This is a genomic window from Candidatus Desulfosporosinus nitrosoreducens, assembly GCF_030954495.1.
GTDB lineage: Bacteria > Bacillota > Desulfitobacteriia > Desulfitobacteriales > Desulfitobacteriaceae > Desulfosporosinus > Desulfosporosinus nitrosoreducens.
In genome coordinates this window covers 115343-324436 of record NZ_JAVHUW010000083.1, presented here as the reverse complement: position 1 = coordinate 324436, position 209094 = coordinate 115343, and the positions used below count along the sequence as shown (strand labels likewise).

Annotated in this window: 185 protein-coding genes, 1 tRNA gene, 5 pseudogenes and 2 riboswitches (1 of these 193 running past the window's edge); of the genes and pseudogenes, 25 read left to right on the top strand and 166 right to left on the bottom strand. The window is 44.7% G+C overall.

Annotated features, from left to right (window positions below):
- Positions 1-191: 191 nt before the first annotated feature.
- Entirely contained in the window at positions 192-1490 is a 1299-nt protein-coding gene (locus REC12_RS25720) for an acetyl-CoA hydrolase/transferase family protein (protein WP_308899167.1), read from the bottom strand.
- A 274-nt stretch (positions 1491-1764) separates the two neighbouring features.
- A riboswitch (cobalamin riboswitch) is annotated at positions 1765-1939 on the top strand.
- 114 nt (positions 1940-2053) lie between these two features.
- Between REC12_RS25720 and cobT the strand changes: the two genes are divergently transcribed.
- The 3 genes from cobT to cobS are packed head-to-tail and all read left to right on the top strand — an operon-like array spanning position 2054 to position 4555.
- The gene (gene cobT / locus REC12_RS25715) at positions 2054-3133 is read left to right on the top strand and encodes a nicotinate-nucleotide--dimethylbenzimidazole phosphoribosyltransferase (RefSeq protein ID WP_308899166.1); all 1080 of its coding nucleotides are present in this window, start codon (positions 2054-2056) and stop codon (positions 3131-3133) included.
- Positions 3134-3181: 48 nt separating this feature from the next.
- Positions 3182-3811 (top strand): bifunctional adenosylcobinamide kinase/adenosylcobinamide-phosphate guanylyltransferase, encoded by a 630-nt coding sequence (gene cobU, locus REC12_RS25710; protein ID WP_308899178.1) that lies wholly within the window; start codon positions 3182-3184, stop codon positions 3809-3811.
- A 6-nt stretch (positions 3812-3817) separates the two neighbouring features.
- Positions 3818-4555, top strand: a complete 738-nt coding sequence (gene cobS, locus REC12_RS25705; protein WP_308899164.1) for an adenosylcobinamide-GDP ribazoletransferase — start codon at positions 3818-3820, stop codon at positions 4553-4555.
- A 94-nt stretch (positions 4556-4649) separates the two neighbouring features.
- Here the strand turns inward: cobS and REC12_RS25700 are convergent, their stop codons facing one another.
- The 20 genes from REC12_RS25700 to REC12_RS25605 form a co-directional block, all read right to left on the bottom strand.
- Positions 4650-5987: a methyl-accepting chemotaxis protein gene (locus REC12_RS25700; protein WP_308899162.1), complete on the bottom strand. Its 1338-nt coding sequence runs from the start codon at positions 5985-5987 to the stop codon at positions 4650-4652.
- A 573-nt stretch (positions 5988-6560) separates the two neighbouring features.
- Positions 6561-6686 carry a hypothetical protein gene (locus REC12_RS25695; RefSeq protein WP_308899160.1) on the bottom strand — a complete coding sequence of 42 codons (126 nt, stop codon included), beginning with the start codon at positions 6684-6686 and terminating at the stop codon, positions 6561-6563.
- 55 nt (positions 6687-6741) lie between these two features.
- Positions 6742-8094, bottom strand: coding sequence for a cytochrome b N-terminal domain-containing protein (locus tag REC12_RS25690; RefSeq protein ID WP_308899158.1), 1353 nt, complete (start codon positions 8092-8094; stop codon positions 6742-6744).
- Positions 8091-8546 (bottom strand): QcrA and Rieske domain-containing protein, encoded by a 456-nt coding sequence (locus REC12_RS25685; RefSeq protein ID WP_308899156.1) that lies wholly within the window; start codon positions 8544-8546, stop codon positions 8091-8093. The genes REC12_RS25690 and REC12_RS25685 overlap by 4 nt, the downstream gene beginning before the upstream one ends.
- Before the next feature lie 21 nt (positions 8547-8567).
- A complete protein-coding gene (locus tag REC12_RS25680; protein WP_308899155.1) occupies positions 8568-9023 on the bottom strand; it encodes a c-type cytochrome in 456 nt (151 codons plus the stop codon).
- A 233-nt stretch (positions 9024-9256) separates the two neighbouring features.
- Positions 9257-9736, bottom strand: coding sequence for a FixH family protein (locus tag REC12_RS25675; protein WP_308899154.1), 480 nt, complete (start codon positions 9734-9736; stop codon positions 9257-9259).
- A 13-nt stretch (positions 9737-9749) separates the two neighbouring features.
- On the bottom strand, positions 9750-10616 hold the full coding sequence (locus tag REC12_RS25670; RefSeq protein ID WP_308899153.1) for an ABC transporter permease: 867 nt from the start codon (positions 10614-10616) through the stop codon (positions 9750-9752).
- A 16-nt stretch (positions 10617-10632) separates the two neighbouring features.
- Positions 10633-11250: a heme ABC exporter ATP-binding protein CcmA gene (gene ccmA, locus REC12_RS25665; RefSeq protein WP_308899151.1), complete on the bottom strand. Its 618-nt coding sequence runs from the start codon at positions 11248-11250 to the stop codon at positions 10633-10635.
- The gene (nosD, locus tag REC12_RS25660; protein ID WP_308899150.1) at positions 11243-12673 is read right to left on the bottom strand and encodes a nitrous oxide reductase family maturation protein NosD; all 1431 of its coding nucleotides are present in this window, start codon (positions 12671-12673) and stop codon (positions 11243-11245) included. Before nosD ends, ccmA begins: the two co-directional genes overlap by 8 nt.
- 181 nt (positions 12674-12854) lie before the next feature.
- Positions 12855-13436, bottom strand: coding sequence for a hypothetical protein (locus tag REC12_RS25655; RefSeq protein WP_308899148.1), 582 nt, complete (start codon positions 13434-13436; stop codon positions 12855-12857).
- A gap of 58 nt (positions 13437-13494) precedes the next feature.
- Positions 13495-15375 carry a Sec-dependent nitrous-oxide reductase gene (gene nosZ / locus REC12_RS25650; protein WP_308899147.1) on the bottom strand — a complete coding sequence of 627 codons (1881 nt, stop codon included), beginning with the start codon at positions 15373-15375 and terminating at the stop codon, positions 13495-13497.
- A gap of 418 nt (positions 15376-15793) precedes the next feature.
- Entirely contained in the window at positions 15794-17185 is a 1392-nt protein-coding gene (locus REC12_RS25645; protein ID WP_308899145.1) for a sigma-54-dependent transcriptional regulator, read from the bottom strand.
- Positions 17186-18478 carry a GAF domain-containing sensor histidine kinase gene (locus REC12_RS25640; protein WP_308899143.1) on the bottom strand — a complete coding sequence of 431 codons (1293 nt, stop codon included), beginning with the start codon at positions 18476-18478 and terminating at the stop codon, positions 17186-17188. It abuts the gene before it with no gap.
- A gap of 15 nt (positions 18479-18493) precedes the next feature.
- The gene (locus tag REC12_RS25635; RefSeq protein WP_308899142.1) at positions 18494-20131 is read right to left on the bottom strand and encodes an ASKHA domain-containing protein; all 1638 of its coding nucleotides are present in this window, start codon (positions 20129-20131) and stop codon (positions 18494-18496) included.
- Positions 20121-21140, bottom strand: a complete 1020-nt coding sequence (locus REC12_RS25630; RefSeq protein ID WP_308899141.1) for a uroporphyrinogen decarboxylase family protein — start codon at positions 21138-21140, stop codon at positions 20121-20123. Before REC12_RS25630 ends, REC12_RS25635 begins: the two co-directional genes overlap by 11 nt.
- On the bottom strand, positions 21137-21799 hold the full coding sequence (locus tag REC12_RS25625) for a cobalamin B12-binding domain-containing protein (RefSeq protein WP_308899139.1): 663 nt from the start codon (positions 21797-21799) through the stop codon (positions 21137-21139). Before REC12_RS25625 ends, REC12_RS25630 begins: the two co-directional genes overlap by 4 nt.
- 115 nt (positions 21800-21914) lie before the next feature.
- On the bottom strand, positions 21915-23075 hold the full coding sequence (locus REC12_RS25620) for an aminotransferase-like domain-containing protein (protein ID WP_308899138.1): 1161 nt from the start codon (positions 23073-23075) through the stop codon (positions 21915-21917).
- A gap of 173 nt (positions 23076-23248) precedes the next feature.
- Entirely contained in the window at positions 23249-26563 is a 3315-nt protein-coding gene (locus tag REC12_RS25615) for an EAL domain-containing protein (protein ID WP_308899136.1), read from the bottom strand.
- 235 nt (positions 26564-26798) lie between these two features.
- The gene (gene glpK / locus REC12_RS25610; RefSeq protein ID WP_308899135.1) at positions 26799-28301 is read right to left on the bottom strand and encodes a glycerol kinase GlpK; all 1503 of its coding nucleotides are present in this window, start codon (positions 28299-28301) and stop codon (positions 26799-26801) included.
- A gap of 167 nt (positions 28302-28468) precedes the next feature.
- The gene (locus tag REC12_RS25605) at positions 28469-30010 is read right to left on the bottom strand and encodes a sensor domain-containing diguanylate cyclase (RefSeq protein WP_308899134.1); all 1542 of its coding nucleotides are present in this window, start codon (positions 30008-30010) and stop codon (positions 28469-28471) included.
- A 183-nt stretch (positions 30011-30193) separates the two neighbouring features.
- Here REC12_RS25605 and REC12_RS25600 point away from each other — a divergent pair, with 183 nt between their 5' ends.
- Positions 30194-30838: a TVP38/TMEM64 family protein gene (locus tag REC12_RS25600; protein WP_308899132.1), complete on the top strand. Its 645-nt coding sequence runs from the start codon at positions 30194-30196 to the stop codon at positions 30836-30838.
- Between the two features lie 113 nt (positions 30839-30951).
- Here the strand turns inward: REC12_RS25600 and REC12_RS25595 are convergent, their stop codons facing one another.
- Positions 30952-31569 (bottom strand): SGNH/GDSL hydrolase family protein, encoded by a 618-nt coding sequence (locus REC12_RS25595; RefSeq protein ID WP_308899130.1) that lies wholly within the window; start codon positions 31567-31569, stop codon positions 30952-30954.
- 130 nt (positions 31570-31699) lie between these two features.
- Between REC12_RS25595 and REC12_RS25590 the strand changes: the two genes are divergently transcribed.
- Positions 31700-32680, top strand: a complete 981-nt coding sequence (locus REC12_RS25590; RefSeq protein ID WP_308899128.1) for a cation diffusion facilitator family transporter — start codon at positions 31700-31702, stop codon at positions 32678-32680.
- Positions 32681-32749: 69 nt separating this feature from the next.
- Here REC12_RS25590 and REC12_RS25585 read toward each other — a convergent pair whose 3' ends face one another.
- The 9 genes from REC12_RS25585 to REC12_RS25545 all read right to left on the bottom strand — a co-directional run bounded on the left by REC12_RS25585 (position 32750) and on the right by REC12_RS25545 (position 41920).
- Positions 32750-33247 (bottom strand): GNAT family N-acetyltransferase, encoded by a 498-nt coding sequence (locus REC12_RS25585; RefSeq protein ID WP_308899127.1) that lies wholly within the window; start codon positions 33245-33247, stop codon positions 32750-32752.
- 64 nt (positions 33248-33311) lie between these two features.
- Complete coding sequence (locus REC12_RS25580; protein WP_308899125.1) at positions 33312-33476, bottom strand: Spo0E family sporulation regulatory protein-aspartic acid phosphatase; 165 nt, start codon at positions 33474-33476, stop codon at positions 33312-33314.
- 153 nt (positions 33477-33629) lie between these two features.
- Positions 33630-34301 carry a DNA-3-methyladenine glycosylase family protein gene (locus REC12_RS25575; protein WP_308899124.1) on the bottom strand — a complete coding sequence of 224 codons (672 nt, stop codon included), beginning with the start codon at positions 34299-34301 and terminating at the stop codon, positions 33630-33632.
- A 21-nt stretch (positions 34302-34322) separates the two neighbouring features.
- Positions 34323-35369, bottom strand: a complete 1047-nt coding sequence (locus tag REC12_RS25570) for a phosphodiester glycosidase family protein (RefSeq protein WP_308899122.1) — start codon at positions 35367-35369, stop codon at positions 34323-34325.
- Positions 35370-35741: 372 nt separating this feature from the next.
- Positions 35742-36974 carry an MFS transporter gene (locus tag REC12_RS25565; RefSeq protein ID WP_308899120.1) on the bottom strand — a complete coding sequence of 411 codons (1233 nt, stop codon included), beginning with the start codon at positions 36972-36974 and terminating at the stop codon, positions 35742-35744.
- A gap of 419 nt (positions 36975-37393) precedes the next feature.
- A complete protein-coding gene (locus REC12_RS25560) occupies positions 37394-38053 on the bottom strand; it encodes an ABC transporter ATP-binding protein (RefSeq protein ID WP_308899119.1) in 660 nt (219 codons plus the stop codon).
- 14 nt (positions 38054-38067) lie between these two features.
- Positions 38068-39579 carry an ABC transporter permease gene (locus REC12_RS25555; protein WP_308899117.1) on the bottom strand — a complete coding sequence of 504 codons (1512 nt, stop codon included), beginning with the start codon at positions 39577-39579 and terminating at the stop codon, positions 38068-38070.
- Between the two features lie 166 nt (positions 39580-39745).
- Positions 39746-41179 carry a sensor histidine kinase gene (locus REC12_RS25550; protein ID WP_308899115.1) on the bottom strand — a complete coding sequence of 478 codons (1434 nt, stop codon included), beginning with the start codon at positions 41177-41179 and terminating at the stop codon, positions 39746-39748.
- 54 nt (positions 41180-41233) lie between these two features.
- On the bottom strand, positions 41234-41920 hold the full coding sequence (locus tag REC12_RS25545; RefSeq protein WP_308899113.1) for a response regulator transcription factor: 687 nt from the start codon (positions 41918-41920) through the stop codon (positions 41234-41236).
- Positions 41921-42091: 171 nt separating this feature from the next.
- Between REC12_RS25545 and REC12_RS25540 the strand changes: the two genes are divergently transcribed.
- Complete coding sequence (locus tag REC12_RS25540; RefSeq protein WP_308899111.1) at positions 42092-42343, top strand: DUF4405 domain-containing protein; 252 nt, start codon at positions 42092-42094, stop codon at positions 42341-42343.
- A gap of 104 nt (positions 42344-42447) precedes the next feature.
- On the opposite strand, the gene REC12_RS25535 is transcribed toward REC12_RS25540, so the two are convergent.
- From REC12_RS25535 to REC12_RS25515, 5 genes are all read right to left on the bottom strand, one after another.
- Entirely contained in the window at positions 42448-44739 is a 2292-nt protein-coding gene (locus REC12_RS25535) for an HD domain-containing phosphohydrolase (protein WP_308899109.1), read from the bottom strand.
- Positions 44740-44836: 97 nt separating this feature from the next.
- The gene (locus REC12_RS25530) at positions 44837-47083 is read right to left on the bottom strand and encodes a PAS domain S-box protein (RefSeq protein ID WP_308899107.1); all 2247 of its coding nucleotides are present in this window, start codon (positions 47081-47083) and stop codon (positions 44837-44839) included.
- Between the two features lie 85 nt (positions 47084-47168).
- Positions 47169-47471, bottom strand: a complete 303-nt coding sequence (locus REC12_RS25525; protein ID WP_308899106.1) for an STAS domain-containing protein — start codon at positions 47469-47471, stop codon at positions 47169-47171.
- A gap of 12 nt (positions 47472-47483) precedes the next feature.
- Positions 47484-49172, bottom strand: coding sequence for a methyl-accepting chemotaxis protein (locus REC12_RS25520; RefSeq protein ID WP_308899104.1), 1689 nt, complete (start codon positions 49170-49172; stop codon positions 47484-47486).
- Between the two features lie 279 nt (positions 49173-49451).
- Positions 49452-51398 (bottom strand): sensor domain-containing protein, encoded by a 1947-nt coding sequence (locus REC12_RS25515; RefSeq protein WP_308899103.1) that lies wholly within the window; start codon positions 51396-51398, stop codon positions 49452-49454.
- Positions 51399-51744: 346 nt separating this feature from the next.
- Here REC12_RS25515 and REC12_RS25510 point away from each other — a divergent pair, with 346 nt between their 5' ends.
- Complete coding sequence (locus REC12_RS25510) at positions 51745-52338, top strand: TetR/AcrR family transcriptional regulator (RefSeq protein WP_308899101.1); 594 nt, start codon at positions 51745-51747, stop codon at positions 52336-52338.
- Positions 52339-52402: 64 nt separating this feature from the next.
- Positions 52403-53704 carry a hypothetical protein gene (locus REC12_RS25505; RefSeq protein WP_308899099.1) on the top strand — a complete coding sequence of 434 codons (1302 nt, stop codon included), beginning with the start codon at positions 52403-52405 and terminating at the stop codon, positions 53702-53704.
- A gap of 157 nt (positions 53705-53861) precedes the next feature.
- Here the strand turns inward: REC12_RS25505 and REC12_RS25500 are convergent, their stop codons facing one another.
- The 7 genes from REC12_RS25500 to REC12_RS25470 all read right to left on the bottom strand — a co-directional run bounded on the left by REC12_RS25500 (position 53862) and on the right by REC12_RS25470 (position 62332).
- A complete protein-coding gene (locus REC12_RS25500) occupies positions 53862-54305 on the bottom strand; it encodes a DUF6773 family protein (RefSeq protein WP_308899098.1) in 444 nt (147 codons plus the stop codon).
- A 3-nt stretch (positions 54306-54308) separates the two neighbouring features.
- Positions 54309-54503, bottom strand: coding sequence for a helix-turn-helix transcriptional regulator (locus REC12_RS25495; protein ID WP_308899096.1), 195 nt, complete (start codon positions 54501-54503; stop codon positions 54309-54311).
- A gap of 333 nt (positions 54504-54836) precedes the next feature.
- Positions 54837-57281, bottom strand: a complete 2445-nt coding sequence (locus REC12_RS25490; RefSeq protein ID WP_308899094.1) for a hypothetical protein — start codon at positions 57279-57281, stop codon at positions 54837-54839.
- Positions 57282-57367: 86 nt separating this feature from the next.
- Positions 57368-58579, bottom strand: a complete 1212-nt coding sequence (locus REC12_RS25485; protein ID WP_308899093.1) for a WD40/YVTN/BNR-like repeat-containing protein — start codon at positions 58577-58579, stop codon at positions 57368-57370.
- A 186-nt stretch (positions 58580-58765) separates the two neighbouring features.
- The gene (locus REC12_RS25480; protein WP_308899092.1) at positions 58766-60520 is read right to left on the bottom strand and encodes a hypothetical protein; all 1755 of its coding nucleotides are present in this window, start codon (positions 60518-60520) and stop codon (positions 58766-58768) included.
- Positions 60521-61029: 509 nt separating this feature from the next.
- The gene (locus REC12_RS25475; RefSeq protein WP_308899090.1) at positions 61030-61770 is read right to left on the bottom strand and encodes a hypothetical protein; all 741 of its coding nucleotides are present in this window, start codon (positions 61768-61770) and stop codon (positions 61030-61032) included.
- On the bottom strand, positions 61763-62332 hold the full coding sequence (locus tag REC12_RS25470) for an RNA polymerase sigma factor (protein ID WP_308899089.1): 570 nt from the start codon (positions 62330-62332) through the stop codon (positions 61763-61765). Before REC12_RS25470 ends, REC12_RS25475 begins: the two co-directional genes overlap by 8 nt.
- A gap of 180 nt (positions 62333-62512) precedes the next feature.
- Here REC12_RS25470 and REC12_RS25465 point away from each other — a divergent pair, with 180 nt between their 5' ends.
- Positions 62513-62683: a hypothetical protein gene (locus tag REC12_RS25465; RefSeq protein WP_308899088.1), complete on the top strand. Its 171-nt coding sequence runs from the start codon at positions 62513-62515 to the stop codon at positions 62681-62683.
- Between the two features lie 168 nt (positions 62684-62851).
- Here the strand turns inward: REC12_RS25465 and REC12_RS25460 are convergent, their stop codons facing one another.
- From REC12_RS25460 to REC12_RS25445, 4 genes are all read right to left on the bottom strand, one after another.
- A complete protein-coding gene (locus REC12_RS25460; RefSeq protein WP_308899086.1) occupies positions 62852-63751 on the bottom strand; it encodes a PEP/pyruvate-binding domain-containing protein in 900 nt (299 codons plus the stop codon).
- A 33-nt stretch (positions 63752-63784) separates the two neighbouring features.
- Complete coding sequence (locus REC12_RS25455) at positions 63785-65476, bottom strand: PEP-utilizing enzyme (RefSeq protein WP_308899083.1); 1692 nt, start codon at positions 65474-65476, stop codon at positions 63785-63787.
- 32 nt (positions 65477-65508) lie between these two features.
- Entirely contained in the window at positions 65509-66099 is a 591-nt protein-coding gene (locus REC12_RS25450; RefSeq protein ID WP_308899081.1) for a TetR/AcrR family transcriptional regulator, read from the bottom strand.
- Between the two features lie 341 nt (positions 66100-66440).
- Positions 66441-67016 carry a VanZ family protein gene (locus tag REC12_RS25445; protein WP_308899079.1) on the bottom strand — a complete coding sequence of 192 codons (576 nt, stop codon included), beginning with the start codon at positions 67014-67016 and terminating at the stop codon, positions 66441-66443.
- Positions 67017-67217: 201 nt separating this feature from the next.
- Between REC12_RS25445 and REC12_RS25440 the strand changes: the two genes are divergently transcribed.
- Both REC12_RS25440 and REC12_RS25435 read left to right on the top strand, forming a co-directional pair.
- Positions 67218-67556, top strand: coding sequence for a PadR family transcriptional regulator (locus REC12_RS25440; protein WP_308899077.1), 339 nt, complete (start codon positions 67218-67220; stop codon positions 67554-67556).
- Positions 67553-68407: a permease prefix domain 1-containing protein gene (locus REC12_RS25435; RefSeq protein WP_308899075.1), complete on the top strand. Its 855-nt coding sequence runs from the start codon at positions 67553-67555 to the stop codon at positions 68405-68407. Before REC12_RS25440 ends, REC12_RS25435 begins: the two co-directional genes overlap by 4 nt.
- Before the next feature lie 100 nt (positions 68408-68507).
- Here the strand turns inward: REC12_RS25435 and REC12_RS25430 are convergent, their stop codons facing one another.
- From REC12_RS25430 to REC12_RS25395, 9 genes and pseudogenes are all read right to left on the bottom strand, one after another.
- Entirely contained in the window at positions 68508-69869 is a 1362-nt protein-coding gene (locus REC12_RS25430; protein ID WP_308899073.1) for a WD40/YVTN/BNR-like repeat-containing protein, read from the bottom strand.
- A gap of 40 nt (positions 69870-69909) precedes the next feature.
- On the bottom strand, positions 69910-71178 hold the full coding sequence (locus REC12_RS25425) for a hypothetical protein (RefSeq protein WP_308899071.1): 1269 nt from the start codon (positions 71176-71178) through the stop codon (positions 69910-69912).
- 78 nt (positions 71179-71256) lie between these two features.
- On the bottom strand, positions 71257-72219 hold the full coding sequence (locus REC12_RS25420) for a phosphodiester glycosidase family protein (RefSeq protein ID WP_308899176.1): 963 nt from the start codon (positions 72217-72219) through the stop codon (positions 71257-71259).
- Between the two features lie 50 nt (positions 72220-72269).
- Positions 72270-72977, bottom strand: a pseudogene (locus REC12_RS26580) (phosphodiester glycosidase family protein); the annotation flags it as partial.
- Between the two features lie 249 nt (positions 72978-73226).
- Positions 73227-74126: pseudogene (locus REC12_RS26575) on the bottom strand (M56 family metallopeptidase); the annotation flags it as partial.
- Positions 74127-74175: 49 nt separating this feature from the next.
- Positions 74176-74553 (bottom strand): BlaI/MecI/CopY family transcriptional regulator, encoded by a 378-nt coding sequence (locus tag REC12_RS25410; protein ID WP_308899068.1) that lies wholly within the window; start codon positions 74551-74553, stop codon positions 74176-74178.
- A gap of 608 nt (positions 74554-75161) precedes the next feature.
- Positions 75162-77333, bottom strand: a pseudogene (locus REC12_RS25405) (M56 family metallopeptidase).
- A 35-nt stretch (positions 77334-77368) separates the two neighbouring features.
- A complete protein-coding gene (locus tag REC12_RS25400; RefSeq protein WP_308899066.1) occupies positions 77369-77746 on the bottom strand; it encodes a BlaI/MecI/CopY family transcriptional regulator in 378 nt (125 codons plus the stop codon).
- A gap of 310 nt (positions 77747-78056) precedes the next feature.
- Positions 78057-81509, bottom strand: a complete 3453-nt coding sequence (locus REC12_RS25395) for a pyruvate carboxylase (RefSeq protein WP_308899065.1) — start codon at positions 81507-81509, stop codon at positions 78057-78059.
- A 411-nt stretch (positions 81510-81920) separates the two neighbouring features.
- Here REC12_RS25395 and REC12_RS25390 point away from each other — a divergent pair, with 411 nt between their 5' ends.
- Complete coding sequence (locus REC12_RS25390) at positions 81921-82094, top strand: hypothetical protein (RefSeq protein ID WP_308899063.1); 174 nt, start codon at positions 81921-81923, stop codon at positions 82092-82094.
- A gap of 233 nt (positions 82095-82327) precedes the next feature.
- Here the strand turns inward: REC12_RS25390 and ppsA are convergent, their stop codons facing one another.
- The 12 genes from ppsA to tnpA all read right to left on the bottom strand — a co-directional run bounded on the left by ppsA (position 82328) and on the right by tnpA (position 94442).
- On the bottom strand, positions 82328-84949 hold the full coding sequence (gene ppsA / locus REC12_RS25385; protein WP_308899061.1) for a phosphoenolpyruvate synthase: 2622 nt from the start codon (positions 84947-84949) through the stop codon (positions 82328-82330).
- A gap of 71 nt (positions 84950-85020) precedes the next feature.
- Entirely contained in the window at positions 85021-85635 is a 615-nt protein-coding gene (locus REC12_RS25380) for a TetR/AcrR family transcriptional regulator (protein ID WP_308899060.1), read from the bottom strand.
- Positions 85636-85770: 135 nt separating this feature from the next.
- The gene (locus REC12_RS25375; protein WP_308899058.1) at positions 85771-86358 is read right to left on the bottom strand and encodes a hypothetical protein; all 588 of its coding nucleotides are present in this window, start codon (positions 86356-86358) and stop codon (positions 85771-85773) included.
- Between the two features lie 226 nt (positions 86359-86584).
- Positions 86585-86740 carry a hypothetical protein gene (locus REC12_RS25370; protein WP_308899057.1) on the bottom strand — a complete coding sequence of 52 codons (156 nt, stop codon included), beginning with the start codon at positions 86738-86740 and terminating at the stop codon, positions 86585-86587.
- Between the two features lie 71 nt (positions 86741-86811).
- Positions 86812-87744 (bottom strand): TIM44-like domain-containing protein, encoded by a 933-nt coding sequence (locus REC12_RS25365; protein ID WP_308899056.1) that lies wholly within the window; start codon positions 87742-87744, stop codon positions 86812-86814.
- Positions 87745-87816: 72 nt separating this feature from the next.
- On the bottom strand, positions 87817-88503 hold the full coding sequence (locus tag REC12_RS25360; RefSeq protein ID WP_308899055.1) for a PspA/IM30 family protein: 687 nt from the start codon (positions 88501-88503) through the stop codon (positions 87817-87819).
- A 353-nt stretch (positions 88504-88856) separates the two neighbouring features.
- Positions 88857-90350, bottom strand: coding sequence for a flotillin family protein (locus tag REC12_RS25355; RefSeq protein WP_308899053.1), 1494 nt, complete (start codon positions 90348-90350; stop codon positions 88857-88859).
- A 24-nt stretch (positions 90351-90374) separates the two neighbouring features.
- The gene (locus tag REC12_RS25350; protein WP_308899052.1) at positions 90375-91016 is read right to left on the bottom strand and encodes an NfeD C-terminal domain-containing protein; all 642 of its coding nucleotides are present in this window, start codon (positions 91014-91016) and stop codon (positions 90375-90377) included.
- 518 nt (positions 91017-91534) lie between these two features.
- On the bottom strand, positions 91535-91708 hold the full coding sequence (locus REC12_RS25345; protein ID WP_308899051.1) for a hypothetical protein: 174 nt from the start codon (positions 91706-91708) through the stop codon (positions 91535-91537).
- 434 nt (positions 91709-92142) lie between these two features.
- The gene (locus tag REC12_RS25340) at positions 92143-92580 is read right to left on the bottom strand and encodes an Ig-like domain-containing domain (protein WP_308899049.1); all 438 of its coding nucleotides are present in this window, start codon (positions 92578-92580) and stop codon (positions 92143-92145) included.
- Positions 92581-93810: 1230 nt separating this feature from the next.
- The gene (gene tnpB / locus REC12_RS25335) at positions 93811-94095 is read right to left on the bottom strand and encodes an IS66 family insertion sequence element accessory protein TnpB (protein WP_308899048.1); all 285 of its coding nucleotides are present in this window, start codon (positions 94093-94095) and stop codon (positions 93811-93813) included.
- Positions 94096-94103: 8 nt separating this feature from the next.
- Positions 94104-94442: an IS66 family insertion sequence element accessory protein TnpA gene (gene tnpA, locus REC12_RS25330; protein WP_308899046.1), complete on the bottom strand. Its 339-nt coding sequence runs from the start codon at positions 94440-94442 to the stop codon at positions 94104-94106.
- A 262-nt stretch (positions 94443-94704) separates the two neighbouring features.
- On the opposite strand from tnpA, the gene REC12_RS25325 reads away from it, so the two are divergent.
- Together REC12_RS25325 and REC12_RS25320 are read left to right on the top strand one after the other, a co-directional pair.
- Positions 94705-94869: a DUF255 domain-containing protein gene (locus REC12_RS25325; protein WP_308899045.1), complete on the top strand. Its 165-nt coding sequence runs from the start codon at positions 94705-94707 to the stop codon at positions 94867-94869.
- Between the two features lie 38 nt (positions 94870-94907).
- A complete protein-coding gene (locus tag REC12_RS25320) occupies positions 94908-96830 on the top strand; it encodes a thioredoxin domain-containing protein (RefSeq protein ID WP_308899043.1) in 1923 nt (640 codons plus the stop codon).
- A gap of 104 nt (positions 96831-96934) precedes the next feature.
- Here the strand turns inward: REC12_RS25320 and REC12_RS25315 are convergent, their stop codons facing one another.
- The 28 genes from REC12_RS25315 to REC12_RS25180 all read right to left on the bottom strand — a co-directional run bounded on the left by REC12_RS25315 (position 96935) and on the right by REC12_RS25180 (position 138176).
- Positions 96935-98002, bottom strand: coding sequence for an HD-GYP domain-containing protein (locus REC12_RS25315; RefSeq protein WP_308899041.1), 1068 nt, complete (start codon positions 98000-98002; stop codon positions 96935-96937).
- 156 nt (positions 98003-98158) lie between these two features.
- On the bottom strand, positions 98159-99526 hold the full coding sequence (locus REC12_RS25310; protein WP_308899039.1) for a sodium-dependent transporter: 1368 nt from the start codon (positions 99524-99526) through the stop codon (positions 98159-98161).
- Between the two features lie 249 nt (positions 99527-99775).
- On the bottom strand, positions 99776-101506 hold the full coding sequence (gene ade / locus REC12_RS25305; RefSeq protein ID WP_308899038.1) for an adenine deaminase: 1731 nt from the start codon (positions 101504-101506) through the stop codon (positions 99776-99778).
- 66 nt (positions 101507-101572) lie between these two features.
- Positions 101573-102904 (bottom strand): 5'-deoxyadenosine deaminase, encoded by a 1332-nt coding sequence (locus REC12_RS25300; RefSeq protein WP_308899036.1) that lies wholly within the window; start codon positions 102902-102904, stop codon positions 101573-101575.
- Between the two features lie 181 nt (positions 102905-103085).
- On the bottom strand, positions 103086-104444 hold the full coding sequence (locus tag REC12_RS25295; RefSeq protein ID WP_308899035.1) for an NCS2 family permease: 1359 nt from the start codon (positions 104442-104444) through the stop codon (positions 103086-103088).
- A gap of 71 nt (positions 104445-104515) precedes the next feature.
- A complete protein-coding gene (locus REC12_RS25290; protein WP_308899034.1) occupies positions 104516-104731 on the bottom strand; it encodes a hypothetical protein in 216 nt (71 codons plus the stop codon).
- A 295-nt stretch (positions 104732-105026) separates the two neighbouring features.
- A riboswitch (purine riboswitch) is annotated at positions 105027-105126 on the bottom strand.
- Between the two features lie 109 nt (positions 105127-105235).
- Complete coding sequence (gene yqeB / locus REC12_RS25285; protein ID WP_308899033.1) at positions 105236-106084, bottom strand: selenium-dependent molybdenum cofactor biosynthesis protein YqeB; 849 nt, start codon at positions 106082-106084, stop codon at positions 105236-105238.
- A 19-nt stretch (positions 106085-106103) separates the two neighbouring features.
- Positions 106104-106781 carry a nucleotidyltransferase family protein gene (locus REC12_RS25280; RefSeq protein WP_308899031.1) on the bottom strand — a complete coding sequence of 226 codons (678 nt, stop codon included), beginning with the start codon at positions 106779-106781 and terminating at the stop codon, positions 106104-106106.
- Positions 106763-107626 (bottom strand): selenium cofactor biosynthesis protein YqeC, encoded by an 864-nt coding sequence (gene yqeC, locus REC12_RS25275; RefSeq protein WP_308899029.1) that lies wholly within the window; start codon positions 107624-107626, stop codon positions 106763-106765. The genes REC12_RS25280 and yqeC overlap by 19 nt, the downstream gene beginning before the upstream one ends.
- A gap of 78 nt (positions 107627-107704) precedes the next feature.
- Positions 107705-110260 carry a selenium-dependent xanthine dehydrogenase gene (gene xdh / locus REC12_RS25270; protein ID WP_308899028.1) on the bottom strand — a complete coding sequence of 852 codons (2556 nt, stop codon included), beginning with the start codon at positions 110258-110260 and terminating at the stop codon, positions 107705-107707.
- The gene (gene hydA, locus REC12_RS25265; RefSeq protein ID WP_308899026.1) at positions 110253-111656 is read right to left on the bottom strand and encodes a dihydropyrimidinase; all 1404 of its coding nucleotides are present in this window, start codon (positions 111654-111656) and stop codon (positions 110253-110255) included. The genes xdh and hydA overlap by 8 nt, the downstream gene beginning before the upstream one ends.
- Positions 111657-111848: 192 nt before the next feature.
- The gene (arcC, locus tag REC12_RS25260) at positions 111849-112799 is read right to left on the bottom strand and encodes a carbamate kinase (protein WP_308899024.1); all 951 of its coding nucleotides are present in this window, start codon (positions 112797-112799) and stop codon (positions 111849-111851) included.
- Positions 112800-112801: 2 nt separating this feature from the next.
- Positions 112802-113806 (bottom strand): ornithine carbamoyltransferase, encoded by a 1005-nt coding sequence (locus REC12_RS25255; protein WP_308899023.1) that lies wholly within the window; start codon positions 113804-113806, stop codon positions 112802-112804.
- Between the two features lie 602 nt (positions 113807-114408).
- Positions 114409-116172, bottom strand: a complete 1764-nt coding sequence (locus tag REC12_RS25250; RefSeq protein ID WP_308899021.1) for a sigma 54-interacting transcriptional regulator — start codon at positions 116170-116172, stop codon at positions 114409-114411.
- A gap of 181 nt (positions 116173-116353) precedes the next feature.
- Positions 116354-117577, bottom strand: coding sequence for a diaminopropionate ammonia-lyase (dpaL, locus tag REC12_RS25245; RefSeq protein WP_308899019.1), 1224 nt, complete (start codon positions 117575-117577; stop codon positions 116354-116356).
- Between the two features lie 291 nt (positions 117578-117868).
- A complete protein-coding gene (locus REC12_RS25240; protein WP_308899018.1) occupies positions 117869-120556 on the bottom strand; it encodes a PAS domain S-box protein in 2688 nt (895 codons plus the stop codon).
- Positions 120557-120792: 236 nt separating this feature from the next.
- Entirely contained in the window at positions 120793-122274 is a 1482-nt protein-coding gene (locus tag REC12_RS25235) for a pyridoxal-phosphate dependent enzyme (protein WP_308899016.1), read from the bottom strand.
- Between the two features lie 32 nt (positions 122275-122306).
- Positions 122307-123536 carry a threonine synthase gene (gene thrC, locus REC12_RS25230; protein ID WP_308899014.1) on the bottom strand — a complete coding sequence of 410 codons (1230 nt, stop codon included), beginning with the start codon at positions 123534-123536 and terminating at the stop codon, positions 122307-122309.
- 16 nt (positions 123537-123552) lie between these two features.
- Complete coding sequence (gene ssnA / locus REC12_RS25225) at positions 123553-124881, bottom strand: putative aminohydrolase SsnA (RefSeq protein WP_308899013.1); 1329 nt, start codon at positions 124879-124881, stop codon at positions 123553-123555.
- 123 nt (positions 124882-125004) lie between these two features.
- Positions 125005-126213 carry an NAD-dependent dihydropyrimidine dehydrogenase subunit PreA gene (preA, locus tag REC12_RS25220; protein ID WP_308899011.1) on the bottom strand — a complete coding sequence of 403 codons (1209 nt, stop codon included), beginning with the start codon at positions 126211-126213 and terminating at the stop codon, positions 125005-125007.
- Between the two features lie 83 nt (positions 126214-126296).
- Positions 126297-127649 carry a nucleobase:cation symporter-2 family protein gene (locus REC12_RS25215; protein WP_308899009.1) on the bottom strand — a complete coding sequence of 451 codons (1353 nt, stop codon included), beginning with the start codon at positions 127647-127649 and terminating at the stop codon, positions 126297-126299.
- A 467-nt stretch (positions 127650-128116) separates the two neighbouring features.
- Entirely contained in the window at positions 128117-131176 is a 3060-nt protein-coding gene (gene ygfK / locus REC12_RS25210) for a putative selenate reductase subunit YgfK (protein ID WP_308899007.1), read from the bottom strand.
- A 1-nt stretch (position 131177) separates the two neighbouring features.
- The gene (gene xdhC, locus REC12_RS25205) at positions 131178-131705 is read right to left on the bottom strand and encodes a xanthine dehydrogenase subunit XdhC (RefSeq protein ID WP_308899006.1); all 528 of its coding nucleotides are present in this window, start codon (positions 131703-131705) and stop codon (positions 131178-131180) included.
- Positions 131698-132579 (bottom strand): xanthine dehydrogenase FAD-binding subunit XdhB, encoded by an 882-nt coding sequence (xdhB, locus tag REC12_RS25200; protein WP_308899004.1) that lies wholly within the window; start codon positions 132577-132579, stop codon positions 131698-131700. Before xdhB ends, xdhC begins: the two co-directional genes overlap by 8 nt.
- A 14-nt stretch (positions 132580-132593) precedes the next feature.
- The gene (gene xdhA, locus REC12_RS25195) at positions 132594-134957 is read right to left on the bottom strand and encodes a xanthine dehydrogenase molybdenum-binding subunit XdhA (RefSeq protein WP_308899002.1); all 2364 of its coding nucleotides are present in this window, start codon (positions 134955-134957) and stop codon (positions 132594-132596) included.
- A 376-nt stretch (positions 134958-135333) separates the two neighbouring features.
- Positions 135334-137106 carry a sigma-54 interaction domain-containing protein gene (locus REC12_RS25190; RefSeq protein ID WP_308899001.1) on the bottom strand — a complete coding sequence of 591 codons (1773 nt, stop codon included), beginning with the start codon at positions 137104-137106 and terminating at the stop codon, positions 135334-135336.
- Between the two features lie 138 nt (positions 137107-137244).
- A complete protein-coding gene (locus REC12_RS25185) occupies positions 137245-137538 on the bottom strand; it encodes a DUF1294 domain-containing protein (RefSeq protein WP_308898999.1) in 294 nt (97 codons plus the stop codon).
- Between the two features lie 77 nt (positions 137539-137615).
- The gene (locus tag REC12_RS25180; RefSeq protein ID WP_308898998.1) at positions 137616-138176 is read right to left on the bottom strand and encodes a UbiX family flavin prenyltransferase; all 561 of its coding nucleotides are present in this window, start codon (positions 138174-138176) and stop codon (positions 137616-137618) included.
- 477 nt (positions 138177-138653) lie between these two features.
- Here REC12_RS25180 and REC12_RS26625 point away from each other — a divergent pair.
- A pseudogene (locus REC12_RS26625) lies at positions 138654-138848 on the top strand (hypothetical protein); the annotation flags it as partial.
- Positions 138849-138916: 68 nt separating this feature from the next.
- Here the strand turns inward: REC12_RS26625 and REC12_RS25175 are convergent.
- Positions 138917-139003, bottom strand: a tRNA-Leu gene (locus tag REC12_RS25175).
- Between the two features lie 383 nt (positions 139004-139386).
- Here REC12_RS25175 and REC12_RS25170 point away from each other — a divergent pair.
- Positions 139387-139581, top strand: coding sequence for a transcriptional regulator (locus tag REC12_RS25170; protein ID WP_374214251.1), 195 nt, complete (start codon positions 139387-139389; stop codon positions 139579-139581).
- 82 nt (positions 139582-139663) lie between these two features.
- Here REC12_RS25170 and REC12_RS25165 read toward each other — a convergent pair whose 3' ends face one another.
- Positions 139664-140503 carry a DUF1906 domain-containing protein gene (locus tag REC12_RS25165; protein WP_308898995.1) on the bottom strand — a complete coding sequence of 280 codons (840 nt, stop codon included), beginning with the start codon at positions 140501-140503 and terminating at the stop codon, positions 139664-139666.
- Positions 140504-141679: 1176 nt separating this feature from the next.
- On the opposite strand from REC12_RS25165, the gene REC12_RS25160 reads away from it, so the two are divergent.
- A complete protein-coding gene (locus REC12_RS25160; protein ID WP_308898993.1) occupies positions 141680-141880 on the top strand; it encodes a hypothetical protein in 201 nt (66 codons plus the stop codon).
- Positions 141881-142414: 534 nt separating this feature from the next.
- Here REC12_RS25160 and REC12_RS25155 read toward each other — a convergent pair.
- From REC12_RS25155 to REC12_RS25020, 28 genes and pseudogenes are all read right to left on the bottom strand, one after another.
- Positions 142415-143143 carry an SGNH/GDSL hydrolase family protein gene (locus REC12_RS25155; RefSeq protein ID WP_308898991.1) on the bottom strand — a complete coding sequence of 243 codons (729 nt, stop codon included), beginning with the start codon at positions 143141-143143 and terminating at the stop codon, positions 142415-142417.
- 727 nt (positions 143144-143870) lie between these two features.
- The gene (locus REC12_RS25150; RefSeq protein WP_308898989.1) at positions 143871-144326 is read right to left on the bottom strand and encodes a hypothetical protein; all 456 of its coding nucleotides are present in this window, start codon (positions 144324-144326) and stop codon (positions 143871-143873) included.
- A gap of 189 nt (positions 144327-144515) precedes the next feature.
- Entirely contained in the window at positions 144516-144875 is a 360-nt protein-coding gene (locus tag REC12_RS25145; protein WP_308898987.1) for a hypothetical protein, read from the bottom strand.
- Positions 144876-145032: 157 nt separating this feature from the next.
- On the bottom strand, positions 145033-145167 hold the full coding sequence (locus REC12_RS25140) for a hypothetical protein (RefSeq protein ID WP_308898985.1): 135 nt from the start codon (positions 145165-145167) through the stop codon (positions 145033-145035).
- Between the two features lie 132 nt (positions 145168-145299).
- Positions 145300-145692 (bottom strand): hypothetical protein, encoded by a 393-nt coding sequence (locus REC12_RS25135; RefSeq protein ID WP_308898984.1) that lies wholly within the window; start codon positions 145690-145692, stop codon positions 145300-145302.
- A 2-nt stretch (positions 145693-145694) separates the two neighbouring features.
- The gene (locus REC12_RS25130; RefSeq protein WP_308898982.1) at positions 145695-146135 is read right to left on the bottom strand and encodes a hypothetical protein; all 441 of its coding nucleotides are present in this window, start codon (positions 146133-146135) and stop codon (positions 145695-145697) included.
- A 22-nt stretch (positions 146136-146157) separates the two neighbouring features.
- Positions 146158-146484, bottom strand: coding sequence for a hypothetical protein (locus tag REC12_RS25125; RefSeq protein WP_308898981.1), 327 nt, complete (start codon positions 146482-146484; stop codon positions 146158-146160).
- On the bottom strand, positions 146445-146864 hold the full coding sequence (locus tag REC12_RS25120; RefSeq protein ID WP_308898979.1) for a hypothetical protein: 420 nt from the start codon (positions 146862-146864) through the stop codon (positions 146445-146447). Before REC12_RS25120 ends, REC12_RS25125 begins: the two co-directional genes overlap by 40 nt.
- On the bottom strand, positions 146849-148183 hold the full coding sequence (locus REC12_RS25115; RefSeq protein ID WP_308898977.1) for a radical SAM peptide maturase, CXXX-repeat target family: 1335 nt from the start codon (positions 148181-148183) through the stop codon (positions 146849-146851). Before REC12_RS25115 ends, REC12_RS25120 begins: the two co-directional genes overlap by 16 nt.
- A gap of 416 nt (positions 148184-148599) precedes the next feature.
- Positions 148600-149850, bottom strand: a pseudogene (locus REC12_RS25110) (IS110 family RNA-guided transposase).
- A gap of 118 nt (positions 149851-149968) precedes the next feature.
- The gene (locus REC12_RS25105; RefSeq protein ID WP_308898975.1) at positions 149969-151009 is read right to left on the bottom strand and encodes a hypothetical protein; all 1041 of its coding nucleotides are present in this window, start codon (positions 151007-151009) and stop codon (positions 149969-149971) included.
- Positions 151010-151090: 81 nt separating this feature from the next.
- Positions 151091-151627 (bottom strand): putative phage tail protein, encoded by a 537-nt coding sequence (locus REC12_RS25100; RefSeq protein ID WP_308898974.1) that lies wholly within the window; start codon positions 151625-151627, stop codon positions 151091-151093.
- Complete coding sequence (locus REC12_RS25095; protein ID WP_308898972.1) at positions 151617-152678, bottom strand: baseplate J/gp47 family protein; 1062 nt, start codon at positions 152676-152678, stop codon at positions 151617-151619. Before REC12_RS25095 ends, REC12_RS25100 begins: the two co-directional genes overlap by 11 nt.
- Positions 152671-153108: a DUF2634 domain-containing protein gene (locus REC12_RS25090; RefSeq protein ID WP_308898971.1), complete on the bottom strand. Its 438-nt coding sequence runs from the start codon at positions 153106-153108 to the stop codon at positions 152671-152673. The genes REC12_RS25095 and REC12_RS25090 overlap by 8 nt, the downstream gene beginning before the upstream one ends.
- Positions 153105-153470: a DUF2577 domain-containing protein gene (locus tag REC12_RS25085; RefSeq protein WP_308898970.1), complete on the bottom strand. Its 366-nt coding sequence runs from the start codon at positions 153468-153470 to the stop codon at positions 153105-153107. Before REC12_RS25085 ends, REC12_RS25090 begins: the two co-directional genes overlap by 4 nt.
- 3 nt (positions 153471-153473) lie before the next feature.
- Positions 153474-154463 (bottom strand): XkdQ/YqbQ family protein, encoded by a 990-nt coding sequence (locus tag REC12_RS25080; protein ID WP_308898969.1) that lies wholly within the window; start codon positions 154461-154463, stop codon positions 153474-153476.
- A gap of 21 nt (positions 154464-154484) precedes the next feature.
- On the bottom strand, positions 154485-154889 hold the full coding sequence (locus tag REC12_RS25075) for a hypothetical protein (protein ID WP_308898967.1): 405 nt from the start codon (positions 154887-154889) through the stop codon (positions 154485-154487).
- A gap of 17 nt (positions 154890-154906) precedes the next feature.
- Positions 154907-156703, bottom strand: a complete 1797-nt coding sequence (locus REC12_RS25070) for a hypothetical protein (protein ID WP_308898965.1) — start codon at positions 156701-156703, stop codon at positions 154907-154909.
- A gap of 204 nt (positions 156704-156907) precedes the next feature.
- A complete protein-coding gene (locus REC12_RS25065) occupies positions 156908-157285 on the bottom strand; it encodes a phage tail assembly chaperone (protein ID WP_308898964.1) in 378 nt (125 codons plus the stop codon).
- 20 nt (positions 157286-157305) lie between these two features.
- Entirely contained in the window at positions 157306-157749 is a 444-nt protein-coding gene (locus REC12_RS25060) for a phage tail tube protein (RefSeq protein ID WP_308898961.1), read from the bottom strand.
- Between the two features lie 13 nt (positions 157750-157762).
- A complete protein-coding gene (locus REC12_RS25055) occupies positions 157763-158827 on the bottom strand; it encodes a phage tail sheath C-terminal domain-containing protein (RefSeq protein WP_308898958.1) in 1065 nt (354 codons plus the stop codon).
- Between the two features lie 5 nt (positions 158828-158832).
- Entirely contained in the window at positions 158833-159312 is a 480-nt protein-coding gene (locus REC12_RS25050; RefSeq protein ID WP_308898955.1) for a phage tail terminator family protein, read from the bottom strand.
- On the bottom strand, positions 159309-159716 hold the full coding sequence (locus tag REC12_RS25045) for an HK97 gp10 family phage protein (protein WP_308898952.1): 408 nt from the start codon (positions 159714-159716) through the stop codon (positions 159309-159311). Before REC12_RS25045 ends, REC12_RS25050 begins: the two co-directional genes overlap by 4 nt.
- Positions 159709-160050 carry a phage head closure protein gene (locus REC12_RS25040; RefSeq protein WP_308898950.1) on the bottom strand — a complete coding sequence of 114 codons (342 nt, stop codon included), beginning with the start codon at positions 160048-160050 and terminating at the stop codon, positions 159709-159711. The genes REC12_RS25045 and REC12_RS25040 overlap by 8 nt, the downstream gene beginning before the upstream one ends.
- A complete protein-coding gene (locus REC12_RS25035; RefSeq protein ID WP_308898948.1) occupies positions 160047-160616 on the bottom strand; it encodes a head-tail connector protein in 570 nt (189 codons plus the stop codon). The genes REC12_RS25040 and REC12_RS25035 overlap by 4 nt, the downstream gene beginning before the upstream one ends.
- 5 nt (positions 160617-160621) lie before the next feature.
- Positions 160622-160855 carry a hypothetical protein gene (locus tag REC12_RS25030; RefSeq protein ID WP_308898945.1) on the bottom strand — a complete coding sequence of 78 codons (234 nt, stop codon included), beginning with the start codon at positions 160853-160855 and terminating at the stop codon, positions 160622-160624.
- A gap of 1314 nt (positions 160856-162169) precedes the next feature.
- Positions 162170-162649, bottom strand: coding sequence for a hypothetical protein (locus REC12_RS25025; RefSeq protein WP_308898941.1), 480 nt, complete (start codon positions 162647-162649; stop codon positions 162170-162172).
- A gap of 239 nt (positions 162650-162888) precedes the next feature.
- Positions 162889-163059 (bottom strand): hypothetical protein, encoded by a 171-nt coding sequence (locus tag REC12_RS25020; protein ID WP_308898939.1) that lies wholly within the window; start codon positions 163057-163059, stop codon positions 162889-162891.
- Positions 163060-163230: 171 nt separating this feature from the next.
- On the opposite strand from REC12_RS25020, the gene REC12_RS25015 reads away from it, so the two are divergent.
- Positions 163231-163863 (top strand): helix-turn-helix domain-containing protein, encoded by a 633-nt coding sequence (locus tag REC12_RS25015; RefSeq protein WP_308898938.1) that lies wholly within the window; start codon positions 163231-163233, stop codon positions 163861-163863.
- Positions 163864-164131: 268 nt separating this feature from the next.
- Here REC12_RS25015 and REC12_RS25010 read toward each other — a convergent pair whose 3' ends face one another.
- A complete protein-coding gene (locus REC12_RS25010; RefSeq protein WP_308898937.1) occupies positions 164132-164674 on the bottom strand; it encodes a class I SAM-dependent methyltransferase in 543 nt (180 codons plus the stop codon).
- Between the two features lie 406 nt (positions 164675-165080).
- Positions 165081-165401, bottom strand: a complete 321-nt coding sequence (locus REC12_RS25005) for a hypothetical protein (RefSeq protein WP_308898935.1) — start codon at positions 165399-165401, stop codon at positions 165081-165083.
- Between the two features lie 528 nt (positions 165402-165929).
- Here REC12_RS25005 and REC12_RS25000 point away from each other — a divergent pair.
- Together REC12_RS25000 and REC12_RS24995 are read left to right on the top strand one after the other, a co-directional pair.
- A complete protein-coding gene (locus REC12_RS25000) occupies positions 165930-166253 on the top strand; it encodes a FlxA-like family protein (RefSeq protein ID WP_308898932.1) in 324 nt (107 codons plus the stop codon).
- Positions 166254-166473: 220 nt separating this feature from the next.
- A complete protein-coding gene (locus tag REC12_RS24995) occupies positions 166474-166791 on the top strand; it encodes a hypothetical protein (protein ID WP_308898929.1) in 318 nt (105 codons plus the stop codon).
- Positions 166792-166996: 205 nt separating this feature from the next.
- Here the strand turns inward: REC12_RS24995 and REC12_RS24990 are convergent, their stop codons facing one another.
- A complete protein-coding gene (locus REC12_RS24990) occupies positions 166997-167302 on the bottom strand; it encodes a hypothetical protein (RefSeq protein WP_308898926.1) in 306 nt (101 codons plus the stop codon).
- Between the two features lie 646 nt (positions 167303-167948).
- Between REC12_RS24990 and REC12_RS24985 the strand changes: the two genes are divergently transcribed.
- A complete protein-coding gene (locus REC12_RS24985) occupies positions 167949-168704 on the top strand; it encodes a C1 family peptidase (protein WP_308898923.1) in 756 nt (251 codons plus the stop codon).
- Between the two features lie 56 nt (positions 168705-168760).
- Here the strand turns inward: REC12_RS24985 and REC12_RS24980 are convergent, their stop codons facing one another.
- The 4 genes from REC12_RS24980 to REC12_RS24965 all read right to left on the bottom strand — a co-directional run bounded on the left by REC12_RS24980 (position 168761) and on the right by REC12_RS24965 (position 171995).
- On the bottom strand, positions 168761-169444 hold the full coding sequence (locus tag REC12_RS24980) for a PhoH family protein (RefSeq protein WP_308898920.1): 684 nt from the start codon (positions 169442-169444) through the stop codon (positions 168761-168763).
- A gap of 405 nt (positions 169445-169849) precedes the next feature.
- Positions 169850-170488, bottom strand: a complete 639-nt coding sequence (locus REC12_RS24975) for a carbonic anhydrase (protein WP_308898918.1) — start codon at positions 170486-170488, stop codon at positions 169850-169852.
- 300 nt (positions 170489-170788) lie between these two features.
- Positions 170789-171352 carry a flavodoxin family protein gene (locus REC12_RS24970; RefSeq protein ID WP_308898914.1) on the bottom strand — a complete coding sequence of 188 codons (564 nt, stop codon included), beginning with the start codon at positions 171350-171352 and terminating at the stop codon, positions 170789-170791.
- A gap of 424 nt (positions 171353-171776) precedes the next feature.
- Complete coding sequence (locus REC12_RS24965) at positions 171777-171995, bottom strand: hypothetical protein (protein ID WP_308899175.1); 219 nt, start codon at positions 171993-171995, stop codon at positions 171777-171779.
- Between the two features lie 192 nt (positions 171996-172187).
- Here REC12_RS24965 and REC12_RS24960 point away from each other — a divergent pair, with 192 nt between their 5' ends.
- The gene (locus REC12_RS24960) at positions 172188-173180 is read left to right on the top strand and encodes a polyprenyl synthetase family protein (protein ID WP_308898911.1); all 993 of its coding nucleotides are present in this window, start codon (positions 172188-172190) and stop codon (positions 173178-173180) included.
- Here the strand turns inward: REC12_RS24960 and REC12_RS24955 are convergent.
- The 25 genes from REC12_RS24955 to REC12_RS24835 form a co-directional block, all read right to left on the bottom strand.
- A complete protein-coding gene (locus REC12_RS24955; RefSeq protein WP_308898907.1) occupies positions 173177-174247 on the bottom strand; it encodes a tetraprenyl-beta-curcumene synthase family protein in 1071 nt (356 codons plus the stop codon). The genes REC12_RS24960 and REC12_RS24955 overlap by 4 nt on opposite strands.
- A 178-nt stretch (positions 174248-174425) precedes the next feature.
- Entirely contained in the window at positions 174426-174632 is a 207-nt protein-coding gene (tatA, locus tag REC12_RS24950; RefSeq protein ID WP_308898905.1) for a twin-arginine translocase TatA/TatE family subunit, read from the bottom strand.
- Between the two features lie 201 nt (positions 174633-174833).
- Positions 174834-175592 carry an SDH family Clp fold serine proteinase gene (locus REC12_RS24945; RefSeq protein ID WP_308898903.1) on the bottom strand — a complete coding sequence of 253 codons (759 nt, stop codon included), beginning with the start codon at positions 175590-175592 and terminating at the stop codon, positions 174834-174836.
- A gap of 119 nt (positions 175593-175711) precedes the next feature.
- Positions 175712-176005 carry a hypothetical protein gene (locus REC12_RS24940; RefSeq protein WP_308898900.1) on the bottom strand — a complete coding sequence of 98 codons (294 nt, stop codon included), beginning with the start codon at positions 176003-176005 and terminating at the stop codon, positions 175712-175714.
- Between the two features lie 51 nt (positions 176006-176056).
- Positions 176057-177346, bottom strand: coding sequence for a glutamate-1-semialdehyde 2,1-aminomutase (gene hemL / locus REC12_RS24935; protein ID WP_308898899.1), 1290 nt, complete (start codon positions 177344-177346; stop codon positions 176057-176059).
- A gap of 19 nt (positions 177347-177365) precedes the next feature.
- On the bottom strand, positions 177366-178382 hold the full coding sequence (gene ahbB, locus REC12_RS24930; protein WP_308898896.1) for a siroheme decarboxylase subunit beta: 1017 nt from the start codon (positions 178380-178382) through the stop codon (positions 177366-177368).
- Position 178383: 1 nt separating this feature from the next.
- Positions 178384-178539 (bottom strand): hypothetical protein, encoded by a 156-nt coding sequence (locus REC12_RS24925; RefSeq protein ID WP_308899181.1) that lies wholly within the window; start codon positions 178537-178539, stop codon positions 178384-178386.
- The gene (hemB, locus tag REC12_RS24920) at positions 178536-179519 is read right to left on the bottom strand and encodes a porphobilinogen synthase (RefSeq protein ID WP_308898893.1); all 984 of its coding nucleotides are present in this window, start codon (positions 179517-179519) and stop codon (positions 178536-178538) included. The genes REC12_RS24925 and hemB overlap by 4 nt, the downstream gene beginning before the upstream one ends.
- A 213-nt stretch (positions 179520-179732) precedes the next feature.
- The gene (gene nirJ1 / locus REC12_RS24915) at positions 179733-180917 is read right to left on the bottom strand and encodes a putative heme d1 biosynthesis radical SAM protein NirJ1 (protein ID WP_308898891.1); all 1185 of its coding nucleotides are present in this window, start codon (positions 180915-180917) and stop codon (positions 179733-179735) included.
- Positions 180918-180920: 3 nt separating this feature from the next.
- Entirely contained in the window at positions 180921-182429 is a 1509-nt protein-coding gene (cobA, locus tag REC12_RS24910; RefSeq protein WP_308898889.1) for a uroporphyrinogen-III C-methyltransferase, read from the bottom strand.
- 188 nt (positions 182430-182617) lie between these two features.
- The gene (gene hemC, locus REC12_RS24905) at positions 182618-183529 is read right to left on the bottom strand and encodes a hydroxymethylbilane synthase (RefSeq protein WP_308898887.1); all 912 of its coding nucleotides are present in this window, start codon (positions 183527-183529) and stop codon (positions 182618-182620) included.
- Positions 183526-184866 (bottom strand): glutamyl-tRNA reductase, encoded by a 1341-nt coding sequence (gene hemA, locus REC12_RS24900; protein WP_308898885.1) that lies wholly within the window; start codon positions 184864-184866, stop codon positions 183526-183528. Before hemA ends, hemC begins: the two co-directional genes overlap by 4 nt.
- Positions 184842-185480, bottom strand: a complete 639-nt coding sequence (locus REC12_RS24895) for a precorrin-2 dehydrogenase/sirohydrochlorin ferrochelatase family protein (RefSeq protein WP_308898883.1) — start codon at positions 185478-185480, stop codon at positions 184842-184844. The genes hemA and REC12_RS24895 overlap by 25 nt, the downstream gene beginning before the upstream one ends.
- A 126-nt stretch (positions 185481-185606) precedes the next feature.
- Positions 185607-186458: a c-type cytochrome biogenesis protein CcsB gene (ccsB, locus tag REC12_RS24890; RefSeq protein WP_308898882.1), complete on the bottom strand. Its 852-nt coding sequence runs from the start codon at positions 186456-186458 to the stop codon at positions 185607-185609.
- 17 nt (positions 186459-186475) lie between these two features.
- Positions 186476-187783 (bottom strand): cytochrome c biogenesis ResB family protein, encoded by a 1308-nt coding sequence (locus tag REC12_RS24885; protein WP_308898880.1) that lies wholly within the window; start codon positions 187781-187783, stop codon positions 186476-186478.
- Positions 187784-188353: 570 nt separating this feature from the next.
- Positions 188354-189322 (bottom strand): polyprenyl synthetase family protein, encoded by a 969-nt coding sequence (locus tag REC12_RS24880; protein WP_308898878.1) that lies wholly within the window; start codon positions 189320-189322, stop codon positions 188354-188356.
- Positions 189323-189329: 7 nt separating this feature from the next.
- The gene (locus REC12_RS24875; protein ID WP_308898877.1) at positions 189330-189686 is read right to left on the bottom strand and encodes a Sec-independent protein translocase subunit TatA/TatB; all 357 of its coding nucleotides are present in this window, start codon (positions 189684-189686) and stop codon (positions 189330-189332) included.
- Positions 189687-189802: 116 nt separating this feature from the next.
- Entirely contained in the window at positions 189803-190558 is a 756-nt protein-coding gene (gene tatC, locus REC12_RS24870; RefSeq protein WP_308898876.1) for a twin-arginine translocase subunit TatC, read from the bottom strand.
- Between the two features lie 4 nt (positions 190559-190562).
- Complete coding sequence (gene mqnC, locus REC12_RS24865; RefSeq protein ID WP_308898873.1) at positions 190563-191645, bottom strand: cyclic dehypoxanthinyl futalosine synthase; 1083 nt, start codon at positions 191643-191645, stop codon at positions 190563-190565.
- 20 nt (positions 191646-191665) lie between these two features.
- Entirely contained in the window at positions 191666-192769 is a 1104-nt protein-coding gene (gene mqnE, locus REC12_RS24860) for an aminofutalosine synthase MqnE (protein ID WP_308899173.1), read from the bottom strand.
- A 15-nt stretch (positions 192770-192784) separates the two neighbouring features.
- Positions 192785-193639 (bottom strand): UbiA-like polyprenyltransferase, encoded by an 855-nt coding sequence (locus REC12_RS24855; protein WP_308898871.1) that lies wholly within the window; start codon positions 193637-193639, stop codon positions 192785-192787.
- A gap of 14 nt (positions 193640-193653) precedes the next feature.
- Positions 193654-194421 (bottom strand): polyprenyl synthetase family protein, encoded by a 768-nt coding sequence (locus REC12_RS24850; RefSeq protein ID WP_308898869.1) that lies wholly within the window; start codon positions 194419-194421, stop codon positions 193654-193656.
- Positions 194422-194690: 269 nt separating this feature from the next.
- On the bottom strand, positions 194691-195068 hold the full coding sequence (gene speD / locus REC12_RS24845) for an adenosylmethionine decarboxylase (protein ID WP_308898867.1): 378 nt from the start codon (positions 195066-195068) through the stop codon (positions 194691-194693).
- Between the two features lie 521 nt (positions 195069-195589).
- Positions 195590-196753 (bottom strand): iron-containing alcohol dehydrogenase, encoded by a 1164-nt coding sequence (locus tag REC12_RS24840; protein ID WP_308898864.1) that lies wholly within the window; start codon positions 196751-196753, stop codon positions 195590-195592.
- 483 nt (positions 196754-197236) lie between these two features.
- On the bottom strand, positions 197237-198352 hold the full coding sequence (locus tag REC12_RS24835; RefSeq protein ID WP_308898862.1) for an XdhC family protein: 1116 nt from the start codon (positions 198350-198352) through the stop codon (positions 197237-197239).
- Positions 198353-198880: 528 nt separating this feature from the next.
- Between REC12_RS24835 and REC12_RS24830 the strand changes: the two genes are divergently transcribed.
- From REC12_RS24830 to REC12_RS24820, 3 genes are all read left to right on the top strand, one after another.
- Positions 198881-199903, top strand: coding sequence for a molybdopterin-binding protein (locus tag REC12_RS24830; RefSeq protein ID WP_308898859.1), 1023 nt, complete (start codon positions 198881-198883; stop codon positions 199901-199903).
- A 262-nt stretch (positions 199904-200165) separates the two neighbouring features.
- Positions 200166-202043: a sigma-54-dependent Fis family transcriptional regulator gene (locus REC12_RS24825; RefSeq protein ID WP_308898856.1), complete on the top strand. Its 1878-nt coding sequence runs from the start codon at positions 200166-200168 to the stop codon at positions 202041-202043.
- Between the two features lie 171 nt (positions 202044-202214).
- Positions 202215-202652, top strand: a complete 438-nt coding sequence (locus REC12_RS24820; protein ID WP_308898854.1) for a hypothetical protein — start codon at positions 202215-202217, stop codon at positions 202650-202652.
- On the opposite strand, the gene REC12_RS24815 is transcribed toward REC12_RS24820, so the two are convergent.
- The 8 genes from REC12_RS24815 to REC12_RS24780 all read right to left on the bottom strand — a co-directional run.
- The gene (locus REC12_RS24815; RefSeq protein ID WP_308898852.1) at positions 202649-203227 is read right to left on the bottom strand and encodes a TerD family protein; all 579 of its coding nucleotides are present in this window, start codon (positions 203225-203227) and stop codon (positions 202649-202651) included. The two genes, REC12_RS24820 and REC12_RS24815, sit on opposite strands and share 4 nt — an antisense overlap.
- Before the next feature lie 68 nt (positions 203228-203295).
- A complete protein-coding gene (locus tag REC12_RS24810; protein ID WP_308898850.1) occupies positions 203296-203874 on the bottom strand; it encodes a TerD family protein in 579 nt (192 codons plus the stop codon).
- Positions 203875-203897: 23 nt separating this feature from the next.
- Complete coding sequence (locus REC12_RS24805; RefSeq protein ID WP_308898848.1) at positions 203898-204509, bottom strand: TerD family protein; 612 nt, start codon at positions 204507-204509, stop codon at positions 203898-203900.
- Between the two features lie 20 nt (positions 204510-204529).
- On the bottom strand, positions 204530-205312 hold the full coding sequence (locus REC12_RS24800) for a MeeY/MeeF family manganese export membrane protein (RefSeq protein WP_308898847.1): 783 nt from the start codon (positions 205310-205312) through the stop codon (positions 204530-204532).
- A gap of 215 nt (positions 205313-205527) precedes the next feature.
- Positions 205528-206370 carry an HAD family hydrolase gene (locus tag REC12_RS24795; RefSeq protein ID WP_308898845.1) on the bottom strand — a complete coding sequence of 281 codons (843 nt, stop codon included), beginning with the start codon at positions 206368-206370 and terminating at the stop codon, positions 205528-205530.
- A complete protein-coding gene (locus tag REC12_RS24790) occupies positions 206367-207482 on the bottom strand; it encodes a cysteine protease StiP family protein (protein ID WP_308898843.1) in 1116 nt (371 codons plus the stop codon). The genes REC12_RS24795 and REC12_RS24790 overlap by 4 nt, the downstream gene beginning before the upstream one ends.
- Positions 207424-208914 carry a phosphoribosyltransferase family protein gene (locus REC12_RS24785; protein WP_308898841.1) on the bottom strand — a complete coding sequence of 497 codons (1491 nt, stop codon included), beginning with the start codon at positions 208912-208914 and terminating at the stop codon, positions 207424-207426. Before REC12_RS24785 ends, REC12_RS24790 begins: the two co-directional genes overlap by 59 nt.
- A protein-coding gene (locus REC12_RS24780) for an HpcH/HpaI aldolase/citrate lyase family protein (protein WP_308898838.1) crosses the window boundary here: on the bottom strand, positions 208865-209094 show its final stretch. 967 nt of this gene lie beyond the right edge of the window; only the last 230 of its 1197 coding nucleotides appear in the window; its start codon lies beyond the right edge, outside the window; it ends in the stop codon at positions 208865-208867. Before REC12_RS24780 ends, REC12_RS24785 begins: the two co-directional genes overlap by 50 nt.

Here is a 209094-nt window from a genome sequence, read left to right as displayed (position 1 = left end):
AATGAGTTGTTTAACACCCTAAAACACGTTGAGTTGCGGTTGTGCGATACACTGGTAAGTTTAGAAAATGATCCTCTAAGAGTTAGGAGTATTACAGGTTGGGATTGGATAGTATCTAATATGTTATATGCAACTTAGTATTAATTCAAACTAGCCATAAAAAATCAGGCTTGCCAATTAGATCACAATGCTTAAATTAAATTCATAGTTTTAGCGGCTTCCGTCAGTTCTTCTCGAAAATCCGGATGTGCTATAGCAATAAGGGCTTGGGCCCGCTGCTTGGCAGATTTGCCCCGCAACTGGGCAACACCATATTCCGTCACAACATAATTGACATCATTCTTGGAGGTCGTAATAGCCGATCCGGACGTTAACATCGGCGTGATACGTGAGATCTTCCCGTCTTTCGCTGTTGCTGGCAGCACAATAAAAGATTTCCCGCCTTTAGAACGATTGGCAGCCCGTACAAAGTCCGCTTGCCCGCCTGTACCACTATAAGGTGTCCAGCCCATACTCTCAGAGCAGCATTGACCTAAGAAATCCACCTGCATAGAGGCGTTGATGGAAATTAAATTGTCATTTTTCCCTGCCAGCCAAGGGTCGTTCGTAAAATCAACGGGATGCATTTCAAGCTGTGGGTTACGATGCATAAAATTATAAAGGCGTTTGGAACCCAGAGCAAAGGTGGCGACAACTTTTCCAGGCAGGTAATTTTTCTTGAGATTGGTAACTGCCCCACTTTCAATCAAAGTTAAAATTCCGTCCCCAAACATCTCCGTATGAATCCCTAAATCGTGTTTATTGGTAAGCTGCATAACCACAGCATCCGGGATAGCTCCAAACCCAATCTGAATCGTTGAACCATCGTCAATTAAGCCCGCCACATATTTTCCGATGGCAGCCTGGACAGGCCCTATAGTGGGCAATCCGACTTCAGTCAAAGGAGTATCGTCTTCGATGACAGCCGTGACTTTGGAAATATGGACCAGATTGTTGCCGTTAGCAAAGGGAACGTTAGGATTCACTTCGAGGACGACAGTGCGGGCCTTTTCGATAGCAGCTATCGTATAATCCGTTCCCAAACTAATGGAAAAGTAGCCAAAGTCGTCCATGGGTGAGGCAAGGGCAAAGACTGTGTCCGCTGAAAAAAGACCGTCCTGAAACATTCTGGGCATTTCGCTGAAGTAGCTGGGGATGTAATCAATCCACCCTTGTTGACCACCTGCCCGCGTGGGGCCTCCTAAGAAAAACGCCAGGTGGCGAACATTCTCGACTGTTTCGGGGTCAAGGTACCCAAATTTCCTTAGCGGAAGAATTTGACAAACCTTAACGTCGTGATACTCCCGCCGATGTTCGGACAGAGCTGTCAACAGCGCCGGAGGTTCTCCCACTCCTGTTGGCACGATGAGGAAATCTCCATCCTGGACTAATTTAATCCCTTCCTCGGCCGTTGTTAGCTTCTCTTGGTACAGATCTTTAATCTTTGACATTTTAGCCCCCCTACATTCATCTCTGATCTCAATATGTCAATGAAATCCCTTAACTTAATCATACTCAGCAATCTTCCAAGCGTCAAGATTGTTTTTATAATATTCTTATTATTTAGAATGTTATATTCTTATTGCAAGCGTTTATCCGCACAGGAGTAATTCCCTAGAAAAGGACCACTTCGGATTTTCAGTTCGTAATTCATGGAATTATACATATTTTCAGTCTGATTAATTTTCGTCTCTTGAGATTCATGATAAGGTATGATAAGCTAATCTAAATTAATCCATTTTAGGTGCCCTTCGGGGAGAATAGGGAAGTGCGGCTTAAAACCGACGCGGACCCACCACTGTAGGCGATGAGCCTCGCAAACCACTGGCTTTTGTTGGGAAGGTTTGCGAACCGGCGATGATTCGTTAGCCAGGAGACCTGCCTGAAATGTTGACAGCTTCCCCAGCCGGGAAGCGTCGGTGACGAAGGTAAAGTCCCGACCACAAAGTTCTTTGTGGTGGGGACTTTTATTTTATTCAAAAACCATTCTAAACTATTAAGGAGGGTATTCCACGTGAAAAACTTAACAGAAGATCAGCTTTATGCCCAACTCCAAGTTCTTGTCAACTCAATCTCCGACCTTGACGAAGAGGCCATGACTCAAATTCAAGTACGTTTGGATTCTTTGACCAAACCACAGGGAAGTCTCGGGCAGTTAGAACATTTGGCCAAACAGTTGGGAGGTATTCAGCGCACCGCTCAGCCTCAGATCCTGAAAAAAACCGTACTTTTAATGGCCGGCGATCATGGAGTCGTCGCAGAAGGAGTCAGCGCCTTTCCTCAAGAAGTAACTCCCCAAATGGTGTATAATATTATCAATGGCGGTGCTGCTATCAACGTCCTGGCTCGCCTAGCCCAGGCCGATGTGGTTTGCACGGATGTCGGAGTTGCCTTTCCCCTTGAAGGAAATTGCCTCCACAAGCGGGTGGCTGACGGAACCCGCAATATGACGAAAGGTCCGGCTATGACCCGGCTTGAAGCCTTGCAGGCCTTATTTGTGGGCGCGGAAGTCGCTCAGGAGAAAATTCAAGAAGGATACAACCTTTTAGCAACCGGAGATCTTGGCATCGGCAATACCACACCCAGCTCGGCCATCGTTGCCCTCCTGACAGATTCCCCTGTCAAATCCGTTGTGGGGCGCGGAACCGGAATTGATGATGAGGGACTCATCAGAAAACGGCAAGTTATTGAAAAAGCAATCGCAGTGAACCGGCCCGATGTAACGGATGGTCTTGATGTCCTGAGGAAAGTAGGCGGCTTGGAAATCGCCGCAATTGCCGGCAGCATTATTCAAGCCGCCGCAAGCCATGTTCCCGTGGTTATCGACGGCTTCATTTCAACAGCGGGGGCCTTAATTGCCGCTAAATTAGCTCCCAAAAGCTTAGACTATATGATTCCGTCCCATGGCTCCGTTGAGATCGGACACCGCAAAGCTCTGGCCGCTCTCCAATTAGATCCGGTGCTTAATCTCAATATGCGGCTGGGCGAAGGAACGGGCGCAGCCTTAACCTTTCAACTCGTTGAAGCTGCCCTGCACATACTTTATGAAATGGCAACTTTTGGGGACGCAGGGGTCAGTGAAAAATCCAACTAGCCTATTGTGTCCCCTTCAGCCAGACAATGAGGGGAGTCGGTGAACTTAATGTCTCAATTCACCCTGATTACCGGGGGATCGCGCAGCGGCAAAAGCAGTTTTGCAGAACTTTTAGCTGCACACACTGCTTTGCCTGACCGTCCCGTTACTTACATTGCTACTGCCCAAATCTGGGACGAAGAGATGGCTTACCGGGTAAAAAAACACCAACAGCAGCGGCCGGCAAGCTGGCAGTTGATCGAAGAACCGCTCAACATTCGAGATATTTTGCTCCAGTTAAGCGACAAGGACGGAGTCATTCTTCTCGATTGTGTCACCCTTTGGCTGACCAATCTTCTCCTGGCCGAGCAAACAGACTCTGCCAATAACACAGCTTCGCCAGCTCCTCTTAACGACCACCCCATGGCTGAGCAAGTTGAACCTAAAATCTTAAGTATCGTTCAAGAAACGGCCCTGCTAGCCAAGGAAATAAAGCCCCAAGTCATTTTTGTCACAAATGAGGTAGGCCAGGGAATTGTGCCGGACAACCCCTTAGCCCGAACTTATCGCGATTTGGCAGGAAAAAGCAATCAGATTCTCGCCCAGTACGCCGATAAGGTTTATTGGGTTTTAGCCGGTCTCCCCATGGAAATCAAACGCTCAGGTGAGGCCTTGCTCTCTTCCTTGCGCAAGGAGTGATCGGATATGCGCGGATTTCTGATTGCCCTTACCTTTTTAACAAGAATCCCTTTGCCCTCACCCAAGGTTGAGGTCACATCGGAAGAATTCAACCTGAGTTACCGCTATTATCCTTTAGTCGGACTTGTTATTGGAGGCGTCCTCTGGCTGCTGGCCAAGGGCCTGAGCCCCTTTTTTCCCCCTTTGGCGCTGGGGGCTCTCCTGCTGGTCGCCGAGCTGATGCTTACGGGAGGGCTCCATCTTGACGGCTTCATGGATAGCATGGATGGACTGCTGTCCGCACGCACTCCTGAACGAATCTTGGAAATCATGAAAGACAGCCGGGTTGGCGCCCATGCTTCCATGGCCCTGATCGGCTTGCTGCTCCTCAAATTCTCCCTATTGGCCAGCCTGGCTCCCTCCCAGTTTTCAATCCTCCTGCTTATGCCTATGCTTTCCCGCTGGGTATTTCAAATTGGGGTTATCGCCTTTCCCTATGCCCGCACTCAAGGTCTGGGCAAAGGAATTCACGATATCACCCGCTGGATTCCTTTTCTTATCGCTGGCGCCCTAGTTTTGGGAGTTTCCTACCTTCTCGCCGGCTATGCCGGACTGATTACCTGGGGAGTATGCGTCATCGCCGTAACTCTCTGGGCTTGCAAAATCTCCTCCCTTTTAGGCGGGCTGACCGGCGACCTCTACGGAGCAATGATTGAGATCTCCGAAGTTATATGCCTGCTAGTGGCCTTTCCTTTCCTAAAATAACTATTTTCTCAGCCTTCTTGAGCGCTTAATTGTGGTTTGCAATTTTTTAAGCAAAGAGCATTCTAAAAGGATCGCGGCGAAAGCCTCGGTTTTCTTAAGCGAGCTTAAACCTGCGTGCCGTATTTTGCTGGACGACTGCAGCCGAAGAGAGTTCATTGATGGAACCGTTGATCTCCTGCATAGACGTCATCTGGTCCGCGCTACCGGAGGCGACTTCCTCGGTTTGGGCCGTTATCTCCTCGCTGATCGTGGCAACCAAGGCAATCTCGCTGACAATTTGCTCTGAGTTCTTCGCGAGCTTGCGCGTAAAATCAGATACTGCCTCAATCTGTCTGTTGACGATTTTAGTGCTTTCCTTAATTCTGCTGAAAGATTCTTTTGCTTCTCGGATAATCCCGCTACCGCTTTCCACAACCTCCTTTTCCACATTCATGCTGGTTATCGCCTGCTCCACATTTCGTTTAATATCATGAATAATCTGTTCAATTTGCCTAGTTGACCGAGCGGATTGCTCAGCCAGTTTACGCACTTCTTCAGCAACAACACTGAAACCGCGCCCGTGCTCCCCGGCCCGGGCTGCCTCAATCGCGGCATTTAAGGCCAGCAGGTTTGTCTGATCGGAAATGGCCTTGATCGTTTCCACAATCGTCTGGATAGACGCTGATTTTTCGCCTAAATGAGAGATGAATTCTCCGGTTCCGGAGACGGTTTTATGGATTTGCTGCATTTGAGCGTCAGTCTTGCTGATCGCCCGATCACCCTCATCCGCCATGACCAAGGCTTGTTGAGATGCTTGGCCGGTCAGAGTGACACTCTGATCAATCTGTTGAATCACCACACTCATTTCCTGAATCGCGTGGGAGATATTTTGCACGCTGACGGCCTGATTCTGTGATCCCTCGGCAACCTGATTAATCGCCAAGGCCACTTGTTGAGCCGCCGTGACCGTGGTCTCCGCGCGCCCGGCCAGAGTGCCTGAGGATTCCGCGAAAACGTCGGCACCCTGGGCAATGCTGCTGACCAGGGAACGAAAATTCTCGACCATCATATTTAACGCTTTGCATAAGTCTGCTATTTCATCTCTTTCTGTTAGGCACGACATCTGTGGAGTCAGATCTCCCTGAGCCACCGTTTCGGCGAATTCCACTCCCCTTCTCAGGGGCCTGGAGGTAAGAAAAGCTATGTATATTCCGTAGAGAACGATAAATCCGCTTGATGCCAGCATCAGGGTGAGGACCAAGGGCAGATGTTTGGAGATTTCCACCCCGGAGTTTGCCAGGTAAAAGGCTGATCCGCCTGCGGCAAGGGTAATGGCAGCGTTGATGCAAAAAGCCAGTATGAGTTTGCCGGCCAAAGTCAGATTGAACCACCAGCGGACGACGGAGACATGCCTTAGAAAGAATTGGCTTGCTTTTTCAATGAAATCATCCATAGAAACTTGGCCTCCTTGAATAATTAAATGCGCTCTCGGAAAATCTTCCGAGGGCTATTTTCATGCCCTGGGGAGTTTCGCTTAAATCGTTTCTTCTCCAAACAGAGGCAATTTGAAAGTGGTCTTTTATTTACCAAATCAAAAGCCAACGCTATGGCTATAGAAATGATGTCGGAGTGTAATGCATAAATTTTGGCCTAACAAGCCTTGACTTTTGGCAATTACCCTAAAAATTATATTGAAGGCACTTTTGGCTTCAATATAATTTTTAGAATTCATCTCCTTGTTCCAATGTAAATTCGTCCTGGCAGGGGCTGAAAAAGAGGAGGAACAAGCGTTCCCCCCATAGGTTATATTATTGAGTTGAGAAGTACTGCTTCCTCAAAGATTGGTTCAACACTCTCCACTTCCGAAACTATAGTCAGACCTCCCAAGATGCCTAGGTTAGAGAACAGAAGCAGTCCGACTAAAGGATCTCTGTATAGAAAACAGGCTAGATTGAGGACTTGGCTCCCGACCAAGTCCCCATGACATAAAAAACAAACCCGAGTAAACCTTGAAAATGCTAAATCTTCAGCTGATTGCATCAGCCTGCATTTGAGCAAGCGCTTTATTTTGGTCATAAATTCCATGCCAATTGACGTAATCCATCCCACTCATAACAGCCCCGTTACCCGCTTTTTCGTCAAACAGAAGCAATCTCTCCTTCTCCAGTCTTTAAGGCTGGTAAGCACGGGTTGCCAAACCGGAGCAATTAATTGTTTTTAGCCCCGTCCTGTATCCAATTGCGGATCGTTTTAATTTGGTCCGGGCTAAGGGGCTCCTTACCGATTGGCATCTGAGGCTTTACGGTACCTTCCAGCTTCTGAATCAATTTGGAACCGTCCGGGTTGCCGGGGATGACATCTATCTTTGTCACATCGGCGTAGCTGTCCAGCAGGTAGTTATTGGCACTTCCATGACAAGTAAGACACTGATTTTGAAAGACAGGTTCAATGTCCTTCTTAAAGCTGGGGTGTGCAATCACGCCATTATCAGCCAGAGCTTTGGGCACTGAGGCCATTCCCTGGTAGGTAAGCAGCACCAAACCGACCACTAAAACTCCAGCCACGCTCAAGGCCACTGGGCGTTTACGCGGCTTTCTGCTGGGATTACGGTCCAGCCAAGGGAGAGCAAAGAGAACTATAAAGAAGATAAGCGGCAGACCTACCATTGCCAAAACATCAAGATAACCGGGAAAGTACTTAAGCATTTGATAGATGCCGAAAAAGTACCAAGCAGGTTCCGGAATATAGTGGCTCTTATTCAAAACATCTGCCGGTGCTCCAAGGCCTTTGGGATATACCGCTGCTAAAATCCACATGGCCGCCCCTACAAAAATCACAACTAAAATCATGCGAAAAGCAACATTGGGCCAAAACGGCAAAGAATTTTCCGAAACGTCTTCCCCCCGTTTCTTGGCTTCGCCAAGTTCGTCCGTACAGGCCATACCCTGCCGCAGGACAAAGAAAAAATGAGGCACAAAAGCCAAGAGAATTAAAGCCGGCAGCATCAACATATGCACAGAATAAAAGAATGTCAATGTAGTTCCCGTAACCTGAGCTCCTTTGCGCAGAAACTCAACCAAGAAATTCCCTATCAACGGGACATAACCGGCCATCGCAGATCCGACCACCGTCGCCCAGTATCCTTCTTGATCCCAGGGCAGAAGGTAGCCGGTGAAAGCTAAACCAAGCGTCCCGATGAGAAGAACTACTCCCATGACCCAGGTCAATTCGCGCGGACGCTTGTAAGCCCCTTCATAAAAGACCCGCAGAAGGTGCAAGACAATAAGTACGACCATGAAGTTGGCCCCCCAAGAATGGAGAGAACGGACAAGGTTACCCACCGGGGTCGCCTGTATGAGCTTAATACTGGCATAGGCTCCTTCTGCTGAAGGTGTATACACTGTGGCTAACAGAATACCTGTGACAGCCTGGTTGATAAGGGCAAATAAGGTAGCAAACCCCAAGTAATCAAGGAAACTACTGCGTTTAGGCACTGGGTGATCAAACAGGGAAGCCAGGCCTTTACTCAAATGGAGACGTTCTTCGAACCACTGCTTCACGTCAGCCTCCCTCCTAAAAACACGGAATCGCCCTGCACTTGGACAACCCGTCTAACCAAAGGTTTAGGGGGCGGGCCGGACAGAACATTGCCTTTCAAATCATAAACCCCCCCGTGACAGGGGCACATGTATTGCTTCATAGAGGGTTCATAATTTACTGCGCATTGTAAATGCGTACAGTGAAAATCCAACGCCAGCCAACCTTCAGCGCCGAGGTTAGTAACATACATCCCCTCTTCGCCCCCGCTTCCTTTATATACCATCAGCTTAGGAACACCTACCGTGAAATCATTGACCTTCCCTACTTCTTGCAGCTGCTGAGCATTGGCCGAAGCGGGCAGGAGAAAATCTCCCGCCAGTCCGACATAGCTCAAACCAATCACTGCGCCCAGGCCGCCGATCCCTATCTGGAGAAATTTTCGCCTTGGCATAGCCTTTTCCTCTTTGGACATTTTCCAACCTCCCACCGCTCGTTATTTTAAGGTTTTCAGATAACTGATGATATTGGCTTCGTCCTGGGCGCTCAAGGCCGGGTTGCCCGGCATCTGAGCGTCTCCGGTTTTCATCCACTCCGTCAGATTGGCATCGTTCACAGGCTTGCCATTAGGCAGGGCGCTTTTGCTGTAGATTCCTTTCAAGCCCGGCCCGACAATTTTCTGATCATCAAGGGCATGACAACTGGCACAATTGCTGTCGAAGAGCTGTTTCCCCTGGTCAGGACTGCCTTGGGCCGTTGTGACCGCTGCTTGTGCCGGAGCTGAGGGCGTGGCCGGCTGAGAGGTTACCGGGGAACTTTGATCAGTGCCCCCGGAGGAGGACGAAGGCGGAGCTCCACCCGTTTCAGTCTTGGCAGCCGGCGCGCCGCAGCCCGACGTTACTAAAACAACACTCAGCACAACCCCTAAAAACAAACGATTTTTCAACATCATCAAGTTCCTCCTCTTTTTTAATATAAATCTCTTTCAATCTAAGCTTCTTTCACTGTAAATCTCTCCTGAGATCCCAATAAGCCATTTCTCCCTATCCGCCCGAAACTTAACTGTGATGAATTCCCGAGTCTCTCCCTTATTGGGGGCCAAAATTGCCAATCCTCTTTCAGTAAGAACTTCTAAACCCAAAGCGCGGAATATCACTGATGATCCAACTGATCCAACCTTCGAAATTACTCCTTCATTCCGTCCATCGCCTTAGCCGAAGCTTGACCGGCGGTGGCCACAGTGTCGAAAGCAAATTCTTCCCCTCCGGTTCGGACGAGGATCTGCCAATCACCCGGCATACTCAGAGTTTGTTCTAAGGTGTAAAGACCTTTTTTCCCCTGGGGCTGGGCCTGCACGACATGCGAACCCATATCCATTTTAGGCATCTTGAACTCCACCTCAACGGCCTGCTGGACCGGCTGCCCGTCCCGTGACACCTGCAAAGTATAATGGATAGGCGTGAGGCTCGTTTGCGGATAAGGCGTGATAGCCAAAGCCACCTTCTCCTGATTCTGACTTTTTTCAAACTGGTATTGGGGTGTGCCGCAGCCCGTCAGAGCCAAACTAAAAGTCAGGCCTAAAAGCAGACCGCCAAGCAAACCCACCCCCCGGCGCCCCGCTCTCCCCCCAGCCGGACTCCGCCGCTCAATCCACGTTCTTCTCATAATCCATCCCCCTTTACTTAGCCGCCAGGATTGCCTTGGCGGCATGCGCTACTTTATAAACCCGGTGATATAGGGTTCGCACCACTGCCCAGTAAAGGCCCAACACCCAGGCCAGCCAGACCAAAACCGCAGCCGCAGGCGCCTGGAACCCCGGCAAAGCGGCCATAGCTTCCGTTGTCGGCCCGAACAGTTCTTTCAGATCTGTCAGCCGGATGGCTAAAATCCTCAGCAAATCGCTGGGATTGAGGACCATTAAAACGTAAAGCAAAATCATACTTGTCGAACCGCTGCTAATCATTAAGACTTGAACCACCAGGATATCGTAAAGAATAACCATCCCAAACCAGAGTGCCAGGGCCGTAAATAAAGCACTGAGCCGATTTTTGGACTGCAAAGAAACCAGCGAACCCAGGATCAGAAAAATCAAAGCTAAGCTCAGAGCTGTTCCCAAATTAACCAGGAAAGGGAGCACGCGGCGGTCGCTGGAGAGAAGCATCAGGACCAGGCCCGAGCCGCCAAAACCCGCTAAGAGGGCCGCAGCCAAGGCTGCCCATTGCCCCATGATCCGTCCCAGACAGATCTCAGCCAAACCGACAGGCTGGGTCAGCAGGAGTTCCATCGTCCCATCTTCGAATTCCCCCGCGAACCCTTGAGAACCAAGCAGCAGTGCAATAAGCGGCACAAGCAGCGCAACCAGGTTGAGCAAGCTGACCCCGACACGGCTGAACTGCACGTCCTCAGCCCCGGGCGAAATAAAACCAATAATGGACAGCGTCAGGGCCAGCACAAAAAAAACCGCTCCAAAGCCAAGAACTAACCGGTTGCGGGAGGCCTCCAGCAATTCTTTTTCCGCCAGAATCATAAGATTCTTTCTTTTCATGGCATCCTCCCCTTTCTTACAGAATCCCCTCGATAGCGCCATCCTTCATCAGCACACGGCGCGTGATCAGTCCTTCCTCCAAATCAACGGCGATATGACTGGACAGGACTACACTTCCTCCACGGCCTGTAAACCGGCGCAGTTCTTCCTGCAAACGCTCCGAAGTATCGGCATCGAGATTGGCCGTCGGTTCATCCAGCAAGAGCAGCCGCCCCTCCCCTAAAAAGGCCTGGGCCACCACGACCCGCTGACGCTGTCCCCCGGAAAGTGTCCGCAGAAGACGATGCCGGAGAGCAGTCAATTGAAAACGGTCCAGAACCTCCTCAAGGTTCTCGGCTGCGCACAAAGCGGCAAAAAACTGCAGCGTTTCCCCCACCGACAGATTGGGATAAAGCCCCGCTTTCTGAGGGACATAGCGCACCACCTTTTTACTCTCGCCGGGCGAAATATCCTCCAGAAAAAGCTGGCCTTGATCAGGCTGCAAAATCCCGGCCATAATTTTGAGAAGAGTCGTTTTTCCCGCTCCATTGGGACCTGACAAAGCCCAAATCTGACCTGCCGGAATCTCCAAAGAAACACGATTTACGGCCATCAGGCTGCCATAAGCTTTGCTCACCTGCCTGAGTTTAAGCATGATTTTTCCTCCTTCGCCAGCCCTTCCTCAAGATAGCCCCGGCAGCCAGGAGGGCGGCCACAGATAAAGCTGCCAGCCAAACGGGATTCCCTCCGGCGGAGGCACTGCTCAAATAGGGACGCCACTCTTCAGGCGGCGCTGCCGGATGCAGCAGCGGGTATTGATCCCGGATGCCGGGCAATTGCCACAAAGGAAACATCTGCAGCCCTTGACTCAAGGCTTGAATTCCGGGACTGTCGGCAAACAGCTCTAAAAGCGGCTGTTCATAAACGGCCTTGGCCAGATAATTGAGGGAATTATAGGGCAAAGCCCCGATTCCAGCCCCCGTGAAATCATAGCCCTTATAATCACTCCAGTAGTTGCCGCGCCCTTGGAGCGACCAGATGTTCGGTAAAGCCTGGTAGTCGGAGCTGACCTGGACCACATTGTCCTCCACTTTATTGCCGGCAAAGGTATTTTCCGTAGAAGTTCCCAAGACGCGTATCGCCACGCCGCAGCTAAGAATCGTATTCCCTTCCACGACATTGTTATTGCTATGATCGAAATGCAAACCGACATTGCTTTGCATAATGAGATTATTTTTAAGGACGCAATTATCCGAATCCTGCAGGAGGATAGCGTACCCTCTTTCTCCGGGCATATGGACAAAAATGTTATCCGTAAATTGAATTCGTTTGGAGTACATAGGGGTGGCGCCTGCCACATCATCTTCAAAGAGATTATGGTCGAAGGTATTGTCATTGGAATACATATAGTGGAGACCATAGCGCAAGTGATCGAACTGATTGGAGCTGACCTGATTGAAGGTGGAAAATTCGAACTTGATCCCATCCCGGACATTCCAGGCGTGATTGTTGCTGAAAACATTGTGATCGGATTTCCAAAGCCCGATGGCATCCCCTCGATCTTCGGGGAGGAGATTGACCTTGCCGGAAATCTCGTTATTCGTGACCCGGCAATGGCTGCTCTGTTCCAAATAAACCCCGTGCTCAATGTCACTCATTTTGACCTGGTCTACCGTCACGTTCTTGGACTGAACTACCTTAACCCCCGCATAAGGTATCGTGGCCGGACCGCCGCTGTTGCGCAGGCTAAGCCCGGAAACCGTTACATCCTGAGTACCCGTAATTAAAATTATCGTTTCCTGCCCGCCGCCATCCAGGATTGCCCCTGCCTGACCCCGTAAGGTCAAAGGTTTATTGATGCTCAGGCGCTCCCGATATACTCCCGGTTCCACGTTGATCGTTTGGCCCGGTTGAGCCGCAGCCACGGCGGATTTTATGTCCGAATACTCTCCCTGGGGCCCGACAGTGAGTTGAGTACTTGCCGCTCCCTGGGCCAGGGCAGGTTTCCCCAGTCCTAAACTAAGCAGAGTGAACACCCCTAACAACAAACAGGCGCTCCATTTCCGATTTCCTGCCACTGAACCACCTCCTTTCCTGCCCTTCTGAGGCCTTCCGTGTCCAATTTCCAAGGCTTTCAATTTTCTGCTTTTACAAACGAGTCCACCATGCAGGCGTAACATTTGACACTTAACGCTTAACACTTATCACCTGAACTCTTATCGCTTAAACTTTTATCGCTTAACTCACACCCTCCAATTCTCAGGTCTTCAGTTCCCCTTCCGCTTCTCTTTCCGGCTGCTGAAAGACGGCAAGCAGCAAAAGTACCACCCCCAGCAGGGCAAAGAGCCCTCCCCAGCCAAAACCTGTAGTGACATCAAAATTAGCCAGCATGTAATGCCCCATAATCTTGGGAGTGAAACCAGCTACCTGGATAGGGGCATCCGCCACAAAATCATGACCGTATTCATAAAGGCGATAATAAAAATCCCCGCCCATTGCTCCCAGGCCCACGAGAGTAAGCACGGTGCCGCCGATCAGCACCTGACGCTTGGGCCAAATTGCCATCGCCAGGCTCAAGAGCACAATCAGCCCGAAGACCCAAGGAATCCAGCGAAACTCCGGCAGACTGTTGTCAATGTTCATCATGCCAATATAATGATTGAGGATATTAAGCTCGCTTAAATCCCCCGTTGCCTTCGTCGCGTAAATATTCAGCTTTAAACCGTTGTAATAAAAAGTAGATACCAGGACCATTCCCCAAAGCTTGTTGACCATGGCCAAAGCAAAAGCCACCGCAGCCCCAAGGGTAAGTGCCCTTTTAGGCAGTAAACGCTTATCCACGTCACCACAACCTTTCCTTGAAGTGGGAGCCGGAGTAAGCCCCGGCTCGCCAACGTTTCTAGTTCGGTTTAACCAAGAGATAACCCATCATTTCTTCATGCAGGGCGGAACAGAAATCCGTACAGTAGTAAGGGAACGTTCCCGCTTTATCCGCGGTAAATTCAATGTGTGTTGTTTCGCCCGGGTCGGCCGCCGCGTTAATGTTGTAATCGGAAATTGCGATTCCGTGGCTGACATTGGGCTGCTGTTCAATATTCGTGATATACATGGTCACATGGTCTCCTTGATTGACTTCAATCTGATCCGGAGTCAAGTGACTGCGCACAACGTCCATATAAACTGTGACGTCTTTGCCGTTGCGGACAACTTTAGCCTGATCATCCGACCAGATAGAGTTGGGACGGGAAGCATCTTTCTGATAAATGCTCAAGGGGTGCATAAGCTTGGCCGGAATGATCGAAGCGTAGTGAGGCTCCCGGTCGCTGGGAACTTCATTGATGAGCTTCATCTTCGCTCCGCCCGAGAGGTCAAAAAGCTGCTCCGTCACAGGATAGCCCGGCCCCACCGGCAGGAAGCGATTTAAAGACATTTTGTCCAAAGCCACCAGCCAATGGCCGAAAGGATGCATACTGTCTCCGCCGGCCACAGCAATATGACCGACATTGTAGTTGACGGATTCTTTATCGATGACTTTCCAAGTGCCCAGCTGCCATTTGGCTACGGCACTCTCCACGAACAGGCTGGTGTAAGCATACCCCTGATCATCAAATTGCGTGTGCAAAGGACCAACCCCCACCGGGATTTGAGCCTCTTGCACATCCTGGTATTTGATCACCGGCAGCCCCCAGGTGGTCGTAGCATAATCCTGATTGGCAATGGCCTTTTTCAGCTTCTCTGTGCTGACCACTGTGACCACCGGATCAAGTTTGCTGGAATAGCAGATCCACTGACCGTCAGGGCTGATATCAACGCCGTGCGGGTTTTTGGGAATCGGCAGCAGGTAGGCGATACCAGGGTGCTTGCGCGGATCGATAACCTTAACCCCATTGATGACGGCATCCTGCTGGCCCGCATCGATAAGCTTCTGCGCGGCATTGTAATCCATCACCAGAGTCAGGTCGCGGTCGAATTTGGCGGAGTTTTTCTCCAGATCTGTCGAAGCCTCTTCCGAGTTGTAAGCCGTAAACACAGCCAGACCGGCGCTGGCTCCCTTCCCTACTGAAGCAAGATCATAATCATAGGGCGGGACGATCAGTTCATAATCCAGATTCATCTTCCCGGACTGGCCGGCCTGCACACCCGCCTTATTCGTATCGACAACACTCACTATGCCGTAATAGCTGTCTTTATAGGACTCCAGCGGAGCATAATTCGGCTTGCCGTCGACAACCGGGGCACTGTATTCCGAAGCAGTGAATAAGTACTTGCTGTCCGGATCTGTGGATAAAGAGTGCAAACCCATGAGATTGGGAACATTCAAAATCTGGGTTGTCGTGAAGGACCGCAGGTCCACCTGAGCAATCCGGTTGTTGGCCTTGTCATTGATCCAACAAAAATTGCCGTCATAGGTTCCTTGAGTTTGGCTCATCGTCGGATGATGGGCGTCACCCCAGCTTAAATCCCCGAGCATTTTCTTGGTTTCCGGAGTAAAACCAAAACCCGTTCGGGCATCCGGGGCAAACACAGGAATCGTCTTAATGATGCGCATGGAAGGAAGGCCGTAAGTAATCAGCGTTCCGGCCTGTCCGCCGGAGGCAAACATGTAATCCGTATCCAATTGTCCGGGAGGCACAAATCCACCCGACGCAGCGCTTACTTGGGCCGTCGTCTGGGCTGGCGTACTGTCCCAGGTAAACTTGCCGCCGGCCACTCCGATCAGAAGGCCGATGATTACGGCAATGGCTATTCCTTTATAACGGCCGAATTTTAGAACTCCCAACTAAACATCCCCCTTTTGTTCTTCTCTGTCACTTAGTTTCCGGAGCTTTGCCTTAATTCTCACTAGTAAGAAATAGCTAAGTAAGCTTTCCCCCTGTAATTTAATGGGTATAAACTATACCTCGCTCCCTTCAGATCCAGGTCAAATTCAACCCACCCCCTTTGTTCTCCCCGGATTAAGGCCCAGATTCAACGCCAGCTCCTGGATATTGCAAATTAAATGCCAACAAAACTATCATTTTTCCTTCACACAATCTTCACATCTCCGGCGCCTCCGGCCCTTTGGAAATAAAAAAAGACATTCATGCCCCCAATTGGGACACGAATGTCTCGGACATCAATGTCTCAGCATCCCTGCTCAAGATGCCATTGATTTCGTCTAAGCCGCTTAAGTCTTAAGTCCTGTGCCGTTGCCGGCCTTACTCTTGATCAAGACGATATTTGGCCAGCAAGCGCTGAATGGTTTTACGGTTAATTCCCGCCGCTGCGGCAGCCTTGCTGATATTCCAGTGATGATGCTGCAAAAGCTCCTGCAGATAGCGTCTCTCAAAAACGGCAATCCACTTTTCTTTAGCTTCGCTGAACCCCTGAACCAGGCCGTCATTGGGCCAAGCAAACCCTTGCCCCTCCTGAAGCGACTCCCTTGAATCTCTGAGCATCTCAGGCGGCAAATCCTGACAGCCGATCATCCCTTCTTCAGCCAAAATAGCCGCCCTTTCGATGACATTTTTAAGCTCCCGGACATTGCCCGGCCAGGCATACCCCTCCAGCAGGGGCAGAACCTCCCGGCCCAACTTAATCGCCTGGTCATTCCGGGCATTAAACTGTTCTAAAAAATGCTTGGCCAGCAAAGGGATATCCCCTCTGCGGGTGCGCAGCGGCGGCAAGGCGATTGTCAAGCCATTCAAGCGGTAATAAATCTCTTCCCGAAAGGTTTTGTCTTTAATGGCCTCCAGCAAGTCCCGATTTGTGGCTGAAACAAAACGAACGTCAACTTCAATCTGCTTAGTACCGCCGACATGCCGGAAGGTTTTTTCCTGGAGCACCCGCAGAAGCTTGACTTGTAATTTAGGGCTAAGCTCTCCCATTTCATCGAGAAACAAGGTTCCGCCGTCGGCCACCTCCAGAAGTCCCGCTTTTGTGCCCGCCGCTCCGGTAAAAGCGCCCCGTTCATGCCCGAAGAGTTCACTTTCCAGCAATTCCTCGGATAAAGCCGCACAATCCACAGGCACAAAGGGTTGACGGCTGCGCCGGCTATGCCGGTGAATACTGCGGGCAATCAGCTCTTTACCCGTACCGCTTTCCCCTACAATCAAAACATTGGTATCCATGGGAGCCACTTTCTTGACCAGTTCAAAAGTTTTTAACAACTCCGAACTCTGCCCCACCATCTCACTAAAGCTCAGCGCTTCCAGCCGGCGTTTGAGACGGGTATTTTCTTCTTTCAGCTTGCGCTGACTGAGAGCCCGCTCCACAGTCACCCGCAGCTGCTCCCCGGAAAAGGGCTTGGTGATAAAATCATAGGCCCCGCCTTTAATCGCTTCCACAGCCGAATTGACCGTACCAAAGCCGGTAATCATAATCACCATGATCTCGGCATCCCAGGCTTTTACCGCTGCCAAAACCTGCAGACCATTCAGATCGGGCATCATCAAATCTGTCAGCACAACCTCCGGCTTTTCGCTTCGGACCAGGTCCAAGCCTTGTTTAGCACTCGTCGTTGTCAAGGTTTCCACACCGAGAGGTTTTAATAAACGCAGGCAATTTTGAGCCATCTCGATTTCGTCATCAATAATTAAGATCTTCGTCATTTAGCTCACCAACTCACCGGCGGGAAAAGCAATTGTGAAGCAAGTGCCTTCCCCCTCTTTACTCGCCACGTCAATTTCCCCTCCGTGTTCTTCAATTAAGCTGTAACTAATCGCCAAGCCCAGGCCTGTTCCAACACCCTTGCCTTTGGTTGTATAGAAAGGATCAAAAATCTTCTCCAGTTGCTCCGGAGCAAGACCGCATCCTTCATCCTCAACCTCCACAAGCAGCTTCCGGCCTCGGAATTTCGTTCTCAGATAAAGGTTGCCGCCCTGGCTCATGGCATCACCGGCATTGCTAATCAGATTGACCAGAATCTGCTGAACCTGATTGCTGTTTCCTAAGATTAAGGGGAGGTCTTTCTGCAGATCCTGGTGGACGGAAATGCCTTTTTTCCCTAAATGTTTGCTAAAAAGTCCCACGGTTTCTTCAATAATCTGATTGAGATTGACAGCACTTTTTTCCTCAACCGGCTGCCTGGCAAAGGACAAAAGAGAACGGGTTATTTTGCTGATCCGGTCTGTTTGATCAAGGATCACTCGGGCATCGTTCCTGAACTCCTCGGACAGAGCAGGTCCCCCGTCCAAAAGCATACATTCGACGCTGGAAACAATAATCCCGACCGGATTGTTAATTTCATGGGCAATATCCGTCGCTAAGCGGCCGGCGGAGGCCAGCTTCTCCAACTGGATTAATTGTTTCTGCGTCTTTTTTAATTCATCTACGCTCTGAGCCAAATTTCGGGCTAACTCCTTAATTTCCCGATTCGCCTCTTGCAGTTCAGTTTTTTCTCTTTCCAAGCGAGTGACCAGCCTCCACTGGTGAATAGCAATGGCCGCCAGATTAGCCATTACCAGCAGAACCTCCAGGATCTCGCGCGTAAAAAAGTCCTTCTGCGGATGATGAAGCGTCAGGACCCCGATCACCTCATTTTCCTCCATAATCGGAATCCCGGCATAAGACTGAATACCCGGCGGAACAAGATGGTTCCGACACCCTTCCTCCGCACTCAAGTCCTGAACAATAATCGGCAAGACGTGATCTTCTATCCAACAACCCTCGGACTGACAGAGGGTATAGCGCTCTCCGCTGAAGGGAACTTCGCCAAAAAGCGCGGTAAAGTTCCTTTGACGCAAACAAAAGTCGGCCTGGCAGGGGGCCAGTAATTTTTCCAGTTCCTTGACGAGTAAGGCCAGATTAGCCTCTAAGTTGTTGGGGAAAAACCCCATGAAGTTATTAAGCTTGATCAGCGCTTGGTAAACCCGCTGATTAAGTTGACTGTTTTCCGCTTTCATAATATTCCGCCCTTCTTAAGACTCAAACCAAAGCAAGTCCTCATGCGGAAAAAACAAGGCTTTAATGAATTCTGCCATAAAAGAAGGATGTACCCCCATATTCAGCAGTTCAACCTTAGAGAGCACTTGTCCCAATTCCTGCCGGAGCTCCTCGGAAACCAGAACCATGCGGGCGCCATCCCCAGCGGCATTGCCTGCGGGAATGATCGCCTCCGGGTGATAATTAGGCAGCAGCCCTATGCTCATGGCCTGGTCAAGGGGCAAGTAAGTGCCAAAAGCCCCCGCGACATAAACACGGCTGATCTTGTGCAAAGGAATCCCAAACTCGGCAGCTAAAACGGCTGCCGCCGCATAAACCGCTGCTTTGGCTTTTTGCAGCTCACCGATGTCCCGGGCGGTCAGGCCGATCTTCTTCTCATTGGGCAGATCGAGGACATAGGCGGCCTGTTCTTTAATCAAGCCGTTAGGTCGCAGCAAATGGCCGCGCCCATCAACAATCCCCTTTTTTAAGAGTTCGGCCAGCAGACTGATTGCCCCGCTCCCGCATAACCCCAGCGGGGGCAAATTGTGAATCGTGCGGACGGTCAAATCCGGCGAGGCCAAATCGACCTCATCAATAGCCCCCGGCTGAGCTTGCATGCCACACTCCATGGCTCCACCTTCAAAGGCCGGACCGGCGCTGGTAGAGGTGACCAGAATCCGCTCTTTGTTTCCTAAAGCCACCTCGCTATTCGTTCCCAAGTCCACATAGAGGAAGGAATCCGGGGAATGAATAACCCCCGTGGCCAAAAGCCCTGCCAGAAGATCACTCCCGACAAATCCCCCCACCAAGGGCAGCACCTCCACTAACGTTGCCGGTTCAAGCAGCAGGGGTACCTCCCCTCCCAGGTCTGCAACCCTCAGGCTTACTCCTTCCGTAAATAGGGGCGCGAAAGGATATTGGCTTAAAGACAGTAAGTCCAAACCTAAAAAAGAATGGTGCATAAAAGCATTGCCCACCAAAACGATCCGCTCAACATCCCGCCTTAGCCCGGCAGACCCTTGCAATAAGGTAATCAACAGCTCATTAAGGCCCTGAAAAAGAGCGGCGCGCAATTCCTTGGCGCCCTCCGGAGAGTTCACGCCATAATTGGCGCGAGTAAGGATATCCGCCCCATACAGGGTCTGAGGGTTGGGAACCGCGGCGGAACGCTCCAGACTCTGGCTTTTCAGATCATGCAAATAGCCGGCCAACGTCGTCGTACCCAAATCAACGGCAATTCCCCAAGCCTGTTTAGCTTCTTTATAGTCCCGGCGGGGGGGATAGGAACTTAAGTCCAAGACCTTGGCCGCTTCCTTCGCCAAGGGAACCCAGGCCCGCAAGCTTGCGGCCGGAATCTCAATGGCCACATCGCAGCTAACCTGGGTCAGGCAGGCCAAACGATATCCCCGGGCGGTTAACTCAGCTCCAAGGCTCAGCTTTTCCGCAAGAGTTAATTGGTTCAAACCTTCCGCTTTGCGGTCGGGAATAATTCGGCATTTTCCGCAAGCCCCGTTCCCTGTACACAGCGAAGCCAGCGGCAGGCCGACTTTCCGGGCGCCTTCCAGAACAGTTGTCCCGGCTGGCACCACAACTCTAACCTTCATTGGCAGAAAGCATATTTCACAATTCATGATGCCTGCACCTCAAGAGCTCAATTAAATACTCCAGATTTCGGGGATCTGAATCTAAAGGGATCTCACAACCGCTCCCCAGAATATAGCCCAACTTTCGCCCCTGTTTAAGAGTCCCCGGCAAACTCTCGGCCAGCCGCTCTTTCCTCCCCTTTAAAAACAGCAAGGGGTTAAGATTGCCGCACAGAGTTTTTCGTGGAAAAACCTCTAAAGCCCGGCCGAGCTCAACCGGCGAATCCAGAGTCACCAAATCGAGCTCCAGCCCGTCTATTAAAGGCAAAATCGGCGTGGCATTTCCGGTAATCTGCAGCCAATTAACCCCCGAATAGCTGCGTCTCAACGTAACAAAAACTTCCTGCAAAAGGGGTTGGATAAACACGCGAAATACTTCTGGGGGAAAGATATTGGGAGAGGCCGAAGGCTCATTGATCATCACGCCGTGAACCCCAAGGTTGGCCAAAACCTCAGCCAGAGTTTGAGTCACTTGGGCCGTAAAATTCAAAAGCCGGCTAAAACCCTCGGGCTCATCAATCAATAAATACATTAAATTTTCAATACCAAAAATTTGAGCGGCCAAGGTCGTCGGCCCTAAAGTCTGTCCCACGACAAAATGCTCCCCGGCGTCCCGCTCTAACAGCATTTGACAGGCCTCTAACAGGACGGGCAGACGCCCCGCTGAATAAGGGTCCGGTATCGACAAATCTTCAATCTGACGCCAATTATCTATTAAAGGGAATTTAATATGGGGGTAGGCTTCAGGGACAAAGGTAATTTCCGTTCCGAGAGCCTCGGCTTCAACACAACAATCTAGCGCAGCAACTAAAAGATCATTCTGGAAACGTTTAGCCGCCGCCAACTGAGCAGAGACTAACACCTCACTTTTTGTCAAATACTCCGGCAGGGCAATTCCCGCCGAAGTCGCGGCAAACCCGGAAATTTGCAAAAAAAGGGGCAGACGGTCAACCTGGGCAAAATGAACAGCCGCCAGAACCCGTTCTAAAGAATTCATACCTCTTCCAGCTCTCCCTGCAAATAATGCAGGACCGCAAAAGCATCTTTGGCAACGTAATCCACGGCCAGCTCCTCCGCCGTGGCCTGCTGCAAGGCTGCTCCACCGGCTACAATCTTAGTGCTCAAGCCTTCCCGCTCAACTAACTCTTTAATCTGCCGGACATAAGGCATAACCACCGTAATTAACCCCGAAACGAAAATATAGTCCGCCTTCTCCTCGCCGGCAGCCTGCACAAACCTGACAGGCTCAACATCTTTGCCCAAATCAACGACTCGATACCCCGCCGTTCGTAAAATAATCCTGACCACATGTTTGCCCAGTTCGTGAATGTCTCCTTTGATTGTACCCAAAACAATTGTTCTCTTCTTCACATTCAGTTCGGAAAGAGTTAGATGCTTGGCTACAACCTTGTCCATCACATCCATCAAAGCGCGCCCCGCCAGCATAATCTCCAGCAAATTAAAATCATCGGAGGTGCACTTGACATCCAGAGCTTGCAGGGCAGGCAAAAGACCGGCTTGCACAATCGTATAGACATCGGTCCCTTCCGCCAGCAAAGTTTCAGCATAGGCCACCGCAGCTTTATTATGGCCTGCCGTGACTGCTTGGACCAGGGCGGCTAATTGTAAGGCCATTGGCAGACGTTCCTTTCTCATTTTTTTCATCATAGTTCAAAAAGCATACAACAAAACTATACTCTGAGCAATACTAAGAAAGAAGGCGTCAGGCCCATGAACAAAGTCATTAACCTGACGCTTTTAAAGCGTGGGCCTACCCTACTATCGCCCGGGCTAAACGTCGAATCCCCTCATCAATGACTTCCGGTGTCGAACAGGAATAATTTAAGCGCACCTCTGAAGTTATGCGCTGGTCTGTATAAAAGAATGAACCCGGAACATAGAGCACGTTCTGGCGAATCGTCTCTTCCACGTAATCAAAACTGTTGGCAATATTTTTAAATCTTGCCCAAAGGAAGAGTCCTCCTGCAGGGACGATCATTTCCACTTCGTCCCCCAAATAACGCTCTATGGCCTCCACCATGGCCTGCCTTCGTTCCTTGTAAACCTTCCTTAAGGTTTCAATGTGTCCCGGCAGCAGCCCTTCTTGCAAAAATTCAACGACGGCGCGTTGGGTGAGGTTATTGCTGTGCAAATCCACCCCTTCTTTAGTTTGACAAAGGTGATCGACAATATCCTCTTCCGCCACGATATACCCAACTCTTAGTCCCGGAGCCAATACTTTGGAGAACGTGCCCAAGTAGATCACATTTTCTCCGAGATCGAGGAGATTGGGCAGCTTCTCTCCTTCAAAACGCAGCTCTCCGTAGGGATTGTCCTCGACAATCAGCAGATCATAAATCTGGGCCACTCTTAAGAGCTGCAGCCTGCGGGCAAGTCCCATGACCTTACCCGAGGGATTCTGATAGTTAGGAATGAGATAGAGAAATTTGGGGGTAACTTCCTGGAGCATTTTCTCCAGTTCTTCCGGAATGATCCCCTGTTCGTCGCAGGGAATCATCCGCAACTGAGCGCGAAAGGCCTGGAAGGCCTGGATAGCTCCTAAATAGGTGGGCATTTCTAAAAACACCACATCTCCCGGATCTAAGAAGGTTTGAGCCAACAAGCTCAAGCCTTGCTGGCTTCCTGTGGTCACGACAATGTTTTCCATTTTGGCCGGTTTCCCGTTCCTGCTATGTTGGCTGGCAAGCCATTCTCTCAAGGGCGGATGCCCGGCAGTTTGGGCATATTGAAGAGCGGGTTTTCCCTGTTCTTCAAAAACCCGCTGAAAACTGCGCTGCAAAGCTTGATCCGGGAAAAGTTCATGGGCGGGCAAACCGCCGGCGAAAGAAATCATACTGGGGTTTTGGGCTGCTTTCAGCATTTCCCCGATAAAGCTGTCTCCTATATCGTTCATCCATTTTGCATAGTTCATACCAAAATCCTCCTAAATCTCACCTGATCTATCAAGTATCTCATTATTTTGTCTTGTTATATAATTCACTGAGTTTATAATTCTACTTTGTGAAATAACATTCCTGCTTCACAGCCCGCAAATAATTACTCAATTTAATATTTCCCCGAAAAATCTTTTCGGGAGAGGAACAATCATGACCGCTCCCTTGGGATCATGAAATGCATCTCAATATCTTTCGCCAGCAAAGGTTTGCTAAAGAAATAGCCTTGCATTTCATCACAACGCTTCTCCTTAAGGAAGGTCCACTGAGTCTCGTTTTCAACTCCTTCAGCTATCACTTTGAGGTGAAGGTTCTGGGCTAAGAGGATAATCGTCGTAATGACCGCCTCCCCATTGTCGTCAACCTGAATATCCCGCACAAAGGACTGATCGATCTTCAAGGTATCGACCGGGAGCCGCTTTAAATAATTCAAAGAGGAAAATCCTGTTCCGAAATCATCGATGGATATCCGCACGCCCAATTCCTTAAGGCGGCGCAGCATCTCAACGGAGGTCTCTCCTCTTTCCATGGCAATACTTTCGGTGATTTCTATTTCCAGCCATTGAGGGTCAATCTTCGTCTCTTGTAATATTTGAGCCACAGATTCAATGAAATTAGCTTCCTGAAACTGCCGGGCGGAGATATTGACCCCGATACGCAGCGGCTTAAAGCCTTGCTGCTGCCAGACCACACTTTGAATACAGGCACTGCGCAGCACCCATTCCCCGATGGGAACAATCAAACCTGTTTCTTCGGCAATAGGAATAAAAGCGTTCGGCGGGACGAGTCCCCGCTCAGCCGAGTTCCAGCGGATGAGGGCTTCCAGGCCCACAATGGTGCCGGTTTCAAAATCCACCTGAGGCTGATAATAGAGGACGAACTCATCCCGCTCTAAAGCTTTGCGCAGGCTGTTTTCCAGAGACAACCGCTCATGGGCCCTAAAATTAAGCTCCGGCGTGAAAAATTGATAATTTTTTCTGCCCTGTTCTTTGGCATAGTACATGGCCGCATCCGCTTGTTTGACCAAAGTCTCTAAATCATCGCCATCATTGGGGTAAAGACTTATCCCGACACTGGGGCTGATAAAGACATCATTGCCATTCAGGGAAAAGGGTTGCAGAAAATTATCCAGGATTTTTTGGGTTATGGAGGCGGCTTCTTCCACCTGGCGGATATCCGGAAGAAGCACTAAGAACTCATCCCCACCTTGACGCGCTATGGTGTCTCCTTCGCGCAAAGCCAAATGAAGGCGCTCTGAGCACAGAATTAAGAGCAGGTCTCCCATATTATGCCCCATCGTATCGTTGATTAGTTTAAAGTGGTCCAGGTCCAGGAATAAGACAGCCAGCATGCTCTTTTGCCGTCTTGCCTGAGCCAAAGCCTGACTTAACAATTCGTTGAACAAGAGCCGGTTGGGCAGCCCGGTCAAAGCATCATGTTGAGCTTGGTGGGCCAACTCCCGCATCAGGTTGCGCTTATCACTGACATCATGAAAAACAAGAACCCCGCCAATCACTTTTCCCTGGCGGTCGCGGATAGGCGCGGCCGAATCTTCTATAGCGATCTTCTGCCCATTGTAATGAATCAAAACAGTATGGTTGGCCAGGCCAACAATGCGGCCCTCTCTCAGACAGCGCACAATAGGATTGACAGCCGGGGCGCCGGTGTCTTCATTGACAATCCGGAAAACCTGTTCTAAGAACTGTCCCGCTGCCGCAGTATTTGTCCACCCCGTCAAGCTCTCGGCAATTGGGTTGAGGTACTCAACGATTCCCTGAACATTGGTGGTGATCACCGCATCGCCAATGGAATCCAAGGTGACTTGGGCCCGCTCTTTTTGCAGCCAAATCATGGCTTCCGCATTTTTTCGTTCCGTCGTTTCCCGAATAATACTGATAACAATTTGATTTCCACGAAAAATTGCTCCTTTGGAGCTGACATCGACAGGGAAAACACTTCCGTCTTTGCAGCGATGCAGGCATTCAAACTGAATCCCCGACTTTGCCCTTTGCAACTGATCCAAAAGTTCAGTTTTATCCTCCATCAAGCGGATATCCTGGATATACATCCCGGTTAATTCCTCATGGCTATAGCCATAACGCTCCACGGCCGCCTTATTGGCGTCTAAAATTCGTCCGTCCGTTTGAACAAAGAGGATGATTTCCAAAGAGTCCTCAGCTAACAGCCGATAGCGTTCCAAATATTCGCGATTTTGCGCATAGTTAAAAGTTATGGCCAGTTGCAGAGAGAAGTGCTCCAAAAGGGCAATTCTCTTTTTGTCAAAATAGTCTGTCTCTTTCGTGTACAAGCTCAAGGCGCCAAACGTTTCTCCCTGATAGGTCAAGGGAAAAGCCGCCACGGAGCGAAGTTCATTAGAGTCGATGAAATCTCTCCAGGCATCATAAAAAGGGTTGTTTTCCAAAGCAAAGATGTGCTTTTCCCCGGTCCGGATCGTCTGCCCGACAGCTCCCCGAGCGTAAGGAGAGTCGTCCCAGCGGACAACGGGCGGATCTAAATTGGCAATTCCTGCTTGCGCGCGAAATTCAACCACTCCATGGTCTTTTTTCATCCCTATCCAAACCCAGGGGAAATCCATTTCCTTAACAAATTGCTCACAGAGATATTTCTCTATTGCGGGCAAGGGTTTTTCCTGCAGCACTAAACGATCAATCTCTTTTAAAAGACGTTCATACAGTTCCGAAGTTTTTTCTTCCGTAATGTCCACTAACGTCGTGATAATCTCCTGGTCGTGTTCGGAATTTAAATTCTGGATAACATCCGAGTGAATTGAAAGCCAGGTTTTGGGATGATTTTCCCGGGAAACCTCTATTTCGCGATACAGGTTATATCCTGCCTTACCGGCAAGCGCATCCTTGGGCAGCTCTTCCCAAAGAAATGGGGTCCCGTCCGAGAACTTAGCCTGCCAATCCGCCTCCAGGGAAGTCGGATCTGGCAACTGGAGGCGGCTGCGCCTGAGCAGCCGGTAAACCGCCTCGTTAGCGTGAATTATCCTGCCCAAACGGTCCTGTACCAGAATTCCGCTGGAAATTCCCTCATAGATCCGGCGATAATAAGCTTCTTGTTCCTGAAGCTCATAAAACTGCTGTTTTAACTCTTCCTCTGCCGACACAAGTTCCTCGTGGGTTGCCTCCATTTCCTGGTGAACAGTTTCCAGTTCCAGGTGCTTTAACTGCAATTGCTGATAACTTTCCTGCAAGGCTTCTTCAGAATTTTGAAGTGATTTCAGCCCAAAATAAAAAAGAAAATAGAGAAGTACCGACGTCACAAAAACATACAGCCAGCCTTTAGCCACCGAGAGCTCAATAAACAAGTCGTGGTCTTGGATGAAAAAACCTAATACACGATCCGAGAAAAGAATCCACAAACCACCGAGCAGAGCGTAGAGGCCCGCCATCCGCCAAGGAGTTACGCGTTTTAAATTTTCCCATTTTAGATTCTCTTTCATAGTGGTCCCTCCTTGAATTTTCATTCTCGAAGTTTCATTAAAATTCCTGCTAATAATTGGATTTATCGATAAATTTGACAAAAAGAACACAAATGTAGAAAAAACTTGATTGTCCATGCTTGCACAGACGGCTGTCAAATTACGCTTATGCCCCAGAAAGTATTACAAGGTATACTCCCCGACAGTAAAAAAGAAAGGCAGCCTGCTTCAGCTGCCTTTCCCACCTTTTTATTTTTCACGCATCTTCATCCCAATCTAAAGTGCGCTGCACGGCTTTTTGCCAGCCTCGATAGAGCTTCGAGCGAAGGTCGGAGTCCATCTCAGGCTTAAAGCGGCGATCTAAACGCCAACTTGCTTTCAATTCATCCTGATCACGCCAAAAACCAACGGCTAACCCCGCTAAATAAGCAGCGCCCAGTGCCGTTGTTTCTATTTCCTGCGGGCGTTCCACAGGGACTCCGAGAATATCCGCCTGAAACTGCAATAAAAGATTATTCACCGCCGCCCCGCCATCCACTTTTAAAGACTGAAGATTTATCCCTAAGTCTTTCTCCATAGCGGTTAAAACGTCCTTCGTCTGATAAGCCATCGCTTCCAGAGTAGCCCTTACCAAATGCTCTTTTTCGCTTCCCCGAGTCAGGCCGAAGATCGCCCCGCGGGCCCTCATATTCCAATAAGGTGCTCCCAGACCTGTGAAGGCCGGAACAACATAAACCCCGGCGGTGTCGGAAACCTTGCGGGCTAATGCTTCGGATTCTTTAGCCGAAGATATAAGCTGCAAGCCATCTCTAAGCCACTGCAGGGCGGCTCCGGCCATAAACACGCTTCCTTCCAAAGCATACTCCACCCGGCCGTTGACGCCCCAGGCGATCGTTGACAAAAGACCGTGCCGGGATGTTGCAGCCCGCTCGCCAATATTCATCAGCATGAAGCAGCCCGTACCATAAGTGTTTTTGGCCATCCCCGGAGAGAAACACATCTGCCCGAATAAAGCAGCCTGTTGGTCGCCTGCAATTCCGCTGACAGGCACGCCTTGACCGCTAAAAATCCCGTAAACCGCCTCGCCGTAAACCTGACTGGAAGGCTTCACTTCCGGCAAAAGCGAAGAGGGAATCCCCAATTCCCTTAAGATCTCCTGATCCCAGGACAAGGTATGAATATTGTAAAGCATAGTGCGTGAGGCATTGGAATAATCCGTGACATGAACCTTGCCGGCGGTTAGTTGCCAAACCAGCCAGGAATCGACGGTACCAAAGAGAAGATCTCCGTTTTCAGCTCTGCGGCGTGTTCCCTGGACATTGTCCAAAATCCATTTGATCTTTGTCCCTGAGAAATAAGCGTCAGGCACCAAGCCGGTTTTAGCTTGAATTTTCTCTCCCCAGCCCCTGGCAACCAGATCTTCCACTAATTCCGAGGTACGGCGGCACTGCCAGACAATGGCGGGAGCCACCGGTTCACCCGTAACACGATCCCAGAGAATTGTCGTCTCCCGTTGATTGGTAATCCCCACTGCGGCGATTTCCGAACAGGTAATTCCTGTCTGAGCCAGAAGATCTGCCAAAGCCTGGTATTGGGAATGCCAAATCTGCACAGCATCATGTTCCACCCAGCCCGGCTGGGGAAAATATTGAGGAAATTCCGACTGGGATATGCCTAGAATTCTGCTTTGCCGATCGAAAAGTATGGCCCTCGAACTGGTTGTCCCCTGATCCAAAGCCAATATGTATTTTTTCGTCAAACCTACCGCCCCTCTCAGTTCTTTCCCCCATAACCCCTTAAATCCTATTTCTAATGTATCGCCCCGGCCAATCCATTGCAAGCAAATCTTTCCGCAAACACAAACAACGGCATGCCACAGTCATACCGTTGCCAATTCCTAATAATTCAGGCGGATGTGGGATTTAACTAAGCCAAGACAATTTGTCCTTTGCCGTTTTGTTTTCCGACATAGAGCCGGCGGTCAGATACCTTATATAGAGTCTCGTAATCCTGGGATTCCGTCGGAAATTCCGCAACCCCGATGCTGATTCCCAAGCCGTATTTTTCCAGTTCCAAATTGTTTTTCAGTCGCTCGATAATCTTAAGAGCATTGGGACCTGACCTCAAATCTGTGAGAACAACCGCAAACTCGTCTCCCCCGGTTCGGGCGACGATATCACCCAAGCGGACGGACTTTTGCAGGTTTTGAGCGACATGAATCAGAGCCAAATCGCCAACGGGATGCCCTTGGGTGTCGTTCAATTTTTTAAAGCCATCCAGATCAAGCAGTAAAAATTGAAAGGCCGAGCCTCGTCTCAGGGTATTGGCCATTTCTCCGATAATCCGCTGTTCAAAGCCCTGACGATTTAAAATGCCTGTCAGGCAATCCGTTGTCGCCAAATGTTTCAATTCCAACCTTTGCCGAATCGTCTCTAAGGACATACTCAGCATCCGCACAAAGGCGGAAAGTATTTCCCGGGTCTGTTCCAGGTCCCGGACCCCGGAGTCCATGAGCCACAGCTCTCCGACAATGCCCCGATAGGTAATAATCGGGTGAATAAAGATCTTTTTGACGGGATAAGGAATATCCTTTTGATTTTGTTCTTCAAGGATTCTTGAAGTCGGAGTCGGGCTTGGGCTATAACCCAAAGGAAAATTCCTTTGTTTATCCTGGTTCATCCACTCTTGCCAAATAGTATCAAACTGTTTCAGACGGCCGAAAGGGGAGCGCAGCTTCCATTCCCCATCTATTTCCATGTGAAAAAATCCCGCTTCAAGATACAAAATTTCCATGGCCATTTCCCCGGCCTCAGCCAACAGTTGATCTTCCGAGACCGCCTTAACTAAGATCTCAGTTCCCCGCAAAAGCAGTGACAAGGCTTGTTCCCGCTCCAGAGCGGCTAAGCGCAATTGTTGTTCATAAACATTCGAAGAGATTAAAGGCCTGAGCTGTTCCAGCCAATAAACGCTATCTTTATCAAAAGAGAAGGGGTCAGGGCTGAAAAGAATCAGCAGTCCAAAGAGCTGACCAAAGTGAACGAGAGGGACACATAAAATCCGGCGTATCCTAAATTCACGCAAGGCTTCACTCCAGGCGGCAAAACAATCATGGTTTCCTGTCTCTCCGGGGTGGTGTTCATTCCCGCGCTCGTCAATTTCATGCAAGGTCACCTTAGGTTCAAGAAAGGCTTCTCCCACTATTCCGGTTGAAACAAAGTTGCGGAAATCCGAGGGCAGAAAGCTCTGCCTTAAAAATCTTTCTTGCTGTTCCGTGCGAGCGCTGATAGTAAAAGAATGAAATTTTTCTTCTTGAAAGAGCCATATACCAGCCATAGTAGAGTTAAAAAAATCAAGCCCCCGGCTTGTCAAAATTTTCAGGGCGTCTTCTAAATTTTCTTCAAGATTAATTTCCTGAAGAAGGCCAAAAATATCCTCAGGTTTCAGACAAAACGTCTGAGGTTGCGGCATGGGGTTTACCACCCTTTCATTCTCAGCATTCTCACCTTTAACCATATTTTATCACAAACGGAGAAAAGGGAAAGTACCTTTTCCCGTCCTATTAAATATTCACTTCTATTCAAGAGGGCACATAATATGTTAGGATAGACATGTTTAATGCTCTGTTAAAACTCTTTAGATGGAGGGTATCGTTTGAAAAAAAAGCACTTTTCCTACCTCACCTTGTTGCTCTCCCTCTCTCTCATTATCGTTCTTTACCCCAAACTTCAACATCCTGACGTTTTTCAAGCATTCATCAAGCAGTGGGGAAATCTAAGTCTCTTAATGGATTTGTTAATCATTGCACTACTTATGCTTTTCCCGGTTGTTCCCTTTGTTTTAGTTGCCGGCGTTAACACCCTCCTCTACGGCTGGGTCGGCGGTTTCCTCCTCTCTCTGACCGGAAGCCTGCTTGGGGCTGCTCTAGGTTTTTGGTTTGCCCGTACAATCGGCCAAGCGTGGGTTCAGCCAAACGTTGAGAAACTCGGAAAATGGGGCAATCTTATTGAAGGAAACAGTTTTTCCCTTGTTCTCCTTTCGAGGCTCGTTCCCGTTCTGCCCTCCGCCGCTGTCAATTACGCGGGCGGCTTATCCCAAATGTCCTTTACCTCTTTCATCCTGGCAACATTCCTGGGGAAGTTTCCTATGATTATCTGGGAATCTTGGGTGGGACATGATTTCTGGCGGGCTTCTCATCACCCCGGCCGCTTTTTTATAGCTTTAGGCATCGGAGCTCTCTTGTTCGGCTCCATAGCCTACTACTGGTACACCACAAGCAGAACGAATCCCCAGCCTTAGTCCATAAGCTGAAAATAAACGCACACAAGCCGCGTGTACGTTATTTTTATGCTCACTGCTAAACCAGGAGAAGCCTTCACACAGCAGCCTGACTGAAGGCTATCTCATCGTTTCTAGGCTCGGGCAAAGGCCCTGGCAATTCTCTGGTATCCTTCGGCATTAGGATGAGCAAAATCTGGACCAATCAACAGCTGCTCTTTCCCGCAAAACTCCCGCTCGATTTGAGCGACATTTCCGCCATAACAGTTAGCCCAGGCAAGGATCAGAGAATTAGCCCGATCCAGTATTGGTTGAGCTTGACGGGCGTATTGAGCATAAGGACCGGCCGGCAACGGATTATACAAAGTGCCTATTTTCAGAGTTGCCCTAGGGTTAAGACATCTGAGCTCTTCTCCAATCAGGCAAAGTGTTTTCCCCAAACAATTCAGGGCCAAGGTTAACTGAGAAAGATTGAAGACTTGAGAAGAATTTCTCAGATATTGAAGCAAATCATTGGAACCAATGGTAAGAGTAATTAAAGAAGCCTGGCAAACACGCTGGCGCAGCCCGGGATTTTGCCGCAGCGAGGCCAACAGACCACGGGTCGTCAAACCGTTGACACCCAGGTTCAGCAACTGCAAATCCGGCTCATACCTCCTCAGATATTGGGCATACAGGGTTGGAAAGGAAAAGGACATTCCAACTCCATACCCGGCCGTAATAGAATCCCCCAAAGCTAGATACAAAGACACGTTCTCACCAACTTTCCATGATCCATATCCCTTAATAGGGTATGATTTCCAAGCAAATTCTGCCACGCTCAGTGAATAAACCCTCATATTTCAGGGAAGCTAAGAAAAACGACAGAATGGTGTGGATAGAGTGAGTGGTCTTGGGGAATTGATTCGAAAGGGCAACACCTCTTCGCTATATGCTTCATTAGGAAATCTGACTCTTGTTTTGATCAAAGGAATAGCTGCCTTCATGAGCGGCAGCGGCGCTATGTTTGCCGAAGCCATGCACACAGGGGCTGATACCGTCAACCAGATCTTCGTCTTTGCCGGCAGCATTCTCGCCGAAAGAAAGCCAACACCTCGATTTCCCTCAGGGTTTGGCCGGCTTATCAACGTATTTTGCATGGGAGCCGTCATTGTTGTCACCATTATGGCTTATGAAACTGTTCTGGAGGGAATACACCTGATCCAGCATCCCACGGCGTTCCAGAGTCTGGGCTTTATGATCTTCAGCCTTGTGGCCTCAATGGGAACGGACGGCTATGTTCTCTACAAAGCAATCCGGGAAATCGGACGGGAAGCCCACAGCCCACAACAAGGGATAAGCCTGATTCCGCTCGTCTTTAAAAATGTCAAGAAAGCCTCTCCCCCAACCCGCCTGGTTTTCTATGAGGACCTCGTGGCAACCTCCGGCGCAATATTGGCCTTGGGCGCAATTCTTCTCACCCATTTTACACCGCTCAAAGCGCTCGATGGCTTTGCGGCAATCATTATCGGCCTGCTCATGGGGGGAGTGGCCTTTAGAGTCGGCTATGACAATATGGTCGGACTGATTGGAGTTTCTGCCCCCAAAGAGGTTGAAGACAGGGTATCCCAAATCATTTTAGCGGATCAGGCGGTCACAGACATCAACAAAATGCGCATTCTTCAAGAAGGGCGTTTTTATCATGTAGAAAGCTATATTGAATTGGGCAAAGGCCTGACTTTAGCCGAAGCGGATCTGATCAAGGCGAGACTGCGCCATAACTTGCTGGCCTACGAGGATGTTACCGATGTGACCCTCGGCATCATTGAAGACAACGGAATTAGGGATTGGAGGCCCAGTGAACCTCCCCCACCTTATCACTAGACTAACCCCTTGCTTCCAATACAAAAAAGTGCTAAAACATTCATCTGTTAGGAATGTTCCAGCACTTTTTCAGTCAATTAGCTTATCGTAGCAGTAAAATGGGGCCTCTTTGCTGGGAAACCTTATTTCCCCAATAAACCCGTAGCCGCACTTCGTAAAAAGGGTCTTCATCTTTTCATTTCTGGAGTTGGTATCCGTTTTTAAATAAAGAATATGACTCTTTCTGGCTATCGTCTCCGCCAGGTTCATCAGTTCAACGCCAAGCCCCTTTCTCCGGTAAGCGGGGTGAACGGACATTCTATGAATGACCATGCTTTCCTGCATAGAAGACCAATCGAGTTCGGAATACTCCTCAGGCTCAACCTTATTGACACAAATAAAAGCAACCAGCTCTCCTCGATCTTCAATAACATATAAATTTCCCACCTCAACGTCCATTTGGAAATCTTTTGCCAGGGGATAATTCTCATCCCATTGATAATTTTGATATGAATGCATTTCCGGGATAGTTTGCTTGATAATCTCCATTATTTGCGGAATATCGTCTAAAACTGCTTTTCTCGGCACCACGAAAACTCCTCTTACAACGTCAGATCAGATTGGGTAATACAAGCTCAGGTTTACTAAAGAATTAAGCGAAAAGGTTATTAACAATATTATGGTAGAGCGTCAAATAAGAATCCAGCATCTGGCTAAGATTTACCACTTCCGGATCAACCAGGGGTTTACATTGGGCCAAACTAATGAGTTGAGATCTTAAGCTCTCAATTAGAGCTAAAACTTCATCTGGGCTCATTCTATCCCCCCAAGTCTATTCCTTATTTCTTGACAACATCTTACCTTAATTAGCGGGAGAATTCAATTCATTCGACATAATTCCACATTAAACGAAAACTCTGTTTTACAGCGTAAAACTCACCGCTTACCAAAGCGGGAGTCTTAGAGCGGCTTAGTCAGCGGATAAAGCCCACAGATACAGCGATGCCACCGAACAGTAAGGAGAATACCTCCGGCGGTAGCGTTCAAACCTTTCTGGCGCAAGCTCCTTGTGACCATATAAATTCATCATGCCCCGGCAGATAGCCAGATCTTTATAGCTGAGTACATTTAAGCGGTTCAGGGAAAAAATCAGGAGCATTTCGGCAGTCCAAACACCGACACCGCGCAAAGCGGATAATTTCAAAATAATTTCTTGATCCGTCAGAGTGTGAAGTTCAGAAAAATCCACAACTCCCACAAGCGCCGCCTCCGCTATCCCTTTGATATAACCTGCCTTCCGTTCCGACATCCCACAAGCTTTAATGTCCGCAAGACTCGCCTGAGCAACGCTTGCGGGTGTAATATTGGGGGAACTGCTTCCCTGATCAAGAGTAAGCTCAGCAGATTTCCGTTCATTCAGCAGGAGACGCAATCTGTTCCAAACCGTTTCTGCCGCTTTGCCGGAAATCTGTTGGCTGACAATGCTGGAAACTAAAGCGCTAAAAGGGTCCGGCGTTATTTCGCGCTGGATCAGACCAATCCTGTCGATCGCTGCGCCCAGTTTTTTGTCTTTACGTTTGAGATGATCGATTTCTTTTTGCCCATAGACAAAGACGGGTCGGGATTTATCCGTGGAATCCATCGCTCTTACTCCCTCAAGCAATTATTTGACGATAAAAAAGGAAGGGATAGACCGTTCACCGTATTGGCTCGATGGATGATTGACGATCTTACCATCGTAGTATAGAACTGTGGAAGCACCACCGTCAAGATTGGCCACATTATAAGCACCGTATTGGAGCATAATATCCTGTACATCTTTCAGAGTCGCGCCTAGAGAACCAAGCTGACGCCCATCAATGACCAGCATCAAAATACTGCCGTCCTTTGTCTGGCCTATTGCCGTTCTTGGGGCAATACCCCAGCCCCCGTCTCCGTGGGTAATTGCCGGTTTCCCGTCTACAACCAGGAAGGGGCTGAAAGTGACGGCGTCTCTGATTCCCATTTGTTTGATTTGGCTCAGGGTATAGTGCCCCAGAACCAACACATTATCCTGATTCAGGCCAATGATATCGAAGGAGGAGGCCGAGTCTTTATAGAGAATACGGCCCTCCGAGATGAGGATGCCTAACGGTTGGCCGCCATTGCCGGTACCCTGGGGATCATCAAACACCCCTCCGTTAATGACGGCGCTTGCTCCGTTCTCCTTGGCGATATCCTCAGCTTTTTCTCCTACTTGGCCAAGATAACGTGTCGCAGCAACTTTTACACGCTCGGGATCTTTTACTTTGAGCAAATAACCTTTAAAACCTTTTTGACTGATATCAATAAGTTCGATTCCGCTGTCCTTGTCAGTTCCCTGAGTCTTGACGGCCGAGGGATGAGAGTTTCCCAAATCCGCCGCTTTGTTATTGTCCATTATCTGTTGTATCTCTGCTTGACTGAACAAACTGGTCGCCAGGTATTGGTGACTCATTGTCGTCATGGCACTCGTCACCCACAATTCCCGCAGCATTTCGAAGGGTTGGATAGGGACATATAAAAATCCTAAAAAGCACAAGCTGAAAACCAAAAAAAGGCTGATGATTCCTGCCAGGAGCTGCCTGATCCTTTTTTTCCTGCGGCTATAGTAATAGATGCCGGCAGGTTTTCTACCGGGTCTTGGCTGAGGCGCCGGGGGGGAAGACCTAGAAATCCCTGTATTGCTCATATTGCCTCCGTTTTATAAAGAAGACTTGATTCAGGCGGAGTTTTAACTCCATCTGAATCCTAGTCGCACTTATCCAGGGACTTAGCCGCTCTTGACTCACCGCTTGCCAAAGCGGGAGTCTTAGAGCGGATTAGTCAACGGATAAAAAAATCATTTATTCATCAAATATCTATATTCTACACTATATTCCCAATTAAAGTTCAACCAATTTCTAGTAAATCCTCCAAGGATCTCTCGTATTCTTGAAAAATCTGCTCATTTTTTCTTGAGCAAATTAACATTTTGCTTAAATCATTAAAAACCCTGCGGTCAACAAAAACCGCAGGGCAACAAACATTGGGCCGGTAAGCAAATTTGGCAGCCGGTTCTAAATCAACTGCTCTTTCTGAATTCAAGTTTATCTATGTGCAACAGATCGGGAAACAATTTCATCCACAGAAAGGCCACAACTATTGTCCCAATACCCCCTATAAGTACGGCGGGTACGGCACCGAACCAAGAGGCTGTAAGCCCGGATTCAAACTCACCCAGCTGATTGGAAGTACCGATAAACAGCATATTTACAGAACTGACCCGCCCCCGCATAGTATCCGGAGTTTCCATCTGCACAAAGGTCGAACGAATCACAACACTTATCACATCGGAAGCGCCTAAGATAAAGAGCGCCAAAATTGATAGCAGGTAAGACGTTGATAAGGAAAAGAGGACAGTTGCCAGGCCAAAGAATATTACGGCGGTAAACATGGTACGGCCGACATTTTTCTTAAGAGGGTATCTGGCCAGAATGGCTGACATCAAAAGAGCACCGACGGCCGGGGCCGAACGCAAAATCCCCAGTCCGAAGGAGCCGATATTCAGTATTTTACTGGCATAAATCGGCAGCAAGGCAGTGGCGCCGCCAAAAAGAACGGCAAACAAATCAAGGGAAATGGCCCCAAGTATGACCGGCCTGCTTTTGATAAAGGATATGCCCGCAAATAAGGTTTTCAAACTTTTGGATTCCGTTTTTACTTGTTCCTTCCTTACAGAAATAAACAGGATCAGAATACTCGATATAAATATTAAAGTTCCCGTCAGGCTGTACACAACTCCCGGTCCCAACGCATAGAGTATTCCCCCCAATCCGGGCCCGATAATCACCGCAAACTGAGAGGTGGAGGCCACCAAAGCCGCCGCCCGGGGAAAAACTTCCTCTTCTACAACATTAGGCAGCAAAGCCTGCATGGGCGGACCTTGAAAAGAATTGGCAGCTCCTATGCAAAAGATGATGAAAAGGATGCTTTCTTTGTTAATCCAGCCATGATAACAGCCAAAAGCCAGCGACAGGACAGCCGCCGCTTCAACCAGCTGGCTTGAGAAAATAATTAATTTCCGGTCCCAGCGGTCGGCTACATGCCCAACCACAAGGGTCAAGAGAATCATGGGCAAAAATTGAATAAGTCCGACGAGGCCGAGGTAAAAGGCTGATTGGGTCAAAGAATACATCTGCCATCCTACGGCAACGGTCAACATTTGGAAAGCCAACGTATTAGCTACACGGGAGGTCATTAATAACAGCAAGGATTTATTCTGCAATACCGTCAAGTTGCTAATCTCACTCGACACCTCTCTCCAGGTTGGCGTTTATTTTCAAGCGCCCACCATATTTTCTCATTTCAAGCGCAGTTGTGGAGTTGTAGCCCAGATAAAGAAGACTTGATTCAGGTGGAGTTTTAACTCCATCTGAATCTTAGTCGCCCTTATCCAGGGACTTAGCCGCTCTTAACTGACCGCTTGCCGAAGCGGGAGCCTTAGCGCGGACTAGTCAGCGGATAAAAATGCTTAATAAATAGAGTATATCTTCAAGCAGAAAACTAAGCAATATTTTCCTCTTAGTTGATCCAGAAAGAAACCGTTTGCTTCATAATCTCAACAAAGCAAACGGCTTCTACCAAACTTTAAAAAACGTATAAGTTTAAGGCTACTAAATTTATAGCTTTAATTGTGTCTCTTCTAAAATTAATGCCCTGCAAATCAACAATGAACTAAGCACTCTTAATGAGAGGCTGCAACTCGTACACAATATCAACATTTTGCGATACGCTCGGTGAGTGCGTAACGATGATCACGCACTTGCCGTCATCAGAGGCAAGGCCTTTGAGAATTTTCATAACTTCCATTTCCGTTCTGCTGTCAAGATTGCCTGTCGGCTCATCGGCAATGATAATATCCGGATTATAGGAAAGTGCCCTGGCAATGGCCACCCGCTGTTGTTCTCCGCCGGAAAGCTTCAGGATGCGCCTATTTGCTTTTTCCTCATTAAGTTCGACCTTTCTGAGCATTTCCAAAGCGTGCTGTTTCTTGTCCTTGACCTTCACGCCTGCAACATCCATCGATAAAATAACATTTTCTAAAGCCGTCAGATGACGCAGCAGATTAAAACTTTGGAAAATCACCCCGATATTTTGACTCCGGTACTTCTCGCGATCAATTTTAGTTATATCCCTGCCGTCATAGAGAATCTTGCCGTCACTGCTTCGGTCCAGACCGGAAATTAAGGAAAGCAGCGTGGTTTTTCCCGCACCGGATTTTCCGACGATAGCATAAGTTTGGCCCTTTTCAAATTCAAAATTAGCATCTTTAAGCACCGGAGTTTTGCCGTTGTCATAGGAATAATATAAATGTTCAATAGTTAATATGCTCATTTTCTTTTCCTCCCTTAAGATAAATTGCTTAAAATTTTCAGCGGTTCATAGCGTGAGATAAAGATCATGGACATACCGCTGCTCAAAAGGACGAGCAAGATCCCAATACCCGCTATTTCCAACAGTACCTGACCGTCGATGACCGCGTTAATCTGGTTGACATAGCTGGCACTCTTAGCTGTTCCGAAGAAACCGCCTATGCTGCCGCCTCCGCCTTGAACTGCCGCATTACCACCATCCGACCTGCCGAAATTTTGTTGTACTTGTGATTGCTGAGCCTGAGTCGTGCTTATTTCATTTTGCAGCATATAATTAGCTGTCGGTACGGAGGCTGCCGCGCCTATTCCGGCACCTATACCCAAGGCCAAAAACGTTACCATGAAAAGCTCGGCTATAAACTGCAGGGCCACTTTGCCTTTTTTCATGCCAATTGCTCTGAGCACTCCGACTTCATATTTTCTTTCTCTGATGTTGATCATATTGAGAACTACCAGGACAATGGCGCCAATGCCCAAGACCAGAACGAGGAATATCGTGGCAAAATGGCTGAGATTGTTCAGCGGGGCAACGCTTTGAGTAAAGCTGTCCGCATTTGTACTGACAGTATAATCCTGATTCAATCCTTTAGCGGTAAGCTCCGCTTTAAAGGCGGCGACATCGTCCGCGCTCTTTAAGCTAAAGCTTGAAGTCAGCTGGGAATTCAACTTAGTGTCATCATTAGCCGCCGAGGCTGTAACAATGTTGTTGACCGCAGTGTAGTCGGTGATAATCTGATTGGCGGCATTGGAAAAGAGATTCATTTGTGAACCGTCGCTGCTTGAGGTATCCGTATAAATTCCTGTAACTGTAAATTCATCGGCCTGGGTCGAGTCATTGGGGTTCGTCAGTGTAAACTTGCTGCCAACGGTAAGATTATTGGCCTGTGCCAGCTCGTCACTAATTACAGCAGCATTCGTCGTGTCACTGTCACTGAACATTGACCCGGAAGTGATCTTATAAGTTCCGTTGACAAAATCGCTCATGGCTGAGGTTGAACTGTAACCGATTACCCGGAAATCTCCCTGTGATTTGTTGACAAAGCTTGCCATACTTGGCATTGCAGCTCCGCCGGCTGCCTTTGAGGTGGTAGAGGTGGTATTAGAAGAGGAACCGCTTGACGTGTTGTTGGACACCGCCGTTATATCACTCGAATTCATGGAAGTTGTCAAAGAATAGGTCAGGCTTTTGACATACTGCGAATCAGCGTAATTTTTCAGTTCAGTCAAGGTTAGAGCATCCGGAAGGCTTAGATCTTGCATGTTTGTGCCGCTTGACTGAGCCTGTTTCATTAAAGCACTGCGGTCCAAACCGATCGTTGCCGTAATGTCAAAACTTGCTTTCTGATTAGCGACAATTTCATTGGCCGAATTCCTGATGCTTAAGGCCACACAGCTGGCAACAGCGATGACCAGAACTATGATTCCTATCAGGACATTTCTTCCTTTAGATCTGGACATGCTTTTTAAAGCATTTTTGAAAATATACATTCTTTAAATCGCTCCTTTTTTGAATTTGATTACTGGCTTATATTAAGCTTTGTTTGTGATAGTTTTATGTTCGTGAACGTAAAAGTACATGAAAATAAAAAAGCGTGGTCTGAGACCACACGTAACGTTCATTGTTTAAAGTTCATTGAACATAGCCTTTTTTTATTTATTTTTTAAGCTCAAACCAAAAGGTACTGCCTTGGTTAATCGTACTGTCCACCCCATAATTTGCTTGATGAGCCTCTAAAATGTTTTTGACGATGGAAAGACCTAAGCCTGTTCCAATGACCGGCCTTTTATGGGTTTCCGACGCTTTATAATAACGCTCCCAGATTGTTTCAAGTTTATCCTTCGGTATCCCTTTGCCGGTGTCCGTCACTGCAAAGCGAACCTGATCATCTGAAATTTCGAGGCTTATTTTGATCTGTTTATTATTTCCCGTGTAATTGACGGCATTACTTATTAAGTTATAAATAACCTGTTCTATTCTTTTCTCGTCAGCATTGACCACGGCATTGTCCGCACATGAACAGATAAATTCATAACCGTCCCGCTCGACTAAAATATGAAAGCGTTTTAAGATACTTGATACTGTTTGGGAGATATTGAAGGTATTAAACACAATTTTTTCAGTTCCCGACTGGATTTTGGAGAGATCCAACATGTCATTGACCAAGCCCGAAAGCCTGTCCGCTTCTTCAATGATAACATTGGCATGGATTTCTCTTTTGTGCTCATCTTTCCAGGAAATGTCCCGCAGCATTTCAGCATAAGCTTTAATCATAGTCAGCGGGGTCCGCAGATCATGAGAAACATTAGCGATTAAATCCTTGCGCAAATTTTCCGTTTGAGAAAGCTCTCTGGTTGCATAATTAAGAGTTGACGCCAATTGGTCGATTTCGCTATAGCTTCCTTTTACAAATACAATATCGTAATTGCCCTTTGCCAGCTCCTTAGCTGAGCTCGTAAGCATTTCAATCGGTTTGGAAAACCTTCTGGAAATAAACAGGGCAATAAAAAAAGCAATCAGCAGAATAATGATAGAAACATAAATAAGTTGATTTTTTAGAACCGCAATGGTGGAATCAATGGGATCAAGGGGAGCGATAATATAAAGAATGGCTTTTTTCCCGGTCGTGTCTGTCAATAATGCTCCATATTCCAGCATCAGTCCTTTGAGACGTGTATTCTGAACATTAAAATAAAGTTCAGATTTGCCGCTTTTCAAAAGTTGATCTCTGAGCTGTTCATAATTATTCGCCGGCAGAATTCTGTTCAGACCCATACTTTGCTGGGCAGGAGGGCCACCTCCAAAGGAATCCGTCGAAAGCTCGATATTCCCCGCCGTATCTGTCACCATAATAATTAAATTATTATTATAAGAATATTGTTGGATCGTATTGTCAAAATCAGTTTGCCCATACTTGCTTTTCAAGGCGTTCGCCATGCTTAATATTTCACGGGTTTTCATGCCCTGATAGTAGTTTTTTAATAAGACAATTTGCAAAAGCCATAAAACGCTCAGGATTAAGATCGCAAAGAGGAAGAAATAGAGCCACATCTTATAGACAATACTTTTATGATCAAATTTGAGCCGCACAGTTACCACCCTTTTATCCAGATGCTTATCCCTTCCGAAGGGAAAGGCAAACTTTCAACTTTCAGCGAATTGAAATTTGTAGCCCACCCCACGTAAAGTGACAATAAAATCTCTGTATTTGCCAATACTGTTTCTCAGCATTTTTATGTGCGTGTCCACCGTCCTGTCATCTCCTGTAAAGTCATACCCCCATACGTCGCTAAGGAGCTTATTGCGGGAGAGTGCCAGATTTTTATTTTTAACAAGATAAAAAAGAAGTTCATATTCTTTGGGAGTTAGCTCTGCCTTTTCTCCGTCGACATAGACATTTCTTCCGGCAATGTCTACCTCAAGGCCAGCAAATTTCAACGTGCTATTGTTGACCGCCGCCGGCTCTTTGCTCAGGTTCCTGCTTATGATGACATTGATTCTGGCCATTAATTCTTTGGGCGAAAAAGGTTTTACCACATAATCATCAATGCCGATTTCAAAACCGAATAATTTATCGTATTCTTCACCTCTGGCGGAAAGCATCAAGACCGGAATATCTTTAAATTTCTTTATTTCCTTGCAGGCTGAGAAACCGTCAAGTTTAGGCATCATAACATCCATAACAATAACGTCGAAATCCTGAGTCTTGCATATGTTTACGGCTTCCATGCCGTCACAGGCCTCTGTTACTAAATTTCCCTCAAATTCCGCATATTCTTTGATGACATCACGAATTCTTGTTTCATCGTCAACAACCAATATCTTGTGCATTTTAAACCTCCGGGCATGCTCCGCTCTTGAACAATGCTTCTCTCCAAGCAATTTGTCACTAGTTTGTCCAGTTTTGTTTCAATAAGTCGGCAAGTCAACCTAAATTTAGCAACTCCCGCTTAAGTCATTAATCTTAATAACTTTCAATATCTTTTAAGCAGGTGATGCTTTTTGAACAGATCAAGACAAAATTTCCTGCTTGATACAATATTAGTCTTGTTATTGACAGTAATTGCTGTAACCGGACTGCTCGTATGGTTCGTCTTTCCCTTTGATTCGGGCAGGGACGACCTGTCTGCACTCCTTGAAGAAATACACAAATGGACAGCGCTGATGTTTGTCGCCGCCTCGGTTTATCATTTCTTCGTCCACTGGGAGTGGTACAAAACAATTTTCCGGAGCCTGCCTAGAAACAAAAATTAAAAGCGTACTTCCTTCACTTTTTTTAGAGTGAAAGGAGACGCTTTTAATTTACAATCCATTAGAATCCGGCGAAGCGGCTTTTCAGCCATCCCTTCATGACTTCATTAGGTAACAAGGCATTTGTGCAAAAAAATGTCAACGATCTCCGGATCAAACTGAGTCCCGGCACAACGTTTTAGTTCTTCCACCACAGCTGCCTGAGGCATAGCTTTGCGATAAGGCCGATCATTGGTCATAGCGTCATAAGCGTCGATAACTGTAAGAATACGGCATTCCACAGGGATGTTTTGACCGCATAAGCCCAGAGGATAACCGTCTCCATCCCAATTTTCATGATGCCTCAAGATCCAATCGGCGATTGGCAGAAGATCCGGGGAAGCCTTGGCGATCCTGTAGCCGATCTCGCAATGGGTTTCCATTACGGATTTCTCGAAAGCTTCCAGCCTGGCTCGTTTAAAGAGAATATGATCCGGAATTCCCACTTTACCTATGTCATGAAATTTAGCAAACAGGCGCAAATCTGAGAGTTTTTGCTCTGACAGACCCACTTTGCGGCCCAGCAGAATCGCCAGATTTTCCAGTCTTTCCGCATGTCCTTCGGTAATAAAATCCCGTGCTTCCAGAGCCTTGGTCAAGGTTTGAACAATCGAGCTTTTAGCGCTTTGCGCCTGAAAAAGCTTATCCCGGTTCATATTAAAATCTGCTTCACGCACCACATCCAAAGTAGTCTTGCCGGCCCCACTATACCCATACCCAACCGCTGCACTGAATTTTATGTCTAAGCTAAGCATGCGCTTTTCGATAGTATCCCTTATAGCAAAGTAAGCAGCTTCTATTTCCTCGCCGCTGCAGGGGGCAAGAAGCACCGCAAACTCGTCTCCCCCAATCCTGGCCACCGTTGCCGTATGGGGAAACAGCCCCTGCAAAACCTCCGCCAAGGTTTTGAGGATCGTATCGCCGACACTCGTACCAAAACTATTGTTAATCAGGTTCAGCCCATTGACGTCGACCATGATAACCCCAACATCCGAAACCTGCTTATGATCCAGCTCTTGAACTTTCGCGTCAAAGTATTCGCGATTATATAACTTCGTAAGATTATCATGATAGCTTAAATAGTAAAGCTTATCCTCGGCCTTTTTACGCTCGGTTATATCGGAAAGTGATATGATCGTAGTCGTTGTTTCGGGAATCAGAGCACTGTTGACAATCACATACTTTGTTTTCCCATTGGCAAGCCTCAATTTTGTTTCATATTGCCCGGGAACCTCTTGGTCCCCATTTATCCTGCGCTGATAATAATCTTTCATTTTTTCAGCTTCATCCGGAGCTAAAAACCATTGGAGGTTTGTGCCTACGAGCATTGCGCCGGAGAATCCTAATAAATGCTCGGCCTGTTGGTTGACCATGGAAATTACCAGTCCCTTTTCCAGGATGAGCAAAGCGGAAGCCGAGGCCTCAAAGATAGTTTTGTATTTCCTTTCCAGCAGAAGCTGATCCGTAATATCCCAGGCAAAGGTTAGCCAGGCTTTTCGCTGATCAGGCCAAAGAATCGATTTTTTAGTCATTAAGTAATCACGGTTCAACATTCGATTGTGCACTCGCTGCATAGATTCACGGTTGTTCAATTGGCTTTGACAATCCGGGCAGGGAGCTTCCAGACCGTAAAATGTCCGGTAGCAAATCTGATCTTTAAGTTCTTTCTTATAGAGGGCTTGCAGTGTTTTGCTCGAAAATAAAATTCTGTAGCTAAGAGAATCAACAACGTAAGCAATAGCCTTAGTCCCGGCAAACATAGCGTTTAAGACAGCGGCACTGGACTGATTCAGCTTAACTTCTTCTTCCAATTTATAACGTCTGAGGCCTTCCACGATCAGGTCGCTGATCCGGAGAATAAAGTCCATCATTTCAGGGCTAAGAAGTTCCGGGTTTTCATCGGCAATCTGAATTGTTCCAATCACGTTTTCATCGTGGATTAAAGGAATGATGGCAAAGGTGCGCAGTCCCTTGCGGACACACTCGCCTCGAAAACGAGACTGCCTGTGTTCCGGCAAACTTTTATAAAAATTAATTAAATTATTGGAACAGATGCAGCATTTTTCATTAAGAATGCTTTCATCAACCATTTCAAACTGCTGTTGGAAAACCCTCTTGCATAAACATTCGTCTTCCAGGGATAGGTCCGATTCTAAGCTTAAAAACTCATGATCAAAGCCAATCGTAGCATAATAAGGAATTTTTCCCTCATCATCGCGAATTCTGATTCCAACGCAGCGACATTTTGTACGTTCAGAAATACAGCGGATAACCGCTTGCAGATAATCTTTGCATGAATAATCTTCGGTAAATAATTTCAACAGACTTAATACAGCATCTAAGTTTGCCTGAACACTCAACTTCATTATCCCCCTTTCTGTAGCAATTTGAAGCTGGATATTAAGTCCAAAAAGACCTTTTCAGCTGCTGAAAATTGTTTGGATCAAAGCAACAACTCTACCTAAATCTGATTTTTTTCATGAGCAAAACTTCATTGCCCGTCGCATTGTAGATCACTTTGTCACAAAACGCCCTCATCAAAAAAATACCACGCCCACCTTCCTCTCCCAGCAGTTCATCAAACTCCCTATCAAAGAGGTCATTATTAATGGTTAAACTTTTAACATTTTTAGTATTAAAGCCCGAACAATCATCTTTGACTCTGACGATTAATTTACGGCCTACCCGCCGGGTTTTGACATGAACCTGCCCACAGGCAAAGAACCCGTTATTCATCGCTTCATTAATCGCTACTTCCAATTCGGGAGCATGAATTGCAGCGTTTCGTTCGAGGAATTCACTAATAATTGTCTGAGCTCGTTCCAGATCTCTGTCATTTTTTATATCCAAAACATTGGTATCCTTGTTGTCATTTTCCTGAAGAATCTCTATGCAGACAGCAGAAAAGTCATCATTCCGTTCCGGACAATCCGCCAATTTCTCAAGCCAGTCCAGGTAACCTTTAAAACCTTGCTGTTTGCTTACTCCATGCAATTCTATCAAATCGGAGACCCCATCACTCATCATACAATACATTTCACCCGGTCTAATCGGGACTGTCACCATTTCAATATCAGGGTCATCAATTATGCCGAGATAGCAGCCGGATAAGGGCACTAAAGAGCACTCCTCAGAATTAATGGCTAAAAACAAGGTTATCCCAGCGGAAATAAGTTTGAGTACCTTAGCCTGCAAATCAAATTCATAGTAGAGCAAAGCGACGAAGGAACCCTCATATAAGTAAGGCATTATTCTCCGGTTAATGATTTTAAGATCATTCTCCGTAATCCTCTCGCCGGTAAGGAGAACGTTATCCAGCATCATTTTAAACGTAGCGGTTTGCATTGCCGTGGCCAGACCATGTCCACAGACATCGATAATATAGCCGCACAATTTATTCTGCCTCTCGAACCACTTGTAATTGAAGAAATCACCACTAACCTTACTAAATGATTCAAAGATTGTACTAACGCGCACTTTATCTCCGGAGAAAGGGGGCGGCAGAGACTCCTGCTGCACCCGAGCCGCCAAGGAAAGCTCCAGCTGCGTTTGACGTTCTCGCTCGTAGAGTTTCTCTTCGATATTAATCATTTCCGTAATATCTTCCAGGCACTCCATCTTTTCGCTGACCTCACCGAATTCGTTCTTTAAAACCGCTATGCTTTTTAACACATGCCTGATTTGGCCGTTTTTCGTTACAATTTTACACGTCTCATTAATTAAGGGCGATTCACTGGCATTGCGGCATAAATAACATCCTTCTATGCCCACCCCGTGTAGAACCATTGAACATTCTTTGCCGATCGCTTCCGCCTCGCTGTAACCGGTTAACTCTTCGGCAATTTTATTCCAACGAATTATTTTTCTGTCTTTATCGACGGAAAGAACGGCACTGGGGACAGTTCTGAAAAGCAGCTCGGCATACTCTGCCTGCTCTCTCAACTGTTTCTCCAATAGTTTCCTATTAGTGATTTCCCGGGCAACTCCCAAAGTTCCCGCCAGCATACCGTCATACTCAAAAAAAGGCGCAACAAATGTTTCCAGCCACTTGCCGCCTATTTCGTGATGGTGTGGTTGCAAATTAAGCATATTTTTGCCGGACTTTATTAATTCTTCCTCACTCTTTTTATGCTTCAAAGCAATTCTATAAGGGAAAAAATCAAAGTCGGTTTTACCTACAATTATCGTATTCTTGATGTTATAAAAACTTTCGAAATTTTTGTTAATGATAACATATTTACCGTTTTTATCCTTTATCCAAGCTAAAAAAGGCATGCTATCCAGCATTGACTGGTAATCTTTAAACTTTTGATCGTCTATCTCAAGTTTAACATCCTTGCCCAGTCCATACAAGACCTCTTGACCTTCCCATGTTCCTCTGCTTAGCCGGACTTCCATACACACATGCTTTTGGGATTTAGAGCAGAGCTCCAGGAACTCTTGGGCTGATCTTCCTTCCTGCGAACCCTTTAAAAACTCCAGCACTTCCCTGCGTCCGCTCAAAGGAAACAACTGTTTAATATTCATAGTTGTCAGTTCGTCCAGAGCATAATCAAGTTTTTCGGCTGCAGCTTTGTTCACGTGAATAATTTCACCTGTATCCTTGAGAATCAGAAGATATTCATCGATTTGATCCAACAACAAGGTAAAACTATCCTCACAGTGATGTTCGGAAATGTCATGATCCAACTCTTTATAAGTCATCGCCAATTACTTCCTTACTTCTCTACGTTTTCTCTTGTTCCTTTCTCATCCTTTGGGCTTCTGAAATATCGCGCCTGAAAGATTGTCATTCAATGGTAAAGACTTTATCCAACCGGGTGCGTTTAAGCAATTCTTCAGGCAGCCCCCGGGCTCCTGTCAACACCAGTTTGCCATTTCTTTCTTTCGCTGTTTTATTGATTTTCACTAATGTTCCTAAGCCTGAACTATCAATATAGGTAAGCCCGGAGAGGTCAATTTTGATATCCGTAACCCCATGATCGATTACCTCTAATACTTCCTCCCGCAAGACGGAAGCATCATGAACATATATTTTATCAGTTAGAAAAATAAGCGCCTGGTTTCCTTGGACTTTAATAGAGTGTTTCATAAATCTTCTCCTTTACTCCTCGATTTTAAAGCGATTAATAAGACTATTCAAATTTTGGGCCATAGCACTTGCCTGTTCGGAACTCGCCGCGACAGTTTCAATGGTTGCTGTTGTTTCCTCAATTGCTGTTGAAACTTCTTGAGCGTCCTGATTTGTAGACTCGATGATTTCAGCGACGGCTTCAATGAGCTCTACGATCTTATCGGATGAAGCAACTTCATCGTTCGTTACTTTGGCAATTCCATCAATATCACTGACAGTTTCCTTAACTGCCGCCAAAATGTTTTCTAAAGACTCTCCTGCTTTGTTGACTTCTTCCACCCCTATTTCAACTTCAACCAAACTATCTTTCATGGCAATAACGGCACTATCCGTATTTTCGGTGATCTTGGAAATAAGCTGTGAGATATTCATAGCCTCGGCATTGGATTGCTCTGCCAATTTCCTGACCTCCTCCGCAACAACGGCGAACCCTCTGCCTGATTCCCCTGCGCGAGCAGCTTCGATGGCCGCATTTAAGGCCAATAAATTCGTTTGATCCGCAATGCCGGTTATGGTGGCATTGATCATGCCAATTTTTTGAGAGTACTCATTAAGGAGTCCGATGACTTTCTCCGCTTCCTTTGTCTTGTTATGGATTGTATTCATGCTTTTCATCACTACGTTTACAGTGGCTTTTCCTTCAGTGGCCGTTTTAATAGAAGTTGAGGATTTCGCGCTGGCCGACAAAGCTTTGTCCTTGGCTATCTGAATAAGAGCCGAAAGCTCTATTAAAACTTGTGAAGTTTCCGTACTTGAATTGGAGGCACTTATCATTGATTGGGCAACCATCTGGTTCCTTTGAGAAACCGTTACTGCTGTCGCCGACACTTCCGCCGAAGAAGCCGCCATTTCCTGAGAGGCTGCAGCCAGGTCAACCGAACTGTTTTTGACTGACTTAACAATTTCCAGCTGCGAGGCAATCATGGTGTTAAAGGACTCACAAAGCTGACCAACTTCGTCACTCGTTTCAACTGAGGCCTTTAACAGCAAGTTTCCTTCACAGGCCTGAGCCATTAAACCCTGTAAGACTTTGATAGGAGATGTGATTCTGCGGGCAGCAAATATTCCAATTAAAATTCCTAAAATAGCTACCAGAACAGTTACTAAACCGGCAATTTCTTTGACGCGCTTTGTATCATAATAGGTGTTATTCACCGCTTGGTTGACCGTGCTCATGCGATAATTTTTGGCTTCTTCAATCTTCGCCAGCAGTTGACTGGATTGGGGCGCTAATTCATTAACCGCAACTTGCATAGCACCGTCCCTATTGCCTGCCTTCAATAAAGGGATGAATTTTGTATTGACGATTTCGGCATATTTCTGGTCCAGAGCTTTCGTGTCCATGGCTAATTGGCGCGATGTATTTAAAACAGCATCATTGATAAGTTCGTCTTCAAGCTTTATATTCAGTTGAGCTAAGCGGTAATATTCATTGAGATACTGCTCTTTCCCATAGAGTAGATACGCTCTCAGATTAGATGACTCTAAAGCGGCATTGTAGGCAATATCATTATTTTTCTGCATCCGCGGAACTTTACCCATCAGATCACTGCCGGAGGCTTCCGCTTGCGCGCATTCATAAATAATATACGTCAACCCCGCAGTCGCCACTAAAGTTACCAGCAAAAAATAGACAATCATTTTTTTCGCTAATGTCATTTTCATTCTTTTCCTGATCCTACTTATGGTAGGAACCAGTTTCCCCTCCTTCAAATCAAAGCTGGAGTGCTTCTAGCAATACTTTTGTCACAATTTCTCTTCAATATTTCTAATATTTCCACAAGTTTATCATTAGGTAATTTGACTGTCTATAAGAAATAAATATGCTCATGATTAAGAATCAAAATGCTTTGTCAGCCATTAAACTATTCCCTGACGAATTATACGTATATTTGTCAATTAATTCTGATTTTTCCTCAGCCTCGTTAGGAACGATTTCTATTTCTGGCGCTCAATAGCTTTTCCAACAATATCGTCAATAAGCTCTTCCGCACTCGGCTTTCCAAAGTAATACCCTTGTACATAGTTGCATTTCGCATTTACCAGAAAGTTAAGTTGTTCCAAGGTTTCAACGCCTTCAGCAATAGTCTCAATGTTAAGCTTATTAACTAAAGCAATAATTGATTCTGTTAAATCATTACAGGGATTTGAAAAATCAATTTCCTGAATGAAGGATTTGTCAATCTTTAAGAGATCAATAGGGAGCTTTTTTAGATAGCTTAAGGAAGAATAGCCTGTTCCGAAATCATCCAAGGCAATTCTCACACCGCAGTCTCTCAAACTTTTTAATTCTTTGGCAACGCTGTCGTAATTGTTGATAAAACTGCTTTCAGTTATTTCCAATTCGAGGTTCTTGGGATTTAGGCCAGAGGCTTTGACAGCTTTTATAACATATTCGCTAAATTCTTTTTCTCTAAACTGCAGGGGAGATATATTCAGCGACATAATAAGGTCGGAACAGTATTTGTCATTGATCACCTTGCAGGCAAGAATCGCAGTGTTCAATACCCACTTGCCGATCTGGATAATCAGGCCTGTTTCTTCAGCGATGGGAATAAACTCGGCAGGGGTTAACAGACCCATCTCCGGACTGTTCCAGCGTATTAAGGCTTCAAAACCACGAAGCTTGCCACTTATGGTATATTGCGGCTGGTAATACAGTACAAATTCTCGCTGATGTAAGGCTTTTCTTAACAGCCTTTCTATTGTCAGTGTTTTCAAGAACTCATGTTTCATTTTAAAATTAAAAAATTCCAAGCGATTTTTTCCGGACTTCTTAGCAACCTGCATGGCTGTCGCGGCATTTTTCAAAAGTTCTTCATAGGTCTCCCCGTCGTCCGGATAAATTGAAACTCCAATACTTGCTGTGAGACTGATGCTCTCACCTTTGATTTCAAAAGGTTCATCAAATATCTTTCCGATCCGCTTCAAGAGGTTAACGATATCATCTTCCTGTTCCACGTTCTCCAGCAATAAGCCAAACTCATCTCCGTTTAAATGAGAAACAGTATTTTTACCTCGGAGGCATTTTTGCAATCTTGTCGCGGTTTCAACGAGCAGGATATCTCCCACCGCATACCCTAAAGTGTTATTGATCGTTTTAAAATTGTCGATGTTCAGGATAATAATAATGGCTTGATTGGAGTTCTTTCCTGATGTTCTGATAGCATTGTCCAATCGTTCCAAAAAAAGAACTCTGCCGGGCAAATCAGTAATACAGTCATAATACGTCATGTGTTTTATCTTATTTTCATTCTCTATTGTTCTTGTTATATCTCGATTAGTGCCGATAACTCCGACAATCCTTTTCCTCGAATCAAATAATGGAGATAAAGTCACATCATAATAGCCGGTGATCTTGCTCCCTAAGTTCCTTTCATATCTATAAGTAAAAGAATTAACGCCGCCATCAGCTATAACTCTTGTGAAGGCCTCAGTCCATTTCTGGATATAGCCCGGGTCACTCTGAATATCCTTTATCGTCTTCCCGAGAATCATCTCCCTGGGCAATCCCGTAACTTCACAAAACTTTTTATTGATTGTCGTAAAAGCACCTTGCAAATCACAGCTGAAAATCACATCCTGAGAATTGTTGACCAGTGTCTTATAACGCTCTTCACTCAGCGCCATTAACTCATTGTTCCTAGTCATAACCTTGATTTGGCGCCTAAGTTCGTCTTTTGATTCTCTCAGCTCTTTATAAAGGGCAGTTAGGATTAATTCCTCCATCTCTTGTCTCAGCTCTTCTTCCCTTAGGGTTGCTTTATCATTAACCTGCTTAAGATTTTCTTTTCGTAGATCAGTTGTGTCACTGAGGTTGCCTGCTTCAACTCCTGTAGCTTGGGGATCAGAAGACGGATTTAGATATACAGATTCATTATCCACATCTATACCTCCCAACGGCAACTAGGAATGACAGTAACTGGCCAAATTGATTCTTCGCAAATAAGGGTTTCAAGCAATTCCCTCATCTTTAGCTATCTAAATAAAACACTCTCTTCATACTTATACGAGCTTTAGGAGCAAATCATGATACTTATCTTATTCTACAGTTTCCACGAATTACCTTTTTTCGTGCTGCATTATTTTTTAGCTTTACAGATGACTATAAATTTACCGACGACTATAAACTAAGAAAATAACTTATGGATATTTTCAGCTTGCATTCTGACGTATTCAATGATTAAATATTAGAGAACGAATATTCGTTTTTCTGGAAAGGAGTTTTTCCATGCCAAAGGTCAGCCGTCAGCATCAAGAGGCTCGTAAAAATCAAATCATTGAGGCAGCCATTACCTGTTTTTCCCAAAAGGGATTTCACCGCACCTCCATGCAGGACATTGTAGCAGAATCAGGGTTAAGTCCAGGGGCTATTTATCTTTATTTTGACAGCAAGGAAGAGATTATTAAAACTATTGCCGCTACTCGTCACGCCAAAGAAAAAGAGATCATGGCCAAAGCCTTCCACAGTCAAAACGCCGGCAAAGCACTCACTCAGCTTGTTGACATCTTTTTTAATTCTCTGCTGGATACAAACACCAAGCAGCAACGAATTATGGGCGTACAGCTTTGGGGGGAGGCCTTAAGCAATCCCTCAGTTTATGAAATAGTACGCCATGGAATTGATGAGCCAATCCGAGTGCTGACTGAACTAGTAACTGAATATCAGAAGCAAAAACTATTGCCTCAGGAGTTATCTCCTGAAGCAATAGCCCGTGTGATACTTGCCCAATTTCAGGGATTTGTTCTGCAATTCGTCATGGATGAACAGCTTGACATCCAGGAATATATAAAGGCTGTCCATCATTTAATCAACCATTCCTAAGACGCATGAGCCTGGATTCCTTCTTTGATTGCTGAGATTAAAATGATTGCGGGGTAGTTTTAAGGTGATTCCGGCGAAAAGTAACACCAACAAAACAAGACGTTTTCGAGCCGAAATTTGGGATCAGTTACAATACTTTTTCCAGGAGTATAACGATCACCAGCTCCATGGCGTTATATATTTTAAAGATTTGCTGGACTGGGAAGCTATTAAAAAGGCCGTTATCTTATCCATAGATATCGTTCCTCTTCTCAACAGCCGTTTTGTTTTAAACTGTTTCAGGCCCTACTGGCAGGGCTCAGGCAATTACCAAGAGCAGGATGTGATATCTTTATCCTATGCCACAAAACCTGATCAAGAGATAAACAGATTTCTCACCGCTATAACCAATGAATTGACAGGCCCTCAACTGAAGGCGACCGTTGTCAGATGTTCCGGCAAAGACGCCCTTTGCATTGTTATGAATCATATGGTTTGTGACGGAGCAGGATTCAAAGAATATTTATACCTCCTGGCAGCTCTCTATACACGGCAATATGTCCAGGATACCGCACCGTTAAACTTTATATATGGCAGCAGGAGTTCAAGGCAGATCTATCGGCAATTGAACTTTATGACTAAGCTTAAGCTCTTTTTCTTACCCAACGAACCTTTGCAAAACAGGAACGATATTTATTTTCCTCTCAGTCAGGAAAGCGGGCAAGCAACCCCCTATATTTTGAAACATAAGATGCCTCCGGAATTATTTTGCCGTCTTAAGAAATATGGCAGGGACCACGCCGTAACTATCAACGATATTATTTTAGCTGCTTATTACCGAGCACTTTACAATATTGTGGATATTGCGCCGGGGAATTCTCTGACCATTCCCTGCATGGTCGATTTAAGAAGATATCTTCCGGATAAAAAGGCTGACGGTATTTGCAATCTGTCATCAATGATCCTGTGTCACATCGGGTCTGAGATCGGAGACAGCCTGGAAGATACCATCAAGAAGGTTAACCGGGCTATGCAGGCAAAAAAACAAGGATTTCCGGGAATGCATGGTTTAGCCACATTGAATTTACTATTTAGATTTCTGCCTTTTTCTATGGTGAAAAAAATTATTAAAAAGAACTATGTCAATCCGCTAATCGGCATGACAAATATCGGAATTATTGACTCCAATAGGCTGAGATTCGGCAATCTCTTCATCGAAGACGCTTTTGTAACGGGTTCCATTAAATATTTCCCTTACTTTCAGTTAGCACTTACCACCTACAATAATTCCATAACGTTTAGTTTTAACTTTTACGGCTTTGAGCAGGACATTGAAACCATTAAGAGATTCTTCAAACTGCTGGATGATGAATTGAACAAGATTTAAATTGATCCCTAGAAGAACAAACGTTGCGAATCAAAAGCTGGCAAAGCCGATTTTTTTCTTTCTTTCCTGATCACCTTATTGATACCTATATTCCCCGAAAGTTCTGTTTTAAAAAAACAGTGATATTATCTGAGATAATATCACCCTGGCTTATCTATCAATCATCATCAAATTCTTTTTCGTACTTGTGGGCTCTGTACTGATTAAACTTACTAGTGACAAAAAAGATCAATACAAATAATACCAAAAACACAAGTAAGAAAGTTACTGAGCGTTGCCAAGCATAGACCGCTGATTCCTTCATGGCCTTATACATGGTTACTGCCGAGGCAGCCAGAAAAATGGCCATTGCCAGCAATAGGTTTTTTACGGGCTGCCTGTTTCCCCGCTCATTGTAAATACCAACCTTCAGCATATGCATTCTGACCAATTGATACAAGGGAGCTAAGATCAAAATCAAATATTCCGTAAGGCACTCTTCTATACTCCTATGAAATACTAAGGTTTTTATGGAAAATGAGATAGCTATTCCCAATAGAATAATAGTTGCCATTTCACTTCGGATCTTATTCTTAGCTTGTCTAATTCTTTCATCTCGCATAAATCATACCTCCCAAAAAATCTCATCCAAGGTTTTGCCCAAGGCCTTGCATATAGCTATACACAACTGCAGTGATGGGTTAAATTTGCCCGCTTCAATCATCCCGATCGTTTGCCTGGTTACACCGACGGCTTGTGCTAATTGCTCTTGGGACATATCCATGATAGCTCGTGCCGACTTCATTTTAAGGTTTTTCAAGCATGTCCCCCCCTACATTGCATATTATACAATATATCAATCAAAATGTAAATTATATATTACATTTTGTGTTTTGTGTTATTGCTCTTTATAGTACTCTCTTTATAGTTTTGAAATTGCAAATTCGCACCCTTTGAACCAATAAAAACAATAATAACCAAAGGGACCTAAGAATTTAGCCTTTAATAAAAGTAAAGAGTTATTGAGGATATCCCCAATAACCCTTTACTCAGTTACTTCCAGAATACGGATTCTTAGCATTTACTCTTCTTATCTACTTTGGTATTTCAGCATTCAGCCATTTCACTTTTTGAACAAATGGTACAGCCGGGACTATGGCTGGGCTATTCCCGGTTGAAACCAGGCGAAGTCGTCGTGCCAGATATAACCGTAATAACCAAAGGGATCCTTTTCCCAACCCGGAAAAGGTCCTATAATTCTTTGAGGATTACCGCCGTCAGCACCGATCAGCCATAAAGAATTGTCTCGTACATACATAATCCGCTTCCCGTCTTTGGACCACTCCGGCTGGTATATGCCCGTGCCCGCAGCTTTTAAGGGATGAGCACCGGAAGCGTCAACGTTCTCGATCCACAATGTGCGGGTGGCTATCCAAGCGGAAAGTTGGCCGGAATCACTAAATCCCCAGACATCATTGCCCAAATTTTGGGCGGCTACAAAAGCAATTTTAGCGCCATCCGGAGACGCTGCCGGATCAATGGCCACACTTCCCTCGGGATTCGGCAGGTTACTGCTGGTTCCTGTCCTCAGATCGCAAACTGCCAGGCTTTTCCCCGTCCAAACGGGACGATTCCCCCCCGCTACCAAGAGCACCTGACCCTTAGGTAAAAAAGAAAGCCAATTCCGATACACCAGTCCATAACTTAAAGTCTTGGACTGCAAGTCGCTTAAGCTAAGACTTTGCAGTTCCAAGCCGTCAGCCGCCAGGGAAGCCGAATAAGAAGGGTCCAGCCAATAGAGCAATCCTTTGCCGTCGGGCCACCAGGCCTCTACTTTAATCCCTGTATCGACAGGAGCTTGCAACACTCGGGTTGTCCGACCGTTCTCAATATTGAAGGTATAAAGAATATCCTGACGATCTTGAGGATTGGAGGAATTCTGATCTGGAGCCGGTCCGCTGTAACAAGTCAAAAATTTACCGTCGGGGGACCAACCGGCGTAACCGGAAAATTTCCCGGTGCCTGGAACTTGATAGGGCTTTCCTTCTGCCGGAATCACCCAAATTCCATCCTGTCCCTCCGCTGCCAAAACATTTGCTGTCGGTGACCAGGAAATATTAGATACCTCCTGCAACTCCGGAAAGGCCTGGACTTGATGAATTTGCTCTCCATCTCTGCGAACCAGCCAAAGCTGCCTATTGTCTTCAGTCTGCCCGTTGGAAAACATAAACGCAATCCACTGACCGTCAAAAGACCAGGCCGGGGAATAAGCTTGACCGGAAGTCGTAAGCTGCTTCAGTTCACCAGTGTCACCGTAAAGCAGATAGAGCAGTCCCTGCCAGGTGAAAGCCAGATCCCCTTCATGCTTCAAAGCTGCCGCATTGAGATTCAGCGAACTCTCAACAACCTTCTGATCGAAGGATTGGTCCGCCACTTGCGTCCAGGTATGCCCGCCATCCTGCGTTTTCCATAAAGAGCCGTCAATAATTCCCCAGCCCATTTGGTCGGAAACAAAATCAAGCTGACTTAAGCCGGTGAGATCAATATCCGGTTTAACCGGGTTAAAACTGCGCATGCCGTCGGCTGTATAAAACAGCTCGTAACCGTCACTTACAAAAGCCTGCTCTGCAGCGATAATACTGGTATGAAAACCTCGAAACGGTTCTTGGCTGCTCCGGACAGGCGTTGCGGCTTGCCAGTCTTCTCCCCCGTCCTGGGTAAGATAGAAGACCAAAGCCGGTGTTTGACCTCTCAATTCAACGGGCAACACTCCCTTTTGCCCTTGGAAAAAACAGGGTGGATTGCTGCTCGCCGAACCGCCTTGGGCTTGATAACCGGAGGGTACCGCCAAGGTCTGGGGAGTCCAGGTCACGCCTCCATTAGCTGTCCTGTACAGCCATATCCCATCCCCATGAGAAAAGCCTGTCAGCCAGCCTTTATCGCTGCCGGAGAACACAAGACCGTTTTTGATTCCGGCAAAAGGCAGGCCATTGGCTGGTTTGAGAGCCGGACTCGCCGAAGCTATTGATTTCCAGGTTGCACCTCCGTCCGCTGTTTGAAAAAGCTCATCAGATTCCGAACCCATGGCAGCGCCATACCTGGCTAAAAGGCAGCCGTGTTCGGCATCGGCAAAAGAAAGTTCGGCATCAGAACATAAATTTGAGCCGGTACTGATTTCCGACCTATCCCAATTCTGCCCGCAATTTGTCGTACGCCAAATAACTATTCCGGGAGAGGTTTCCTGAGCAAAAGCCAGCACCGCGTTTTGCTCATCCAGGCAAAACCACGAACTCACAGGCAAATTGGCCTGACCTTGGGGCGTAACCTGCGCCCAACTAGCCCCGCCGTCAACTGTCCTGAAAACGGATTCCCTGGTATAGGCCCATCCTATCCGATCATCAACCATATGTATAGACGTCAGCAAGTTCTTTTCATTACGGGTGACAGAGTTTGGCCTAAGCTGACTGCCGGCCGCCGTACTTTCCGGTATTTGACCACAGCCGGCAAGCACAACAATAAGGATAATTATCAAATTGAAAAAAGTAAACATTGGCTGCTTGGGTTTAAAACCCATGGTAAAGGAAGTTTTCATTTTCATATAATTTTCCCCCTTGGCCTTGAGAGTTCTTGGGAACTTCCGGGATTTTCCCTTGTTCAGAAACATTGCGAATATGATATTTTAGGCTATGGAATAAGACTTATTTCCAACCAACTATGACCGCCATCCTTAGTCTTGTATAATTTCCAAATATCTTGAGACGATTTATCCCTTGCGGGAATAAATGTAGTCACGAAACCGACAGTAGAGCTAATCAAGTTTAAATCTTCAATTCCCGTAAACTCTACATTAGGCGTGATCTTAGTCCAATGTTTACCACCATCTATTGTCGAGCGAATCCCATTTTTATCAATAACCCAGCCCTCTTCTAAACTTACAAAGTCCGAGACGAATGGCCCTATAACAGTAATTGGCCTGGACGGAGTCCAACTCTTACCGCTATCTGTTGTACTATAAAAGGCTACTTTGCCTGAATTATCTTCTTCCCCATGAAAAGTAGCCTTAAAAATACCTTCATTGCTTGAAAAAAACTTCGGAGGAGATGTGTAAGGGTAAGCATAAAGCTTGGCAATGGTTGGAGGGTAAGGAATGTCCTGAGTTTTCCAAGTATGTCCACCGTCGTTAGTCTCATAAAGCCATAGGTCATCCGAGCTGCCAATTCCTCCCGTGGACCAGCCATTTTGAGAATCCTGGAAATTCATACCCGATTTGTGACCCGCAAAGGGCAGCGATCCGGGAGTTTGGAGATCGGCTTTTGCGTCCATGATTTCCGACCAATGGTTTCCTCCATCTGTGGTGGCATATAATTCAACCTCAAAGCTTCCCATAGCACCGCCTTGTGTATTCGCCAACAGCCAACCGTGTTCATCATCGATAAAGTCTAAGGAAATAATCCCCGTTATATTGCTCAAACGAGTAATAACCCAGTTATCTCCGCCATCATCTGTATGAAGTACAATTGTACTAGGTTCGTCAGATGATCCAACAGCGATCCAGCCGGCTTTGGGACTGCTGAAATCTATGACCAAGCCATTAAAAAATTCTCCAAACGTTAATTCAGGATAAGTTAAGGAACCCCATGTTTTTCCGCCATCAGTAGTACGCCGCAACCCTTTAGCATAAATCTCAAAACCCAGAGTTTCATTGACCATTTTAACGTATTTGATTTCGTTTACGTCTTTTAGATTCTGCGCAGGGACCTGTATGCTAACGGGTTTAGTATCGGGTTGAGTTGAAGTAGGTCGAATTGGATAACTAGACTCTGCAACCATAAGCACGACAATTACAGCGGAAATTATGATTAAGCTAAAAAAAGCTAAACCGGAAGCACGTTTCATAGCTGGTTCCTTTCTTTCCAGTCTCAATACCTGTTACGGTTGTTCCATAAACCGACCAAGGCTCTAACATGCCCAAAACCTATTCAATAAGACACCAATCCCCGGGAAAACGAATAACAACTTTGAAGGTTTCTTGCTTTTCATAATATCGAGTACCAGGCGTCACAGGAGCACCCGTAAAAAATTTCACTCATCCCTTTCAGCATCAGTCAATTCGTCAACCTTCCTTATTTTCCAGTTCCCCTCTTCTTTGGCCAAGGAAAATACCGTATTAAAGACCGAACCCGACTTTCCCTCGCTGCGCACTATTTTTTCCTGTCCTGCTATGTCTGCGGTGGCAGTGTTGCCGGTTACCGTGAGTATGGGATCATTAAAGGAAACGGCATACTCCTTTATTTTCAGCGGACTCCACACCTGGAAATCCTGCCGCCAGTTGTTGACCCCGTCCCTGTCTTGGCCCGTCGGCAAAAGGTAGCCGTATTTCCGGGTTAAAACGGTGAGATCATTGCTCTTTAGCGCCTCGCCGAAGGTCGTGTAATAGTCCTGGACAGCAGCCATTATTTCCGTTTTATCCCTGTCTGCGCTGGGTTTGCTCGGATTATCGAGGTCAATATTAAGCACAGCATCCTCCTGCCTAATCCCCAGCCTGGTTATTTTAAGGGCCGCATCTCCCAGAAAACCATCCTGACCTGCCGGAGGTTCGCCCGTGAATATCAACATTTGGTCTTGGCCAAGCGGCTTGGATGAGCCGTCTATCAATAGGGGGCAAGGTATTTTATAATTATCGGCCTTCTTGTAAATACCGGCATCAATGGCCCCATCCACCGGCTGACCTGTTGAATCCAAAACACGGTAGTTCAACACCCAGGTCCCCTTGTCTCTTCCTCGGGTAAAGGACTTCAAATCAACGCTGTAGTTAGCAAGCGACAATTTCCGGTTGATATCGAGCTTATCCTTGACCCCGTCTAAAGGAATGATTTCATTCAGGCTGTAAGTACCGTAAATATCCGTTAGCCGGACTTGAAGCGTATTGGACGTCAACCCATCAAAATATGCACGGCCCACGCGCGTTTTCATATCCCGGGATATTCGGTAAGACGGTCCGATACCAACGATTTCGGACAGGTGAGGCTCCAGATTCCGGCCGTTAGCGGACAAGAACAAAGTCTGGGGATAGCTCTTATGCCAGTAATCGGACAACCAGCCGTGCTCGATTCCGTCATAATTCCCCAGAGCAGTCAACTGGAAATGCAGGCCGGTTTCGCTTATCCCTTTCCCGATAGAGTCCACTGTCAGCCGGTACCCTTTTCGTTCCAAGGTTTCATTCAAGCGGTACTCCTGGCTATAGTTTCCTTCCACCGTCTTAAAGTCAATGTCTTTTAAGGTTAAGCTTACATTTCCTCCATAGCCTACCGGACCACCGAAAAATTCCAAACGCAAGGCGGCAGGAGCTGCCTCAAGGGCATCGAAGGTAAGCAAAGTCTTGCCGGAAGGCAGTTTTTGGGAGAAAGTGCTTCTGCCCAATTCCTGGTCCTGATCACCGAAAAGATCCGCAGTCAGATAATCGCCAGTTCCTTTAATCTCACCATCGACCGCGGCAATCATAAAGGTATGGGGTTTATCCAGCAGTATCTTCTCTATAGTCACCTTAGTCCCCTTGCAGTCCACCGATCGGTTTACCGCAACAAACTGTCCGTGTTGCTCGGCCAAAGCAAACCTATTCTGATTTTCACTGTTAGCGGAACGAGCCGGCAAGGCTGAACAGCCCGCCATTAAAAGCAGGAAAACAAAGAATACGCAAAGAAAAGGTATTCTTCTCAAGCCACCTTTTCGTTTTAAACAGATTGTTGATTGGAGACAGTACTTATCTTCGCAGCGTAGAACATTCTCTACTGCCCCAAAGGTTTGATATGGAGTCTGCAAACGCTTATCTTCGTACAAAAAGTAATAACCTCCTTTGAACAGAGTTATTTTTGAAGACTAACTATGTTTTTTCACAAAGGTTGCAAATTTCTCTAAGAAATCAGATTAAGTCTATAGGGCCAGAGCCGAAACAAGAAACAAAAATGATCATTAAGCGGATAAACTTTGAAGTCAAACTCTTGCCGCCAGCCCTCCTCCGCCTTCCCCATTTTGCTCAGGACCTGGACCAGGCAGAAAGAACGGTAAATTTTAGAAAGGTTTCTTTTCCTTAACAATATCAAATATGAAGAATAAGTTCTTTACGAAAAATTTAAGAAAGACCTTGACTTTGATTTTCTTGGCTTATAGGAAAGAAATTAAAAAATAGCCCTTCCTAATTGTTCAGGAATAGGCTATTTTTAGTTCAAAATATGGCAATTAGGCATGTGAAAATGTGCTAGAAACCTGCTATTTTGTTTTGCGATTTTTAACGTTCACTTTAAAATGGAACCTTTATTAATCGACATACCTGATTTTTGAACATACGATTACCTCATGGATTCGGCAATCTTTAGCAATGTGTCCCGATCAGCACCACTGCAGGAAATCCTGAACCAATACTTGCCATCAGACCAATTGACGAAACTGGGTAAAGAGGTTTTGGGCTGAAAAACCATCAGACCGTCGTAACTGCCAATTCTAACCTTTTCAACGGTAAATCCTTGATCAGGGTTAACCATCGTTACATCAGGTGAATTAGTTTGCCTGATATCCAGGAGTTCAGATTCCAGCGCACTGACTCCCCCTGTTCTATCTTTGACAAGTAATTTTTCAGTAACCCTTATCGCAACTGTTTCGGATGAGTTAAAGCGGCCAACTAAAGTAGGGGTATCGCCGTTTATAATCACGCCTTCAGGAAGGTAAGCCGGAAGTCTGATGGGGATTTTCGCAACTTGTTTAGCATGGGAAAGCGTCGTTGGTAAAAAAAGGGTAGGTGTTATTTCCGCTACTTTTTCACCGATATTTTGCACAAAGGTTAGGGTAAACGTGCCCATTTCATTTTTCAGAAACCAGGATTTCTGGATATTCGCCAGGGCAGGAGTTATCGTGCAAAGCGGTATGGCCATAGCCAACAATAGAACTGCAGCCGCTAAACCCAGCCTACGTATATATAGCCTTCTAAGGCGTCGAAACCTTTGTTTTGTTTGAATAGTCCTCCACAATTCCTGCGGTATTTCGATACCATCTACCGCTCTGTGAAGCCCCGCTCTTATAAGATTTTCAGGCATGATTGTCACCTCTCAATAGTTTCATCGCCACAGGAAAATCCTTGCGCAAACCCTCTCTAGCTCTATTTAAACGGGACTTTACAGTTCCCAAGGCGATATGCAGCGTATTAGCGATCTCCTCTTCACTTAGATCCGAATAGTAGCGAAGTACCAAAGGAACGCGTAGTTTGACCGGCAGCCTTTGCACTAATTCCCAAATTTCAATACCCTGTTCTTTACTTAAAGCAACAAATTCGGGATTGTGAGCTGATGGTGACAAACTGTTGGGGATTTTGTCCGTTGGAATAGGCCATCGTTTCATCCTTCGAGTCAAACGCATCGCTTCATTAACTACTATGCGATAAAACCATGCCCGGAAGGACTCACCTTCCCGGAAACGATTTATGTTCTTGAACGCTCTTAGGAAAGCTTCCTGGCAGACGTCTGCCGCAATGTTCGGGTTTCTCACTAAAATAAGCGCTGTTCCATAGGCAAATTGAACATGTTGCTGATAGAGTTCTGCAAACGCGGCCTCGTCTTGAATTTGACACCTCCGAATTAGTTCTACCTCTTCACTGGGCATTTAAGAACGACTCCTCCCTGCCTGATCAAATACTCCTTAGTAATACCCACGCTTGCTCAATTTGGTTCCATTGTTGAGAAAATTTTTAAGCTCTTTGTTACAATATCAGCGTACAGGATATTGCCAAATGGAATAACATCATATTAAATTAAAAAGAATTATAAGGAAATATTACAGCAAATGAGTTTTAAAAAATACCTTGAAGGTGACGAGAACAAAACAGATAAAAATACACTTAAAGCATTTCGTAATACTTTTATAATCCAAAAACCAGAAGAAGAATTGGGTTCTGATATTAACGCAACCTTAAAGCGGTTAAGATTAAAAGTGAAAATAAAATATCATGATTAAAAGAGCCAATACAGGCTTTTTTAATCATGATATTATCTACATTGTTCTTAAACATGGCCTTAACTCCTAAGTAAGACAAAAGCGACAATTATGGAAAGCCTGCGAGCAAGAAAAGACTTGCCCTCTTTGTTGTCAAGCCTGGTTTCAACACTCTTCAGTTATTAGGTCTTAAATTGTTGTAATAGGCCTGCTTTGCAGCAGGTAAAACTCCCCTAAGCCATAACTCCACTCGATATCCTGAGGTACTCCATCAAAATGTTTTTCTATCCGGAGACATAGACAGGCCAACTCCCGAACCTGTTGGGAGGTTAAGCATCCTCGGGCCGGGTATCCGGGGCGAGTAAGGGGTGAAGGCGACAGCCCTTTTTTCGGAGCAGGAGTAAACTTAAGAACTGCACCATCGGGACGTCTGGCAAGCCATTGATCAGGTATGATTTCTCCTTGAACTAAAGCCTCGCCCACACCATATGCGGCATTAATCATCAGCTCACTGGGGTCATTGGAAAGCGGGTTCACTGTAAAAACCACTCCTGAGACCTCATGCGGCGCCATTTCCTGAATGATTACAGCTAAAGTAACTTCACTCTCTCCAAATCCTTGCAAGGAACGATAATAGACTGCTCGGGGAGCCCAAAGGGAAGCCCAGCATTTTTTTATAGCTTTGAGAACCGCACTTTCTTCTTGGATATTGAGATAAGATTCTTGTTGACCGGCAAAACTTGCCCTGAGGAGATCTTCAGCCGTAGCCGAAGAGCGCACCGCAACTTTAGGGCTTCCCATCTTTCTATAAGCTTCAAGAACTTCCAGGGTTATTTCGTCAGACAAGTCAACATTTTCTATTTCCATCTGAATCTTAGTGGCTGCATTTTTTAAAGCTGATAAGTCCTGGACGTTAACTTCCGGTAAATGAATACTCTTCAGGCAACGACGGTACCCTTCAACCGTTAAAACAAAACCCTGGGGTACTTTCATTCCTGCCAGTACTAATTCTCCGAGATTAACCCCTTTTCCACCGGCTAAAGAGAGGTCTTCTTTTCTTAATTCTTCCAGTAAACGCACATATTTCATCGCTTTATTCTCCATTTAACGATCATCTGTTGATTATTCTCGATCCAGGACTTGAAGCTTTCCCGCAGCTCCGTCTACTCGAACACGCTGTCCATTATGCAAGATCTTGGTTCCCATAATTGTGCCGACTACCGAAGGAAGCCTGTATTCTCGGGAAACGATCGCAGCGTGGGATAAAGCTCCACCCGAATCGGTGATTAAGGCCGCCACACGCGGGAATAATACTGTCCAAGTCGGCGTAGTAAAGGGACATACTAAGACCTCCCCCTCTTGTACCAAAGGAAACTCCTCAGCCGTATGAATAATCCGCACGGGGCCTTCGGCAACTCCTGGAGAACCAGGAATGCCAAACAGCTCTCCTTCAGGAGACAGCTCCAGCGACACTCCCTGTCCAGCTTCAAGAAGGGACACTTGTTTCACAAAAATCTTCATTCCTTCCGCCGCAACTGGAGGAAATACATGCCAAGGGGGGTCGATGGGCATTTTTCCAATAGTTAGGGGAGGCACTAAAGTGAAATTTTTGCCATGATCTGCCTTCCTTTCGGCCACCAGCTCTTTCAAGCCAGCAAGGTTGTAATTCTTTCTAAGGGCCGAGAGTAGTTCTTCACGGTAGAGAAACAAAATGTCCTCCGGATGTTCCAAGATATTATCCTGAACAAATCTTCGACCGGCCTCCATTGCCGCATAACGCGTGTGACTAAGGGGAACAGTCAATAAAACGTAGTCATGGATTTCGCTTAACGGCTGTGCTTGCTCGGCTAATTTAAGCCAGGTGGAGAACTCCTCCCGCTCCTTCCCCGTTAAAGTGTTGCGGAGTTCTTTAATCCGCTGCATCCGGTACGTTTGAAAAGCAGAGTCTTCAGTCATTGACTCATCTGAATTCATTAATCCCTTGATAATCCCGACTACTATCTCCGGCATTTCTTTCCATGTGGGCGTGAACTCAAAACTATCCGCCGGCCGATCTCCTTCAGTTTCCAGGAATCGATCGAGCTCTTCTTTAAACCAAGTATGAGATAACTGTTGGAGTGCTTTTTCACAAAATGAAGAGAACAAAATATTGCTGACCATCGGATCTGCAGCGGCACGCTGTGCCAACTTTGAAAGATGATTTATCGTGTTTAATACCGCAGGATCATTTGTCTGAACTAATTCGTAGGCTTCAAATTCGGTTAGATTAAAGAGTCTTTCACATACCTCCACCCATCGTCCACGCATGTACATGCCCAGCGCGACGATCTTAATATGTGGATTCCAGGCCCAGCATAAAAAGTCATAGCATTGCTCAAGGTGATTAGCCAGTTCTTCTAAACTTGCGTTGGTCCGATCAAAATCTCGGATCGGTTCGAGACGCCTCCGAGCTTCCGGCTCCCATACATCCCGCCACGTCTGGACGTGATTCTCAAACCCTTTTTCTTTTATAAACTGGTCAAAGCCCAAGATCCGTCTGCGAAGCTTCGGGTTAATCCGCCACAAATGAAAAAGAAACGGAAATCGCTCCATAATTGGCGGAGGATCTCCTCCAAGTGGTTCGATACGCTGAAAGACATAACCATGGAGAACAAGATAAGCATATTTAAGAGAAGGCATAGACCACTCCTCATAAGCATGAGCTGACCCTACTTCGACAGGTCTGAGTCCGTAAGAGACAAAAAGCGGATGTACCGGTCTCGGCCAATGGATATTATCACGCATCCAGAATCCCTTAGCTTCCCAAAGAGACATTACTATCTACCCCCCCATTTTAAATTGCTTTCTCACTGTTCTATCATGGCACCTGCTAAGTAGGTGTTTACTGCAGATAGAATAGCGGATAAAAGGTCCTCTTGCTGACCATAGTGATACCATCTCACCAAGTGAACCATATATAACCCATCAATATCGTGAGCCAGATCCTGAGGCGATCGTTCTCTGGTTATAACTCCAGCACTCTGACCCCGTTTAAAGGCTTCTGTTATCAATCTGCGGAAAAGCGGCCCTTGCGAATGTTCCGACGTTTGTCCGCGTTTCATCTTTTCCAACAGAGTGACCAGGACAAGTTCCGGCTTTTTTAAGGTCCACTCAACGGCATTTGCAATGAGTGCTTTAATTTGATTATCTGTTCCCGGAGTTGTTGCAAAAAAATTGTCAATTTGCTCTGTCGTTAATTCTTCAGACTCATAAAATATTTCAAGAGCTAAATCCTCTTTGGTCTGAAAATAATTGTAAAAAGTTCCCCTTGCCACCCCAGCTGCGCCAGTGATCTCTTCAATGGTTGTTTCCGCAAACCCATTAGTCTTGAAAAGGTCTTCACCGGCTCGTATAAGAGCTGATTTTACTTCTGCCTTTTGTTTATCTCTTAATTTCATTCCATTTTCACCCCAATATGATAGGTAGAATTAACTTAAAATTGTTTACATAGTTCATTTTTTATACTATGTTCATAAAATATTATGATTCATTATATTTTCAAAAAGTTCAACTGTCAAGAACATCCTTTTGTTCAAATTAAAGGACCACGCCTACCATCGTGGTCCCGTCAATAATTCTCCAACCTATTTGGGGAGAAACAAAATCAAGCCGGCTGTGGGATTAGCAGGTCGTTACTCCGCCACATCTCAATACCGGTCGTGCTGGGTCGCGCTTAACCTGCTGATAAGTATCGTAGTCACCATTCCAAACCATTCTCGGAAATTGTAAATTATCCGGACTAGACATCATACCTGATAGTTTTCTTAATTGCAGCATAAAGCAGAAATCCGAGCAGCCCGCCAAAAGTATTGAGGATAAGGTCATCAATATCTGTTGATCTGCCCGTAAATAATTGAACAACCTCAATTGCCAGAGAAATACAAAAACACATCCGTACTGCCCGTTTCGCTAGCGCGAATTTTTTCCACAGAGCAGGCAGCATAAACCCTATCACGGAAAACATACCTATATTCCCTAATAGTTGGATTATTTGTTGATCAGGATAGCCGCCTTTGGAAAAAATTCTCCCGATGATTACGAATGACTGGAAAGGAATCAAATTAATCCGGTCAAAGGAGTTCATTGAGATGCCTATCCGCCCGGAAGCTAATCCTCCCAGAGGAATAATCGTTTGTGAGGCAAGCCCCACCATAAACAAGGTGAAAACAGCTACTCCCAGTTCATGGAGTAACTTTAGTTTTGATCCTTGTTTTTTTCTTGCTAAATAGATCCCCACCCTGACAATTAGCAATATCGGAAAGGCGATCATCATATACGGCAGCATATTAACGATGTAACAGATAATTAGTTCCATCCTAATTCCTTTCCCTACCAAGCCGGCACCGGGAGATAGCCCCAAAAGCATCAATATCTTTCAAATAGAGGTTAATGGAAAAAGTCAGCATTTAATCATAAAAAGTCAGTAATAGTTATTTAAAAAACAAATAATTGTTACTGTATAGGATACTATATAGTATAGAGTAATCTATGCTATAATTACTTTCGGAGGTGCACTATGGATATAGACAAAGAGACTATAAAGGGCTATGTAGAAAGCATCATCCTAAGCTTGTTGAAGGATGAGGATTTATACGGCTACGAAATTGCTAAACGAGTTCGCAACATTAGTAAAGATACTTTCGAAATTAAAGAAGGCACGCTTTATGTTGTACTAAAACGACTTGAAAATCAAAACTTGCTATCTGCCTATTGGGATGACATCGAACATGGAGGTGGAAGGCGCCGGTACTATAAAATCACCAATGATGGAATGGAGTATTTAATTAAGAAAAAAGAAGAGTGGATATTTTTCAAAAATATCATGGATATCTTTTTTGAGGGGGTACAAGAATGAAGAAAATTGAGGAATATGTCCAATTCATTTGTAAGAATTCCAGAGGCAGCCGAAAAGAGCTTGAAGATTTAAAGCAGGAAATGAAAAGTCATTTAACGCAAACGGTCCAAGAGTTAATGACCGATGGGAGGAACGAACAAGAGAGTATTGAACTTGCCTTAAATAGATTCGGAGAGAAAAATCAGATCCAAACTGAATTAGCACAGGTGTTTAAGATTCAAAAGAAATTCGGAAACGTAGTATTAGCTGTGGCTTTAATTTTTTTCTTTGTAGGTATATGCTGTTTGTTTGTCGCAAAAATCACCAACAACGATTTTCAAAAGCGCTACAATGTTATGAACGTGCAATATCAGGTAATCATGAAGGCAGCTAAAACGAATAACCTGAAGCTTCTGGATGAAACCGTAAAAACTATATTTGCTGATGACCAAAACAATCAAATAGCCTATGTAGCCCTTGTCCAATTACCCAACGATTTTTACCTTCAAAATCCACCTAAATCTCAACCGCTATTTTCGGGGGAAATCCAGTATCGGTACCCTGAAAATATAAAAGATGTTAAGGAGTTTGGCAATAATTCGGGCGGTGAATTTCTTGATAATAATAAGTATTTTGAAATAGGCATGAAACAATACTCCAACTCTAACCGCTATGAAGTCTTGAAGATAATTGGCGTAGGTTTCCTTATGGTATACTGGGTTTTATTTGGGATATGGGCAACCGTTAAAGCCTATCACGTAAAACGTTTGCAGCTCCTATGGGTTATGATGTTCTTTGCTCTTAATATAGTGGGATATTTAGCTTTTTTATACAAAATAAACGTGAATAATACGATATCGGAAGCACTTTGAAGCAGGAATAATCAAGGCTACCACAGAAAGAACAAATCCGCTATACCCTTGATTTCCCATCTCGCAAATTTTTCTCAGCCAAATGCTTGAGGCCGCAACCCTATTGAGCGGCAAAATTCCACTGCTTTGTTTGCAGATCAAACGTTCCTTTAATGCCCATTGAAGAAACAAAATGGACTTGCGTTTGGTCATTCTCAATGTTCATATAACTGATATCCCCAATCTCTCTGGGGCAGGGATAGTCTACCCATTCAACACCTTCCAGGTAAGGAGCGCGATCTTTATTGTACACTTCGATTATCAGTTGGCTGGGATTTGTAGCCACTTCCAGTTTTCGCATGAAAGCTACAACATATCTATCCCCAAATTGACCTCTCTCCGGATCATACCAATATCCATCAAGATAAACGAAATTTTTACCGGCAAAGGGATTACCCTTCATTAGCTCAGGGGCAAGGGCTTCTAACCGACCATCGATAACCAAAGGTTCAATTTTTCCGTTAATTACCGCTTTCCAGTTTAGCCCTCCATCGTTTGTCACTAAAAGAGAAGTACCCGCAAGCGAATCCAGGACATAGCCTTGCTGAGAATTTATAAAGAAAGGCTTAGTCATAAACCACTCTTCAACAGGCTGTCTGTCAACCATTTTCCAGTTCCTTCCTCCATCTGACGTGACCATGAGTTGCCCTCTGCTTTCCGTTATCCAACCGTCTCTTTCATTAAGAAAAAACAGATCACTGACATATCCCGCAATTGGTAAGCCCTTATCTTGACAACGCGGAGATGATAGAATTGAGGTACTGGAAACCTCATTCCAGTTTCCTCCTCCATCCATTGTTTTATAAAGCTTTTTCCCCTGATTTCCCGCTCCCCCTACAAAACCCACCAATAACCAGCCTTGGTCAGGTGATATAAAATTAAAAGCAAGCTCCCCCGGATAATCAGGATTAGGGATTCCCATAAGCGTCCAATTTTCTCCGCCGTCGACAGTTCGCATAATCTGCTGATTGCAGAGGATCCAACCGTGCTTTTCATCAATAAACTGCACCCTGGCTGCCGCCTTTCCTTGATAGTTAGCAACATTACTCCAGGTCTTTCCGCCATCCTGTGTTTTCAACAGGCCATCACTTGTTGCTAACCAGCCAAGTTTTAACGATAGGAAATCCATATCCAATACTTCATTCTTAAGATCTGCGGCTTTTACCCAGTGAAGCCCTCCGTCTTGAGTACTTAGGACACTCCGGCCAACAACTATCCAGCCATGGTCAAGATCAATAAAGGACATAGTTTTTATTGTTTTGCTATCCTTGGAATCAATGTTTTCCATGAGCTCAGTTGTTTTCTGTTCAGTTCTTATTGCGGCCGGCTGATTAGTTATAGGCGTAACCTTAGGAGAACACCCTGCCATCCCAAAGAAGCTAACCGCTAAAATCGTTACGGCGATTATTTTTAATGATTTCAAGAGTATCCTCCTCCCAAGCATGGCCCAATTCATTTTAGGATTAGGGTTTAAGAGGTTGCAATTCCACAAGGGTAGACGTTTCTGCCTTGCTAACTTGAATCAGCTCGGCGCCATCGGCAGAGACATAATTTTCATCGCCCTGCAATTTGACCTCTGTCAGATGACCGTCGCTGACAATATATGCTGTTTGATTGTCATAGACGATGACCTGCCCCTGAACTCCAATGAGGGCACGAGTATTTTTGGAATAAGGGATCGAGCCTTCCCATTCGGTTTTCAGGGCAGGATTCTCTTTCACTTCTTTAAGGTCGTCTGTTGTTTTAATCTTTACGAGTTGATCATTTTCTACTTCTCCCAGATACACTTTGCCTTTTCTGACTCCTAGAATCCTATCGTTGGCATTTTTAGAGATGACCAGCCGCTGATCTTTTTGGGAAGCTTCAACATAGTGAACAGCGACAACTTGCTGGACAGATCCCACTTTGCTGTCTATGTATAGGCTTGCGAACCGGTCAGAGACAGCCATATTATTGATAACCTCTCCTGATTTGCTTAGGGAACTGACGGTTTTCATAACACCTATCTTTATAAGTTGTTGTGTCGAACCGTTTGTGACAGTTAAATACATCAAATTAGTAGCGGCTTCCACGACATATTTTTCTAATTTCCCGCCTTTGCCAATCTCCTCACTGCCACTCGGCGGATCAAAGGGCTGCAACTGGTCATCAGGAGCAGTATCTTCACCACTATCGGGAAGCTCTACAGAATAGAGTTCTGTAAGCCGTGGACTTCCATAACGTTTTTCATATCTTGGTTCCGCCGAAACCTCTTGAGTCACAGTTTTTGCTTGGTTGGGATCTTCTGTTTTCGGCACGATCGCAGAGTTTGAGGCATTAGTCTGAGGAGGGTAGACTTTAACGGTTGTCACCTCATTAGGGTTTTTCCTGGTATAAAGATAGAGTAAGATATTTCGATCCGGCAGCCACTGATACGCCTGAACACCTAATGTTTGATCAGTAGCAGAAGAAGGCTTTTTCTCAAAGACAACTTTTTCCGTTTTTAAGTTAAAGATTTTTAGGGTTCCCTTCTCTAAGTAAGCCAAATAATCCTTGGCGTAAGAAAGCTGAATATTTGTCAGATCAGAACCGGGGATCGTTGCTTTGAGCTGGACCGTAATCGCCGGTTCACTATCGCCCGTCGTCAGTCCCATAACTTTTTGAACTTGGCTGTTCAAAAGAAAATGCCCGCCAAATTGAAAAATGAGTGAGACTACTATCCAAACTGATAAGATACGCAGTTTTTTCTTCATGGAGCAATTTCTCCTTTTACACCGGCAATTACTAAATGCCTTCAAGAACCGGCTACAGAATCCGTTCATTGGCTGATGTTATTCTGGCAGGACCACAAAAGCATTCGGCAGGTAGCGTTCACCGGCCCAATTCCAAAGTTTATTAATCACTTTTCCATTGTAAAAGAGTTCTGTCGAAGAACCGCCATCCAAATTAACTGCATTTACCGCATCATAGTCTTTAAAAAGGCTATAGAGATCGCTCATTTTAGCCCCCCAACTCCAGGTTGCCTGCCGGCCATCAATGACAACAAGAATAATCGTACCATCAGCTTTCTGACCGATGGCAGTTCGCGGTGCAACTCCCCAAGTTGAGTCTTGAAATACGCCCTTTTTCCCGTCCTGGATTAAAGTCGGCCAGAACGATACCGCTTCCTGTATGTTTTTCTTTTTAACATCATCCGCTGTGATTTGCCCAACGATTAGTTTGCCGTCCTTATCAAGGGCTACAATGTCTGTACTCTTGTTGCCTACATTGTTATGGACGATTTTGCCATTATGAACCGTCAACCCGTCAGGAAAAGCTCCGTTTCCTGCACCATTTGGGTCATAAAATCCTCCGCCGTTTATGCCGGCAATAGCGCCTGTGTCTTTAACTAGGTCACTTACCCGTTCACCGCTGACTTCCAATTCTTTGGTTACGGCGACTTTTATCCGCTTTGGATCTTTTACCAGCATTACTTTGCCTTTAAAGGACTTACCTTGAATATCTTCAATCGTGATGCCGGCAGCTGCATCGGATACCGTACGCCAGATTGGACTATCAGGTTGCGAGGCTGCGCTATCATACTTATTTACAATTTCACTGATTTCTTCCTTGGAGAGAAAGGCCTCAACAACCTGTGGATGCCTTGACGTGAGAATAGAGCCGACTGCCAACGTTTTCGTTGCTTCAAATGGTCCCCAAAAAACGATAAAGGGAGCCAGGACTATGGAGAAAACCAGATTGAAGATAGAAAAAGTAATAATCCTTCTTAGACGTATTTTTCGTAGTTTTCGGATTCTCTTCATGCTGCCTCCCTTAAAATCATCTTAAAAATCGACTCCCCACTCTAGGGCGTAACCACAAAAGCCGTAGGAACATAGCGTTCTCCAAAAATGTTCGGAAGCTTATTCAGGACTTTGCCTTGATAGATCATTTCTGAGGAAGAACCGCCATCAAGGTTGACTGCATTCACAGCATCATAATCCTCAAAAACCTTCGTAAGGTCTCTTAGGGTTGCCCCGATACTCCAAGCCGGTTGGCGTCCGTCAATAACAACGAAAATAACGGTTCCATCAGCCCTTTGACCGATCCCGGTCCGCGGGGCGATCCCCCACCCGCCGTCTCCTGAAATTACCGGTTTACCCTCTACGATAAGATTAGGTGCAAACGTCACTGCTTCACTAACCGCTTGACGAAAGTGTCGCTCTTCTAATTGACTGACCGACATGTTGCCAAGGACCATTTTCCCCTGATCATCAAATCCAACAATATTAACCCCTTCTTCTCCTACACTATTGTGGACTAGTTTCCCGTCCTTGACGGTTAAACCATCCGGGAAAGCTCCGTTCCCCTTACCATTCGGATCATAAAACCCTCCGGCATTAATTCCGGCAATCGCTCCCCTATCTTTGACGAGCTCACTAACCTTCTCTCCCGTAACGCCAATCTTTTGGGTAACAGCTAATTTTACCCGCGTGGGATCTTTGATCAGCATCACTTTGCCTTTATAATTGGGTCCCGCTATATCCTCGATTGTAATACCCGAGCTTGTATCGGCAGTCCCCTCAGCAGCTCCAAAAGCTTGATTGTTCTCCGGGGATACTTTGACATTTTGACCTTTTTCTAAACTAATAGGGTTTGTCACCGTTTGAGCACTGCTGAAGGTCACCAAGGCTATCAGGGCTATCAACAGACCGGCTAACAAAGACCATTTAGCCGATGCCCTTATCAGCTTCCTGTTTCTAAGGATGATTAATCTCTTCTTGATTTGTGAATTGGAACCGCACAAACTTGCCAAACCAGCTATTGGGGGGGCTGTAGTGTATGTCTCGGCCAGCTTAAGGAGTGTATAGGCATAATCATAAGATTGCTCAGGATTAATTCGAGTGGCTGCTAAAGCATCACAGGCTATCTCCTGATCTTCCCGCATCCGGTAAAAAGCGTACCAAAGCAGGGGGTTAAACCAGTGACAGATCAGCAAAACCTGACATAAGCAATTTATCCAAATGTCCTTACGTTTGAAATGGATCAGCTCGTGTAAAAAAATATGGTTTATTTGTTCTCTACTGAATGTTTGCTCAATCCCAAAGGGTAAGAGCAACCTTGGATGGATTAAGCCGAATAAGGATGGGCTGATTACGTGCCTTGACTTAAACAGAGAAATATCCTTTTTTATCTGCAACTCCGCTTGGAGTTTCTTGAACTCCGCAAGCAACTCTTGATCAACCGGCAAAGCCTGTCCAATGTTTTTGGAGAACAGTTTGTTAATGCTGACGGTAAGAACCGTCAATACCAGGACCCCTAATAACCATAAGTAATACATTAGTCGATAAACGAACAAAGAAGCCGTTCCTGAATGAGCATTTTCAGCTTTCGAGCGCTGAGGTTCAGGATTTAAAGCAGCTTTAGGGGAATTCCTACCCAAGACAGTAACCGGGTCCAAAGCGGACGGCTGGCTTTTAAGGTCAGCAGCGGATGATGGGATAGCTCGGTCAAGAATCGAGACGATCATTTGTTGCATGCGGGAAGCGTCGAGATAATTATAGACACTTGCCGGACTATTGGGTGTCCAGGGCAACACTAAACCAACAAGCAAAACTGACCATAGCCCATACTGCAGGCCTACTCTCACTTTATGTCTAAGTACAAATTTCACTCCCAGGAGAAAAATGATGAAAATGCTTGCTTTGGCAGATGTAATCATAACCCAGTTAAAAAAGCTAAGACAATTTGCCTCTAAAAGCGTTAGCATTCTACTCCTTCCTCTCTTCTAGGAGCTGCTTCAGTTCTTCAATATCGTCCTGAGAAAGTTTTTCTTCTTGAAGAAAGGTAACCAGCATAGGTTTTAAGGCCCCGCCAAAAACACGAGCAAGAAAGGATTTACTCTCTGCTTGGATGCACTCTTCCTCTGTGACTAACGGATTGTAGAGATAAACTCTGCCCTCTTCTTGAAACCCCAGTGCCCCTTTTTTCACGAGCCGTCCGATTAAGGTTTTAATCGTGTTGGGCTTCCAAGCGGCCGATTGTTCCAAAGCCTTAACAATTTCATTTGCGGTACAGGGAGCTGACTTCAACCAGCAGATCTTCATAACTTCCCATTCCGCATCAGATATATTGGGTATATTTTTCAAATTTAAAATCCCCTCTCACTTTATGTTTACACGTGTAGTTGATAGTATACTACAACTGTAAACGATTGCTGTCAAGCCGAATTTGTGAAATCTTCAGCTATTTTGGGGAAGCGGAGAGAATCATAGGCAGACCTCTTTATACCATTTGGGCACAGGGGTTGTCATTTCCTCATACCAAGCGATAACATTTTTCGTTTGCTGTATCATGGATGTCGAAAACAGCATAATCTTTTGTTTTAAGCGGACTTCACACCTGGAAATCGTGCCGCCAGTCGTTTATCCCGTCCCCGTCTTGGCCCGTTGGTAAGAAGTAACCACAGTCCTGAAAAGACTAATTACAATTTTTTAATTTTAGAAGAGTTTCTTTTTTCTTTACAATATCAGAGATAAATAGTAAATTCTTTACGAAAAATTTAAGAAAGACTAAGCCTTCCCAATTACGGAGCTCTAAACCCTCAACAAATAAGAATTCTAGGAAGTGATATGACCCTCTGATCTCAAGCTCAGACCGGAGGAAAAAGTTGTTATTCCATTGAGGTAAAAGAGCAAAATAAGGGCCTACCGAAGCGTAAATGCATGGTAGGCCCTATGAATTGCTTTCTTACTCCCTATTTAGCATTAGGATTGGGATAAGTGAGTTCCGGTGTAATTCCCTGAATTGGAATTTCAAACTTGTTGCCCTTTTCATCTTCATAAATCACCTTTGTAAAAGCTTCCTCAGTCGCTTCGGCTTTGGCGCCTGCGGCAATCTTGAAAATTCCAGGTTCATAAGGTTTGCCTTCCTTTATAGCCAACCCGGGTAACGACCTCTGCATTTTAATATATAGCTGATCAAGAGACTCCGGCCAAGTCAACTCATAAAGTTTCCCACTGGCCCCGACTATCCCCAGAATCTTGCCTTGAGGGATAAACCCTTTTTCCTTTCCGCTCGTGCTTTCCAAAGAAAAGTAAGCTTCGAAGCCTCGTCCTGGATAATTGCCATTATTTTTATCATAGGGAGAAGCGGCAAGTGTTATTTTTGTAACCTTTAGCATCCAACCATCATCACGAATCAGCTTGTTGGCTTCAATTTGAACGGCTTGGGGGGTATATTCAGGGGTAATATATGTCTCATACCATGGTGCGATATCCTTAGTGACTACCTGTTTCGCTTGAGTGACATATGACCTGGTTTGATTGGAAAATTCAAATTCCCAATAGGGTACTAAATACTCCTTGATGTTATTTAGAGCTTGGAAAGAGTTAGACGGTTCCCTATAAAAAACCAGCCTTGGGGTAGGTACGCTGCCAACTTCTTTTGCTTGTTTCATAATCGCCATCGCTTCCTGCGCATCTACGTCCAGGAACTTGTCACAAGGAGAAATTGATCCTTCCGCAGCTATTACAGCTTTACCGGCACTCAGAGGTTTTACGACGGCAATTTTTACAAACTTTTGATTTCGAACGAATGGCACAATATAATAATCGCCAGTATCTTCAGCATAGGATTTAACGAATAGCGGCATAGCTGCCAAAGCATCATCAGTTTGATCATTTCCAACGACAATACTGGCAAGGTCATTCTCATTGGAGTAAGGATACTCCCCTTCTTTGTTTTTTCCGGCATATTCAACTAAGGCTTTGTTGAGCGGAACAGGCGACATTGAGTTGACATCAATAATTGGGGCAGGAACAGCCGCCTCTATTTTAGGGACGAGGCTTAAGGCCTCCGCTTTAGCGCTGCTGAAAACTGCAAAGGCTATCAGCCCCACCACTAATAAACCCAGTAGAGACCATTTAACAGAAACCTGTCTGGATTTTTTAATCATAATTAGTCTCCTCTTGATTTGAGGTTGGGAAGCGAATAAGCTTGTCAAACTTACCAAGCGAGGAGTGTTAGAATAAGTCTCCACCAGCTTAATAAGTATATACGGATAGTCATGGGCTTGTGCCGCAGTAAGCCGGCCTATGACCAAAGCGTCACAAGATATTTCCTGCTCTTCTTTCATGCGGTAAAAGGCGTACCAAATTAGCGGGTTAAACCAGTGGATGATCACCAATACTTGAGTTAGCCAATTAATCACTATGTCTTTGCGCTTAAAATGCAATAATTCATGTAAAAATATCTGAGTTATTTGCTCTAAGCTGAAGGTTTGTTCAATCTCAAGGGGTAACAGTAACTTTGGACGGATTACACCCAATAAGGCCGGGCTATTGACTTCACTGGTCTTAAGCAGTGGAATCTCAGTTTTTATCTTCAATTATGCTTTGAGTTGGTTGAAAACCGCGATTTGCCCCGGATCAGTGACCAAATTATGTTCAATTCTATTACTAAACCGTTTGTTAACAACCACTATAAAAACCGTCAAAGTTAAAATTCCCAAAAACCATATCCAGAACATGAGTTTATAGATGAACGGTAAAAGGTCAAAAACAACCGTATTATTGCTGCCGGTTAACTGTTTATCCCTACCTAAGGCAGCTTTGCCGGAATCGCTATCCGCAACAGTTTGTTCGAGGTCAGATTGTTTAGTAACAGAGGCTGCGGCGGTTGACTGTGGCTTGCTGTTAAAACTCGGGGCAACTATTTGTCGTAAGTGAGGCGAATTAATAAAGTTATTGACAGAAACCGGACTGCTTGGCGTCCAGGGTAGAACTAACCCAAGCAGCAAAACTGACCAAAGCATATACTGGAAGTGTGCTCCCATTCTATGTTTAAAGACAAATTTTACTCCTAACAGAAAAACGATGAAGATGCTGGCTTTGGCAGACGTTGTCAAAACCCAGTTAAAAAGGCTCATATAATTTACCGCTAAGAGGCTCAGCAGCATCTTCTTCAGTCCTTTCTTCCTTCAAGGAGTTGTTTAAGCTCCGCAATATCCTCCTGGGAAAGTTTTTCTTCTTGGAGAAACGTGACGAGCATAGGCTTCAGGGCTCCGCCAAAAACACGTCTGATGAAGGTTTTGGCCTCGGACTTTATACAGTCTTCTTCAGTAACGAGCGAAAAGTACAAATATACCCTCCGTTGTTCTTGGAATCCCAATGCTCCCTTTTTTACTAACCTTGTGATTAATGTTTTTACCGTATTCGTTTTCCATTTTGAAAAGCCTTGCAAAGCTTCGAAAATTTCATGGGCAGTACAGGGAGCCGACCTAGACCAAAATATCTTCATCACTTCCCACTCGGCCTCTGATATTCTGGGTATCTCAGACATAATAAGCCTTCCTTTCCTTCGCTAAATATTAACTACATCCGTAATCATTCTTACATGTGTAAACGATGTTGTCAAGTCTGATTTTCAAGGTCACCAGCCTTATAGCCTTAATTTAATGAGCAGCTTGTCAAGATTCCCCAGCTGCCGTTCCTCTAAAATTATTGGTTTGCTCTCAGCCGATTTTTGCTGAGAATTGGCAAAGAGAACCTTAGGCTAATCTTTGATTGACCCAGGTTCTCTTCGCTGCTTTTCTCTACCCAAATTATGTGACTTCGTCGTTACCAAACAGAGTAGTTTTACTCCGCCACGGTTACTTAATGACGATAAGGAGTTCACCGGCTTTGATCTGCTGTCCTTCCTTGACATTCACCGAGCTGACAGTCCCGGCAACGGAACTGGTTATCCTTGTTTCCATTTTCATGGCTTCGACAACCACCAGCGGCTGGTTCACGGCTACCTCGTCCCCCTCTTTAACCAGCAGCGTCACGACCGTCCCCGGAATAGGGGAACCGATTTCATTTTTATTGTCGGGATCTGCCATCTCTGTCAAACTGTATTCTCCCGACTGGCTGAGAGGATTAACGTCGCGCCAGTTCTTGTCCTTGATTTTGATTTCCCTTCTATTCCGATTGACTTCAAAAACCAGAGTTCTGTACCCTTCCAGGTCCGGCTTCTCGACGGAGCTAAGCTTGATCATAAGGCTTCTTCCTTCGGCGACCTCAGCTTCAATGATCTCTCCTTCGTAAAGGCCGTGGAAAAAGACATCGCTTCCCAGCCTGCTTAAGTCTCCATATTCGGCGACAACTTTCAAGAATTCTTCAAACACTTCAGGATATAACGCATAGCTCAAAACATCCTTGCTTGTCGGCTCAAACTCGAATTTATCTCTCAAATACTTGGCAATAGCGGCAAAGTCCTCATCCGGGAGCAGTTCACCCGGACGCTCGGTTATCGGTTGTTCTCCTTTCAGGACCAGCTTCTGGAGTTTCTCCGGGAACCCACCCATCGGCTGGCCCATCATACCCTTGAAGTAGGCTACTACCGAATCAGGAAAGGCCATTTTTTCCGCCTTTTCGTAAATATTCTCCGGGGTGAGATGATTCTGAACCATAAAGATAGCGAAATCTCCCACAACTTTTGAGGACGGTGTAACTTTCACGATATCCCCCAGCATCTCATTAACGGTTTTGTACATTTCTTTAATCTCTGTAAACTTATGACCGAGGCCGAAGCTTTCCACCTGAGGCTTAAGGTTAGAGTACTGGCCTCCGGGAATCTCATATTTGTAAATCTCGGCAGACCCCGATTTCAGGCCTGATTCATACTTGCCATAGACCGGGCGGACTGCTTCCCAGTAGTCCGATACCTTTTGGATTCCCTTTAAATCAATACCGGAGTCCCGTTCCATATTTTTCAGGGCTGCAACAATCGAATTCATAGCCGGTTGGCTCGTTAGGCCGGACATGCTGTTAAAGGCGGTATCCACAATATCTACTCCTGCTTCCACAGCCATAAGCACCGTTGCCACCCCATTGCCTGTGGTGTCATGGTTATGAAGATGGATAGGCATTGCAACCTCATCTTTCAAAGCGCTGATCAGTTTAAAGGCCGCATGGGGTTTGAGGAGAGCAGACATATCTTTGATACAGAGAATATGAGCTCCGGTCTTTTCTATCTCTTTGGCAAGTTTAATGTAATAATCCAGGTCATACTTTTTCTTCCTGCTGTCGAGGATATCTCCCGTATAGCAAATACAGGCTTCGGCGACCTTTCCGCTCTTCAGGACTTCTTCAATCGAAATTTCCATGCCTCGCAGCTCGTTGAGAGAGTCAAAAATTCTGAAGACATCAATACCTGAGTCGGCCGACTCTCTGATGAATTCCCGGATAACATTGTCAGGGTAATTTTTATAGCCTACCCCATTCGCTCCTCTGATGAGCATCTGGAATAAAATATTCGGCACTCTTGCCCGCAGTTCTTCCAGCCTTGCCCACGGAGACTCTTTGAGGAATCTGTAAGCTACGTCAAAAGTTGCACCCCCCCACATTTCCAGGGAAAACAAATCCTGGCCGTAGACCGAAGTTGCCTTGGCGATCTTGATCATGTCTTTGCTCCTGACCCTTGTCGCCATCAGAGATTGATGGGCATCCCGCATGGTTGTGTCAGTAAACAGCACCTTCTTCTGATTTTTGATCCAGTTGACAAGTCCTTCCGCACCTTGCTCATCAAGGATCTGCTTTGTCCCTCTCAGATCGCCGGGACTGATACCGTCTATGGACGGCACTTTGGGGACATCATATTGCAGTTTTATCCCCATGGTTTCATTGACCACGACATTGCCGAGGAACTTCAGAATCCTACTTTCATCATCAGTCTTATGGGTTAGGGAAATCAGGTCGGGATTTTCCTCAATGAAACCTGTATGACATTCTCCTTTGGCAAACTGCGGGTGATTGAGGACATTGATCAGAAATCCGATATTGGTCTTGACTCCAGTGATCTGCGTCTCAGTTATCGAACGGATGGATTTCTTGATGGCATCCTGGAAACTTCTGGACCAGGAGATATTTTTGACGAGGAGGCTGTCATAATATGGACTGATTTCCGCTCCAGTAAATCCGTTGCCGCCGTCCAGCCTGATCCCGAAGCCTGAGCCGGTCCTGTAGGATTCGATTTTCCCCGTATCGGGAGCGAAATTATTCGAAGGGTCCTCCGTCGTGATTCGGCATTGAATGGAATACCCGTTGAGGATGATATCCTCTTGAGAATTTATGCCGATTTCAGGAGAATTGAGAGCGTATCCTTGGGCAATCTGGATCTGAGCCTGTACAATATCGATCCCTGTGACCATCTCGGTAACCGTATGCTCAACCTGAATCCGGGGATTCATTTCAATGAAATAGTAATTCCCCTGATTGTCTACCAGAAATTCGAGGGTTCCCGCACTCCTGTAGTTTACGGCCTTGGCAATTTTCAGCGCATCCTGGTAGATGCTATTTCTGATTTCCCGGGAGATAGAGAAAGCGGGAGTAAATTCCACGACCTTTTGATGCCTTCTCTGAATTGAACAATCCCGTTCAAACATATGAACTATGTTGCCGTACTTATCTCCAAGAACCTGCACTTCGACATGTTTTGGTTTCTCAATAAATTTTTCCATAAAGATGTGATCGATGCCAAAGGCTTTTTTGGCCTCGCTTTTAGCACTTAAAAAAGCAGACTCCAACTCACTCTCATGTCTGACGATCCGCATTCCCCTGCCGCCGCCTCCGGCGGCTGCCTTAAACATCAAAGGATAACCGCATTTTGCGGCGTGCTTTTTGGCTTCAGCTACAGTTTTGACATCCTTTTCATACCCCGGGATGATCGGGACTCCAACTTCCTTAGCGACGATCTTGGACTTGATCTTGTCACCCAACCTGTCCATCATCTCCGCCGTCGGCCCGATAAATTCGATGCCTTCTTGTTCGCAGCGTTTGGCGAATTCAGGGTTCTCCGACAGAAAACCGTATCCCGGATGGATAGCGTCCACACCTTTTTTGATTGCCAGACTGATGATCTCCTCTATATTCAGATAAGCATCAACCGGACTCCTGCCTTCACCGATAAGATAAGCCTCATCGGCTTTGCTTCTGAAAAGAGAATATTTATCTTCGTTGGAATAGATCGCGACGGTCCTTATTCCCAGTTCACTGCAAGCTCTGAAGACCCTAATTGCGATTTCGCCCCTGTTGGCGACCATCACCCTTTTAAATTTACTCATGATATCTTCCTCCATCGTTATTATCACCCTCGACCTTAGCCGCTATTAGCAGCAAAACCCAAGGGCTGGCAAACCCCTGGGCTGTTTCATCATCAGATATCTAAGCGGATTTAAACCCAATCAATTATCCAGACAAACTCATCTTCCTGCAAGCCGGTAAATCCATGATTCTTCGTAAAATACCCGTCTAACTCTTTAAGTATAGCATTTTTACGTATTCCACATCAACATATTACTCATTCAGGAAACAAATGTTACCCTGGCACACATCATTTTAAAGCGCTGATTCCACTCTTATGTCAAAAGTGTCTTCTCTTTCCGGAAACATTTCTTAAATCAAAGACAAAGAATGCCAATGCTTGTACCGTTTTCAGCCCTTTTGCATATCCTAATTTTGTAAGGGGGATATACATGGCTCATGAACCATTATATGATAAATTAAAACAAATATTAGAATTTGTCGATTATGAAGCAAATAAACCTCTTGAAACTTATAATAGCGAAGCAAGAATGTGGAGTAAAGGATATAGAAAAGCGATGATTAGAACCAGAAATTTTATCTGGAATATCCTTAATAAGGATTGATAGGAATGAAATGAGGAATTGTTTGAACGTTCCTCATTACTTTTGAGCCAACTGCACAAAGCTTGGGCGTTGTCGATAAGGCTCTCAGGTCTGCAGCATTCAAAGAAAAAGGCTCAACCAATTTACGGCTGAACCTAAACTATCATTCCTGCAACATTTCCTTTTGACCTTTCACCTGATTGCTCCGGGGAGTGAAGATAACTTTTAGGACAGCGTACTTTTCCCTAAGCCGGTTAGAGTATTTCTACATATCCTTCCGTTCCATTGATCCGGATCTTCTGTCCATCCTTGATAAGCGCCGTAGCGTTTTCAACACTTACCACAGCCGGAAGACCATACTCCCTGGCCACAACTGCACCATGAGTCATCATTCCCCCGACTTCCGTAACCAGTCCTTTGATGGAAACAAAGACCGGGGTCCAGCTAGGGTCAGTAAAGGTGGTCACTAGAATATCCCCTTCCTCGATTTTGGCGTCCTCAATCCTGAGGATTACCCTTGCCCTTCCCTCAATGATTCCTGAGGAAACAGGCACTCCGGCCAAAGCACCTGTTGGGATATTACTCGTGTCATACTCACCGGATATAATTTCTCCCTCAGAGGTAAGAACACGCGGCGGGGTAAGCCTCTCGTAAATCTCATATTCTTCTTTACGCTTCTTGATAAGGGCATAATCCAGCTTGTCCGTTTCCATAACTTGTTTCAGCTCTTCAAATCTAAGATAATAGATATCTTCTATTGCTTCCAGACGGCCCCGTTGGACGAAGGCTTCGGCTTCTTTGATCAGAAGCTGCTTCACAATCCATTCATACCAGACTAAGGTATATTTGTTAAACTCACGGTAACCGGCATAATTGCGCAGAACGCTGATTGCTTTCTCTGTCTTTTTAGCTTTTCTTTTACCACCCGGCAGCTGCCGCAGCCTGGTTAAAATGTCCTGCTCTTTCTGTTTAGCTTCCCGCAATCCTTGCTCGAATTTGGCAATATGCTCATTAGGCGGATAAACTTTAATATTGCCCAAAATCAGGGGAACCAATATCGTAGGCTTCTCATGCCAGCGGGTTCTGCTAATATCTATTTCCGCCGAACAACGCATGCCGTATTTCTTCAGATACCCTCGCAGCGCCTCGCTAACCTCAAGCCCTCCCTCTAATTTGGCTAAATCCTCAAAAAAGCTTTCATCATGCGGATTTTCTAAATACCCAACGACCTCCGGGTACTTTCGAACGACATCGGATACATCCAAAAGTTCAAGACCCATTTCTGAAGTAATATTATTAGCCACAGATTGGGCAAGGACATCCGCCGCATTCTTTTCCCCCAGCCATTTTTCCAAATGCTTGTTGAGCCAGTTTGCGGCATAAGCCCCGGCAAAAACAACACCGTAAGTGTCAAACATGATGTCTTTTAATTGAACCATGCTCTGCTCAATAAAAGTAATAAATTCCTTGCCGGAAATATTCCGAGCCCTCTCTTCCAAGTCCCTTAGGGCTGCGCTATTACGAGCCATAAAATCTTCTGCGATAGCAGGGTCATTTTTCCGATAGCATTCCAGCGTCTTAAGGAGCCAGCGGACGATTAGTCTGCCTCCGAGCATCGGTTTCTTACTTTTAGAGAGATTTTTGATAAAATCTTCGCGTCGGATAACATTATTAAAAGCCTTCTGCATAAGCACATCTACCGTTGCCAGTCCTTTAACAAAGGACTTCCTCATAAAGGGTGATCGGATTTCGTTGGAGGCATCGACATAGATTCTTCCGCCGGCTTCGTACATGGGCGAGTCGGTCATCTGTTTAAATAATAGTTGAAAAAAGGTTATGCTTAAGGGAGACATGGCTTCCGTCATCATCTGACGATGGCCAAAGGAGAAAAATATATGATTCTTATCATCCTTCATTTCCGGTACAGGATATAAAGTTGTAATAGGACGACTCTGTACAATATATATCTTGTCTTCATAAAGACACCATTCTATATCCTGGGGACGGCCAAAATACTTTTCAATCTTCCTGCCCGTTTGTTCAAGCTCTAAAATCTGCCGGTCCGTTAATGTTTGAGCATTCTGACGGTCAATATCAACTGCCCTTTTTTCAGTTCCCCCTTGTTCCAAACCATAGATAGCTAATTTCTTGGTCGATATCTTTTTATTGACGATCGTACCTTCTTTAATTTTATAGATATCCGCATTCACAAGTCCGGACACCAGAGCTTCACCAAGACCAAAGCTGGCGTCAATAGAAGTAATTTTCCTGTTAGAGGTTACAGGGTCTGCTGTAAACATAATCCCTGAAGCTTGAGGAAAAACCATCTCTTGAATAACCACGGAGAGGTAGACTTTACGGTGATCAAAGTGATTTTGCATTCGGTAGATTACCGCTCTGTCTGTAAAAAGTGATGCCCAGCACTTGCTTACCTGGTGTAGAATCTCCTCTTTTCCTCTGATATTTAAATAGGTATCCTGCTGCCCCGCAAAAGAAGCTAAGGGTAAATCTTCGGCAGTGGCACTGGAACGAACGGCATAGGCCTTCTTTTCCCCAAACTTTTTAAGGAATAGAGCAATCTCTTCGTCTATATCCTGGGGAATGAGGATTGCTTCGATTAGGCTGCGGATTTTTCCGCCGATTTCTCCTACCCTTTCCCTATCCTCCGGCTTAAGCTGAGATAATTCTTCAACCAGCCCGTTAAACTCCTTATTATCCTCAACAATTCTTTTATAGGCTTCAGTAGTAATACAAAACCCTTCGGGAACCTGTATTCCTTCAGCCTTTGACAGTTCCCCCAGGTTTGCTCCCTTGCCTCCGACCAGCATAAGCTGGGTTTTATCTATCTCTTTAAAACTTAGCAAATAGGAACTCATATTTACTACCTCCCCTGATTATTTGCGGCAAGATTCTACAAGCAACTATTTACTTTTTTTACTCCCCTAATCTACAGATACGTTTCCTTATAGAAGTTGTTTTTGAGCATATCTAAGCATTCATTGAATTCTTCCAACATGGTGTCAAAACTCATCTCAGCTTTATCCGATAACTGTTTGGTGTATCCATCGGCCATCCAGGAAAGCATTTTCAGCAAAAGTCTCAGGTCAACCCCGTCTTTGAATTTGGAAGTATCCACACCCTCAAAAGCTATTTTGTTTCTGAAATCTTCTCCACTGTTCAGAATAGCCTTTATCTCATCTTTCACTTCCTCGTCAGTTTCAAAGTACACGCTGGTTAAAAAAGATGGTATCGCAGCGTGTCGTTTCATAATAGAAATTTCAATACTCGACGACATTTTGATTCGCTCAAAAAAATCAGTAATACTGTTGTCAAAGATTTCATTAACCTCATTCATGATGATAGTCCCGCACAAATTAATCAGGTAAAGATACAGTGCTTTTTTGGTGCCAAAGTAATGAAATACCATAGATTTGGAAATTCCTGCGGCAGCAGCAATATCGCTAATGGAAGCTTTTTTATAGGCATTAGCACCAAAAACCCGCAGAGCGGCATCAAGGATTAGGTTTTGTTTTTCTATCGATAAACTGAAAAATTTCTCCATAAATTTCACCTCTTTAGTTATCTCAACCGAATCGGTCGAGATAACTGTAACACTCTAAACCGATTCGGTCAAGAGCGTTTTCAACAAAACTCAAAATAAAAAGCCCTCCCAAATACTTGCTTGAGAGAACTTAATCTACGCCCCTTCGCCAGGTATGACGGTTGAGCTTTCATCATTAATGACCCATGATTTCCCTATACGAACAACTGAAAACTGATAATGCAATCCTATTTCGGGGTGGGCAATTACGTTGTTAATTAACGCTTGGTTCCATACCCAAATGTCAGCACTGACAGTGGCAGCATTGCCATATCCATATATCTTGATGTTTTTATACTTGGCAACTCCGCCATCCGCAAACCTATAGTTACCTGTTTCCTGTGCCTTGATCATCCCTTCTGACTGCTTAACCATTTTCTTTAAGATTTGAGAGTTGGGAATATAGAATTTTAAAAATTTATCCTCAATGTTCTCGTTCGCTTTCCTTTTAACTTCGTCCGAAATAGGGATGTTAAAATTTGAGCGATAAGGTTCCGGAAGAATAACAGCTGTTTGCTCCGTTTTCACGGAATCTAAGATTAGATTTTGAATTTCAATGACATCGCTTGGTCTAATGCTCATTATTTTACGTGGAATAAACCAGCTTGAAAACAAAATGATACCTATGACGGCTATTCCGATAATCAATCTTTTGTTTCCACGAAAAGATGTGCTGCTGTCCATAGGGAACCTCCTCGGAGAAAATCAGTCAAATTATTGTTAAATTCCTCTCGTGATAAAGAGCCTAAAATAATATTGCTAAAGGGTTTAATGCAGTCAAAATAATCCTTCCACAAGCGAGTTTGCAAGACCTTCTGAGTCGGCTAACATTTTCTAGGCTCCGATAATAAAGTACCTTTACACTTTCCGCATTATTTCTTAATTTCCTTCCTAAAATAGCAAATATATTCTATAAAAGGAAAAACAGCCTGTCTAAATAAGACGTCCTGGCGTTGGCAGTTAACTTGTTCACTAGATACTTCGCTATGATGGAATCACCTTGACAAAGATTTTTCACACGTTCATAAACTTCATCGTAATCGACAGGTTGTTCTTGTATGTACATAAAAAACCTGTCTCCTGAACTGTGGAAACAGGTTTGCAATTAATTTAGCTTTGATTAAACCATATAGATCTCTAATCTTCTATTCCACGCGCAATTTTAGCTATTTCTAATGCGTCTTCCTGATAAATACTTGCCAACAACCACTTCTCATCCTGCCAGACAAACTTCCAAAATTCTGTAAAGTAAAGTCTGTGCTTATCATTTCCGGATATGAGTTTTCCTGAGTCGTCTAACGTATAATCGATTAAACTCGCAAAAACCATGACAATAAAATATTGTGATTCTTCATCCAGATGACTATGAATAAACTCAATATCCCCGGTGTTCAAAATTGGTTCCTTTATTATATTGCGCTCTCCACGAGCTTTCATGCCTTGAAGATCCGTCTGGTACTTCTTATTCAACGCAGTTATTAGGTACTCTTCCGCTCTCGAGAGGTCCTGCCGACTCCAACTATCCTGTAGCCAAAAGAAGACCTGACGAACCCTGCCGACAAGAAAATCCCGATCCCAACGAGAAAACGTTTCCGCTAAATAGCTCATATTCTCGCGTGTATAATTTATAGCTTTACCAAAGCGCTGAAGATTTTCCGAATTGGAAATCGGTCGGCCATTTAAATCTACAGCTGTCTCTCTTGAGTTGCGATCATTATTCACGGTTTTAGAACTTGTCGTAGATGGGAAGCGATCATTACGGCCCCACCTTCGTCTTTCTTGGCTTCCAGCATTTAAAAACCGCCACGCTATATAAAGGATAACGAGGAAAAGTATTCCTCCGGACCCATACCCCCCGAAGAAGAACGGAATGGGAAAGAACCCACCAAGTCCCCCACCTCCCAAATGACCGCCTCCGGAAAAAGACCCGCCACTAAAGCTTCCTCCCGAGCTATCACCCAAGCTTCCGCCTAAACCGCCGCCGCCACGTGCTAAGGCCAGCGATACTTGACTTCCCGAGAGAATGAGAGTCGTTAGAATTACCGCTATACGTTTTGTCCAAAAATTCATGCCAATCACCGATCCTAAGCATCTCTTTTAGAAAACTCGCAATGACGATCCAGTGCAGCCTTAATGGAGAACCTAATTCTTATTTAACTCAATTTTATTTCCTTCTTTAAGTTTTGCTAACTCATCCTCGATTTCGGAATTGACTTTGCTCGTTTCTAGTTCTGCAAATTGTTCTTCAATTGTATTTCTGTGTACCATTGTTCCGGACGCCTTGGCTTCCGCCTCCAGGCGTTCAACCCGGTCTTTCATTCGATCAAAATCTACCAACGGGTCGTGGGCAGAAACTCCGGATACAGCTTCATTCGCCTTTTTCATAGTTTCCGCCCGTCGTTGACGCATAACCAGGTTATTACGTTCTATCTTGGCCTTTTCCAGTTTTTCCGAAAGCAGATGAAGGTTATTCTGAAGATCTTCAACCGATTTGGCCTGTTCTGTAAGTTGGGACTCATAATCTCTCTTGCTGTTCTCAGCCTGTTTTTTATAGGTTAAAGCAGTCCTCGCCAAATCATCCTTTCCCTGCTGTACGGCAAGTGCAGCCTGTTCACTGCGCACTTTAATTTCCTTATTCAAGCCTTCAATGCGTTCCTCAAGTTGAATTTTATCCGCCAGAGCACGGTTGACTTGAATTTGAAAATTGCGGACTTCCTCCGTTGCTCGTTCTACATAAAGATTTAACATCTTTTCCGGATCTTCAGCCTTGGTTATAAGATCCATAGTATTTGCTTGAAGCAAATCTTTTACCTTACTAAACAACCCCATAGCTTCCATTCTCCTTTCAATACTAATAAACAATAAATTTATCGTTCGAACCTTTACTTCAACTTTATCTTCATCATAAGCATTATAACACTGTTTATGCGTAAACCTCGAACAATGTATTCACATTATTGCGACAAAAACATTTAAAAATCCTTCCCGATTCCGACAATAATCTTACATTTACTAATTACAAAACTGAGGTTATTTACCACGATCGCGCAAATCGTAAATGCCCTGGTAGAAAATCCATAAGTAATGCCCCCATCGTTTCTGATGAGAGCAAGGTTGGACGAATGTATTATTTTGCCTCATACAGTTTTAGACCTGTCACCATCTTATTTAGCATATTAACATTAATCCTCAATAGAATCATTATTATTTACTGAAACAGAACCAGTGTTTTTCTTCAAAACACCTAGGTTGGAAATAGCATCCTTGATGTCTATGCCAGTCAAAGTTTCCACCAGATCAGGAACCTGGGCAATCATATTCGTGACATCGCGAGTGACTTTCTGCATCCCTGAATTGTCCCCACCAGTGGATACAACCGTAATCTTATCAATGTTTTCCAGAGGGGCAGTGACGGCTTTGGCAAGATCCGGCAAACCAGCCAGTAATTTGTCTAAGATGGCCGCTTGTGAGTAATTAGCAAAGGCTTCTGCTTTTGCTTGAATAGCTTCAGCCTCTGCAAGACCCTTAGAACGAATAATATCCGCTTCGGCGCTACCGACAGATTTAGTAGCTTCAGCCTTGGCTTCGCTTTCCAACTTGATGTTAAGAGCGGTGGCTTCAGCCTTAGCTTTATTCTCAATCACTGTAACCTGGGCATTAGCTTCAGCCTGAGCTTGTTGCTTAATCTTCACAGCCTGAGCTCCGGCTTCCGCAGGTTTAATTACATCAGCTTCCAATTCTTTTTGCTTACGAATAATTTCGGCTTCAGCGACGGCAGTTTCACCCTGGCGTTCAATCTGTTTCACAGTCCACTGCTTCTTGGTCAATTCCTGCTGCAGTTCAGCATCACGTAGTTTATAGGCATTTTCTTTATCAGCCTGTGCCTTTTGCACTTCGGCATCATATTGAGCTTTCTTCAAATTCAGATTTTTCATATTCTCTGCTTGTTGTGTCTCAGACTGAGTCTGCGCCTCTACAGTCTTTTGCTGCGCCTCTGCCCTGGCAATGGCAGCGTCTCGTTCGGCTGCCGCTTTCTGGATTTCACTTTCTTTAAAGGCCGTAGCCTTAGCTATCTCGGCCTCTTTAAGTACACGGGCAATCTCTGGTTTACCCATATTTTCAATATACTGATTGCGATCTTTGACACTCTTAATTGTAAATGACCGAACTTCAAGTCCCATCTTAGATAACTCGCCCTGACAGGTCTCAAGCATCTTTGTTTGAACCATATCCGGTTCCTTAACAATTTGCTCGACGGTTAACTGACCGATAATACTACGAAGGTGACCCTCCATGACCTGTTTAATCATAATCTCTTGAGCTTCGTCACTCTTGGACAAAAACTGAACTGCCGCTGTTTTAATAGCATCTGAGATATCAATAATCTTAATTTGGGACACCGCTTCGATGGTTACCGCTACTCCTTGAGTAGTATATAAATCATTTGCTGGAGCAATGTCAAAAGACATCAAAGCTAAAGATATACGCTTGCAAGTTTGCACAAGTGGCCAGACGACTCGACCGCCTCCTGTTATAACATTAGAACCACCCATACCAAAAACAATTAAGGCTTCATCCGGTCCGGCTTTCTGAAACATACGAGCAAGCATACTTAAGATAGCCAACAAACCTACAACCGCCACTGCAATAATGATTATAACACTCGAAAAAATCATCCAATTTACCCCTTTCTCAATCTTTTACTTGCCAAATGAATCAGCTGAAGATACGTAGGCTACTCCCCTTTCTACTTTAACTATGACCACACTTACGCCTTTATTAATTTGACCTCCATCTAATGCTTTAGCCCTGATGATTCTATCTGTACCCTGTAAAGGATATAGAACCTCACCCATTGAATCTGCTGAAATCCTGGTTGTCACCAAACCGGTTACCCCCACTGCATCGGTGTCTTTGATGTCTAAATAAGCGGTCTGATTCCTGAGCATTAGAGTTATTACTCCTCGAACTAACCACCAAAACACTATACCCCCAACTAAAGCAAGAGGAAGTGTGAGTAAAGCCATCTTAAAAACTTGAAAACCTACAAGACCACCTGACCCAAAACCAAGAAGAAAAGCAAATATAGCCTGGATATTTAATATGGGCACGGTATAAAGAGGCGTACTATCATTAGCAATGCCGCTATTATCAGTTGAATCTATAGCAGCATGTGCGGTATGTCCCATACTGGAATGGCCTAAATGTGCATGGTCAACATGATACATATGCCCTCCATGTCCGCCAAAAACTAAGCTTACCACGCTGAAAATAAAACCCACTGCTAAACAAATTATGTAAACACTCTCTAGAAAATTGACACTTGAACTAAAGACCATCATAAAAATCACTTCCTAAGGCTAGATGTAAAAAAGCAGCTTTAATATAGACTATGCAATTAATTATCCAAAATAAATATAACCATGGTAAAATAATTAGGCTGTACCAGATATAAAACCATCCTGTGCCATTATTAACTGACAACGAATCTTTCAAGACCTGCCACACTTTTAATTTCGATAATTTCTCACTTCCGTTTGATGATCTTTTTGAGCTCATACCCTAAAAAGAACAAGCATATTCACATAGTTCCCTTATCAAAGCGACAATTTTTTGAGCTTGGCAAGGCCCAAGCATGTGAGAAGATGGAATAGCTGGGATATTTCCTTAAATTCTTACTATAAATACTAATTCTACTGTTTTACCCTATTTCCTGCTTAAAGTAACATAAAAAATATCCTCATACTCCCAATCACACATTAATATATGTTCTTCAGCCATACCGTTCCTGACCAAAATTGAAATCCACTTCTTTCAAAGATCGACATTTCAATCCAACAACTAAATAATTTTAACTTATTTAGGCATGTGTCGTTTCGATTTTGGTATCTTTATCGGGCTTTATCGTTATAAGTTTACCGTCACGGCGAACAACAACCAATGTGATCGTCTTTTCGTCAATAGAAACGTCTTGATACTGGGAATCGTCGAACATTGCGTTGGTATTAACCGCTGCCCGCTTGGTTCCAATCATGCTGTAAATCTTATTACCAGTTGAACCTGTAATCGAAACAATCTCGTCCCTACCCTGAGCTAATTCATTTTCGTCGTGGCGCTTCGGAAGATGGTCCGGGAAGACAGAGACTATGCCGAACTAATTTATGACTATTTAGTAGAAGAAGGAACCAATAAGTATGATGATTTATCGGATGCTCACTCTAAGAAGTTAATCCGTAAATAGTATAAATACATCAAGGACGTTGCAAGTGAGGTTTTTTGTAAAAATGTAAATCGCCCTGATTTTCAAGAACTGAAAATCAGGGCTAATTTTTATGCAACGCTATATGTTCCACCGCTTACTTGATTACTATGAACCAACTAATTACAAATTATTTTTCTTCCTACTTCGGCACTGTCTTCATTTTAGATAATAGGTATCTCGGAGTACATATAGTTTAGAGCATCAATTCAGGAAGGTACATTGCAACTGAAATTTATTTGTATCTCTTGCGTGTATTTATTCCCTTCCGTATCAGAAATAGTATTTGGAGCTATAACCAAAGTGTACGTCTGACTATTTAATAAGGCCTTAGAATATATTTGCAGCTCATTCGGATAATTCGTTAAGTTTACTCGATCTATTGCCACTGCCTGACCATTTCCGTCTAATAGCTGTATTCCTGACCAATCGGTCGGCACCACTATGTTCCTGTTGAAATCGACATTAATTCCTTGAAATTGAAATACCATATTGTTTGCTGTGCTGACCGCAAAAGGTTCATCAGAAGCATTGACTTGACTGCTAAAAACCATCTGAAGAACTAATAAAAAAGCAAATGTTACCGTGAGTAATACCTTTCTTTTCAGATTTTTAAAACCGCTTCCCCCAAAATCTCTGACTTTCATTAAGACCACTCTCCCTATAATTACTTTTACAGAACAGTTTAGATATATCTTCTATACGCAATTACCGTTACCTTTATTTTTATTTTTCTTCGACAAAACTTGTCATAATATCGTGAGAATTCAACTTTTAGAAGTGAAGAGTCCCCAGTTAAAGCGAAAGACTATTCTAGGTTTACCTTTGGTGAGCTGTTCGACAAATTCCGGATAGTATCAGGTACCTTCAGAAGGTGAAAAGATGACCCCCGAAGATGATCTTCGGAGGCCTTTTCCGACCCAAGCAGTTTAAGCCAACGGCAGGGATACGAAGTTGCGTTAGTAGAGTACTTATCAAAATATGGCTTCCGCGATCAGGTAGAAAAATTATTAGATATGCGAAATGGTAGATGATATAACAAGAACTCCATCACCTTTTAAGTAAGGTGAATGGAGCTCTTTCTTACAAGCAATTCCCACACCAAAGATCGCTCCAGCAACTTCTTATTTAGTGGTTGTTATCACGGATAAGATTTTCAAGCATCATTATCGATAAAACAGTTAAGAAGAAACCTTAGCGGTATAATATCTGTAACCAATAAAGCTCCTTCAGGTTCGCTGTATGGTAACGTTTCGTGCTTAAATTAGCTGGCAATGACTGACGCAGTTAAGCTCGGAAGTGTGGTAGAGGTTCCTGGAATTCGGATATTTATCGTAGCTCCTGTAGGAAATCCGGGCGTGATTAAGTTCCCTGAAGCATCAGTATACCTGTTATACCAAGGTACTCCGTTAATGTTGTATTTGGAGTCAACCCAGTTACAGTTCCTACTGCCGCAGATGCACTAATTGATCCAGTAGGACCTGATAGTGGTGGAACAATTGTGCCAACTCTCTGCAGCCGAAGCAAGTGCTGATGATGTTACCTTAGTACGTACTTGTATTGTTCCAGCATCGAATATTATACCAGAGTCCGTAGTTGACCATGGTGAACTACCATTTAAGCTATATTCGTAAGTCGATCCAAGCCCTGTTACTGTACCTGCAACTACATCATAAGTTACCCCACTTGTGGGTTCAGAAGGCTGCATTAAAATACCAAGTGTTTTTGTATCTGCATTATTGGCGGCGGAACGATAACTACATTACCATCAGCGAAAGTAACCATTGTATTCTCGTCTGTACAATCTGTCCAAGTTGATCCACCATTAAGAGTATACTGCATAGCTACTGTAGTTCCAGTAATTTGACCTCTAGCAGTCACTCTATCTGCCGAATGTTGATATCTCCCAGTTCTCCCTGTGTTTTTGGCCATTGAAACTTCATGTCATTAGCTAAGTGTTTCGTAGCATGCACAAAGCCGTTCCCATCCCATCTCAAGGCTTTGATGGCAGTATGGCGTTTGTTGCAGAAGATAAACAGCGTCTTTCCAGAATAAGGATCGAGTTTAAACTTTAGAGCGACCATAGCTGTTAAGCCTGTAATTTGTCTCCGAAAATCCGTATATCCAAAGGCAAGATAAATATGCTCAACATTTTCGGCCATAGACTGGATCATAACTTTCTCGGAACCTTTACCAATTCCTCTAAGGTCACCGGATTAAAACCATCGGGTATGCCAATACAATAGTCACCAAGTGACAAGGATAATTCAGGTTTAGGAGACCCTGATTCTTTCGTACGGTCTCCACGTTCAGTGGGCAGAAGCACTTCTGCAAAGGGATTACTTTCAGCCTCCAGTTGCTCCTGAAGTTTAAACTTTCTGGCCCAATAATGATAAGCCGTTTTCTTCAGTCCGTTTTGAATGCACCACGCTCGGATACTCAGTTCACTTTGACTGCATTCTTCAATGCGGTACCGCCAACGTTGTTCTTCGGCTAAATCTCTAGCCATAACAACCTGCCCCCGGTGAAGTCGAGGGTAAAATGGAGATTCTTCAGCATTTTTTGCTGAAAAATACTACTACCTTACACATTTCTTTGACGCTATGTTTGGTTAGCTCTTTATCTTTGGCACCTGTATAAACTTCTAAGTAATAAATATTGATCTGTTATATGTAAAGGAAGAGGATTGACTTATTCTTTTATGTATTACATACTTACCTCAGGATAAGTGAATACTAGACATTGAATTAACTCATGAAGGAGGTGGTAGAATGAATACAGCTACAAGAGTACCCAATAGATTAGCTAATGAAAAGTCTCCTTATTTACTTCAACACCAATACAATCCTGTAAACTGGTACGCATGGAATGAAGAAGCTTTTAACTTAGCAAAGATGGAAAACAAGCCCATCTTTTTATCTATTGGGTATTCGTAGGTGGATACTATAAGTAGACCTGTCATTGGTGCCACGTTATGGAGCGTGAGTCTTTTGAAGACCAGGAAGTCGCAGACCTTTTAAACCGCCATTTTATTTCGATAAAAGTCGACCGTGAAGAGCGGCCTGATGTCGACCATATATACATGTCTTTTTGTCAAGCTCTTACCGGTTCCGGCGGCTGGCCGCTCACTATTCTGATGACACCCGAGAAAAAACCGTTTTTCGCCGGCACTTATTTCCCTAAAAACCAGCGCTATGGTCACCAGGGACTGATGGAACTTTTAGAACAAGTTGCTTTTCTCTGGCAAGACAATGAGGCTAAGGTTCGTGAGGCGAGTGAAAAAATTGTCTCAGCCGTCCAAACCCAACGGACTGTTCCCGCTAAAGCTGCCCCCCTTTCTTCCCTCACTTCAGGCCCTCGAGTTTGGGGAAAACAAGTGATTGAAGAAGCTTATAAGAACTTAGCGCGAAGTTTTGATGCCCGTTACGGCGGTTTCGGTCACGCCCCGAAATTTCCGACGCCTCATACTCTGACCTTCCTCTTGCGCTATGCCCAAGACCACCCTCAGGACGATAAAGCTCTCACTATGGTTCGCAAAACTTTGGATGGAATGGCCCTGGGAGGAATCTACGATCATATCGGTTATGGTTTTGCAAGGTATAGTACTGATGAAAAATGGTTGGTGCCGCATTTTGAAAAAATGCTCTACGATAATGCTTTGCTGGCCATCGCTTACCTGGAAAATTACCAAGTAGGGCATCAAGCCAGGGATGCCCGGATGGCGCAAAACATTTTCAGCTATGTGCTTCGGGACATGATTTCGCCGGAAGGCGGTTTTTACTCCGCAGAAGACGCCGACGCTGAAGGAGAAGAAGGAAAGTTTCACGTTTGGACACCTGCTGAAATCGAAATCGCCTTGGGAAAAGAGGCCGCCGCTGAATACTGCGCTGTTTACGACATTACCACCGGAGGAAACTTCGAAGGCAAAAACATCCCCAACTTACTTCAAGGCACTCTTGGGAAAAGTTTACCTGACAATGCTCAGACAATTCAAAGTGCGCTGGAATCTTTAGAGCGGGCTCGCGCCACTTTATTCGCTATTCGTGAGCAGCGCGTCCATCCTCACAAGGATGACAAGCTATTGACAGCATGGAATGGTCTGATGATCATGGCCTTAGCCAAAGGGGCACAAATCTTAAATACCCCTGCCTACCTGGAAGCGGCGGAAAAAGCTGCTCATTTCTTACTGACAAACCTCCGGCGTTCTGACGGCCGCCTTTTGGCCCGCTATCGCCAAGGAGATTCGGCTTTTCTCGGCTATTTAGACGATTACGCTTTCTTAATTGGCGGCCTGCTGGAATTATACTCCGCTTGCGGCAAACCTCAATATCTTCAAACTGCCCTTGAGCTTCAGGAACAACAGGAACAACTATTTTACGATCAAGAAGAAGGCGGATATTTTTTAACGGGGGCGGATGCTGAAGAACTTCTCGTCCGGCCTAAAGAAAGTTACGACGGAGCCCTCCCTTCCGGGAACTCCATCACAGCTCTCAATTTACTTCGCCTAGGACGCCTCACAGGTGAAGAACGCTGGGAAAAGAGAGCGGAAGAGCTTCTGGAAAGCTTTCGGCCAGTACTTGAAGAACAGCCTTCAGGTTATACGGCCTTTTTGCAGGCTCTTCAATTTGCCTTACACTCAAGCCAGGAACTGATTTTAGCCGGTCCTCTCAACTCGGCACAACTAAGTGAAATGCGTCAGGTCTTTTTCTCAGACTTCCGCCCCTATGCTTCAATACTCTGTCATGAGGGGACCCTTGAAACTATTGTCCCTTGGCTCCGTGACTATCCTAGAGAAGCAACACAGCCAGCCGCCTTTCTCTGCGAAAACTTCACCTGCCAACGCCCGGTCCATACCATCGAGGAATTCAAGAATCTTTTGCAAAAAAGTAAGGCTTAGGTGATCCCCAAGCAAAATCCTCACAGTTTATGTCAAAAAGCATCCTCTTTTCACTAAGGAAAATGAGGATGCTTTTTCAAAATTACTTAAACATAGCTAAGAGATTAACGATTATCCACGGCAGTTATCATAAGGGAAGGGCAATTGGCCAAGTTATAATCAATGGGGTTAGACAGCTCTTCTTCCCCTTGGTAGAATACCCGAACATAAGGACGATTGGGAAATGCGGAGTTTTGTTTGACCACATTTCCCCTTTGTCCATTACTTAACAAAATACCTGAACCGGAAGGATAGACGGCAATATGCTTTTTGAAGATCTCTAAAATCTGAGGATCAAAATGGGAATTCGACTGAGCAACGATATACTCATAGGCTTCGTTCGGTTCAATAGCCTTGCGGTAGACTCTGCGGCTTGTTAAGGCCTCATAAACATCCGCAACCGCTGCCATGCGGCCGTATTCATGAATTTCCGTCCCTTTTAATCCCCGCGGATAACCGGACCCGCCCCATTTCTCATGATGCTGGAAAGCAATATGAGCCGCCAGTAAACCGAAATCATCGTTTTTGCGCAGAATTTCAAAACCGATTGTCGGATGCCTCTTGATTTCCATAAATTCTTCATCAGTGAGAGGGGTTTTCTTATTCAAAATACTTTCAGGTATTTTAATTTTGCCAATATCGTGCATAAGAACACCCATGCCAAATTCGATTAATTTTTGTTCGGGATACTTAGCCGCAATCCCCAGAACAAGGGCGATAATTGTAGTGTTAATGGAATGGTGAAAGGTATAATTGTCGTACCCCTGAATATCCGTCAAATTACAAAGAATATCCTTACTTGACAAAAGGTCATTAATCATCTCTTGGATAGTCGAACGAACTTTTGCGATAGGCAAAGACCCTTCAGCATCGTTCTCAATATATTTGCTGATACTTTGTATCGTCTTATAAGCCACTTCACGGGTTTGACCGGTAATTGCCGTATGAACTTCAACATCATTCAACCGGTCATCCTCGATAAACAGAACATCATACCCCATGCTTTTTAACCGTTCTATATAAGAAGCTGTCACACAAATCCCAGCTTGCAGTAAAATTCTGCCTGAAGAATTGATCACGGGACGAGCTAAAACGGACCCTTCCTGGACAAAACTTGTGTTCACCAAACGCATTAATCTACTCACCCTATCCAAATTTAATGTCAAAATCACTCCTGCACGTGTTACTTCGTCAAAATGAATTGAATAACCTCTTTTTAGCATTATGCCGCGATAGGTTTTCCCTTTTGTCCTAACGGTCTACCCCTAACTCTGCGAGAAGAAAGACTTCTAAAAATGAATGACATTCAACCCGGCGAGAAGTACAATGGCAACCGCAATAGGAACTAAATACCTTACCAAAACCCTATAGACTTGAAACAGTCCTTCGTTTGCCAATTGTCCCTCATTGGTCATCTCTCGCTTAACATTGGCATAACCCCACTGCCAGCCCACAAATAAGGCAATGAAGATTCCTCCTAATGGGAGCAGAACATTCGATGTGGCGAAATCATAAAAGTCAAAAAACGTTTTGCCGAAAATTAACACCTTAGATAAAATGCTGTTTGATAAAGTAGCGGTTGAGCCAATCAAACCAATTCCCAAAATCGTAAGCAATGTCGCGTTTCTTCTTGACCACTGATATTGCTCCGTTAAGTAGGCGATTGGAACTTCCAATAGCGACAACATTGCCCCGGTGGCGGCGATTGCAGTGAGAATAAAGAATAAGACCATAAAGATTCTGCCCAAAGGCATGGAATTGAATACTGTAGGAATGATAATAAACAAAAGCTTGGGGCCCGCATCCGGCTTAAAGCCAAAGGCAAATACTGCCGGAAAAATAGCAATACCCGCCATCAGTGAAACCAAAGTGTCGGAAAGGGCAACTTTTACTGCCATTTTAGGCAAGTTCTCGGATTTATCAACGTAACTGCCATAAGTAATCATAGCACCCATACCAACACTCAATTTGAAAAATGCCAAACCCAACGCTGCCAGTACGGCACTGACGGTGATCTTAGAGAAGTCAGGTTTAAATAAGAAAGACAGCCCGGCAGCCGCTCCAGGCAAACTCAAAGACCGGACATCAATGACGATAAGCAGGATAAAAAGTAAGGGCATTAAAACTTTCGTTACCCTTTCAATCCCCTTTGTGACTCCTGCCATAATAATTGCCCCCGTCAGGAGCAGCACGACCACTTGCCAGAAAAGCGGCTCACCCACACCTGAGACTAAGGAATTAAAGACTTGAGTCGTTTCTTGAGGTTTATTAGTCAAAAGAACCCCACTCGCCGATTTAAAAATGTAGGCGTAAACCCAGCCGGCCACACATGTGTAAAAGGCCATAATTAAAAAGGCGCTCAAGACTCCTGCTCCACCTACCAGAAACCATGGTCGTCGGGGCTCAATCTTTTTAAAAGCGCCGACGGCGTTGGACTTGGTATTGCGCCCAATCAGATGTTCTGACAACATAACCGGCAGTCCAACTAAGGCTAAACAAAGTAAATAAACTAAGATAAATGCCGCCCCACCATTAGCTCCCGTAACATAAGGAAATTTCCATATGTTTCCCAAGCCAACAGCAGAACCTAATACTGCAGCAATAACGCCAATGCTGCTTGAAAAACCTTCCCGCTTTACATGTGACTCTTGTTTCAAACCTCACCCTCCATTCTTTCTCAAATTTTGTTCATTCGACATATTATACGCTAATTCCTTCTAATATACTACAGACAATTCCTAAGGGAAGGTTATAAATTGATTCTGTCAAAATTTAGCCAAAAAGTATGTTAGCCCGCAATATCATCTGAAGATTAAAGATATTCCGAGCCAACATACTTTTTCCTTTTCATTCCCCACCAAAGCTTTAAAAAATAGTTGGGAAAACATAGGTCTACCTAGAAAAGACTATATCAAAAGACTCGTCAATTGAAATTGCTCCACATTTACTAATCCTAAATCCGTCAGTTTCAGTTCAGGGATTACCGGCAAGGAAAGAAAGGCTAAGGTCATAAAAGGATCAATATTGGCGCTGACCCCTAGACTGCCTGCCTGTTCATGAAGCTCAGACAAACTTTGGGCGACGGCATCAGCATCTTGATCCGACATCAGGCCCGCAATCGGTAAGGGAAGTTTGCCAATCACCTGACTTCCTCTGACCAAACAGAGCCCCCCTCCCATATCCGCACAGGTTCGGATAGCCAGGTTCATCTCTTCGTCACTCATTCCCACGACCACGAGATTGTGGGAATCATGAGCAACGGTCGAGGCAATCGCTCCTTCTGCCAAGCCTAAACCTTGGACAAAGCCAATGCCAACGTTCCCCGAGCCATGATGCCGTTCGAGAACGGCTATTTTGGCAATTCTTTGTGCCGGATCAGCGCGAAGTTGCCCATCCTTCACAGGCAATTCCCGAATCAGTTCCAGGGTCGTTAAGGAATGCTCCTGAACTCCGATCACGCGTACACGTGCCGAGCTTGAACCATTGAGAGATGCTGCCGGGGCACTCAAACTATCACTTAGACTGTTCCCGAGGTGTACACTATTTGTCAATCCCGCCGTGGAGAATTTAGAGAAGCGAGGACGTTCTTTTCCACGACGATATTGACTTTTTCCACACCAGAAAACTTCCTCTATTTCAAAAGAGTTGAGATCTTTCAGAATCACAAAATCAGCCTGATAACCCGGTGCCACCGCACCGAGGTGAGGAAGCCCGATAGCCCGGGCAGTATTAATAGTGGCCATTTGGATCGCCCTGACTGGGTTTACTCCGCCTTGAATGGCCAGGCGAACCAAATGGTCGATAGAACCTTCCTGAAGCAAATCCCTGGGATGGCGATCATCTGTCACTAACAAGCATTGTCCCGCATTCTCGGGAGTGACAGCTGGCAAGAGATCCCGCAGGTTTTTAGCGGCACTTCCTTCGCGCAGCATGACGTAAAAACCCCGCCGCAATCGCTCTCGAACTTCTTCCAGGGTGGAACATTCATGATCCGTATGAATCCCTGCCCGATAATAAGCGTTAAGGTCCTGAGGAGATATTCCCGGGGCATGGCCATCCCTAAAGTTCACGGGAAGTTCCAGTTTATGCACCAGGTCCGCTTTGGCCTGCAATACTCCAGGATAATCCATGACCTCCCCGAGTCCGATTACTCTTGGCTGACTCAAAAATTCTCTGAGATCTTCCGCCCCCAGGCGGGCCCCCGAAGTCTCCAACTCTGTTGCCGGAACACAGGAAGGAAGGGCAACAAAGGTATTAAAGGGCAAACTTTCCACACTATTCAAGATATAGCGAATTCCTTTGGCCCCCAAAACATTGGCTATTTCATGAGGATCGACGACAGCCGTCGTGACACCGTGAGAAAGAAGAAGCGAGCAAAACTCTTCGGGACAAAGAAGTGAGCTTTCGATATGGACATGTCCGTCAAGCAATCCCGGGACAACATAACTTCCGGCCAAATCCAAGATTCGCTCAGCCTTATTGTATGTCCCTAAACCTACAAACACTCCCTGATGAATTCCAATGTCTGTTTCATGAATTTCCCCGGAAAAAACATTGACTAACCTGGCATTCTTTAAAACCAAGTCAATTTTTACCAATCCTCGAGACTCATCCATTCTTTCTTTAAAGCTCGACATAACAATAACTCCTTTCCGGGAAACACAGAAAAACGCTTGTAAAACATCCTCTATGCCGAAGCTGCCTCACACCAGTCCCACTCTAGCCATCACCCGGTTCAAACTTTGAGCCGAACGTTTCTTAAGCTGAGGAACATCAATTGTCAGAAGCTCCCTGTCTTTCATCACAATTTGTCCATCGACCATGGTGAGCCGCACATCCGAAGAGTAGGCTTGATAAACAAGCTGAGAGTAAACATCGACATGCTCAAGGGGCCAAGTGTGCAATCCCTGGAGGCTCACGACCGCTAAATCCGCTTTCTTGCCAACTTCCAAACTCCCTAAATCTTTTTCCCGACCCAAGGCACGTGCCCCTCCCAGAGTTGCCAGCTCAAAAACCTTCTGGGCCGGCATTACAGTTGGCCCATGCAAGGGTTTCTGCATAAGAGCAGCATGGCGCATTTCTCGGAAAGCGTCTAAATTATTACTGCAAGGAGCTCCGTCAGAGCTAAGGGAAATCTCCGCTCCCCTTTGCAGAAGCTCAGGAATTGGGGCAATTCCCGAGGCCAGTTTCATATTGGAAGACGGGCAGTGGGAAATCCGAGTTTTGCTCCGCACCAAAATATCCTTTTCGGCTTCATCCAGCCAAATACAGTGAGCCAGAATCAGTTTAGAACCTGTTAAGCCGACTTTCTCCAGATAAACAATATTGCGCATGCCCCGGGTGCTCTCCACCACTTGGATTTCCCCGCGGTTTTCCGAGGCATGAGTGTGCACAAAAGCTTGCTTTTCCCGAGCAAGCCGGGAGACCTCTTTTAATAAGGTATCGGTGCAGGAAATGACAAAACGAGGCGTAAAAGCGACCTCAAGACGCCCATTTCCCTGCCCGTTAAATTTCTCAAATAAATTCACGCTTTCTTGCAGAGAATCCTCCGTCGTCTCTTGCAGCGATGAGGGAAGATCGCCGTCAGGATCATCCATCATGCATTTCCCTGACAAGGCCCTCAGACCACTGGACAGGATTGCCTCAAAAGCGTGTTCCGTATGATGAACCGTTTCCATATCCACAATCGTTGTCGTTCCGCCTAAAAAAAGTTCTCCGATTCCCAGTAAAGCAGAATCATACAAAGATTCCGGGTCATGCCCGCCTTCTAAAGGCCAGATTTTAAGCTTAAGCCAGTCCAGGAGTTCCAGATCATCGGCTTGACCGCGAAACAATGTCTGACAAAGATGAATGTGGGTTTGGATCAAGCCAGGAATGATCAAATCGCCGTGCAGATCAACTACTTGGTCTGCAGGCTGCTCTATCGCCTTTTCAATTGCTGCAATCCGGGAACCATCAACGAGCAAATCACCGTCAATAATCTCCCGTCCCGCATTCATCGTTACAATTTTTGCATTCTTAAATAGAATTCTCATTCCTAATCCCACCCTTCCCCTTCTTGCGAAGGGCTTTTAACCATTTGGAATCAAAGCCCGGAAAATCGTAGTTAAGACTGGAGAGATGGGATGCATCTCTCCAGTATAACCGGTCATACGCCCCGGCTGATTATAAGCACAAGCTAATTACAAACCCGTAAAAATTATTAACCTATGGCAATTATGAACCCAGGACAAAGTGCAAAATAAAGAGGATTGTCAAAATATAAGTTACGGCGTTATTTTCTTTATGCCTTCCGGTAATCAATTTAATAATTGTATAAGACATAAAACCAAAAGCTAAACCTTGAGCAATTGAATACGTCAACGGCATCATAACAATCGTCATAAAAGCCGGAAAAGCATCTGTAAAATCATCAAATTTAATCTTAACCACTTCACTCATCATTAAGACACCAACCAAAATGAGAACCGGAGCGGTCGCGGTACCGGGAATTAAGCCAATCAGAGGAGAGAAAATAAGTGCTACTACGAAAAGCAGTGCCACGATAACTGCCGTTAAACCACTCTTTCCGCCTTCAAGCACACCCGCCGCACTCTCAATATAAGAAGTTACTGTTGGAGTCCCCATACAGGCCCCGAACATCGTCCCTATGGAATCCGCCATCAGAGCTTTTCCGGCGCGGGGAAGGTTCCCTTTTTTATCAAGCAGTCCGGCTTTCCGTGAAACACCCAGCAAAGTTCCGATATTATCAAACAAATCCACAAAGGTGAAGGCAAAGAGAATCGAAACCAGCCCATAATCAAAAGCTGCTCCTATATTGAGATGGAACGCAACTGGTTTGATTGCCGCAAAAGGATTGGAAAAGTTTATAATACTGGAAATACCTGTCGGCAAAGGAGAATACCCCATCAGCATACTGAAAAGCGTTGTAATAAATATGCCAATGAGTAAACCGCCTTTGACCTTTCTGGCCATAAAAAATCCGGTAACAATTAATCCGAAAACCGTAACCAAAACGCTCGGGGACTTCATATTACCCAGGCTGACCAGCGTATCCGGATTGGCAATAACTATTTTCCCATCCTGAAGTCCGATGAAAGCGATAAACAGCCCAATCCCCACTCCGATCGAGAGCCGCAAAACTTCAGGCACACCTTCCATAATCCATTCCCGTACTTTAGTCACCGTCAGCAAAAAGAAGACGAGCCCTGAGATAAACACTGCGCCAAGCGCCGTTTCCCAAGGAAGTTTCATACCAATAACCACGGAATAGGTGAAGAAGGCGTTAAGACCCATGCCGGGCGCCATAGCGATCGGATAATTGGCGTACAAGCCCATAATCAGAGTCGCGACTGCGGCAGCGATTGCAGTTGCGGCAAAAGTTGCACTGATTGGCATTCCGGCATCTTTTAAAATATTTGGATTAACAAATAGGATATAAGCCATGGTAACAAATGTGGTTATTCCGGCCAGAACTTCAGTACGTGTGCTCGTACCCAACTCGGAGAGATGAAAAAAACTGTCTAAAAAGCCACGACTTACCGGGGGATGAGAATTTTTTGACATGTCTGACATGAAAAGCCCTCCTTATTCGATGTCTCATGCAACTTGCTTCAATTGCCCACAAGTTATAGTCCAAAGTTATCCTAGTTTACCCCACCCTCCTTTTTTTCCGTCAGCGCTTGAAGTATTTTTTCCAGTGTCGCTGGCAATGATGTGATTCTTACTCCCACAGCATCATCAATGGCGTTGACCACGGCGGTAACCGTCGGAAGCATAGCAGGCTCACCGAGGCCCTTGGCGCCATAAGGGCCGCTGTCCTCCTCTTCTTCGATGAAATATGCTTCTATATTTAGGCACATCAAGTGCCGTGGGAATCAAGTAACTTGAAAAAGCCGGGTTATTGATTATGCCGATATCGCGCTTTTTCATAGGATTCCCTCCTTGCCCTGAAAATATGGGGAAACTTTAGCTAAACACTCCTCTAAGGGTACACTGCTCGTCAGCACTTGTCCAGCTGCTGTAATACTTCCCACTCTAACATTGGTGCGCAGCCTAACGAAGATAAACCCTGGCTCCTTAGCCAAAAGATCCCTTTGATTCTCCTAGGAAATTAATTCGGCTTCAATGCAAAAAGCAACCATAAAAAAACTTCCCCATAAGCCAATACTGGCTCATAGAGAAGCAATTACGGTTGCCTCGTAGAAACCCTCGATCCAATCATCAAGGTTATATGAGTTAAATCATCACTATTCATTGTTTTCTTACTATATTTTATATTCGCTATATCTTCTTAAACTCCTACCTGAGATCTCAAGAAACACAACATATTTTTATTCCAATTTATTACATTTTTGTCTTCTCACTTAGGTTGTTTTGAGGCTTAACGGACTCAATAAGCCGCTTTCCATGATGCTCAGCAGTACTGCCCCTCCGATAGCCCGAGCTTTCTCGGAAATCGTGAAGCAATACTCCTTTTTCCCCCGCGGATCAATATCCCCAAGCTTGACCGCAGCTCCAACCGGCGTGTTATTCAGCAATAATCCCCTAAGAACACCATGAAGTGTAGCCAGTACCTTTGTACTCCCGCCGTCGTCGTCGATAACACCTACACAATCCCCTTTTTCAACCTGTTCCCCAATACTGCGCATGGCCCGGAAAACTCCCGCCTTGGGAGTATAAATTACGCGCTCCTTAGCAAAGCCGCCAATTTCCCCCGGAATCCCTGTATTGGGCTCCGCCGGTCCACTATAGATTAAACGGGCCAGATGGTGCCCTCGATTTGTTTCCACAACAAGATCGACATTTTCTCCCGCGGTAAAGCCAGGACCCAAGCCAATTGTTCTCACAGCCATATCCCGTCGTGTCCCTAAATTGCGTTTAGCTAAAATGGCATCCACCAGAAAGGTCGGTTTAAGCTCGGACAAACAATCTAAATTAGGATCTATCAGGATCGGAATTATTCCCTCCTGCCAGGCGGCTGCCCAAGCGCCGGGTTTTGTCACAAGCCGCGAGGAAATCTCCTCCACTTGCCACGTACCCTTAACAACGGCTGTACCAAAGCAAACCGGCCAGCGCACCATCAGAGGATTAGCCACCTCTGTCATCAGGACGCGAAATCCTGCTTTGGCTAAAGCCCATCCGACACCTGAAGCCTGTTCCCCCGCTCCGCGAACCAGAACAAGCGGTCCGATCATCTCAAGTTTCTTATTCATCTTCACGTTTCTCCTTATCTCAATCCGTAAAGCTGACTTGATCAGGATGCCTTTCCCTACTTTGTTCTGTCCACAGCCTATACTCCTCAGGGGTATCGACATCCTGCAAAAAGCCTTCCTCTACAGTGTACTTAGTCCAGAGCCCGGGATAACGATATAAAACGCTCTTACCCCCTTGTTCTCCCTGCAGGTCACGCAGTTCCTCAACATAGCGCCGATGAAAAAACACCGGTGACCCAACTAAGCCTCCGGAAACCGGCACCAGGAAATCCGGAGACTGCTTCAGCACTTGAGTAAAACAACCCGCTAAGCCCTGAGCCGTAACTCCCACCTGATCACCGGGAAGAAAACCGACGGTCTGAATCTCTTCCTTTAAATTGCTTAAACCTAAGCGAAGGGTTTCTGCAAGAGGTATGGCACAGGGCACCTGAAGCCAAATCCCGCCAAGTTCTCGAAATCTGGTCAAGGTTTTTCCGCTCAAATATTCCTCCGGCGGGCGCCGGGCAACCACCAATATCTCCATTGTTGGTTCCGAAAAACCGGCAAATTCCCGCAGTAATTTTTTCTGGAGTTCAAGGCCGTCTAAGACTGTTTGGAGGACATGGCCAAGTACGGTTGTCTGTCCGCAAGCTAAAGCCAGTTTATCCCGCCCCATCCGGGTTGCTTGTCCGGCAGCCATCACCACAAATCGAACCATGTCAGCGTTCCCTCCTTTGCATCGCCCAAGGCCAAGCGCAATCTCCTCGGTCTCTTCTCCAAGTCTAAACCCTGCTCTTGCAGTTTAAGCCATCTGGAGCTTAAAGCTTCCAATAAGTCTTTGGCATTTAGAGCAGAAAAATTATGTAAAACCGCTCCCTCCGAGGCTTCGGGAAGGACACTGGGGGGCACAATGTTTACTCCATGGAAATTGAGAAGAATAACCCAGGATATCCCCCCATACTGCGGCCAAAATACAGGGGATCTCAGCAAATAACGCCAAACACTTTCCTCGGTCCAAGGGAGATCCAGCAAATCCGTACAGCGCTCGGCCCGATGAACATCCTCGGCTTTTAGAACCTGTCCCCACAAACTGCCGGCGAGAACCAAAACCCCGCAATCAGAACGCCGGGGAATTTGAGGTTCGTGCTCCGCCCAACATTTTAACCGGTGCTCCCGTGCTCCGTCTCCCTCAATAACCCAATGCCGGAATGCCTCTCCTTCAAGAGCGGATTGTTGATAATCCTCTTGAATTGCCTCATCGACGATCTCCGGTGAAAAACCCAGCCATTTTCCGCTTCTCTCCTCCAACTCCGAATACCAAAAATAAGCTCCGGGATGCTCAGAGGAAGGCGGCTGACCATGATGCCAAGCCGGTATATGCACTTCAGGATAAACCTTGGTCGTCGTCGTAGCAGTCACTGGGTAACCAGAAGCACTTATTTCCCGCGTTAATCTTTGAAGGCAAGTGGTTTTCCCACCTGCCCCAATCAAAGTGATAACTCGTGCCCGGTTTGTCATTTCCCACAAGCTGCCACAAGCTAATTTCCGAGATCCCTCATTCATAACTCCAACCCACTTCTTCCACACCTATTAATATAGTAATGCTTTTTTTCAAAATAATAGACAAAGGTTATTAAGGGGTTATTTCTTATAAGGGGTTTCAGGCAAGGGCAGTGAACAGCGCAGTTTGCCGTCCAATTTATAATAAGCCAAAGCAACGGCGGGAGCTGTCGGAATGGAGGAAATTTCACCAATTCCTTTGGCCCCGTAAGCTAAAGGAGAAGAGTTCTTTTCAATGATGATGGATTCGATTTCCGGAACATCTGTCGCTCTTAATAAACCCAAGGTCCCGAACTTCGCGGTCGGTACACCTTTCTGGAGCGGAAAATCCTCCCGCAGTGCATAACCTAAGCCCATAACGACTCCGCCCTCGATTTGCCCCTCAACAAGCTTGAGATTGATAGCCCGGCCGACATCATGAGCCGCAACAACCTTTTCCACCAGGCCCTGCTCATTGAGAACCACTACTTGAGTTGCATAACTGTAGGCCACATGGCTGACCGGATTGGGCTTATCCGAATTAATGGGATCTGTCTTACCCGAGTATTCTCCATAAAACTCCATACCTTCCAACCCTTCCAAGGAGGATTTATATAAGGCCTGCTGAAGCTTTAGAGCCGCTTGGCGCACTGCCTCACCAGTAAAGAGAGTTTGACGCGACGCTGTGGTTGTCCCTGAATCCGGAGTTAAGAAAGTATCCGGGGCCCCATAATCAATGCACTCCAGAGGCAACCCCGTGGCCTCATTGACAATTTGAGTTGCTATCGTTGCCAGACCTTGTCCAATACAGGCGGCACTTGTCAGCACCAGTACTTTGCCGTTGACAATTTTCAGCTTAACCCGTCCGGTATCCGGCAAACCAACACCTATCCCGGTATTTTTCATGACACTGGCAATTCCCACGTGAGGATGAGACTCGTAGACCTCACGAACGGCAAGCAAGGTTTCTTTGATGGCTGTTCCTTCATCCGTGATTTGACCCGTAGGATTAACCATTCCCGGTTCCAGAGCGTTGCGGTAACGTATTTCCCAGGGAGAGATTCCCACCTTCTCAGCCAGAAGATCAAGATTTGTTTCTGAGGCAAAGGCTGCCTGAGGAACGCCAAAGCCCCGGAACGCGCCGGCCGGCGGATTATTCGTATAAACACAAAGCCCGGTAATATCGACATTTAAAATTTGATAAGGACCGCCGACATGAGTGCAGGCCCGCTGCAAAACGGCCGTACCCAAGGAGGCATAAGCTCCGGTGTCTGCCACGATCTTCGCAACCATAGCAGTCAGTTTTCCTTCGGCATCACAGCCGGTAGTCACTTCTAATTCCATAGCATGACGTTTAGGATGGACGAGCAGACTTTCTTTGCGGGAAAGAGTGAGTTTTACAGGCTTCTGAGTCTTTACTGCCAGCAACGCGGCATGGTGCTGAACACTCAAATCCTCTTTGCCGCCAAAGCCGCCACCTACCAGTTTGCTGATAATCCGAACCTTTTCCGCCGGCAATCCAAGAATCCCCATGATTCCATGCTGGTCATCATAAACACTCTGATCCCCGACATAAACAACAATTCCTCCGTCCCCCTGAGGAATCGCCAAGGCACTTTCCGGTTCCATAAAGGCATGTTCCGTCGGAGGGGTGGAATAGCGCTGGGTGACCACATGAGCAGATTGGGCTAAGGCTTCTTCGGTATTCCCCCGTTTAATGATCGTCGTGCTTAAAAGATTTCCTTTGGCGTGTATTTTCGGAGCATTGTCCGCCAAAGCCTCCGTCGGGCTAAGAACAGGTTCGAGTTCTTCATAGTCCACCTTAATTAAAGCCAAAGCTTCGCGCGCCTGCTTTTTAGTCCGGGCGGCCACTAAAGCAATAGCATCTCCGATATAGCGGGTTTCTTGTCCAACGGCGATCAGAGTTGGCCAATCGTGAAAAATATGCCCGTGTTCATTAACACCGGGAATATCTTCCGCTGTCAGCACTGCTTCCACACCAGGATAAGCGCGAGCCGCCGAAGTGTCAATTCCTTTAACTACAGCCCGGGGATAACTTGTACGCAATACGGCGGCATGGAGCATATTGGCGACGAACATGTCATCCACGTATTGACCGGTACCGAGAATCTTTTCCCGGGCATCCAGGCGCTGAATACTGGCCCCCACTCCAGCCCCGGAAAGAGCTGTGGAATTCGGCTGAAGTTCACCGCGCAATACCTTCGCAGCGAGCATGATCCCTTGCTCAATTTTGACATATCCTGTACAACGGCAAATATTCCCCCGAATCGCCTCTTTGATCTCTTTGGAGGTCGGGTTAGGGGACTTATCAATTAAAGCTTTGGCGCTGATAACCATGCCCGGAATACAAAAACCGCATTGTACGGCGCCGGCTTCCGCGAAGGCCCAGGCATAAGCTTCTTTCTCACGGTCTGTCAAGCCATCAACAGTTAAGACGTTTTTACCGGAAACTTTGGCTAAAGTCTGAGTACAAGCCCGCAGTTTCTTATCATCGACAAGAACAGTGCAAGCACCGCAAATCCCTTCTCCGCAGCCGTTTTTCAGGGATGTCACATGCAAGACATCCCGCAAATAGTCCATAAGATTCATGTCCTCTTGGACGGAATACTCTGTTCCATTCACGTTGATCTTAAACACTCTTGTCACCCTTTCTCCGCAGAAATGGTTTTCGGAACAAATAGCTTCCCGTCGGTAGTTCTTGAATAAGCTTACCGTCCTGACATACCTGATTCCCACGCAAAAAGATCCGTACCGCTTGTCCTTGCTGCTTAAAGCCCTCAAAAGGAGTATAGTCGGCCTGCTGGTGCAAGGTTTCAGCAGTGATCACGGAAGATACGCGCGGGTCCCAAACCACGAGGTCCGCATCACTGCCCGGCGCAATTGTCCCCTTGCGTGGAAATAAGCCGAATAACTTTGCCGCATTCGTGGAAGTTAAGGCGACAAACTCGTTAAGACTTAATTTGCCTGTCTGAACGCCATAGGTATACAATAACCCCATACGAGTTTCCACACCGGGTGCACCGTTGGGGATTTTACTGAAATCTTCCAGACCTAAGTCTTTTTGTCCTTTATAATTAAACGCACAATGGTCTGTGGCGACCGTTTCTAAAATCCCCGTTTTCAGTCCGGACCAAAGAAGAGCTTGATTGTAAACCGGACGTAAAGGCGGAGATATAACGTACTTAGCACCATTAAATCCTTCCGCGCAGTAATAGCTATCATCCAACAACAAATACTGAGGACAGGTTTCCGCGTAAACTTCATATCCTCGGAGTTTAGCTTCGATTACTGCCTGAAGGGCTCCATTGCAGGTAAGATGAACAATATAAACAGGTGCTCCGGCTATGTGAGCGAGAGTAATTACACGTGCGGTTGCCTCAGCCTCTACTTCAGGCGGCCGAGTCAACGGATGGTATTGGGGAGCAGTTTTTCTTTCCTGCCGGGCCTTTTGAACTAAATCGTAGACGACATCTCCATTTTCGCAATGAACGCAAACCAGCCCGCCACACTCCCCAGCCTGGCGCAGGGCCTGCAAAAGCGCACCGTCGTCCATTTGCAAAACATTCTTGTAAGCCATATAAACTTTAAAAGAAGACACACCTTCCCGCTGAACCAGTGCTGTCATTTCCTGAGCAACCAGATCGTTCCAATCCGTAATGGCCATATGAAAACCATAATCGACATAACATTTTCCTTGGGCTTTTTTATGCCAGTTTGCCAAACCTATTTTAAGACTTTCTCCCTTGAACTGAGTGGCGTAATCTAAAATGGTTGTTGTTCCTCCCAACAAGGCGGCTCTTGTTCCCGAATAAAAATCGTCCGAAGTAGAGATATCTCCCGTTGGCAGGTCAAAGTGGGTATGAGGATCAATTCCACCTGGAAATAAAAAACAGCCGTCCACATTTATTACCTGGTCGTCAGGTTGCTTGATCTCATGACCAAGGGCCACAATTCTCTCGCCTTCAATACGGACGTCTGCTTGATATACGTCGGCGGCCGTTACAACAGTTCCGCCCCTTAACACTATACCCATAACTAATTTCTCCTTAAGGCTTATTTTATCCCAGTGGTTCCTTGTGAACCTTAGCCTTAGATTTGAAAATTGCTCGCTGAATTACTATTTGAGATGTTCCGACAATTCATAAGTTTGAGGCAGAGTGCTTTCCTGAGAAAGCACTCTGCGTTATTTTAATCTGAATGTTCCAGGCTTGTTACAAAACAACATTTAGCGATAGACATGAGTTCCAGTCTTCCCGGCGATGGCATCTTCCAGAGATTCAGGGTTCGTGATAATTGCTTCCTTGCCACCATTTTCGAGGAATTTAATCACAGCCTGAACTTTTGGCAGCATGCTCCCCGGAGCAAAGTGATTCTCAGCCATATATTGTTTCAATTCCGCTAAGGATACTCTATCTAAAGCCTTTTCGTCAGGTTTACCATAATTGAGATAAACCGTCGGAACTCCGGTCGAAATGATTAATAGATCTGCTTTGATATCCGAGGCCAAAAGACTTGAAGCAAAATCTTTGTCGATCACGGCATCAACGCCCTGCAAAGAATTGTCCTCTCGTTTCATGACAGGGATTCCGCCGCCGCCAACGCTTATAACACAATAGCCGGAGCGCGCCAGTTGATTGATAACGTCTTTTTCAACAATTTCCTGGGGCAGAGGAGACGGCACAACTCGCCGATATCCTCTACCTGCGTCTTCCACCATCACCCATGAAGGGTTCGCTTTTTGGATAAGCTCCGCCTGCTCTTTAGAATAGAAGGAACCAATCGGTTTGGCAGGTTTTTGAAAAGCGGGATCATCTGCGGAAACAACAACTTGAGTTACAATCGTTACTGCAGATTTGGCCATGCCTCTTTTCTTAAACTCATTATCCATGGCCTGTTGAACTTGATAGCCAATAGCTCCTTGCGTGTCCGCTCCACAGCTGACCAAAGGTACTTGATGCATCGCGGCGACATCCATGGCAATCTCAGATCTTCTGAGAATAAACCCAACTTGGGGGCCGTTACCATGGGTAATGATCACCTCATACCCTTGCTCGATCATACCGACAATATGTTTCGCGGTTTCACAAACAGCTTGATATTGGTCCTCAACAGACTCATGCGCTTTATCTCGAATCAGAGAATTTCCACCGATAGCAACAACAGCTAGTGTACTCACGATTATTTTCCACCTACCAACAGGGTCATGACTGCTTTAGCGGTATGCAAACGGTTTTCAGCCTCATCGTAGACGATAGAATGTGGTCCGTCAATAACCGAATCTTCAACTTCGTTGTTGCGGTCAGCAGGCAGAGCGTGCATATACATAACATCCTTGCTGGCAGTCGCCATTTTAGCTTCTGTGCATTTCCAGCTCTTATTGGCAATCAAAGCATCGTTAATAACTTTGCTGGCACCTACTTCAGTAGCTCCTGTTTGGTCATTGACCCAGTTGCCCCAGTTCTTCGGAATAACGATATCCGCATCTTTATAAGCTGCAGCCTCGTCGTTGGTCACAGTCAACGTTCCGCCATGCTTCTCAGCGTTTGCTCTGGCTTGCTCAATAACCCAATCCGGAAGCTCCCAGCCTTTGGGATGAGCCAACCAAACATCCATGCCATAACGAGGGAAGAGCAGAACCTGGGTAACCGGCACAGAGATCGGTTTTTTATGACTTTCCGCATAAGCCCAGATGATGGAGATCTTTTTACGGCGCAGGTCAGGAAGCTTTTCTTGTATAGTCATTAAATCCGCCAAACCTTGGAATGGGTGATAAAGGTCACACTGCAGATTCATAATAGGGGCTGCAGACCAACGGGCCATCTCATTGAGGTAAGCATTTCCTCTGCCCCAGTTGCAATAACGGCAAGCAATCATGTGTCCAAAACGGGAGAGAATGATAGCTGTATCTTTAGCTGTTTCACCGTGGGAAACTTGCATGGTGCTGGAATCCAAATAGCCTGCATGGCCGCCTAATTGAGCCATCCCGGCTTCCATGGAGTTTCTGGTCCGAGTGGATTGTTCAAAGAACATCAAAAAGCCGGTTTTGTTATTGAGGTAAGGAGTATCTTCACCCATGGCAAATTTTCTTTTGAGCTCCAGCGAAACTTCGAGCATGGTGTCGATTTCTTCTTTTGTAAAATCCTCCAGGTTGATAAAATGTCTTCCTCTAAATACTGTTTGCATTGAACGTTCCTCCTAATATTTAATTTTGTTATATTAATATGGGGTTAAACTTTTTCACTTCAATATGTTTAAAGAACAATACAGGTTTAATCTTTAAACTTAGACGCAGCTAAAGGTAACTTTACTAAATTTTCCGTTGCGCTGGGCATCAAATCAACATACTTTTTTGACATAGAGGCTGGAAATTACAGCTCTCGCGGGGAACATCAATAAGGTCCCGCAAGAAACGGCTCATTTCAGGTTCGTACTTCTTGGCTAACTCCAGAACTTTTGCAAAATAAATTCCCCTTTCGCTACTCTTGGATTGTAGATAACGGCCTATCATAGTTTAGTATGATCGCTTGCTGCTAAATTAATGCAAAAATCATGCCAATCCTCATTTTTTCAGAAACAAATTAAAGAGGCACATTTTTTATTGTTTTTCCAAACAGTTCCCTCTAGACTTTAGGTTTAAGTCTCAAATTGAGACTCAGCCTAAGGAGAAGCTGGTCTCTCGAATTCTCTCGAACATTGTCTAACACTAGGTTCTCACCTTCCGATCTCATTTTGAGACAATAATCTAGTTTTGAAACATTAAAATGTGGGGTCACGGGCGCTAAAAACTAAAAGAACGTTTTATTTTCACTAATTTGGTATTCTTTAATCTTACGGTAAAGAGTAGCTCTGCTGATCCCCAACAAATTGGCCGCCTCCTCCTTATGCCCTTCCGAGTCAGCCATTGTCAGAGCTTTCATAATTGCTTCCCGTTCAAGTTGTTTTAAGTTTAAAGAAATACTTTTAGCTTCCGGTTTAAGTTCTTCTTTAATGCGCTGGGGCAAATTTTCCGGTGTAATCGTATCTCCCTCGACCATTGTCACACAGTATTCGATAACATTCCCCAGTTCCCGGACATTGCCCGGCCACAGATAATGAGTCAGTTTAGCAACAGCCTCCGGAGTAATGCCTCGAACCACTTTTTCCGTGACTGCTGAATAATGGTCTAAATAAAATTGAATTAAAACGGGAATATCCTCTTTGCGCTCACGCAAAGGAGGAATCATTAAGGGAATGACATTGAGCCGGTAATAAAGATCTTCCCGAAACTCACCCGTTTTAACCATTTCGTCCAAATCCCGGTGTGTCGCCGCAATTACCCGGACATCCAAAGGAATGGAACGCGTACTCCCAATTCTTTCAATTCTTCGTTCCTGCAAAACCCGCAGAATTTTGACCTGCAGGTGCAAAGGCATGTCTCCAATTTCATCCAAAAAAATCGTTCCATTGTGAGCCAATTCAAATTTCCCCATTTTACCGCCCCGCCGGGCGCCTGTAAACGATCCTTCTTCATAGCCGAATAATTCACTTTCCAATAGATTTTCGGGAATTGCCCCGCAATTAATGGCAATGAAAGCATGCTCTTTCCGGTTACTGCTCTGGTGAATAGCGCGGGCCAGAAGCTCTTTTCCCGTGCCGCTTTCGCCTTGAATCAGCAAGGTAGCCTTGCTGGGAGCAACATGTAAGGCCATCGTTTTCAGCTCGCTCATCCTGGCAGAATTACCTATAATCTGAGAGAAATGAGTCTCTATTTCACTCACTGTGGCCTCTTTAACTAACCTCTTAATTTGTTGAATATCCTTGATCGTAATAACGGCGCCCTCAATAACCTCGCTGTTTTTGATAGGAACAACATCACAATAGAGCTGTGTAGCTACCCGTTTTCCGCGAATCGGACCGGAAAACAATTCTCCCCGCTCCACGGCCAGCCATAATTTTTTATCGTCTAATAGCTGATAAAGTTCTACCTCCTGGTCCTCTCCAATGTCCAACAGCTTGCCTGCATGAGTATTATAATGGGTTACTTTCTGCTGGTCATTAATTAGGAGAATTCCATCCTGTAGGAAATTCAAAACTGTCAGCAATTGACTGGTCAAACGTTCCCGTTCACGGTTCTGCTGACTTTCAACCACTTTACCTACAAGAAGCTCGGACATTTTTTCCAGAAAGCGCAAAAGAGATTGCTTATTGTCCATTAAACGCTTCGTCTGCTCTTCATCAAAGCTTACCAGGCCGATAACCCCGATAATTTGCTCTTCGGCTCGGATTGGAATCGCTACCTCGGCAAGCTCCAAGCAGTTTCCACGACAAGTACAAGGCTGACAAAGTTCATTGTAACCGGGATTATCAATAATTACAGAATCCCCGGTTTTCATGACGTGGCGGTAAACAAAACCCTCATCCATCGGACTCCCACAGCGAATCTTATACTTCCCGGTTCCGGCAACCCGAATAAGATTGGAATCGGCAATTTCCACTTCGATTTTAAGCGCTTCAGCAATGGCCTCAGCAGTTTGTTGTACTGTTGTTTTTATGTCACTCAGGTGATACATTCCAACACCTCTATAATTGGTAAATGACTCTGATTATATTATATACAACTCTTTGTCTCATTTCGAGTCTTCCGGCAATACAGCAGTAAAGAAAGAAAAATCTTTAATATAAAAAGGGAAGCACTCTTATTCTGAATCGTGCTTCCCGAACTTCAAACATCAAACTTTCCTTAATTTTATCCTATCGGCCTGTAGAGGGAAGTTCCCCATCCCAGACAATACTGCGGTATTTATAGGGATCGGTATTCCCCTCCGTGTTAAAGACAAGAACATGGGATTGGCTGTTTAAATTAAGCTTTTCCCGCGCTTCTTTAAAGGACTCATCTTTTAAGAACGAACTCAAAAGTCCTGTTGTTACCGCACCGGATTCGCCCGAAATAACTCTGGGATCACCGAGCAACGGATTGGCCAACACTCGCATTCCTCGTGCCGCAACCCAATCCGGGGAAGAGACAAACATATTACCATAGTCCCTTAAAATTTTCCAGCCGATAAGATTGGGCTCACCGCAGGCTAATCCGGCCATAATTGTCGACATATCTCCGCCGACCACCCTCGGTTTGCCATCTCCGGCAAGTGCCGATTGGTAAAGGCAATCTGCTTTGTTCGCTTCTACAACCACGGTCTTAGGCCGCTCCTCTTTAAACAAAGAAGCAAAATACCCCTCAATAGAACCGGCCAAGGCCCCTACCCCGGCTTGGACGAAGATATGGGTCGGCTTTTCTATCCCTAAATTATTCAGTTCTTCCAGAGCTTCCGCTGACATGGTTCCATAACCCTGCATAATCCAGCTGGGAATTTCCTCATACCCTTCCCAGGAAGTATCTTGAACAACGACCCAGCCATTTTCCTCAGCTTTTGCAGCCGTCATGCGCACTGCATCGTCGTAATTCAAATCTGTAATATATGCTTCCGCGCCTTCCTCTCGGATCTTTTCCAAACGAAACTGAGAGGACCCTCTCGGCATATAGACCACGGATTTCTGTCCTAACTGACGAGCCGTCCAAGCGATTCCCCGGCCATGATTCCCATCTGTCGTGGTAGCAAAGGTTATATCGCCTAATTGTTCTTTAATTTCGGGGGAGATCAGCACATCGTAAGGAAGCTCACTAATATCTTTATGGAGCTTCTGAGCCAAATATCTCCCGATGGCATAAGAGCCGCCTAAGGCTTTAAAAGCATTCAGACCGAAACGATAGGACTCGTCTTTAACGTAAATCCCGGCAACTCCGTAATTCATGGCTAATTTTTTAAGCGAGCGCAAAGGAGTCGGGTCATAGTTAGGGAATGTAGCATGAAATCTACGAGCTTTATCGATTTCAGCTTTGCTAAACAGTTCGGTCGAGGTACCTTTTCCATAAGTTTTTAACATTTTGTTATCTATCCATTTAATCTCATCCATCATTTGCAATCTCTCCTATTCTAAGATATTTTTTAACCAAAACGTTTTTCTCATACATATTGAAAACAATTTCTTGTTTTGCCTATTAAACCTTAAACCACTTATCTCCCCCTAAACGAAATAATTGCTCTCTTTTTTCGAGGGATATCTCATGCAATTATCATGCCAATTATTTCACACCTTAAATAAACAGGCCCAAAGGAGCAGTTTCCCGGCACATTTGTCTCTCGTTGACAAAATACACCACAAACCCTGCCCCCTTGGGCGTTTAAGATTCTCCCAACGTTTTGAAATTTAGGCGATTCTTTCGTTCTGCTCATTTGCTTGATTAACAATAGGAAATAAAACTTTGAATATTGTTCCTTGAGGAGAGGAATCAACCATAATTCTGGCATTATGAGATTCCGCAATCCGAAAGCAAGTCGCCAAACCCAAACCCGTCCCATTTTCTTTGGTTGTGAAAAAGGGAGTTCCTATTTTGGGCATATTTTCTTTAGGAATCCCACACCCTTGATCTTCTATAGACAATACAACAGTTCTATCCTGCAAAAAAACCTTGATTGTAAGGCATCCTCTTTCTTCCATGGCCTCAAGGCCATTGCGGGACAAATTCAGCACAAGCTGGGAAAGCTCCTTTTCATTAAGCTGAAGATCGGGAATCTCTTCAGGCATAAACTTGATTTGTTTATTTTGGTTAAATGCGTCCGCTTCCAAGAGAGGGTATAATTTAGCAATAATTGTGTTGAGGCTCTGATATTTTAGTTCTGTTTGTCTAGTTCTGGCTAAGGACAAAAATTCCGTGATAATGGAGTTAGCTCGGTCCAATTCGGAGATCATTAAATCATAGGTCGGCTTCTGAGCCGCGTTTTCAGCTTTTGTTCCCAGCAGTTGCAGATAACCGCGTACAGTAGTCATGGGATTCCTGATTTCATGTCCAATCCCCGCAGCTAATTGACCTACGAGGTTAAGGCGATCGAGACGGGCAATTTCAAATTCTGCTAATTTCCGGGAGGAAATATCTCTAAGATAACAGATTAAACCGTTTTCCAAGGGATAAGCATTAATTTCCAGCCATTTGTTATCCAGTCTTTCGGAAATAACTTCAAAAGACACAGATTGTTGTTCTTGAATTACCCGCTCAAGTCTCTGCATTACCGCTGAATTGAGCGGGAATATCTCAGTCATTTTCTTACCCAGTAATTCCCCGCTTGATTTTCCAAGAGCGATTTCACAGGCCCGATTAATGTAAGTAAAAATCCAGTCTCCGTCAACAGCTAAAAAACAATCTGTCATACTTTCCAGAACCGAAGCCAATTCATGCTGAGATTTAATCAGCTCGTTACTTATAAGCTTACTTTCAGTAATGTCCCGGAAATATACGGAAATACCAAATTTAAAGGGAAAAGCTGTGACTTGGTACCATGCACCTTCTTTCAGAAAGCTAGGATATTCAAAGGTCAGAGAGATGTGCTGGTCTTTTATTTTTTGATAACTTTCATAAAGGGTTGTTTTTTGAATTCCCGGCAATGCTTCCCACAAAACATTGCCCAGCAGCTTCTCACGGGTTTTAAAGAATAACTCCTCGGTTTTTTTGTTTACATAAGTAAACCGCCATTCACCATCCAAGACATAAAAACCATCCGGCATGTTGTTGATAATATCGGCGATAAACTGATTGCTCTGGGACAATTCCGCATTTAATTTCAAGTTTTTAGTTAGATGTTCAACTCTTTCCATCTGCATGAGTTTCATTTCTGTCACGTCATTATAAGCAAATAAATAACATTCTTGATCGTCGATTTGGATCTCTACCGCAGAAAGTATGACAAAGCCCCGGGAACCGTGTTTCGTGATGATTGAACTTTCGTAATTGCTAATGGACCCCTCAGTGGAGATAATTTTAGTAATCTCTTGAAATTGCCACTCCGGTACCCCTAGTTCCATCGGGGTCTTGCCGATAACATACTCCAAATCAAAACCTCTTTTTTCCAAAAAACGACGGTTCACATGGATATAGCTGTAGTCAGATTTTCGAATAATGCTCATCATATGAGGGCCCAATTCAAAAGTTTTAGAAAATCTTTCTTTGGCAACTCGCAATTTTTCGTGTTCTCGGATCAGGTCTGTCACATCATTAATAACCGCGACACAGGCCGGTTCTCCGCTGGGCATCCGAAAGCCCGACAGGTCGGCAACTAAATGCCGGTCATCTTGGGTTGCGATTTTATGACGGTACTGCCCGAGGCTCTCTGTTAACGTCGGACAACTGCTCAACAAGGGAAATAAACGGTTTATGTACTCCGGATATCTTGGGTGGCTTTTTAAGGTTTTGCTGAGCAGGATTGGTCCACTCCGGTTAAAAATCACTAAGTTAATTGGGGTGTAATTGATGATTGTCTGAAGGATAGAGGCTTTACTAAAATATTCGTAAGCCCAATAATAAAAATTAACAATAATTGTAGTAGCAAGGGGAGTTATGATCAGGTAGGGAATTGTAATAACTTTTAGAACTTCCTGCGAATCGCTCTTCCAAAGAGAAGCGGAAGCAATAATAAGGATCAGAACAAACGTCATAGCAATCCCTATCAAATACCAAAACAAAATCTTTCGTCCATTTTGAGTACTTTTAAACCATCTTCGTAAAACAAGACCGAAACAAGCAAAAACAACGAGTGTGGTCATCCCCCCCATCATACCGCTGCCACCCATTTTACAGCGATAGAGACCACTCATGGCTAAGGCTATTCCCGCAGCCAGCGGACCTCCGATAAATCCGGCCATAGTCATCGTGATATGCCGGAAGTCATAGAAACGGCCAACAATGACCATGCTATAATAGCGCATTACAAATATCGTGATCAAACCAAACAAAAAACCTAATCTGCCGGAAGAATATTTTTTATCAAGCGATAAATCGATTAAAATCACAACTCCACAAAAAAATAAAACCATAATAACGTTATTGAAATATTCGAAGTACAAAACCCTGCCTCCTTACTTACTGTATTGTCATCTCCCTTCATTGTACTTATTCCTTTAACAAAAATTTGTCGGATTAGCGTAGGACAAATGATTTTATCATTTAAATTAAACATTAAGGTCTTAGAAGGGGCTTAAAGCTCTAAATCAACAAAGGCAGTGGTTCTTAACTAAAGAACCACTGCCTCCGGATTTTTAGCTTGATTGTTTACTACTGATTGTTTGCAGCCAGACCCAGCCTATTCCGCCAAGCCCGTTCTGGCATTAAACTGCTCAATGAGCTTGTCAAGCTCGGGGCCCATTTGGTGGAGTTTGCCCCAGTAATTATCGTAGTCGTACCATTGCGCGTTCAAATCATCTAAGTCATACATTTGTTGTTCAATCCAAGTGTAATACTTGAGATTGTGAATGCGCTTCTTGCTTTGGTAAGTTAATTCTTCCATGCTGTCTGTTCGAACACCCAAAACATTTCTGTTGTGATCAATAGCGGCATGAATCAGGCTATATTCTTGACCTCTTTCAGCCTCCATCTCCTGTAATCTGGATTGATACATTTCAGCCGAGTCCGTCAACACCGTCATGACGATGTCGTCTTCCGTCAATTCATAGTACTTGGCGAATTTAATGGCCGATAAGATGTTGGCCGCACCGGAAATTCCCACCCAGGCCAGTTTGGCAATAACCTCGTCGGCAATCCCTTGCTCGCGCAAATAGGTTTGTCCGGCAGGTTCATTAAAGAGCCGGAACAGACCCAGGCTATCGTTATCGTCGATAGCTATCACCATGTCCGTGTTCTTAACATTGTGAATCCAGGGAATATGTTTATCACCGATGCCTTCGATTCTATGGTCACCAAAACCATTATTCAGCAAGGTCGGGCATTGCAGCGCTTCTCCGACGGCCAGCTTCGCTTTAGGATACTGGTCTTTTAAGTAATCTCCACAGCCTAAAGTACCTGCGGAACCGGAGGTTAAGCACACTCCGGCAAGTCTTCCTTTAGAACCGGCTTCGGCTTTAATAATTTCTTGCATGGCATTCCCCGTAACTTCGTAATGCCAGAGGTGATTGCCCAGTTCTCCAAACTGATTGAAGATCACGACATTTTCGCGGGTTCGTTTCAGTTCCCAGGTTTTATCATAAATCTCTTTGACATTGCTCTCACAGCCGGGCGTGGCAATAATCTCACCGGCAACGGTTTTCAGCCAGTCAAAGCGCTCTTTGCTCATATTCTCAGGTAAAATTGCGATGGATTTACAGCCCAGCAAGGCCGAATTGTAAGCGCCGCCGCGACAATAGTTTCCCGTTGAAGGCCACACCGCTTCATGGTATTTAGGGTCAAATTGACCGCTCACTAAACGGGGAACTAAGCAGGCAAAGCTCGCTCCCACTTTATGGGCTCCCGTCGGGAAATATTTCCCCGCCATAGCGATAATTCTCGCTTTAACCCCGGAAATTTTAGACGGAATTTCAATGTAATTAGGCAAGGCATTAAATAGTCCGCCTTCTTTGACGGGTTCGTTTTTCCAGGAAATCCGAAAGAGGTTAATGGGGTCAACATCCCACAAACCCGTCTTTTTTAATTTCTCTTTGACTTTAGCGGGTACTTTGCCGGGGTCTTTCATTTGAGCCAAGGTGGGAATGAGGATGTTTCTTTCTTTGACGCTCTGAACTGTTTTCTGGAGTTGTTCTTCGTTGATTGTTAAATCAATTAAGTTTCTCATTAATCTTCCTCCCTTATCATGTAAAGATTAGGTTACAGTTTTCTCATCAACTCGTCCAGGGAAGGCTCCACTTTAATCGGCTCACCCACGGCGGCAATGGCGTTCTTAACATCTTTCAAGCCATTTCCGGTAACGATTGCCACTATTTTTTCGTCTACCCCGATGACTCCTTTTTTAACCAATGCTTTAAGACCTGCCATTCCGGTTACTCCTGCCGGCTCACCGAAAATCCCGCTTGTTCTTCCCAACTCCCTCATAGCTTCCAGGATCTCTTCATCAGGGACCGCTATCATTGTTCCGCCGGATTCCCGCACTGCCCGCAAAGCTTTATCAGGATTGCGCGGTACTCCAACAGCAATGCTATCCGCCAGGGTCTTTTCCTCCGCCGGCTGCCAAGGGCGATCCTCTAAAAAGGCGTCAACCAGAGGGCAACAGCCTGTCGACTGAACCCCGGCAATTTTAGGCAGACGTTCAATCCACCCGGCTTGATATAAATCCTTAAAGCCCTTCCATACCCCGGCAATCGTACAGCCATCGCCAACAGAAAGTACAACCCAATCGGGAACCTCCCAGTGAAACTGCTCGGCGATTTCCAAGGCTACGGTTTTTTTGCCCTCGACAAGATAGGGATTAATCGCCGCATTGCGGTTATACCAGCCAAATCGCTCGATGGCTTCGGCAGAGAGTCTGAAGGTATCTTCATAAGACCCCTGAACACTGATGACTTTTGCTCCGAAGATCAACAACTGAGCAACTTTTCCCTGGGGAGCGCGGCTTGGCACAAAAATGACACTTTTCAAACCCATGGCCGCTGCGCTTCCTGCCAGAGAGGAGGCCGCATTTCCCGTGGAGGAGCAGGCCACCGTTGGAGCCTGCTCCTCCACGGCTTTAACGACGGCTATGATGGAAGCTCGGTCTTTTAAAGAAGCTGTCGGATTTTGTCCATCATCTTTAATATACAAGTTGCTCATTCCCAGGTGTTGGCCCAAGCCAGGAGGTTTATAAAGAGGACTCCAGCCTACCCTCAGGTGCGGACGGGGAGTCTCTGGACGAATCGGCAGAAAGGGCAAATAGCGAAAAATTGAGTAATCTTTAGATTGAGACAACTTTTCACGGGAAGTCAGACGATTTATCACCGCATAATCGTATTCGACATCCATAATCCCGGCTTTCGAGCCACATAAGGGGCAAGTATATACTCCGGGTTCAGCGGCCAGCTCCTTCCCACAGTTGATGCAGCGAAGCCCCAGTACATTTTCCATATCAATCACCCCAATATTAAAGTTTATTCCATATAGCCTGCGCCAGTTCACGAGAGCGGGCGCAGATCGCTTCTTCATCAATGTCAACAAGCTTTCTCTCCAGCATACGCACCTTGCCGTTGACGACTGTCGTTTCAACCTGATGCCCGGAGACTCCAAATAAAAGATGTCCGCTCCAATTGCCCGCATCCATTGGCGTTGCGGGAATATAATCTACAACAATGACATCCGCCCAGGCCCCTGCGCTCAATTCTCCAAAGGTTCCGCCAAACAAATCTGAGGCAATTTGCGGGTTATTGCCATAAAGCATTTGCGGAACTTCAGCCCAAGCCACACTGGGATTGGCAGCGGCATGTTTTTGCAGGACATTTTCCACTTTGGCGCTCTCAAACATGTCACAGGTATACCCATCCGTTCCCAGTCCAACCCTAACCCCTTTTGCCAAGAGTTTAAGAACCGGGGTTACTCCAACCGCATTTCCCATATTTGACTCAGGGTTATGAACCACCTGAGTGTTCGAAGCCTTTAAGAGCTCGATCTCCTGATCATTAATATGCACACAATGAGCGGCAATTGTTTTGGGTCCGAGCACGCCGTATTTCTCGAAACGCTCGACGACTCTCAGGCCGTGGTTCGTTAAGCAGTCTTCAACATCTTCAATTCCTTCGGCAACATGAACATGAAATCCTGCTCCGAGTCTCTTAGCAGTTTCGCTGCACTGAGCCAAGGTTTTATCCGACAAAGTTAGAGAGGCATGAAGTCCAAATAACCCGGCGGTCATTGGGTCAGGTTTAGCCTGGCAGGCCTCAATAAAGTCGGCATTTTCTTTAATTCCCTCTTGGGCAATTTTTTCACCGTCACGATCCGAAACTTCATAACAAAAAGCGGCCCGCACTCCAATTTCCTGAGCAGCTTTAGCCAGAGTGGACAGACTGCCTAACACGATATTGGGGCTGGCGTGATGATCGACAATTGTCGTGGTGCCTGTTTTGATGCACTCAATAAGCGGCGTGAGGGCACTGTAATAGACATCTTCCATTGAGAGCATTTTATCAAGTTTCCACCACAATCCTTCTAAGATATCCCGAAAGTTGCGCGGCGGCTTGCTTTTAGAATCCATACCCCGTGCAAAGGTGCTATAAAGATGCATGTGAGTATTGATCATTCCCGGCATAATGAGTTTGCCATGAGCATCAATAAAACGAGCTTCGGGAAAACGCTTCTGTAATTCGAGGGTTGTACCGATTTCCAAAACTTTGGTGTCTTGAATAAGAACCCCACCCTTTGGGATAACCTGATTGCTCTTTCCTAAAGTCAATACTGTACCATTGCCGATAAGAAGCATTATTTACTCATCCTCCCTTTAATTTTAATTAACTAAAATTACCTTTGCCCTAAACTTTATAATATTTTAATCTTGTTCAGATAGTAATCATTAGAAGTAGACCTATCCTTATTATTAGCTTAATCATCCCGTCAGCACGGCACGTTCTCCCATCAGTCTGGCAAGAAAAATCGCCTGTTGCGGACACATTGCCTGGCAAAGTCCACATCCTGTACATTGACTCACCATAACTTGAGGAAGCCCGTCCCTCCAGTGAATAGCCGCATGTCCGCCGGTCCGGCAAACCGTATAGCAGGTACCGCAACCATCACAAGCAGCCGGCTGTATTTGAGAAACGAGTTGAATTCCGCGCGGAAGCTGGGAATGACCCACAAGATAGGGCAAGGAGCGGCCAATAACATCCTTAAGGTTTTGAAATCCTTTTTCCTCCATCCACCCTTGCAATCCTGTGCTTAATTCACGAATAATTCCGACACCAAAACGCAATACCGCAGTACAAAGCTGCAGGGAGCTTGCTCCCAGAAGAAGAAATTCTGCACCATCCTGCCAAGTGGTAATGCCACCGCTCCCTGCGATGTCAAGATTTAATTTTTGAGCTATTTCCGCCGTACAACGCAAAGCAATGGGTTTTAAAGCTGGTCCGGAAAGACCTCCGTAGGTTGAAAGTCCTGCCACATTGGGATAGGGAATCAAGGTATCTAAATTTACACCGGTAATGCTTTTCAGCGTATTTAAAGCGCACACGCCTTCTGCACCGCTGCGTTCGGCAGCTGTAGCCGTGGCTATGATATCCGAATCCTGTGCCGATAATTTTATAACCACGGGAACCTTGCCGGTCACTTCTTTAACCCAACGGGTAATTTCCTCCGTCCCGCCCGGCTCTTGAATCGGTGAACATAACCCCCATTCGGCACCATGGGGAAAAGAAATGCTGCATTCCAGCAAATCTGCACCCGCTTCAACCATTCGCTCCGCCAGCATTTGCCAATCATCCTTATTCGTGGCAATAATACTGGGAATTACGGCTTTATTAGGAAAACGTTTTTTCAGGAAGCGAACATGCTGTTCGATTTCCTCAACAGAATGCTCAGATACCAGGTCAATATTTTGGATGCCCATAAACCCCATAACGTGTTCAACCCGCATAACTAAAGGAAAAACCCGGCTCACGATACTGGAATCGACGGTAACCGTTTTAAGTACGGCGCCAGCCCATCCAGCTTCAAATGCTTTAATCAGCAGATCAAGTTGATCCGTGCTGGGGGAAGGGGCCAGGATAAAGGGGTTTTCTAAGTGAAATCCGCAAAAGTCCACCGCTAAATCGACCGACATTTTAAATATCCCCTCTAAGCACCGGATTTATCGTTCATTAGAGAACGGTGGGAAAGAGCATTTTCTTTCCCACCAGATTGTTATTAAGCGTTCATTCCCGCGTTTTCAGCCAATTCCTTTTGGGTATCTTCTCCACCCTTACTCCCGTTAAACAGAGCATTGAGGATAATAGCCGTAATGGAACCTAAGGTGATGCCACTGTGCAAAATGGTTTGGCTCCAGTCAGGGAATAGTTTAAAGAAGTTAGGGTCCACAACCGGAATAACACCTAAAGCGACGCTAATTGCTACGATAAAGATATTGTTGGGTCTTTTCTCATAATCGACTTTAGAAAGAGTTTTAATGCCGTTAGCGGCAACAATACCAAACATAGCAATCCCGGCACCGCCAAGAACAGCATTCGGTAAAGAAGCAATAATAGTAGCTAATTTGGGGAAAAAGCCCATGACAACCAGAATTATTCCGGATGTGGCGACTACGAAACGGCTCTTAACCCCGGTCAGACCGACAAGCCCAACGTTCTGAGCAAAGGCTGTATAAGGAAAAGCATTCAAAATTCCACCAAGCGCTGTGGCTATGCCATCAGCTCGTAATCCGGCAGTCAATTCTTTTTCCCCGATCTTTTTGTCGACCATTACGCCGATTGCCAAAAAGTCTCCCGTTGATTCAACCATAACAACTAACATAACGATAATCATGGCAATGATAGAACCGATGTCAAACTTTGGAAAACCAAAAGCAAATGGATAATCGATACCCAGCCAAGCAGCCGTGGAAACTCCCGAAAAATTCACAAGTCCTAACGGCACAGCGATGATAAGACCAATAATCAATCCCAGCAGCACCGAGATATGAGCGACAAAACCAGTGAAAAACTTATTGATAAGAAGGATCGCGATCAGAACAATGCAGGCAACCCCGATATAAGTCAAACTGCCATAATTCGGATCACCGGTACCTCCCGCGGCCCAAGCAATACCAACAGGCAACAAGGACACGCCAATGACTGTGATGACACTCCCGGTGACAATAGGCGGGAAGAAGCGTATTAGCTTGCTGAAGAAGGGAGCTATTAAAAACGTACATAAGCCCGCTATAATTATCGCTCCATAAATTGTCTCCATGCCTCCCGTTTGGGCCATGATAATCATCGGAGTTACAGCGGCAAAGGTTACGCCTTGAATAACAGGGATTTTAATACCGATTTTCCAAATTCCTAAAGTCTGAAGCAAGGTTGCCAGACCGCAAGTAAACAAATCAGCGTTGATTAAAAAAGCAGTGTGAGCTTTAGTCAAACCAGCAGCACCCGCAATAATCAAGGGTACCGCAACCGCGCCCGCATACATGGCCAGTACATGCTGCAATCCAAACACAAATAGTTTACCCGCCGGCATCATTTCATCAACTGGTGCTACCGAATTTTTTGTGTCAGCCATTTTCATTCCTCCTTTTTTTCCGCAGGATTAATTTGAAATAACCCTTTAACCACCTCCGCAAATCAACCTATACCTAGTCCTGCATTCTAAGTAAGGTTGCTTTATCTATTGAGCAAGTGAATTAACTTTGTACCTAGATGTACACACTAGCAATATTCGTGCCAATTTGACAAGACCTTTTAAATGCCAACATATTCATGCTTTTTTAGACCTGGTTAAATTTATGCCTCTCAAAATGATAAGGAGTAAAAAGGTTTGGACTGTTGCTTGCACCAAAAAATACTTAGAGCGCAAATTATTAGTCAATTATGTGTTCTCTGATAAGTCTTACCAAAGCGATAAGTAATTTATCATCTTGATAAATCGAATCCCTTCACCTAAATAATTATCACCACCCAAGCTTAGCTCTGATGTTTTAAGAAAGAGGTCAAACAGAAATGTCGACCTCTTTATATATGTCCCTAATTTTAAACTTTATACAGGTACGGGTACCGCTGAATAACCGTCCAGATCAGAGCGGCAACCGAGCTATCGATGGGCACATTCGTCCCACCGGCTTGATCAAAGGCTACATCAACAACTTCTCCGTTAAGGCGAAGTTTAACGACTGGCTCCGGTGCCTCTTTTATAATAACAAAGCCCGTATTGGCAGAATCCCAAAACTCCTTTTCTCCCCAGAACAGAGTCATCTTCACCTTATACGGCGCATCGTCATAAGGACAGAAGGTTTCACAGTTGCCGCATTCATTACACATACCATCGACGTGAAGAATTTGATTGCGGTTTGTCAAGCCTTCTCCCACAACCGGGATCATGAGATTAGCGCGGTTCGGACAAACCTCCGTGCAAATGTTGCAGATATAATTGCATTCTAAACAACGTCCCGGTTCCCGGTCATCGTCACAGACCGCCTGGAGAACTGCTTTTTTAGCCCGTACTTCCAGAAGCTGTTTATCCTTGTCAAAGGAAATGCGCGAAGCGAATTCTTGTTTGAATTCCATGTTTTCTTTATTAAGAATTGCTTTAGCAACCTTCGTACCATGAGAAATGGCTCCAACAACAGTCCAAGGACCCGCGAGAGCATCCCCGCCGATGAAGACATTGGGAATATTCGTTTCTAACGTCTCTTCATTAACTTTGATCTTACCCTTTTCTCCGATCTCAATTCCATTGCTTCTTAAGAGGTCATAATCAATCAACTCGCCAATGGCCGAAAGAACCGTGTCAACGGGCAGTTCCTCGTAAATTCCCTCTTTGGCCACAGGACTGCGACGACCGGAAGCATCCGCTTGTCCCAGCTCCATCACTTGGCATTTTAGAATCCCCTTGTCCAGAGAGACAGGCGCCAGGAGTTGTTTGAAAATTACGCCGTCTTTCTGAGCAAAGGCTAATTCTTCCTCATCGGCCGGCATGTACTCTTTGGTCCGGCGGTAAACAATAGAAACTTCCTCAACGCCGTCAACTCTCAGCGCAGCGCGGGCCGCATCCATAGCCGAATTCCCGCCCCCGATCACGGCAACTCTCTTGCCAAGATTTAAGGATTTCCGCTCCACATTAAAGGCTTCTAAGAAAGGAATCGCCCCTCGAACCCGTTCGCCATCCCCTTGTATGGCCAGAGAACTCGTTTTGCCCGCACCAATGGCCAAAAAGACATAGTTGAAGCCTTTAGCCTGATAATCAGCGACAGAAATGTTCGGATTCACTCCAAACTCAAACTTAACCCCCATCGCCTCAATGAGCTCGATATCGTTGCGGATTGCCTCTCTGGAAATCCGGAAATCGGGAATAACGAACTCAACCGTACCGCCGGCACGCTCACGTTTATCAAACACCGTAACCTTCATCCCGGCTTTGGCTAAAAAGTAAGCGGCTGAGAGTCCGGCCGGACCCGCTCCGATCACCGCAACTTGAGCTGAAGAGCAGGGCTCCGTCGGAGACAGTTTTTGCCTATATCCCGCATACCCGTTTTCAGCAGCTACAAGCTTTTGCCCTCGGATATGCACAGATTCGTCATAGTCGAGCCGCGTGCATTTCGTCATACAGGTGTGAGTACAGATCGTACCTGTAATAAAGGGCAGAGGGTTCTTGGAAACAATGACATCAAAGGCTTCTTCATAGCGTTTTTCGCCTACTAAACGCAAGTACTCAGGGACATCCTGCTCAATAGGACAGCCTTTCTCACAAGGGGCAATAAAACAATCCAGCAGCGGTAATCTAAGGGATGTCTTACGGCTGAGCATATCCCGGGATTCTTTGATATGATTGGCGTCTTCAAAGGCGCTTTCCGCCAGAGCCTTAAGTTTATCCATATCCAGGCGGCTTGACTCCCGGTTATCCAGAAGGGGATCAAGAAGTTCCGCGATTTGTTTGAAACGTTGATAACCACCCGGTTTGAGCAGTGTCGTAGCCACGGTAATCGGACGAATGCCCGTAGCAAAAATCCGATCAATATTGAAAGCATCTGCCCCGCCGGAATAGGAAATTTTGAGATCTCCGCCAAATTCCGCAGCAAGTTTATAGGCCAGATTAATTGTCAAAGGATAGAGCGAACGTCCGGACATATACATTTCTTCACCCGGCAATTCCCCTCTGGCAATCTTGACCGGCAGAGTGTTGGACATCTTAATGCCAAAATCCTTCTTGTTTTCTGAAGCAAAAGCTTTCAGACGCTTTAACATCTCCACTCCGTCAGCAAATTGCAAGTCATGAGTAAAGGACTCTTCTCTAAGCTGGATATAATCGTACCCCATTTTGTCAAAGGTATTTCGGACATATTTGTATCCCAGAAGAGTGGGATTCATTTTGACAAAGGTATGCAGTTTCTTTTCACTGATCAAATAGCGGATAATCGCCTCGATCTCAGTCGGAGGGCAGCCATGCATGGTGGATAGAGTGATAGAGTGACAAATATTTGGTGAAATCTTCTCGATAAAAGCCTGATCCACATGCTTGAAAAGAGCCAGACTTTCTAACAGCGCCGCTTTACATTCTTGGAATATCCGAGTCTGCGAGGCGTCTTTTAAGCCTTCTACGAATTCGTCTACTTTAGGAGATTGAATCCCTTTGAGATCATATCCTACACTCATATTGAACATAAAGCGCCGTTCACTTTGCTTAAACAACTCTTTTTGCAAAACATGAAGAATGAACCAGGCTTTGACATACTCCTCAAAAGCGCCCATGATCGACAATTCTGTCGACCATTCCGTATTGTAGCACTCGTCTTCCGCCGAAATACAAGGTTTGGCAATCTCTAACTCATCCATAATCTGAACGGATTTCAGCTCAAAGAAACGACTGCCGCTCATATAAGACGCAATAATGTTTTGAGCCAATTGAGAGTGCGGGCCTGCCGCCGGTCCAACAGGCGTGTCAATTACTTCGCCAAACAGCTCCATATGGCGATCATTTGTTTTGTGATAAAACTTTTCTTCGGGCATACCGAACACCATGCCACTATGTTCATGTTCTTCCATCACCCAATGAAGCAATTGTTTAAAAGGGATTAAGGCCATTTTGTCACTCATATTATCTCTCCTTAAGTTGTTCTTGTTGTTGCTTGTAATGGGGACTGTCCGCACAAGCACAGATATGACTTTCCAGCGATTTCTCCGCCGCTTTAAAAATATTCTGATACCCTGTACAACGGCACAAATGTCCGGAAAGTTCTCTCTTTAACTCTTCTCGTGTATAGTCTTTGCCGCTTTCCGTCAAAGCGGTTGTCGTTAGTATTAATCCCGGAGTGCAGAAACCGCATTGAACGGCCCCTTCTTCGACAAAGGTTTGCTGAACCTTGGACAATTCTCCATTTTTAGCAGCCATACCTTCAATCGTCCTAATATCCTTACCGTCGGCCCAAACAGCCAAATAAATGCAAGAATCATAAGGTGTACCATCAATCAGCACGCTGCAGGCCCCGCACTCTCCAACACCGCACCCTTGTTTAGCGCCGGTGTACCCCAAGCGATTTCTCAGAAGTTCCAAAAGGGATTCCCGGACATCCACCTCCATTGAAAAAGTTTTGCCATTCACTGTGAAGGAAATTTTCTTAAGCAAGTTCCACACCTCCCGCTTGGACAATAGCTGTCTTCAGAGCCCTTTGGGTCAGTTCTTCAATCAGGTGTTCCCGGTACTCTTTTGAAGCCCGCCAGGAGGTTCGCGCTTTGGCCGCTTTAACGGCTCGTCTGCCAATTTCCTGTATAGTTTCCTTGGTTATCATTTTGCCTCCGGCAAATTCTTCAGCCTCCAGGCAACGCAAGGGGGTTGGCCCTGCTACCCCTAGGCCGATTCGAACGTCCGCAAATGTTTCCCCTTTCAATTTACAGAGAACCGCAACTCCCAAAGTGGCGATGTCCATTGCTTCCCGCATGGCAAATTTGATATATTGCCCGCCAAAGCCTTGATAATCCTCCGGGTAAAGAAGAATTTCCGTAAGGATTTCTCCGGGTTTTAAATCCACTTTACCTGGTCCGAGATAAAATTCCCGGATCGGAACCACTCGCTCTCCTTGCCAGTGCTGAAGTTTCAGATGAGCATTAAGGGCGAACAGAGAGGAGGCGCTGTCTGCCGATGTCGCCCCATTGCAGACATTTCCCCCAATTGTAGCAATATTTCTGATTTGCGGTCCCCCCATGGAAATAGCCGCTTCCGTTAAAATAGGAGTATTTGCCCGCATAATTGGGTGATTAAACACTTCCGTGAAGGTAGCCATTGGACCTATGACAATCGTTCCGTTTTCCAGTTTTCGTATGTCCCTTAATGCTTCAATCTTACGAATGCTTAAAAGTTCAGCCTCTTCAAGTTGTCCACCGTGCATTTTGACAAGGACATCCGTTCCGCCGGCAATAATTTTAAGTTTAGGGCTGGCTCTGAGCAGCTCCGTTGCCTCCTGAACCGTTTCCGCCTCGCAATACCCTATAATATCGTACATCGTTTCACCGCCTTTTAGAGTAATCCGGCCTTTTTAAAACTCTCAAATACGCGTTGAGGATTCATCGGCAAGCGATTAAAAGCAACACCCGTCGCATCCAGAACAGCATTGCGAATAGCCGGGGCAGGAGAAATCACCGGCGGCTCACCTAAAGATTTCACGCCAAAAGGTCCTGTGGGGTCCTCTGCTTCCACAAAAGCCGCGCCGATTTCCGGTGTATCCATGATGGTGGGCAATTTGTAGTCCAGCAGATTGTTGTTTAAAGGTTTTCCTGTCGCTTCATCAAAGAGCAATTGTTCCGACAAGGCGTATCCGATAGCCATACTCACTCCGCCATGAACTTGGCCCTCGGCAAGCTGAGGATTAATTATTTTTCCGGAATCATGAACATTATAAATTTCCAGGATCTTAATCTTACCCGTCTTAATATCCACTTCAACTTCGGCAAAGGTCACTCCAAAAGGTATGGCGTTAATGCGGGCATTATTAGTGACATCACTGGTGATTGGCCGAGCAGCCACTCGATCATAGTAAGACTGCATAGCGACCTCTGCGAGGGGTAAAACACTTTCTCCGGAATGTCTGTAAACGATGGTTTGATCTTTAAGATCCAGAGCATGAGCCGGGATGTCCGTCATATGCTGAGCGAAAGCCAAAATTTTACTCTTGACATCCAAGGCGGCTTTTTCTACAGCCATCCCGCTGACATAGGTTTGCCTTGAAGCATAAGAACCCGTATCAAAGGGAGAAATATCCGTATCCTGATTCGGAATGACATGCACCATCGACATGGGCAATCCTAATATTTCCGCCGTCATTTGGGCGAAAATCGTATCGCTCCCTTGTCCGATTTCCGTCGCCCCAAGTTGAAGCTGAACCGAGCCGTCTTGATTCAGGACAATTCTGGCTCCCGCGATTTCCAAAGCGACCGGATAAGTCCCTGAAGCGTAACTGAAACAAGCCATGCCTACACCGCGGCGCTTATCTCCTGTTTGCTTCTTGTAGCGTTCTTTTTTTTCATCCCAACGGATGAGTCCTCGGCCTTTGTCAATACATTCACGAATTCCGCAGCTCAAAATTTTATTTTTGCTTAAAGGTTCAACATACCCCACATCCACTAAGTTCTTTTTGCGGATTGCAATAGGATCAAGCTTAAGTTTTTGAGCTATGTCTTCAATATGAGACTCAAAAGCGAAAAAGATCTGCGGCGTACCATACCCACGCATAGCCCCGGCTACCGGCAAGTTGGTGTAAACCGTCACTGGGGAATATTTCATAGCTTTCGTAGGATAGAGATAACGGAACTTGCTTCCGCCACTGCCCGCGATTGAACTTCCGTGAGAGGCATAGGCTCCGGTATTCGATATGGCTGAGATCTGAATCACATTCATGACCCCATCTTTATTAACCCCGGTTTTGATTTTAAATTTAAAAGCATGCCGTGTTCTGGTATCAACCATCCCTTCTTCACGGGAAAGCTCCAGTTTAACCGGACGGCCGCCCACAGCAAGAGTCATGGCGGCATTTAACGGTTCAAAACAGACATCCTGTTTATTGCCAAAGCCACCGCCAACATAAGGTTTAATCACTCTGACTTTACCCCAGGGCAATCCTAAGGATTGAGCCACAATGCGCCGTACAATCTGAGGGATCTGAGTTGAGGAAACAATCATGATGCGCCCGTCCGTATCGACATAAGCATAAGACGTTTGCAGCTCAAGGTGACAGTGCTGGACAATGCTCGTCTCATATTCGCCTTCTATAACAAAATCCGACTCTTGAAAAGCGGCTTCCAAATCTCCCCGCTCGAATCCGCCTCCAGTGGAAAGGACATTCCCTTCACTTTCCTCGTGAATTAAAGGCGCCCCTTCCCGCAAGGCTGCTTCAGGTGTCGTTAGGGCCTCAAGAATTTCGTAGTCGACGCGAATCAATTTTAAGGCTTTTGAAGCGATAATAGCGTCGGTAGCAACGACCGCCGCGATGGCATCTCCCACATAGCGCGCTTTCTTCGCCAGGATTAAGCGATCTTCTTTATCTCGGTGACTTGGGTCCAGAGAATAGGGGTGCCCCGCCGTGGCATACTTTGGCAAATCCACTTCCTGCTCATCATCCAAGACATCATTCATCACTCCAGGCAATGCTGTGGAAAATTTAATTCGCGGTAAATCCTTATACGTCAGAACCGCCTCAACCCCCGGCAGAGCCTTGGCTTCGCTGACATCAATGGAGCGAATAACCGCATGCGCATGAGGGCTGTGCAAAATTTTCCCGACCAGCATATCTCGTTCTGAATAATCATCCGTATATTTAGCTTTGCCGGTTACTTTAGCCACCGCGTCAACTCGCCTGACACTTTTTCCCACCACATTGTAAGCCAATTCTTATTCCTCCGTCCTGAGCATTTATTCTAATCTGCGTTCCTCAACCAAACGTTAGAGAAACATAGCTTCGCGTTTCCGCACAGGCAACAAAAGAACATAATGCCGTCAACCACTCTCTGTCTGTTCAGTGCAAAATCCATGCCAAATACAGATAATATCTGAGAATTACGCATATTCACGGATTTTTCATAAAAGAGCATTGGATAACACCAATTCTTTTATCAAAATGAAAAGTAAGATTTCGAAAATATCCTTCAAACATCTAAGATATGATCATTATCAAAAAAATAATATTTTATCATTTTGATAAGCCCCGCTAGCAAGAAATTGTCTATTAACAGTATGCCCGCAAATAGGTCATTTTACATAAAATTTACTCAATATTGTAACGCGCTAATTTCCTGTACAGTGTTGCCAGGCCGATTCCCAGGGCTTTAGCTGCCTTTTCTTTGCCTCTCACCCCTCCTTCGGTCGCTTGATAACAACGCAAAATGGTTTCCCGTTCAATTCTCTCTAAATTGAAGCGGTTCAGGTCTTCCGACAATGTCCCTTCTTTCAACCTTGCCGCTAAATGATCTTCTGTCAAAGTTAAACCCGTAGCTAAATTCATAGCATATTCGATAATGTTTTGTAATTCCCGGACATTGCCGGGGAAAGAGTAGTTTTCCAGTCTTTGGCGAAACCCTTCTGATATATGGTGTACGTTTTTATTTAGCTGTTGATTATAAACTTCAATAAAATGCTTACACAAGAGAGGCAAATCTTCTTTCCTCTCCCGCAAAGGCTTAATGTGGATAGGAATAACATTGATCCGATAATATAAATCTTCCCGAAATTCGCCCCTGGCCATCATTTCCTCAAGATTGCGATGAGTGGCGGCAATAATCCTGACATCAACCGGACTTGCAGTGATTCCACCAATGCGCTCAATTTTCCTCTCTTGAAGAACTCTCAGGATTTTGGCTTGTAAAAAGAGCGGCATATCTCCGATTTCATCAAGAAATACAGTACCTTTATTAGCCAATTCAATCTTGCCAATCTTCCCGCCTTTGCGCGCACCTGTAAAAGCACCGTCTTCGTAGCCGAAGAGCTCGCTTTCCAGAAGCGCTTCCGGTATAGCCGTACAGTTAATGGCCATAAACATTCCTTGATGCCTGGGACTGAGGGTATGAATCGACCGGGCCAACATTTCTTTGCCTGTTCCGCTTTCTCCACGAATCAGCACCGTCGACTTACTGGCGGCCACTACTTTAGCCCGTTCGCGAATATTATTCATACACTCACTTTCGCCAAGAATATCATCAATAGAGTATCCCGCATCACGCAAAGTAAGACGATTAACAATTCGGCTTATTTCATCAAAGGGCCTGAGAATCACGGCGATACTCTTTACCCCGTCCTCCCCTTCTATCGGCAAGGCGCGCAAGAGCATGTGATGCCTACTATTTTTCTTTGTTTCTATATAAACTTCACGTTCAATCACGTCTTCAGCATTTTTGCCAACCGCTAAAATTTCCGAGGCTATCTGCGGCGGAAACAAGGTATTTAAATGGCTGCTTGGATGAAGCAAATTCGTGCTAAAGAGACGTTGCGCCGCTTGGTTAAAGTGGAGGATCGTGCCGTCGAGATCGGTAGTCAGCAGCTCTTCATCCAGACAGTCAATAATCGAATTCAGATACCGGTTAGCAGAAACAAGCCCTGCCAAAAATTCCTGCTCTTTAAGCTTTAAAGCAATAGTCTCAGCCATTTTCGTCAGGAAAATGAGATAGGAATGCTGATTTTCAGCAATCAGCCTGGCCTGTGCTTCCGTAAAACAAATCATCCCAATGGCCCCAACTGCTTTGCCATCGACATTAATCGGGGAAACAACCTCATACTTTTCCGAGCAGTTCCCGCGAGCTTTGCAAGGGCCACAGAGAGGATGAATACCCGGAGTTTCTATAACGAACTGATGCCCTGTGCGCAAGACTTCCCGATACACATACCCTTGGCGGTCCATTGATTGCCCGACCCCTTTATAATACCGGCCGGTTCCCGCGATGCGGATTAATTGCTGATCAGCTATTTCAATGTCTATTTTCACAACCGTTGCTATCGCTTCAGCAATTTGCTGTGCGTAATCTTTCACATCCATAAGTTCAACCATGTGATTAACCCCCATTTAGACCTTAATCCCACTAGAACTCAGTTCCATTAGACCTTAGTCCCATCAAAATTTATTTTGAAAACAAGCCAATTTGGCCTATCGGCATAACAATTTGAAATAAACTACTATAGTTCTCCATTAAAAAAGCCCCAGGCGGTGATGCCCCTGATATAATAAAAACCCTAAGACAACCACATTAAAGGCCATAAGCAGCGGGACGCCAAAAACGAACTTTTTATGAGCTGTTTTATGGTGAAAGCACTTCATACCTGCGTAAAGCCCCACTCCTCCCAAAACAACCCCCATCCCCAGCAGGCTCGTCTCAGAAATTCTCCAGCGATGCAGCTTGGCTCTGCGCTTGTCTCGTCCCATTGCTATAAAAACATAACAATTCCAAAGGATATAAACAACTAGAAAAGTTTTCAGTATCACAATTTCCCACCCTACTCTCACCTAAGTTTTCCATATCAACTATCCCGGTTTCTATTTAGCGTTATTTCCTCAGATATTCAAACTCCGCTCCAGCGTTCAAACAGGGTGTGTTCAATGCCAAATTGATCCAGAACCCTGCCGACAACATGATTAACTAAATCCTGAATTTGCTGCGGATGATGATAAAAGCCCGGCGAAGCAGGCATAATCGTAGCTCCGGCTCTTGCCAGACGCAGCATGTTTTCTAAATGAATTATATTATAAGGCATTTCACGAGGGACCACGACGAGGGGATGGCGTTCTTTTAAAGTTACTTGCGCGGCCCTAGCTAAAAGGTGATCTCCGGTACCAGTCGCCATTAACCCCAGAGTGTTCATGGAACAGGGAATCACAACCATACCGCTCGTACGATAAGACCCACTGGCTAAAGAGGAAAATAGATTCGTATTTTCATGAATCGTGACATTCTGGGGCAAAGCTGATCGGTCCGCTCCCGTTTCATAGGCCAATACTTTTTCTCCGGTTGGGGTCATGACTAATTCGATTTGCCAATCCATTAAAGCCAAAGTATTGATTAAACTAAGTGCATAGACAGAACCACTTGCCCCTGTTAAACCCACGATTAAACGTTTGCTCATAATGCCCTCCTGCTATTGGAATTTTCCAAGTTTATAATTTTGTCCTTAAGAATTAAACTAATTTCTCAAAAATAACTTTAATTTCTTTAACGCGCCTTTTGTACTTTGCTTTGTTCTTTGCCTTTGTATTTATTTTAACATCTCTCTATCTTGCGATACTAAAAACCCCTAGCATCCTATGGTATTGATGCTGGGGCCTATTATACTTTGGAAACTTTATCTCTTTTCTCTTTTCTCATTCTTTTGTAAGTTCATTTTGTTCTCATTCATTTGTATAATACGTTATATTGTACCATAGAAGACAGATAGGTAACACATTAATCATTAAAATATAGAAAATACTGTCGATATATCACAAAGTACTTCCATAACCGCAGCTTTTGGGTTGGTATATCATCGCGTATATGTAAAATTACTTTTTTCTTAGCCCGTCGCTTTAGTAATTTGAAAGCATTGTAGGGAATTTCCGAGGATGGCTTATCGGAGCATCCTTTTGGCACGGTTAAATGGTATCATGAAGCCCATTATCTGTTATGCAAGGGTATAGAAAAAGCCACAGGTGAGCTGGGGCTTAGTTTTCTTGCCTATAATTTGAAAAGGGCCATCAATATGGTGGGAACAAGGAAATTAGTAACTGCGATGAAGGCCTTCTTTTTTATGTCTTTTGGTTAAAAGTGGGGTTTAACAAAACCTATAGAAACGGTAAAACCCGCATGAATAGCGGGTTTCTAGACAAATTATGGTGCGGTCGAGAGGACTTGAACCTCCATGCCCTTGCGAGCACTAGAACCTGAATCTAGCGCGTCTGCCAGTTCCGCCACGACCGCGTAACATCACTTATTATAGGAGAAGATTACGATCTTGTCAACCATTAAAATGTCTAACTTTTATTTTTATTACTTATATCTAATCTTCAGGCCCTTAAGCTAAGGATTACCTCGAAGACAAGATAAACCTGCAAGTTTTTTTGCCCAGCACCAGTACCATACATCAAAATCGCTACATACCTTGTGCCTGGCCCAAATTTCACTACTTTGTAATTTTTCCCTGAAGTACATTTGTTAAATATCTTTGGAAACATATAAAGACAATTGTCCATATCGTCACATAATAACTAAAATGCTTTGTTGAGAATATCTAAAGGTAATTTCTTCCGTTTCGTCGAAAAAAACTGTAGGGAGGATTTACCTTGTTTTTCAGCTCAAATATAATGAAAAAAACTGTCCAAGAACTAAGAAAGAATCAATGCCTAACCGCTAAAGAGTTAGCGCAACAACTTAAACTTGACACGATTGAGATATTAAAAATTGACGACCTTAAACTTAAGGATGTCCCTGAACCTTTAAAATCCAAGCTTATTCCTATTTTAAGAGGGGACTACATGGATAAAATACCCTGGCTATAAATAACCCTTCAAAAGCAAAAATCCCTCCTGCATCTCTTGGCAGGAGGGATTCGTTCATTCCAGATTGGCACTGTCTCTTTTATTAACTTAATTTCCCTGCTGCATAAGCCTGAGCAACTGCATTAACGGTATCCAGGGCCTTATCTCCGGACATATAAACCTCATTAGACCAACCCAATGCCGGTCCGCCAACATTAAAAACTTTTGCCGCTTTTTTAGCATCAGAATGAACCCCAGCATTTCCGTTTCGGCAGAACATTGCACATCCTCCATGGAGATCTGCAATAGCTTTTGCGATTGAGTAATCATTAGCCGTGAAATAAACGACTGCCACATCCATTTCTTCTTCCCCCTTTTTCCATAATCCAGCGTCTTCATTGACATAATCCCGATCCACTGCTACGCCGACCAACTCTACGTCATTGCTATACTGATAGATATGGTTTGGCGCCGTCTGTCCTCCTGACCATGCATAAGTCTGGAAATATCGATCCACTGTAACAGATTTCATAACTACATAAGATCCATAAGCGCCCAAAAGATATTTACCGCCCAAACCATTTTTTACCCCTTGAAAATAATCATTAATGGAGGCAATGTCGTTAGCTTGGGCATCATAATCAACTGTGAAATATATTGCCACACCATCGGGAACGCCAAGATATTCAACTTCAACAATAGCAGAGGCTGCATCTGAAATCCCCTGAGCAGATGTAAAATAACTTTTGTTTGTTGGCTCTGACTCCCAAATAAGAAAAATCGCCAATCCGGCTGAGAGAATCACATTTGCTTCATCAGGAGTCAGGGCTTTTGCCCAACCTTGTTTATCCCCAAGATAACGACCCACAGCCATTATTCCTGCTTGCTTTAAGGCCTGTGCGCTCTCTGCTGTCAGTCTGGTCGCACAATCAATTCCATCCATTTACAATCTCCTTTCTCCTGCAATTGAATTGTATACTGCCAAGAAAACATGCAAAGGAACATCTAAAATATTTTTATCCTCTATTTTCCGTAATAGATATATCCCTTCACGACTAACAATCATGTCTTAAAAATCTCATTTCTAAATGAGACCATCTAACATTACTAATATGGAAACTAAGAACAAATGGTACCCTTCCGAATTCTAGCAAACTAACCTCTCAAACACACTGATAATTAGCAAAAAAGAGCCCCTATCCTTACCGATAGGAGCAGAAATGGAAGGTTAAAGTGGATGCCAAGAGAGTATATGGAGGTTATTAAAAGAGTATCACCGTTTTAACGTCTTGTCGATATAATTCCTCTATCTTCACAATAGTTTTTAGTTATAGAAAATATTATGTCGTTACACAGATATTTTAATATTCTTCATTCAACACATCCCCAAAAAATTAAATCCTTTTGTTTTCAGGCCTCCCCCCTTTCGTAGGAACCAATGCAAGAACCAATAAAAATAACGCCTTGTAAGACGTCAATTAATCTTTTCTTGTTTTATAATCAATAAATAATACTACAGCAGCAACGATTTCCATGATAACTAATTCCAATATCATAAGGTCCCCTCTTTTCAGGTTTATGCTGTATAACCTAATCAAGAAACCCAAATCGAATATCGTCACTTCATCTTATGATCCTTACTGTCTCTTTGCTAAATTCAATATAGAGATAGCCTCGTTTCAGGCATAAAAATAACCGTCGCCTGGACGGTCTTAATAAATCTTAGTCTTATACTCATCCTTGTCATATTTGTGAACAGCATGGTTAAACACTAAGAATAGGATCAAGGCTAGTACATAAAACCCTAATATAAAGTAAATCATTAACGAATCACTTCCTTATTAGGATATACGCTTAATGGAGTTATTTTAGGAGTATAGACAGATTATATTTCTTAAAGCTCATTTTGAGCTTAGAATCAAGCAAATGTTTTAGGTACTGGTATTCAACCACAGCATATAACGGATATTATTTCTTTTATATTTTCATCGTCTATCTTTTCCAGTATTACGTATTTAATTAAACGAATGGTGAATGAAAAATCGTTAAAACTAAAGTGAAAGCACTCTTAATATAATTTTATATTGGGTTCAAAAGAATACTTAGGAGGTAAGATGAAATGAACCTTAAAACATTCGAAATTACTAGAGGTTTGCTGGAAGTCGATCCCGGAAAAATAACCAGTGAGGAAATCGCGACAATAAACGCTAATTTACATAGGGGCGCTAATCTGGTTGACTTAGAGCTTAAAGGAGGAAAGCTTATCTTCACTCTTGAAAAGGAACACAAAAACTCCTCAGGGAAAAAGTCGCTCGAATGATCATTATCTCTAGTATCTAACTCCTGCCGGATGGACCAAGGACATCCTACCTAACCTTTTATTAGTCCTATATCATCAACAGGTTAAAAATTGGCAAAAGGAAGCTCCTAGCGTTGATAGGAGCAAAAACTAATAGAAGGATATTCCAGCAAAATTATTTTTTACCTATTATTTAGTAATTATACTATTACTTAAAATCTCCACCACTTATTATAGATGTCTGAAAAACTTAAAATTTCTAACAAGTACATCTCACTTGGGAGCCGGTTATTATTCAAGTGGCCATTATACGAAAAAATTCAACCTACACCATAGGACGAGTTGTAACTTTTTTGGAGAAACGACCATATTGTATATTGTTAACCGCACTTATAGACAGCAGAGCTTTCAAAAAAGAGAGTCTAACCGACTCTTCTTTTTTGCATCTTTCGCCAAAGCCAACTAACCCATAGTCAGTTTGCCAGACACAGGAGAGTTAGGGGAAATAATATCTATGAGGACAAATACTAATACTATATTATTTCCAGGCCAATTTTACTTGTCTTCATTTATTAGCATAACTAATTGCTGATAAATGTAATCCGACATCAGCTTATTACCTGCATCATTCGGGTGAAGTACATCTTGCAGCAAAGTGCTCAAGGTATCCTGATCCTGAGGAAATGCACTCCAAACATCTAATAAGTTTGTCTCTGTCTCAGCTGAAACATTAATAATTGCCTTTCTGATACCTGAAAATTTGGACTCGTCCGGGGAAATCATAGGAGGCTCAACAACGCAAAATATATCTGCCTTTGGGGCCTTGCTTTTAATAATATTGATTAACTGAGTATATTTTTCAGTGAACTGTTCCGGCATGGAGAAATTTCTGTCGATTCTCCCTGTGAAAATAAATACTGCATCTGTAGTATCTGTTATCTCAGTTGCTCTCGTTAAGAGATAATCTATGAGTTTTCCTGATGAGGCTTTGTTGTCCCAAACTATTTTGTTTGAATACTTCTTGAATAAAGCTGTTTCTAGATCCGAATTCCACCCGGTCGTTAAGGGGTTTGAAGCACCTTGACTCACAGCGATTGACTCCCCAAGGATTACAGCATTAATCGTACCAGTCTTTATCTTGCTAATACCTGTTAAGGGTTGCGCTTTAGGAGTTGTAGTAGTGGAAACCACTTTCTCTGTTGGCTGAGCTGTTTCGCGGATGCCGAGACCCACCATAGCGAGTACAAGTACTGCTAATGTTAAAAATATGCTTGCTTTTTTCATGATTTTTACCTCGTTATTTATGATTGAATATTAAAGTTATTGAAAAAAATCACAGTAAAAGGTTATTATTAAAATTCCAAAAAAGTGAGCTATATTGAACAAAACTTACAATATCTCGACATATTATACTATATATTTACATTTTTGCGTGAAACAGTATTGATAAAAATTTAATGAAATTTATTACTTTTTTGTTATTTTTATCTAGACTCCCATGCCGCTGACGCAGCACCATCGGAAGGATGAAAATTGGTTCGTGTCGAAGTTCTCTTTGGCTGGCGAAGGTAGGTCGGTGTTCTATGGTGCTTCGAGCCCGTAATCTAGGCAGACCACAGCGACCAGGTGCACCACAGATGGTTGCCTCTTTGGAGAGCACGCAGGATAGAATGATCCATGAGTGGTTGTTGCACCAGCCTTCAATTTGAAACAGCCCAAGAATCTTGAGATTTTAGGGTATAAAGTCACGGTTGAAGAGGTAGCATAACGAGAAGTATTTGAAATTTAGCAGGAGCCAAGTCGTAACCATAATTTGGATATACAAGTTGGTTTTATGGGTTTTGTTTTTTGCCTATTTTGGGGTCATTTAATTTTCAGGATAGAATCAAAAAAGAGCGTATAGCAAAACGTTTATGCACAAACGTGGAGCAACACGCTCTTTATTACCTATACTGATTTTGGGCTGAACTTATCGCTTTGTTAATGAGTGATTTAATCTTAGCGTAAGCTTTTAGCTCATGTATTTGGTATCGGCACTGACAGTTGGGACTTGCTCATTCTGCTTCATAAGATATACAACTGCTTCAACCGTATCCCGGATGGATTGTTCTAAGTCAGAGGTTAATTCACGGCCACTTAGTTTAAACATATTTATTGCATATTGAATAGCTTGTTCTTTTCTTAAATCCGAAGAAAGTTGGCCGCTATTATAAAGTTGCTGCGCTGAATGTACACCCGCCTGCGTCACTTTTAAGACCGTATCAATAATATTCTCAACATAGGATGGGATAAAGGCTTTAAGCGCGGTGTTCATTTTTTCCGCTACATCCACAAAGGTATTGGCAATCTGCATCTCTTTGCCTGGATCTTTACCATGTTTTTCCAAAAACCGGATTCTGAACATTGTCCCCCAAAAACACAGTAGGCTTAAAATAACGATCAACAGCGTTATCACTTGGGTATTCATCCTTCCTTTCCCCTTCCGTAATATTTTGCAGAAATATTAACGTATCAGGTGCACCAAACACAGCGGCTGTATCCCTCCTCACTTTTCCTGATAGAATTAGTCATTGAGATGTCTGTAGTCTCCTCTCCGGATCTACACCACTGTGGTCTGATTCAAATAGCCAATCAATTAATTGGTACAAATAACTTTTTATTTCTCAAAAAAGTTCTCCAGAAATTCAGGGTTCGTATTATGCCTTATCGCTGCCAGTGTAATAATAATCGCTAGAGTCACAACCCCTTTAATGATCCATTGCCCACCTATAGAATCCCAGAACCCGTTACCATTTTCCACATCTTCCTGGGCTGTCTCCAGAGAAGAGACTCTTTTTTCCATTGTCTCCAATGCTTTTGATGTGTTCTCTAATAATTGTGTTAGTTGACCAACGATGATTTTCAGGTCTGTAATAGTCTCAGAATGAGCGTTTAGCTTCTGTTCCGCTGTCTCCATCTGTTTGTCCAGCCCTTTGTGTGTTCTTTCACAGGCTTGCTCCGTCACTGAGTTTTCCACTGCTATAGCCTCACTTCACTCCTTTCGGGTACAAAAAACGCTTCTGAATCCAAGTCATTTACTGCGCATAATGCGCATAATGCGCCTAGTGTGAGTAAAAGGAAAGTTACTTTGCCCAAAGCTTATCTTATTATCCGTCTGTTTGCTCTGTTGAATCCTACATTTGCCCTGATGTCTCCTCTTCTTTTTCTCTTGCAGCGCAAGTATCGCGGGCATCTTCGTCTTCTTTGGCCATCTCGGGAGTCACCTCAAAAATTGATTGTGACCGTGAAGTCGCCACCAAGTACATCATCAGGATCGTCGTTTTTCTAGCTTCTTCAGTTATAATATTATTTCTTTAAATTTTATAAAAGTTACCGAAACTGGTAAATCATTCTTTTAAATGCTTATATCTAATTCCTTCCAAGGCATAAAAAATAACACCCTACTTGGTGTGTGGAATAAGATTAACTTTATTTTTAGTTATGACTAATTTCTTTAACTGAAAATCAAGATAGTATCTAATTCGATTGATCGGGAGATTGCAAAAGTTAAAAACTTGAGTCCCAAGAAGTCGAACACACTCATTCCTGAACAACCCCTCCTTCTTCCTCACTAACTCTGCGTAAGTAGTAAAAAATCTGTTTAGATTAAACTCTGAAGCTACCTCGGAAGTATTACTTATAAAAGAATTGAACAGTTTTTCAGCAGATTGGATTTGATACAAAAATAATTCAAGTGTATTTGATATATCTACCGGAAAGTCAACAAAAATCCTCTGATCTGCGCTCAAAGATTTCATCTCATCTAGTAGATTTCCTGCGGCGATTATTTCCATAATTAAGCGGCCCCCAATGATTGAATTTTATTAATAATTGATATAATCCTATCTTTATCACTAATCAAAATAGCCATTTTAACGACTAAACTAAAATAATTAAAATCCTTAACTGTACTTGATAACGCGTTATCAATAAATACTTTTACTGCTACAGTATTAGATAAATCTAATGTTCGCGCATCTAACAATGCTAATAACGCGTCTTTATTTGTTAATACTGTTAAACCATCAATAATTTTCGCTGTAACGTTTTTATTGGTTGTCGTACTCTTTTCAATAATATTATTGACATCTTCTTTAATTAAAGGATTAAATTCATCTGTATTAGCAGTAACATTGTTTATTGCATTTATTGAATCCTCAACATTTAAATCATTTGATAAAACCTTACTGGACAAATCTAAAGTACTTGTTAAAATCGTTGTTTCTTCCGTTGTCATTTAAATCACTCCTTTTCATATTTTAAGGTCTAACATTTTGCGCCATGAGGGTTTGAATATATACAATGGTTGACGCTGTATCACTTGTTTTTACCACATTCCCAATCCCTACGGACTGATTTTGAGAAGAGTTGAACAAATGGACATCATCAAATACCCTCTGAACATGCTCTTTGGTTAAAACTACTCCTATAGCTGGCTGAATTGTATACGTATCTCCCGTTGGTAGTGCCCTGCTTCTCCTAGAAAATTCATTTCGAATGGCAGCTTTAAGATCTAAAAAATCATCAGCTTTAAAAATCCCCCCTTCTAAAATGTTAGTTCCAAGATTAGCAATAATTTGAGCCATATTTGCAGCTTGACATGAATTATCACAATATCCAGAACAATTTCCCGTACAAGCAGAACAACCGGAACAGCTAGTACACGAAGTGCAGCTAGTACATGTTGCACATCCTCCAGCGCAAACAGAACAACTACCAGTGCAGCTGCCACTACAACCGGTGCAACTAGTGCATGTGGCACACCCTCCAGCGCAAACAGAACAACTACCAGTGCAGCTGCCACTACAACCGGTGCAACTAGTACATGTGGCACACCCTCCAGCGCAAACAGAACAACTACCAGTGCAAGTACCGGTACAGCCAGAACAACCACCAGTGCAGTTACCGGTACAGCCTCCTTGACAGTTATTGGCACAACTACCACAATCCTCACATGTTGCTGCACAACCCATTGCTTTCCCTCCAATCTTTTGGCACATTATTTACAAAAGCCCTATCAATTCCTAGGTTTTTGTAAAGTTCATTCCAATAATATACATTTGCAAGAACTCTAGCATGATGCATATCACAAATAAATGTTGCTTTATGGTTTGGGTCACCAAACTTATCATAATTGTAACCTGTACATAGAGAACATCCCTGAGCGATCTGGCAGGTAAGACACTTTTTATTATCTGCCCACTGGCACTGGGTAACCATGTTAATTTGCTTTAACTGGTTAAGCCATTTGTTATCCTCCTTCTTATTCAGACCATTCCAAATATCTCCAATAGGCTGTTCTTTACGTTCTGATAATGAATATTTCATAAATCGAATGCAAGGGAAACATCTTCCATCCGGGGCAATAGCAAGCATTCTGCCATTACCGCCGCACCAGTTTTTAGTGTCAACTAATGGAGTGCCAATAGATTCATCAAAAAGAGATGTGTAAAATTTAGAATATCTTTGTTCTTCTAATAAATAATCAGCTAGTTTAATAAGTTCTTTATAAAATATTTTGGCATGCTCTTTTGTCCACCCTTCTTCAAAAACACAGTTTGTATGCGCCCCATTGATTCCAAGATTCCATACATTTCGTAACGCATTGTTTAAATAACTAACATTAAACGGTGATAAAGTAATTTTTGTTTGTGGATGGCCATCAATTTTAACCCATTCCTTTGCGGCTTCTTCAACAATATCATAACTCCCTGAACCATTAGGGAAAACTCTACATGCGTCATGGAGTTCTTTGTTTCCGTCGATAGTAAGTCCAATACTTACCCTACCTTTGTTTCTTTTTAAGAAATCTTGAACAGCTTTAGTTTTAAATAAGATCCCATTAGTTGTAAATGCTATCATATAATTAAATGCCCAAGGACTATTCACTTCAAATGCTTTAAATTTAAAATATTCAACTATATAATCAATTAATTCAATTTCAAGTAAAGGTTCTCCACCAATAAAATCTAAAATTACTCCAGGTGAAGTTACATGATCAAAATACCCATTGACTTTTCCTTCATCGAATAAAAAATCAATAGCATCTTTGGCTACTTGCTTACTCATTTTTTTATTAGATTTATGAGTTTCATAACAATAGGTGCAATTCAAATTGCATTTTTCCGTAACGACAAAAGTGATATTTTTTGATTTTAAATCGGGGTCGGTAGCACATACACCTGGTCTAGGTTTTACATAATCGTCTTTCACTAAAGCCCCAAAATAATCCTGCCAAGATTCATAATCTGCGGAGGTTAAATATAAACCATTTTTAGGTGACATTTTCTCATCCTCTCTATTAATTTCACGTTTTGCTTCGAATATCTCCTGAAATCGCAGTATTTCATACATATTGAAAGAGCAGTATGTGGACAGAATCAACATCGGATGCCGGATTCAGAGAAAACGGGACAGCAAACAAAGCGTCATGTTGTTTTTCTCTGTCAGCTGTTGGGTACCCATACATCTCATAGCAGCAAACCTCTCACATCTAACAGGGTCATGGGAAGTCCCAGCCCTCAATTCCTTCGTTCTGCCTATCCACAAAATGGGTGTCAGTATTGCTTTCTTCCCGAGTCAATGCTCTGATGGATGATGTTAGTGACTGACTACCGACTCTCTTGCTTGTGTAATTACTGTTCAAAAAGGATATCCGTATTCTGGTGACGATTTCAGAAAACATCGCATATGATTGGGGGTTACGCAGCCAGCGTTTCTGCCGAGCGATGAATATCTGTTACCAGCTTAATTGGGTCATATGCAATCCCTTTGATAAGCAGGGCATAAAATACCCGGATCAGCTTACAGCTAAGTGCGATGAGTGACTGCTTCTTTTTCAAGGGATTCTTTGCTCTGGTGGTGTAACTCCTGATTCTTGGATACCAAGGGCATCATCGCCTGAAACAGAATGGCACGCAACCGTGCCCTTCCGCGCCGACTGATTGTTGTTTGTCCCTTGCACTGACTCGAACTGTTTTCACGTAAGGCCAGACCCGCCAGCTTCTGTACCTGCTTTGGAGACCGAAAGCGCCGAATGTCCCCAACCTCAGCTATAAATCCTGCAACGGTTACAAGTCCTACGCTCACTATTCCAAGCAGTTTTTCCACGTTGGAAATCTGCTTACACATCCTCCCCACTTCCTTCATGATTTGTGCGTACTGCTCCATCTTGATACGGTAATCCCTGAGCAAAAGCCGAAGTTCTAGCCTGGCTCCATTGCCACTGTTTCTACATCCCACTCTGTTCTTGGCTGCTTCATGCAGACTCATAGCCTTTTTCATTCCCACAGCCTTTACTTTGGATTTCCGCCACAACTCGTTGAGTTCGACGACTCCCAATGCGACGATATCCTCCGGCAACGGTGCATTCTCCAGAACAAGCAAACCGCTTACCGTTTCGATCTTGCAGTACACCTTGACAAATTCGGGAAATGCTTAACCATCGCTGTATTCGGTTTTTGATCTGATTCAACTCTTTGCAGACCCGCAACCGGCAAGTCCATCAAAATACATAGTTCATCATACACACCTTCAGGGATATATGGCTCGTTGTATCGCCTTTCGCATACCAGTTTGGCAATTGTTTCCGGGTCCTTGCAGTCAGTCTTACTCGGATGATTGTCGTCCATTTCCTTTGCTTTTTTTCACATGATGGGGATTTACTAAAACCAGTCTCATTTCGCATTCCTTCAAGTATGGCGCCAGACCAGTAGTGCCCGGTCGGCTCCGCGCCTACCATGACTGCGGATTTTCCCGTGCTGTGTTTCAGCTTCTCTATCCATCTGCCAAAAGCCTCAAATCCCTCCCTGCTGTTTTCAAAGCGATACACCTTGCCCAACTCCACACCAGTCAAATGCCCTGGCCCAATGGGTTTTGTGGGCGATGTCCACTCCAATCACGAGCGTATCTTCTATAACTTGATTTAGCTTCTCGTTTTGAATACAATTCATGGTACAGACCTCCGATATAATTTGATTGGATTTGCTGGTCAGCGTATCCTTTCAAATTTTATTGTGAGGTCTCCGTTTTTGTAATTTTGCTTTTTCTCGTTCTACAGGAATGCTTTCTTTAAGGTAAAACATAAGTCCCAGGATGAATCAGTTCAACAATGATACTATCGAGGTCAATCTCCAAGGTGGGATGAGCTTCGCATGTAAGCGAAAATTTTATGACATTACCGCTAAACGTACCTTTGTTCTCGAACGGAACGTAGAATATCTGATAATTTGCAACATCTACAATATCTGTATTCATAATTGATGTGACAACAGCATTGCCATCGGACTGATCCGTAACCTTAAGGTTTGTTACCACGAAATCCCCACTGGGAGGGCAACTTATTCCGGTGGTCAGCGCCGTCGATTGTGTATATGCCGTTGTAGTTGTCTGCCCTTGATACGTTTCAGTACCGGTGGCCGTACCAATATAGACCTTTGTGGCTACTGCTCCTGAAGGCAAAACCGGTACCGTTACCACTAGATTTCTCCCCGTTGCTCCAATGGCATAACTTTTCTCAGGGGAAGCACCAGTCTCGGCGCCATTAGTATACACCCAAGTGTATTTTACGTAATAGGTTGTGTTGATCAACGGAGAACTGGCATTTGTAGCGTAGGACACAGTGGGAGCAGTGGTTGGCGCAGTGTAGCTAGAATTGCATTTAAGCCTAAATGCAGCCGAAAACTTCCCGAATCTTAAGCTCGATGTTGATACATTTCCTAATGAGACCGCGCTTGGGCTCGATCCCTGTACAACCTTAACTGCTTTCCCTAACCAGCAAAGCGCATCTGCGACAAGGTTCCCGGAAACCAGGGTCAAGTTTTGAGCATCCCATTGCGCGTGAAGCTGTGCTTCATCGGCCAAATGTGCATTAACAGTGGTCTGGTCGACCTTACTTGCCATTTGGTTATTAATCGTGGCTGCAAAATTTGGATCATCACCAAGAGCATCGGACAGTTTTTTCAAAGTATCCAAGGACATAGGAGCATCTGCAACGAGGGAGGCTATTTTTGTATCTGTATATCCTTTTGAATTTGCTTCAGCAGTGTTCGCCTTAACCTGTGCTCCTTCCGGTGTTTCTTTAGCAGTTATAGAAGCATCTAGCAAATCCATATTTGCATTTATAACCGCTATATCGGCATTATCATTCAGTTCAGGTTTAACCAAGTTCAAATTAGTTGTTAAAGTTGACAATTATATCACCACCCCATTCTTAAGTCCGCCCCATGTACCGGTCTTGACCGTTGCCCAAGTTATAGTTTTTACCTTGCTCCACTGGGTATATAAAAAAGTATACGTGACTGCCAAGTGTGCCGGCTTGATTTGGTTGATAACGTCCTGTACGTCAGATAAATTTGGCGGAATACCCACAGTCCCTACAAACATAACCTCGAAAGAATAGATACTTGGATGTTCAATAACGGCCACTTTACCATTGATAAAACTGCCGGCAACATTTTGAACGAGGTTGACAGTTATAGTTCCTGATCCTCTTAGCTTGGCATTGACAACAGTCCTCCGGTAATTTACATCCTTTCTGTGATCCGTGATAATTCCGAGTAAACTCTCCCAATTGTCTAGGCCCCAAGTGGCAGTATTTACAAAGCATTGATTTACAATATCTTGAATGGAACTATTCAGATTATTAATTTCCAATTGTTCAGAGGTCAGGAGAGTTGAAAAAATTCTGGTCTTGGCTACGGCTGGTGGCAGGTAATCTTTAAGGAGCATTTACTGTTACATCTCCCACCGTTGCTACTTGCTCGCTTTCGACTGTTACATTAGCCGTGCCACCATTCACGGTTAACGCATTGTAATCATTCACGCCTGGAGTCGCTAAAATTATGGAACCGACAATTGCAAAACTTACATAGTTTTGTTTGAAAGCAATCCCTTTTAAATAGTCTGAAATCCCGGCTATCACTGCTGTTTGGATCTGTTCCTGCGTATATGCCGTATTTCTTACAACATTAACACTTATATTGATCGGCAAAGCAGCTGCACTTTCATAGGTCACTATCGCCCCTATAGGCCGCTGGGATTCTATATAGGTACTGAGTTCCGCAAGCAATGGATCTGAAAGAGGCTGCATGTTGCTGTCAAGGGCACAGACTTTAACAGTCCCAGGGCCATTCCACAAGGGAAACACTTGTGCTCCTCCTATCCCAGGAACTTGCAAGGCCCACTGAATATAATGGGCAACATTGCCGCTGGTCGGAGGAGTTTGAACTTGAATTAAAAGTCTTTGCAGTAAAGCCCCATCAGTTTCAGCATCATTCCCTCCAATAATAGGATTTGAGTTATTGACCCCTGTAATTCCGCTTATGACAACAGGAATCTGTGTTATCGTCGCAGCAGGTACATTGTAGGCCGTGCCAACATTGACGGCTTGAACTTTGATAGTTGCCAGGCCTCCTGTAATAATCCTTGAAGTCGTGGTAGTGTACCTCAATCCCCCCGGCGTCTGAATCGTTGTACCTAGAGGAATAGGCGTCGCTTCCGTACCGGTAAAGGTTACTTCACCGCTTGCGGCCGTACCGGGCTTTCTAGTTAATCCAAATTCACCACACCGTAATTCCAGCTGTGTAGAATATCCCTTAGCGGCCGCCGTTTGAGCAAAGACCATATCAAGGACTTCGTCAAGTTGTATTTCACTTGAGGCAACTTCTTTACTTACTGGGGAAAGCGCGTCATAAATTAAAGAACCTTCTGATTTATCCACGTCAGAAGGTACATTACCTAACATCCTATTTAATACTGCCGAACTTGCCTCACTAAACATTTATGCTTTCCTCCCCATAGATCGTTGTTACGGTGAAGCCAACATCCATCTTATTGCCATCGACAATCATATCGATATTTTTAATACCCGTAATATAGGGGTTGATGAGCAAGGCTTCTTTTAGATACCGCTCCACCTCAGATCTTAAGGCACCCGCTGAAAATCCTTGGTTAATCAGCAAGGCGAGCTCATTGCCGTAACTCGTGCTATAAGCTTGATACCTATTTTTAGGAGTATTTAGAGCTTGCCATATCCACACCTTGACCGCTTCCTTACCCGTTACGATTATATTTTTCCCGTTAACCAGCAAGAAATCATTTTTATCAAAATCCCAGGCATATTCCCTGGCAAGGGGTAAATCGTCCGCAGCCGTCTCCGTCGCCAGAATAAGGTCACTTACGTTGATAGTTTCCGCCGGAAATATACTCATGGACTAACCACCTTTGCCAATATAATGTAAGTCTGCTCATCCAATGTAGAAATTAGGGCTACAAGGTCATCAGCTCCCAGTCCATCTGTAAATTTAATATCTCCATCAGGCACCTCTACGCTGGAAATACTCCCTTCTGTTGTATTTCCACTGGCCGGAGTCATTGGAATATTGAGTTTTCTTTCATAGTTCGGCAATAGGTAATCTGCAACCAGGAGACTCTCTTTACCGATTTGCAAGTCACCCAGCTTAAGAGTTAGCGGCTCTGGAGTAACAACTCGACCTACCTGGACATACGGAGTGTTATTTTTTCCGCCTTGTGTTCTCATATGGTTGATAAGAGCGCTGTATGGATTCCTCACTTACTAATCCCCCTTAGTGTCCATCTGATTTTTAAAACTTAGATTTAAAGACATGGTGTATTTGCCCCCTTCCGGTTCCCAAGTATGCGTATCCCCCTCGATATACATCACCGCGCTTTGTAAAGTACTGACATAAAAAATTTCAGTGCCTACGGCATAGCCTGTTCTGCAGGCCCAATTTCCCAAGGCTGAAATAGTAATATCAGTCTGCACATCCGCCAGCATTCCCCTGGCAACCAAATCGCTGTCTTTATCAGGTTCTTTGACATAATTCTCTTGGATCAGCCCGAATTCATTAATCCAACTATTATTACTGACTTCTCCGACATAATTATTTTCACTGTCGTAGATTTTCACCTTGTTAACCATGCCATCTAAAGTATCCCGGTAACTGGTACTTAAGACATTATTGCTCCTGTCGCCCAGTTGAGACCTTAACGCATAGTTTGCAACTACGTTGCCCTTTTCGATGACACACAACTTTGCGCCATCCATCACGGGAATATACTTTTTGCCGTTTGTCTCAGAGGCCTGAGTGTACATCTCCATAATAGCCTCATAACCTGTTTTTTGAGCTAAGAGTCTATTGACTTTAATTCCGGTGCTCGCAATATCCCCGGTTTCCACTCCTAACTCGGAACATATCTGGCATGTTGCATCCTCAGGCGTAATGTTAACAAAATTATAGGTTACCTTAGATTTTGTAAGGTAAATTAAATAGTCATACGCAGGAAACGTCAGTTCCTCAGAATCAGAATTAATTTCTCTGTCCCAGGCTACGCCCCTGAATATTTCTTTGCCATCCATTAGCAGCCAAACCTTAGTACCCGGTCTGATTTGTACTCTCGGCTGATTTCTGTCCCATATAGGATAAGCGAGGGTAACGTCTAATTTTCTTGCCACCTGTGCTTTATCCCCGGTACTGCTTATGCTCTTGACGGCACTGGTTATATCTCTTACGACCCCATTGTATAAACTGTAAAGTTTAATCATAGTTCCATCCCACCCGGCTTATTAAGTTAGGGTTATTGTCTTGTACTCCTTCAGGTTCAGAGTAAAATATACATCTCCCGTTCCGTCGCGCTCGCCGTATTCAAAATCTTCAATGGTACATTCCGTGTTGATGGCTCCGGTTACAAGGTACCTGATTGGCTTCCCACTTAACATCCATTTTTCGATCAGATCCGTGCACTCTTTCGGTGTTGGTAAAGAGCTGTATTGGCAAAAGCTATAGGCCTGATTGGGAAAGAAGGATTCAATCGTTTGAATTTCAGACAATTTTGCTTTTCCTATAAAGCTTACTTCACCGCTACCTTCTACGCTGGCAGTGCTGTTATTTAGAGACCTTTTGATAGAATACGCCGGTGGAGGAACAGGAAGTTGTAATTTTTCATCACCTTGAATCAGCCAAAATTCCATTGCCATATCCCCCTCATTCAAGTCATATTCAGGGCTGTTTCGTCGATCTTCAGAAGCAGGGCGTTTGCGATCCTATCAATGTCCGCATCTTCGCGGACTATAATCGTGTCGGCAAGCTTGGCGATAGATATGCTTTTCTCATTTGACTTACCGCTCACACTCGATGAGCTTCGAGCGCCGTTGTAAGGGTTTTCGCTGGCTCTCTGCACTCTTTCACCTTTATGCAGTTCGGCGATATACCCATCATATGGAACGTAATCGAGACCATTGGCGTGGCTCCTTGCTGCCTGCATGCCATCGGCGGTGCTATTATTTGAAGTGTCTAAGGCAATCTTACCTATCAAAGGTATACCACCGAAACCAGGGATTTCCCTAATCGCCCCAATTAAGCCATTAATTAAATCGATAGCTCCGTTTACACATTCTATAAATCTATTTTTAATGGCTACCCCAACTTCATCAACCTTTGCCTTCACCGCGTCAAAGTTATCGTGGAGGAGAATTAAGCCACCAATTAGCAAGCCGATGCCCAAGACGATGAGACCTATCGGGTTTATACTCATCGCAATGTTTAAGGCTAATTGCGCAGCGGTTACCGCTCCGAAAGCAATCGCTATTCCTTCAATAAAAGGCCTCAACGTTGCCCAATTTGTTTTGAAAAAGTTATAAACAAGGGTAGCCTTATTTACTATAGATTCTATCCCGTCGGCTATCTTGAGAGCAAGTTTTTCAATTTGGGGACTGCATTGATCAATAAGAGCAACAACACTTTTGATGGCCGGCTTAAGCCTCTCCAACATTTTAAGACCAGTATCCTGAATTAATGAGCCTGTTTTCCCCTTAACTGCATTTACCAGACCCAAACCAGTGTCTGCCTGTTCCGCCGTTCCGCCCTTGAAAGAGGGCTTCAATTTCTTATCCACAAGCATACCGAAGGCCGTGTTGGTATCCGCCTCCGACATGTCGTCATTCTTTCCTCTGCCGGCGAAACTTTTAAATTCATCCTCTCCTATTGAAACGCCAAATCCCTGCAATCCTTCCATTGATCCATTTTTCGCCCCGGCTAAAGCCTCCATAGCTTCACTGATCGTTTTCCCGGGATTTAAGGCGGCCATATCCTCAGAAAGCTTTACCAGCTCCATCGCTCCTGTGGTATCCCCGCCTGTGATGCTTACGGCGCTGGCGCCGGCACTAACCACGTCCGAGGTTAGAATATGAGTGTCACTGGCGTTATTCTTTAAATTGCCGAGGAAATCGGCACTTATACCAGCTGCATCAGCAGCGTTCATATTGGGATTATTTATACTTACAGAGTGCTTCAGGACCAATTGCTGTTGTTCCAGGGTCGCGCCACTCTCTAGGGCATCTGTAGCGCCTTTCAATACTTGCGGGCCCAATGCCATAATCTTAGAAGTCAACGGCTCAAGTGCTTCAAATTTACTTTTTATGCCCTTCACGGCACTGCTTACTTTGTCCCTGATACGAACTTCCGGAGCTATGGTTTGATTTCCCAACGCAGCTGTCTCATCGTGAATCCGTCGTATTTCTCCGCTGGCATCGTCTTGCACAGTGGCTCGAATCACGACCCTATTCCTTAAAGGCTCAATAGACTCCCGAATTCTTGATATACTTCTAAGCGCGGACGTGGTATCTATCCTAACCTCATTGCGCTGTCGCGCCATTCTGTCCAAGGCCCGGCGCGTTGTTTCCGTATCCCGGCTAAAGGCCGACAGCTCGCTTCTCACCTTTCTTAGTGCGGCGCTCATATTGTCTCTGAGGGTTAATGTAGCTCCGATAACATGATTTCCCGCCATACTTCCACCCCCTTAAAAGCCAAGGTCACTTGGCAAGATAAACCAAATGACCTTGTTTCCATTCTTCCACTTTTTCTTCAAATGCCAAATTCATACTCGCCGAAAGGAACAGCTTTTCTTGATTGGATAAATTCAAAAGGTAATCCAGTGTGACTCCTTTCTGCAAATAATAATGCATCAAGTACAATTCTGAATTACCTTTGATCAGTTTTTTACATCTTCAACGACACTTACGGAATCCGCACCATATCCGGCAAAGCCAATGATTTCTTTGGCAATGGAATCGATTTCACCGGAATCCAGGATTTGGTCCAGCACCTCATAGCCGGTGGCATTGTAGGCGGCTTGTAAGGCTGTGTCCTTAAAGCTCGGCTCCATCACGCACTCATACACTAAATACGAATTGCCTGCGCCCTCTCCTATATCATAGCTGTCAAGAATCGTAGCCCGGCTGGGTTTAACGATTGTAACGCTTGCATTCAGGGATTTAACAAACAGCTCCCGAGTTTCGGCCTTTTTGGCCTTAATTTTATCGACGTTGGCTATTAAATCACTAACACTTAATTTCTTCCTTACTTCCATGGCCAACAACCTCTTTTTCTTTATTGTACCTCAATTGTATCCAGGAAATCTGCATCTTCAGCGGTGAAGCCGAATTTGTATTCCTCTTCACCCTTCTTGCCGCTTTCAAATTGCATTAAGGTCAATTCGTCAAACCAGACGTTGCCTATGGAAATACGCTCAGACTGATTGCCAACAGTATCCGGATCTTTTATTTTCCCCACAAGAGTACTGCGCGGATCTTGACCTTTTTTCCAAGCCTCAAGCAGATTTTTCTTTCCTCTGCTGAACACCTTCTTGACCTTTATTGAACCCTCACCTTTCAGCCCCACAAGCTTTGAGTCCTTGTTCATGCCGATGACAACGTCTTCTCTTTCAGCAGTTACCTTAGCCTCAAAACTCTCTAATTCAAAGATTAATTCACCATCCCACCAAATCTGACCCCAGGAACCGCTGATTTGATTATTGCCTCTGATTTTTGCCATAACTTTATCCCTCCTATACGATTAATACTGAGAAATCAAGGTCTTCCATAGCGTCAAGCGGACTGCCGCTTGCTTTGATGAAGACTTTGCTTCCCGTATTGTATTCCTTGATTTGTGCCGTCTGTAAATTCGCAACATCAACCCCGATTGACTGAAGGTATTCCGTTTGAGCCTCAAGATCAATCTCCGCCGCGGCAGCAAAATCAGGGTCTAAAACCTCATCTTTTTGCAGTCCTTTGAAATAGAGGTTGATATAAGCGATCAAGAGGACCTTGTTATCATAGAAATTATTAACCTTACCGACATATTCGTTTTCAAAGGCATCCCGGATGTCATCGCGAATCAGGTCAATAGCTTCCATAATTTTAATTTTCTTAAACATATCCCCTTTTGTCGGCGTCGTCGTAGTTAGACTATTTACGCCTCTGCCTATTTTGATATGCTCACCGTCATTGATCAAAATAAACTGCCCGGCATCAATATCGGAATCCGGTGTTGCTGTTTCAGTGATGCTGTCTACTTCGCTGAGAACATAATAGGTTGAGCTTTGGGTGAAGGGCAAACCGGCTAAAATTCCCGCTATTCTGGCACAATAGGCCGCTGTCGTATACGTTGTATCACCAACTTTGATATCTTTTCCTGTAAAGTTAATGATTCCCTCATGGTCCGAAACACTGTTGGGCAAGACCGCTTTAAACGTCCTTTTATCCACATCTCTTCGCGTCTTAAGCCAGGTAGAAATTGTGGAAACATCGCCGTCAGCCAGTTCGGGGATCGCCAGATAGTTCCACTTCTTGTTGTTTAGCCTCGCCAGGGCATCACTGTAATTTACGGCAGCAGTATCAATTCTTTCAACAATAACTTTTGTTGGAATACCCAGAAAGGTCTTATTGATATAATCCAGGTTTGCGGCTGTCCAATCCTGAGGATCAATTTGAGTGATATCCGTATAGATTTTTGTGTCAAAAGTGGCTCTGGTTGAATCCTTCAAAATTAAGGCGACAATTCCTCTCGCGCTTCTGGCAATTGCGGTGGCGGCTAACGTCTGAAATTTGATATTGATTTCAGGCAATCCCATAGTTTTTATTCCTCCTCGATTTCTAATTCTTGCATCAACTCTACGGTTCCTTCGCTATAACCCAGGCTTTCGTCAATCTCAGTCATCATTACCCAGTTGTTATTTATTTCTTCTGCCTCGAGATCATTCAAAAATTCCAAGTCAAACTTAAACTGCAAGACATTATCACTGATCTGATGTCTCTTATTCTGCAGGGTAATCACCCGATCTCCGATTTTCAGGACATTAAAAAAGGCCAGATTTAACTGGTCAAGCATTTTAAGGTTAGCTAAATCTGTCTTTTCTGCCGAAAAGTAATGAATATTGACAGTTAGAAGTTTCTCCTCGTAATCACGATAAGGTGTATCATTAATGGGCATTATTTGCACAAAAAAGGCGGGTGGTTTGAATCCGCTCATTTCTTCATTAGCGACAACCTTTACAGTACCGGCCTTACGTTTCAAAACATCAATTATGGATCGTTTAACATCAACATATCCAATCATAATTCTAATTCCTCCAAGACCCGGCGTATAAAGGTATTCAGTTCATTGCCAAACTGGGCTTCTTTCTTTACCACAGCCTTTTCCAGCATATAACTCCCAGGATAAAAACGATATTTTCCATGCCGATTTGCCCGTTTATGCCCGTTTTCAGTTAAGCGGACGTTCGGAGCGTTATTCGTAACCGTAAATTCAATATAGCCTCCGGACTCACCTTCCGCGCTTGCGGTAGCTATTTGCCAGTGTTCTTTTGTCAGGTTATCCGGAGTTTCGCGCATAGCCTGAGTTTTCAGATCATCAGCTTGTTTTTCCATAAATTTTCTTGCTTCTGTCGGATACTTCTCACTGACAACTTTGCCAAGATCCCTCTCAAACTCTGCTAAGCCACTGATTTCCAAACTACTCATTATAAACACCTTCTTCTATCAGGGTGCAAAATAAATGAGTTTCAATATTTTGTTCCTTGTCGTTGACGACGTGGTCGATATTGTAAAATTTGTCGTGATAAACTACACGCATAGCCGTATCAATGTCATCCCGATACCTGATCACGATCTCATAATAGACACTTTCTGTGTCCTTTTCAGCTTTCAGGTGTTCGTCAACCGGAACATAGCCAGTTAGAAAATAAGCCCACACTTCAGCATAAGATTGCCATTGCTTAACTTCTTCACCAACTTCGTTTTCCACCCGGACATAGTTTTGAATATCAATCTTCTTATTTAATTTTACAGACTTCATACAGGCACCACTCTGTTCATATTGAGAAAGGCATCCCGGGCGCTCTCTAATTTCTGGCAATCCTCCGGCTTATAATCATCATAAACTAATCTCATTTGCAGTACCATAGCCCATTTGACGGACTCCGGAACTTCCGAAGCATCACCATAGCCGGCAACTACCCGAATCCTAACGGCATTAATTGGCTGAAGAGCAATTGAAGGCCATTGTTTGTTGTAGCCCAGAGCGATTCGATTCACAAGACTATCGGTATCCACGATGTAATTTTCGGCATCGAAGATATATTCCGTTCCATCCGTGCCATAGTATTTAACGCTGACAACGTTTTGAACAGGCGAAAAGTCCGTGAACTCAATATAGTTTGTAGTCGGAAAGCTATCCAGCACCAGCTCCAGCGTTTGCGTGATATACTTTTGTTTCTGATAACTTTCGCAATACTCGCGGGCCTGGTTTATCAGGCTGGATACAATCGCATCGTCATCATCACCGCTAATCCGCAAGTGATGTTTCGCTTCCTCCAGGCTCAATGGTTCCATTGCCGGCGGTGTAATTAACTTCAGTGCCATTTACTTCACCTTCTACCTTTGTTACCCTCGCCGCTCTTTAGAATATTTTTAACGACGAGTAGGTCATTAACTTTGCTCAGCGGATCGGGGTTCATCCTCATGTAGGTTCTCTGGCCAACCTTCTCCATCGCCATATTTTTTCTGCGCTCAAGCCTTTGGCATTCTGCAAGACTGAGGAACTTTGGCAAATACCCAGAGCTCTCCTCATCATTTGCAGCTCCAAATTGATCCTCGCCCAATCAGCTTGATCAAGAACAACAAAACAGAAGCTTCTGAACTTTGCTTCCTGTCTACCTTTTTTGAGGTTTGAGAAGCATTCAAAGGATAAGTTTGCCAGTGCTTTCGACTTTCGAACCGAGCATTTAAAAACAGCCATCATCTGTATGGCTGTTTTTATACTTACTATTGAAATCGACCTAAAAACACCGCTGCTTTCAAACCAATCTCTTAACTTTTGACTCAGGCTCAACAACTCTCCCCAAGAGGGAAGCTTTATAATAATGTTCGCTATGATTGTCAATAGATCTCACCTCCTTCCACTTCCTTATTCCAGCCATATTCCTTTATTCGTTCTCATCATCCGGTCAAAAGTTTTAAACCTCTTAGTGTCTTCGTATTTAACCTTCGGTGGCGGTTTAGGCAATTCTTTCTTAAAATTCTTTTTCTTCACTATGTTCACCTCTCATGCTTCAGTTAAATTTTGATTAGCCAATAAAGAAGACTTGATTCCGGTGGAGTTTTAACTCCATCTGAATCTTAGTCGCACTTATCCAGGGACTTAGCCGCTCTTAACTCACCGCTTGCCGAAGCGGGAGTCTTAGAACGGCTTAGCCAGCGGATCAATTACTAATAACAAAAGCCCCCCTTTCGGACGGCTCTCTTTATAACATAATACCACGGATTTTCGATGTAATTGGGCCAACTCTCAGCCAGTCTACTGCCATTTCTCTGCCTATTTTTCTGTAATTTTATATAAATGTAATTAATTTCATATAAAGAAAACATTCACCTGCTTATAAACCTGCCCTTTTGTCCGGGCAGTTTTCTTGCAGGAAAATCTCTATAACCTTTCCTAACAAACTTAAACTGCCTCACCCCTTTCCTCTCATCTTAATTCCAAAAAGATATTCTCTTTATCCCCTAGAATCCTCTGACTAATTATTCAGGATAAAAGAGCTTGACTGACACCCAAAGACACTATCTTTGCACGGATTACGGGTTAACACATCCTAGGAGCTTACGGCGCAGGCACCCCCCTAATTACCCTTTATGCGGGAGGGAAGTAGTTAATCCTTTCTGACTGTATAACAAAAGCTGCCCCTATCGGACAGCTCTCTTTTTATCATAATATCATGGATTTGAGGTAAAACTCTGCAAAGTTTCTGACAAATTACTGCCAAAAATATCATAAAATGGATTAAAGTTAAAATCAAATCCGTTAATCCTCTGAACCAGCTTTTAAGTGCTTACCTTAAATAAGTTTAACGGTTACTTGCTCGAATAAACAGTTCTTTCAATATCAGAGCTCATAGCTGGTAAAGGCTAAATACTTTTCACAACTTAACCTGTTCCCGCTCAGCGTAGCCAAACATCTGTGCTGCCATACTTATTATTTCTTCCTTCAGTCGATAATAAGACCTCACTGCTATCCCGATTTCCCCAGCTATCCAAAAATCCTTATGAAATCTCTGGAAATATTTAAGTTCTATTAAATTCCTTTCCGTGGAACCCAAAGAATTAAGGATGATATCCACCTCTTGAATCTTAAATTTCAAGTCGTTAATTTCTGCTTCAAGCTCTGATCGTTTAGAGCCGTATTCCCCGGTTTGATCCCTTACCATACCAATAGCGTGTCCGGGGCTTAAGCTGATGTGAGACGTATTGCCGGGGAATTCTGTTTCAAGCTGTGCCCTAAGAATTTGCAGCCGCAGTTTATCTTGAGTATAAGTAGTAAAGCGGCGAACCGTTCTTTGGTACCATATCGGTTTCTCTCGTTTTTTCTTTTCTTTAATCACAACCTCATTGTTAGCCAAGACTTTACCTCCTCGTCTTTATTTTGCCTTAAGAAGAATCCAGAGCTTGTCCATTCAGCAACCTATAATCCATTATCGGGCCATAGTCAGCTCAGGTGCTTTATAAAAGTCATTGTAAATTTTAGTTTGGCATAAGAAAACAACTTTACTAAGCCAGGGCATATTTCGCTGAGTTTAGCAACATTATAAGAAAAAATATCGACCCAATTCATCGCGCGACATTCTTAAGGAAACAGCAATTACTCCGCCTCAGTGACAGTCATCAAGGAAAAAGCGTCCATTTTACCCGACAGAGTGCTTGCCGGCACAAGAATATTTTTCCTTACTAGCTTATTGCCAGCTTTCCGGTAAAACGTATTTTTCCCCTTTATTCGTCCCTTCAAGAGTTGAGTACAAAGTGTTTTCGGCATTTAATCTACCTCCTCTTTAATGCGTTACTCAACGTTTTCATTATAGCATTCCTCAAAACTCTGTCAATGAGTTCCGCAATATCATTTTGCGACATTTATGTCAAAGCATTGCTTTTCTCTACATTTGAAAATATAATAACATCTGAGTAAACAATGCAAGGGGCGGATCACATGGGTAAGTATTTCAACAAGAACCTGTTTGGGCAAAGGCTTTTAGAAGCGATGAAAGACAATAACGATACCACTTACAGCTTGGCGGAATACTTACATTTGAGTCCTTCCGCAATATCCCGTTACACAACAGGGGACATGGCTCCTAAGATCCCTACGGTCCAGGCAATAGCCGCCAAGTATGGACTAAGACCTTCTTGGCTAATGGGAATTCCCGGCGAGTCCAAATATTCTGAAATGAAAGAAGCGGCAAAGAAAATACCTGTTTTAGGCGTTATCGCAGCAGGCGCACCTATTTGGGCTCAGGAAAACATTGAAGGTTATGAATATGTACCTGAGGGACTTAATGTGGATTTTTGTTTACGAGTCAAGGGAGATAGTATGATCGGAGCCTATATTTTTGACGGCAGTTTAGTTTTCATTCGCCAACAGCCGGATGTTGAGACGGGAGAAATCGCAGCCGTTTTAATTGACAGGCAAGAAGCCACACTGAAGCGTGTTTATAAAATTAACGGAACAGTTATTCTTAGGGCAGAAAACCCCAACTATCCTGATCAAATATACACAAAAAAGGAAATGAAGGACGTTCGAATCCTCGGTAAGGCTATACGATACGTAGCGGAGGTTCACTAAAAATAAAGGCCTCAGATGACCTAAAATTCAGGTCATCTGAGGCCTTCACTGGCTCGGTCATCATAATCTATAAAGACATAAATACCGCTATAGGGGATCGAATTAGGGATTACACTGTTAACAGGAGTATCGCATCAAACCACTACGAGACAATTATCATCTACAACGCTAAGGCTAGACCAACCCACCAGGCAGCGAAAAAAGTAAAGCGAGGAATTACCCGCCTCTAGTCTTTTAACTATTGCTTGCTTCAATTTCAGTCTTACCGTTAGTTTATAATGGTTTCCCGCCAGGCTAATTGCGTCAAGCGTTTTCTGCAAATCGTTAATCCGGGTGAAAGCGGAATTGTCATCAGTTCATACGCCTCTCCCGCTCCCTTCGATAACTCCGCCATAGCCTGGTAGGCCGTACCGCACCATTCCGGCTGAATCATTTGCTCATTGCCAGGATGAGTATCATGCAGTAAAATAAGGCCATGCGGAGCTACATATGGAAAGAAATTTTTGAAATCCTCTAGCACTGCATCCTTAGAATGATCGGCATCAATAAACAACATATTTATTTGCAGAGGGTTAGCCTTTATTTCTTGGGCAAATTCCTGAGTTGTGCCTTTAAAAAAACTAGTTTTTGAAGATTTCTGCATATAGTTTCCGGCATCCGCATTAATATCCACGCCAATTAGTTGATCGGCAAAAGGTATAATACGATTGAACAGCATGCAATGATATAAACCAAGTTCAACATAAACCTTCGGACAAACGAGGCTTGCCAAATGAACGATAAAGTCTTCATGCCAGTTTAACAACGCCAACTTATTCAACCTCTTCCTAACGTTATCTAGTTTTTAGCTATTTCTTAACTTATTTGAACCTTCCCCCAAGGAACTCCAAAACTATATAACTTAGTGTATGTCTGATAGGGGAAGTCTGACACAAAGTCGGCCAGACTTGACCAGGCCTCAGCTTTTGAACTCATTGCGCTCAAAAAACTGCTGAGATTATACAGACCTGCAGAGCAGATAAATTAAAAAAATCCCCTCTTTTGGAGGGGTAAGTGGAAATATGAAATGATTTGAAAACTGGAAACCAGCGAGCAACTGGATTAAGTTAATAATAATACTTGCGAGGAAAAAAGACAAATTCATTATAATCAACTTAAGTATGAATAAAAGTAATAGTTGCTGCTCATCTCCCGAATCCTCAGGGGACATGCAGCCCTTAATTATAATTCAATTCCTGCCTATAGCTATTGGGAACCAGATAAATCTTGCCTTTATGTTGTTCAAAAATCGTATCTTTTTCCTCAATCACCAACTGAATCAACATTTCAGCGTAATCTTTAGGGTGATAGTTCGCAATACTGCACCCCTTTTTGTTACAAAAAATATGATACTTTCTCCCGGCATATGGCCCATTTTTAACCTCAAAGGTTTGAACTACGTGTCTGCTTGGGGAGTGATTTACAATTATGTTTACATCAGTAGTTTTAATCAAAATATCCCTCTCAAAATTGATGTCTTCAGGCCATAAGTGTTCCATCTAATCCCCTCCTTTAAAGATAAGCCATTTATGATGCTATAAATTTATTTCGCTTCATAAAAAAGTGCTCACAGCATTAACGTCTATAAAAAGACTCCCACCGTGCATTGATGGGAGGGAAGATGAAAGAGATGTACCTCACATTTATTAGCCTATCATCGTTTTATTTTTTTGTCGATAGAATGTTTCTATGTTTTTCATAGTTTTATTCTATGAAAATCTTATCTCCTGCAGCCTTCCCAACCCATAAACTCCCCTGCTTTCCCATGGCCGCAGGGGAACACCCTTTAACCTTGACCCCAACGACCCGGAGGCGGTAGAATTTATTTCTAACTTTCAGCTAATTTTCAGCTAACGTTCAGGTATATTTCAGCTAACATTCAAGTTACTGTAGTATCCTATTTCTGAAGCGATTCTGATTTCCAGTAATTACATATATTCATACTCATGCTCAAACGGATTTGAGAATCTTCTTTGTTTAAAATTCGAGAAATTTTAATTTAGAAAATGAAAGGGGTACATTGAACTATGAATGTTTCAACGATTTCATCAGGAGCAAGCAGTTATTCTTTATCTAACAATAATAGTCAAGTTAAGCAGATTCAAAATCAAATACAGCAGCTGGAGCAACAATTAACCGCTGAGAGTCAAAGTAAGGATGACGCTAAAACCAAAGAAACTAAAACCCAGCAAATTCAAACCCAAATCGAATTGCTCCAAGCTCAATTACAACAAATTCAAACCAAAAATCAAAGCCAAAACTCGTCAAATTCAACTGACAAAAACAAGCAGGCTGACAAAACGCAAGTCAATAATACTTCTCTCAACGACACAATTGATATTGAAGTGTAAAAATTACGGTTCCAATTCTGGCCTTATAAAGAACCGGAAACGTGTTTTCCTTAAATGAGCTGTCTTATTAGATTGTGTAAAACATTCTAGTGAGACAGCTCATTTTTATTCCTTGCATGCTGCCACCTTACGGATAGACTGAGTGAACAATATAAGGTAAAATATGCGATGGAGCCAACTCCAGCAACAAGGGGAATTCATTACTTTAGGAGGGCAAGAGATGAACGACAATCCTAATAAAATTTGGGTAGTATTGAGAGCTATCGGTGCGAGAAATCCAGAGTATTATGAGTATAATTCCGCAGTAGAGGCACTGGCCGATTTTGACGATTGGTCATCCGATACAAAGGATATAGCTGGCTGCGAAGTACTCTACCGGGGAATTACCTTGATGCATTCCTTAAAAGGTAAAATAAGCGGCGGATTATGCGAGCAGTATCACCCGGACTGTGCTGTCAGAGGCAAATTGCCAAACTCACAAGAGATAACAAATTGCGAAGAATGTATGACAAAATTGATGGAAGACTATGTCGAATAAACTGTTCTTTAGTTAAAACCTTCTGCAGATGGTTTTTTCTTTTGCTCTTTTTCAGGGTTAAGGATAAAGACTCAGATTAATCAGCAAACACTAATCCAGATAAAGAAGACTTGATTCAGGTGGAGTTTTAACTCCATCTGAATCTTAGTCGCACTTATCCAGGGACTTAGCTGCTCTTAACTCACCGCTTGCCGAAGCGGGAGTCTTAAAGCGGGTTAGTCAGCGAATAAAATAATACCTTTACTTCATTCTTCGCTTCAATCTCTAAACAAACGTCTTCCAGTTTAGGAGCATAATCCACATTGATAATATCATCCAAACGAATCCAGAAAACCGAGGAGTCATTCCCCCATACGGAAACTTTATCATCAGAAACATCAATATCTGCCACTACTCCGAAATCCAAGGTGCATTCTATTACGCACAAAACCTCGATACATTTCAAGTGCTTACCTAGAAACTTCTCCTTGAGAAATTTCACAAATTCGATTTTAGAGGACAAGGTTAACAATCAAATTCCCCCTTTGCAGTGCTTCCAATCTTTAATTGCATTCTTTCCATTAGATTATCATACACCAAATAAATAACATAAGCCAAGAAATTGGCTTGCTGAGCTAATCTTTTTAGACCTGCATTAATAAATCAAACGCCTTCACGCTAAAGTATTAACGAAATTGTACTCCTTAATAAATTAAATGTATCTTTCTATTGCAAAAAAAAAAGCCCTCTTTGAGAGGGAGAAATAAGGAGGAGGAAAGAAAAATGAAAAAACCCTTTATGTTAACCGCTAAGCAGCGAGGTGTTTTCTGTTGTAGATATCATAAAATATAATTGTTACCCTTCCGTGATCTTTATATTAAGAAACTGTTAAGAATTAAAAAATTTTATAATCAAATAACGGCGGATAAAGAAGACTTAATTCAGATGGAGTTTTAACTCTTAACTCCATCTGAATCTTAGCCGCACTTAGCCAGAGACTTAGCCGCTCTTAACTCACCGCTTGTCGAAGCGGGAGTCTTAGAGCGGCTTAATCAGCGGATAAAGTCCTCCCAGACCATTCATTCGCGGCTTGGTCACATTTGTGGACGATCATGAGTACTATACTTAAGAAGTCCTGAAAGAATACGGCTTCAATAATAAAGTAGCGAGGAAAAGATATGGGACAAAGAGTTTATCTGCTTAAACAAGATAAAGTTGACGAACGGGACAAAAGTTTTCATGCCATTCTTAATAAGCTGAAAATCGTCCTCCCTAAAGTCGTGGACTTGCGGAACGGCTGCTCTCCCGTTGTCGACCAGGGAGAATTAGGCAGTTGTACCGCCAATGCTATTGCCTCAGGTTTCCGAGAATATTTAGAAATTCAAGCAGGAAAATTAACAGCCTTAAGTCGATTATGGCTCTACTGGGAGGAGCGCAAATTGGAGGGAACTGTCGATGATGACGCTGGGGCAAGTATCCGTGATGGCATGAAAATACTGCACAAGTACGGCTGTCCCCCCGAAATTGATTGGCCCTACGACATCTCTAAATTCAGCCAAACTCCACCAACGGAATCTTTCGCTGATGCAGCCCGGTATAAAATCAAAGAATATCATAGGGTCTCCAGCTTAATTGCTCTTAAAACGGCCTTGGCCGAAGGATATCCCGTTGTGATTGGCATCAAGATCTATGAAAACTTCGAGTCCGATCAGGTCGCTCAAACTGGTATCATACCCCTTCCGAAACAAGGAGAGCAATACCTTGGCGGGCACGCGGTTTTGGCTGTCGGATACAAAGATGATGCCCAGATTAAAGACGAAGGCGTCGTAATTTGCCGTAATTCATGGGGTGAAAACTGGGGAGATCATGGCTACTTCTATCTCCCTTACCATTATTTCGACGACAACGTTCTTGATATGTGGACCGGAAGATAACATGAAACTCACATTCGATAGCTACGATCCCCTTATTTAGCTGAGGGGATCTTTTACTAAACTGCTCGGAACGTATCTGCCCAGTTGGCAAGTTCTCCGCGGAAATTTTTCGATAAAGTTACTATTTTACAATACGGCTGACCTTTAAAATGCTCCATATAAGGTACAAAGCCGCTTTTCGAGCTTGGAATATCAACTTGACCGGAATGACCGATACAAATGACTTTGCAAGAGTCATGAACGCGCGTAAATATCTTCCGCAACTCCATAGCCGTAAAATTCTGGCACTCATCAATAATTATCGTCATATCTTTTAAATTAGTACCACGTAAAAACAAAGGGGTTTTGGGGTAACACCAAATACTGTCCATAACGCGTTTTACGCTGACTTTTCTGCGAATCGCTTCATTAGCCAAAACCTCTTCGTTATAGATACACTGAACAGGGTTTTCATTAATTTCCAGAAGGGCATCAATAAGCGGCTGGTGATAAATACTCTCTTTTTCCGACTGTGTACCCGGCCTAAAACCCATCATCGATTCCTGAACCGGATTAAAAATATAAATAAGGGGCTTTTTTAAAATTTTAGCACAAGCAACGGCCAGTGTCGTTTTCCCGGTTCCGGCCTTAGCATTGACCATCACTAATTGATAATCAAAAATGGCATCAACATACTCTCGTTGTTCAGTCGTCAGCCTCGGGGCCAGACCAAACAATAAATTATTCTCTGGTAGCGGCATACATCTCACCTAATCCTTGCTCTAATATTTCTACTTCGATATCATAACGCTGCTTCATTTAAACCAACGGAATGTTCTTATGAGCATTAAAACTATTTTCTAAGCTTAATTTCCACAAAGTTTCAAAATTATCCTGCTCCATCAGGTGCAGTTAGATTCTGTCAACTCATTATCTTTTATTCCTTACGTTCAAGAATGAATGTTAAGCCTGACTCTCTTTAAAGAATTATCCCCAAATGAATACAAATAAAAGCGCTTAACCTTTTGCCAAAGGATAGCGCTTTTAAGAAAATATGACACAAGTTTATACTTTCTAATAATACAAAAATAGGCTGCAACAAAGCCATTTCTCTGGCTTGCTACAACCTAAATTCTATACGGTAAAATCAGCTCTAAATTTAGGTATTAATTCGCCAATTCAAAAGCACCTTTTAAGGCATTATAAATGAAAACCTCCCCAGTTTCAATAGTGTAATACATACCGATAATATCAATTTCCCGTTTGTTGAACTTTTCAACAATAAAAGGATAAGTCAATAAGTGTTTAATCTGCTCAACAATATTAACCTGTTCAGTTAACCATTCCTTTTTCAGCGGTTCATCCGAATCACCCAGTTCTTCTATAACTCTTTGCTTAACATCATGAGTGAGCTCCAGCCATTTTTTTGTGGCGGGTATTTTATCCAGGACTTCATCAGGCAAATAAATCGAGGCACATCCCCCACAATTGGAATGCCCGCAAACAACAATACTTTTGACTTTTAAGACATTGACCGCATATTCAATACAGGCTGTCGTAGCCGCTGTTGGAGCCTCTTGTTCGTGAAATTCCTGATATTGTGGAACAATATTGGCGATATTTCTTACAACAAACAAATCTCCCGGCAACGATTTTGTAATCAATTCCGGTACCACACGAGAATCAGAACAGCCAATAAATAATGTATGAGGTTCTTGCCCTCGTTTTAAACGGCAAAATAAATTTTTATGTTCCTCGTAATCTTGCGTTCGAAATTTTATTAAACCTGCTATCAAATTGTCCATACCGGCACCTCCCTAGTTTCCAAGTGCAATGACGGAGTCTACTCACAACTGAAGATTAGCATTCAGGTTGGCATTAGTCAATACAGATATTACATCACCATATGGTAACGATCACAAATTATTATATCTAATCCATAAACACAACGCTATTAAGATAAAAACACCGAACAAGTCTTAGTTTTAAAAACTTAGGACATAAAAGCCAACTACTCTTGATCAATTTTTTGAATCAGTAGTTTAAAGAAATAATCGTCAACCAGCGACCTTTGCCGTTGGTTGACGATTTCAAGCCAAGACAGATTATTTTAATTTACTCAGGTAAGCAGATACCATTTCCTTCGCCGCAGCTTTAATGGTTTCCAGCTTATACCCTCTGTTTCTTTGCGTGACTCCAATTAAGTCAAACTTATCGGCCTTAAGAGTGAGAAAGAGTCTCTCCAGGGAAGTGAGGCATGAAGTAAGGCCATTTCCGCTTCCCCCGGCAGCGGCCACCTGCAGGACCGGCTTGCCTTCAAAGAAAGATTTATCATGTTTAAAAGCTTCACAGCGACGTAAGCGATCAGTAAAGGCTTTCGCAGATTCGCTCATTTCCCCAAAATAAACAGGAGTAACAAAAACGAAGGCGTCAATATTAGCTAAAGAGATATGAAGCGCTTGAAATTCATCCTGTACCTGACATTCATGTTCATTGCGACATGGGCCCCAACCATTGCCGCAGGCTTGACAGCGGCCAATCTTTTGTTGATTCAAATTAACCTGTACTACATTAGCGCCTGCTTCGATTGCCCCTGCTTTAGCCGCATTCCCGCAGGCTGCCGTCAGGCCATCTAAATTTGGGCTACTCGTAAAAATCATAACATTCATTGTACTCATCCCTTAACCTTTCAATATAAAAGTGCTAATTCATTGTATCAAGAAAATAATACCCTTGGAAGTGTATTTTTTAACATTTCTATAAAAAGCACTTGTCTAAATCAGCTAAGAGTTTGTCTGGGACTTTAACGTTATCTCTGATAACCTCCCCTGGTTAGTTTCCCCTTAATGGGGGCAAACTCTTTAAAAATACATATAGTACACATAATAAACACCGGCAATTACCGCGGGGATGGCACAAGCCAACAAATAGGCAAGGATAGTTGGTTTAATAAGTTCATTCCAGATACTATTCTTTTTCATTGTCCTTCCCCCGTCAACTTTGATGCCTTTAAATCGTAGTCTACCCCTCAAAAGATTGCTGAAGACAGGCTCGTGTTCCGAATAGTGAAGCGAACCTGTCCATAAAAAGAGGCTAGTCCTGCCCACCCTTCAATTGACTGCCTTCCATGATTCCTTGATTATGAAATACCTCATCAACCTCTAAGGTAAGCTGACCTCCTTTAGCATTTTTACGTCCATTAGTCCCATATTTCGGAGTCTCGTCATCATTCTTTACGCTCACGACCCCAGCAGGCTCCCATGGTTGTCGCTTCAATTGAGAAGCGTGTTCTTTGTCATTTTCATTTACCATCATGATACCTCCTCTAAGAGTATTCTTCCTACTAAACAACTTCGATCAGTTTAGATTTCCCCGTTGTTCAATAATTACTCCCTTTTTTTGAAGTGCCTTGGAAAACTTAGGCATTTAGGTATCCTATGAGGTCCTTTCAGACATAATATAAAAGCGATTCGTAATTTTAAGAGAGGGCAGAGGGCTGATACTATGAGTATTCAACAACTTTATAAATCCACAGATACAGCAACTAATACTTTTCAATTCCCAGAACTGATCTTTGTTGAAGACCAGCTCCAAAATATACTCTCTAAAGCTGATGGTCTAATTCAACAAACCTGTTTGAATTTATTACAATCAGGCGGTAAAAGAGTTCGACCACTCCTGACGCTCTACAGCGGGATGTGCTTTGCCCCTTTAAATCCTTTAATGCTTAAAGCTTCTGTCGCTGCAGAATTGATCCACATGGCCTCCCTAATTCACGATGATGTGATTGATAAATCTGAAATGCGGCGTGGTAAACCGACAACAAATTCCCTTTACGGAGACTACGCTGCCGTTCTTACAGGAGATTATCTCTTTGCGGAAGCTTTCAACATCCTCTCATCAGAACAATTATTGTCAAGCATGAAATTTTTTGTTGAAGCAATTCAGGCGATGTGCAACGGAGAAGTAAATCAAGCAGAAGAACAATTTTCCGTCACAATCGGAACAGATCATTATTTTAAAAGAATTGCCCAAAAAACGGGCATCCTTTTAGCCGCTTGCTGTCAATCGGGGGCTCAATTGGCTAATGCCGGTGCTGAGGAAATTCTCTGTTTTAGAGAATTTGGTTTAAATATCGGTTATGCTTATCAAATTACCGATGACATTTTGGATTTCAGGGGAGACTCAATGTCATTAGGCAAACCTGTTGGCGCAGATCTTTTGAACGGAAATATGACTCTGCCCATTCTTTATCTTTTGGATAACCCCATCTATGGAAATTGGCTCAGGGAGATTCTGAGAACACGCCAAATTACCGATCAAGGACTTTTCAGCATCACTGAGGCTTTGCTCAATGCCGGCTGCCTTGAGCACGCCTATTTAACCGCTACGCAATGTGTTAACAAAGCGAAGGCCAGCTTGAGCAAAATCCCGGCAAGCCCTTATCGGACAGCCCTTATTACCCTCTCGGATTCCATAATGCAACGTACTTTTTAAAGAAGTTGGCGTTTTCTCAGCTGACGGCATAACCAATAGAGAATCCTTACTCCCGTTCCACTTTTGCCAAGCAGTTGCTTGGTAATCAGCCGGATATCTCGGTCCTGACTTTTTTCGTCAGACAGATACATAGCCAAAAGTCCCTGAATAACCGCCCGTTCAAATTTCGGATACCTGAGCGAGAGCGACAGTTTAAAGGAATTAGCGACGAAAAGCTTTAAACGCGCAGCTACCCGCCGGGAATCAGAATAATAAGCTACAAAATTCAGTTGTCCCGTTTCCCGATCTTCTCTCAGATCAATAAAATAATCCAGCAAAATATGCAGCCCGCAAATCCAAGGAAAGTAAGCCTGACGAATTTTTTTAACCTCTTCCCTTTTTAAGCGCAAATCATAGGAAAGCGCATAGAAGCAAAAAATCCCCAGAGTCGATCCTGTCGCAGCCGCAAATTCCCAAGCAGTTATTGCCGGGTATTCTTTTAGGTAAGGTTCAATCCAATTCAACATCATTGATTCCCGCTGCTCAACAGCTAAATGTTTATAGGTTTGCAAATGGGAATAGAGCTTTGCCAATTCCAGAGCATCTTCCTGAACGATGCTGTACGAGGGGAGACTGTCAAGACCTGCTTGGCAGGTTCTGACTAATTGTTCAAGGTACCCCCCATCGTCACGATAAGGATAATATTTATAGTAATCAGAAAGAGCTGCCTGAGGGAGTAAGGCTTCCTCCATAGCCAAATGCAATTGAGCAAATGCCAGCTCATCCTCGACTTCCAAGCTATCGACTAAGTTATCAAGATAATCGCTCATAGTCTGATAGGCTACTATAAAACGAACGGTTTCTTCTCGCTTCACACCTGGATATAGGGCGTAAACACTGCCTCCTTGACAGTGAAACGCTTTTAGACGGATACTTTCCTGAGCTTGCCTGCTCAGACGAGAATCCGGTATCTGTTCAGCCCTTTGTCTCCAAATTGTCAGTTCTTGTTTAACCAGAGGAAAAATTTTGGCAACAAAATTATAAATTAATGTCGCCCGGTTTATAGATCTAACGTTCGTTACCTCCACGTCTGCTCTCCTTGCTTTACTGAAAAATTGGACCCTGCCTCCATAGTCTTGCCAAAAATTCCTTCTCTTCAACCTTTTCCGGGAATTTTCATTTCTGCCGGGAGAAAGCATAAGGATTAAATATTCCCTGACAGCAGCAAAAAGACGAGGCTCAGTTCGCCTCGTCTTCACATTTTTATTATTCAACTTTGTCTAATTTAGCCGATTTATTTTCCGTAGGGTTTTGAACTATGTCATCGCCTTGGCTTGCGCTTTTAAACTCTTTGATCCCTTTGCCTAAAGCTTTCCCTACGTCCGGTAATTTTCCAGGACCAAAAATAACGAGTGCTATAACGAGAAAAATACCTGCCTCCAACGGAGACACTAATCCAAACGTTGCCAGCATTTAATCCACCTCCATAAATCTTTAACTGTTAACACAGCAACAACTGCAACCACTTAAAAATTAAAATCCAGCATACCTAATCCTATCGTATTGTGGGACAAGACGCAATATGTTTTTTATGGAAAGTTGGAAAAAGACTGCTTACAGCAAGTCTTTTTCCACAACGTTCCAAAGTTCGCAGCAAAACTTGCCTGTTTAAGTTTATTTTTCTTTAAATAACTCTGCATAAATCTGATACAAATTCCAAATAACGTCCAATAATTCACCTTGAGCGCTCAGGACATTCAAGCCAAGCTCCTTGGCCTCCCGGTGTCCAATAGGATATCCATGAGAATAATAGCCCTCTGTTAAAGCCCGAACTACGGTTTCAACACGCTCCGGTGAATTCTTAAACATGTAGTTAGTCATCAATATTTCCGCATATTGACGCGAAGCTTTAATGGTTTTTTCATAATCACCAATAAGCCAGGGATCAAGTTTATTTAACATAGGAGTAGCCATAAAAGAAGCAATTTCCGGATCACTACTCGTGGTAATGGATCGTTGCAAATAATCAAAACAGTGCCAAACAGCTTGAACCGGTACGAGAATATCTTTATACACAGGGTGTTTGACTAAAGGATCAATAGGTCCCAATTCGGAAAGCGGCCCCATAACCACCTCATCAGCCCCAAGCACCATCATCGAAGCCGCAGATTTCGCCACATAGGGAACAATAATCGAAAACTCCTGGCAAAATTCCCGAATTAACATGACTACTTTATAAGGAGTGTCGACGGTCCCTCCATAACTGTGCAAAATTAAGTCAATTTTCGGAGTAGGACCGATCTCTTTAAGTTGTCTGTATAAAGGAACTAAGATGGAATCATCAAGGGTGGAATAAGAAAAATAGACTAAGACCTTAGATTTCCGCAATTGTTCTAACCGTTCAAGCAAGTATACGCGATCTTCTACGTTCAAACCAAGTCCCCTCCCAGCCATCCTCACATTCCATATTATTCCAACAGGTATGTGCCGGTGTATGTCCGAGATAGCAAGGAGTTTTATACTTTTCAATACTTTATCTGCTTGAATCGGTACTAGGAAGGTTTCTTAGGCAGAGTAACCTTGACGTTCGATTTTGTGTGACAACTTTGGCAAAATTCCTCTCCGCCAAGCCCCTTTTTTTCATGGCAGGGATAACATTGCTTCCAGGGCTGTTGATTGTTCATCACCGCATAGCCATGTCCGTGAGGCCCATTAATCCATGTATCTTTGGGAATTGTGGAATGCGGATTCGATGGATCGTGATTCTGAGAAACTATTATCACCGCAACCAAAGCACCCAATAAAGCAACCGAAATAATCGTTCTGAAAACGCGTTTTCTATTCATTGAATTACGCTCCCTCTGTCAGCATGCACTTCTTTCGCTCTAATCATACATTCAGAGAGTTTTCATAACGAGACGGGCTTGTTCAAGTGTATTATCAATGTCCGAGTCCGTATGAGCTGCCGATAAGAAAACAGCCTCATATTGGCTCGGCGCCAAATAAATCCCATGTTCCAGCATACCTTTGAAATACTTGGCAAAGCGTTCGACATTGGAAGTGCAGGCGCTGGCATAATCTTTGACAGGTACTTCCGTGAAAAAGACGGAAAACATGGCACCAAGCGCATTCACCCAAACAGGAAAGCCTGCTTCCTGAACAATAAGCCTTAAACCTTGAGCTAAACGAGCCGTCTTGCGGTTCAGCTCCTCATAAACACCGGGCCGCTGTAATAACTTCAAGGTAATTAAGCCGGCATTCATAGCCAAAGGATTGCCGGACAGGGTCCCGGCCTGATAGATCGGACCGCTGGGCGATATTTGCTCCATAAAACGCCTCTTCCCGCCATAAGCCCCTACCGGCAGCCCGCCGCCAATAACCTTGCCCAAACAGGTTAAATCAGGATCAATCCCATAATAGGCCTGAGCTCCACCGTAACTGATCCGAAATCCGGTCATAACTTCATCAAAAATCAACAGCGCTCCATATTCTTCTGTCAAACGGCGAACACCCTGCAGGAAACCTTCTTCCGGCAGGACAACCCCCATATTGCCCGTCACCGGTTCGAGGATGACAGCTGCAATCTCCTCCCCTTCCCGTTGAAAGATCTCCCTTAGTCCTTCCAGATCATTATATTGAGCAGAGATCGTTGAAGCCGCTGTTTGAGCCGGAACACCCGGAGATGTCGGCACTCCGAAAGTCAAGGCACCACTTCCGGCCTTAATTAAAAGCTGATCGGCATGCCCATGATAACAGCCTTCAAACTTAACAATCTTCGTTCTGCCGGTGACTCCCCGCGCCAGGCGCAAGGCACTCATAGTCGCTTCCGTCCCGGAATTAACCATACGGATCATTTCCATTGAGGGGTATGCTTTGATAACCTCCTCGGCAAGAACGGTTTCTATTTCTGTCGGTGCCCCATAACTTGTTCCCCGCTCAGCCACTTTTTTAATCGCGGCCACCACGTCAGGATGAGCATGACCAACAATCAGCGGGCCCCAGGAACCTACATAGTCAAGATAGCGGTTGCCATCAATATCCCAAAGATAGGCACCCTCGGCATGATCAATAAACACCGGATCTCGGCCCACCGATTTAAACGCCCGCACCGGGGAATTGACACCGCCGGGAATTACCTTTTTCGCCTGAGCAAAGGCTTGACTGCTTTTCCTATCCACAAAGGGCAAAAGAATGACCCCCTTTTCGTCAATGAAATTCTTCTTCAAGGAAATATTGCATACTGCTCTTTTTTAACTCCGCAGTACTAAAAAGCATCGAATATTCAGGGATACCTGTCGCTTGAGAAATCCTCTTCATGACTTCCCCGCAATCCTCAATCGTTTTACCATGGATCATGGTGTACAGGTTATAAGGCCAGTCAGGAAGAGGTGACCTTTGATAGCAATGACTTACCTCTTTAAACTGCGCCATGGTCTTCCCGACCTCTTCAGCCTTCGCCGTTTCAACTTGCCAAACCCCCATGGAATTGGCCACAAAACCTGCTTTTTGGTGCCGCAAAACTGCCCCAAAGCGGCGCAGGACTTTGGCCTCCAGCAATCGCTGGACAGATGAGATTAATTTTTCGACAGGCCAATTAAGGGTTTCTGCCCAGACTGTAAAGGGTGTTGAAGAATCCGGCAAATCTCCTTGGATCACCTGAATAAGAGCAATGTCCTCATTCGTCAAATCATAGGGACGGCCGTTAAACCTCTGTGCCCCCTGCTCGCCTTCGTTGTCGAAAGCATTAAACCCTTCTTCTTGACTATCTTCATCATCTGTAAAATCAAAGTTAACCTTAATTTTAAATAAACGTGTAGCCGGCAAGCTGAAGACCTCAGGTATTTCTAAGGCAGTACGAATGGATTGAATGATACCTTTGGCAGCCTCTTCCGAGCGGGCAATTAAGGTAAACCAAATATTATACTCATGATTTCGAACATAGTTATGGGTAACACCCGGAATTTTATTGAGCAGCTCAGCCAGAACAGGAATTTTTTCTTCCGGAACTTTTGCCGTGCACAAGGTGCTGAAATAGCCTAAGCGCCAAGAATCAAAGACCCCGCCCAAACGGCGGATGATTCCCTCCTGACGAAGTCTCTGAATACGTGAGAAAGCCTCTTCTTCTGCCGTTCCCACACATTTTCCCAAGATTTCATAAGGATGAACAGCAATTGGAAATTGATTTTGAATCGCATTAAGCAAAGCGCGATCAAGAGAATCCATACTAAGCCCCCTTTCTTCCGTGATACAAGCGCCACGGCTCCTCTGCCATGTAATCTCCTTCATTATAGAAAGCCGCCCGTGCCCGGCAGCCACCATCTCTATAACAATGGTCACAAAACATCTTACAGGCATTCGTTGTATGCCAAGGTACGATCACAAATGCTCCTCCTCTTTTAACCAGCGTGCTACATCAAGAGCATGATAAGTGATCAGCAAATCCGCACCGGCGCGTTTCATGCTTACCAAGGCTTCCATCACAATACGTTTCTCATCGATCCAGCCCTGAGCGGAAGCTGCTTTAACCATGGCATACTCCCCACTGACGTTATAAGCGGCGACAGGCAGCCCAAACCGTTCTTTGGTACGGTAAATAATATCTCCGAAAGCCAAGGCAGGCTTGACAATAATCAAGTCCGCGCCCTCTTCGATATCCAGGGCCGTTTCCAACATCGCTTCATTCCCATTGGGCGGGTCCATCTGATAGGTACGGCGGTCTCCGAATTGAGGGGCTGAGCCTGCCGCTTCCCGGAAAGGTCCGTAAAATCCGGAGGCAAATTTGGCCGAATAAGCCATGATCGGAACATGGGAATACCCTTCCCGATCAAGGGTTTCGCGAATAGCGGCTACTCTTCCATCCATCATGTCGGAGGGAGCCACCATGTCCGCCCCCGCACGAGCGTGTGAAAGAGCTGTTTTGGCCAAAAGATCCAAGGTTGGATCGTTCAAAATCCGGCCCTGGTCAATTATCCCGCAATGCCCGTGGTCTGTGTACTCGCAGAGACAGACATCCGTAATTACATAAAGTTCGGGGTAATGCTGTTTAGCCAGGCGCACTGCCTCCTGTACAATCCCGTGTTCATGATAGGCTCCCGAGCCCACGCTGTCTTTACTTTCCGGAAGTCCAAAGAGCAAGACTGCAGGTATCCCTAACTTTACCACTTCACCCAAGGCAATGACAAACTCATCCAGGGAGAAATTATAAACTCCGGGCATTGAGGAAACCTCCACCCTTTGTTTCTGCCCCGGCATGACAAACATGGGATAAATCAAATCGTCGATACGAAGATGGTTTTCCCGAACCATCCTCCGGATCGTCTCACTAGCCCGCAAACGCCGCGGTCTCCGTTTAAGTTCCATACTACTGCTCCTCCTTAAGATAACTCAAAATAGCCTTCTATAGCGTAATCCTGATCACAGAATACCAAAACTTGCCGGGTACCCTGAGGATATTTTCTTCCTAGCTTTGGCACGTGAAGCCGCCCGGCAGCCTTTAAACACTTTTACTTCCTCACAGTGAAAAGAAATTGCTTAGCAAGAGACTAACTATTGCTAAGCGGACCTGAGATACTTTTATTTCTGGGATTGGAGTCCGATCTCCTCATCCGTCAAATAACAGGCAGGGTCCGATTCCCAGAAATCTCCGGTAACGGCTTCAGCACGTGTCCGGAAATTCCCGTTGCACATATCCAGGAACTTGCAGGCGGCACATCGCCCTTTCAGCAAGGCCTTGCGGTCTTTTAAGCCGGCTAAAATAGGATGAGACAGATCCGTCCAAATATCCCCGATTTTACGCTCGCGGATATTGCCAAAAGTAATATGCTGGGTAAATTGGTCAGGATGCACATTGCCAAGAGGATCAACTTCGCCGAAAGCAATTCCCGACCGGTTCCCGCCATTTAAGCCAATCAGGGCTTTAATCCTTGCCGCCCTGACAGGGTCCTCTTTTAAGGCCTGAAGGTACAGATACACTCCATCACAGTGATTATCGACAGTTAAGATTTCCTTCTTTAAACCGCGTTCTTCAAAATCCCGAGTCCGCCGAATAATAGTATCCATGGCTTGACGAGATTCCTCCGGCGTCACGTCTTCGGCAATCATTTGATTTCCGCGTCCCGAATAAACCAAGTGGTAAAAGCAAACCCGGTCAATATTTTCCTCTTCAATAAAATCAAAGATCTTGTCCAATTCTTTAATATTATGATGGTTAATCGTAAAGCGCAGACCCACTCTTTGCTCTACAGCAACACAGTTTTGAATTCCTTGCATCGCTGCCTGAAATGCTCCTTCTTTGCCCCGGAACTTGTCGTTGACATCTTTAAGTCCGTCAAGAGAGATACCAACATAGGAAATTCCAATCTCTTTGATGCGCTTGGCCACTTCCGGCGTAATCAGAGTGCCGTTTGTCGACAAAGTGACTCGCAATCCCCGGGAAATAGCATACTCTGCCAGCTCAAAAAAATCCGGCCGGATCAAAGGCTCTCCTCCGGAAAAGAGAAGAACGGGAGATTTAAACTCCGCTAAATCATCAATAAACCGTTTGGCTTCCTCCGTAGTCATTTCCCCTTGATATTTCTGGGAATCGGATTCCATATAACAATGTGCACATTTCAGGTTGCAGGTTTTGGTGGAATTCCAGACAATGACCGGTCCGGAATCAACCGTCGTACCGTTTCGGGCACCGTGAGAGTGCTTGCTGTAACGCAGAGAGTCGCCGAAATACTCCGTATCAAATAAAAGCTTTGTCACGCTGATCATGTTTTATTTTCCCTCCATTAATGCTTGAACGAGTCCTCCAATCGTATACTGAGCAGCTTCTTTGTCAATCCTTAGCCCCAGCTCCTGCGCGGTGGCACTCGTAATCGGTCCGATAGAATAAAGAGAAACGCCGTTCAAAAGAGCTACCTCGCCATCTAAAAGATTTACAAAGTTGCGCACCGTCGAAGAGCTGGTAAAAGTGACCGCCTGAATTTCCTTTTCGCGGAGCAGGCGCTGCAGCTCTTCCCGATTGGCGCCGCCGAGGACCGTTTTGTAAACCGGCACATCCCAGACATCCGCGCCCATAGCTTTCAGAGACTCAGGCAAAACGTCCCGCGCTTCTTCAGCCCGGGCCAAGAGTACTCTTTGGCCAGCTGAAACACGGCCTTTAAGTCCTTCGACAATTTTCTCCGCCCGGTATTCTTCCGGAACGAAAGCAACACGCAGTCCTTTCTTGTCCAAGGCTGCTTGGGTGGCGGGACCAATAGCCACAATTTCCAGTCCGGCCAGATCGCGAACATCCCGCTCCTGACGTTTAAGCTCTACAAAAAATTCCTCGACACCATTAACACTCGTGAAGACGAGCCAATCAAAGGTTTTCAGGCTGTCAATTGCTTTCACCAGATACGATTTGTCCGAAGGAGGGGCAATTTCAATCGCCGGAAATTCCCAGGCCTCTCCGCCCAAAGCCTCAATAGCCTGTGACAACTCACTGGCCTGATGACGAGCCCGGGTCACGACAATCTTTTGCCCAAACAACGGTCTCTTTTCAAACCACTGAAGTTTTTCCCTCAGAGAGACGACTTCGCCGACAATAATAATCGATGGATTCGTGAATCCTTCTTTTATAACTTCTGAGGATATAGTGTCAAGTTGTCCTACAAGAGTGCGCTGTTCCGGGCGAGTGCCCCATTGAATAATTCCTACGGGGGTCGTCGCTTTCTTGCCGTTTTCCATTAACTTCTCGGCGATTAAGGGCAGGTTTTCCATGCCCATGAGAAATATGAGCGTACCATGAGTCTGGGCAAGGTGCTCCCAATGAATAGAGGTTGCATTTTTCGTAGGGTCTTCATGACCCGTAATGACCGCAAAAGAAGAGGTTAAATCCCGGTGGGTCACCGGAATACCGGCATAGGCCGGTACGGCGATAGCAGAGGTGATACCCGGTACAACTTCAAACTGAACCCCTGCACCGAGTAACGCCTCTGCCTCCTCTCCTCCCCTGCCAAAAACAAAAGGATCTCCTCCTTTTAAGCGGGTCACTATTTTCCCTTCCAAAGCTTTATCGACGATAAGCCGGTTAATTTCTTCCTGTTTTAGCGTATGGCGATCCGGAGATTTTCCCACATAGATAAGTTCGCAATCCGGACGAGCTAATCTTAAAAGGCGCCGTGAAGCCAAACGATCGTAGACCAAAACATCAGCTTTAGCTATGCATTCTGACCCTTTAATGGTAATCAGTTTCGGATCTCCGGGACCGGCACCTACCAAATATACATATCCTTTAGTCAATCTAAAACACTCCTATTCAATCATCTCACGAGCTTATTTATATAATATACTATCTTAAAATATATTTAAATAAAGACATCTCTTTTCCACTCTATCCGGCCCTGAACAGTCGGGGCCCCTTGAATCGTGAGGCAACGGATCTCTTGTCTTAACCCGCTTAAGTCAGGCCTCAATCAAGACATCAGGAGTTAACGTATCTCAGCTAAAATTGAATTAGCGCCTAAATTTATCAATTGCTTGGCCACATCGTTTCCTACGGTCTCGGGATCATACCCCCGGGCCTCAGCGCGAATCAAACGAACTCCGTCAAGGCTCGCTACCATTCCTTTAAGTACAATTTGCCCGTCCAACACCTGGGCCAAAGCGCCTATGGGAACCTGACATCCTCCTTCAAGCGCGCGCATCAGGGCACGCTCCGCCCGCACCGCTTTTTCCGTTATTTCATGCTTAAGGGGCCTCAGCAGTTCCTGAATATCCGGGCGATCTTCAGCAATCTCTATAGCAATAGATCCCTGACCAACGGCGGAAAGCATGACATCTTCCGGTAATACCTGAGTTATCCTCTCTTCCCAGCCTAAACGTTTTACACCGGCGGCAGCCAAAACAATCCCTGCCATCTCGGATTCCTGCAGCTTTCTCCAGCGTGTTTGCAGATTTCCCCGTAAATCCATGAAGCCAAGCTCAGAACGGTAATGCTTAAGCTGGGCTTTGCGCCGCAGACTGCTGGTACCAACAAGTGCTCCCGGCGGCAATTCCTCAAGAGGAATCCCCCGTTTGCTCAAGAATACGTCCCTTGGTTCTTCCCGTTCGCAACAGGCACCGATGAGTAACCCGCCCGGCAATAGCGTCGGCATATCTTTGAGACTGTGGATTGCCATATCAAGCTGCCTATTTAACAAACCGTTTTCCAGTTCTTTCGTAAATAATCCTTTATCTCCGATTTTAGCCAAAGGAACGTCGAGAATCTTATCTCCTTTTGTTTTCATAGGAATAAGTTCAAATTGCTGCTGAGGATATAAATTGGTCAACTGCTGTTTAACCCACTCGGCTTGCCACAACGCTAATTGGCTGTCCCGAGTTCCAATACGAATTTTTGTCATTCTGCCCTCCCATGAAACATATGCCCGGCTTTGTGATGATTCACTGATTTAACTTGACGCATGTTTTCTCCCTCGACATCTAAAGCAAAAAGGTTCTGTAAAATTTCTGTATAAAGATGCCCTTGATTTGTTGTGGCGTACTCTTTCAAATTCGTGATCGGTATATGCAAAAGATGATTAACAATAGAATTAGCCATGGAGCGCACTATTTTTTCCTGTTTCGGTGTCAAGCTTCCCAAACGTTCCATAGCCCGGCTCAATTGAAGTTCTTTAATCTGCTGCCCCTTTTGCTGCAAAGCGACAATAGTTGGAACGACAAACAAGGAATTGTGCCATTTAATGAAAAGGAGCATTTCTTCATCAATAATCTGTTCTGCTTTTTCAGCAGCCATTTCCCGTTCCTGGTGATGACGGTCAACAACTTGCCGCAAATCATCAATATCGAACAATGTTATAGAAGGGATACTTCCGACGTCAGGGTGAATATCCCGCGGTACGGCAATGTCAATGAGCAGCAAAGGACGCCCCTGGCGTTGATTCATGATCTCCAGCATTCGTTCCGGCAAAAGGACAAAATGAGAGGAAGCAGTTGCGGAAATTACAATATCCACTTTCACGAGGTACTTGTCCATATCGTCAAAACGTATGGCCAGACCGGAAAATTCATTAGCTAAGGTTACAGCCTTTTCATAAGACCGATTCGACACCAGGACCGTCGAAGCCCCTGCGGCAACCAGATTTTTAGCGGTAAGAGTGCTCATCTCTCCGGCTCCGACGATCAGAATTCCTTTACCCTCAAGTTCTCCGAAATGTTGTTTGGCAAGCTCAACCGCTGTATAACTGATGGAAACGGGATGCTGATCAATGAGTGTTTCCGTGCGAATTCGTTTTCCCACCGCTAAAGCAGTCTGGAAAAACACATTGACCGCTTTGTTGGTAACCCCCGCCTCGTTAGCCCGCTCATAGGCGTCGGCGACTTGTCCAAGAATTTGAGTCTCTCCCCGCACCATGGAATCCAAACCCGAAGTAACGCGAAACAGATGGCGTACAGCGTCATATAAAGTGTGTACATAAAGATACTGATTGAGGTGCTTTTCTTCAATGCCCTGATAATTGGCTAAGAACTGTTTAATCGCCGAGATGCCTATTTCCACATCCGTTGTCGCGGCATAAACCTCCGTGCGATTGCAGGTGCTGAGAATGACTACCCCTTCAAGACCGTGATAATTTTTAAGCCCTCTTAAAACCTCTTTCATTTTAGAGGGATGGAAACTCATCTTTTCGCGAATTTCAACCGGAGCGCTACGATAATTTAATCCAACAGCGACAGGAAACAACCCTCGATCACTCCTTCCGCTTCGGCTGAACGGCCTGCCTTTATAAGTTCTCTAACGTCTCCATCCGTGACCCGATCCCAGAAAACGCCCCGTTTTTCCGGCTCTAACTTAGTCTTAGCCGAAGTTCGCCATTTTTTGAGTAAACGGAGATATTCCGCCATTTCAGAACCATACAAATCTTCCAGCTCAGCACGAACCTGCCGCGCTACAATTGGACTGCTTCCTCCTGTAGACACTGCAATTTTCAAGTCCCCCCGTTCCAGCATTGAGGGCACAATAAAGCTGCATTTCTCCGGATCATCTACAACATTCACCGGACGGTGGTGAGCTCTGGTGTCCGCTGATACTTGGGCATTAACGTCCTCTTTTTCCGTGCAGGAAAAAACAAGGACAGCCTCTTGCAAATCCTCCGGAGAATATTCCTTCTCCAGCCAAATACATGACTTTCCATCAACAAGCTCTTGCAGTTCCGGAACAAGACGGGGTGAAACAATATAAACGACAGCTTCATGCTGTAAGAGGGTTTGAACTTTGCGCAAGGCCACAATCCCCCCTCCAACGACCAAAACCGGCTGAGCTTTTAAGTCCATAAATATTGGATAATATTGCGGCATGAAAGATATTCTCCTTCTCTTACTTTTGATACTCTCTTAATTCGTCTTATTTTACCACTTTCCTTGTTACAATTGAAATATCTCCCGGATTTTCATGGTAGAACTCAGCTTCTCGGGATTATTCCCCTATTGAGCATAAGAATGCAGGCCCGGTAAAAGGTAGTTGACTCCAAAGAAAGTAAACAACACAGCTGCAAAGCCCAATACCGCCATCCAGGCAGCCCTTTTTCCTTTCCAGCCGTACATTAACCTGGCATGCAAAAATGCTGCGTAAATGATCCAGGTAATTAGCGACCACGTCTCTTTGGGGTCCCAGGACCAATACGTCCCCCAAGCATAATCTGCCCATATCGCCCCCGTAATAATACAGAGAGTCAGAAGCGGAAAGGCAAAGCCAACGACCTTATAGGATAGTTCATCAAGAACGTCAAGGGAGGGAAAATAAGAAATAACTCCCCCGGACTTTGGCTTCGCTCCCTTATCCTCTTTGCCCGATTTTAACAGATACATGATCCCTAAGCCAAAGGATACGGCAAAGGCGCCATAGGCAAACATTGCCGTCACTACGTGAAAGGTCAGCCACTGGCTTTTCAGCGCCGGGGGGATAGCCTGGGCAATTCTCTCCTCCGGCCCCATTGTCATAATGATAAACATTAAAAGAATAAATGGTATGGGCATAACAAAAGCACCCAGGGACTTCAGCTTATAACGAAACTCGGCATACAGATAAACGGCAATAATTCCTCCCACAAAGGTCATCAAAAACTCATAGCCATTAGAAAGGGGCGGATGACCGGAAGTGATCATTCTTAAAATAATTGCGGCCAGATCGGCAAGCAAAGCGATCATTGTCATTGCCGTTGCCAAACGCCCAATAAACTCTTTCTTAGCGGCAATCCAAATCCAATACAGCAATACAGCCAGAGTACAGGCCAGGACAACAATGTCAAACATGGCTGTTTCAAGGTTTTCTAACATAGAGCGCCCCCCATTAATTATTTTGTGACAGAACTAACAAGCTGGTCCAAGGCCTCAAGGGATACAGCCTTTGCTTTCCCGGAAAATGCTCCTACCGTGAGAGTTCCTTCCCGGCCATTCTCAGAGTTTAAAATGCCCGAGAGGACAAGCGGCTGCCAGTAAAAAGCCAGCAACAGCCCGAGGACCAATAAGGCGCATCCCAGCCAGATAATAGCCACACCCGGATCTTTTTTAACTTGTAAACCTGTAAATCCGGCATAACTATCCAGAGTCAGCTTATAGGTTGACTGAACGTCAACCGTTTGCCCCAAGGACAGCTGGCCCGATTGGACCGGATCTGCTCCTGTCCCCTTATATACCTGATAAAGAGCCACTGCCTTCTGGGAAGAGCTTGGCGGCATAATGGATGTTGCAATAAGATAAAGATCCGTTCCCGGAGCCTGGTAATAATTTTGTCCCTGCTCCCGTAAAACCACCGGGATTTTTTCTCCCTTCATCTCCACGGTGAAACGGGCGCCATTGGAAAAACTGGCTTGGTAGAAAGTAACTCCTTTATACTCAAAAGGGTGATTCACAGATAAAGTCTTTCTTGCCACTTCTTGTCCATTTTCTAAAATGCTCATGTCTGTGTACCAATTATCCCGTTGACCATTGGGCAAAAATCGATCTTCCGCAGAATTAATGCGCACACTAAAGGTTTCGGAAACTTTTCCTTTGGAAAGCTCAATTTGCTGAAGGGGTATGGTTGTTCCGGCGCCTTCCATGAGATAGCCTTTAAACCCTAAGATAGACCCTAATAAAGCTCCGAGCACTAAAACCACAAAGGAAAGGTGGGTGATGAAAGATCCCCAGTGCCCCAGCCGTCGTTTAGCCGCAATAAAGCTCCATTGAGAAGAGTCCCCGCCGAGGATAACCCGGTATCCTTTTTGCTGCAAAAATTCCTGGACAGATTTTTGCAGCGACTGAACCTCACCTTTTACCACCCGGCTATTCTTTTGAGGAACCCTGGCAAGGATTGTCGGAGGAGCTAGTTGGAATGTTTGACGGTAGATACTCCCGAAGCGCTGAATACTGCACACAATAAGATTAATACACAAGAGACCCAGCAACAAGCGAAACCAAACAGTACTATATAGATGGGTAAATCCCAGGGTTTGCCACAGCTGTCCCACGGCCTGAGCTTTTTGAGGATCTTGCTCTGCCTGTGGAATCAAGGTTCCCAGCCCGGCAACAAGAGCGATAATCCCTAACAGGGCAAGTCCCATTTTCATGGAACTGAACGCTCTCCAGAGCCGGTCAACCCAGTTCTTTGAATTTTCCTCCATTTAACCTAACCCTCCCAATTTTTGGCCTATTAACGTAGTATTAACTCAATTTTTATGTTCTATGCGACATAAAACTTGGCAAGTCTAACCATATTGTACTCTATTCGAGCCCTGAATTCCATGCCAGACTCTCCAGCTATATACAATTTTCGACAGGCAACATGGTTTGTACTTGTTCGCTGAGCCCCGTGGAGGAAAACATTTCGTGAAATTTGTAACATGATTCGATATGAATCTGTTTATTAACAGCTTTATCCATGTTTAATAACATTTTCTTCACTGATTAACCACAATTCTACCACAAGTTAGTCCTTTAAATATACTCCAATTTATCCCAAGATATGGTATGATAGAATTACTCTTCTAAAAAAGGTTTTATTGAAAAAACCAAAGACTGGTGCCAAGCCCTCGACACTGGCAACTGCCTGATTGTCCTTAGGCAGGAGAAAATATTAACGAAGTTATGCTTTCTGAGAGTATAAAAAGAGCCTGTAATTAATACAGGACTCTCCTTTTTATTTTTGACAGATACCCTTAAAATTACTTGACTCTAAAATAATATCCTCTATGCTAGAATTTTCGAACCGCAATAAACTCCGCCAGATCTTCTAAGGCCTTTCGCGCCGGTACCTGAGGCAAATCTTGAAGATGTTTTTTAGCCTTTGCTATATAAGCATCTACAATTTGCATAGATTGATCAATGGCCCCTGTTGCTTTAATCAAATTAATAGTTTCTGTTACCTCGTCATCCGTCTTGTCTGCTTTTGCCAGCAAAACCCGGAGAGAAGCATCAGCCTGAGAGGATTGCAGGGCTAGGATCATAGGCAAAGTCATGATTCCTTGCCGCAGATCTCCGCCGATTGGTTTCCCAAATTCAGAAGGTTTTGCTGTGATATCTAAAACATCGTCAACAATCTGAAAAGCCATGCCCAAAGAATGCCCGTAAGCCCCTAAAGCCCAAACCTGACGTCTCGGGGCCTCTGAAACTAAAGCACCAAGTTTACAGCAGGCAGATATCAGCAAAGCGGTTTTGCGCTTTATGCGAAAATAATATTGTTTGAGGTTCTGCTCAACATCGAAAGAAGCTTTAATCTGCTGAATCTCCCCTTGGCACATTTCAACACTAACCTCAGCCAGAATGTGGGCAACCTCAGGGTGGTCTATTTGGGAGATAAGAATTAAGGCTTTCGCCAGCAAGTAGTCCCCTGTTTCGACAGAAACAATATTTCCCCAGTTTGCTTTGACCGTCGGCCTCCCCCGTCTTGTCACAGAGGCATCGACAACATCGTCGTGCACCAAGGTCGCCATATGAATGAGTTCTAAGGCCATAGCAACAGGGATAAGTTTTTCCGTCGAATAAGCATAGAATTTCCCGGCTAAGAGCGTAAAGGCCGGACGTAACCGTTTGCCGCCGGCAGCCAATAAATGGATACCCGAATCTTGGAGAATAGGATAATCCGTCTCCACAAATTTGGTCAGTCCTCTCTCAACCCGCTGAAGATCTGAATTTATCTGATTGAAGAGCCAGAGTTGTTTCAAAACCGATTCACCTGCTCGCACCCTTTTCTACATAAGATACCATATCTGATGGTAATTCCGCCAGCGGATCAGCTGGTTTTTCATCTTCAAATCTTAACAATTCTTCGTCTTTTTTGCAATCCTTTGTCTCACTCGCTGTCTGAGATGTCTTCGACTCCGGTAAATGCTCCGTTAAATCCAGGGCTTTATTTAATATATTACTCGGCGTCTCTATTGAACCTTGGATTTCTTTCGTTACATCTTGAGTCGCTTTGCGAATTTCATAGACCACCTTACCAATAGTTCGGGCGATTTCCGGTAAATCTTCAGGTCCAAACAAAACCAAAGCGATACCCAAAATTAGGAGGATTTCTGTAAAACTCATTTTTCTGCCCCCTTTAGCCACTAGCATATTCTTTGAACTATCTCATCCGTTTTTAACTCGGCTGCGAATAGTAATACTCCACTGAATTACAAATCTATGGTAAGTCAGGCGCTTCTCTAAGCCACAAGCTGTTTTTCTCTCTTTCGCTCAACGAGATATCCCAGCCAGATGCTGATTTCAAAGAGAAAGTACATGGGACCTGCCATAAGAAATTGAGTAAATAAATCCGGAGTGGGCGAAACAATAGCTGCCAAAATCACAATAATCAAAATGGCCCAGCGTCTTTTTTTCGCCAAAGTTTTAGGAGATAACACTCCGATCCGAATTAAGATCAGGAGAACAATCGGCAGTTGAAAGACGAGACCAAACGTCAAAAGGAAGGTTATAAGAAAACCCAAATAGGACGTTTTGGTAACAAAAGGTGTTGACTGAACCGTACCGCCGCCGGCATAGAGCAAAAACTTGATTCCCATCGGTAAGACGACATAAAAGCACAAGGCGGCTCCACTGAGAAACAACAGGACAGAACTGGGGACAATCATATAGAGGTATTTTTTTTCGTTTTGCTTTAAGGCCGGCAAAACAAACCCCCAAATCTGCCACAGTATAACAGGGAGAGCCAGGGTAACCCCAATACTTAAAGATACTTTCAGTTTAACCAACATAGGTTCCATGGGAGTCGTCGTTATGAACATAATATTCTTTAGCCTGGTCACCGGACTGGCTAAATAGGCAAAGGTCTGATCACTAATGAACCATCCGATGACAGTTCCCACAGCTACAGCATACGCAGCTATAACCAATACTTTACGAAGAGCAAGAACGTGTTCCAAAAGCGGCATATTGCCATCTCCACGTGATCGCCTGCGCATTCCGCTACACTTCCTTCCCGTAGACCTTTAACCATTCATAATACGTATTGCGCTGGACCGCCTGATAACCAGCATCTTCAATGCAACGGACGATTTCTTTTAAAGGAACACGAGTTTGTACTCCGGCAGCACGAACGACATTTTCCTCCAACATCGTACTGCCAAAATCATTAGCTCCAAAGCGCAGGGCCACTTGGGCCATTTTAGCCCCTTGAGTAACCCAGGAAGCCTGGATATTAGGCACATTATCCAGCATTAAACGTGCAACCGCCAGAGTCCGCAAATACTCAACCCCTGTACTGCCTTCTCCGCCCAGTTCCGTATTTGCCGGCGCGAAGCTCCAAGGTATAAAGGCCGTAAATCCGCCTGTGCGGTCTTGAGCCTCCCGAACGTGCACCATGTGCAAGATTCGTTCTTCAAAGGTCTCGACATGCCCAAACATCATCGTCGCAGTGGATTTCATGCCAAGGCTATGGGCTGTGGTCATTACCTCCATCCACTGTTGCCATTTTATTTTGTTCGGACTAATGAGATGCCGAACCCGATCTTCGAGAATCTCCGCTCCTCCCCCGGGAATTGAGTCCAAACCCGCATCTTTGAGGCGGCTAATAACTTCACTGAGGTTTAACTTCGATTTTTCAGCCAGATCCCAAATCTCAGGAGGACTAAAGGAATGTACATGAACTTTGAAATGAGCCTTGATGTCACGCAGCATCTCTTCGAAGTATTCCAGACCCAAATCAGGATGCAATCCTCCTTGAATCAAGAGCTGAGTTCCACCAACCGCCACTGTTTCTTCAATCTTAGCATGTAAATCATCCCTTGACAAAACAAATCCTTGCGCATCTCCGGGTTTGCAGTAATAAGCGCAAAACTTACACTGACAGGAACAGATGTTGGTATAATTGATATTTCTGTCAATCACAAAGGTCACAACGTTTTCCGGATGCATCTGCTTGCGAAGCAAGTCGGCTCCCTGCCCCAAAGAAAGCAGATCAGCATCTTGTAAAAGCCGGACCCCCTCAGCAACTGACAGCCGTTTTCCGGCTAAACGCTTCTCAATGATATGTAAGGTCTCTAAATCCAACGCCTACTCACCCTTTCATCCTAATTGGCTTTCAGGACACGATAGAGAGTATCCCTTTCCACCGCATCTCGTCCCGCCTTCTGTATCATATGAATGAGGGCGCGCTTACTCATCACCTGACTCGTCTCGGCCCCTGCCGAGTGAATAATCCGCTCTTCCACAACAGTCCCGTCCAGATCATCCACCCCAAAAGCCAGAGAAACCTGAGCCAATTTAGGACCAAGCATAATCCAAAAGGACTTAATATGGTCAAAGTTATCCAGGAAAATTCTCGCAACGGCCAACATTTTCAAGTCCTCAAATCCGGTCGTACTGTCAACTCCCATCTGCCCTTCCAATTGAGTGTTTTTCGGATAAAAAGGGAGTGGTATGAAGGTGAGAAAACCTCCGGTACGATCTTGCAAATCTCGAAGCTGGAGGAGATGGTCGATTCGTTCTTCAGTTGTCTCCACATGGCCGTAGAGCATCGTTGCGTTCGTTCGCATACCTAAGCGGTGGGCTGTTTCCTGGATCTCCAGCCAACGTTGGCCTGAAACTTTCTTTTCACAGATTTTTGCCCGGACGCGCGGTGAAAATACTTCTGCGCCGCCTCCCGGTAAAGAATCAAGACCAGCTTCCATCAGCTTCTGTAAAACCTCGCGCAAAGAAAGCTCGGTAATTTGAGTGAAATAATCAACTTCCACCGCCGTAAAGGCTTGAATACAGGCTTGCGGCAAAATACTTTTCACCCTGCGCAGCATCTCCAGATAATAGTCAAAGGGCAGATCGGGATTCAGACCGCCCACAATATGAATTTCTGAAACTCTTTCCCGGGCTGCCTCATGGGCAGCTTTTTCTATCTCCTCAAGGGTTAGGGTAAAAGCCCGGGGGTCTTCTTTTTTAACCCCATAAGCGCAGAAATGACAGAGATTCGTACAAACATTGGTGTGATTAATATGGCGATTGACAACAAAGTAGGTGTTATTGCCATTTTTTTGTTCACGTTGAAGATTGGCCATATAGCCGAGAGCTAAGATATCCCGGCTGTTCATCAGGCGAACGCCATCCTCAAAATTTAAGCGTTCACTCTTTTCCACTTTCTTAATCAAGTCGTATAGTTCACTTTGAGCAAACAGCGAGGTCAGATCGTCCCCCTCCTTTTAGCGTAAAATAATTAAGTCCAAAACCGAAAATACAAAAAGCATAACACTTAAATAACCATTCAAGTCAAAAAAAGCAACTCCAACTTTGGAGAGGTCGCTGGCTGTGACAAGCCAATGCTGACGGAAAAGCAACACTACGGCAATCCCAACGCCTAAGTAATAAAGCCAACTCATCGCCATGACAACTCCAACCGCAACAAAAAACAAAGGTGCCAGGATATGCAGAACAGAGGAGATTTCCAGGCCTCTTTGAACCCCGAAAATAGCCGGTATGGAATGTAATCCCTCTTTACGGTCAAACTCCACATCTTGACAAGCATAAACGATATCAAAGCCGGCAACCCAAGTAATAACTCCCAAGCCCAAAAGAATGGGCGCCCAAGCCCAATGTCCGGTCACTCCGATCCAAGCCCCGGCAGGAGCTAAGCCCAGTGAGATGCCCAAAACCAAATGACAAGCCCAGGTAAATCGTTTGGTGTAGGAGTACAATACTAAAAAAAAGACGGCAATCGGCATTAACCAAAGTGCCAGAAGATTAAGCTTGTAGGCTGAATAGCCTAACAGCAAAAAGGAAAGCACGGTGTAAAGATAAACTTCTTTCACCCGAAGCTGACCAGCCGGCAAAGCCCGTTGCGCCGTTCTGGGATTACGAGCATCAATCTGCCGGTCAATCAAGCGGTTCAAAGACATGGCTGCAGTCCTCGCCCCAACCATGGCTAAAGTAATCCACAACAATTTCATACCTGCCGGAATTCCATTGGATGCCAAAAATGCTCCCAGATAGGCAAAAGGCAAAGCAAAAAGAGTGTGTTCAAATTTAATCATTTCCAAAAAAACTTTAATTTTATTCATTTTTTACTCCGTTCTCATGATCCAACCTCATGGAGATAGAAATCCGGAGCCAACTGCTTGGCCACAAAATGATAAACCTCACGTAGCGGCTGCAGCTGAAGCTGCGTACCAGACGAAATCTCATTGAGGATATCGTTCGCTTTTTGGAGAATTGATAGAACCACATTTTTACCCAGACACTGCTTAGAGGCTCCCCAGGCCATTCCCAGTTCCAAACCAAAGGCTTCCAGCTGATGCCGAACCGGAAAGGAAACATCCGCCAGTTCAGCACTCAGGCGGGCCGCTAAAGCCGTCAGAGCAGCACTTTCTTTTTCAATAATTTTCAGCCACTCGTCCGGACTCAGGTTCCTGTCACGCGCCAGCCAACGAGAAATTCCCCCTTCACTCATAGTCCCAATGACTTGAGCTAAGGGGGCTAAAAATGGTAAGAGCTTTTCCTGGCAAAGTTCCAAAAAAAACTTACCATATAATAAGTCTCCGACCAGTACCGGGAACTGGCGAAGCTCTTCGGCGAGATCATCATCATCTTTCATCAGTTTATGAACCTGATTAGCCATATAAATCAGCTGAACAATAGCTGCTAAAACATCCGATTTTTGTCCCTGATCGCCACAAGATCGACTGACAGCTAAAACTATTGCCGGACAAACCGTTCTATCCAGTTCATCCATATCCAAATGAACCAACTCTTCAAACTTAGCGGATCTGAAATTTATTTCTCGGCGCAACCGCGCTTGTACTAAGTTCAACTTCTCTAAGAAGCTGAATTCTAGCGGCATCATGTTATCGCTCCTTGTCTCGCATTCAGACATTAACCTATTACTTATTCTATACATTTAGTAAAAGTCCTGCCCATTTATTTATTCCACAGTGATAATATGACAATATTATTCCTATAGTATGTACTCAAACTCGAAATACAATAGACCCTGCAACTTCATCAGTTACAAGGTCTATCTAGTACCCGTCAGAAAGTCAAACTTTTGCATGACATAAGTCAGAATTTCTTTATCCGCACTCGTTTTAGTCCGGAGTAAAATAAATATCCCTCCTAAATATTTACCGCTTTCTTAGGATCCTCTACTATTCCTCGCTTAATTTCCGTTGCAGTCATATGGCCTGCTTTAAAATGATCTGTTAAATAGTTGCATGCATCCCAGGGATTGACACGGTCCCCGCAAGTAAAGACGTCAACTGCTGCGTATCCAAGTTCCGGCCAAGTGTGAATGGCTAAGTGTGATTCGGAAATTACTACAACTCCGCTTACCCCTTGAGGACTGAACTTGTGAAACGCTACCTCACGTACCTCAGCACCTGCCTCCAGGGCTGCGTCGACCATCAACGTTTCGACCTTTTCCCTATCGTTTAAAATGTCGAAACTACACCCATAAATTTCAGCCAACACATGACGTCCAAGAGAATTTGCCAATTGTGATCTTTGCCCCCTTTTCTACTAAAAAAACACGAAGGAACCTGAGCCTACCACATTTTCATGGGTCATCCCAAATTTCCATCAGGTTAAATTTTAGCACAAAGTTCAGTGATGTCAATAAAAAATTATACTTATTCGTGATATCCTTGAATAGATTATAATTTTTCCAGGATAAGGTGTAATAATGTCTGATTTCCTTCAAATTCCTCAAGTATTCACTTCCTATCATATGAAATAAAATCTGTTTATGAACATCGTCCCTAAACAACAATTCGACAATGCTTTATTCTCCTTAGTTTGCCAAAATGTATTCCGTTTCCGGCTATTTTTCTTGAAGTTTAAACTGAGCGGTCTTTTAGGCAGCCGATAATTCCAGCGTAAACAAAAAAGAGAAACCGTTACATAGACGGCTCCTCTTTTGCGGTCCCAATGCTTTAAGTTTGGCTAGTTAATCAATGTTGCCAAAGCTTTGGCACGATAGACAGACAGCAGCGAGAAATTAATCGCTTATAAAAAATTTACATGGCGTTTTTATAGATCTGAATCACTTGTTCGAGCGTTGCTGTTCGCGGATTAGTCAATTGACAGGCGTCCAACTTGGCGTTACCGGCCATCAAGGCAAAGTCTTTTTCTTTAACACCCAGTACGGTCAACCCCGTGGGGATTCCGACATCTTGAGAAAGCGTACTGATGGAGCTGAAACACTTTTCAGCCGCCTCTCTGGCAGAAAGTCCCGCTATATTTTCTCCCATAGCCGCAGCGATCTCTGCGTAACGCTCGACATTGCCGATCATATTGAAGCGTGAAACGTGAGGAAGAAGGATAGCATTGCAGACACCATGCGGCAAATTGTAGAATCCGCCTAATTGATGAGCCATGGCATGAACATAACCTAAACTGGCATTATTGAACGCCATGCCCGCCAATAACTGAGCGTAAGCCATTTGTTCTCTTGCTTCAAAATCGTCCCCATTTGCTACAGCGCGGCGCAAATACCTGCTGATTAATTTAAACGCCATTAGAGCGGCTGAATCGGTCACAGGCGTGGCAATTGTAGAAACATAGGCTTCAACGGCATGGGTGAGGGCGTCCATCCCTGTGGCGGCGGTTAAACTTGGCGGCTGCTTCATCATCAATAAAGGATCATTAATTGAAACATTAGGGGTTACGTGCCAATCGACGATGGCCATCTTAATATGCCGTGCCAAATCGGTGATTATGCAAAACCTTGTCATTTCCGCAGCTGTCCCGGCAGTAGTATTAATGGCAATCATCGGAACCATTGGTAAGGGAGATTTATCAACCCCTTCATAGTCATTAATTCTGCCGCCATTACCTGCAACAAGCCCGATTCCTTTGGCACAGTCGTGAGAAGAACCTCCACCGACGGAGACGATCAGGTTGCACCCCTCTTTAGTGTAAATCTCTAAACCATCATGAACATTTTTATCCGTCGGATTGGGCTCGGCACCACCGTAAATGACAACCTCAAGACCTTCCTTCCGGATAATATCAGCAATTTCCTGTGCCATACCAATCTTTTCAAGATAAGCATCTGTCACTAACAGTAGTTTGGTCCCACCGAGTAATTTAGCTTGTTTTCCTGTTTCCTGAACTGCTCCGGCTCCCATGAGGTTTACTGTTGGCATGTAATACCCATACACTTGATGAATAATCGGCATGTTTTTTCCTCCCATTTCTTTTGGCCTCAGCCATTAGTCTTTGTCAGCAGTGACTCTATTGTCACTTGCACTTGCTTTTAGGTATTGCAACAATCATGCCAATAATCCGAATATTCAATTATGATATTTGAAACAAGCCTTATACCAACAGCTGCAAATCAACGCCTCGCACATTTGTCTTTATAAATTCCGATTCAGGTAAGACAATTAGTTTTTTATGCCCTAATTTGACACACTTTATAGGGAACAGAGGTTTAATTCTGGAACATTATTGCAGTTTCAGCAGCCTAATTGAAAGCCAAATAACTTAGCTTTGCCGACTATACAAAAAAGGATTAAATTTCTGAGTACACCCTCAGAAATTTAACCCCTCAAATGCTTTCCGGCTCCTATTTTTCTACCTCTACAGAAATGTATTCTGCCCAAGCTTCCCGTATCCGGCAAACTGAGCAGACCTTAAGATAGCTCATACAAATTCTTATGTCACTTTATTTTGCTATCCTGATTCAATTCCTTTTGAACCTTAATCAATTCGCTGAGAATGCTTACAGCTAATTCTTCCGGAGTCTCTGCCCCGATATTCAAACCGATCGGAGAATAGAGTTTTTGCAATAATTCACCTGGCACTCCTTCTTCCTCCAACTCAGCTTTCAAGGCTTTAACTCTTCTGCGACTGCCAATCATGCCTACATAAGCCGCCGGTTGGTAGATCACTTTTTTCAAACAGACTTTGTCATAGCGATGCCCCCTGGTAACAATCACAACAAAGGTATGCGGATTAATAGGTATATCATCCAAGGCTCGCTCAAAATCATTGCATATAACCCTATCTGCAGTGTTAAAACGGACAGAATTAGCAAACGAAGGACGATCATCGACTACCGTTACCTCATAGCCAAGGATTTTAGCCATGATGGCAAGGGGATGTGCTATATGACCCGCACCTAAAATCAGTAATTGCACAAGTGTTGTTGGCGGTTCAAGCAATAAGCGAAAAGCTGCTTGCGTCGCCGAAGTTTCACATGGCTCAAAATCAGAGTTCAAACGGATCAATAAAGGCTGACATCTGTTGCCACTTATCTTGGCCTTCTCCAAGGCAACCCGCTTCAGATCCTCCAAGCCGAGGTCTCCTTTGACATCCCCGGTATCTTTAAAAACAAGTTTATTTCCTATTAAGCCTTCCTCCGGTGCCTCAATAACAGTGACCAGAATAGGATTGCCGCAGCCTTCGTCTAAAGCTGCCAAATAGTCTTTGTAGAGTCCGGTCTGATCCACAGGGCCTTGAAAACCCAAATAATCCATAAATAATTCCATGGTCCCTCCGCAGACCATCCCTTCATCCTGAGCGATATCTGCGGTCATATTCAGGTAATAAATCTTAGACGTGCATGTCTGCAAAACATGCAGAGCCTCCTGCCTGGCCTCGGCTTCACCACATCCGCCACCGATAGTGCCCGCAATCATCCCATCGGAAAAAACCAACATTTTAGCTCCGGGTTTGCGAGGAGTTGAGCCCAGCACGCTGGTTATAGTAACCAGAACAACCTCCAAATTCTGCTCATAAGCTTTTTTCAAGGCAAGAAATACTTCTTTTTCCATTAACATTCCCTCTCTAAGCTGAACTTCCACAGATCATAATTGCGAAAGCAATTTATTTTACTTATGCTGTCTGGGATTCTCTAAGCGTCATTAAATCTGCGCTTAGTCTTATTTATCGCGATTTCATCATTTTTATGCTGCTTCAAAGGACAAACTAAAAAGATTTTTAGGCGCTTTAGCTTTTATGGCCTGTTAAGCAGAAGAGCCAGATCCACTCCCTTAATATAAGCCATACTCTCAAAAATTAAAACCTTATTTCACTAAGTTTATTCCATAACCTTACTTTGTCAACCCAACTCTCCAGGATACGCTTTGCCGAAGCACTTTAGGGATAAAGCCAACAGTGTTCCGCTATTTTCCGGCAAGAAAAGCTCTGACTTGACCTGTTGTCGCCGATACGATACCATAATATAAGGAACAATTTGTCTGCTCTCGGTTACTATAAACCTTTGACAATTAATCTATACAATTTAATCCACTCCAGGACGTGTAAACCACGTCTTCCAAAATGTATTGGAGGCTATCACAATGGAAAAAATCAAAGTGCAAGATTCAGTCGGCTCTGTTCTGATCCATGATATGACGCAAATTATCCCCGGTGTTTCCAAAGGTCCCCGCTTTCGCAAGGGACATGTTGTCCAAGAAGAAGATATTCCTGTTTTATTAAGTATGGGGAAAGAGCATATTTATGTTTGGGATCAAACGCCCGGCCTTATTCATGAAAATGAAGCTGCTGAACGTCTCGCTCAGGCTGCGTCCGGACCAGGACTCGTTTACGATTCGCCTAAAGAAGGGAAGGTCACACTCTCGGCCGCCCAGGACGGTATTCTTTATGTCTCCGAAGAGGGCATTTTAGCTTTGAATACTTTAGAATATATTGTTTTCTCAACTCTCCACAATCATCGCCCTGTAAAAAAAGGAGATAAGGTAGCCGGGACTCGTGTCGTTCCTCTGATGATTGACGAAAAAGTGATTCTCGAAGCGGAACGAATTGCCGGCACGTTTTCATCCCCCCTTCTTGAAGTTCGTCCCATGAAATCCCTTAAGGTTGGAATTGTCACAACAGGAAGCGAAGTTTTTCATGGCATAATCCAGGATAAGTTTGGACCCGTTCTGCGCGCAAAAGTCGAAAGCTGGGGATCGGTTGTTCTGGGACAAACCCTCGCCAGTGATGATGTCTCAAGAATCCAAAGCTGTATTCGCGATTATTTAAGCCAGGGTGCAGAGATGATTCTGGTCAGCGGAGGGATGTCCGTCGACCCGGACGATGTCACACCAACAGCTATCAAAGAGATGGGAGCTGAACTCATCACCTACGGTGCCCCTGTTTTGCCCGGCGCCATGTTTTTACTCGCCTACATGGGGGATGTTCCCATTCTAGGCTTACCTGGATGTGTTATGTATTCTAAAACAACCGCCTTTGATTTATTCGCCCCGCGCCTGCTCACAGGAGAGCGGCTGTCCCGCCTTGACATCGTCAAGCTGGGACATGGCGGACTCTGCCTTGACTGCCCGGTCTGCACCTATCCTCAATGTTCTTTCGGTAAATAAATATCATTAATTCCATAATTAAATTATTCCAAACTAAAATAACTGGCAAAGAACGATAAGGTCTTTGCCAGTTATTTTAGTACTTGCTCCTTTATTTCACTACCGGTTTGTATTATTTGATTACAAGTGACAGGCATTTTACTTTGCTGTTTTTCCATCGTGGCATACTCTAAGTTTTTACATCTTACCTATTAGTTGTCCGGTTTGAATATTTATGTTATTCTGAATTATAAAATCATTCATGGAGAAGGAAGGGAGAGAGTTGTCTAACCATTGGACTCGCTTTATGAATGGAGAAAGCGTTGAAGCGGAAGTAGCTCCTTCCATCTACCGCTCCTGGCAGCGAAGCAAAGAATATCGAGTTGATCATACGCTAACCTCTAATCAGGATATTCTCTCTAAACCTCGTCTTAATGAGCGCCGGGATGCCCAGGACGCTTTGATCCGCGCCAGTAAGCCTGTTTTGCCTTATATTTTCAGCTTACTTGGAGGCACCAGCACCAGCTATACAGTTCTGCTTTGTGATTACGAAGGATACATTATTGAAGCCACGGGCGACGCGCCTTTTATGAGTAAAGCTCAGAAGGTGAATTTGAGCCCCGGCGCCAGTTGGCGTGAAGAAATCAGGGGAACCAACGCCATCGGCATCGCACTGCGCGACAATGCACCCATTTCTGTCCTGGGCTGGGAACACTTCGTACGCGATAATCACTTTCTGGCCTGCTGGGCTGCGCCAATTCAGAACAGTCAAGGAACTCCAATCGGTGTTTTGGATATTAGCGGGGAAGCCAGCCATGATCGCGAAAAGGTCTTGTATGTCGCGAGGATGGGCGCAAATATGATCGAAAAAAATTTACAGCTCTTCGATTTAGAGAATCAGCTGAAATTTTACCAGGAAGGAGCCAAGTTAGCCTCCTCACTCCTGAAACAGGGATTTCTGGCCATTGACCGCAACGGCGTCGTCACTAATATCAACGCCTTCGGGGCGGCATTGCTTGGCCGCAGACAAGAAGACATCATCGGCCAACTCGCGGGAGACATCTTCAGTTCACCGAAAGGCTGGATGTTGAGCGGACATTCTCTGGACTTACACCTGAAAAATCACTCAGGAAAAGAGATAGCCTCTCACCTCAAGCGGGTAGTCGACGAAGCCGGCCATTCTTTAGGTATCGTCGGAACACTGGAAATAGCCAAAGATTCTTCAATGATATGCCCTAAGCCCTTGTGGATCGGGCACAGCCAAGCTACCCGGCAAATTCTGGCACGAGCTTCAAAAGTTGCCGCGACTCACTCCTCAGTTCTCATTCACGGCGAAAGCGGAACCGGCAAGGAAATAATTGCCCGCACAATTCATCAGCTTAGCCCGCGCCGTGAAGCTCCCTTTATAGCCTTAAACTGTGCCTCATTATCCGCTTCCCTCGTTGAAAGCGAGCTATTCGGTTATGTGGAAGGCGCTTTCACCGGAGCCCGCCGGGGCGGGAAACCCGGGAAATTCGAATTAGCCGAAAAAGGTACTATTTTCCTTGACGAAATTGGCGACATGCCCCTAAATGCTCAAGTCGCACTGCTCAGAACACTGCAGGAAAAGGAAGTTTCGCGCATAGGCGATACAAAAACCACAAAAATTGACGTTAGAGTCATTGCGGCCTCGCATGAAGACCTTTCCGCACTGGTTGCAAGGGAACGGTTCCGCCTGGATTTGTATTACCGTCTAAAAGTCGTAACCCTGGAATTGCCCCCATTGCGCGAACGTATTGAAGACATTCGGGATTTAGTTCCCTATTTCATTCGTAAAGCATGCGAATCTTTTGGCAACCCGCTCCTGGGAATTCATGAAGAGGTTTATGAACACTTACTGGCCTATCCCTGGCCCGGAAATGTTCGGGAGCTTGAAAATTGCATCGAAAGTATGGTTGCTCTGGCAGATGGCCCTTTCCTTACCACCAAGGATTTGCCGGATGAATTCAAGCTCTTCGTTCCGGAAACCGAACCGGAACCTTTATTGGAGCAGCAGGCTAAGCAGGCCATCCTCTATGCCCTCGGTCAAACCAAGGGTAAGATTGCTCCGGCTGCCAAACTTCTGGGTATCGGACGAAATACTCTCTACAGAAAGATTAAAAAAATGGATATTCAAATTTAACCACTCTCTTCAAACCCTTGAACAAAGTTCAGACAAAAACTCCCTAAGGCCTAACGGCGCCTAGGGAGTTTTTATTTCTATCCGGGCCAACCCGTCCTGTAGCACTTGAGCCGGCAAATGCATATTGTGGATTACTCAAAACCTTGCAATCTTAGTTAAGGAGGATTAGATATGCCGGTGAAAGTCTTCTTAAAAACCTACTTAACAATTTTTTTGCCCCTGGCCTCTCCTTTTTTTATTCTATCTGCCTGCCTCCTGATCTTTCCCATCAATCACACACTTATCAGCTCTGGGTATTGCTTTTCTCTGTTGATGAGCCTTTTCTTAACTGCCAACTGGCGGGTGGTCGGGTTTAGCGTCAAATTCGAGCGGCGTGACGAATATCTAAAGACTCTTACGGAGCTTTTAGAAGACCTTGGCTATACCTTAACCCACAATGAGGGACTGCTCACAACCTTCGAGTCCCGGGACTCCCATTTTGTGAGCAGGGAAATCAACGTCTATTTGTTTAAAGACAGCGCTTTGATTTTGGCACCAAAACGATACTCGGCCTATTTGCAGCAAAGCCCCCAAACGAAGCTCTCCCTACTGCTGCGTTACTTTGCTTAACCTGCCTGTAAACCGTAATTAGCGCATAAGGCAGCCAGTCCCCCTGAGAAGCCGCTCCCCACCGCATTAAATCTCCATTCTCCTTGATGGCGGTAGAGTTCGCAAACGACCAAAGCCGTTTCAACGGAAAAGTCTTCTCCCAAATCGTAACGCATAACTTCTTGCTCATTCACTTCGTTGACTACACGGACATAGGCATTGGAAACTTGCCCGAAATTTTGCCCGCGAGCTACAGCCTCATGGATCGTTACTGTGATGGCGATCCTTTCCACATGACTTGGGACATTCGCCAGATCAATTTTGATTTGCTCATCATCCCCCTCGCCTTCCCCGGTGAGATTATCGCCCGTATGCTGGACGGAACCGTCTCCGCCGACAAGATTATTGTAAAAGATAAAGTCTTCAATCCCTCCGGCGCGACCATTTTGATCAAGCAGGAAAGCTGAGGCGTCAAGGTCAAAATCAGCTCTCCCCGAATATTTATTCGTATCCCAACCTAAACCTACAACAATTTTGGAAAGCCCGGGATTCCCTTTCGTTAAATCAATTTTTTGTCCTTTTTGCAAACTAATCATGACGAACACCTCGTTAAATTATTTTTAAAATTCGAGTCCCTTTAGTCAATACCTGAGGTTTCCCCAGCTTAGACATCTAAGCCGAAATCTCTGCAGAGCCCTGCCAAGCCATCTTGATAACCGCTGCCTATGGCATTAAATTTCCACTCTGCACCGTTGCGATAGAGCTCTCCCACTACAATCGCCGTCTCCACAGAAAAATCCTCACCCAGGTCATAACGGATAAGTTCCGCGCCGGACTCCTCATCAAGAACCCGCACATAGGAATTAGCTACTTGGCCAAAGTTTTGCCGGCGTTCTTTAGCTTCATGAATCGTAATTCCGAAAGAAATTTTAGCAATGGCACCGGGTACTAAAGAAAGGTCAACTTTAATTTGCTCGTCATCGCCCTCCCCCACCCCGGAACGGTTGTCACCGGTGTGCATGACAGATCCTTCAGAGCTCGATGTGTTGTTATAGAAAATAAAATTTTTATCGTCAGTAACTTTTCCCTCAGAATTCAACATAAAAGCGGCGGCATCAAGATCAAAATCATTGCCTCCATCATATTTGTTAACATCCCACCCCAGGCCAACAACAATCTTTTTTAATCCGGGATTTCCCTTCGTCAGATCGACTTTTTGACCTTTTTGCAGATTAATAGCCATTACAGTATCCCCCTTCAACTTACTTATTGATAACGGCGAACAATTTCGCCCAGAGATGCATCACGAGTGGCTTCCCCAATGGCTGCAAATTTCCATTCATCCGCGTGGCGATAAACTTCAGCTACGATTAAACTGGTTTTTCCGGAATAATCTTCAGTTAAATTAAAGCGGCATAATTCTTGTCCGTTGCCGGAATTAACCACCCGGATAAAAGCATTGGCAATATGTCCAAAATCCTGGCGGCGTTTGACGCAATCATAAATATTCACAACAAAGACTATTTTATGAACTCCACTGGGAACCTTTGCTAATTCCACGTGGATTTGTTCATCGTCTCCCTCTCCGCCACCTGTAAGATTATCTCCGCTATGCCTGACACTCTGATCAGCACTGTGAAGATTGCCGAAATACACCAACCGCTCTTTTGAGGTAAGCTTGTCGTTGGCATCAAGCATCAGAGCAGAGGCGTCGCAATCAATCTCAGCAGGCTTCGTTCCTAAAAGACCGCTTAAAAACCCTCCGGATTTCGTCTTGGAGACTTCGTCCCAGCCTAAACCGACCATTATTTTTGTCAGACCAGGGTTTCCTTTCGTCAGATCAATCTTTTGTCCTTTTTGCAGGTTGATAGTAGCCATATTCAATCCTCCATTTCAAATTAGGATATTTTGTTTTTTTCCGTATCGTCATCATTAGCCTTATTATCTTTTTTGCCAAGCAAAAGGTGAAAATAATGAAAAAGAAAGGTGCTGAAAAAAACAACAATTAAGATCAGGAAAAACAGGAGATCCGAGATTGTATAACCAAATACTGAGGCCATCATCTTGATTCCGATTAAACTGATTAAAACGTAAGCTGTCGTCTCTAATTCCGGGAATTTTTCAATCAGGATTAAGAAGAGTCGGGCAACTCCCCGCATCATCAAAATCCCGAAAACAGCCCCGAGAAAAAGTACCCAAACCTTTTCACTGACTCCGAAAGCAGCTAAAACACTGTCGATGCTGAAAGCAATATCCATCAGCTCGACCTGGAGAACCACCCCCCAAAAACTTTTAGCTTTACCCTCAACAGGTTCATCCTCGTCTTCACTGTTCATGAAGAAATATTTCGCTGACATCCAGAGCAAATAGAGAGCTCCAATCGCCTTAACCCAGCGGATTTGTACTAAATATACCCCAAATCCGATCGCAAGAAAACGAAAGAGATAGGCTCCCCAGATGCCGTAAAACAAAGCCTTTTTTTGTTGTCGTTTAGGCAATTCACGCACAATGACGGCCAGGACGAGAGCATTGTCAGCGGACAATAAGCCTTCCAGGATAATTAAGGAACCGATAATCCCGAGACTTACCGGATCTGACAAAGTGGCCAGCAAAGCATGAAGCGAAAAAAACTGAGCGTAGCTTTGGGAGATCCCCTGGAAAAAACTTGAGACAGAATCCAATTTGAACCACTCCTATTTGTTGTATGTTAACTGACGTTTTTATACAAAGGCTATGCCCTCTCACTATCCGGTCAGGTAATATCATACTTGTATTATTGAAATTCACATAACGTTCACATTCCTCTGGGTGATAGTTTAACCATAACCTAAATAGTACATGATTCTTTTTATTTTTACAATGTTTACCACAAACCATTGTACTTCAAACAGATCCATTATACAACCAAGCCCTTCAGCACTATCCCCAAAAGAGTTTGCAAGATTTCCTCAGCAGCATCAATCCCGCTGCTTTGGGTAAATCGGATTCCCTTTTCCTGTAATCTTCCCTGGGTATATTGAGTAAATAATTCACCGTGGGCAGGCGCGAGAGCGACGTCGGCGTATTTCAGCATCTCCAAATCCAAGAGGGAATCCCCCGCAGCCGCCACGATACTCAAGCCTTCTTTTTCCCGGAGATATTGAACGGCAGCTTTTTTACTGACATGACGCGGAACGAAGTAAAGCTTCCGCCCCTGAATGGACAAATCCCAATGATTCTCTTTCGCCCATAATTCAAAGTCGCCAACTTCTTTAACAGGCATCTTGTCCCGATCAATGACACAATAGTAAAAGAGATCATCGGCCAGCTTACCTGAATCCTTAATGACCCAGGACGGATGGGCAATTTCTTGAAACTTACGAAGCAGATCCCTGCCCTCCGCACAATGACTCTTTCCGGCAGCAACCCTTTGCGTCCAGTCCTTATCTTCCCGGCCCTCAAAGAAGACAGTTCCGCCATTGCTCGTCACTGCGTAACGGGGAACTATGCCATAGTCTGCAAAACCAAGCCGCTGATATTGGGCTTTTGTCCGGGTAGTCGCCGGCACAAACAGGATCTGAGCGGATAGTTCTTTCAGCAGGTTGAGGGCACCCTGACTCATGAACGAAATCAACTGATTGTCCAACTCTTCAAGCGGTTGGAGAAGGCTAGCTTTTGTTAAAGATGAGCATCCCAAAGAGCGCCGGGAATAGAGTAACGTTTGATCAAGATCACTGGCAAATAAAAGCACTTTCCTCATGACAGCTGCTTGATGATCCCGCAGCTCGCATAGGTCAGTTCCGGGTATAGTTCAACCGGAACCCCTCGGTCCTTTGCCAAGAGCAGAATATGCTTCAGATTAGGGTTAGCGGGGTGGTTGATCAAAACCCGCTCGGGCAATCGCCTCAAAAGCACCCTTGTCGTTTCTCCCAGACCCGGTTTCAGCAAATTAATATCTTCGACTTCGTATTTTTCCCGGATTTGCTCTAAATCTTTTAAGCCTTGCCATGTTGCCCGGCAATCTTCCGGCCTAAGGTTTACAAGCCGCTCGTCTTGAAGGCGCTTAAATTCTGCGGAGACCGTATCCACAAAGAGATTCGATACCTCCCGGCCTTCCAGTTCCTGATAATATCTGGCACCGTGAAAATCATGGTCCGTCATTAAATCCCGACGCAAAACCGTTCGGCTGATTAAACCGGAAACCGTAGAATTCAGACAAGCACTCGGAATGAGAAAATCCTCCCGCGTTCCGAAGGTTTGGACACAGTGCCCCGGATCTGCCAGAACGGCCAGATCACTATCCAGTTTATAGCCATACTTCGCCTCAAATTCAGCGCAGGCTTCCTTAAGTGTCTTAGTTATGGCCCCTTTGCCTGTCCAGCCATCAATGAACTGAAGTTTCCCTTCGGGGTGCTGCTGAAGAATATAAAGAAGAGCGTTCTCATCAATACCCTTGCCTCGGATAATGGAAATACTGTAATGCGGCAAAGCAAAGCCTTTTTTTTCGAGCAGATACCGTTTAATCAAGACACCAACGGGCGTTCCGGCGCGTGCTAAAGACACCAGCACTGTTTGCGGACCGTTTCTCCTGAGAATTAATTCCGCAACAATTCCAACCGCCTCAGCAACCTTGAAGGCATTCTCTCGCAGCGCTTGATAAAACAAAGCCATGTATTCCCGGCTGGGTTCATATTCAACCGGCAACATTTCGGAATAATGCCCGCCGGACTGAATTATCTTCTCACGTAGTTTTAAATCCGTTTCCTGGATAAGTCCATTGAGATTTTTCAATAAAAAGGTGACATCTTGCGGTTTATAGCATCCCATCGGCAAAGGGGCTGGAATTGGCTGCAGATGGCTTCTTGCGGTCATTCAAAAACCTCCCTTCTGTCGAGGCAAGACAAATAACGAAAACTAAACGCGGAATACCCTTGTCATGGAACATTCTTACGAGAGGGGTCAAGCGCTCACGGCTGACCTCTCTTTCTAAAAATACGAATACTTCGTCGTAATAATTTTCGGGCAGGTTATACATATAATTGATAAGCCCCGGATCTTCCGGACTTCTGAAGGCACATCCCTCCCGGATGGCATAACCACCTTGGGAATTGGTATAAATGGGGCTTCTTGTCGTCGAATGAAACAGCACCCCATCTCCCATATAAGCTGAAACCAACATCGGGAAATACATAAACTCTCCTGTGCCCAGGCATAGGGTGACTGAACCCTGACGATTGGTCTTTAATACCCGGCCGAGTTTCTGGGCCAAATGCCAGCTTGTCTGTTGCTCATGCGTATTCAAGCCAAATCTTCCCGTCAATTTCAGATAGGGGATTGGATTTTGATCTCCCAAGGAATCTTGGGAGAAAACCGGAATAGTTTCCGGAAAGCTGAACTCCTTCAACTTCGAGATTATTTTATACTCAGGATAATCGTCCAGCTCAGGATTGGGCAGATCTGAAATTTCCTGAGGGTCCCGGGAAGCGGCACAACTATTTTCCGCCTTTGCCGGACTGCTGAAAGCGATTTCTCCTGCCATTAAGGATATGGTGTGGATTTTTGTGTCCAGCTCCGCTTCAAGCCGGCGAAAATCAGCGCGGTGTTCTCCAGACCTCCAGTCCAGCAACGAGAGAAGCACGTAATTTTTCTTGGGGTATTGACGATGGATGGCTCGAATAATATTAAGGGCCGTATTGCCCGTGGTTAGCTCGTCGTCGACAAGAACAATCCGCTCAGAGGAGCTAAGATAGTCTGCCTGCGCCGGATAACAGCGATGGTTAACAGCATGGGAATGCTCTTCCCTAAAATCAAGTTCTGCTTGCAGGCAAGGAATATATTCCCGAGTCGTGTGAAGATAGTATGCGTTTTCAAACAAACTAAACACCGCTTGACCCAAAGCCGTGGCTGTTTCTGCAAAACCGATAAACAACGTCTGACCGGGCAGATTCAGGAGCGGCTTTTGAGCCACCGACTCATAGGCTTCTTGCATCTGCTGCCCTGTTTTGAGGGCCTGAATAAGGGGCCAGGTCTGATCATGCTCAAGACCGGAAAGTTTGTTAAAACATTGAATAGCGAGGGCCGCCCCTGCCAAAAGCGGCAGAAAAGGAGCTCCGGGAATGTGTTTGCCCAGAACCTTACTGACGAATAAGAACCTTCGCCGTTTGTTTTTCCTTAACGCCAGAGAAAATAAAGTTTCCGGTTCTAAATTAAAAGGATTATTTTTCAATTGAACTTTAAGGCTAAGCCCTGGCAGCTCATACGTGTAGTTCTTGAGTAAATAAGCTGACGAAATTTTGCTGTTCATTATATACTCCATAATTCCTGGCCCGCAGCAGTATTTTCTGAGCCCAATGATAATGCGGTTTCGGTTCATTCATTTTGTTGGCGTAATGACTTTTTAAAACCCCCTGCTGCCCATAGCCTTGCTCAAGAATGGCCAAAGCGTCAAGATACTCCTCATAGCCCACAACATACAAGGCGTGAA

Coding starts and splice junctions, on each gene's coding strand:
- REC12_RS25575 (WP_308899124.1), bottom strand. CDS start 34,301: ATGGATTCCACGGATAAATCCCGACCCGTCTTTGTCTATGGGCAAAAA.
- REC12_RS25370 (WP_308899057.1), bottom strand. CDS start 86,740: ATGTACATACAAGAACAACCTGTCGATTACGATGAAGTTTATGAACGT.
- REC12_RS24895 (WP_308898883.1), bottom strand. CDS start 185,480: ATGCCGCAATATTATCCAATATTTATGGACTTAAAAGCTCAGCCGGTT.
- REC12_RS25380 (WP_308899060.1), bottom strand. CDS start 85,635: ATGGAGAAATTTTTCAGTTTATCGATAGAAAAACAAAACCTAATCCTT.
- REC12_RS24790 (WP_308898843.1), bottom strand. CDS start 207,482: ATGACCGCAAGAAGCCATCTGCAGCCAATTCCAGCCCCTTTGCCGATG.
- REC12_RS25425 (WP_308899071.1), bottom strand. CDS start 71,178: ATGAAGAAAAAACTGCGTATCTTATCAGTTTGGATAGTAGTCTCACTC.
- REC12_RS25635 (WP_308899142.1), bottom strand. CDS start 20,131: ATGAATTGTGAAATATGCTTTCTGCCAATGAAGGTTAGAGTTGTGGTG.
- REC12_RS25095 (WP_308898972.1), bottom strand. CDS start 152,678: ATGTTTAGTGAGGCAAGTTCGGCAGTATTAAATAGGATGTTAGGTAAT.
- REC12_RS25055 (WP_308898958.1), bottom strand. CDS start 158,827: ATGGGATTGCCTGAAATCAATATCAAATTTCAGACGTTAGCCGCCACC.
- REC12_RS25190 (WP_308899001.1), bottom strand. CDS start 137,106: ATGGTTGAACTTATGGATGTGAAAGATTACGCACAGCAAATTGCTGAA.
- REC12_RS25630 (WP_308899141.1), bottom strand. CDS start 21,140: ATGAATTCTTTAGAACGGGTTCTGGCGGCTGTTCATTTTGCCCAGGTT.
- preA (WP_308899011.1), bottom strand. CDS start 126,213: ATGTCGGTCGATTTAGCGGTGGACTTTTGCGGATTTCACTTAGAAAAC.
- REC12_RS25625 (WP_308899139.1), bottom strand. CDS start 21,799: ATGAGAAAGGAACGTCTGCCAATGGCCTTACAATTAGCCGCCCTGGTC.
- REC12_RS25720 (WP_308899167.1), bottom strand. CDS start 1,490: ATGTCAAAGATTAAAGATCTGTACCAAGAGAAGCTAACAACGGCCGAG.
- yqeC (WP_308899029.1), bottom strand. CDS start 107,626: ATGAATGAGGGATCTCGGAAATTAGCTTGTGGCAGCTTGTGGGAAATG.
- REC12_RS25545 (WP_308899113.1), bottom strand. CDS start 41,920: ATGCACAAGATATTGGTTGTTGACGATGAAACAAGAATTCGTGATGTC.
- REC12_RS25680 (WP_308899155.1), bottom strand. CDS start 9,023: ATGATGTTGAAAAATCGTTTGTTTTTAGGGGTTGTGCTGAGTGTTGTT.
- REC12_RS24855 (WP_308898871.1), bottom strand. CDS start 193,639: ATGAATAAAATTAAAGTTTTTTTGGAAATGATTAAATTTGAACACACT.
- cobS (WP_308899164.1), top strand. CDS start 3,818: ATGCGCGGATTTCTGATTGCCCTTACCTTTTTAACAAGAATCCCTTTG.
- REC12_RS25450 (WP_308899081.1), bottom strand. CDS start 66,099: ATGAAATTAAGAGATAAACAAAAGGCAGAAGTAAAATCAGCTCTTATA.
- tnpB (WP_308899048.1), bottom strand. CDS start 94,095: ATGGCCGAAAATGTTGAGCATATTTATCTTGCCTTTGGATATACGGAT.
- REC12_RS25395 (WP_308899065.1), bottom strand. CDS start 81,509: ATGAGTAAATTTAAAAGGGTGATGGTCGCCAACAGGGGCGAAATCGCA.
- REC12_RS25000 (WP_308898932.1), top strand. CDS start 165,930: ATGAATGTTTCAACGATTTCATCAGGAGCAAGCAGTTATTCTTTATCT.
- REC12_RS25525 (WP_308899106.1), bottom strand. CDS start 47,471: ATGAAACACTCTATTAAAGTCCAAGGAAACCAGGCGCTTATTTTTCTA.
- REC12_RS25465 (WP_308899088.1), top strand. CDS start 62,513: ATGAGTTTTAAAAAATACCTTGAAGGTGACGAGAACAAAACAGATAAA.
- REC12_RS25065 (WP_308898964.1), bottom strand. CDS start 157,285: ATGGAAGTAAGGAAGAAATTAAGTGTTAGTGATTTAATAGCCAACGTC.
- REC12_RS25315 (WP_308899041.1), bottom strand. CDS start 98,002: ATGCGTTTGGTGAACACAAGTTTTGTCCAGGAAGGGTCCGTTTTAGCT.
- cobU (WP_308899178.1), top strand. CDS start 3,182: ATGTCTCAATTCACCCTGATTACCGGGGGATCGCGCAGCGGCAAAAGC.
- REC12_RS25320 (WP_308899043.1), top strand. CDS start 94,908: ATGGAGCGTGAGTCTTTTGAAGACCAGGAAGTCGCAGACCTTTTAAAC.
- REC12_RS25155 (WP_308898991.1), bottom strand. CDS start 143,143: ATGAAAAAAGCAAGCATATTTTTAACATTAGCAGTACTTGTACTCGCT.
- thrC (WP_308899014.1), bottom strand. CDS start 123,536: ATGGAAAATGTACTGGGGCTTCGCTGCATCAACTGTGGGAAGGAGCTG.
- REC12_RS25135 (WP_308898984.1), bottom strand. CDS start 145,692: ATGGAAATAATCGCCGCAGGAAATCTACTAGATGAGATGAAATCTTTG.
- REC12_RS24830 (WP_308898859.1), top strand. CDS start 198,881: ATGGAAAAAATCAAAGTGCAAGATTCAGTCGGCTCTGTTCTGATCCAT.
- REC12_RS25580 (WP_308899125.1), bottom strand. CDS start 33,476: ATGAGCCCAGATGAAGTTTTAGCTCTAATTGAGAGCTTAAGATCTCAA.
- REC12_RS24875 (WP_308898877.1), bottom strand. CDS start 189,686: ATGAGTTTTACAGAAATCCTCCTAATTTTGGGTATCGCTTTGGTTTTG.
- REC12_RS24840 (WP_308898864.1), bottom strand. CDS start 196,753: ATGCCGATTATTCATCAAGTGTATGGGTATTACATGCCAACAGTAAAC.
- REC12_RS25345 (WP_308899051.1), bottom strand. CDS start 91,708: ATGATTGGAACCAAGCGGGCAGCGGTTAATACCAACGCAATGTTCGAC.
- REC12_RS25130 (WP_308898982.1), bottom strand. CDS start 146,135: ATGACAACGGAAGAAACAACGATTTTAACAAGTACTTTAGATTTGTCC.
- REC12_RS25045 (WP_308898952.1), bottom strand. CDS start 159,716: ATGAGTAGTTTGGAAATCAGTGGCTTAGCAGAGTTTGAGAGGGATCTT.
- REC12_RS25290 (WP_308899034.1), bottom strand. CDS start 104,731: ATGTGCCTAAATATAGAAGCATATTTCATCGAAGAAGAGGAGGACAGC.
- REC12_RS25375 (WP_308899058.1), bottom strand. CDS start 86,358: ATGGACAGCAGCACATCTTTTCGTGGAAACAAAAGATTGATTATCGGA.
- REC12_RS25440 (WP_308899077.1), top strand. CDS start 67,218: ATGGATATAGACAAAGAGACTATAAAGGGCTATGTAGAAAGCATCATC.
- REC12_RS25340 (WP_308899049.1), bottom strand. CDS start 92,580: ATGAAAGTCAGAGATTTTGGGGGAAGCGGTTTTAAAAATCTGAAAAGA.
- REC12_RS25090 (WP_308898971.1), bottom strand. CDS start 153,108: ATGAGTATATTTCCGGCGGAAACTATCAACGTAAGTGACCTTATTCTG.
- REC12_RS25435 (WP_308899075.1), top strand. CDS start 67,553: ATGAAGAAAATTGAGGAATATGTCCAATTCATTTGTAAGAATTCCAGA.
- REC12_RS25035 (WP_308898948.1), bottom strand. CDS start 160,616: ATGGCACTGAAGTTAATTACACCGCCGGCAATGGAACCATTGAGCCTG.
- REC12_RS25555 (WP_308899117.1), bottom strand. CDS start 39,579: ATGTATATTTTCAAAAATGCTTTAAAAAGCATGTCCAGATCTAAAGGA.
- REC12_RS25180 (WP_308898998.1), bottom strand. CDS start 138,176: ATGAGCAAACGTTTAATCGTGGGTTTAACAGGGGCAAGTGGTTCTGTC.
- REC12_RS25070 (WP_308898965.1), bottom strand. CDS start 156,703: ATGGCGGGAAATCATGTTATCGGAGCTACATTAACCCTCAGAGACAAT.
- hemB (WP_308898893.1), bottom strand. CDS start 179,519: ATGGAACTTAAACGGAGACCGCGGCGTTTGCGGGCTAGTGAGACGATC.
- REC12_RS25215 (WP_308899009.1), bottom strand. CDS start 127,649: ATGGCTGACACAAAAAATTCGGTAGCACCAGTTGATGAAATGATGCCG.
- REC12_RS25520 (WP_308899104.1), bottom strand. CDS start 49,172: ATGACATTAGCGAAAAAAATGATTGTCTATTTTTTGCTGGTAACTTTA.
- tatC (WP_308898876.1), bottom strand. CDS start 190,558: ATGCGCAGGCGATCACGTGGAGATGGCAATATGCCGCTTTTGGAACAC.
- ade (WP_308899038.1), bottom strand. CDS start 101,506: ATGTCGAGCTTTAAAGAAAGAATGGATGAGTCTCGAGGATTGGTAAAA.
- ygfK (WP_308899007.1), bottom strand. CDS start 131,176: ATGAGTGACAAAATGGCCTTAATCCCTTTTAAACAATTGCTTCATTGG.
- REC12_RS24970 (WP_308898914.1), bottom strand. CDS start 171,352: ATGAATGTTATGATTTTTACGAGTAGCCCAAATTTAGATGGCCTGACG.
- REC12_RS25100 (WP_308898974.1), bottom strand. CDS start 151,627: ATGCTCCTTAAAGATTACCTGCCACCAGCCGTAGCCAAGACCAGAATT.
- REC12_RS25675 (WP_308899154.1), bottom strand. CDS start 9,736: ATGAGAAGAACGTGGATTGAGCGGCGGAGTCCGGCTGGGGGGAGAGCG.
- ccmA (WP_308899151.1), bottom strand. CDS start 11,250: ATGCTTAAACTCAGGCAGGTGAGCAAAGCTTATGGCAGCCTGATGGCC.
- REC12_RS25040 (WP_308898950.1), bottom strand. CDS start 160,050: ATGAAGTCTGTAAAATTAAATAAGAAGATTGATATTCAAAACTATGTC.
- REC12_RS25360 (WP_308899055.1), bottom strand. CDS start 88,503: ATGGGGTTGTTTAGTAAGGTAAAAGATTTGCTTCAAGCAAATACTATG.
- REC12_RS25685 (WP_308899156.1), bottom strand. CDS start 8,546: ATGTCCAAAGAGGAAAAGGCTATGCCAAGGCGAAAATTTCTCCAGATA.
- REC12_RS25530 (WP_308899107.1), bottom strand. CDS start 47,083: ATGACTTATAAAGAGTTGGATCATGACATTTCCGAACATCACTGTGAG.
- xdhB (WP_308899004.1), bottom strand. CDS start 132,579: ATGTACGATATTATAGGGTATTGCGAGGCGGAAACGGTTCAGGAGGCA.
- REC12_RS25615 (WP_308899136.1), bottom strand. CDS start 26,563: ATGAAAGAGAATCTAAAATGGGAAAATTTAAAACGCGTAACTCCTTGG.
- REC12_RS25485 (WP_308899093.1), bottom strand. CDS start 58,579: ATGAAACGTGCTTCCGGTTTAGCTTTTTTTAGCTTAATCATAATTTCC.
- dpaL (WP_308899019.1), bottom strand. CDS start 117,577: ATGATGGATGAGATTAAATGGATAGATAACAAAATGTTAAAAACTTAT.
- REC12_RS25165 (WP_308898995.1), bottom strand. CDS start 140,503: ATGGATGGAATTGATTGTGCGACCAGACTGACAGCAGAGAGCGCACAG.
- REC12_RS24980 (WP_308898920.1), bottom strand. CDS start 169,444: ATGCCGCTACCAGAGAATAATTTATTGTTTGGTCTGGCCCCGAGGCTG.
- yqeB (WP_308899033.1), bottom strand. CDS start 106,084: ATGAATAAGAAACTTGAGATGATCGGACCGCTTGTTCTGGTTCGCGGA.
- REC12_RS25060 (WP_308898961.1), bottom strand. CDS start 157,749: ATGGCAAAAATCAGAGGCAATAATCAAATCAGCGGTTCCTGGGGTCAG.
- REC12_RS25350 (WP_308899052.1), bottom strand. CDS start 91,016: ATGATGGTCTTTAGTTCAAGTGTCAATTTTCTAGAGAGTGTTTACATA.
- REC12_RS25640 (WP_308899143.1), bottom strand. CDS start 18,478: ATGAAAGCGGAAAACAGTCAACTTAATCAGCGGGTTTACCAAGCGCTG.
- REC12_RS24805 (WP_308898848.1), bottom strand. CDS start 204,509: ATGGCTACTATCAACCTGCAAAAAGGACAAAAGATTGATCTGACGAAA.
- REC12_RS25670 (WP_308899153.1), bottom strand. CDS start 10,616: ATGAAAAGAAAGAATCTTATGATTCTGGCGGAAAAAGAATTGCTGGAG.
- REC12_RS24975 (WP_308898918.1), bottom strand. CDS start 170,488: ATGGACAATTTGATAGCAGGTTTAATAAAATTTCGAACGCAAGATTAC.
- ppsA (WP_308899061.1), bottom strand. CDS start 84,949: ATGAGTTCCTATTTGCTAAGTTTTAAAGAGATAGATAAAACCCAGCTT.
- REC12_RS24815 (WP_308898852.1), bottom strand. CDS start 203,227: ATGATTAGTTTGCAAAAAGGACAAAAAATTGATTTAACGAAAGGGAAT.
- REC12_RS25075 (WP_308898967.1), bottom strand. CDS start 154,889: ATGGAATTTTGGCTGATTCAAGGTGATGAAAAATTACAACTTCCTGTT.
- REC12_RS25620 (WP_308899138.1), bottom strand. CDS start 23,075: ATGAACTATGCAAAATGGATGAACGATATAGGAGACAGCTTTATCGGG.
- REC12_RS25255 (WP_308899023.1), bottom strand. CDS start 113,806: ATGCAAACAGTATTTAGAGGAAGACATTTTATCAACCTGGAGGATTTT.
- REC12_RS25050 (WP_308898955.1), bottom strand. CDS start 159,312: ATGATTGGATATGTTGATGTTAAACGATCCATAATTGATGTTTTGAAA.
- REC12_RS25125 (WP_308898981.1), bottom strand. CDS start 146,484: ATGGCTCAAATTATTGCTAATCTTGGAACTAACATTTTAGAAGGGGGG.
- REC12_RS25005 (WP_308898935.1), bottom strand. CDS start 165,401: ATGGAACACTTATGGCCTGAAGACATCAATTTTGAGAGGGATATTTTG.
- REC12_RS25645 (WP_308899145.1), bottom strand. CDS start 17,185: ATGACGAAGATCTTAATTATTGATGACGAAATCGAGATGGCTCAAAAT.
- REC12_RS25365 (WP_308899056.1), bottom strand. CDS start 87,744: ATGAATTTTTGGACAAAACGTATAGCGGTAATTCTAACGACTCTCATT.
- ccsB (WP_308898882.1), bottom strand. CDS start 186,458: ATGTTAGAAAACCTTGAAACAGCCATGTTTGACATTGTTGTCCTGGCC.
- REC12_RS25445 (WP_308899079.1), bottom strand. CDS start 67,016: ATGGAACTAATTATCTGTTACATCGTTAATATGCTGCCGTATATGATG.
- REC12_RS25475 (WP_308899090.1), bottom strand. CDS start 61,770: ATGCCTGAAAATCTTATAAGAGCGGGGCTTCACAGAGCGGTAGATGGT.
- REC12_RS25160 (WP_308898993.1), top strand. CDS start 141,680: ATGAACCTTAAAACATTCGAAATTACTAGAGGTTTGCTGGAAGTCGAT.
- REC12_RS24820 (WP_308898854.1), top strand. CDS start 202,215: ATGCCGGTGAAAGTCTTCTTAAAAACCTACTTAACAATTTTTTTGCCC.
- REC12_RS25390 (WP_308899063.1), top strand. CDS start 81,921: ATGGCTCATGAACCATTATATGATAAATTAAAACAAATATTAGAATTT.
- REC12_RS24850 (WP_308898869.1), bottom strand. CDS start 194,421: ATGATGCCGCTAGAATTCAGCTTCTTAGAGAAGTTGAACTTAGTACAA.
- REC12_RS25170 (WP_374214251.1), top strand. CDS start 139,387: ATGAAAAAAACTGTCCAAGAACTAAGAAAGAATCAATGCCTAACCGCT.
- REC12_RS25570 (WP_308899122.1), bottom strand. CDS start 35,369: ATGAGCAATACAGGGATTTCTAGGTCTTCCCCCCCGGCGCCTCAGCCA.
- REC12_RS25455 (WP_308899083.1), bottom strand. CDS start 65,476: ATGTCTCTTTGGGAAGCTAAGGGATTCTGGATGCGTGATAATATCCAT.
- REC12_RS25080 (WP_308898969.1), bottom strand. CDS start 154,463: ATGATTAAACTTTACAGTTTATACAATGGGGTCGTAAGAGATATAACC.
- REC12_RS25105 (WP_308898975.1), bottom strand. CDS start 151,009: ATGGATTTGCTAGATGCTTCTATAACTGCTAAAGAAACACCGGAAGGA.
- ahbB (WP_308898896.1), bottom strand. CDS start 178,382: ATGGATTCTCTTGATCGCGCTTTGCTTAATGCGATTCAAAATCAATTT.
- REC12_RS25510 (WP_308899101.1), top strand. CDS start 51,745: ATGCCAAAGGTCAGCCGTCAGCATCAAGAGGCTCGTAAAAATCAAATC.
- REC12_RS25325 (WP_308899045.1), top strand. CDS start 94,705: ATGAATACAGCTACAAGAGTACCCAATAGATTAGCTAATGAAAAGTCT.
- tnpA (WP_308899046.1), bottom strand. CDS start 94,442: ATGGCTAGAGATTTAGCCGAAGAACAACGTTGGCGGTACCGCATTGAA.
- hemC (WP_308898887.1), bottom strand. CDS start 183,529: ATGACAAAAATTCGTATTGGAACTCGGGACAGCCAATTAGCGTTGTGG.
- REC12_RS25150 (WP_308898989.1), bottom strand. CDS start 144,326: ATGAATACCCAAGTGATAACGCTGTTGATCGTTATTTTAAGCCTACTG.
- REC12_RS25020 (WP_308898939.1), bottom strand. CDS start 163,059: ATGCCGAAAACACTTTGTACTCAACTCTTGAAGGGACGAATAAAGGGG.
- REC12_RS24995 (WP_308898929.1), top strand. CDS start 166,474: ATGAACGACAATCCTAATAAAATTTGGGTAGTATTGAGAGCTATCGGT.
- REC12_RS24810 (WP_308898850.1), bottom strand. CDS start 203,874: ATGGCTATTAATCTGCAAAAAGGTCAAAAAGTCGATCTGACGAAGGGA.
- REC12_RS25295 (WP_308899035.1), bottom strand. CDS start 104,444: ATGTCAGACATGTCAAAAAATTCTCATCCCCCGGTAAGTCGTGGCTTT.
- REC12_RS25700 (WP_308899162.1), bottom strand. CDS start 5,987: ATGGATGATTTCATTGAAAAAGCAAGCCAATTCTTTCTAAGGCATGTC.
- REC12_RS25500 (WP_308899098.1), bottom strand. CDS start 54,305: ATGCGAGATGAAAGAATTAGACAAGCTAAGAATAAGATCCGAAGTGAA.
- REC12_RS24835 (WP_308898862.1), bottom strand. CDS start 198,352: ATGGAAAAAGAAGTATTTCTTGCCTTGAAAAAAGCTTATGAGCAGAAT.
- REC12_RS24885 (WP_308898880.1), bottom strand. CDS start 187,783: ATGGAGGAAAATTCAAAGAACTGGGTTGACCGGCTCTGGAGAGCGTTC.
- REC12_RS25560 (WP_308899119.1), bottom strand. CDS start 38,053: ATGAGCATATTAACTATTGAACATTTATATTATTCCTATGACAACGGC.
- REC12_RS25605 (WP_308899134.1), bottom strand. CDS start 30,010: ATGCCGCAACCTCAGACGTTTTGTCTGAAACCTGAGGATATTTTTGGC.
- REC12_RS24795 (WP_308898845.1), bottom strand. CDS start 206,370: ATGAGGAAAGTGCTTTTATTTGCCAGTGATCTTGATCAAACGTTACTC.
- REC12_RS24785 (WP_308898841.1), bottom strand. CDS start 208,914: ATGAACAGCAAAATTTCGTCAGCTTATTTACTCAAGAACTACACGTAT.
- REC12_RS25460 (WP_308899086.1), bottom strand. CDS start 63,751: ATGAAATATGTGCGTTTACTGGAAGAATTAAGAAAAGAAGACCTCTCT.
- REC12_RS25470 (WP_308899089.1), bottom strand. CDS start 62,332: ATGCCCAGTGAAGAGGTAGAACTAATTCGGAGGTGTCAAATTCAAGAC.
- nirJ1 (WP_308898891.1), bottom strand. CDS start 180,917: ATGATCAGCGTGACAAAGCTTTTATTTGATACGGAGTATTTCGGCGAC.
- ssnA (WP_308899013.1), bottom strand. CDS start 124,881: ATGCTTCTTATCGGCAATGGTACAGTATTGACTTTAGGAAAGAGCAAT.
- REC12_RS25115 (WP_308898977.1), bottom strand. CDS start 148,183: ATGTCACCTAAAAATGGTTTATATTTAACCTCCGCAGATTATGAATCT.
- REC12_RS25280 (WP_308899031.1), bottom strand. CDS start 106,781: ATGGTTCGATTTGTGGTGATGGCTGCCGGACAAGCAACCCGGATGGGG.
- REC12_RS25400 (WP_308899066.1), bottom strand. CDS start 77,746: ATGTCTGAGATACCCAGAATATCAGAGGCCGAGTGGGAAGTGATGAAG.
- REC12_RS24960 (WP_308898911.1), top strand. CDS start 172,188: ATGAGTATTCAACAACTTTATAAATCCACAGATACAGCAACTAATACT.
- REC12_RS25015 (WP_308898938.1), top strand. CDS start 163,231: ATGGGTAAGTATTTCAACAAGAACCTGTTTGGGCAAAGGCTTTTAGAA.
- REC12_RS24985 (WP_308898923.1), top strand. CDS start 167,949: ATGGGACAAAGAGTTTATCTGCTTAAACAAGATAAAGTTGACGAACGG.
- REC12_RS24965 (WP_308899175.1), bottom strand. CDS start 171,995: ATGGTAAATGAAAATGACAAAGAACACGCTTCTCAATTGAAGCGACAA.
- tatA (WP_308898905.1), bottom strand. CDS start 174,632: ATGCTGGCAACGTTTGGATTAGTGTCTCCGTTGGAGGCAGGTATTTTT.
- hydA (WP_308899026.1), bottom strand. CDS start 111,656: ATGGGTATAGTGTTAAGGGGCGGAACTGTTGTAACGGCCGCCGACGTA.
- REC12_RS25235 (WP_308899016.1), bottom strand. CDS start 122,274: ATGAGAAACTTAATTGATTTAACAATCAACGAAGAACAACTCCAGAAA.
- REC12_RS24940 (WP_308898900.1), bottom strand. CDS start 176,005: ATGAATAGAAAACGCGTTTTCAGAACGATTATTTCGGTTGCTTTATTG.
- REC12_RS25250 (WP_308899021.1), bottom strand. CDS start 116,172: ATGTATCACCTGAGTGACATAAAAACAACAGTACAACAAACTGCTGAG.
- REC12_RS25140 (WP_308898985.1), bottom strand. CDS start 145,167: ATGATGTACTTGGTGGCGACTTCACGGTCACAATCAATTTTTGAGGTG.
- REC12_RS25300 (WP_308899036.1), bottom strand. CDS start 102,904: ATGAGAATTCTATTTAAGAATGCAAAAATTGTAACGATGAATGCGGGA.
- REC12_RS25490 (WP_308899094.1), bottom strand. CDS start 57,281: ATGAAAATGAAAACTTCCTTTACCATGGGTTTTAAACCCAAGCAGCCA.
- REC12_RS25355 (WP_308899053.1), bottom strand. CDS start 90,350: ATGATTTTTTCGAGTGTTATAATCATTATTGCAGTGGCGGTTGTAGGT.